We start from the raw sequence: 230,686 nt of genomic DNA, 5'->3' as shown, positions 1-230,686 counted from the left end.
GACAACGGGTAATTCTACTTTAGGTAAGGATCAGTTTTTGAAGATTTTGATTACTCAGCTGCAAAATCAAGATCCGATGCAACCGATGGAAGATAAAGAATTTATTGCGCAAATGGCCCAGTTTACATCCGTGGAGCAATTGATGAATATCTCTACTCAGCTTAATGCTATGAATCAGTCCCTTGGATCTGTATCCGGGTTGATTGGTAAAGATATTACTTGGACAGACACCGCCACAAAGCTGCCTAAGACAGGTAATGTTGAATCTATCGTTGTTAGCAATGGTATTCAATATGCGGTTGTGGGAAAAGACAGAATTGCTTTAACCGATATTACACAAATTCAGAATGCCGCAGCAACACCAGAAAGCGGTTCTGGTACAGATAGTAATACTCCGGAGAATAGCGGAGGAAGCGGGGCGAGCATATGAGTGACAGGCTTACTATAGGCCAACTGTATCCTGCGTCCCTGCATTCTACAACGTTACAACGATCTTCGCTGCCTAAGCAGTCTGTGGCGGGGGAAGCTTCTTTTGAGAGTTTACTGCAACAGAAACTATTAAAATTCAGCAATCATGCTGCTAAGCGCCTAGAACAAAGAGGGATAGAGCTTGGAAGCGGTCAGTTGGATCAAATTTCATCTGCTGTGGACAAAGCTGCTGCTAAGGGAAGTAAAGAATCCTTGATATTAATGAAGGATTTGGCGTTTATCGTTAGCGTTCCTAATCGCACAGTAGTTACTGCTATGGATGGTAACTCGATCAAAGATAATGTATTTACACAAATCGATAGTGCAATAGTGATTTCATAATAGGCTGGTCCTAACGGAAAGCCGAGGCGGCCGCTGACCGACTGACGCGGTCCCAATTCACTTGGAAAGTTATTAGGACTCTATAATCTGGGAGGACATTAAACATGTTAAGATCAATGTATTCAGGGGTTTCAGGAATGAGAGGCTTTCAAACTAAGCTTGATGTAATCGGTAATAATATTGCTAACGTAAACACTATCGGGTTTAAATCCGGACGTGTTATGTTCAAGGATATTATGAGCCAAACCGTTTCTGGTGTTACTGCACCGGGTGAGGATGGTCAAGGTGGGGTAAATGCGAAACAAGTTGGACTAGGTGTTAGTATTGCTTCTATAGATACCCTACATTTGGCTGGTAGTGCTCAAACCACCAACAACCCAACAGATTTACGTATCGATGGAGATGGTTTTTTCCTGGTTAAGCTTACTGAGGATCAAGATACTGCATTTTTGACCCGCGCCGGAGATTTCCACATTGACGCTGCGCGTAATCTGGTTACCGCTGACGGACTTCATGTTTTAGATTCCGACGGTGGGATCATTCAATTAGGTGACGATGTAACGGCGTTTTCTATCTCTAATGATGGAACAATTGTTCAGACCATGGAAGATGGAACGACTGGAGCTGGGGTGAAGATTGGTGTAGCCAAGGTTACTAACCCATCTGGTCTGGAGAAAATCGGAGGCAATCTGTATCGTATGACACTTAATGCGAATGCAGAAGGCGAACTAGTTCCGACTACAGCGAACAATACAGAAGATGGCACCGGGGCAATCATCTCTGGACAGCTGGAAATGTCCAATGTGGATCTTACCAATGAATTTACAGAAATGATCGTATCACAGCGTGGATTCCAGGCGAATTCCCGTATCATCACAACTTCTGATGAAGTGCTGCAGGAAGTAGTAAACCTGAAGCGTTAATTTAATCAATAAATTCTATATTTTCTTAAATGGTTCATGCGGAGTCGTGGGGGAGTTACTCCTCCCCCTATTTTGTTAGGAGGCCTGTTATGATATCGGTAACAAGATTAAATGGAACACCGATGTGGATCAATGCCCTACTGGTCGAAATGGTAGAAGAAAGCCCGGATACATATATTACGCTCGTAACCGGAAAAAGACTGATCGTTCTCGAAAAAGCCGATGAGGTTATTACGAAGATCCGGGATTATAACAGGGACATAGGCACATATGCTGCCACCATTAAAATCCAGTCAATGGAGGAGCTAACATGAAAAAGATGATGCCGTGGCTCATCACGATATTACTAGCGATTACTCTGATCGTGGTCGCCGCATTTTTACTAATGGACAGGATCTTTCCGAAAGATACGAACGAGGTAAGTGCTGCTGTTCAAAATGTGGAAACAAAACATTTAACTGCAGATGAAATCGTCGAATTGACGGCAGAGATCATTGATATCAAAACAAATCTTGCTGATCCCGATTTTATCCTTCAAGTAGATTTCGCCTTCCAACTGAGTTCTGCGAAATCAAAGGAAGAATTCGAAAAAATAAAAGAGATCAAAATCAAACCAATAATTATCAAGACGCTTGCAGATACCAAACCTGAGGACCTTAATGGAGCGAATGGAAAAGATCAGCTTAGCAGTAAGCTTATTAATCTGATCAATAAGACATTGACTGAGGGCCAAATTACTCAGATCGAAATCACCAAATTCCTTTTGGCTTCTGTGTAGCTTTATTCCTGATAATTCTTTGATGGGGGGGTGATTGAATTGGTTGATGTACTATCACAAAACGAAATTGATGCTCTACTTGCTGCACTTTCTTCAGGTGAGATGGACGCCGATGAACTTAAAAAGGAAGAAACTCAGAAGAAAATCCGCTCTTATGACTTTAAACGGGCTGTCCGCTTTTCCAAAGATCATATCCGCAGTCTTACACGGATACATGACAATTTCGCCCGTTATCTTACAACGTATTTTTCAGCCCAATTGCGCACCTTCGTTCAGATTAATGTCGTTCAAGTAGAGCAGCTCCCTTATGATGAATTTATTCGCTCCATACCGAAAATGACGATATTGAACATTTTTGAAGCAGAACCTTTAGAGGGCCGCATGGTAATGGAAGTTCATCCTAACATTGCTTTTGCTATGCTGGACAGGTTGCTTGGAGGCTTTGGAACTGCACCTTCTAAGATTAATGCTCTAACTGAGATCGAAACAACGATTATGGAGCGTATCTTTAGTAGATGTTTTGAGAGTCTGCAGGAGGCTTGGAAAACGGTGCTGGATATTCATCCGCGGATGGAAGCTCTTGAGACGAACCCGCAGTTCATGCAGATTGTATCGCCCAATGAGACCATTGCATTAATCTCTCTAAGTACCAAAATTGGAGACACAACAGGCATGATCAATCTTTGTATACCGCATGTCGTTCTAGAGCCTATCATGTCCAGACTTTCTGTTCACCAATGGTTTGTGACAGAGAAGAAGACGCGGGATGAAGATGAGCTACTGGCCATTAGAGCTAGAGTTCATAAAGCGAAGCTGCCGATTGTTGCTGAACTTGGAGAATCGAGCTTATCCATATCTGAATTCTTAGGGCTTAGTGTCGGTGACGTGATTTCTCTCAACAGAAACGTAGATTCTGGACTGTCGATTAAGGTAGGGGAGAAGCTTAAGTTCATCGGAAGTCCCGGAATGGTTAAAGATCGGGTAGCCGTGCAAATAGACGAAATTGTCAATGAAGGAGTTGAAGAATTTGACGAGTAAAGATTATTTATCCCAAGAAGAAATCGACGCCCTTCTGAGACAATCTGCGGAGGGCTCATTAGCTCCTACGGAGAAAACGGTAGATGACTATCTAACACCGTTTGAACAGGATGCTTTGGGCGAAATTGGTAATATAACGTTTGGCAGTGCAGCAACAGCACTTTCCACTTTACTAGGGAAAAAAGTAGATATTACAACCCCTCAAGTTTCGATCATTACACGCGGGGAGTTTGAAATTGCTTTTCCTAAACCGCATGTAGCTGTTCACGTTCAATATGTGGATGGGTTTCAAGGGATTAACTCACTTGTTATTAAGATTAGGGATGCGCAGGTTATTGCCGATCTAATGCTTGGCGGTGCTGGCGAACCTAAGGATGAAGAGTTGAATGAAATTCATATTAGCGCTGTGCAAGAAGCTATGAATCAAATGATGGGTTCTTCTGCTACATCGATGTCTACGATTTTTAATCGTTTTGTTAATATCTCGCCTCCGGGTATCGACATTTTGAATATGTCCAGCGGAGAAGGAGTAGGCAGTCTGCCAGACGATGAGACCCTAATTCGTATTTCGTTCCGGCTTAAAATTGGTGATTTGATAGATTCTACTATTATGCAGCTCTTGCCTGTTCAGTTCGCAAAAGATATGGTATCCATGCTTCTTGGTGATGTTAGTCCTGCAGAGGAGGAGGCAGCGGTCACAATGGCTGAAACACCTGCCGTGACTAATTCTGCTGAGACACCACCTCCAGCACCTCCGGTGCAACAGGCGCCCTCACAGCCCGCAGGAGGAACGCAACCACCATATCCACCGCAGGGTATGCCACCGTATCCAGGGATGCCAGAAGGCGGGTATTATTATCCTCCAGCGGGTATGCCAGCATACGGAATGCCTGGGATGCCACCATACGGTATGCCACCGCAAGGGATGCCATATGGACAGACACCACCGCTTAATTCTGAGGCAAATCGCAATGTAAATGTACAGCCTGTGCAATTTGCAAATCTGAATGGTGGGGCCTTTGGTCATATTGATGAAAATAATTTAAATTTATTGATGGACATACCGCTTAGAGTAACCGTAGAATTAGGAAGGACCCAGAAGCAGATCAAAGATATTTTAGAAATGTCACAAGGCTCAATTATTGAGCTGGACAAGCTCGCAGGTGAGCCTGTAGATATTTTGGTTAACAACAAGCTTATTGCCAAAGGTGAAGTCGTTGTTATCGACGAAAACTTTGGCGTACGCGTTACGGATATCGTCAGCCAGTGGGACCGAATTCAGAAATTACAATAAGCATACTTAGGGAGGATTTTGTAAAAATGGCTAACCGAATTCTAATCGTGGACGATGCAGCATTTATGAGAATGATGATCCGTGACATTTTGTCGAAAAACGGATTTGAAGTAGTGGGCGAAGCTCAGGACGGTTCTCAAGCGATAGAAAAATTCAAGGAACTGCGTCCGGACCTCATCACGATGGATATTACTATGCCTGAGATGGACGGAATCGCCGCCCTGAAAGAAATCAAAAAAGTAGATCCGGCTGCAAAGGTTATTATGTGTTCAGCCATGGGCCAGCAGGCTATGGTTATCGATGCAATCCAAGCAGGAGCTAAAGACTTTATTGTGAAGCCTTTCCAAGCTGACCGGGTTATCGAAGCTATTAACAAAACGTTGGGCGCGTAGGATAAAGTCATGTTATATTCCGAAACGCTCGGAAGCAGTAACACCCTGCTGAATTTGTTTAAAGTTATTATTGTCCTGGCGATAATCATTGTACTTATAGTGGTACTAATTCGTTTTCTTGGACGACGTAATCAGACCTTTATGAGCAACCGTTCCATAAGAACGCTTGGTGCAATTGGGCTTGGACCTAATAAGTCGATGCAGGTTATCGAACTGGGAAGCAGTCTTTACTTAATCGGGATTGGTGAGAATATATCCATTTTGGATAAAGTCACCGATCCGGATGAGGTAGCATTGATCATTGCGGCATTTGAGGATCAGTCCTCTAACCAGAATAATTTCCTCGCACCGCTTATTGCCAAGGTTAAGGTAAAGCTGCGTGGGGAGGTTCCATCTCAGGAAATTGAACTTAGTGAAACATCATCTTTTTACGAGACTCTGCAATCCAAGCTTCGTTCTGCACCAGAGCGTAAAGAGAAAATGGAAGAGCTGCTTCGGGATGATGTTACTAAGGATGAGTCGAGGAATATATGAAAAAGAAGCTAATTCTTGCTATTCTGCTGTTCGGTATTATCAGTGTGGTTATGATGACGCCGATACATGCTGATCCTATACCTAATGTTAATATTCAGGTCGGTAATGAAGGTTCAAGCAGTGGTACCAGTTCCATATCAATTCTTCTTCTTGTTACGGTTCTGAGTATTGCTCCGGCGTTTCTGGTTCTTATGACTAGCTTTACTAGAATTGTAATCGTATTAGGTTTTGTGAGAACCTCGCTGGGTACTCAGGCAATGCCTCCGAATCAGGTGCTGGTAGGACTTGCTCTGTTTTTGACCCTGTTCATTATGTCACCAACGCTGGCCACAGTGAATGAAAATGCGTTGCAGCCGTATATGAAGGGGACAATCACCCAAACTGAGGCTTTTGATAAAGCTGCTGATCCGATGAAAGAATTTATGTTTAAACAGACGAACACCAAAGATCTTCTGTTATTTATGAAATACACCGGTTATACCGGATCTACTAAACCGGCTACATACAGTGATATTCCACTGACGGTGATGGTGCCAGCTTTTGCAATTGGCGAATTGAAAAAGGCTTTTACAATGGGCTTCTTAATTTTCATACCATTCCTGATTATTGATATTGTTGTGGCGAGCACACTGATGGCCATGGGGATGATGATGCTTCCCCCGGTTATGATTTCATTACCTTTTAAAATAATGCTCTTTGTACTGGTAGACGGCTGGTACTTAGTCATTAAATCATTACTTCTTAGTTTTAACACCTGACCTAAAGAGGAGGCATGAGGGATGAGTACGGAGTTTATAATCGGGCTAGCAAGCCAAGCCGTATATTTAGTGCTGGAAGTCAGCGCACCCATGCTGATTCTTGGTCTGGTGGTAGGGCTAATAATCAGTATTTTTCAGGCTACGACACAGATTCAGGAACAGACGCTAGCGTTTGTTCCCAAAATCGTCGCAGTGCTACTGGCTTTATTGCTATTTGGTCCGTGGATCATCACGAAGCTGATTGACTTTACAAGCCAAATTTTGGGTAATCTCTATATGTATATTGGTTAATCAATGAACATGGAGACCATACTGCAAAGTTTACCCGTCTTTTTGCTTATTTTTTGTCGAATAACCGCTTTTTTTGTTGTCGTTCCTGTATTTTCTTCACAAGGGGTCCCGACAACCTTTAAGATTGGCATTTCTTTTTTTGTAGCATTGGTTGTCTTTAGTGCTAACGGAACAGGGCTTACGATCCCGCAGGATTTCAGTTATATTTTGCTGATTGCCAGAGAGGTATTAATAGGATTATTGCTAGGTTTCGTTGGATATTTGATGTTTATGGCGATTCAGACAGCAGGTTCATTTATTGATATTCAGATTGGCTTCGGTATTGCTAATGTTATCGATCCTATGACTGGAACGTCTGCACCAATTCTTGGTAATTTCAAATATATGATAGCCCTGCTAATGTTTCTGAGCATGAATGGTCATCACCATCTGCTAGATGCTATTGTGTACAGTTATAAATGGGTTCCTATGAATAATGATTTATTTCTAGGCATGATTGACGGTAGTTTGTCAGAGTTTCTGGTTCGAACATTTGCTCAGTCCTTTGTACTCGCTTTTCAAATGTCGGCTCCTTTAGTAACTGCGCTGTTTCTGACTGATGTTGGCCTTGCTTTCTTGGCGAGAACGGCTCCGCAATATAATGTATTTGTTATTGGGGTTCCGCTCAAAATCATTATAGGTCTTGCACTGCTTTTAGTGCTGATGCCTGGTCTGGCTGTGCTGTTTCAGAATCTCTTCGATATCATGTTCGAATCCATGGAGAATTTATTGAATCTCATGGGGAAGAGTCCGTAGGTGACCGTAAGGGGAGCGTATTATGCCTAAGACGAAGCGGTATAGACTGGATCTTCAACAATTCGCCGGTGAAAAGACGGAAAAAGCAACCCCGAAGAAACGGCAAGATGCTCGTAAAAAGGGTCAAGTAGCCAAAAGTGCTGAGCTATCCGGTGCAGTTGTATTGTTATCAGCAGTAGTTAGCTTGATGATGTTTGGTGGTTTTATGAAAGAACGCTTCATGAAGCTATATATGGATGTATTTCAGAATCAAATGACACTGGAGGTAACTCCTGAGAATATAACGCTGCTATTTAATAAATATGGACTACAAATACTGATTTTGCTAGCTCCATTACTTGGAATAGTTTTTGTTATGGCGCTGGTAAGCAATTTGGCGCAGGTGGGATTTATGACCACAGGAGAGGGGATCACCCCTAAATTCAGCAAGCTTAATCCGATAAAAGGGTTCAAAAATATTTTCTCCATGCGTTCGTTTGTCGAGTTCCTGAAATCCATATTTAAGCTTCTAATTATCGCTTATCTGGTATATAGCACTTTATGGGGAGAAAAGAAGAACTTTGCATCCCTGTCGCATATCAGTGCGGAGGGGATTTTTAAATTTGCGGCCAAGCTGACGATGAGTCTTGGTTTGAAAATCGGGGCTGCCCTATTGGTTATGGCTTTTCTGGACTACATGTATCAGAAATACGAGCATGAAAAAAGCCTAAAAATGTCCAAGCAGGATATCAAGGATGAATACAAAAAAATGGAGGGTGACCCTCTAATCAAAGGTAAGATCAGGGAACGCCAACGTAGAATGGCCATGCAGCGTATGATGCAGGAAGTTCCAAATGCGGATGTAATCATTACGAATCCTACGCACTTTGCTGTTGCGCTTAAATATGACGGTACCAAGATGGAAGCGCCGCAGATTATAGCAAAAGGGCAGGATTATGTAGCACTTCGCATCCGGGAGCTGGCTAAAGAGCACGGCGTCGTGACTATGGAAAACAAACCGCTGGCACGGGCATTATTCCAAAGGGCAGAGATTGGAGATGTCGTTCCAAATGATCTGTTCCAGGCTGTGGCTGAAGTGCTGGCATATGTATATAAGCTTAAAGGTAAGAGGAGATAAGGCGGGGGGGTTAGGACATTGAAAGCTAAAGATTTAACAGTTTTGCTAGGCATCATCGGGATCGTGCTTATGATGATTCTGCCTATCCCGTCCTGGCTATTGGACGTTTTGCTTGTTATTAACATCTCAATCGCATTAATTATCATTCTGGTTGCTATGAATACGAAAAATGCACTCGAATTTTCAATTTTCCCTTCATTGCTCCTAGTAACCACACTGTTTCGTCTGTCACTTAACATCTCGACTACAAAACTGATCCTGACTTATGGAGATGCCGGTTCAGTGGTATCTACTTTCGGTAGCTGGATCGCTGGCGGACAAATTGCTGTTGGATTTATCGTGTTTCTGATCCTGGTAGTAGTTCAGTTTATTGTTATCACCAAAGGTTCAGAGCGCGTAGCTGAGGTAGGCGCTAGATTTACCTTGGATGCGATGCCCGGTAAGCAAATGAGTATTGATGCCGATCTTAACGCAGGCATGATTAACGAAACCCAGGCACGTGAGCGTCGTCGTAACGTAGAACGCGAAGCGGATTTTTTCGGAGCCATGGACGGTGCGAGTAAATTCGTTAAAGGAGACGCGATTGCGAGTATTATCATCTTGCTGATCAATCTCATCGGTGGATTTATCATCGGTATGATGGTTCACGGGATGGACTTTGCTACTGCGTTATCCACTTATTCTGTATTGACCATTGGGGACGGTCTCGTCAGTCAAATTCCAGCTTTGCTGATTTCGACAGCAGCCGGCTTGATTGTTACTAGAGCTTCTTCGGAAGGTAATCTTGCAGAAGAGCTGACAGGACAGTTGTTGTCCTATCCGAAATTGTTGTATATTGTCGCAGTTACGGTAGCTTTTCTTGGACTCTTTACACCCATACATATGATTACAACGCTCCCATTGGCCGGATTGCTGGCTTTTGCAGCCTACCGTATGGGACAAAATTTAAATAAGAAACAGATTGCCGAAGAGCAACTTGTTGAAGAGAAGCAGATTGAAGAGGTACGAAGTCCGGAAAGTGTCATTAATTTGCTGTCAGTTGATCCCATTGAATTCGAGTTTGGTTATGGTCTTATTCCTTTGGCGGATACAGGTCAGGGAGGCGATCTGTTAGATCGTATCATCATGATTCGACGGCAATGTGCCCTAGAAATGGGTCTTGTAGTACCTGTTATTCGCATTCGCGACAATATTCAACTAAAACCGAATGAATATGTCATAAAAATTAAAGGAAATACAGTCGGCGGTGGTGAATTATTACTTAATCATTACCTTGCAATGAGTCCAGGATATGATGATGAATCTATAAACGGTATTGAGACCATCGAACCATCCTTTGGGCTTCCAGCATTATGGATTGATGAATCGGTTAAAGAGCGGGCTGAATTGTCCGGCTATACTGTAGTAGACCCTCCATCTGTTGTCGCAACACATCTGACGGAGTTAATCAAACGTCATGGACATGAGCTGATAGGAAGACAGGAAACTAAGATGCTGGTGGACAACCTTAGGGATAATTATCCAGTGCTCGTCGACGATCTTATTCCTTCTGTATTGGCGATTGGGGATGTGCAGAAGGTGCTTGCTAAGCTGCTTCGTGAAAAGATATCGATCAGAGATTTGGTTACGATTTTTGAAACATTGGCGGATTATGGGACATACACCAAGGATCCGGATATTCTCACTGAATATGTTCGTCAGTCCTTGTCCAGACAGATTACTCAGCAATTCTCACAAGCAGGAGAGACACTGAAAGTCATCACAGTTGGACCTAATCTTGAAAAGAAAATTTCCGAGAGTGTGCAGCAATCTGAACAGGGAAGTTATTTGGCCCTAGATCCAACTTCGACACAAACGATCTATCAGCGGTTAAGTGAACAGATCAATCGATTGCTGCAGACAGGGCAACAGCCAATAGTGCTCACATCACCAACCATTCGTATGTATTTGCGGCAGGTGATTGAACGAACGATGCAGGACATTCCTGTACTGTCTTATAGCGAGCTAGAGCCTAACATTGAAATACAAAGCGTCGGAGTGGTGAATTTATGAGAGTGAAGCGTTACGTGGTCGATTCGATGCCTGACGCCATGCTTTCCATTCGCAACGAGCTTGGGAGCGAGGCCGTCATTTTAAGTACAAAGGAAATCAAAATCGGCGGATTTTTAGGGTTATTTAAGAAGAAAAAAATAGAAGTTGTAGCAGCAGTAGAAAAGGCAGAGAAGAATAATGTTCCAAAAAAGCCGGCTGCGCCAGCGATGAACATTCCACGGAGTGCAGTACCACAGGCTTATCAAAAAGCGTCATCTGCTTCCACTATACCTTCTATACCTTCTATACCTTCTATACCTTCCGTACCTTCCGTACCTTCTGTTTCATTAGAAAAGCCAGAAGAGTCACGGACGTTTGCTGAGATTGCCGCAGCCTTATCGGAAGCTATCAATGTACAAGAATCGATAGCCAAGCATCCGGAGCCAGTACCTGAGCAAAAACTTCCTGAATTAAATCTGGAAGATGCACCTTCTGTATCAGCGTTGTATGAATCATTAGGATTAGAACAATCGCCAGAGGTTGCCACTGCTCTCGAAAATGATGTTCTTCGTGAGATTAGAGATATGAAGCTCTGGATGGAGCGAATTGCCAGACAATCCTCAGGTGGAAGAGAACTGCCAGACAGTCTGCAGGAGCTACGGGATCTTTTATTAGAGCAAGAAATGGATGCTGTGCTTGTTGAGGAATGGATCAGTAACATCTCGGAACGTTGGGTAGATGAAGGGCGTACTTGGGGACCTGAGAAATTTATGGGATCTCTTAAAGAACAGATTGATGGTTTCCTGACGGGACGAATTGCTGATGGAATTGCCCGGGATACTCAAATTGTATATATTGCCGGACCCACTGGAGTTGGAAAGACCACAACCATAGCTAAGCTTGCGGCAGAACAGCTATTTAAGCACGGACGCAAGGTAGGTTTTATCACCTCCGATACGTATAGAATCTCAGCTGTTGAACAGTTGCGAACCTATGCTGCTATCCTCAATGTTCCACTGGAGGTTGTCCAATCGCCAGGAGATTTGCAAAGAGCACTCTTTCGCTTGGAGAGTTGTGATCTAGTATTAATGGATACAGCTGGCCGAAATTATCGCAATGATATGCTAGTAGCAGAACTGCAAAGCTTGCTTGCGAAGGAATTGAGAAGTGAAACCTATCTTGTGCTTAGCCTGACCTCCAAAAGCCGTGATATGAAACTTATTGCAGAGCATTTCGGCAGATATAGACTGGATAAGGTTATTTTCACAAAGCTGGATGAGACGGGGAGTTACGGCCCGCTCTTTAATGTCCTGAATGACTTCCCACTTACCTTGTCTTATATGACCGATGGTCAAAATGTACCTGATGATCTGCTTATGGCTACCAAAGGACAGCTTAGTGAGTTGCTTCTTGGAACAGGTGAAACATGATGGATCAGGCACAATCCTTAAGACAGCTTGTATCCAGTCAGGATTCTAAAGTAGCTGTAAGAGGGGGATCATCCGCCAGGATCATTACGGTGTGTAGTGGTAAAGGGGGCGTTGGTAAGTCGAATTTTACACTTAACTTCGCTCTAACTTTAAAGGCTATGGGCAAACGGGTTTTGCTGTTCGATGCAGATATCGGCATGGCTAATATAGATGTGTTGATGGGCGTATCGGCGAGATATAATCTTTATCATTTGTTAAAAAGAGAAGCGGATATCGAGCAGATTATTCAATACGGTCCGAATTCGCTCCCTTTTATAGCTGGTGGCTCTGGAATGGATGAGCTATTTACTCTTTCAGAGTCTGATCTTGATTATTTCACAAATCAGATAGCACTTATCGCGGACAGCATGGATTATATTTTGTTCGATACAGGTGCTGGATTATCTAAGGAAACGATGAAGTTTATAACTTCTGCCGACGATTGCTTAGTCGTTACTACACCAGAACCAACAGCTATCACAGATGCATACGCATTAATGAAGGTTGTGAATCGTACCTATCCTGAGACTTCCTTTAAATTGATTGTGAACCAGGCAGGTGATGAAAGGGAAGCTATATCGACAAGCGACAAGATCCGAATGGCCGCCAGTCGTTTTTTGCAATTAGATATTTCTTATCTTGGTCATATAAGCTCAGATGCCCATGTAGTGCAGGCTGTCAAAAGGCAAACGCCTTTCACATTGGCTTTTCCAAACAGTATTGCTGCAAAGGATATACATCGGCTTGCCCTAAGTTATTTGACCATTGATTCTAAAAAGACCACAAAAGTCCAAGGGATTAAAGGCTTTATCCATAAATGGTTAAAGCGAAGTAAATAGTTGTTCTGAATTTGGGACAGAGGTGGAAATGATATGAAGCCATATAAAGTATTGGTTGTTGATGATTCGGCATTTATGCGCAAGATCATTTCCGATTTAATTGAAAATGACGCTGACTTTCAGGTGACGGCAACAGCAAAAAACGGTCGTGAGGCTATCGAAAAAATTAATGAGCTTCGTCCAGATCTGGTTACTATGGATGTAGAAATGCCAGAAATGAACGGCCTGGAAGCGCTGAAAATAATAATGGCCTCAGACCCTCTGCCAGTGATTATGCTGTCAGGGATCAATGAAGAGGGCATGAAGGAAACCATTCTTGCACTGGAATGGGGCGCTTTTGACTTTATTCGTAAACCTTCGATTACCAACTCTCAGGATATCATGGGAGTGGGAGAATCCTTAAGGGAACAAATGAAAGAGGCTATGATGGCCCGGGAGCAGCGCGAAGCACGTGCTTCTGCATTTAAGTTGCCAGACATACCGCCAGTAGAAGTCGCACCGCCAACTGTACCGAGAGTGATGCCCGGCAAACCCAAGGTAGAACCTAAAGCTTCACTCAAAAATGAAGTGACCAAAAAACCGCGGGTGAAGCAACCGTTAGATCATACTGTTCCTAAAAGAGCAGCAAAACCATTAATCTCTACTCCACCACCTTTATCAGAAAAGAGTAATGCAAGGTCAAGAGTAGAGAATAACGCTACCCCACCAAAACCGTTGCCTAAACCTAAAGTGGAAGTGTCTTATGACGCTCCTGCAAATCCTCAGGTCCGGAAGTATGGGAGTAATGATCTGCAAAAGTTGGTTGCCGTGGGGTGCTCTACAGGTGGACCACGTGCTCTAAAGGTATTTCTGGAGAAGATTCCTGCAGATTTTCCAGCGCCTATTGTTATTGTGCAGCATATGCCGCCTAACTTTACCAAATCACTAGCCCAGCGACTGAATACCTTCAGCCCGCTAGAAGTGATTGAAGCTGAGCAGGGGATGATATTGCAAAAAGGAACTGCTTATATAGCACCTGGAGGCTATCATTTACAAGTTGTCCCATCCTCTAGAGGGCAATATGCGGTTGTACTCACAAAGGAGGAGGCACGTAATGGCCATCGACCTTCTGTGGATGTTTTATTTGAATCATTGCTGCCGCTCACATCGTTAGAACGTCATTTGTTACTAATGACAGGGATGGGTAGTGATGGGGCAAGAATGATGAAATCCTTATACGACTCTGGGGTAACCTCAACCTTTGCTGAAAGCGAAGAAACTTGTGTCGTATATGGAATGCCGCGATCTGCGGTGGAATTACAGTGCGTCCAGCACGTACTGCCTTTGCAAGAAATTGCTCCAAGGCTGGTGCAAGCTGTTAAATAACAGAAAAGCGAACTCAAAGGGGAGGTGCTCACTGATGGACATGAACCAATATTTATCCATGTTTATTGATGAGTCGAACGATCATCTGCAGTCATTGAACGAGAGCATGATGGGGCTGGAAGCGAATCCTGAGGACATTAGTATTGTACAGGTAATATTCCGCTCTGCGCATACCTTAAAAGGTATGGCAGCAACTATGGGCTTTGAAGATTTGGCTTCACTCACACACCAAATGGAAAATGTTCTTGATTTGGTACGCAACAACAAACTGCGCATGCAGGATTTCATTTTTGATACGTTGTTCAAAAGTTTGGATGCCTTGGAGTCTATGGTTGAGGATATTACGGGAGGAGGCGAGGGTAAAGCGGATGTTTCGTCTATCGTCTCCTCCTTACAGGCTATAGTCCGGGGAGAGATTCCTGTTGCGGGTGGTGAGGCAGCTTCTGTCTCAGGACCTGCTGCACAAGCGGTTGAAACCCCGATTCATTTAGATGAGTTTCAATTTTCTGTTCTAGAACAGTCGATTCAAGAAGGACATCAAGTATTATATGTGGACGTAACCATTCGCAAGGATTGTCAGCTTAAGGCAGTACGTGCATATATGGTGTTTGATCTTTTGGAGCGTTCAGGTGAAGTGGTTAAATCCTTCCCATCCGTTCAGGATATTGAACAAGAGAAATTTGATCAAAGCTTCTCTCTCTATTACATAACTCAAAAAAGTGCTGATCAAATTCAGGCTATGATACTAAATCTGTCTGAGATTGATAAGGTATCGGCAGTAGCATTGGATCAAGACTCTCTGCAACAGCTGGGTCAAGAAACAGCAGCAGCAGCCTCTGAAGTGGCTGCCACGACTACTGAGGCTCCAGCAGCTACACCTGCGGCTTCTGCCGCTAAACCCCTGCCAACCAAAGAAGAAGGGAACAAACCGGCAGCTCACAAAACAGGTGGGGCACCATCACGTACCATTCGTGTAGATATTGAACGTTTGGACGTGTTGATGAATTTATTCAGTGAACTTCTTATCGACCGTGTCCGATTGGAACAGCTGGCTTCTGAGGTTCAAAATGGTGATCTTACAGAAACGGTTGAGCATATGGGCCGGGTAAGCGGAGATCTCCAGAATATTGTAATGAAGCTGCGGATGGTTCCAGTAGATACAGTATTTAACCGATTCCCACGTATGATTCGTGATCTAGCCAAGTCACTAGACAAAAAAGTAGATCTTATCATCACAGGAGCAGAAACTGAGCTAGACCGAACGGTCATTGACGAAATCGGGGATCCGCTGGTGCATTTATTGCGTAATGCAGTTGACCATGGTATCGAATCCATTGCGGATCGTGTTGCTGCTGGTAAGCCTGAGACCGGAACGGTCTATTTGCGGGCTTTCCACAGTGGTAATCACGTCTTCATTGAGATCGAAGAAGATGGAACAGGGATTTATCCAGAGAAGGTTCTGAAATCTGCTGTGAAGAAGGGTGTTATAACACAAGAGCAGGCAGCCAGTATGTCGGACGATGAAGCTTTTCAGTTGTTATTTGCCCCAGGCTTCAGTACAGCAGAGGTCATTTCTGATGTTTCAGGCCGCGGGGTAGGGCTGGATGTAGTGAAATCTAAGATTTCTTCTTTAGGCGGCAATGTAACGATTTATTCTGCTCCAGGTAAAGGAACAAATTTCTCAGTGCAGCTGCCTTTAACTCTATCAATCATTGCTGCAATGCTTATCCGATTAGGTTCCGAGAAGTATGCCATTCCTTTGACCTCTATAGTGGAAACCGGAATCGTGAAGCAATCTCAGATCCGTACAATCCATGGCAATAAAATGGTAGAATTCCGTGATTCGCATATTCCTCTGGTTTCGCTAAGTCGTCTCTTTTCAGTACCAGATTATGATGAGAGTACCGAAGAAGAAACAGAAATCGTAGTGGTGCGCAAGGGAGAAAGATTAGTTGCCTTAGCAGTACAGGATTTTATTGGCCAGAACGAGGTTGTGATTAAGAATCTGGGTAAATATTTGCCTGATGTACAAGGAATATCTGGCGCAACCATTCTTGGTGATGGTCAAGTAGCACTTATTATTGATCCGAACGCTTTTATTAAATAACTAGGATAGAACAGGGAGGTTCATTCCATGGCTGAAGATATTAAAGTGATAGTGTTTAAATTAGGCGTAGAGGAATATGGAATTGAAGTTGAAAAGGTACAAACTATTGAGCGCATGATGCCCATTACTCGTGTACCTAAGACCTATTCATTTATCAAAGGTGTAATTAATTTACGTGGGGTTGTTATTCCTGTAATTGATCTACGGGGCCGTTTCGGCATCGAAGAGGCTGAACACACCGATCAGACAAGAATCATCATCGTGTCTGTTAATGAAATGGAAGTAGGCTTCATTGTAGACTCTGCAAATGATGTTATAGATTTGAACAGAGATTCTATTGATACACCTCCTGATGTTGTTGGCGGCATCAAGGCAAAGTATTTGGATGGGGTGGCCAAGATTGGAGACGAGCGCTTACTGATTATGCTTAACTTGTCAGAAGTGCTTAACAAAAGCGAGATCGTTCAATTAGAAAGCCTAGAGGGCTAACCTGTGGAACTATTTAAGCACTATAAGGATTTCAAAATGGATGTGCTTAAGGAAGTTGGGAACATTGGAGCTGGAAATGCAGCCACCGCATTATCACAGCTCTTGAATAAGCCGATAGATATGGCTGTTCCTAAGGTACAGCTCCTTAACTTTGAAGAAATAACAGATAAAGTTGGCGGAGCCGAAGAACTTGTATATGCGGTGTTTCTACGTGTGGAGGGTGAAGCTCCAGGTAACCTGTTTTTCATTCTGTCACCAGAAGCGGCTATGAACTTGCTTAGTCGTATTGCGGGCATTGAGCTATCGAGTAATGAAGAGCTTGGAGAAATGGAGCTCTCTGCACTAAGCGAAATTGGCAATATTTTGGCAGGATCGTATCTTTCTTCTCTAGCAGATTTCACCGCACTTTCTATGTATCCAACGGTGCCGGCCCTTGCTATGGACATGGCTGGCGCTATCCTTAGCTACGGTCTGCTGCAATTCGGGCAGATGGGGGACGATGCATTGTTGATCGACACTACCTTCTTCGAAGGGAAAAACGAAATTGAAGGGCAATTTTTCCTTATTCCCGATCCGGAATCATTCCCGAAAATCTTCAAATCGCTAGGAGTTCCTTTTGAAAATGATTGAAGAACAAAGCATTATTAAAGTAGGGATGGCGGATCTTAACGTGGGTAGCCAAGACAGTTTAATTCGTACCACAGGTCTTGGCTCCTGCGTGGGATTAACATTGTTTGACCCTGGAAAAAAGCTTGCAGGGATGGCGCATGTAATGCTCCCATCATCTGAGATTGCTAGGGAAGGGCAGTTAAACATCGCTAAGTTTGCAGATACTGCAGTGCCGGAGCTCTTATCCCGTCTGCTAGAGCTTGGGGCGGTTCGGAGCCGGATCGTAGCCAAGATGGCCGGAGGTTCACAAATGTTTGCCTTTGCCGGGGGGAGCGACACCATGAGGATCGGGCCTCGTAATGTTGAATCTTGTAAACTAGCACTTGAAAATTTAAAAATTCCGTTAATCGCAGAAGACACAGGCGGCAATTATGGCCGTACGATAGAAATAGCCTGCAACACTGGTATATTGTTTATTCGCAGTGTGCAAAAAGGCGCTAAGGAACTATAATTATGAATATGATTGGAAACATTTTGATAAACTTGGTGTCGGGTTTGGTAGGTTTCATATTTACCTTTTTTGTAACCTACAGTAACAATGTATTGGGTACTAGTTTATTAAGAAGCCTAATTGCATTTATCATCTGGTTTCTGCTTGCTTTCCTCGTAAGATGGGTATTGGGTTTTATTATGATTCAAACATCGCCTCCGGATGAAGTGGATACTGGTGGTGAAGAACTTGGGGCGAAGCTGGATATCAGCACGCCTAATGAGGATGAAGAATTAATCAATCTACTAAAACCGAAGCCAGGACAAGGAAACGAAAATAGCGAGGGATTTAAGCCTCTTACACCTCCTAAGCTAGTTTCGATGAAGGATCCTGAAGAATTGGCCAAGGCCGTTCGTCACCTGAAAGAAGAATAAGTGAGGGCTGAGGCGGAATCGGTGATCTTATTGGAAGGTACATTTCGCCGCGAATGCTCGCTGACTAAACTTTGGGAAGGGTGAAAGCTATTGAACGAGCGTAAAGCTTCTCAATTGGAAACTGACGAGCTATGGGAACAGTGGAAAGAACACAGAGACCCTGATGCCAAAAAGAAGCTGATAGAGAGTTATCTCCATATTGTTGATTATGTATCCAGTCGTTTGGCTGTGGGATTACCCAAAAATGTATCCAAAGATGATTTAGCCAGTAATGGGGTTATGGGACTAATTGATGCGATTGAGAAATTCGACTACAAACGAGGATTGCAGTTTCAGACCTATGCGTCCTGGCGTGTGCGTGGTGCGATATTAGATTCATTACGCCAAAGTGATTGGGTACCTAGATCCGTTAGGGAAAAAGCTAAAAAAATTGAGGACGCTTATCAGCAGCTGGAGCAGAAGCACTTAAGGTCAGTTAGTGACGAGGAAATGAGCCAATACCTTAATATTAGTGAACTGGAATTTCAAAATATGTTGCAGGATGTGGCTGTGATGTCACTTTGTTCACTGGAAGACCCGATTCGTGAAGAGGAATCAGAGACCCGAATGTCCATACTGGTGGACGATAAAGCTAAGAATCCGGATAGCAAGGTAAATGAATTCTACTTGCGCGAAGCGCTCACCAAAGGTATTGAGAAATTAACGGTGAAAGAAAGGACCGTTGTGTCCCTTTTATATTATGAAGATTTATCTTTAAGTGAGATTGCTGAGGTCATGTCGTTATCTCCTTCAAGAATTTCGCAGTTGCATTCCAAAGCTATTTTGCGGCTGAGGGGAACGCTCGAGAAGAACCGTGATCTCCTTATGCAGAACGATTAACCGTTAGCGGTGACAAGGGGGAGCAAAATTTGATCGGTCAATATGCTTTGAATCAGTACTTGAGTATAACTTTTTCGGAGGACAAAGGAATCGCGTATTTGCAGTTCTCCAAAAAGGATGAGAATTTTTCCTGCTCATCTACAGAACTGGAAGCCTTCCTGCACAGTCACAATATTCGCTACGGTATCAAGAGTGATGTTGTCGAACGTATTAGTAGTCATCCTGAGGAGTTTTTTTGGAGTAAAGTTCCGATTGCTGCAGGTTATCCTGCTGTGCATGGCACAGATGGACGAGTTATGCTTACAGTTGATCTGGAAGAGGACCGCAAACCGCTTGAGAAAGCGGATGGTAAGGTCGACTACAAGGACTTGGTCCGGCTTCGTAATGTGCTTAAAGGAAAGTTAATAGCTAAAATTATCCCTGCCCAGCCTGGAAAGTTAGGGATGACTGTAACTGGTGATGAGCTTGCTTTCAAGGCTGGAAAGGAAGCTCATTTTAAAATCGGGAAAAATGTACTCATTGATAACGATGGCACTTCGATGTACGCAGCGATTGATGGACTGGTCACGTTAACTGATAACGGGAAAATCAATGTGTTTCCTGTATATGAAGTGAATGGTGATGTCGATTACGGCACTGGAAATATTGATTTTGTAGGTACAGTCGTCATACGTGGGAATGTCCTTTCAGGCTTTACGGTAAAGTCTGCCGGTGATATTCGGGTTGTAGGCGGCGTTGAAGGTGCAGAGTTAATCTCTGGGGGCTCCATTGAAATTACTGGTGGAATTATCGGATATAACAAAGGCCAAGTTACCGCTGGAAAAAGTGTGAAGGTTTCTTTCATTCAAGATGGAAACGTAACCGCTGGGGAAGATGTAATTGTCTCTCAGAGTATTATGCACTCCAATATACGTGCTGGTAGAGATGTTATCTGTAACGGCTCTAAAGGTTTAATTGTGGGTGGAATCGTTCAGTCTGGAGAAAGAGTTGTAGCAAGAACTATAGGTAACACCATGTCCACTGCGACTGTGATTGAGGTAGGCGTGGTTCCAGAGCTTAGAAATGAGATTAACGAACTTCGTCAAGAGCTGCGGCAGCTGCTGGAGAACGAGGATAAAACCTCTAAAGCTTTGTATCTATTAAATCAATTGGCTACTAACGGTCAGCTCCCTGCGGATAAAGTGGCGCTTCGCGTCAAATTAAATGCTACTAAACAATCCCATCAACGTGAAGAAAAAAGAATTAAAGAACGAGTGCTAGAGATAGAAAGAATGTTAGAAGATACAGGTAGAGCGAGAGTTGAGGTTATCAAAACCATTTATGGCGGTTCAAAGATCATGATCGGCAGATATACCCGATTTGTTAAGGATGCTACGGAGCGGGTTGTGTTTATTTACAGTGATGGGGATATATCTTTAACGCCGTACAATTAATCGGGCGGGCAGCATTTGCGGCCGGCCATTACTTGTGAGAGAAGGGTTAAGATGAGCCTAAAACCGGTGGAACTGCAAATTGCTTTGCCTCGCACCACGGAGGCGGGCAAGCTTCAGAATGAATCTCAGCAACGTCCTGCTATCGACCAACATCAATTGGCTGGGCAAAATGTAAAACAAAGTCAGGAATTGGCCATGCGAAGCACAGAAGTGGATGAGTCTTCAGAATCAGCTTTACGTGATGGCGGTGGAAAAGGCAATCAGCATTCAGGTGGCAATTCTTCTTCAGATAAACACTCGAACTCGCCTGCAACCCGTGATGCCGAGCATCCTTACAAAGGACAACGCATTGATCTAAGTCTTTAATAAGAATCTACATGAATCTACATCTGATATGTAAAAGGAGATAAGGCACTTGCAACCATGGGTTTATATTGTGCTAGTAGGTGTCGCCGCTATTCTTTATGCCCTTTTACTTCCCGCACGTGTTAAGGAAGGAAAAGCTAATCAGCAGAGCCTCAAAGAAACAGAGGCTGCGCTTGAGCTATATATGGCAGACATTGAGCGCGAGAATGAGGAACTGGTACAATTAGTTAGTAGTATTAAACAACAATCGCAAACTAATCATAATGTACTGCAGGGACAGGTTAATGAATTACAGCGTCAAGTGGTAGAGTTGCAGAACAGCTCTTTAAAGCTAGAAGCACGAGTGGCCGAGGAAGAGAAGAGTTTGAAAGAACTTGCAGTGTCGGTTGAACAAGGTTCGAAGGTTAAAGTTGGTGTTAACGAAGATCCGTCTCTCCCAGCAGAGATGAGTTCAGTGTCGCCAGATGTGAAAGCGAAACCTATTAGTTCGATAAAATTACGTTACCCAAGATTGTTTGAACTGCATGAGCAGGGCAAATCGATAGACTCCATTGCCAAGACGGCTGGACTTCAGCGAGGGGAAGTGCAACTGATTCTGCAACTTGCCAAACAGGAGGAATCGGTATGATTAAGAACCGTTCATTCTTGTTCGGGCTAGGCACAGGGCTAATTACTGGCGCTTTATTACTTCAATTAATGATCTCCGGTGGAGCGGCTCCACTTACCAAAGAACAAGTTCTACAGGGTGCGGAGAAATTGAATATGAAAGTCATCGATGAAGCTGCAGAACCTTCCTCGGGCGAAGCTGAGAATGATAATAAAGAGGAAGTCACAGAGACCGGGGGGCCGACAGCAGAAAGCAAGGAGAACGTCAGCCCCTCTGCGCCGGCTGCTGCAGCCTCCCCCACGCCGGCAGTGTCACCTACAACGCCTGATAGCTCTGATAAAGCCATTGCCCCGAACAAGCCATCTACGCCTACTGACGGGAAGGTTGAGCAGCCAAAGGTCACTCCAAAGGCCAGTGCCGCTCCAACCGCTGTAGCTCCTGTAACGCCTAAAGTCACAGCAAATGCTAGTGTTTCTGTTCGAATTCCATCTGGCAGCACATTGACAGCAACAACAGATATTTTAGCGAAGGCTGGCGTCATTAAAGATAAGTCTACTTTTCTAGAGGCTGCAAACAAACGTAAGATTAATACCAAAATTCAATCCGGTTCTTATAGCTTTAATAAGGGAGAGAGTATTGACTCCATAATAGAAAAATTAATAACTTTAAAGTGATCGTTGCATACACTGAGATAATATGGTATAGTAATTGACGGTGTTAAAACACACGCCGGTTGATTTCGACAAGGGGTGCTTTCTTCTGAAGAAAGTCTTGCTGAAAGATGACGCATGGCGGAGGAGACACACAATAAACCAAACTTAGGAGGTGTGTGAAGATGGCAGTAATCTCCATGAAACAGCTTCTAGAAGCTGGGGTACACTTCGGTCACCAGACTCGTCGTTGGAACCCAAAGATGGATCGTTATATCTTCACTGAAAGAAACGGAATTTACATTATTGACTTGCAAAAAACAGTCAAAAAGGTAGAGGAAGCTTACAACTTTGTAAAAAGCGTCGCTGGTGACAACGGCACAATCCTATTCGTAGGAACAAAGAAACAAGCTCAAGATTCCGTAAAAGAAGAAGCAGAACGTTCCGGTATGTTCTTCATTAACCAACGTTGGTTGGGCGGAACTCTTACCAACTTCCAAACTATCCAAAAGCGTATTGATCGCTTGAAGAAATTGGAATCTTGGGAAGAAGACGGTACTTTTGAAGTACTACCTAAGAAAGAAGTTATCCTTCTTCGCAAAGAGAAAGATCGTCTTGAAAAATTCTTGGGCGGTATCAAGAACATGAAAGGTCTTCCAAGCGCGCTGTTCATCATTGACCCGCGTAAAGAGCGTATTGCAGTTGCAGAAGCTCGCAAATTGGGTATTCCAATCGTAGCTATCGTTGATACTAACTGTGATCCAGACGAAATCGACTACGTAATTCCAGGTAACGACGACGCTATCCGCGCTGTTAAATTGTTGACTGGTAAAATGGCAGACGCTGTTGTTGAAGCTCACCAAGGCGAAGACACAACTACTGCTTAAGTAGCGACTAACACATACAAGAACTTAAATGAAAAGGGTGGTTGGCAGGTGGATAACCTCTCACTGCCCTTTTTTTAGGATAAAGGCCTTGAATAATGTAAGAAAACGACAATTACCTGGAGGGAATAAACAATGGCAGTTGATGCAAAAGCAGTAAAAGAACTTCGTGAAAGAACAGGCGCTGGTATGCTTGATTGTAAAAAAGCGCTTGAAGAAGCTAATAACGATATCACTAAAGCAGCAGAATTGCTTCGTGAAAAAGGTCTGTCTGCAGCAGCGAACAAAGCAGGACGTATTGCTACTGAAGGCGTTGTAGAATCTTACATCCACGCTGGCGGCCGTATTGGTGTACTTGTAGAAATCAACTGCGAAACTGACTTTGTTGGTAAAACAGATTCCTTCAAGGAATTTGCTCGCGATATCGCTATGCAAATCGCTGCAGCAAACCCGCGTTATGTTCGTCGTGAAGAAGTTCCACAAGAAGATGTTGAAAAAGAAAAAGAAATCCTGAAAGCTCAAGCTTTGAACGAAGGTAAGCCTGAGAAAATCATTGAAAAAATGGTTGAAGGACGTATTGGTAAATATTACGAAGAATATTGCTTGCTTGAGCAAACTTTCGTTAAAGACCCTGACAAAACAATCTCCCAATTGTTGAATGAAAAAATCAGCACCATCGGAGAAAACATCTCGATCCGTCGTTTTGCTCGTTTTGAACTAGGCGAAGGTTTGGAAAAGAAAGTGGATAACTTTGTTGAAGAAGTTATGGCACAAGTTAATCAATAATAGTTTCATCATAAATGTGAAGAATTGAATAAAGGCAAGCATCAGAAGAGCGGAACACGTACACGTAGTGTTCCGTCTTTTGCAGAAAGTGAGGGTATACATTTGGAACAGCCGGTATTTAAGAGAGTAGTCCTTAAGGTAAGTGGAGAGTCTTTGGCAGGACAAAACGGATATGGTATTGATGCCGACATGATTATTTCCATCGCTGAACAGATAAAGGAAGTTGTAGAACTTGGCGTTCAGGTTGCGATTGTTTGTGGCGGGGGGAACATTTGGCGCGGGATCGCGGGCAGCGCAAGCGGCATAGATCGCGCTACTGCAGATTATATGGGCATGCTGGCAACAGTAATGAACTCACTTGCACTGCAGGATGCATTGGAGCAAATCGATGTGCCAACAAGAGTACAGACTTCGATCTCGATGCAGCAAATTGCTGAACCATACATTCGTCGTCGTGCGATTCGCCACTTGGAGAAGGGCCGTGTTGTTATTTTTGCAGCAGGCACAGGTAACCCATTCTTCTCAACAGATACTACTGCAGCACTTAGAGCGGCAGAGATCGAAGCAGAAGTTATTCTGATGGCGAAAAATAAGGTTGATGGAGTATATTCTGCTGATCCGTTCAAAGATAGTACCGCTGAGAAATTCGAACAGCTTACTTATATGGATGTTCTGAACAAAAACCTCGGTGTTATGGATTCAACAGCTTCATCTTTATGCATGGATAACAATATACCGCTCATTGTATTTGCCATTACAGAACAAGGCAATATCAAACGTGTCGTTCTCGGTGAGAAGATCGGAACGATTGTTAAAGGGAGTGTAGATTAATGCCACAATCGGTCAAAAAAAATGCTGAAGAGCGTATGGAAAAAGCGATTTCATCGCTGAAACGTGACTTGGCGACATTACGTGCAGGACGTGCAACAACATCGCTTCTCGATCGTATTCAAGTTGAATATTACGGGGCACCTACTCCAATTAATCAGCTGGCCAACATTAGTACTCCGGATTCCCGGACACTGTTGATTCAGCCGTGGGACAAAACATCGATGTCTGATATTGAACGGGCGATCATGAAATCCGATATCGGATTGACACCTGCCAATGACGGCACCATTATTCGTCTATCTATCCCTCCGCTGACTGAAGAGCGTCGGACGGACTTGGTTAAGCTGACTAAGAAATTTGGTGAAGAAGCGAAAGTAGCGATCCGCAACATTCGCCGTGATGCCAACGATGATATTAAAAAGATGGAGAAAAACGGTATCTCTGAAGATGAGTCCCGTGGCCATCAGGAAGACATTCAAAAAACAACGGATAAGTTCATAGCCGAAGTTGACAAAGTGCTTGTTTCCAAAGAAAAAGAGATTATGGAAGTTTAATGATATTCAAGAGACTTAAGGCCCCTCCGTTAATGGTGGGGTTTGTCTCTTTCTGATAAGAGCTTGGAGGAAACGGAAATGATCAAACGGATTCAAGCGTGGCTGAGCCGTAAAGACAGGCAACAGTCAGTCGAGATTTCACCGGATAACATTCCCCGGCATGTGGCTGTGATAATGGATGGTAATGGACGCTGGGCTAAACGGCGCGGCTTACCGCGCGTTATGGGTCATCAGAACGGCATGAAGGCTGTCAAACGTGCTACGATCGCTGCAGACGAATTAGGTATTAAATACTTAACGATGTATGCGTTCTCGACAGAAAACTGGATACGCCCGAAAGAAGAAGTCGATTACTTGATGCGTTTGCCTGGGGAGTTTCTGGCGATTGAGCTTGATGAGCTAATCGAGAAGAATGTTCAAGTACGCATGATGGGTGACGCTGACGCTTTACCTTCATATACCCGTAAGGCTATGGAAGAGGCGGTAGCTCGAACAAAAGAGAATACTGGATTGATCTTAAATTTTGCTCTTAACTATGGTGGACGCAATGAAATAGAAGGCTGTATGCGCAGCTTAGGGAAAGATATCCAAGCTGGTATATTGTCGCCAGAAGAAATTACATCAGAGTTGATTAACAACAGACTATTAACTGCTGGTTTACCCGATCCTGATTTGCTGATACGTACAAGCGGAGAAATTCGGCTTAGCAATTTTATGTTATGGCAGGTTGCCTATAGTGAACTGTGGTTTACTGATGTGTACTGGCCTGAGTTCGACAAAGAGCATTTGCATCAGGCCGTTGCTGAATATCAACGACGAACGCGCCGTTATGGTGGACTGAAGTAGCTTGTTAGGAGATGGAACCTTTGAAGCAGCGATTGATTACCGGAATTGTTGCCGGAGTATTATTTTTAGGGTTATGTGTACTGGGAAACTGGCCGTATCAGGTTCTGCTTATTGCTATGGCTCTTATAGGTTTTTATGAATTTGTCAAAATGATAGGTATTCCTACGCTTTCCGGTACTACTGTTCTGGGTTACGCAGCTATTCTAAGCTTCATGATCCCATGGAATTTGCTTGGTGTTAATGAGCCGTTGTCCTGGGAGCAAGGGATTTGGATTCTGCTGTTATTGTTCCTTCTGGTCACCGTTTTTACTAAAAATAAATTAGATATTCGAGTAACAGCCTTGCTGTTTACTGGTATTGTATACATTGGAATGGGCTTCTCTTATATGGCCGTGGCTCGTGCATCGGATGACGGACATGGTTTGTTCTGGACTTTTTTGCTCCTGTTCTGCATTTGGGGCAGTGATGCGGGGGCATATTTTGTAGGCAGAAGCTTTGGCAAGAACAAGCTCTGGCCGGCCATCAGTCCTAACAAAACGGTGGAAGGTGCTGTTGGCGGGGTACTGATCTCGATGCTTATTTCTATCGTGTTTGCGCTGCTTGCTCCTGAACACTTGACGATAGGACGAGCATTGCTTATTGGGCTTTCTTGTGCGATATTAGGACAGCTTGGAGATCTTGTGCAGTCAGCTTATAAACGTGCGTATGGCATTAAAGACTCAGGTACACTTTTGCCAGGGCATGGCGGTATTCTTGATCGATGTGACAGCTGGATTATCGTATTTCCATTCGTACATATTGTAATGCTTATGCCTTACTATTAAACGAAGGGAGAGAGAGTATAACTATGAAAAAAATAAGTGTTCTAGGTTCGACGGGTTCGATCGGCACTCAGACTCTAGATGTCATCGCAATGCACCCAGACTCTTTTGAAGTAGATGGCTTGGCGGCCGGAACAAATACAACATTATTACTGGAGCAAGTTCGTCGTTTTAACCCGCGTAGAGTCTCTGTGGCAACGAAAGAGCTGGCAGATGAGATTAGATCCAGCCTACCTTCTGGTATAGAGCTTTACAGCGGGAATGAAGGGCTTGTTGAAGTGGCGGCTGGCGGCGATGCCGAAATGGTCGTAACGGCTGTTATGGGAAGCGTAGGGCTTCAATCAACACTAGCGGCAATTGAAGCTGGCAAACATATTGGACTCGCCAATAAGGAGACATTAGTAACGGCCGGACATTTGGTCACTGATCTTGCTAATCGTAAGGGAGTTAAGCTGTTGCCGATTGATAGTGAGCATTCAGCTATTTATCAATGTCTCAATGGTGAGAATATCTCAGATATTGCCTACATCACTTTAACAGCATCCGGCGGCTCATTCCGTGACTTTACGCGTGATCAGCTTAAGGATGTGACGGTAGAAGATGCGCTTCGTCATCCGAATTGGAGCATGGGCGCGAAAATAACGATAGATTCTGCTACAATGGTGAACAAGGGCCTAGAGGTTATTGAAGCGCATTGGTTATTCGGTCTTCCGTATGAACAAGTGAATGTGCTACTGCACCCGGAGAGCATCATTCACTCTTATGTTGAATTCCGTGACAGCAGTATTATTGCCCAGCTTGGCAATCCCGATATGCGTGTCCCGATTCAATATGCACTTACTTATCCAGCTCGTTGGGAATCTCCGGCACAGCGTTTGTCGTTAGCAGAGATAGGACGTTTGACCTTCCGTGAAATGGACTTTGAACGTTACCCTGCACTGAAGCTAGCGATAGATTGTGGAAAAGCTGGTGGAACAGCGACTACGGCTTTTAATGCTGCGAACGAAATAGCTGTTGCTCGATTCTTGAGTCATGAGATCTCTTTTCTGCGTATTGAGGAGATTATCGGAGAAGTGCTAGATCGTCATAATAACGAGCATAATCCGAATCTGGAACAAATTGAATCCTGTGATAGACGTGTTCGAGAACTGGCAGCTACGCTGTAGAACGTTGAAAGATCTCCTTTTAGAAATATAAGAAAGTATAAGTTTCACTTTATACAGTATCCTTATATTTCTCGCGTAAACGCGTACCGACTCCTTAAGGGACACCGATGGTGTTATTGCTTGACTGGAAATACTTACTTTGCCCTAAAAATAGGTTGGGACAGTTGATTCTCTTGTGCCTGATCGGAGAATAATGATAAATTAAGAGGACATACTTCGGTCTTACACCTAAAGGGGGATGATACGTTTGGAAATGGTTCAGGTCGTTTTTTTAACGGTGCTCATGTTTTTTGTACTTGTGACTGTACACGAATGGGGTCACTATTATTTTGCCAAACGCGCCGGTATTCTCGTGAGGGAATTTGCTATCGGTTTCGGTCCGAAACTGTTTTCTTATAAACGGAATGAGACTCAGTTCACTCTTCGCTTACTGCCTTTTGGCGGTTATGCCCGTATGGCTGGTGAAGATCCTGAGATTGTCGAGATTGGTTCTGGACAGACCATTGCGGTAAGGCTCGGACAAGACAATAAAGTTAAAAACATTTATCTGGATGCACTAGACACCCGTAGAAATGTTATCCGTGGTGAGGCGCTGAATACCGATCTCGAGGATAAATTGCAGATTACCTTAGATGTGGACGGAGAAGTTACTACTTATGATGTTCATCCGCAAGCGATGATGATTAAAGGAACGCAACAGACACAAATTGCACCTAAAGATCGTCAATTCGGCAGCAAGACCGTGGGTCAGCGTGCGTTGGCTATTGTTGCGGGTCCTGTGATGAACTTTCTGTTAGCCTTTGTACTCTTCGCCATCCATTTGCAAATGGTCGGTATTCAAGTTGAAAATCCTACTTTTGTTAAGATTGGCGACGTCTCCGAAGGAATGCCTGCGCAAGAAGCAGGACTCCAAAAGGGCGACATCATTGTCTCCATCAATGGTGAGAAGATCGGTGCTGATTACAAAAAAATGATTAGCTTGACCTCGGAGTCCAAAGGGAAAGAAATGAACTGGACGCTGCAGCGGGGAGAGGAAACCCTTAACGTTACGCTAGTTCCTCGTAGTATGGAAGGGCAAGAAGGCGGTAAAATAGGCATCACTCCTGAGCTGCCTACTCGTAAAGCTGGTTTTGGCGAGACGATAACAGGTTCAGGAAAAGCTATGGTCGATACGACAGAAGCTATCTTTTTGGGCTTTAAACAATTGATCAATAAATTCAATATGGATGATATTGGAGGTCCGGTTCGTACGTTTGAAGTAACCGGTCAAATTGCTCAACAAGGTATTCAGTATCTTACATACTGGGCCGCTATTTTGAGTCTATATCTGGGGATATTTAACCTCTTGCCGATTCCGGCACTCGATGGAAGCCGTCTGGCATTCCTAGGTGTAGAGGCACTGCGTGGCAAACCTGTGGATCCGGGTCATGAAGGCATGGTTCACTTTGTAGGTTTTGCACTGCTATTTTTATTAATGATTGCTGTTACGTATAATGATATTTTACGTTTGATCAGCGGCTAATTTTCTTCGGGAGGCATTCCATTACATGGCAAAAGATAAACAATTCGTTACGGAAATCACGCCGCAAAGCGAGGATTTCTCACGCTGGTATATTGATGTTATTAAAAAAGGAGACTTGATGGATTACTCTCCTGTTCGTGGCTGTATTGTATTTAAGCCAGAAGGCTATGAAATATGGGAGCATATTCAGGAGGAAATGAACCGTCGACTCAAGGAAACTGGGCATCGAAACGCTTATTTTCCAGTGTTCATTCCAGAGAGTTTCTTTCAGAAGGAAAAGGATCACATTGAAGGCTTTAATCCAGAGCTGCCATGGGTAACAGAAGCGGGTGGTGACGTACTTGAGGAACGTCTCGCAGTTCGTCCTACTTCAGAGACCATGTTCGGCCACATGTACTCCAAATGGATTCAATCTTATCGTGATCTTCCTGTACTTATCAATCAATGGGCGAACGTGGTTCGTTGGGAGAAACGTACATTGCCATTTATCCGCACTACTGAGTTTCTTTGGCAAGAAGGGCATACCGCGCATGAGAATGAAGCGGAAGCTCGTGAAGAAACTATGCGGATGCTGGATAACTACCGTGATTTTGTCGAGACCTATCTTGCCATTCCGGTTATTACCGGACAAAAGACACCTTCCGAGCGTTTTGCCGGTGCGGTAGATACGTATTCTATTGAAGCGATGATGAAGGATGGACGCGCTGTTCAGGCTGCTACTTCACATTACCTTGGCACCAAGTTTGCCACAGCTTTTGAGATTCAATATTTAAGCCGTGACAATAATTTGGAGTATGTACACACTACTTCATGGGGCTCAACCACTCGCTTGATTGGCTCCTTGATTATGGTACATGGAGATGACCGCGGTCTTGTTCTGCCGCCTAAGGTAGCTCCAACGCAAGTTATTATGATTCCTATCGGACCTCCTAAGACCCGCGAAGCTGTGATTGGGCGGACGGACGAGCTGTTTAAGGAATTGAAGAATGCTGGCGTTCGTGTACGTGTAGATGATCGTTCAGATGTTACCCCAGGCTGGAAGTTTAATGAATATGAAATGCGTGGAGTGCCAGTACGTTTGGAGCTTGGACCACGCGATATGGAGAATGGCGTCTGCGTTCTCGTCTCACGTGTCACCGGTGAGAAGAAGGTTATTCAACAGGAAAACCTCGTAGAAGAGGTTCAAACAATGCTTGAACAGGTTCACAATGAAATGTTCGAACGTGCGCTGAAATTCCGTGAGGACCATTTCTATTCTGTGGATTCCTTGGAGGAAATGAAAGCTTCGATGGACGAAAAACGTGGATTTGCTCTAGCGGGATGGTGTGGTTCCGAAGAATGCGAGTCCAAAGTTAAGGAAGAGACAGGTGCGGGTAGCCGCAATATTCCTTTTGATCCAGCGGAGACTAAGCAAGTCTGCATATGCTGTGGCCAACCAGCCAAGCATACTGTGGTTTTTGCAAAGGCATATTAATCTTTAGGCACCGATCAACAGTCTTGTAGTATTTTAATTTAGCTTCTGGCGAGAGGAGTCGGCGGGCCGTAAGAACCCAATGCTTTTTGAACCCAGAAGCTTTTTAAAATATAAGAATTTATAGGTTTTCACTATAAATTCTTATATTTTTACGAGAAACAGTTGTCGTCTTTAAAAGTCGACTACATCGTTTCTTCTTATCATATTGTACTTTCACTGTATATCATGGATAGTTTTAACTGGGTTATTAAAGGTGGGAGGAAAGCATGGAACAAAACCAGGAGAGAAGAAAAAGGTTCGAGCTCTTGATGAAGCAGGGTGAAATTCCACCTGCAATCATGGACCCCTACTTTTTGGATGGGTATATAGAACGTGTTGAGATCAGTCGTGGCAACCGGGACTGGCAAATCGTTATAGCGAAAGATAGTCTGGTTCCAGCACAGGTATATCGGACATTTTGCCTTAGAATGCGTGAGAAGCTACAGCATATAGCTAAAGTAAGCTTTTTGTTCCTATATGATGAGAAGGTTAGCAGAGCGGAGCTTGTCCAGGAATATTGGGGACTGTTTCTGGAGTGGGTACATCGGGAGATTCCATCGGTAAACGGCTGGCTGACCCGCTCCTCGCAGGAGCTTAAAGAGGATACTTTAATGTTAACGATGAGTGATTCCACTTCGATGGAGTTAGCTCGCAAAAAAAGCATCGATGGAGCAATTATTAAATTTTATGATAAGTATTTCGGTCTCTCCTTAAAAGTTAAATTACTAATGGCGGAGAACGAAAATAATAATGTTGAAGCATTCGAAGAATTTCAGCAAAAGCTTCAGCAAGAACAACGCGAGATCGTTGAGCAGATGATGACTGCTGTGGAAACAGAAGCTCCTGCTGATGATAGCGATCCTAATGAAGTAATTAAGCTTCAAGTGGGGTATGAAATTAAGGAACAGGCCGTGCCGATTCTTGAAATTCAAGATGAAGAGAAGAAAATTACAATTCAGGGTACCATTTTTGGTCTGGATCGTAAGGAGCTTCGCAATGGCAGTACCTTGTTCACTTTCAGTCTGACCGATTTTACGGATTCTCTACAAATGAAGATGTTCGCGAAGACTAAAGATGATCTGAAGGTTATGAGTCAGCTAGCTAATGGCAAATGGGTAAGAGCACGCGGGAAAGTAGAATATGACCGTTTTATGCAGATTCCTGAGCTCGTGATGATCCCTTCGGATTTAACGGAAGTTAAGGCACCGCCTGCGCGTAAAGATACAGCTCCTAAGAAACGGGTGGAATTCCACCTTCACACTACGATGAGTACGATGGATGCGGTCACTCCGATCACTACCTATGTCAAAACAGCTGCCCAGTGGGGGCATCCTGCGATTGCTATTTCTGATCATGGCGGCGTTCAGGCTTTCCCTGATGCAAACCATGCAGCTCATAAGCATAAGATAAAAATGATTTATGGTGTGGAAGCTAATGTTGTGAATGACTCTGTGAATATTGTTGAGAACGCTCAGCCTTTGGACTTGAAGACAGCTACCTATGTAGTGTTTGATATAGAAACCACGGGTTTATCGATTACCCGCAATAATATTACGGAGCTGGCGGCCATTAAAATGTGCGAAGGCAAAGAAGTAGACCGTTATTCTACTTTTGTTAATCCGCATGAGAAAATCCCTTATCATATTCAGCAATTGACCAATATTACGGATGAAATGGTTAAGGATGCTCCTGATCTTGAACCAGTGCTGCGTAAGTTTGTTGAATTTGTGGGTGACAGTATCCTTGTAGCTCATAACGCCAGATTTGATATGGGTTTTATTCAGGCCTCGTTACGTAAAATAGGTGAACCTGTGCTTCCGAATCCATCTCTTGATACGCTTGAGCTCGCGCGGTTACTATATCCAAGCATGAAGAATCACAGGCTGAACACATTAGCCGATAAATATAAAGTTCTTCTGGAAAGCCATCACCGTGCGATTGATGATACCATAGCACTCGGCGGTATATTAACAGGATTGCTCGCAGATGCTGAAAAGATGAAGGGCATGACCCGCCTTGATCGACTAAACGATTATGTGGGTAATGATCTTTCGAACACACGACCGTTCCACTGTAATATTTATGCACTAAATCAAATAGGGAAAAAGAATCTCTATAAGCTCATTTCCATGTCACATACGGAATATTTCAAACGTGTACCTTGTATTCCAAAATCCAAGCTGGAAGAGCATAGAGATGGACTGCTAGTGATTTCCGGTTGTGAACGTGGAGAGTTTTTTGAAGCAGTACTCAACAAAACGACTGAGGAAGCCATGGAGGTTGCTCATTTTTATGATGTGCTGGAGATTCAGCCATTGACCATGTACATGCACTTGGTGGACAAGGGCTTTGTAGCAGGCCCTGATGAGCTTCGCGATGTAGTCCGGAAGGTTTGCGAAATAGGGGAACAGTTGAATAAACCTGTTATCGCAACGGGGAATGTACATTATCTTGAACCCCGGGACAAGCTGTATCGTGATATTACGATTAATGGGATCACGGGCTTTAGTCCGCTTAAAGACCAACGCAAACCGGATGCACACTTCCGCACAACAGATGAAATGCTGTCTGAATTCGAATTTCTTGGTGCTGAAAAAGCGATGGAAGTCGTTGTCACAAATACAGTTGAGCTGGCGGAGCGTTTTGAAGAACTGGAGCTATTTCCAGATAAGCTATTTACACCAATTATTGACGGGGCGGACGAAGAAATTCGCGAGACCTGCTACAATACTGCCAAATCCATTTACGGTGAAGAGCTGCCTGAGGTAGTTATTGCCCGTTTGGAGAAAGAGCTTGCACCGATTATTAAATACGGGTTCTCTGCCAACTATTTGATTTCTGAACGTCTCGTTAAAAAGTCAAATCAGGATGGGTATCTCGTAGGCTCGCGGGGTTCCGTAGGTTCATCTGTAGTAGCTACATTTCTAGGAATTTCAGAAGTTAATCCTTTGCCTGCGCATTATATTTGCCTAAACCCCGAGTGTCGCCATAATGAATGGTTCCTGGACGGTAGTGTGCGGAGCGGATTCGATTTACCAGATAAAGTCTGCCCGGATTGCGGTCTGAAGCTCAAAGGTGAAGGCCAGGATATTCCGTTCGAGACCTTCCTTGGATTTAAGGGGGATAAAGTCCCCGATATCGACTTGAATTTCTCAGGGGAATATCAACCGAATGCACATAACTTTACCAAAGAAATGTTTGGTGAGAAAAATGTATTCCGTGCCGGAACGATTGGTACCGTAGCTGAGAAGACAGCCTTCGGATTTGCAAAAAAATACGAAGAACTTCACCAGAAACGTTGGCGTGGAGCTGAAGTTGGCCGTCTGGCGGCTGGCTGTACAGGCGTTAAACGTAGTACGGGACAGCATCCGGGTGGTATAGTCGTTGTTCCAGACTATATGGAGGTAGAAGATATTACGCCAGTACAATTCCCGGCGGATGATGTCAATGCTGAATGGAAGACCACACACTTTGATTATCACGCTTTTGACGCGAATTTGCTGAAGCTTGATATTCTGGGTCATGATGATCCGACGATGATGCGGATGCTTCAGGATTTGACAGGTGTTGATCCAACTTCTATCCCGATGAATGATCCGAAAGTAATGAGCATGTTTAACTCTACAGATGCACTTGGAGTAAGACCTGACGAAATCAGATCACCGGTTGCGACCTATGGTGTGCCCGAAATGGGTACCAAGTTCGTACGTCAAATGCTTATTGAGTCGAAGCCGTCCAGCTTTGCTGACTTACTGCAAATATCAGGTTTGTCTCATGGTACTGGAGTTTGGCTTGGTAACGCTCAAGAGCTTATAAAGAATAACACTTGTAACATTAAGACCGTTATCGGTTGTCGTGATGACATCATGCTCTTCTTAATTTATAAAGCGGGAATGGATGCGAGCTTGGCCTTTAAAATTACCGAGAGTGTTCGTAAAGGTAAAGGTTTGTCTGACGAATGGATCGAGGAAATGAAAAAGTGCAAGGTCCCACAATGGTATATTGATTCTTGTCTAAAGATTCAATACATGTTCCCGAAGGCGCATGCTGCTGCATACGTAATTTCTGCAGTACGTACCGCCTACTTCAAGCTGTATCATCCTATTGAATATTATGCGACTTATTTCTCTGTACGTGCAGCAGATTTTGATATTGAATTGTGCTGTAAGGGGTATGAAGCCATCAGCCGTCAGATCGTAGAGATTGAGCAAAAAGGATTTCAAGCTTTGCCTAAGGAAAAGGCTATGTTGCCTGTCCTTGAGATGGCTTTGGAGATGACGGCACGTGGGTTTACATTCAAAAACATTGATCTTTACCGCTCAGAAGCGAATAAGTTTATTGTTGATGACAAGAGTTTGATTCCTCCGTTTTCTGCTTTAGCGGGAATTGGTGAGAATGCTGCTATCAACATAGCTGCTGCGAAAGATGCTGGCGAGTTCCTGTCTATTGAAGATTTCCAGCAGAAATCAAAGGCAAGTAAGACGGTTATAGAGCTGCTGACCGGCATGGGCTGCTTCCGCGGCTTACCGGAAAGCAATCAACTTTCCCTATTTTAAAGGCTTTAACAACACTTATTTCATGGTAAGCAGAAACGTCTTTACCGTCCTTTTTGGGACGGTACCCGTTTCTGCGAAAAATACAAAACGTATAGGATGAAGTGAAACTTATACTTTCTTGTATTTCTAGAAAAGAGTGCTCCAAAGGGGGAGTCAAGGGCTAGCACTTGTCAGTCCAGTTTCCCTATGGTATAATTTCTTTGGTAATAATGAGATAAGTCCGTTGTGTAAAGAGTGGGGAAACCCACTCTTTATCTTTGGTATATAGCAAAAGACAAGTTCGTGGAGGTAATTTTCTTTTGAGCACACCCAAATCTAAAATTAAACAAACGGTAGAGCAGATGCTCGGGCCCTATCTCGACGACAATGGTTTCGAACTGGTGGACGTTGAATACGTGAAGGAAGGCTCCAATTGGTTTCTGCGTATATTCGTAGATAAAGAAGGCGGCATTGATATTGATGACTGCGGGATCATTAGCGAATATTTCAGTCAGAAGTTAGATGAGAATGATCCTATTCCTGAGGCATATTTCCTTGAGGTTTCCTCGCCGGGAGCAGAGCGTCCTCTCAAAAAAGCTGCGGATGTAGCTAAAGCGGTAGGTAAGGACGTGTATGTGACTGTTTATGAGCCGATTCAAGGACTCAAAGAATTTGAAGGTCGTTTGCTCTCGTTCGAGAACGAGGAACTGCTCATCTCCGCGGGCAAAAAAGAACATGTAGTACCGTACGCCAAGGTCGCAAGTGCGAGATTGGCCATTATTTTTTAACGTCTTGAAAGGGGGGCCGGAAATTCATGAGTATGGAGTTTATTGAAGCAATGAATGAGCTGGAGAGGGAGAGAGGCATCAGTAAAGATGTGCTGTTTGAAGCGATTGAAGCGGCGCTGATCTCTAGTTATAAACGTAATTTCAATGCAGCACAGAACGTGCGTGTTGACATGAATCGCAATACAGGTGTCATTAAAGTGTTTGCCCGCAAGTTAATTGTTGAGGAGGTCCTGGATACAAGGACTGAAATCTCATTGCCGGCAGCCAGAGAAATTAACCCGCATTTCCAGCTGGAAGATATCGCTGAGCTTGAAGTGACACCGCGTGATTTTGGACGTATTGCCGCACAGACTGCTAAGCAGGTTGTAACTCAACGAATTCGCGAGGCAGAGCGTGGACTTATCTATAATGCTTTTATCGACAAAGAAGATGATATCGTTACTGGACTAGTTCAACGTCAAGATATGCGGAACATTTACATTGATCTTGGTAAAATCGAAGCGGTTCTTCCGCTTAGCGAATTGATGCCAGGTGAAAAGTTCAAACAAAGCGAACGCATCAAGGCTTATATCACAAAAGTTGAGAATACAACAAAAGGTCCGCAGATTATGCTCTCCCGCAGTCATCCTGGATTACTGAAGCGTCTGTTCGAGCTTGAAGTTCCTGAAATATTTGACGGTGTAGTTGAGATTCGTTCTGTAGCTCGTGAAGCTGGCTTCCGCTCGAAGATTGCTGTGTATTCCCGCAATCCAGAAGTAGATCCCGTTGGTTCTTGCGTAGGTCCAAGAGGCACACGCGTTCAGACCATCGTTACTGAGCTTCGCGGTGAGAAGATCGATATCGTCCGTTATTCTGATCTGGTGCAGGAATATGTTGCGAATGCACTTAGCCCTTCAAAGGTTCTTGAAGTTCAAGTCTTTGAAACGGAGAAGATGGCGAGAGTTATCGTTCCTGATTATCAATTGTCACTGGCTATCGGTATTAAAGGGCAAAATGCACGTCTTGCCGCTAAACTTACCGGCTGGAAGATTGATATCAAGAGTGAAACTCAAGCGGAGCAGGAATACGGCAGACCGAAATCTTCTATTGATGAAATGCATCAGGATTCCGTCTCCATAGATTAATTAACCTGCTTGACGGGAGGCGTTTGTTATGAAACAAAAAAAGGTGCCGCTGCGTAAATGCGTTGCTACCCAAGAGATGATGCCTAAAAAAGAGCTGATTCGTGTGGTAAGAACGCCTGAAGGTGAAGTGCTGATTGATCTGACGGGCAAGAAGTCAGGCCGTGGTGCTTACATATGCGGCAAGCTTGAATGCTTTCAGCTGGCACAAAAGAACAAAGCACTTGACCGTGCATTGAAATGTCAAGTGAGTCCTGAAATCTACGCCCAGCTAGCCCGGGAGTTTACTTCCGTGGAAGAGCAGTTTCTAGCAGCAAAGGATAGTGAGGATAATGAGTAAGGCGCTTTCTTATTTAGGGCTTGCCATGAGAGCAGGCAAGATAGTCACCGGTGACGAGGCTGTACTCAAAGCTGTACGGTCTTCAGAGGCGAAGCTGGTCGTTCTGGCAGGTGACGCTTCAGATAATACCCAAAAAAAGTTCCGTGATAAATGCGGAACTTACGATATTCCACTAGTAATCGCATTTCACCGGGATGAACTCGGTGCAAGTATTGGTAAAGACCAGCGTGTAGTACTGGCCATTACGGATAAAGGATTCGCGGAAATGATCTCCAAGCAACTCGGAGATACTGTCGGAGGTGGATTTATTGACTAAAGAAGAGAACAAAGATAAATTGCGCGTGTACGAATACGCCAAGTCACTAAACATGAGCAGTAAAGAAATTATTACTATTCTGAAGCGTTTGAATGTCCCTGTGAATAATCATATGAGTGTCATGGAGAATGGATCCGTGAACAAAGTTGAACAGTTCTTTAAGGATATCAAATCAAACGCTGCAGCCAAGCGGGATACAGGCACCAGCAGCCGGCCGGTAACAACCGGTGCGGTAACAGCCGAACCTCAAAGTGCTCAGAATGCCAACAAAAATCAACAGGAAAAGCAGGTAGGTATGAACAGTAACCAAAACAACAACCAATCGACGACGTCCCCAAGGCCCCAAAGCGGACAAGATTCCCGCAGAACACAAACAGGTTCAACGCAGAATGCACGTCCGCAACAAAGCGGTGCTCCACGTACTAACAGTACTAGCAGTACTAGCAGCAGCCGCCCGCAAGGCAGCACTACTGGCGGCAATCGCCCACAAGGTAGCAATACCGGTGGCAGCCGTCCGCAAAGCAGTAATACTGGCGGCAACCGTCCACAAGGTAGCAATACTGGTGGCAGCCGTCCGCAAGGCAGCAATACTGGTGGTAGCCGCCCACAAGGCAGCAACACTGGTGGAAGCCGTCCACAAGGCAGCAACACAAGTGGCAGCCGTCCGCAAGGACAAAGCAGTGCACCACGCACTGACAGCCGTCCACAAGGTCAATCTGGCACAGGCGGAGGTTTCACACGCGGTGATGACAGAGGTCCTAAAAAGAACACAACTGGTGGCAGACCGAATAATAATCAAAGACGTTTCGATGATGGTAAAGGTGGTAACTACCGCGGTCGTGGTGGTAAGAATGGCCGTGGCAAGAACCAGCCAATGGTACACCGCGAGAAGATCGATAACACACCTAAGAAAATCATCGTTCGTGGCAGCATGACCGTTGGTGAAACAGCGAAATTGCTTCACAAGGATGCTTCTGAAGTAATCAAAAAGCTGATTTCGATGGGTGTTATGGCTACCATCAACCAAGAACTTGATATCGACACCATTTTGCTACTCGCTGCTGAATTTGGCGTAGAAGTAGAAGTGAAGATTCCTGTTGACGAGGACAGCTTTGAAACAGTGGAAGAGAATGACAATGAAGAGGATCTTCAGACTCGTCCTCCAGTAGTTACTATTATGGGTCACGTTGACCATGGTAAAACTACACTACTTGATGCTATTCGTTCGACCAATGTGACGCTAGGCGAAGCCGGCGGAATCACTCAGCACATCGGTGCTTATCAAGTCGAAATCAACCAAAAGAAAATCACGTTCCTTGATACACCTGGTCACGAAGCATTTACTGCTATGCGTGCTCGTGGTGCACAGGTTACGGATATGACAATTATCGTAGTAGCTGCTGATGACGGTGTTATGCCTCAGACCGTTGAAGCTATTGCACACGCTAAGGCTGCTGGACTTCCGATTATTGTCGCTGTTAATAAAATCGACAAACCGGGTGCAGATCCTGATAAGGTGAAGCAAGAGCTTACAAGTTATGAACTTGTTCCTGAAGAGTGGGGTGGAGATACCATCTTCGTTAACCTCTCTGCGAAACAACGTATTAACTTGGAAGAACTGCTGGAAATGATCCTGCTCGTAGCTGAAGTTAATGAGTACAAAGCGAACCCTGACAAACGGGCACGCGGTACTGTTATAGAAGCTGAGCTTGATAAATCCCGTGGGCCAGTTGCTCGTATACTCGTTCAGAACGGTACGTTGAAAGTCGGCGATGCCTTTGTAGCAGGTAACTGCTTCGGACGTGTACGTGCGATGGTCAATGATAAAGGTCGTAAGATCAAAGAAGCTGGACCATCTACTCCAGTAGAAATTACTGGTTTGACTGAGGTGCCACAAGCTGGCGATCCGTTTATGGCTTTTGAAGACGAGCGTAAAGCGCGTGCGATTGCTGATAGACGTTCTACTTCCCAACGTCAATCTGAGCTGAATACGAACACCCGTGTAACTTTGGATGATCTGTTCCAGCACATTAAAGATGGCGAGATCAAAGACCTTAACGTGATTATCAAAGCTGACGTACAAGGTTCAGTCGAGGCGCTTAAAGGATCCTTGGCTAAGATCGAAGTGGAAGGCGTGCGCGTGAAGATCATTCACAGCGGTGCTGGTGCGATTACTGAATCCGATATTACGCTTGCAGCAGCATCGAATGCTATCGTTATCGGCTTTAACGTTCGTCCAGACGCACAGACCAAAGCAGCTGCTGAGCAAGAAAAAGTAGATGTTCGTCTGCACAACATTATCTACAACGTAATTGAAGAAATCGAAAGTGCCATGAAAGGTATGCTCGATCCTATCTATAAAGAGAATGTTATCGGTCACGCCGAAGTTCGCAGCGTGTTCAAAATCAGCAAAGTGGGAACCATTGCAGGATGTATGGTTACTTCCGGTAAAATTACCCGTAATGCTGAAATGCGCTTGATCCGTAGCGGAATCGTAGTGTTCACAGGTAAGGTTGATACTTTGAAACGTTTCAAAGATGATGCCAAAGAAGTGGCGCAAGGTTATGAATGTGGCATAACTTTGGAACGCTATAATGACGTCCAAGAGGGCGACATTATCGAAGCGTTTCTTATGGAAACTGTAGAGCGCTAAGCGAAGAGGTGAATATAGATGTCTAAAATTAGAGCAGGACGAGTGGGCGAGCAGATCAAGAAAGAGCTTAGTCAACTTATCCAAAGCGGTCTGAAAGACCCTCGAATCGGTTTTGTAACTGTAACTGGCGTAGACGTGACTAACGATCTATCGCAAGCCAAGGTATACCTAAGCGTGTTCGGGGATGAAGAGCAGAAGTCAGACTCGCTTAAAGCGATTGAGAAAGCCAATGGTTTTCTTCGCTCAGAGCTTGGCAAGGCCATTCGCCTTCGGCATACACCGGAGCTGATCTTCAAGTTCGACGAATCTGTCGCTTATGGCAGTCATATTGAGAAGCTTCTTGGAGAGCTTCATAAGAACGATTAGAAATAAGTGATTAAAGTGGGGTTCAAAATAGCGTTATGCTATTTTGAACAACCTTTAAAAAGGAGACGGCGAATGCAGAGCTATGAACAAAGTCTCCAGCAGACCCGTGAGTTTCTGCTGGAACACGACGATTACCTTGTAGTGTCGCATGTTCAGCCGGACGGAGATGCAGTCAGCTCCACCCTTGCGGTGGGCTGGCTTCTCTCATGTCTGGGCAAAAAATATACTATGCTGAATGAAGGACCGATCCCGAAGCGAATGGAATACCTATGGCATTCGGATGAAATCATCAATATGGCCTCTAGTGAACCGCCCCGTCAATACAGCAACGTCATCTGTGTGGATTGTGCGGATTTTCAGCGTGTAGGGCTGACAAATCGCTATTTTGCGAATGAGGCTCTTATCCTGAACATTGATCACCATCCAACAAATAACGGTTATGGATTCGTTAATTTAATCAAACCGGATGCAGCTGCGACAGCGGAAATTTTGTTCGACCTGCTGAAGACATTCGAGATCGAATGGGATATTGATATCGCCACAGCTATATATACGGGTCTGTTAACAGATACCGGTGGTTTTCGTTATACCAACACATCACCAAAAGTAATGGCAGCTGTATCTGAGCTATTATCCCTTGGGGTTAACGGTCCTGAACTCGCTGAGACATTGCTTGAAGAAATGACGCTGCCACAGGTTAAAATATTAAATAAAGCCTTAAATACGCTGGAATTATCTCCTGAAGGAGATATTGCCTGGCTATATGTTACACCCGAGCATATGATCGAATGTGCTGCTGCTAATGAAGATTTGGAAGGAATCGTAAACTACCCTCGTAATATTCGGGGCGTGGAAGTAGGCATTCTTTTTAAAGTTATTCACGAACATGCGGTCAAGGTTAGCCTGCGTTCTGCCGGTAAAGTTGACGTGGCTGCATTGGCGCAAACGTTTGGAGGCGGCGGTCATACCCGTGCTGCAGGTGCGCGTATAGAAGCTACGCTTGAAGAGGCAATAGCTCAGGTGCTTGAGGAGGTAAGACGTCATTTATGAGTGAATTAGAAGGTGTTCTGGCGGTTTATAAACCGGCAGGCTTCACTTCACATGATGTTGTAGCCAAGGCACGTCGGATTCTCGGCATGAAACGAATTGGTCATACGGGGACACTAGATCCCCAAGTGACTGGTGTATTGCCGCTTTGTCTGGGACGTGCGACTCGCGTTGTGGAGTATATTCAGGAGCTGCCCAAAGAATATGTGGCAACACTGAGACTGGGGATGTCCAGTGATACTGAAGACTTAACTGGAACCATTACGGAAACTGTTGATGAGGTTCATGTAACTGAGGAAGAGATTCTTGCAGTACTTGCCTCTTTCAAAGGCGTAATTTCTCAGGTTCCTCCCATGTACTCTGCGGTGAAAGTCGACGGCAAACGTCTTTATGAATTGGCTAGAGAAGGCAAAACCGTTGAACGGAAAAGTCGCGAAGTAGAGATTTATGAAATCGAAATGACGGATATGACTTGGGAAGGTAATCATCCCGACATCACTTTCCGGGTATTATGCTCCAAAGGCACGTATATTCGTACACTTTGTGTAGATATCGGTCGTGCGCTTGGACTGCCGGGTGTAATGGTGAAGCTGGAGAGAACAATGTCGGCAGGAATTTCTGCCAGCCATTGTTTATCCCTTGAGGATATTGCCGCGCACAAGGAAGCCGGAACATTGGAAGATCATTTAATCGCTGCTGATGAGGCAATTTCGCATTTGCCTAAGCATACCGTTATGGATGAGAAGAAGAAGGCAGCACTGCAAGGGCAACGTTTGTCTTCGCGGTTCATTGCTCCAGAAGTGAAGACAACAGGTCAAATTCGGCTATACGATCTTCAGGGATTGTTTCTTGGCATTTATGAGCTGGAAGAGACAGGTGCTATTGCCCCAGTAAAGGTGTTTGCACAAGCTTAAATCAATTTTACCAAGTGAATTGTAGGTGAGAAACAGCGTGAGAACCGTAACGTTAACCTATCCGATGTCGCCGGAGACTGCTGCCGAATGGGCACAACCTCAAGTGGCTGCTCTAGGGCAGTTTGACGGCCTGCATCGTGGACATGCCAGCGTCATTACATCCGCTGTAGCCTTAGCCCGTAAACAAGGTGTGCCGGCTGCAGTCCTTACATTTCATCCTCATCCCAAAGATGTTATGGGTAAGGGAGATTATGAAGGGTACTTGACGCCACCCTTTGAAAAGCAAGAGATTCTTGCCAGCATGGGTGTCGATATCCTGTATGTTGTTGAATTTAATGAGCAGCTTTCCCGGGTTAGTCCACAGAATTTTGTCTCTGTTATGCTTTTACCGCTACATATTGTAACAGCAGTTGTTGGCTTTGACTTTCGCTTTGGCTACCAAGGTGAAGGCGATGTTGAGATGCTTCGCAAACTGGGTGAAGGTGTTATGAATGTGGAAGTTGCTCCTCCTTTTCTGCTTGAAGGTGAAAAGGTTAGCAGCTCCGGCATTCGTAAAAGTCTCCAAAATGGAGATCTGGGGCTGGCAAACTCCTGGTTCGGACGTTGCTATCATCTGCGTGGTGAAGTGGGGCATGGTGAGAAGAGAGGCCGCACAATTGGTTTTCCAACTGCCAATTTGAAGCTCAGTGATCATTTTGTCATTCCGACCAAAGGTGTATATGCGGTCCGAGTCTTTTATAAGGATAAAGTTCTGTACGGGGTTATGAATGTGGGTGTTAAACCAACCTTTCATGAGGGTGTGTTAACTCCAAGCTTTGAGGTTCATCTTTTTGACTTCGAGGGTGACCTGTATGATCAAGAGCTTAAGGTAGAATTGGTAGCTTACATTCGTCCAGAACGGAAGTTTGACTCCATTGGAGCATTGATTACTCAGATTGGCGAGGATGCAGAAACCGCGAAGAAGATTCTGGAGTATAATTTATAGTCATCCCGGACAAGCCGTTTACTTTTGTTAATGGAGATGCTATACTAAGTAACGTTGCTGGCTTACAGCATCATAACCTTAGCTTGGTTGCACGTTCTCACCGACGGTGACGAGGCTAGTGGCGATTATATTGAAGGAGGTGAACAGGATGGCATTAACTCAAGAACGTAAACATCAATTGATCGACGAGCACAAAACTCACGAATCCGATACTGGATCCCCTGAGGTGCAAGTTGCTATCCTAACGGAGAACATCGTTAATTTGACTGACCACTTGCGTACGCACAAGAAAGATCATCACTCCCGTCGTGGATTGTTGAAAATGGTTGGACAACGTCGTAAACTTCTGGCGTATTTGAAAAACAAAGACATCAGACGTTACAGCGCCCTGATCGAAAGACTGGGATTGCGTCGTTAATTTTCCATAAGATTACTCTTAAAGCAGCCTGGTTGTATACCGTATGTCCTTCTCGGAGCGACAGCGGGACAGCTGGGTTGCTTTTTGAAAATTTAGGGAAAACTTAATATTAGGATCGATGAGATTATTCGCAAAAACGGCGACTTTACTTTTCAGTAAGGCCCAGCCGTTTCTTCTTATATGCATACAGAATAGGCAGCCTCCTTTGGGACAAGCCTTTCCAATTCATTTAGATCGATATGTGAACCTGCTATTTTAGACTGCGGGTCTACTACTATTCAAGGAGGTATTTATGGAAAAACGAGTAGAAATGCAGCTGGGTGGAAGACGCCTTGTGCTGGAAACGGGCCGCCTGGCTAAACAAGCAAACGCAGCCGTTATGGTGCGTTACGGGGATACTTCGGTATTATGTACCGTTACGGCTTCAAAAGAGCCTAAGGATCTGGATTTTTTCCCGCTTACAGTTAACTATGAGGAAAGATTATATGCGGTAGGTAAAATTCCTGGCGGATTTATTAAACGGGAAGGTAGACCGAGTGAGAAAGCGATTCTGTCAAGCCGTTTGACAGACCGTCCAATCAGACCACTATTCCCTGAAGGATTCCGTAACGATGTTCAGGTATTAAACATGGTAATGAGTGTGGATCAGGACTGCGCACCAGATATTGCTGCTATGATCGGTACTTCAGCAGCACTAAGTATTTCCGATGTGCCTTTTGATGGACCCATCGGCGGCGTTGCTGTAGGTCGGATTAATGGAGAGTTTGTGATCAATCCGGATATGTCTCAGCAAGCAATCAGTGATGTTTATGTGGTGGTTGCTGGAACGAAGGATGCAATCATGATGGTTGAAGCAGAAGCGAACGAAGTGACGGAAGATGTGATGCTCGAAGCGATTATGTTCGGTCATGATGAAATCCGCAAGATCGTTGCAACCATTGAAGAACTGGTTAAAGTGGCTGGTAAAGAAAAAATGGCTGTGAAGCTGCATACAGTGAATGCTGACGTGAATACTGAGGTCCGTGCATTTGCTGAGGCTCGTCTGGTGGAAGCCGTTAAAATAGCTGAAAAACATGCGCGTCAGGAAGCGATTGATGTCGTTAATGATGAAGCGGTTGCGTATTTCGTAGAGAAGTACATAGAAGCACCGGAGCTTCTGAAAGATGTTAAAGAAGTCCTACATGATATCGTGAAGGATGAAGTAAGACGTCTAATCACACATGATAAGGTTCGTCCAGATGGACGTAAACTTGATGAAATCCGTCCGATTGAATGTGATACAAGTCTGTTACCGCGTACACACGGTTCCGGTCTGTTTACACGTGGACAAACACAAATCCTTAGCGTTTGTACTCTTGGGGCACTAGGTGATGTGCAAATTCTTGACGGAATCGATCCTACTGAAACGAAACGTTTCATGCACCATTACAACTTCCCGCCGTTCAGCGTAGGGGAAGCTCGTCCGCTTAGAGCACCAGGACGCCGTGAAATCGGTCATGGAGCACTTGGAGAACGTGCATTATCCAAGGTTATTCCTAGTGAAACTGAATTCCCGTACACGATTCGTCTAGTATCAGAAGCGATTGAATCTAACGGTTCTACTTCCCAGGCAAGTATCTGTGCCAGCATTCTGGCTATGATGGACGCTGGTGTGCCAATCAAAGCACCTGTAGCCGGCGTAGCAATGGGTCTGATCAAAGACGGAGAGCATGTCTCCATCCTGACGGATATTCAAGGTATGGAAGATCATCTCGGAGATATGGACTTCAAGGTAGCTGGTACAGCAGAAGGTGTTACAGCTATTCAAATGGACATTAAGATTGCCGGTATCGATCGCAAAATTCTTCAGGATGCACTTCAGCAGGCTAAAGAAGGCCGTCTGTTCATCTTGGACAAAATGAATGAAGCGATCTCTGCGCCAAGACCTAATCTGTCCAAATATGCTCCAAAAATCATTATTATCAACATCAATCCGGACAAAATCCGTGATGTTATCGGTGCTGGTGGTAAGATTATCAATAAAATTATTGAAGAAACCGGCGTAAAAATCGACATCGAACAAGATGGCCGTGTCTTTATCGGTTCTTCAGATGAAGAAATGATCCAAAAGGCGCGTTCGATTATCGAAGGACTTGTGCGTGAAGTACAAGTTGGAGAAATCTATGTGGGTACAGTTAGACGTATTGAGAAATTTGGAGCATTTGTTGAACTAATTCCGGGTAAAGACGGATTGGTACACATTTCCCAATTGTCTACTGAGCGCGTAGCTAAGGTTGAAGATGTTGTAGCTGTCGGGGATACAATTACCGTTAAAGTTACCGAAATCGACCAACAAGGCCGGGTTAACCTGTCGCGTAAAGCGGTATTGACTTCGGAAACTGGAGCTAAAGCTTAAGTTTCGATTGTAGAGGTACCTTTTCTAAAGTACCTAATAGCATAATAAAAGGAGACAGAAGCGATTGCGTTCTGGCTCTTTTTTTATATGAAATAAAGTAAAGTGCATCACTATCACGTCTCTGGCCTCTGTTCTTATGACATAAATTCCTCTCTTGTCTCATAGATTGGGACAAAGTGTCTTTGTATTCGTGTGGAACGGACTACAAGTCGTTTCTACCGGGGAGGAAGTCGTCATGAAGACGGAAAAAGTGGCTTTAGTGGTTGCTTGTATTGCGATCGTGATAGGAATTGGCAGCACTCAGGGACCCGTAAAGGACATGCTTGCGCAATTGAAGCCGCAGGATGACCTAGCTGTGTGGAAGGATATTTCTAAGGCGGAGAACAATGATCTTCGGACACGGATTGAGACCGCCGCAGCCAAGCTTAATGCCCCTCCAGTGAATGCTGTGGTTGATCGGGTATGGAAGGCGATTCCAGGTTATAACGGGCTTGAAATTGATGTAGAGAGTACATATCGGAATGCTCTTTTGGCACCAAAAGAACCTATAAAATTTGTGTATCGGCAGATCGAACCACAGATATCCCTGAATCAACTGGGAGCTGAACCCATATATCGTGGGAATCCGGCTAAGCCGATGGTATCGCTGATGATTAATGTGGCGTGGGGAAATGAGTACATTGTGCCAATGTTGGATGTTTTGGATGAAGAGAACGTTAAAGTTACGTTTTTTCTGGATGGGAGCTGGCTGAGTAAAAACCCGGAACTGGCTAAAGAAATGCTAAAACGCGGTCATGAGATGGAGAATCACGCTTATACCCACCCTAATATGAGTACTTTAAGTCGTGCGCGAGCTACTGTAGAAATTGAGAAGACACAAAAGCTGTTGAAGGAATCGCTTGGAGTCACTAATAAATGGTTCGCCCCCCCTTCTGGTGATTTCGATCAGGAGACGGTAGAAATTGCAGGCAGCTTAGGGCTCAAAACCGTACTATGGACCGTAGATACCGTAGATTGGCGAAATCCGTCTCCTGAATCTGTGGTTGCCAAAATCACAAGCAAAGCGGAACCGGGCACTCTAGTCCTAATGCATCCCACAGCCGCATCCTCCAAAGCTCTGAAGGCCATGATACGTGGAATCAAAGCAAAAGGGTTACAGCTAGGCACAGTTAGTCAAACACTCTCAGCAGAGCGGCTAATCCCCTCTAATGTTGAGTGAGAGATGTATTTCTGGTAGGATTATAGGCACGTGTAATTAAATTAGATAGAACATGGCTATTAGCCAGGAGGACTTGAAGTGGAAAAAATAGTGTTATCCAATGGTTTACGAGTGGTAATGGAGAAAATCCCGACCGGCCGGTCCGTTTCTTTCGGAATCTGGGTAAAGACAGGCTCTCGGAATGAACATCCTGGAAACAACGGGATATCCCATTTTGTAGAACATATGCTTTTTAAAGGTACGGATCGGTACAGCGCCAAGGATATTGCTGAGCAGTTTGACGCCATCGGCGGCAATGTAAATGCGTTTACCTCAAAGGAATATACATGTTATTATGCTAAAGTATTGGATGAGCATCTGCCTATCGCTATAGATGTGTTAGCGGATATGTTCTTCCGTTCACGGATGGACGCTGAAGAGCTGGAGAAAGAAAAGAATGTCATCCTTGAGGAAATTTCCATGTGCGAGGACACGCCGGATGATCTTGTGCATGATTTGATGTGTGCTGCTGCCTACAAGGACCATCCGCTTGCGTATTCCATCCTCGGCTTGAAGGAACGGCTAATGGAGATGAAGCCGGATGATCTTCGGGCGTATATGAAGGAACAATACACGATTGAGAATACGGTTATAAGCGTTGCCGGCAACATTAGTGATGGATTGATTGAACTGCTGGAACAGCATTTTGGTTCTTTTGATAATCATGGTACAAGTGCGCCGCTGACCCCACCAGATTACTATGGAGAGCTCTTATTTCACCGCAAGAAAACAGAGCAGAATCACATCTGTCTTTCCTTACCAGGTGTCCGTTCTGGCGATCCCCTGCAGTATGCTATGGTGCTGATTAATAATGCCGTAGGCGGAGGGATGAGCTCCCGCATGTTCCAGGAAATTCGTGAAAAGCGCGGATTAGCTTATTCGGTGTATTCCTATCACAGCTCCCAGGCAGATTCTGGTCTGTTTACGGTCTATGCTGGAACAGCGCCCAAGCAAACAAAGGATGTCATGGAGTTAATCAAGGAAATGATGTACGAACTTGCTACCAACGGCCTCAGTGAAGATGAGCTGAGAAAAGGTAAGGAGCAGCTTAAAGGCAGCCTCATTCTTAGTCTCGAAAGCACTAGCAGCCGAATGAACCGTATCGGAAAAAATGAACTTATGCTCGGAAGACATAATACATTGGACGATATGATCGCCAAAATTCAGCTAGTGACGATGGACAATATCAACAGTGTGCTGGACCATATGTTCGCGGAGCCGCTTTCTTTAGCGATGGTAGGCTCATCAGATAAAGCTATTGCAAATGTTAGGAGAGATGATCTTGTCTTATTACGTACAAATCAATAAACTTGCTGGAAACGAGGATGTAAATCTTCCTTGTAAAATGTCGGAGCAAGCTTCCGGTTATGATCTTTATGCTGCCGTTGCGGGTGAAATTGTACTTGCACCAGGAGAGCGGGCATTAATTCCAACAGGGATTTCACTGGCTATGCCAGAGGGGCTTGAAGCGCAGATCCGTCCGCGTAGTGGACTGGCCTTGAAGCACGGGATTACCTGCTTGAATACACCTGGAACTATAGACGCCGATTACCGCGGAGAGATCAAAGTGCTCTTGATCAATCTGGGGCAGGAGCCTTTTGCTATCGCTCGCAATGAGCGGATTGCCCAAATGGTATTTCAAGCCGTTCCAGTGGTTAATTTGGTGGAAGTGGAAGAGTTATCCGAAACCCAACGCGGAGCCGGAGGCTTTGGCCATACTGGCAAGTAAGATTGTTGTTACAATTCATTTAAAAAGCTTACGAATTCATGCCCAAGGTATGATTCGTGAGCTTTTTTTGATATGCAGAGTTAATTATCCAAAGTTTTAATTCTTCGATTGTTAAGCAGATAGCATTTTATAAAGTGCTAACTGCAGTGCCATCTGCAGTGCCATCTGCAGTGCCATCTGCAGTGCCATCTGCTACTCCAACTAACCCCGACTTCCCCATCGAATAAACTCAGCATTTTCATTGGCGCTCTGCCACTACTCTAACCCTACCGTCAAATTAAAGACGAAGCCCCTATCGGACCCCAGTGCTCTTATTTATAACAATTCTGCTTAATTCGGCTGTTTTCGGACCCCAGTGTCACTATTTGATCAAAAACACCTGATATCAAACCTATTTACATCGAATTAGAGCTCTCCAGTCCGAAACTCCTCCTAAAAGGCAAAAAATACACAAATAGTTGCATCTCGGTCCTTAACTCATCAGCCGTAACCCGTAACCCATTAGTTCATCATCAGCCATGCGTGCCGGGGATTTCATTTCCGCTCTTCACCCATTAACTATGCCCAGCATAAGATGCTTTATAGTCGATAGTGTATGTTGAAAGGAGCGTCATCCCTATGCTTACTGGCGTCAGGATCGTGTTCCTGGGCGGGGACGCGAGACAGCTTGAAGTGATTCGGAAATGTGTGGAATTGGATGCGACGGTAAGCGCTGCCGGGTTCGATAAGTGGGAGACCCCTAGCCCAGGGGTGAGCCTGGAACAATTGACGGTAGAGCTGCTGAGTAATGCAGATGTATTAGTGTTGCCTACGGTAGGCTGTGATGATGAAGGAAATATTAGTGCTCTATTTTCTTCTGAGCGTTTAACGATTCTGGAGGAGCATTTCACTGCGCTGCCATCCGATTGTTTAGTGTATACCGGTATGGCTAAAAGTTACTTGCGCGGGATGTGTACCAAGCACTCACTGAAGTTAATCGAACTGCTTAATCGTGATGATGTGGCTATTTACAACTCTATCCCGACAGCGGAGGGAGCGCTGGTAATGGCCATTCAGAACACGGATTTTACGATTCACAGCTCGAAATCAATGGTGCTTGGTTTAGGTAGAACTGGATTTACAATGGCTCGAAGTCTACAGGGACTGGGGGCCAGTGTAAAGGTTGGTGTCAGAAAACAAGAACATTATGCACGTGCTGAGGAAATGGGCTGGAAGCCTTTTATGACCAATGAGCTGCTGCTTCACGTACCGGATGTGGATCTTATATTTAACACGATACCAAGTATGATCATCACCGCGCAGGTGCTCTCGCGGCTTGCGCCGCATTGCGTAATTATTGATCTGGCATCTGCACCAGGCGGCTGTGACTTTCGTTATGCTGAGAAACGTGGGATTAAGGCGATGCTGGCTCCAGGACTCCCTGGCATTGTAGCTCCAAAAAGCGCTGGGATTATTATGGCAAATGCGCTGGTACAGTCGATTTCGGACGAGGCTTTAATCAAGGGGGACGAATAAAATGGATTGGCACGGAAAAACAGTAGGGTATGCGATCACTGGATCTCATTGCACTTTTGCTGAGGTAATGCCACAAATTCAGCGCTTCGTAGACGGGGGAGCAAACGTAGTACCTATAGTTTCTGCCTCTGTACTAGGAACAGACACCCGCTTTGGGACATCGCAAAATTGGTTAAAACAGTTGAAAGATATAACAGGGAATGATATCATTTCTACAATTGTTGAAGCGGAGCCGCTGGGTCCTTCCAAGCTGCTGGATGTGCTGACAATAGCACCTTGCACAGGAAATACAACGAGTAAACTGGCTAATGCCATGACGGATAGTCCCGTGCTAATGGCAGCTAAATCGCAGATGCGCAACGGACGTCCACTAGTTCTAGCGATATCTACAAATGATGGATTGGGCCTAAATGCCGCGAATATTGCTAAGCTTCTGGTGGCTAAACATATTTATTTTGTACCATTCGGTCAAGATAACCCTGAGGGTAAACCTAACTCGCTCGTGGCACGCATGGATCTTATCCCGGAAGCTTGCTATGCCGCTTTGCAAGGTAAACAACTACAGCCGATGATCATCGAACGGTTTCATTCAGCATAGAAAATTGACAGAGCTCGGCTGATTTTGTTGTGGACAATAAAAGGGGAGATGCACCAAATGAGCAATGAGAAGTGCCAAGATAACGTAGTGGAACCAGCTAAGTTCATTGCTATCAAAAAAATATAAGCAGTATTGCTACCGTCCTCAGGTTCGAGGGCGGTACAGCCATTTAACAACTTACTTAACGAATAAGCTCACGTACCGTAATCTTTTCACGAATGATTAGTGTGTTTGCTTTGATAATAATGGGGGAATTATACATGGGTATTCTGGTACAAAAATTCGGAGGAACATCGCTATCCACACCGCAAGCTAGAGAACACGTAATCCGCAATGTCAAAAGGGAGCTGGCAAGTGGCTATAGTCTTGTAATTGTTGTATCGGCTATGGGCCGTCGCGGAGAACCTTACGCAACTGACACTTTGCTGGATTGGGCCGTGCAGAACGGAGATGCACTTCCAGACCGGGAAAAAGATCTCTTGATGTGCTGTGGTGAAATTATTTCAGCTACTACTCTATGTGGGCTGCTGGAGAATGAAGGCATCGCTTCTACAGTATTAACGGGAGCTCAGGCAGGATTTCTGACAGACAGCAACTACGGTAATGCCAGAATTCTGGATGTACGTCCGGAACGCATTCTCCGTGAGCTGCGTGAGGATAAGGTAGTTATTGTTACCGGGTTCCAGGGCCAGACTGAAGCGGGTGATTTGACAACTTTAGGCCGTGGCGGCAGTGATACCTCTGCTACAGCACTGGGTGCTGCTCTTCATGCTGATATGGTGGATATTTATACGGATGTGAACGGAATTCTTACAGCAGATCCACGGATCGTTGAAGATGCTAAGCCATTAACTTACGTTAGTTATACTGAAATTTGCAATATGGCTCATCAGGGAGCAAAAGTCATTCATCCACGTGCGGTTGAGATTGCTATGCAGGCACAGATCCCAGTTCGTGTTCGTTCAACCTTTTCAGAAGCTGAAGGTACGTTGGTTACGAATCCAGAAGGATTTAACGATATCCAAGCAGGGGGAATTGTGGATCGATTCGTTACAGGGATTGCTTATGTCAGCAATGTTACACAGATTTCTGTGGAATGCCCGGACGGTAACGGAACCGGAGTGCAGCTGCAAATCTTTAAGAGTATGGCAGATAACGGGATAAGCGTTGATTTTATTAATGTAACACCTACGGAAGCTCTTTATACGGTTTTTGATGACAAATCAGAGAAGGCTATTTCTGCTCTACAGCAGCTGGGTTTGCGACCTAAGAGTTTGTCGGGTTGTGCCAAAGTTTCTGTTATCGGGGGCGGAATTAATGGTGTGCCTGGTATTATGGCGCGCATTGTTGAGGCGCTTAGCTCGCAAAACATTCAAATTCTACAATCCGCGGATTCGAATACAACGATATGGGTGCTTGTGAAAAAAGAAGATATGGTGCAGTCCCTGCGTTCGCTGCATGCTATGTTTGAATTGCACCGCTGACAAGGAGGAATTCAAAGTGGATTTCGGAAGATTAATAACAGCCATGGTAACCCCTTTTGATGGGGATGGAGAAATCAACTGGGATGTAACTTCACAGCTTGTCGATTATTTAATTGAGGTACAGAAATCAGAGGCTTTGGTTGTCTGCGGAACGACAGGGGAATCGCCTACGTTAAGCGATGAGGAAAAGCTGCAGCTGTTTTCTTTTGTGCTGGAAAAGGCGAATGGACGTTGTAAAGTTATTGCTGGAACTGGCAGCAATAACACGAAACATTCCATTCATCTGACGAAGGAAGCGGAGAAAATAGGCGTAGATGGAGTGCTTTTGGTCGTTCCTTATTATAATAAACCGAATCAGGAAGGTCTTTATCAGCATTTTTCCACGATTGCTTCAGAGACTTCATTACCAGTGATTTTATATAATGTTCCAGGTCGAACAGGTGTAAGTATGAGCGTGGCCACTACCCTGCGACTTGCTGAGATTCCGAACATCGTTGCTACGAAAGAATGCGCGTCTGTAGATCAGGTAACACTTATTGCCTCTGATTGTTCAGATGATTTCCGTGTATATACGGGTGATGATGCCTCAGGTCTTGCCAGTCTGGCTGTCGGTGGATACGGAATTATAAGTGTATCTAGCCATGTGGTTGGTGCGCAGATGTCAGAAATGATTTACGCTTATACCTCCGGCAATGTTCAGCTTGCTGGAGAGATTCATCGCCAGCTGTTCCCGATTTTTAAAGGAATGTTTGAATGCCCACAACCGCTGCCCAATCCTTCAGCTGTAAAATATGCTTTAGGACTCAAGGGGATCCCTGTGGGCGGAGTCAGATTGCCGCTTATTTCGCCAACGGAAGCGGAAGCGGCTTTTATTGAAGCACTTTTTCACTAAGAATTAATCATTGCTGATGTACGTTCTAAACCGGCTACTCTATTGAGGGAGCCGGTTTTTGCATTTATATTTTTTTTCTGAAATATTGAGGCGAATTTAAGGAAAGAATTTGGATACGAGGCGGATGACTTGTCTTTTGCCAAAAAAATCATGTATAATGATCTTAAGTGACTGGGTGCGGTTAAAATTAAATATGCGGTAATCTTCCGTCAATGTAATACATTGTGAGACAGGATAGGTCCCAAGATGAGTCTGTTTAAATAAATGACATGTCTTCGCGCGAGGGGCGCGACGGTGAATTTTGACGGCGTTTGTCCGCTTCAATATGAACTTTACTGCCCGGAATCGGGAGCTTTCGCATTGCGCATTTTACAGATTTCAGGAATTTCCTCGTCGATTGGAAGTTATTGGCTGTTTGAAAGAAATGTGTTCAGCGCCGCTGAAATAATCGAAGTTCGATATTTACCAATAAAAGTATGACGTCCAACATCATAGGAGGGTTAGATTCATTTGTCCAAAAAAAACAACAACGATAAATTGACGATTTTCGCATTGGGCGGAGTCGGAGAAATCGGGAAAAACATGTATGTTATTCAATACGGAGCTGACATTGTAGTCGTGGATTCGGGACTCAAGTTTCCGGAAGAGGATATGCTCGGTATTGACATCGTAATTCCTGATATCTCGTATTTGACAGAGAACCGTGACAAGGTAAGAGGTATTGTGCTTACTCACGGACACGAGGATCACATCGGTGGTCTACCTTATGTCCTGAAGAATTTGAATGTTCCAGTCTATGGAACAAGATTGACTTTAGGTCTTGTAGAGAACAAATTGAAGGAAGCGAACCTGCTGGGGGACACCAAACGGATTCTGATCAACGAAGATTCAGAAATTCAATTGGGGAACTCACTTAAGGTAACTTTCTTTAGAACCAACCACAGTATTCCTGATTCCGTGGGTGTATGCATTGAGACTCCGGAAGGAAATGTTGTTCATACGGGCGATTTCAAATTTGACCACACCCCAGTCAACGGTCAATTTGCAAATCTGCATCGGATGGCAGAGATTGGCCAAAAGGGCGTACTTGCTCTTTTGTCAGATAGTACGAATGCTGAGAAACCAGGCTTTACCCCATCTGAGAAGAATGTCGGTATTGTGCTGGAAGATATTTTCCGCAAGGCTGAGCAACGTGTCGTTGTAGCAACTTTTGCTTCCAATGTGCACCGTATTCAACAAGTGGTTAATGCAGCAGAATCTACGGGTCGTAAGATTACGGTAATTGGCCGCAGTATGGTCAACGTTGTATCCATCGCTTCAGAGCTTGGATATTTGAACGTACCTGACGGAATGCTGATCGAACCGGAAGAAATGAATAGAATGGCAGCAAATCGTGTAGTTGTTCTTTGCACAGGCAGCCAAGGCGAGCCAATGTCTGCATTGACACGTATGGCACGTTCTAGTCATCGTAAAGTAGATATCCTGCCAGGCGATACCGTTATTATTGCGGCAACACCTGTGCCAGGTAATGAGAAGTATGTAGGCCGTACTATCGATGAATTGTTCCGTCTTGGTGCTAATGTGATTTACAGCGGTTCCAACTCCGGCGTTCACGTATCCGGTCACGGTAGTCAAGAAGAACTTAAGCTTATGCTTAACCTGATGAAACCGAAATTCTTCATTCCGATCCACGGTGAATACCGCATGCAGCGCAAACATGCTTTACTGGCAGAATCGGTTGGCGTAGAGCCACAGAACATTTTCATCACTGAAATCGGTGAAATTGTTGAAATCCAGGGCGGTGCCGCTCGTAAGGCTGGTAAAGTAACAGCTGGTAACGTATTGATTGACGGACTAGGTGTAGGCGATGTTGGTAACATTGTATTGCGTGACCGTAAGTTGCTGTCTCAAGATGGTATCTTGGTTGTCGTGGTTACACTTAGCAAGCAGAATGGTGCAATTGTTTCTGGACCTGACATCATTTCACGTGGTTTTGTTTATGTTCGGGAGTCCGAAGGGCTGCTCGACGAAGCTAACCGAATTGTATCCAGTACATTGCAACGCCTGATGAGTGAAAAAGTAAATGAGTGGGCTTCCCTTAAAACAAGCGTAAAAGATTCGCTGGGCCGTTTCTTATATGAACAAACGCGCCGCAGACCGATGATTTTGCCAATTATCATGGAAGTGTAAGGAGAGTTTCTCCTTCAATGAATATATAGCTAGGGCTGAGCCCCTTTTCCCCGGAAATATTGGACGGTTTCCACGGGAGAAGGGGTTTTTGTATGTTCATAAGCTGAAAATTGCATAATGCAGCACCCTGAAACGTCATACTAAGGATTGTTAGTAAGGCAACAGCAGACTAGAGCTGCATATAACAAGGGAGAGCTGCGAAGATGAACTACATCGAAGGATCAAATGGAGCAAAAAATGAGGAAGTTGTCCCAGGAGAAACTAATCCGAATCCTAATGAAAATATGCCGCCCACTACAATGGGAGCGATTAAGGAGCTTGGACAAACAGTAGTCCCAAGTGGAGAGCCTGATATTTTTTGCTTAACGATTATTGGTCAGATTGAAGGACATATTGTTATGCCTCCACAGAACAAAACAACAAAGTATGAGCATATCATTCCGCAGCTGGTGGCAGCTGAGCAGAATAAAAACATCAAAGGCCTGCTTATCATTTTAAATACGGTAGGTGGAGATGTAGAAGCGGGATTAGCAATTGCGGAAATGATTGCATCCCTCTCCAAGCCAACGGTAACCGTAGTCATTGGAGGCGGGCACAGCATCGGGGTGCCGATTGCAGTTTCCTCCACTTATTCGATTATTGCTGAAAGTGCAACGATGACGATTCATCCGATTCGAATGAATGGTTTAGTGATCGGAGTGCCGCAAACTTTCGAGTATATGGAGAAAATGCAGGAACGTGTCGTTAAATTTGTGACTTCCCATTCGCGCATTTCTGAAGAACAGTTCCGTGATCTCATGTTTAAGACAGGTGAGCTCAATCGTGATATCGGGACGGCTGTGGGGGGCTTGGATGCCGTTAAATATGGTCTGATGGATGAGGTCGGCGGGATCGGAGCGGCACTTGCGCATCTTAACCGAATGATCGGCGGGGATTTCTCAGCATCGACTCCAGGAGGGATTACGCAATGACACTGTACACAGTAGTTGCAATGGAACAGGTGTGGGAGGGGGCATTTAACAATTATGCCGCAACCCGAGAAGTTAGTGTGCAGGGCATGCTGATGCAGGTTGAACCGATGGAGGAAGGACGTGCGCGGATTGTGAGATTATTGGATTGTCCGCTGAACCGTTATCTAGATCCGGCGTTCTCTCCAGGTTCGATAATTACATTAACATAAAGATTCATTTTCTGACAAAAGAGAACATAGGTACGCCACGCCATTATATGGTATAATGTTGTTCCGGGGGTGGCTGGCGTGGCTAAACGAAAAAAGAAGAAGAAAAAAGCGCTGCTCGGCAGCGTTTTAAAATATGAAATATATGGAATTTTATTAATAACTATTTCCGTCATTGCACTGTCTGGTGAAGCAGCCGTAGGGCGCTCACTTTCAAGTATGGCGGGTTACTTATTAGGGAGATTTTATTTTGTGTTGCCGCTTATCGGCATTTTTTATGGACTTATGGTGATGATCCATCGAAGATGGCCTTCCTCGTGGAACAGCAGGCATACTGGCGTGCTTCTGCTTCTATTGTCTATGTGCCTTATGAGCACAATATCTGCAATGGAGCAGAAGCTTGGCCCGTTGTCTTTGTTACATCCTGGCAATGTAATGACACAAATACATAATGATCTTTCGGGATCACTTTCACCTGGCTCGAACGAAAGCAATGTCTATATGCTGGGTAAGGATATAAGCGGAGGGTACATCGGCGGGTTGGAGTATGCAGCGCTGTTATGGCTTTTTGGTAGTCTGGGCGCTAAGCTGCTTATGATCGTCATGCTGGCGATCAGCTTTATGCTAATTACCAACTTGTCCTATGTGGAGATTTTTACGCTTTTGCGAGTGCGCTTGGTTAAGTTTGTGGAGGGGATTCGTCTCCATGCTGCAAACCGTCCGAAGGCGGTTCCCGTAGCGGCCAGACCTTCTAGAGCCGCTGCTCCAGCTAAGGCTCGGCAGGTGAAGCAGCCTGTCTATGATGACGAGGAGGAAGAAGACGAAGACGATCGGTATTTGCCTAATCGCAAACAACCTGTCCTTTTGAAAAAAATATCTGGCTGGTTCTCAGGCTCCACGCGTTCACAGGTGGAAGCAGATTCTGATTATGACGATCAGGGTCCAATTGTGGCAAGTGCTTCAACTGGTCCGATTATTTCGGGATTAACTCCAGATAGTCATGTAATTCCATTAGACGATATCGATCATGATTTTGATGATGCGGATCTGGATATTGAACCTGTGACGCCTATTATTCGTGACTTCTTTGAACATATCCGTTCAGAAGGGTTAAACGAAGAAGACCGGGAAGAGTGGAGTGAATTCTCACCCGCAGCTCGTGGTGAAGCAGCTAAACCTGCTGTAGCCGGACCTAATGCCGTTAAGCAGCAGTCTACGGATGAGTCTGAGGAGAATGTAAGCATAGACTTGGAAGGCCTGCTAGGTGCTTCTCCAGATGGAGAGATTATTCCTGCTCCTCCAGCACCACCTCCACCGAAGCCATATAAGCTGCCATCGTTCCGTCTTCTAGCCAAACCTAACAATGGTGGCAAAGCTGGAGATCAGAATGATTATATGCAGACAGCCCGTAAGTTAGAAGCAACACTTGAAAGCTTTGGGGTACGGGCTAAGGTGCTGGAGGTAGTAAGAGGCCCAGCGGTTACGAGGTATGAGATACAACCGGATATTGGGGTTAAGGTTAGCCGTATTGTAAATCTGACGGATGACATTGCCCTTGCACTTGCAGCCAAAGACATTCGGATGGAAGCGCCGATTCCGGGTAAATCTGCAATTGGGATAGAAGTTCCGAACTCTGAGGTGTCTATTGTTACCATGCGCGAAGTTATGGAAACACAGATTTTTCAGGAGGCTGAATCCAGATTATCGATTGCTTTTGGCCGTGATATTTCCGGCCAGACCATTATTGGCAATCTGGCTAAGATGCCCCATTTATTGGTGGCCGGTGCAACAGGCTCCGGTAAATCAGTCTGCATCAACGGGATTATAACAAGCATCTTATACAAAGCTAAACCTGATGAAGTCAAATTCCTCATGGTCGATCCTAAGATGGTAGAGCTGAATGTGTATAACGGAATTCCCCATCTTCTGGCTCCGGTTGTCACAGATCCCAAGCGGGCAAGTCTTGCTTTGAAGAAGATTGTTGTGGAAATGGAGAAGCGTTACGAGCTATTCTCCAAATCGGGAACACGGAATATGGAAGGTTATAATAAGCTAATGGCTGAGAATCCAGCGGCAATTCTCCCGTATATCGTTGTTATTGTGGACGAGCTTGCGGATTTGATGATGGTTGCAGCCAATGATGTCGAGGATGCAATTTGCCGACTTGCACAAATGGCGCGGGCGGCTGGAATTCATTTAATTATCGCTACACAACGCCCTTCAGTAGATGTAATCACAGGTTTAATTAAAGCTAATATTCCATCCCGGATCGCTTTTGGCGTATCGTCCAATGTGGATTCACGTACCATTTTGGATATGCCCGGTGCAGAGAAGTTGTTAGGCCGAGGTGATATGTTGTTCTTGCCAATGGGCGCATCTAAACCTATTCGTGTACAGGGAGCTTTTATGAGCGACCAAGAAGTAGAGACTATTGTTCAATATGTCAGCAGTCAAGGTGAAGCCGAATACGATGAGTCCATCGTTCCTGAAGTGGATGATACAATCACTGAGGATCAGGAGCCGCAGGATGAATTATACGAGCAGGCCGTACAAATTGTGCTGGAGGCTAAGCAGGCTTCAGTGTCGCTGCTACAGCGTCGTATGCGTGTCGGTTATACCCGTGCAGCCCGGTTGATTGACTCTATGGAGGCTCGTGGAGTCATCGGTCCTTACGAGGGCAGCAAGCCGCGTGAGGTGCTGGTGTCACTTGAGCAATATCAGCATAACAAGATCAGCTCCTAAGCTGGACAAGCCCGTCGAAATCTTCAATAGACAGTAAAAGAGATGGCCACTTTATGAAGTGGACCATCTCTTTTTTGTATCCTGAGTACTTATTTGACTCTTGGTGCAGCAAGCAAAGCTTCAACAATATAATCCAGTTGCACATTTAGAGAATAGATATCACTGTAATAACCTAATCCAAAATCAATTTCCATCAAACGGCCTTCTTTCACGGCAGGGATATTGTTCCAAATTGGGTTTTGGGTCAGATCAGCCATACCATCATAAGAGGAGCGGAAGATATAGTCACCGCTGTATTTGCCAAGGACTTCAAAGGATACGGATTCGCCATCCGCACCAGTCGCCGTATCTATTTTCTGTTGAATGATTTCCGGCGCCTTCATGCCTAAATATTCATAAATGATTTGCGAACCACGTCCGAATTGTTTGCTTGCCACAACAGCCATACTGTTGTCTTTTCCACCTTCCATGATGGATATTGTGTGATCCAGAATACCAGCTTCTTGCAGCTTTTGTTTGCTGTCTTCAACTTTTTTATGGAAATCAGTAAATAATTCTTTTGCTTGATCTTCTTTGCCTACGACTTGTCCAATAAAGGACACCCGTTCTTCTGTTGACATTTTTTCATACGGAACTAACACTGTTGGTGCAATTTGGTGGAGGGCTTCATAAGTTTCCTCTGACGGCACGATGATAAGATCAGGATTTAGAGCAAGGATTGCTTCAGGGCTAGCCTCAAACCAGGTGCCAAGCTTTTGCACATCTTTTAGCTCATCTTCAAATGCAGCACCCTCGGACACATCGGATACACCTATAGGTTTAATGCCTAGAGCCAGTACATCACCGAGCAAATAAAGAACTACGACTCTTTGTGGACTAGTGGGAACGGCAATGTCTCCTTTAACTGTGGAAATTATCCGGGTTTGTTGTTCGACAGCAGCTTTGTCTGTATTTGCTCCTGTACTTGTTTCTGCTGAGGGGGTTGGTGTCCCATTGCTTGACGCATTTGAATTTGTGGTTCCCGTGGAACAAGCGCTTAACACTATGGTAAAGCATAATAACAGGGTGAGCAGTAATGATGGTTTGGCATTTCTAAACATTGGTAATTCCCCTTCTCCGTTATAATGATAATGATTATCATAATCAATATAACGGAGAGGTTGTGTTCGGGCAATGTCAGTTTGCGCACCTTGGGATGGCATATCACGCCAACTGGGTTGGGTGATCAATTTATTTTTGTATCGGACAGGGGAGGTTCCGTAATATTTTTTGAACATTTTTCCTAGATAATAGCCATCAGGATAACCTACTGCAATTGCGATGTCATGCAAGCTCGCCTCAGTGTTCAGGAGCAGTATTTTCGATTTTTCCATGCGGATGCTGATTAAGTACTGAGCAGGGCTAGTCTGCAGCCGTGTTCTGAATAATCTGGATAATGTTCTAGGGCTGCTGTTTACCGCTTTAGCTAATTTTTCAAGAGAGAAGGTTTCCTTATAATAAGTCTGCATATAGCGAATTGCTTGATCTAGCGGATCAGGTTGGATTAACTGTGTTTCCAGCGTATGCAGCTGCCTAAGCATCTCATAAATCCATTGATAAAACAGTGTTTTAACATGCAGCCGATCCAAAAGACCTGTTTTGCCCCAATCAGTAAACATGTTCTCCATCTTATCAAATAAGGGCAGTGGACTAGTAGGCGTAAATCCATATTGGAGATTGAAGGGATTATTGTGTTCCATAATTGCTTTTAGATTGTTGCGTGAGGCGAGTGAGAGGTTTGTTTTATATAAAATTAAGTAATACTCCAGTAGTTCCTCCGTGCGTAAAAATTGAATGTTCATTCCTTTTCCACCATGAAGGATATGAAAGTTGCCGATCTCATGCGGGATCTCGTCAATCAGTATTTCGGCTTTGCCGTTTATGATCAACAAGAATGCGCTTGAGGGCAGCTGATAATGTGAATTCAGATCACTAGATCGTTGAAAAGTATGGCGTATATCAATAATTTCTATTAATGCGTGGTTCCACAATAAAATGTGGTCCTTTAAATTCATGATTAATATCAACTCCAACGTTTTCTTATTTCGATTATAGTTGATAATTATTCTCAATTACAATGAAATGCTATTACTTCTTTTTTAGTAATGCATAGGATGTCCTGACAGTCGTCATAATAACTTTAGCCATCCATGCAGAACTCACAAAAGAAAGGTAGAGCGAACCCCTATGAAGAAACATAAGTTGTGGATCTTTGCTTCTTTAACCCTTGCACTTGCTGCCGCGCCGTTTGCAGGAATGCTGCTCCAGGGTAATGGCATACTACAGACCAAGCAAAGTGCTGCTGCGTCATTTGTCCATGAACTAAATCATCCTGAAGAAGAGGCCTTGCCTGCCTTCAGCACGACTCCGATTAAACTCGGTTCTTCTGGTCAGGATGTTTATGAGTTGCAAGGACGTTTAAAACATCTGGGCTTTTATGAAGGGAAAATAGACAGTCAGTTTGGTCCGAAAACGAAAAATTCAGTAACGTGGTTTCAATGGAAGTTTGGAATGAAGTCTGATGGCATCGTAGGCGCTAAGACTAAGCTGAAATTGTATAACGCAACTAAGAACTGGAAGCCGACAGAGTCGGCTTCAGCAACCGGAAATAATACAGCAAACAACAACACCGGTAACAAAACAAATACAACCAATAATTCGGATTCAGCGTCTCTGTCTTCAGGGAATACGATGGGATTATCAGAAAATGATCTCAAAATTATGGCTAATGCCGTCTATGGTGAGTCAAGAGGTGAACCTTTCGAAGGACAAGTTGCTGTTGCTGCAGTAATCTTGAACCGGGTAAAATCTCCGAGCTTTCCAAATACGCCGTCTGGCGTTATTTTTCAGCCGGGAGCTTTTACAGCTGTAGCTGACGGGCAGATTTATTTGGAACCAAATGAGCAGGCACGAAAAGCAGTGCAGCAAGCGCTGAATGGCTGGGATCCTTCGGGTGGATGTTTGTATTATTTCAACCCTAAAACGGCGACCTCCAAATGGATTTGGACTCGTCCACAGGTCAAGACTATCGGCCAGCATATTTTCTGTATGTAGATAAGTAAAGAAGTAAATCCAGAGAGCAACCGGGAAGAGGCATCCGGTTGCTTCCTTACTTTGGAATGGTTTAGAATGGTTATTAATTCATAAACATGTTAATGAGCAACTATCCACGCGGTAAAGGAGTTTTGGACTTGACTAATAATGTATTTCAGCATGGCAACGTTGCAGGTATGCGTATTCACGTGATGCCTACCAAGGCGTTCAAGACCTACGCCATCTCACTTTATGCCGGCGTCCCACTTAATGAGGATACGGTAACCCCTACAGCACTTGCCCCATTTGTGCTCCGCAGAGGTACCGCTTCTTATCCAGAGACTACTCAATTCCGCGAGCGTTTGGAGGAGCTGTATGGCGCTGGATTTGGTTTTGATATTTATAAAAGAGGCGATTATCAGATTGTTCAGTTTCGCATGGACACCATTAATGACTCCTTCGTGCAGAGTCAGGAGAGCTTGCTTGAACAATCCTTTGCTTTCCTAGGAGAAGTCCTGACCCGTCCGTTGGTGGAGGATGGAAGCTTCCGTTCTTCCTATGTTGCAACAGAGCGTGAAACAGTGCGCAAGAAGCTGGAATCTATCGTAAATGATAAGATTCGTTATGCTGCGGAACGCTGTATCGAAGAAATGTGCCGTAACGAGCCCTATCGCCTTCATCCACTGGGTCAAAGAGCGGATTTGGATCGGATTACTCCAAAAAGTTTGTACGAATCTTATAACTCATGGCTGGATGGAGCTATTTTGGATCTCTATGTTGTGGGAGATACGACTACTGAGGAAGTTGAAAAGCTTGTGCAGCATCACTTCGGACGCATTCAGTCGGAGGTGGGCTTATATAGCTCCAAGTTTGTCCCAGTATCCGTCAGCGAGGTACGGACGGTAGAGGAGAAGCTGGATGTCAGTCAGGGCAAGTTGAACATGGGTCTGCGCACATCGATTACGTATAAGGACGATACATATGCGTCCGCACTTATGTACAACGGAATATTAGGAGGGTATCCACACTCCAAACTCTTCGTCAATGTACGGGAGAAAGCCAGTCTTGCATACTATGCTTCTTCACGCTATGACGGTCACAAGGGGATTGGAACGATACAATCAGGCATCGAAACGCAAAATTACAACAAAGCTGTTGAAATTATAGAGAAACAACTGGAAGAGATGAAAGCTGGCAATATCAGTGATCTGGAGTTAAGCCAGACCAAAGCCATGATCCGCAATCAGCTTTCCGAGATTCCGGATTCTGCTTTTGAGATGATCTCTTACGACTTCAACCGCCAGTTGTCAGGAAAAGAACGGACAGCGGATCAGCTGCTAGAAGAGGTGGAACAAATCGGTGCAGGGGAAGTAAAAGCTGCAGCGGAGACCTTTCAGCTGGATACGATTTATTTCTTGACAGGGAAGGAGGAATAGAGATGGAACAGATTCAATACGACAGACTTCAAGAGACCCTTTATCATGAGGTGATGGAGAATGGGCTTCAGGTTTATGTATTGCCAAAACCAACATTCAAAAAAACTTACGCCACATTTGCAACTAAATATGGTTCTGTAGATAACCATTTTCATGTCGCAGGTGGAGAAGAGACCACTGTTCCTGATGGTATAGCTCACTTTTTGGAGCACAAAATGTTTGAAGAGCCAGAAGGCGATATTTTTGCCACTTTTGCTTCAAATGGAGCTTCAGCTAACGCTTTTACAAGTTTTGATCAGACGGTTTATCTTTTCTCGGCAACAGAGAACATAGAGACCAACCTTAGTACACTCGTTGATTTTGTACAACGACCTTATTTTACGGATGAGAATGTAGAAAAGGAAAAAGGGATCATTGGTCAAGAAATCAATATGTATGCAGATAATCCAGACTGGCGCGTGTACTTTGGCCTTATTGAGGCGATGTATTCGAAACATCCGGTTCGGATTGATATTGCCGGAACTATAGAGTCGATTAGTACGATTACGAAAGAAACACTGTACACTTGTTACAACTCTTTTTATCATCCCAGCAATATGCTGTTGTTCGTAGTGGGTGGTGTGGATCCGGAGAAGGTATTCTCCTTGATTCGCAGCAATCAGCAGGGGAAATCTTATGGTAAACAAGGTGAGATTAAGCGTATTTTTGAAGAGGAGCCGGAACAAGTCGCTACGAAGCGCTTAGAAAGCAAACTCGCTGTTTCGATGCCTAAGATTATGTTTGGATTTAAGGAAAAAGTTGATGGTCTTACAGGTGAAGCTGCGCTTAAGCGTGATCTCGCCACAAAGCTTATGCTTGATTTGCTGGTTGGCAGCAGCACAGCGTTGTACCAAAAACTCTATGATGAAGAACTGATCTCAGACAGCTTTGGCCATGAATTTAATAGTTCAGAACAATATGCTTTTTCAGCTATGGGTGGAGATACCAAAGACCCGGATTTGCTGCTAAAACGAATTAAAGAAGAAGTGGATCAGATCTTAAAGTCTGGCTTTGCTGAGAAGGATTTCGAGCGGGCACGGAAAAAGAAAATAGGCGGATATTTGCGCATGCTGAACTCCCCTGAAAGTATCGCACATGAATTTACACGTTACCAATTCCGCGGTGGTGACCTGTTTGAAGTTCTGCCTATTTACGAATCGATTACTTTAGCTGAAGTGAATGAGCGTTTACATGCCCATGTAAATTGGGAGCAGCTCGCTGTTTCACTAGTGGTGAGTCCTTAAATGGCGCTTTTGGGAGAGAGCAACAAACCATTAGGAGAAATGACAGTTCTGGTGACAGGGGGCAGCGGGGGAATCGGTGGCGCCATTGCAGAACGGTTTGCCTCTGTAGGCATGAATATTGTTATTCACTACAAGCACTCACATGAAGCTGCTAATGATGTCGCTCGGCGTTGTATGGCTCTTGGAGCAAAGGTAATGACTGTAAATGCGGATATGAAGGATCGCAGTCAGATTGTACGAATGGCGGAGAAGCTTGAAAGTAATGGAATGCAGCCGGATATTCTTGTCAACAATGCCGGTAAATCTCATTATGGGATGCTGGCTGATGTGAGTGAAGAGGAATGGGATGATATTATGGCCATTAACTTGAAAGGTACCTTTATGTGCAGCCAGATTTTTATGCCGTACATGGTATCCCAGCGTTATGGTCGAATCATCAACGTTTCTTCCGTGTGGGGAATATCGGGAGCCTCTTGCGAGGTCGCTTATTCAGCCAGTAAAGGCGGAGTAAATGCGTTTACTAAGGCGTTAGCCAAGGAACTAGCACCTTCTGGCGTAACTGTGAACGCGGTAGCTCCAGGAGCGGTTAATACGAATATGTTGTCTAACCTACAGGAGGATGAGGTCCGGATGCTGGAGGATGAGATTCCGGCGGGACGTTTGGCTACACCGAACGAGATCTCCTCACTGATTTACTTTTTAGCATTGCCTGAATCCGGGTATATTACTGGGCAGATCATTAGCCCTAACGGTGGCTGGATTACTTAATGCTTAACTTGGAGAAAAGCTCCAGCATAAGAATCTATCGTCTGAGACATATTATAAGTGTTGTTTTTTAATCTCTCGTAAGGCGGCTTACAGCCTGTATGCAGGTGTTTGACCGTAAACATGAAGGAGGATTTAAGATGACACAAGACGATAGCGTAATCAAAAATTTTGACACCTGGAAGAAATTCCTAGGTAAACGGGTTGTACAGGCGGAGAAACTTGGGATGAGTCAAGATACAATCTCAAAGCTGGCTTTTGAAATCGGGGAATTCCTTGATGAAAAAGTGGATCCAGCAAACACTCAAAACCGTGCGATCAAAGAGCTATGGGATGTCGGCAACGATGAAGAAAAGCAAACGATTGCTAAACTCATGGTCAAGTTGGCGAAAGACAACGCCTAAGCTTGCGGAAAAGCTCCCCCTGTGGGAGCTTTTCTGCAATTATTACAGGACTGACCTTGCCTTTCATTTTTATTTTATATATCATTAACATGACCCGTGTAAAAGACCGCTTTGCCGGGGCAGCTTTTTTTGCTGTATTGGCAAAGGGTAGGGAAAAGGAATCTATGAGGTGTACAAGTGGAATATAAACAGTGGTATATGGAATACAAGATTCACAAGAACAGACCCGGTCTGCTTGGTGATATCGCTTCAATGTTAGGGATGCTGGAAGTTAACATTCTGACGATTAATGGAGTTGAAGGAAAAACTCGCGGAATGTTGCTGGAGACCAATGATGATGAGAAAATTATGCTGATGGGCGAAATGCTCAAAAAAGTTGATAATATTACAGTTTCAGCTCTGCGGTCTCCAAGGCTCGTGGACAAGCTGGCTGTGCGCCATGGGCGATATATTGAACGGGATTCAGATGATCGGAAGACGTTTCGTTTCACCCGCGATGAGCTAGGTCTATTGGTTGATTTTCTCGGTGAGCTGTTTAAAAAAGATGGGAATCAGGTTATAGGACTTCGTGGTATGCCCCGTGTAGGAAAGACGGAATCCATTATAGCTGGCAGTGTCTGTGCTATGAAACGCTGGACATTTGTCTCCTCCACATTATTGCGGCAGACGGTGCGCAGTCAATTGGCTGAAGATGAGATGAACCCACATAATGTATTTATAATTGATGGTATAGTTAGTACGATCCGCTCTAATGAGAAACATTATAATTTATTGCAAAATGTTATGAGCATGCCAAGCACAAAGGTTATTGAGCATCCAGATATTTTCGTACGCGAATCTGAGTATAGTTATGATGACTTTGATATTATTATTGAGCTGCGGAATAATCCAACGGAAGAAATCTTGTACGAGTCATTTACGACGAGCTACAGTGATGATTTATAGAACACAAACGATGAAGAATACACTTCCGAGCATGTTTTTTTATAAAGCTGGTTAAGGAAGTTTACATTCATAGAACTTACAGGAGGTGATGGTATGTCGGAACTGGGCCGGCAATTGAAAGAGGCACGTCTGCAAAAAGGGATGAGTCTTGACGATGTCCAGGAAGTAACAAAAATTCGCAAAAAGTATTTGGAGGCCATCGAGTCTGGAGACTACAAGGTGCTTCCAGGAAGTTTTTATGTGAGGGCGTTTATCAAAACGTATGCAGAAGCAGTAGGCATGAGTCCTGACGAACTGCTCGAGGAGCATGGGAACGTACCTGCACCACCCGCAGACACGACCATGGAGACGGTGATTCAAAAGCGCAGCCGTAGACCCGAAACCGAACGGAATGCAAAATGGCTGCCAACGGTGCTGATGTGGACATTCCCTATATTGATTATTGTGGTGATTTACATTTATGCTTCTAGTTTAAACAAAGCAGACCCTGATCAAGTTGATCAAACAAATATCACCAATAATGTGCAGGATCCTAATACAGCACAAACATCTCCACCCGCATCAGGAGGCGGTGTAGTAGCGCCTACTTCCTCGGCAGGTGCAGAAGCAACTACTGAGCCAACTACGGAGCCTACGCCAACACCGACACCAACGCCGTCTCCTCAATCGATCACAGTTACACCAGATGGGAAGTCAGGCAAAACAACGAAATTTAAGGTTACAGCTCCTGCCGGAAGCGAAGTTAAGGTTGAGATTGTTGCATCCGGAGTAAGCTGGCTTGAAGTTTACAAAGGCGAAAACTCTAAAGGTGAAAAACTCTCCTTCGGAAATACTGCAGCAGGAGAAACTATGAGCTTCGTTCTTGGTAGTGAGGGCATGTATATTAAGTCTGGGTATTCCCCAGCAACTGAAATTACCGTAAATGGTCAAGTAATCACGGATGAGAAGACGTCCTCACGTCTCCTGCTTAATCTTGACGACGGTTCTGGAAGTGAAGGTACCCAAAGTGACGGGACAGGCGAATAACAAATAGGATGTATAGACTTTGGCTTTAGGGAGAACATAAGACTGTTTTCAGTTTTAGCCAAAGTGAGGTGTACATCTTATGACAGTTAGCTGGATTGTAGCTGGCCTTGGGGTTGTTGTCAGTCTCATCGGATACTATTTGACACCAGGTGCTTGGGGATACGGAATTCTCGGATTCGGTATTGCACATATTGTGCTAGGAATTCTGGATATGTTTCGTAATCCGGTCCGAAGCAGATAGAAGCTGTAGAAATGAACGTCTCCAACGGCGTACTTCCGGTGGAGACGTGTTTCTACCCTTTGAACCAAACTCACTCGAAGGAAAAGCTCCACTTAGTGGGGCTGTTTTCTATGTCGGGTGAGCTACATAATGATTTATCCAAAATTAGACTTAATAGTACCATTCTCTTATAATAGTAGCAGACTAATTGTATAAAGGACGTGGAGTTTAATGAGTTCAGAATGTTCATTTGATATTGTATCCAAAATGGATATGCAGGAGTTAACGAATGCTATTCACCAAACAGAGAAAGAGATCGACAACCGCTTTGATTTTAAGAACAGCAAAAGCAGTCTGAAGCTGGAGAAAGACGCACTTATAATCGCCTCTGAAGACGAATATAAGCTCAACGCTGTTATTGATATTTTACAATCAAAGATGGTGAAAAGAGGCATTACCCTAAAAAATCTGGATTTCGGTAAAGTAGAACCGGCTTCCCTGGGATCTGTACGTCAACGTTTAGGGCTTAAGCAAGGCATTGATCAGGAGAATGCGAAAAAAATTAATATTCTGATCCGTGATTCAAAATTAAAGGTGAAGAGCCAAATCCAAGGGGATCAAATTCGTGTAACCGGTAAGAGCCGCGACGATTTGCAGCAGATTATTCAGATCTTGCGTAAAGCTGATTTGCCGCTGGATCTACAATTCATGAACATGAAATAGAATTTTGTGCCCCGCAGTGCTTATTAGCACTAACAACGCGGGGTGCTTTCTGTTTTTTTGACACCTATTTATTGCTATAATATACTTGCTTAAGTAGAAATGGATTAGCCTGATTTAGGCAATTTGTATGAACGATTTAGGGGAGGAAAACTTCAGTGAATTTGCCCAACCGCATCACGCTAGCTCGTATTTGCCTGATCCCGATTATGATGTTTTTTTTACTGGTGGATTTCAGTTTTTATCCAGAACCGATACATTGGGGCTCGTTTCAGCTATCTGTTAATCATTTGGTAGCAGCTGTAATCTTTTTGCTTGCGGCCAGCACGGATGGAATAGACGGCTACATTGCTAGGAAATATAATATGGTCACCAATCTCGGTAAACTCCTTGATCCACTTGCGGACAAACTGCTGGTATCTGCAGTTCTGATTTCACTTGTGGAGCTGGGCAGATGCGATTCATGGATTGCTATTGTAATCATCAGTCGTGAGTTTGCAGTCACCGGACTTCGCCAGATTGCATTGCTAGAGGGAAAAGTGGTTGCCGCCAGCAAATGGGGCAAGATAAAGACGGTTGTACAAATTGTTGCGATCTCACTGCTGTTGTTGAATAATTTCCCATTTCAATTTGTCAGTATTCCTGTAGACGATATTGCTATTTGGGCCGCAGCGCTGATCACTATTTATTCTGGAATTGATTATTTTGTGAAGAATAAGGATCTGCTACAGCTGCATAATGCGTAAGCATGTAAGCTGGATATACAAGGAAAGGTAATAGGTGAAGCACCTATTACCTTTTTTGAAATCCAAAAGCAGTGTACCTACATTATAACGAGGAGGCGAAAGCCAGGTATGAAAGCGGAGATTATTGCAGTAGGGACAGAGCTTTTGCTCGGTCAAATCGTGAATAGTAATGCCCAGTTTTTGTCTATCGAGCTAGCTGCCATCGGGATCGATGTATACTTTCAAACCGTTGTCGGTGATAACAGCAGCCGCCTACAGCAAGCCATCGAGATCGCTCAGAGTCGGGCTGACGTTATTATCTTTACGGGCGGAATTGGCCCCACTGAGGATGATCTGACTAAAGACGCACTGGCTGCATCGCTAGGTAGAACGCTCCATATTGATCGTTTGGCGATGGATCATGTACAACGTTTCTTTGATGATCGTAAGATCGTTATGACCGAAAATAACCGCAAACAGGCACTTATAATTGAAGGAACTACACCGTTGCCGAATGAAATCGGTCTTGCGGTTGGGATTGCTTTTGAGCATGAGAAGAAATATTATATTGTGCTTCCAGGTCCACCTCGTGAGATGAAACCGATGTTCGTAGATAAAGCAGTACCGTGGCTACAGCAGCACGCCTTGACGAACGAAACACCGCTTTATTCAAAAATGCTCAAATTTGCCGGCATCGGAGAATCACTGCTGGAGGACAAGCTCATCGAACTGATTCGCAGTCAGACTGATCCAACGATTGCTCCGTATGCCAAAGAGGGAGAGGTAACTGTTCGTATTTCGACAAAGGCCCCTTCTGAGCATGAAGCTACAAAAAAGCTGGAGATACTGGAACAACAAATCAAGGAGATTTTGCCGGAACATTTGTATGCGAACATTGATGTGCCGCTGGAGCAATTGATTGTGGATTGGATGGCGGATGCCGGCCTGACCTTAAGTGCGGCAGAGAGCTGCACCGGAGGTTTGCTGATGGAGAGCATAACAAATATTCCAGGCAGTGCTTCGATGTTTGCCGGCGGAATCGTCTGCTATTCGAATGACTTAAAGAAAAAGTTACTGAATGTGCCAAGTGCTTATTTGGAGGGACCCAATGCTCCTGGAGCCGTAAGTCGAGAAGTTGCCGAGGTGTTGGCTGACCAAGTGAGAATGATTGCTGACAGCGATTTCGGCTTATCTGTTACGGGTGTGGCTGGACCGGGTTATTCTGAGCGCAAGCCTGTTGGACTTGTATTTATCGGCTTGGCTGAACGGGGACGTAAGACAGAGGTCTATGAGCTTAATCTTAAAGGTACACGGGAAAATATCCGGTTGCGTACTGTAAAGGCTCTGCTGTATCGTCTGTGGCGGAGACTTGAGGAACGCAAGGTGGAGACACCTCTTGAGGGTTCAGACTTGTAATGGGAGATTAGCCCAGTTATAATAAACACATACGGAAGAACCGTGGCACTGAGATTTCTTTGCTGCGGTTTTTTGTATATTTGCAGAGATTTTGATCACGATGACTACTCATGATCATAAGTCGTTGATGTCCGGTGAAGTGGGGAATTTAATTAACTTCTATCTCCGGAGGGAGGCTTACAATAAAAGGGATAAATAACGCCCAAGACAAAAAAAACGAATGTATGTTCGAAAAAAAGCTTGGCAAGACCTTAAAAACACGTTATTATATTACTATAAACAGTGAAGGAAGTGGTCTGATTGTCAGATCGTCGTGCAGCGCTTGATATGGCGCTTCGTCAAATAGAAAAACAATTTGGTAAAGGTTCGGTAATGAAACTGGGAGAATCCACGCATATGCAAGTGGAAGTTGTACCTAGCGGATCTTTGGCACTTGATATTGCGTTAGGTATAGGCGGACTTCCAAAGGGACGTATTATTGAAGTATATGGACCGGAATCTTCAGGTAAAACAACAGTTGCTCTTCATGCTATTGCAGAAGTGCAAAGACAAGGCGGACAAGCTGCATTTATCGATGCCGAGCATGCGCTTGATCCGAAATATGCACGTAACTTGGGCGTAAATATCGATGAGTTGCTGCTTTCTCAGCCAGACACGGGTGAACAAGCGCTGGAAATCGCCGAAGCACTCGTTCGTAGTGGAGCCGTTGATATTATTGTCGTTGACTCCGTTGCTGCTTTGGTACCTAAGGCTGAAATTGAAGGCGATATGGGTGATTCCCACGTCGGATTGCAGGCTCGCTTGATGTCTCAAGCACTTCGTAAGCTTTCTGGTGCCATTAGCAAATCCAATACGATCGCTATCTTTATCAACCAGCTTCGTGAGAAGATCGGTGTTATGTTCGGTAACCCTGAGACAACTCCGGGTGGTCGTGCATTGAAATTCTACTCTTCTGTACGTTTAGATGTACGTCGCGTAGAGAGCATCAAGATGGGGAACGATGTGGTTGGTAACCGTACTAAGATCAAGATTGTGAAGAATAAAGTAGCCCCTCCTTTTAAACAGGCTGATGTTGATATTATGTACGGTGAAGGGATTTCCAAAGAGGGAAGTCTTGTAGATATCGGTACTGAAATGGATATCGTGAATAAGAGTGGTGCATGGTATTCCTACGAAGGCGAGCGTCTCGGTCAAGGCCGTGAGAATGCTAAACAGTTTTTGAAGGAACATCAGGATATTGCCCTTATTATTGAGAATAAGATCCGTGAAGCAAGTAATTTATCCACTATTGTTGCTGCGCCGAAGAATGAAGATATTATTGCAGAGCAAGAAGAAGAAGAGAAATTGCTTCTCGAAATCGAATAGTATATTAAGCAATAGGACGCCCTGTGATTGATTGTTGCAGGGTGTCTTTTCTTAACAAGTAATGAAAGTAAGACGATAACCGATCTATTGCTACGAGGTGACAAACAACTATGGTAATACAACTGGATTTTGAAGCAGAAGAACAAGATGAGCAGGTGTTATCTGATTTTCCTGAAGGAGAACTCTTAGAGATCACTAAAGTAGAACGTCAAAAGAAATCTGATCACCGTTATATCATACATTTCGGAGCATATAACATGACTGTGCACGAGGACGTCATGATTAAATATCGAATGATTACTGGTAATTCTTTTATGAAGGCTGATTTGGTTGAAATTGTTGTAGCTGATGAGCGTCAACGAGCTTATGTAGAAGGCCTCCGTTATCTAGAACGTAAACCACGCACCGCTATGGAAATGACTCGCCGTTTACGCCAGAAGGAAATAGGAGAGACTATTATTGCGGAAGTGGTGCAGCGGCTGCAGGAGGAAAGACTTCTTGATGACCCTTTATATGCTAAGCAATGGGCAGAGCAACGAATAGCGAACCAGCGGAAAGGGAAGATGTGGATTCGACAAGAGCTACGTGAGAAAGGGATAGACAAAACCCTTATATCGGAAGCTTTGGAGAATATTACTCCTGAACAAGAGCTGGAGAGCGCACTCGAAACTGGGCGCAAGAAATGGAATCTCATCCGTGGAGAAGCTTCAGATAAGCGAAGAAAGACTGGAGCCTTCCTTATGCGCCGTGGATTTTCGGGCGATATGGTTCGCCAAGTGATCAATACTTTACTTGCGGAAGACAATTATGAAGGTGAAGATGAGGAGTTTTACTAGAATCACTGATTCTCTTGACATTAATGCGTATATCGACTCTCTTGACAATGTCTTTTTATAAATAATAAAATATAACATGAATCGGCATAAAATTAGAATCCTTTTTCCTTCCCAAAAAGGAGACTGTTTTAAACGGTTCACGTACAACTCATATGAAATGTAATCGCCGGATAAGGCGGGCAGTGTGCATGTGCAGCATGTGCAGTATGGCAATCGGTTGTTTACCGGTTTTTTGTATGGTGATGAACGGATAGTTAAACAACTGCACAATTCCCAGGGATATACCTTGGAGAGGAACCAACGAGGAGGTGAACAGATGCTGGAATCATGGATCTGGGTCATTATCGTTCTCGTTGTAGCTGCAATATTCTTTGGGTTCGGTTATTTTATTCGTAAATCCCTTGCAGAAGCTAAAATCCAAAGCGCAGAAAGAGAAGCCGTTGTCATCGTTGAGAATGCGAAGAAGGACGCTGAGGCGCTGAAGAAAGAAACAGTATTGGAAGCTAAGGACGAAGTCCATAGAATCCGTACTGAAGCTGAGAAAGAAACTCGTGAACGTCGGAATGAAATCCAACGGCAAGAGAGACGTTTGCTGCAAAAGGAAGAATCTCTGGATAAAAAAATGGAATCGCTTGAAAGAAAAGAAGAACAAGTAGCTAACAAAGAGAAACGAATTGATGAAACCCAACAGCAAATTGATGTTATTTACAAAAACCAAGTCACTGAATTGGAACGTATCTCCAATTTAAGCATCGAAGATGCAAGAAGTATCATTCTTAGCAATGTTGAGCAAGAAGTTCGCCATGAAACGGCACAAATGATCAAAGAAATTGAACAGCAGGCGAAAGAAGAAGCGGATAAGAAATCCCGTGAAATCATCACACTCGCTATCCAACGCTGTGCAGCTGATCACGTAGCGGAAACAACGGTTTCAGTTGTTACGTTGCCGAATGAAGAGATGAAAGGTCGGATTATCGGTCGTGAAGGCCGTAATATTCGTGCTTTGGAAACTCTTACAGGTATCGACCTCATTATTGATGATACGCCGGAAGCAGTTATTTTGTCAGGATTTGATCCAATCCGCCGTGAAGTGGCCCGTACGGCACTTGAGAAATTGGTGGCTGATGGACGTATTCACCCCGCTCGTATTGAAGAGATGGTGGAGAAATCCCGCAAAGAAGTGGACGAACGGATTCGGGAATATGGTGAACAAGCTACTTTCGAAGTGGGCGTTCACGGTTTGCATCCAGATTTGATCAAGATTCTGGGGCGTCTGAAATTCCGTACAAGCTATGGTCAAAATGTATTGAAGCACTCCATGGAGGTTGCTTATTTAACAGGACTGATGGCCGGTGAGCTTGGGGAAGACATCGTGCTTGCAAAACGTGCAGGATTACTCCATGATATCGGCAAAGCGCTGGATCATGAAGTGGAAGGTTCGCATGTTGAGATCGGCGTTGAACTAGCGAAGAAATATAAAGAACATCCGGTTGTTATCAACAGTATCGCATCTCATCATGGAGACTGCGAAGCTACCTCGGTTATTGCTATGTTGGTTGGTGCCGCTGACGCATTGTCGGCTGCTAGACCTGGTGCTCGCCGTGAAACACTGGAAACGTATATTAAACGTCTAGAGAAACTGGAAGAAATCTCAGAGTCGTTCGAAGGCGTTGAGAAATCATTTGCTATTCAAGCGGGCCGTGAGGTGCGCGTGATGGTACAGCCAGAGAAGATTGACGATGCAGAGGCATTCCGTCTTGCTCGCGATATTACGAAGATGATTGAAAGTGAACTGGATTATCCAGGACATATCAAGGTTACCGTTATTCGTGAGACACGGGCTGTTGAATACGCTAAATAGGCAATAAGTAGATAACATACTCTTGGGAAATAACGATATTTATGATCGTTTCCTGGTATATGTTTCTGCTAGGAATATAAGGTTAAAGGATAAGATATAACTTATACTTTCTTATATTTGATGAAAATTGGCCCCTAAGCGGGGCCTTTTTTCTTTTAAATATGAAGACTTATCCGCTAGATGAAGAGGTTAAGATTAGGAGGAGAGAAACATTAAAGTACTATTCATTGGAGATATCGTAGGTAGTGTAGGCAGGAAGGCACTTCGGGAGATGTTGCCCTCATTAAAAAGCAAATATCAACCACATATAATCATAGTTAACGGTGAGAATTCTGCTGCCGGTAGAGGTATTACTAAAGCGATCGCAAATGAATTTTTTAACTGGGGCGTTCACGGAATCACCATGGGTAATCACACATGGGACAACAAGGACATCTTCGAGTTTATCGACGATGAGGCCCGGATTATCCGTCCTGCTAATTTTCCTCCAGGAACACCGGGAAGAGGATATACAGTTGTTAAAGGTAACGGCAAAGAGCTAGCTATAGTTAACCTGCAAGGCCGTACATTTTTGCCTGCGATTGATTGTCCTTTCCGTGTGGGTGAAGAAATTGTGGAAGAGCTACGTAGAGATCATAAATGCATTCTCGTTGATTTCCATGCAGAGGTTACCTCTGAGAAAATCGCCATGGGCTATTTCATGGATGGTCGCGCATCAATTGTAGTAGGGACCCATACTCACGTTCAGACGAATGATGATGTGATTTTGCCGGGTGGAACGGCTTACTTGACCGATGCGGGCATGGTTGGTTCAAGCGAAGGGATTCTGGGTATGGAAAGAGATGCAGTACTTTATAAGTTCACTACACAGCTTCCAGCACGATTTGTTGTTGATGAAGGCAAGTGGCAGCTTCACGGTTTATTTGCAGAGTTAGACGAGAATACTGGCGCGGCTACCCGTCTGGAGAAAATACGGCTACGTGAAGATGAATGGGTAATGAGCTAGTAGTAGGATAAGATAAGTGATTTTCCGGGTAATTTCGCCGAATTTGGGTAAAGTGTGATATTTATTATATCGAAAAAGAGTATCTATTGTACCATTTTCTCCAGAGTAGTCCGCAAAAAGAAGGAATTATTTCTTCTCTCGCGAATAACATCTAAAGTAGTGGAAGAACACCATTATTTTCCCAGGGGAGGTACTTACTATGGATGTATTAAAAGTATCAGCTAAATCCAATCCAAATTCCGTCGCCGGCGCTTTAGCAGGTGTTCTTCGTGAACGTGGATCGGCCGAATTACAAGCTATTGGAGCTGGAGCACTGAATCAAGCAGTCAAAGCAGTTGCCATTGCCCGGGGATTTGTTGCACCAAGCGGAGTAGATTTGATCTGCATTCCGGCATTTACAGACATTGTGATTGATGGAGAGGATCGAACCGCGATTAAATTGATTGTAGAACCCAGATAATAGAAGCATAGAACGGATGAACCTGTTTACTTATGTAAACAGGTTTTTTGCTTTTGGTATATAGTCTGGCGTTTTTAAGCATAGAATCTGGAATAGGACTGCATGAAAGCGAGGGCTTGGGATGAGAACCGATAAGCTACAGGTTGCGGATTTTCATTGTGATGTGCTGAGTAAAATGCAAGCATCACCAGATATGGATTTTAAGAATGATCCTCGGCTGGATGTTACCGGAGAGCGGTTGGTAGCAGGCGGTGTGGAATTGCAGATTTTTGCAATATACCTTTCGGCAAGTAGAGGTAGACCTAGCTTTGAGAATGTTTTAGGACAAATTGATTTGTTCCGGCAAAAAATAATAGGCGCAGAGAGCCTTCAGTGGCTGCGTTGGAAGGAGGAGGTAGGAAAACGAACAGCTGGAGCATCTCCATGGGGAATGCTCTCTCTGGAGGGTGTAGACGGTCTAGAAGGGAACTTGTTTTATGCACAGCTCTGTTTTGAGCTTGGCGTGCGGTTTTTGGGAATCACTTGGAATTATGCCAATTGGGCAGCGGACGGTGTTCTGGAGCAGCGCAACGGCGGATTTACGGAAAAAGGGCGAATGCTGATCGAATGGTGCAACGACAGTGGAATGCTGCTTGATGTGTCGCATTTGTCTCAGGCAGGTTTTTGGGAGCTAGCCGACTTAAGCACACGTCCGTTTATAGCTTCCCATTCGAACGCCGCAGCAATCTGTGGGCATGTTAGAAATTTAAATGATGAACAGATTAAAGCTTTGATTGCAATGGACGGAAGAATGGGCCTGACCTTTTATCCGTGGTTTGTATGTGATGATGGAAAAGCTCGTATGGATGATTTATTAAAGCATATTGATCATGTATGTAGTCTAGGTGGCGAGAAACATATGATGTTTGGTTCGGATTTTGACGGCATTGACACTTGGGTAGAGAACATGGAGCATCCGGGAAAATACCCTGAGCTCGCGGAGCACCTGCTTCGTTACTATCCAGAAGCTTCCGTAAAAGGTTGGTTATATGAGAATGCGGTCTCCTACCTGCGCACAAACTTACCTTCTCAGGTGTCTAAATCATGACAATCCTGCTCTAAAAGTATGAATTGTCGAAAAAAAGGCCCTCGTTATGATGTGGGGCTTTTTATTTTTGGTTAAGAAGATGTATAATGGTTAATGGCTTGTACAGATACTAGAGAAAATACAAGGAGTGACTTTACTATGAGTAAGACTGTACCCGTAGGTGTGTCGGCTAGACATATTCACCTTACGCAAGAGCATGTGGAGGCTTTGTTTGGCCCAGGATATCAACTAACGGAGTTCAAACCCCTCTCTCAACCAGGACAGTTTGCAGCAAATGAGCAAGTAGCAGTTATCGGCAGCAAAGGTAAATTTGACAAAGTAAGAATTTTGGGACCTGCTCGTCCGGCTTCCCAATTAGAAATTTCCCGTACTGACTCCTTCGCACTTGGCGTGAAAGCTCCAGTTCGCGAATCTGGAAATATTGATGGAACACCTGGCATTACGCTTAAAGGACCTGCTGGCGAAGTGGAATTGGAACAAGGCGTTATCATCGCCGCTCGTCACATTCACTTCCATACTTCTGAAGCTGAAGCTTGGGGCATTGCTGATAAGCAATTGCTTAAAGTTCGCCTCGGAGGCGACCGTGGTCTCGTATTGGAGAACGTAATTGCACGCGTATCAGACAGCTTTAAACTGGATATGCATATTGACACTGACGAAGCTAACGCTGCAGGTGCCAACAACGGCGATACTGCTGAAATCGTAGAATAGTCATCATAGTTATAGCAAAGATAAGAAGCGGGGGAGAAATCCTTCGCTTTTTTTGCGTGTCTGATCGGCGTGCTGTAAGGAATGCGTGGCTGATCGGCGCGCTGTAAAGATTGTGTGTCTGATCGGCGTGCTGTAAGGATTGTGTGGCTGATCTACGTGCTGTAAGGATTGCGTGGCTGATCTGTGTGCTTTAAGGAATGCGTGTCTGCTCGGCGTGCTATAAGGATTGCGTGTCTGCTCGGCGTGCTGTAAGGATTGTGTGTCTGATCGGCGTGCTGTAAGGATTGTGTGTCTGATCTGCGTGCTGTAAGGATTGCGTGTCTGATCTACGTGCTGTAAAGATTGCGTGGTTTACCCGACGGCTTGTACTTATCGGACTGTATTGCAGCTATTTCAGCATTTTGATCTATTTTGCCAAGGTTTCGGACTGCATAGCTCTTATTGCCTTATATTTGTACTGAATTGGGCTTCGAAGGTGTGAATAACTGCATCTGAGTCCGATAGCATGTCCAAAATCCACGAATTTTCAAAATAAGGGCGTCTGAGTCCGATGGCTCAACAGTCTCAGCAGTCTCAACAGTCTCAGCAGGATCAACAGGCTCAACAAAAGATACGCCGCAGGATAAATTGAGGAGGAGTATTTTACGGTTAGTAAAAATATTTTTGTAAGAGCAGAACGGATAGTATCCTGAAATGGATTATTAATGAAAATTGGTGTGATGATAAAGAAAATCTATTATTATGTAACTTATTGTGTTATGATTATGGTTTATGACGTGACAAAAGGATTTATTGTTAAGAATATATGTATTAGAAATTAAGGAGACCCAATGACATTTAATGAACTGAATATTGTGCCTGCAATTTTGAAGGCTTTAAGCAAAGAAAACTATACATCACCTACACCAATACAGGAGCAGTCGATTCCAGCTGTATTAGCGGGTAGAGATTTACTTGGATGCGCGCAAACGGGAACAGGAAAAACAGCTGCATTTTCCGTGCCTATTATTCAATTGCTAAGCGAACAATCGAGCCCTAACAAATCCAATAATGTGCGACGCATTCGCTCGTTGATTTTAACACCGACAAGAGAACTAGCGATTCAAATTGCTGATAACATAAAAGCGTATAGCCAATATACAGATATCCGCTCTGCTGCCATTGTTGGCGGTGTGTCACAGAAAGTGCAAGAGCGCGCACTGAATCAAGGTGCCGATATTCTTATTGCTACCCCTGGTAGACTTATCGACCTGATCAATCAGAAACGTGTAGATTTGCAATATGTACAAATTTTAGTTCTGGATGAAGCTGACCGGATGCTGGATATGGGCTTTATTCATGATGTGAAACGAATCATCGCCAAAATGCCTACGAAGAAGCAAACTCTGTTTTTCTCGGCAACGATGCCAACTGAGATTTCTAAATTGATCAAAACATTGCTTGTGAATCCAGTGAAGGTAGAAATCACACCCGTGTCATCTACTGCGGATAGAATCAATCAATCGATCTATTTATTAGAGAACGGAAATAAGCAAAACCAATTGAACCTGCTGTTACAGGATAAATCCATCGTCTCAGCATTGGTGTTTACTCGTACCAAACGTGGTGCAGACCGTGTTACCCGCGATCTGGCTAAAGTGAACATTGCTGCTCAAGCCATACACGGCAATAAATCTCAAAATGATCGCCAGAACGCTTTGCGAAATTTTAAAAGCGGTGCGACTCGTGTTCTCGTAGCTACGGATATAGCTGCCCGGGGAATTGATATTGATGAGCTGTCTCACGTAATCAACTTCAACTTACCGAACATTCCGGAAACCTATGTGCACCGGATCGGTCGTACAGGCAGAGCGGGATTGAGCGGAACGGCAATTTCTTTTTGCGAAGCTGAAGAGCTTCCTTTCCTTAAAGATATTGAAAAATTGATTGGAAAATCGATTCCGGAAGTTAAGGACCATCCTTATCCGATGTCTCGTAAAACGCAAATGAAGACAGATCGTTCGGCGAAACCGTCAGGTTCGAAAGCAGCAGCTTCGAGACCATCGTCTTCCAGACCGTCGAATTCCAAACCAGCAACTGCTAAACCTGCGGCAACAAAACCGGCAGCAACAAAATCAGCGGCATCTAAACCAGCTAAAGCAAAACCTAAGTCTAACCCTCCATTGAAGCCAAAGTCCGAGTGGTTCACAAAAGGAAGACAAAAAACGAGCAGCAGATAAGTTAGTTTGAATGCGTATCGTTTCTATAGTAAAATAAAAAAAACCGTCAGAGTAAATCTGATGGTTTTTTATGTTTTATTTCCTGATAATTTACAACAAAAAACAGCCGCTAAACAGTTCCTCACTGTACAACGGCTGTTGTTATTTCATTTATGCGGTTGCTTCAATTGTATTGTCCTGAACATAGGGGCTCAGTTCTTGCTGAAGTCCTGCGCTGATGGAAGTCATAGGGAGGCGAAGCGTATCCGAGGACAGTAGGCCGTTTTGGCTAAGCATCCATTTAATTGGAGCGGGATTCGATTCCTTGAACAATAGGCGGATGATCGGCAGTAGTTGTTCAAAGCTTTCTTTAGCGAAGTCCACTTGACCAGATGTAAAGGCTTCAAAGATACGAAGGCATTCTGCCGGGAAAACGTTGGCAGTAGCGAGCATCCCCCCAGCTGCTCCGCAGCTAAGCATTTCATAAAAGAGGGAATCATCGCCGCCAAGCACAGGTTTAGCACCTGTACGGACTAACTCTGTAACCATTTTTGTACTGCCTGAGCAGTCTTTTAAACCGACAACATTATTCATTTCTAGGATTGTACGTGCAGTATCTACCGTCATGGCCGTACCTGTACGACTTGGAATATCATAAGCCATGATTGGTATGCCTACTTCTGCAGCTTTGCTGAAATGGGCAATGATACCCTCTTGTGAAGGACGACTATAATAAGGTACGACTACTAGTGCACAATCAGCACCAAGGTTTGCAGCAATTTCCGTGCGTGCAACCGTAGAGGCTGTATCATTGGTACCTGTACCAACTACTAAGGGGATTGATGTGGATTGTAGAAGCTCACGGGAAGTGTTTACTAGAAGCTGCATTTCATTTACGGTTACAGTGGGCGATTCTCCGGTGGTTCCATTAACGACCAGACCTTGTATGCTGTTGTTAATAATGTTCTTTACATAACGCTGATACGAATCCAAATCAACTTCACCAGCAGCATTGAACGGGGTGACCACGGGGACATAAACTCCATAAATCTGTTGTTCTGTAAGCATAAATTATCGGCCTCCAAAATATTTTAATTCCTCTACATACACTTTACCATGGAAAGTAGCATCGTCGTTAGCTATAATAAATGATATGGATCATCAAAAATATTGATGTTAGGGTGAGGTAATGGATTTAACCTATTTACGAACCTTCCGCGAGGTGGCTAAACGTCAGAGCTTTACGCGAGCTGCTGAAGAATTGGGATATGCACAATCAAGTGTGACGATGCAGATACAGAAGATAGAGAAGGAATATGGAGTACCTTTAATAGAGAGGCATGGCCGTCAGCTGCGGCTTACCCCGCCAGGAGAAGAGTTATTGAAGCTGTTCGTGGAGATTTTGGATTTATATGATCGTTCAAAAGAAACTATCGCCCAGCAAATCGGAGGTACGCTAACTATTGGGACGATAGATTCTTTAGCGGCCTTTTATTTACCTCCTTACCTGCAGCAGCTAAGGACTAAATTTCCAAAGCTGGATATTCATCTGCAAACGATGCAGGAAGCTAATCTTCTTGCCAAAATAAAAGATGGCGAAGTAGATCTAGGCTTAATGTTGGATCGCACCACTGCGGATTCCATCCTTGAGCGTACGATCGTCAGAGATGAGCCGCTTGTTTTGATAGCTCCCATTCATCATCCGCTTGCCCAGATGGATACGGTAACCCTACAGGATCTGAATAACTGTGAGCTAATAGTCTCGGAGGAAAGCTGTATTTACCGGAGTTTGTTCGAGAATTTGTTAAAAGAGCACGGGATCATATTCCGCATAGGTTTTGAGCTTTCGAATCTGGAGGCCATTAAACGTTGTGTAATGAATGGTCTTGGAATTGCTTTGTTACCCAAAATCGTGGCAGAGGAAGAAATTGAACGGGGAAGCTTGGCTGAGCTGTCCTTTGTTCATCCCGAAATTCATTTTGATCTGCAGCTTCTGATGCACCCTAAGAAGTGGAAATCACAACCACTGCAATTTTTAATCCAAATGCTGTTTGCAAATCATTAGTTTATTCCCATCAGGGTCTTTTACTACAAACCATTTTTGATCTTGAATTTCGGTTACTATATTTACACCGAGCTCCTTTATATAGTTGAAAGAGGCTTGCAGATCATCGGTTATAAGCATAAGAGCAGGTGTTGTAATTGGAGGAGCCCCTTCAGGCTCTAAACCTCCCCACATGGGCATGGTGTCCAGAATGATCCCAGTGCTTCCTTGCATAGTTAACGGACATAAATGACCGTTTATAATCGAATGATCTGCTTCTTGGAGTCCTAGGACTTGGCAATACCAGTTAAGGGCTTTTTCAATATCGTGTACGGGGATAAATACACTGCCAATCAAATTCTTAATGGGACTTGTTGCTGAAGAATTTACAATGGACTGTACTTGTTCATGCATTTGAATCCCTCCAGAGAAGATGCTAGATCTTTATTTGTAATTTATGTATCTAATCTATTTAAAACATAGAATCATCCTATGTGCAAGTTGAATGTTATTTATCGATCAAATCCTAAATTTGTATGCAAAATACAGCTTTATTTAATGAAAGTCGCTGTAAATATTGACATTGAAAATGAGTTTATGTTATATAAAAAGAAGAATTAGCACTCATCTAAGAAGAGTGCTAATCATGATGTGCTGGATAAGAAGGTTATTTTGAAAGGAGATTTATTTATTCATGGCCAAAAAAGAGTTTAAAGCCGAATCGAAAAGATTGCTGGAAATGATGATTAACTCCATTTATACACAACGGGAAATATTCCTGCGTGAGCTGATTTCCAATGCAAGTGATGCGATTGATAAGATCTATTACAAAGCATTAGCTGATGAAGGCCTGGTCTTCAATAAAGAGGATTATTATATTAAAGTGACCGCCGATAAGGCGAACAGAACCTTGACGATTTCCGATACAGGTATCGGGATGACACAAGAGGAGCTGGAGAATAACTTAGGTACAATCGCGAAGAGTGGATCTCTTGCTTTTAAGAAAGAGAACGAAGCTAAAGATGGCCACAACATCATCGGACAGTTTGGGGTGGGCTTCTACGCTGCGTTTATGGTGGCTGATGACGTTATAGTGATCAGTAAGGCATTAGGCAGTGACGAGGCCTTTAAATGGGAGTCTAAGGGCGCTGACGGCTATACCATCGAGACTGTCGAGAAGGATTCTGTCGGCACTGATGTGATTTTGAAGATTAAAGAGAATACGGAAGAAGATCAATATGATGAATATTTGGAAGAATACCGCCTGAAATCTATCATTAAAAAATACTCCGACTTCATCCGTTTCCCAATTAAAATGGACGTGAAGGAGCAAAAGCCAAAAGAAGACACGGAGAACGAGTTCGAAGAAGTTATTCAAGAACAAACCGTAAACAGCATGGTGCCTATCTGGCGCAAGAACAAAAGCGAGCTGACTACAGAAGATTATGATAACTTCTATGCAGAGAAACGTTACGGCTTCGATAAGCCGCTTAAACATATTCATATCAGTGCTGATGGTGCTGTAGTGTACAATGCAATCCTGTTCATCCCAGAAAATACGCCGTTTGACTATTACACAAAGGAATATGAAAAAGGTCTTGAGCTCTATTCCAACGGTGTGCTGATCATGAACAAATGTGCGGATCTGCTGCCTGATTACTTCAGCTTTGTAAAAGGTATGGTGGACTCAGAGGATCTGTCCTTGAACATTTCCAGAGAGATGCTCCAGCATGACCGTCAGCTGACTCTGATCGCTAAGAACATTAAGAACAAGGTGAAAAGCCAACTGCAAAGCCTGCTGAAGGATGAAAGAGAGAAATATGAGCAGTTCTATAATGCTTTTGGTAGACAGCTTAAGTTTGGTGTCTATAACGATTATGGGATGCACAAAGACACCCTTCAAGATTTGTTGATGTTCTATTCCTCTAAGGAGAAGAAGCTGGTTACGCTGGACGAATACGTCTCAAGAATGCCAGAAGATCAGAAGTATATCTACTATGCTTCCGGAGAGTCGATCGACAGAATCGAGAAGCTCCCGCAAACCGAGCTTGTATCGGATAAAGGGTATGAAATTCTCTACTTCACTGATGATATTGATGAATTTGCGATCAAGATGATTCAGTCTTATAAGGAAAAAGAATTTAAATCCGTATCCAGCGGAGATCTGGGGATCGAAGCCGACGAAGCGGACAAGCCAACGGAAGCGGAAGAGAACGAAAACAAGGAGCTTTTTGAAGCGATGAAGGACATCCTGTCCGGCAAAGTGAAAAATGTCAAAGCTTCCAAACGTTTAAAGACTCATCCGGTATGTCTCTCTGCTGAAGGTGAACTGACAATCGAGATGGAAAAAATCCTGAAATCGATGCCGAATGGTCAAGAGGTGCAAGCGGATAAGGTACTCGAAATCAACATCCATCACGAAGTGTTCCAGTCCTTGAAGGCGGCAGCAGAGAACGACAAAGAAAAGCTCGGTTTATACACGAACCTGCTGTACAACCAAGCCCTGTTGATCGAAGGTCTACAGGTTAGTGATCCTGTTCAATTCACCAATGATATTTGCAAAATCATGAAATAATATGAAGTACAGAGACCATCCAATTGTATTATGATTGGGTGGTCTTTTTTATTTCAGTATTTCATTTTGTTGTGCGAAAAAGGTAGTAATCAATTTCAGAGGCATTATTTGTGCAACCGCTGATCGAATAGATAATTTCACCTTGTGTGCTTTTTTTACTAGTCACTTCGGAGCAGGTATCGGTTCTGACTCCTGTGTTGCTTCCACCGAATGCATCATTAGAAGTATCATAGCTGTAATTAATCACGTTACCGTCAAATTTTAAATCCTTAAATATGGGATCGCCTTCATCTGTGTAACTTGTAACGCGTATATTGTCTGCTTTTTTGCTGGAGAGATTAGTTATAAATTTCTCGAATTTATCGAGGTTGTACACTTTTTCAAAAGAAACAATATCCCCTCTACTGATGGCTTCTTTGGAAGTATAGGGTTCACTTTTGGGAACAGAATTAACTTTATGATCGGAACAACCCCATACTCCTGCTAGTAAAAGAACAGAGAGTGTTAGCAAATTTACTTTTTTCACTGAGGGACCTCCTTGTAACGTATTTATATAAAAGACGGAGATTAACTGGAAAAGTTACAGAGAGCTTGATGTTTCACATTGACAATAAACAACAAATTGAGTATTATTTTCTCTAACTTGAATATGTAAAAGCAAAGAAGAGAAAGAGTACCACGGCAATTCTTTCAACAGAGAGCTCCGGTCGCTGAAAAGGAGTAAAGAAAACCCTTGGGAATATGGTCTCAGAGCTGCGCATCGAAACCTTATGGGTTGTAGGCTGCGCCGGAACCTGCATCCGTTACAGTGCTAGGGTATAAACGTTAATTAACGTCGTACCTGAAGAGGTAAATGTCATGAGGCATTTATAAAATTAGGTGGTAACACGTGAGTAGAACTCTCGTCCTTTGTGGATGGGAGTTTTTTGTTGTCTAAAAAAGGAGGAGAAGGTTAATGAGTAATGTGTTTATAGGTGGCGCTTGGCCGTATGCGAATGGATCTTTACATCTGGGGAGATTATCAAGTGTGTTGCCTGGGGATGTGCTGGCACGATATTTTCGCTCCAAAGGGGATAACGTATTATATGTATCAGGCAGTGATTGCCATGGCACACCCGTAGCAGTTCAGGCTGCGAATGAAGGGATTACGCCGGGAGCTTTTGCAAGCAGATATCATGAAGAGTTTCTGAAGTGTTTTGAACAGCTGGGATTTAGTTATGATCTATATACTCGAACGGATCAACAGCAGCATCATAAGGTTGTGCAAGCGTTGTTTACAAAGCTGCTAGAGAATGGTCATTTATATAAAAAAACCATTGCGCAATGTTACTGCGAGGTGGATCAGCGCTTTTTGCCAGACAGATATGTGGAAGGGACTTGTCCGGTATGTGGTGAGCGGGCGCGAGGGGATCAATGTGATTATTGTTCTACGATTCTAGATCCTGCCGATTTGTTAGACAGAGTCTGCAAATTATGTGGGAATACACCAACAGAAAGGCCGACAGAACATTATTATCTTAGCTTATCTAATTTTCAGTCTGAATTAACGGAATATGTAGAGGAAGCACAATTTTGGAGAGAAAACGCTATAAAACTGACCAAACGTTATTTACAAGAAGAGCTGCAGGACCGCGCGGTAACAAGAGACTTGTCTTGGGGTGTAGATGTTCCTGTGGCTGGATTTGAAGATAAAAAAATTTATGTTTGGATTGAGGCGGTAAGTGGTTATTTATCAGCCAGTAAGCAGTGGGCTGCACAGTCCGGAGGAAGCTGGGAGGATTTTTGGTTAGAGGAAAAAGGGGCGATTACCGCTTATTATGTGCATGGTAAAGACAATATTCCTTTTCACACTTTAATATGGCCGGCTGTGTTATTAGGAGCAGGAGGTCTGCATTTACCGGACAGGATTATATCTAGCGAATATTTAACCCTTGAAGGGCAGAAATTCTCCACTAGCCGAAATTGGGCGGTCTGGGTACCTGATATTTTAGAGCGGTATCAGCCAGATTCTATTCGTTATTTCTTAATTGCCAATGGACCTGAGAAGCGGGACACGGATTTTTCCTGGAGAGAGTTTATTTATAGCCATAATGGAGAGCTGCTTGGAGCATTTGGTAACTTTGTGAACCGTTCATTGGCTTTTGTAGATAAGTTTTATGAAGGGAAAGTGCCAAATGGGCAATTAGATAAGGGGTGGAAGGACAATATCGACCTCTTGTATCTGGAATCAGGACGGCTTATTGAGGCTGGGAATCTAAAAGATGCGCTGGAGTTTATTTTTTCTTATGTGCGCAAGGCAAACCAGTATTTCGATCTGCAAAAACCATGGATACAGATAAAAGAGGATCAGGTTTCTTGTGATTCTGCAATATACACATGTGTGCAGATTATTGCGAACTTAGCGAATTTGTTGCATCCGTTTCTGCCGTTCTCTTGTGACAAGATCAGGGGGTTCCTGTCGTTAGAACTACCGAATTGGCAGCCTTGCTCGGTGCCCCCTTACCAACAGGTTACTGATTTACAATTATTGTTTGAACGAATTGATATTAGCCGTATTAAAGAAGAAGAGGATAGGCTAGATCAACAGCAAGTGAATAAATAGAGCTGGTATTTATCCATTCCTGAAGCTTTCAATAAACTTGGAAGCCAATGATGATAAGTATTTATCCTTAATCCAGACGGCGGCGACCCGCGTGCGTAGTGATTCACTACTGATTTCTTTATATACCAAATTACGGTTACTCGTTAATTCGAAAGCGGATTTGGGGATGATTCCAATGCCAAGACCAGCGTTTGCCCAGAGCAGTGTTGTTCTAGCATCATCATTCATACAGAAAATCAGCGGATCAAAGCCGTTCTCAAGACATGTTTCCCGGATAAGCTGCTCAAAACGGCGGTAGATAATAAGCGGCTTATCCTTTAGCTCACCGATCTCAATAAAGGTTTCATCCGTTTTCCAGTCATACTCAGGTGTCATTACGGCAATCATAGGTTCAGCTTGTGTGTAAAGACATTCTAAATTTGTACCATTAAAGGGTGTCCTAACAATTCCGACTTCGACAATACCTTTATTCAGGAGGTCAATGATTCTAAAGGTATTTCCTTCATGAATCTCAAATTTCACACCTTTATACGTTTTGTGGAACTCACATAGCCGATCTTGAAGCAACGTAGCTCCAGAGGAGGAAACTGTACCAATGGCTAGGGTTCCTTTTAAACCTTTGACAAAATCAGTGAGCTCACGGGCAGTGGAATCTGCCAGCTCCAGAATTTGTTGGGCACGGTCCCGCAAAATAGCTCCAGCTTCAGTGAGCTGCACGCTGCGTGGACCTCGTTCCACTAGCTTTACACCGAGTTCTTCCTCTAGGAGCTTTAGCTGCTGGCTCAGCGGAGGCTGGGCCATTTGCAGTTTTTTGGCTGCAGATGTAATCTGTCCTTCCTCAGCTATCGCCATAAAATATTTAAGTTGTCTAATATCCATATAAAAATCCTCCGAACTTGAGATATGCTAATCGTATGGGAGCGATACGAATCCAATATTATTAATATGTGAGTAGATATGCCATAATCATAACTGTTCTTATACATATTTCAAGTGGTTAAATACTTCTTATGTTGGGTGTGGATGAATTTGTTCAAAATTGCAGTATATTTAAAGCCGTACAAAAAAGAAGCGATCATTGGACCAATCTTCAAACTGATGGAAGCGATTCTGGAGCTGATTTTGCCTACCATTGTCGCATTGATCATCAACAACGGGGTTGGCAATCATGACAGCGCCTATGTTTACCGCATGGGTGGCCTAATGGTGCTGATGTCACTGCTTGGCTTCGGCTGCTCCATGGTATGCCAATACTATGCAGCCCGGGCTTCACAGGGATTCGGTACGACACTACGCAATAAGATGTTTAGACATATCACATCTTTGTCGTATGCTGAGCTGGATACCTTAGGTACACCTACACTGATTAATCGGATTACCAATGACGTAAACCAGCTGCAAATTGCTGTGGCTATGCTAATTCGTCTAGTTATTCGTGCACCGTTTATCTGTATCGGGGCTATCCTAATGTCCATGATTTTGGATTTTAGATTATCGCTGATTCTAATTGCGGCAACACCGATTTTTGGCATTATTTTATATTTTATTATCACCCGTAGTGCTCCTTTGTACCGAAAATACCAGCAGAAGCTGGATGCCCTTGCGCTCGTACTGAGTGAGAATTTATCGGGGATTCGAGTGATTCGTGCTTTTGCCAAAAGACGTACAGAAAAAGAACGTTTTGATGCTTCATCCGATGATTTGACTACTACAGCGATCCGGGTTTCGCGGATTTCTGCTTTGCTTGGGCCGATGACTACACTTGTAGTAAATGCGGCGATCATTGCTATTTTGTGGGTAGGCGGAATTCATATCGATGGGGGCCGATTGTCTCAAGGGGAGATCATTGCCTTCATCAATTACATCACTCAAATCTTGCTGGCGCTGATAGTGGTCTCCAACTTGGTCATTATTTTTACCAAAGCCTCATCCTCAGCTAATCGTGTAAATGAAGTGCTGGGTGTTAAGGTCTCCGTGTCTGAGGAAGGAAATGCTGTGATTGCTGAACCTGACCATGCTGCCCCTGCTATACAATTCGATCACGTATCCTTTGGGTATAATACGACAGGTGAATCGGCATTAGAGGATATATCTCTAGTAATTAATCGCGGAGAGACCGTGGGCCTGATTGGCAGTACGGGTTCAGGTAAGTCTACTTTTGTGAATTTGATCCCTCGTTTTTATGATGCGGTGCAAGGTGAAGTAAAAGTGGATGGTGTGAATGTCCGAGATTATAAGCTGCATCAGCTTCGTGAGAAGATCGGGATTGTACCGCAGAAAGCTGTGCTGTTTACAGGAACGATCGCTGAGAATATACGTTGGGGCAAGGAAGATGCAACTGAGGAAGAAATCATGCAGGCAGCCTCTATTGCTCAAGCGGAGGAGTTTATACGTAAATTACCCGAAGGGTTGAATACGCAAGTATCTCGTGGGGGATTAAATTTATCCGGTGGACAAAAGCAGCGCTTAACCATAGCTCGTGCAGTAGTAGGAAAGCCATCGATTCTTATTTTGGATGACTCCTCCAGTGCGCTGGATTTCTCCACAGATGCGGCACTTCGAAAGGCTCTCAAAGAGAGCAGCCAGGAAATGACCGTACTCCTTGTCTCGCAGAGGGTAAGCACTGTAAGGCAAGCGGATAAAATAATGGTATTTGAGGAAGGGCGGATCGCCGGTGTCGGAACCCATGAGGAGCTGATGCGTGGTTGTGAAGAGTATAAAGAAATCTGCCTGTCCCAGCTATCAAGTGAGGAGTCGGGCCAATGAACAAAAATAACATTTGGAAAAGACTTATTGTATACACAGGGCATTATAAAAAAATAGCTATAGGTGTAGTAATCTGCGCAATACTCAGTGTGATTGCCAGTCTAATTGGCCCGCTGCTCATCGGCAGCGCCATCGATTTTATGATCGGGCCGGGAGAGGTTGATTTTGATGCCGTACTTAGACTGCTTTTGATTCTGGCAGGGGTGTATATTGTCGGCAGCTTTTTCGGATGGCTTCTTACCTACCTGACTAATCGAATTGCCTATCGGACTGTATATGACTTACGGCGGGAGCTTTTTGATAAATTAAATGTTTTGCCGTTAAAATTTCACGATAACCACCCGCAAGGGGACAGCATCAGCCGGTTTGTTAATGACATGGATGCGGTCTCTGATGGACTGCTGCAAGGCTTCTCAACACTGCTCACGGGGATCATCACTATCGTGGGGGCAATTGTACTTATGTTGTACATTAGTCCTTTAATGACCCTAGTTGTTCTTCTGTCAGCACCCGTTACATTTTTTGTGGCAAGATTCATTACGATGCGCTCCCAGAAGATGTTTAAGGAGCAGGCTAAAATTCTGGGCGGTCTCAACGGATACGTGGAGGAAATGATTGGCGGACAAAAAGTGGTCACAGCTTATCATTATGAAGACCGTGCACTGACCCAGTTTGAAGAACGAAACGAGACTCTGTACCAGACTGGCGTGAAATCACAATTTTACGGTTCCTTGTCCAATCCGACAACACGGTTAGTAAATAATATTACCTTCTCTGTTATCGCGATGATCGGTAGTGTTATGGTGATTCGCGGGCTTGTGACGGTAGGGGATTTGTCCAGCTTTTTGATCTTCTCTAACTTGTTCGCTAAGCCGTTTAATGAAATTACAGGTGTGATTACGCAGCTTCAATCGGCAACGGCATCAGCGCAGCGGATCTTCGCCATTCTAGACCTCTCGCCTGAACCAGCGGATGCAACAGACGCCAAAATTATGAATACAAGCCAAGGGACGATTACCTTTGAAAAAGTATCCTTTGCTTATAATCCTGAACGTCCTCTGATTAATGATTTCAGTCTGGAAGTGAAACCAGGTACCCGGGTTGCAATTGTAGGGCAGACGGGAGCGGGGAAGACCACACTGGTTAATCTGCTTATGCGTTTTTATGATGTGGATAAGGGTTCCATCAAGATTGACGGCGTGGATATCAAGACGATTACCCGTGACAGTCTGCGGCGTAATTTCGGGATGGTGTTGCAGGACACCTGGCTGTTTGGCGGCACAATTAGAGAAAACATTGCCTACGGCAAACCTGAGGCTACCGAAGAAGAGGTCATCGCTGCTGCTAAAGCTGCAAATGCTCATAGCTTCATTAAACGCCTGCCTGAGGGATATGATACAAAGATCAGTGGCTCAGGAGATAATTTGTCGCAAGGACAAAAGCAGCTGCTTACCATAGCACGAGTGATGCTCGTAGATCCGCCTATGCTCATTTTGGATGAAGCCACCAGCAGTATTGATACGCTGACTGAGGTACGGATTCAGAAGGCTTTTCTAAAAATGATCGCTGGTCGGACCAGCTTTGTAATTGCTCACCGTTTGTCAACGATTCGAGAATCGGATCTCATTCTTTTCATGAAGGACGGAGACATTGTCGAAAGTGGCACGCATGACCAACTCCTAGCCAGCGGTGGATATTACGCCAGATTATATAACAGTCAGTTCGCATCAGCTTAGACTTTGCATTAAGAAAAAGAGCATTCAATCCCTAAATTGGGGGTGAATGCTTTTTTTGGTTGAGTTAGTTTTGTTTGGTTTGGGTGTAGCCCGCCGTCACCAAAGTAGTTTGCTTAACGTTCCAAAGTAGCTATCACATCGTCACCAAAGTAATTTGCTTACCGTTCCAAAATAGCTATCACATCGTCACCAAAGTAATTTGCTTATCATTCCAAAGTATTTGTTTACCGTTACGGACCGTATTGCAGCTAAATGGTGTTTTTGGTGCCTTTTTTCAAAGTAACGGACTGCATAGCACTTATTCGTCTGATTTTGCAGCAAAAAGGAGCGGATATGGCACAATAGCTGCATCTGAGTCCGAACGATGTGGAAAAGGGCATGAATTTTGAAATAAGGGCGCCTCGGTCCGATACATAGTAATGGCAGCCACCACCAAAGGTAGATTGCTTCTGTTCTGGAGTAGAATGCTTAGAAAGTCGTTTGCTTAGCGTTCCAAAGTAGTTAGCTCATCGTCACTAAAGTAATTTGTTTAGCGTTCCAAAGTAGTTTTTTTAGCCTTGCGGACCGTATTGCAGCTAAATTGTGTTTTTGGCGCCTTTTTTCGAGGTAACGGACTGCATAGCACTTATTCGGCTGAATTTGCAGGAAAAAGGAGTGGATATGGCACAATAGCTGCATCTGAGTCCGAACGGAGTGGAAAAGAGCGTGAATTTGCGAAATAAGGGCGCCTCGGTCCGATACGTTGCAATGGCAGCCACCACCAAAGGTAGATTGCTTCTGTTCTGGAGTAGAATGCTTAGAAAGTCGTTTGCTTAGCGTTCCAAAGTAGTTAGCTCATCGTCACTAAAGTAATTTGTTTACCGTTCCAAAGTAGTTTGTTTAGCCTTGCGGACCGTATTGCAGCTAAATGATGTTTTTGGTGCCTTTTTTCAAAGTAACGGACTGCATAGCACTTATTCGCCTGATTTTGCAGCAAAAAGGAGCGGATGTGGCACAATAGCTGCATCTGAGTCCGAACGGGGTGGAAAAGAGCGTGAATTTGCGAAATAAGGGCGCCTCGGTCCGATACGTAGCAATGGCTGCCACTACCAAAGGTAGATTGCTTCTGATCCGGAGTAGAATGATTAGAAAGTAGTTCGCTTAGCGTTCCAAAGTTAACTATCTCACCGTCCCCAAAGTAGTTTGTTTGTCCTTACGGACCGTGTTGCACTTAATCGTAATTTTATCCCACCCGTTAGAGGTGAAAATCTCAAAATAAAATATTTGCAAACGAATGAACTATCTGGACGGGCTAAACGTATTATAAGAAACGTATATTGAAGACGACGAAGCTACAGTAAATATGGCATATTGAGAGTGTTATGAGATTGGAAGGGGAGTGGCAAGATGTTGACAATCAAACATTTTACCAAAAGCTATAAGGGTGGCAAGAAGGCAGTAAATGATCTGAATTTGGTGGTCGAAAAAGGTGACATCTACGGCTTTATCGGTCATAACGGTGCAGGGAAAACAACGACTATCCGAGCAGTGGTCGGAGTTTTAGATTTTGAGGAGGGGGATATCGAGATTGGTGGGTACTCCATTAAAAAAGATCCCTTAGCCTGCAAAGCGATTACTGCGTATATTCCAGATAATCCGGATTTATACGATCATCTGACGGGCATTCAGTACTTGAATTTTATTGGTGATCTTTTTAGCGTATCGAAAGCGGATCGGGAGTTACTGATAAAGAAATATAGCGATGAATTTGAGATTACCTCTAATCTGGGGGATTTGATCTCCGCGTATTCTCATGGTATGAAACAGAAACTCGCGATTATCTCTGCGCTTATTCATAAACCGAAGCTGCTAGTTCTGGATGAACCCTTTGTGGGACTTGATCCAAAAGCGGCACACACGCTCAAGAGAATTATGGCGGAGATTTGCAGCCAGGGCAGTGCGATCTTTTTTTCGACGCATGTACTGGACGTGGCCGAGAAGCTCTGCAATAAGATCGCCATTATCAAAGCGGGTGAATTGATCACTCATGGGAAAACAGAAGAGGTGAAGGGTGACAGCAGCCTTGAAGATGTGTTTTTGGAGTTGATAAAACATGATTAATATCTGGAGATTGACGAAAATTCAGCTAATCTCATCCTTTGGGTTAAATAAAGCTTTGCATACACGAGATATGAAAGAAAGACGAAAAATGCTTTTGCTGAGCATCGGTATCTTAATAGGGATAGTCATGATGGCAGTGGTTTCGTTTGGATATAGCTTCATGATAGCAGAGACCCTTGAACAGATAGGCCGTCCAGAGCTGCTGCTTGCGATTATGATGGCTGTTACATGCTTGATTGGATTTTTTACAACGATCTATAAGGCGAGTGGGGTATTATTTGGCTCCAAAGATTACGATCTCGTAATGTCGCTGCCTATCAAAACGAGCCATATCGTAGCAAGCCGTGTAGTTCAGCTCTACGTGCTGAATATACTGTTCTCATTGATGGTGATGGTGCCAGCAGGTGTAGTTTATGCTATAAAGGTAAATCCGGCAGTAGTGTATTATTTATTTTTCATGATAACGCTGCTATTTATCCCATTAGTGCCGATCATTGCTGCAACGATTATTGGGGCATTGATTAGTTGGATCTCCTCACGGTTTAAAGGAAGTCGTTTAATAAGTCTCATTCTGACTTTTGCCGTAATCATTGTTATTATTTTGGGTTCAAGCCAAATGAATGGGAATGACCCGCAGTTAATTGCAGATATGAGCACACAAATTGCCGATCAAATCTTTAACTTATATCCTTTGACGGTCATGTATGTAGATGCTGTCTGCTCGTATCAGGTAGCTCCTTTACTATTATTTATAGGAATTTCATTACTTTCTTTTATGCTGTTTACCCTTATTCTTGGCAGCAAATATAAAGCAATACACACAGGCCTTACGACGTCTTACTCAAAGAATAAGTATCAAATGAGGTCACTTGCAGTCTCTTCACCGCTTTACACATTGTATAAAAAAGAGCTGCGCCGCTATTTCAGTTCTTCTATATATGTGCTAAATACAAGTATTGGTATGGTAATGCTACTTGTCATGGCGATCACCTTACTGTTTGTTAGCTCAGAGCAATTAGGAAAGATTATTGAGATACCAGAACTCTCTAATTATCTAAGCAGATTGGCGCCACTATTTGTTTCCTTCTTTGTAGCATTAAGCTGTACGACCTCGAGTTCGATTTCGCTTGAAGGTAACCATATTTGGATTTTAAAAAGCGCTCCCGTTCCGACAAAAACTATATTATTAAGTAAAATCGCAGTGAATCTCACCATTACTGTGCCGATTGTGATTGTTAGTAGTGTGCTTCTTATGATTTCTCTGGGCACTGGCTGGATGGAGAGCTTGTTATTGCTAATAATCCCCGTCCTATACGCTTGTCTTACCGCAATGGTAGGTGTGATCGTAAACTTGAAGCTTCCTAAACTGGAGTGGACCAATGAAGTCTCTGTAATTAAACAAAGTGCTTCGGTCCTTGTAGCGATGATTATAGGATTTATCAGCTTGCTGATTCCATTTGGTTTGAGTTTTCTTTTATCTGATCTAAATGGTGATCTCGTTATGTTAGGTATTGGTGTGGTGATATTAGTGGCGTGTGGAGTGATGTATAGATACATCCAGTCCACAGGAGAATTTTTATTTCGGGCTCTTTAAAAAAAGGGCATTCCAAAAGCCGAAATTGGCTGCTGGGATGCCCTTTTTTTGTGCAAGATTTATTTTCGTGAAAAATCCCTAAGTTCTACCGTCGCTCTTGTTGTTCTTGTTGTTCTTGTCGCTCATTAGCTAACTGTTCAATTCCGCCCACCATTATTTTTAGACCTGTATAGAACATCTTATCGGAGCCAATTTCATTAAAAATATTGTTTTCGTACATTCGTTTTATAACATTAGGTCCATCCCCGGATAAGTGCTCAAGCGATTGTTTAAAAACCACTCTAGCATCTCCATTAGGTTCATTTTTCATGGCTAAGTCTATTCGATCCTGCTCATATTTGTCCAATTCGAATGAGATTACATAGTTTAACACGCATGCAATCAAGGAGAATTTATCACTATCGCTTAAAGGAAGATGATCCACGATCTGAAGCAAAGTATTCAGTAAAGATAGATAATTAGGTTCAGAAGGCAAGGTTCTCATCATCAGCTGAGCCGAGCAAGGATACTTATGTAAAACCCCACGAATTCGGTCTACAAAATTAAATAACTGTTCTTGCCAAGCACCTTCGAGATTCGCAGTTTCGAGGGCTTCTTTGGCGACCTCATTAGCAAGAGTCTGGAAAATGCTCTGTTTACTCTTAAAATGCCAATACAGAGAGGCGGCTTGTATTTTTAGTAGTTCTGCTAATTTACGCATACTAAATGCCTCTATGCCGATATCATCCAACAGCACCCAAGAAGCTTTTATTATATCTTGTTCAGTGATTTGCAGATTTTTGATTCTCATCGAAACGACCTCCTGTTACTGTCTTTCTTTATCATAAGCGAAGATGAATGGCTGGTCTACCATCGTTAGATTACTGCTTTATCTTACAGTGTTAGATATTTTTATTTACAAGCAAATAAACGGGTGCTATATTAATCTTACACCGTTAGTTTAAAGGTGCGATTTTTTTAAAAAAGGAGGAAGCAGTTAGCAATTTTATTAGTAAAAATTAAAAAGGATGTGTATAGACCCATGAGTAATCTTCAAGTGGAACAATCCCAACCAGTCACCAAAGAATTTTCTATAAAAGCAATACTTCCCGTAATACTGGCACTTATAACAGGAATGCTGCTGGTTATGCTCGACAGTACAATTATGAATGTAGCGATCCCGCAGCTTGAAAAAACCTTTGATGCCAGCCTAAAAACAATACAGTGGGCCATTACGGGTTATACGCTGGCTTTATCCGTAATTATCCCATTGGCCGGTTGGTTCTCGGATAAGTTCACTGCCAAACGTGTTTTTTTAGCTTCGATCGTATTGTTTACCATAGGTTCTTTATTATGCTCTATGGCACAATCCACAACAGAGCTGATAATCTTTCGTATTTTGCAGGGATTAGGCGGAGGGATGATTGCTCCAATTGGTATGGCTATGTCATTCAAAATCGCACCTCCCGATAAAAGAGGTTCAATCATGGGATTGCTTGGACTACCGATGTTAATTGCGCCTGTTCTTGGTCCTGTACTGTCAGGATGGCTGTTGGAATATGCCAGCTGGCACTGGATTTTTCTGATTAATGTTCCCATTGGCATTATTGCAATGATTGTTGGAGTGAAATTTCTTCCGGTAATAGAGAAGGGGAATAAAGCTAAATTGGATATTTGGGGTGTGATTTTATCACCGCTCGCCTTCTCCAGCTTGGTATTTGGGGTGCATAGAGGGGGAGTAGATGGCTGGGGGGATCGTATAACGATTATATCTCTTGCGTTCAGCTTCATTGCTTTAGCCTTGTTTATTTTCGTGGAATTGCGCCAAAAAGAACCGTTATTGGAACTTCGCTCTTTTCGATCTCTAGAATTTAGTAAAGGTATGATTTTGACCTGGATTAATCAGTTCGCCTTATTTGGTTCGATTCTGTTAATTCCAATTTTTTTGCAGCAGGTCAGAGGTTTTTCTTCCTTTGAATCGGGGCTTTTAGTTATTCCCCAAGCATTAATATCCTTTGCTGGCATGATTATTGGAGGAAAGTTATTTGATAAGTATGGAGCTCGGCCCGTTGTGTTCTCTGGACTTGTGCTGCTGTCCACCGGACTCTTTCTCTTGTCACGTTTACAAAATGATACAAGTGTATACGTTATGATCAGTTATTTTGCCATTATGGGACTTGGCCAAGGATTAACTACTATGCAGCTCGGTACACATGTGCTTAAGGCCGCTCCGAAGGATCTGATCAGCCGTGTTACCCCACTTACTGCCTCTGCGCAACAAATTGTGGGTTCCTTTGCTGTCGCTATAATGTCGGGCTTATTGACTTCCAATATAGCTACACATATGAGTCAAGGGAATCAGAAACTACCCTCAGCGGCTATGGTTGCAGGATTCCACGACACGTTCCTAGTTTCATTGGGCTTGGCGCTGTGTGGTGTGGTTCTTAGTCTCTTTTTGCGTAATCCGAAGAGCTGATCCTATCGTACTCTACCAATATTTTAGCGATGTTTATTGATTGTATCCTTGGTATAATTCAAAGATTGATAACCAAGGGGGAATCTCTTAACCCGTGAAAAATATATTTGCTAGATTTACTATAATAACCCTCGCTGTCGTGCTAGCCGCCGGAGTATTTATTCAGCATATATCGGCCGATAACGGGGTTCCTTTTGAGGATATAAACACTAGTTATGCAAAAAAAGAAATCATAGATTTATATAACCGGAATATATTAACTGGCACCTCGAATACTAAATTTTCACCTACTCAATCGATTACTAGAGCTGAATTTATAACAGTTCTTGATCGACTGTTGAAGCTTGATCCAGCGTTGAGTCCGGTATCTCCTTATACCGACGTAGCCAAAAGCGCTTGGTATTACGGCTGGATTCAGGCTGCGGTTCAGCTTGAACTGGCGAACGGCACTTCGGCAACTACTTTTGCACCCGCAAAAGCAGTCACTCGGCAGGAAGCGGCTGTGTGGATAGCCAAAGCTCTAAAGCAAACAAACACTGCAACTGCCGCACAAACTAATTTTAAGGATCGGCAACAAATTGCTAGCTGGGCAAGTGCTGCTGTAGCTAAGGTTAATGATCGCGGATTAATGAAGGGCGATAATAGCGGAAATTTTCGGCCCACGGACCCGATAACAAGGCAAGAGACGGCAGTGCTGATGGATCGGGTGCTGCAACATACAAGCTGGGCGGCAGAGCTGGAAAGTAATCCGGACAAACGTATTGTTATAGGCTGGCAGTATGGTCTCACGACGGCACAATTTGAGAATCATGTTCTGCAATCGAACGTCAACACATTATCACCACGTTGGTATTATGTTGGGAAAACAGGGGCAGTAACGGATTCGACAGACGCCTCGCTGGTGACTTGGGCAAAAAATAATAAGAAGCAAGTCTGGGCGATGGTTGGCAATCGATCGGATCAAGAAGCGACGCATCAGATGCTGTTGAGTACAACCGCAAGGAATACGGCAGTTAATCAGTTAGCTGCTTTAGTGAGTAAATATGGATTAGATGGACTAAATATAGATTTTGAAAATGTAGCGGCCGAAGATCGTGTGTATTTGACTTCGTTTATTACTTTATTAGCCGAGAAAATGCATTCGCTCGATGTTATCCTGTCGATGGATGTATCTCCTGATCTTGGAACGGATTGGACAGAAGCTTTTGACTATGCTGCCCTAGGCAAGCAAGTGAATTATATGGTGATGATGGGTTATGATGAGCATTATGACGGGAGTCAAGTTCCGGGGTCCAATGCCTCGCTTTCTTATGATCAAAAGGCTGTGAATACAATCCTAAAAGTTGTACCTAGTCAAAAAGTTATATTGGCATTGCCCTTATATAATCGGGATTGGACATTGAACCAGAAGGGGACGGTTTTATCCTCTCAATATATTACGCTTCCGGAGCAAAATCAGATTATCAGCAGCTATGCATCGAGACCCGTGTGGAATCCTTCGCTGGGACAATATGTCGCGGGCTACTCGAAACAAGCTATAAAACATACGATCTGGATTGAGGATGGGCGTTCATTAATAACAAAATACAACTTAGCGGTTACTAAAAAACTTGCTGGAGTAGCTTATTGGTATATAGGCGGAGAAAGCTCTGATGTATGGTCCAGCTTAAGGAATGCAGAGAAATTTTACGATTATACTTTTTAAAAATATGAAAGACTGGATGCGAATAGCCGCTTAGCTATATTGCTGTCCAGTCTTTTTATAGGGTTATTAATGCATAGCTGGTAGAATTAGATTGATTAAATCAGCCTCGCGTTACGTATTTTTTGAAGTTTTTCACGTTTAGAACTTTAACATTTTGAGCTAGAAGTTTCTTGTCGCTAACGACCCAAGTGTGATCTTTGGAGTTTTTTCTACGAATCGCAGCGAAGTTATACTTATTTCCTGCATAGATCTTAAAGCCCTGTGCAGCACAATCCGCACAAAACTTAACGCATTCACCTTTATTCCAATCTGGAAAGGAAATCTGCTGGAAGACATTTCGTTTTACGAGTAGGGTCGCACCCTGAACATTGGTTACCTGTTTATTTTCCATATGAAGATAACGAAGCAAAAGTAGCTTCTTATCAGTTAAATACATATAGTGAGCTCGTTTTCCAACGATATCAGCTTTAGTTTTATGGAGGATGTTCATACTATCCGTTAAATAGTTGGCAGAGTAATAATCGTCGTCATCAAATTTAGCGATACAACTATAATTCGCTAAGTGCACACCAAAATTCAGACAAAACCCCAGTGAACGATATTCTGGTAGTTTATAGATCCGTACGTTTTTATGTTTTTTTGCAGCATGTATATAGTCTTCTATTTTCAAGCTATCATTATTAATGATCACGATAAGCTCTTTAGATTTGAAATTCTGTCGTTGATAGTTATCAAATATTGTTTTAATACAATCCATTCGTTTTGTACAAGTTAGAATAGACACAGCAGATGAAGTAGATTCAGCAGTTAATTTCATAACGAAATCTTTGGACGGCGTCCAACAAAATTCCTGTAGTTTTTAATATTCCGGATGATCTTATGGTTAGCTATTAGTGTACTATCACTGATGATCCATGTATGTTTTGAAGAGTTTTTTCTACGTATGGCAACGAAGTTATTTTTACTTGCAGAATAAACCTTATAACCTTTCTTTTTGCTTCTGCTGCAAAAGAGATCATCTTCACCTACGTTTTTATTAGGAAATTTCACATGATCGAATACTTTTCGTTTGAAGACGAGCGTAGCGCCAGGGAGATGGGTAACCATTCGGTGTTCATCATTTGCGAAACGAAGAATCAAAGTCTTTGAACCTAGTAAATACATATAGTGAGCCCGTTTTCCTAGGATATCAGCTTTAGTTCTTTTTAAGGTCAGAATACTTTCCGTCAAATAATAAGGGGCATAATAATCGTCGTCATCAAATTTGGCGATGGTATGATATTTGCATTTTGTTACGGCATAGTTTAAGCATGAACCGAGGGATTGCTGTTCAGGTTTACGATATATCTTAATATTTTTGTGTTTTTTAGCTAAGGTTTGGTAGGGGGGAAGTGGAATTTTATTATTATTGATAATAATGATAAGTTCTTTATTTGCATATCTTTGTCTGCTGAAATTTTGGAGTAGGTTGTTTAAATAATTATGGCGATTGGTACAGGTAATAATGGAAACACCTTGTTGCTTCGCTTTGTTGTGAGGTACAGCACTCATTTAACCAACCCCTCATATGCATTTTTGGGAAAAGTCTCATAATACGATATGTCCAAGTTAGGATAGAGTAACGGCATATCAACCTCTTAAAAGCAAAAATGGACTTGTTTAAAGAACACAAAACCCACAGTGATAGCTGTGGGTTTTGTAAGAGAGACAATTCATATGAAACGCTTTGGATGTTTGTTCAGAAATAAGATTCAATGATGGATACGCTATTCTCGATTCTCGCCTTACTCTGCGTTAAATAATCTTTGGTCCAATCATCTAGGTTAGACATATCAAAACTCCGGTACATCCCTGTATAAACAATAATCTCTCTTAATCGAAGAAAAAGAGGAATTAGCTTCAGCTCATTTTCTGAAATACTGTTCTCTTTAACGTAGCCTTTTAGAAAATGCTCCATAAAACGCTGACATTGAAGCTGCCTGTCCTCCATACTATCATCCCCGTAAACGTAGACTAGATAATACAGTTGAATGGCGATATCTTCTACAAACCAGCTGTACTGAGCTTCATCAAAATCAAACAAGGTCAGCTTGCCATTGTCGACCAAAAAGTTGCCTACATTGATATCCCCATGGATGAGACCATAGGTATTTATATTAGCGTCGAGATGCTTTAGTTGATCCATAAGCGCCTTACAGCTTTCCAAAACACCACTTTGGGATGGAGGAATAAACTTCGTTACATTCTGCAGGTAGTAGTTCTGATGCCACGCCTGTCTTTTGGACTGTGGTTTATAAGATTTTGCCAATCTGTGCATTTGTCCAGTGATCATGCCACACTGCTCATAGAGGTCTAGATCCTTCAGGCAGTCTGGGTAACCTATTCGTTTCCCTTGTGCTTTTTCAAAGGAAGATACCATAAAGTATGAATCACCAATCTCTATTTGCTCAACTAGATTACCCAGAAGAGAACCTACGGGTCTTGATACGGAAACGCCATGATCTGCTAGGTATAGAATCCATTCAAGTTCAGCCGTTAACAATTCCATACTGCGCAGCGAGCTATGAGTAAATCTTAGAATATATTGATGATTGCTAAGTTGATATTCATAAACAAAATTTTGAAATCCGCCAATGAAGCTTAGCTCATCTATGGGGATACCGTATTTCGTGCAGGCAGCACTTACAATCTGGTCATTAAATAAGGACTTAATCTTTTGTTCCAAGGGTTCTACTCCGTTCTACATTACAATGATTTTATCGAAATCGTTCTGGAGCTTTCCTGGACCTTAATAAGCAGCGGCCGTTCTTGTGGGTTGAGATTTGGGGCATGAATGGCCAGCATAAGTCTGCCCGTCAAATCACGAAACAACATTCCATGTCCGCCATCTTTGGCATAAAGAAGCTCAGGATCATGTTGCCAAGGTCCACTAATGTCACCGCTGACGGATCGGGTTATACCCATGGCATAACCACTAGCTCCACTGCTAGACCACAACATAAGCAGCTCACCACTGCTAGTCTGATGCATAAAAGGACCGTCAGTTACGTATTGCCCTTCTTTGCCGCCTACCGTCCAAGGAGCTTGTGAAGCCTGGAAAAGCAGCATAGGTTCGCCAATAGTAGCACTTAAATCCTCCTTCAGCCGAACGGCATACATTTCTCCATCCGTCACTTCAATCCATTCACGGCAAAAGATCATCCAAGGTTTGTCTTCTTTATCTACATATAACGTTCCGTCAAGGCACTCCCAAGAAGCAGGGGTAATCGGATGATTACTGATAGGGAGATAAGGACCCTCAGGTGTTTCCGCGCTTAATATTTGTGTCCCCCGTGGAACGCCATTTCTTTTAAAAGAAGCGAACATATAATATTTTCCGTTGTAGCGGTGAACCTCTGGTGCCCAGAAATGATGATCAGCCCAAAAATCAGCATCTGGACGAAAAGCAGCAATGGGCCCGGACCATTCCTGAAGATCTGAGCTGATATATACATCGAAGCCGTGAGGTGCGCCACTCCAAGCTGTTAGGCCATCTGTGCCAAATAAATAGTATTGTTCAAGTTCAGGCACAGATAGGATATAGGGATCTCTAAAGTTAATATCAGATAATGTTTTCATTAAGGTGCCCCCAATTTACAAGCTATCATCTGCTTAATTTTACAATATCTTCTTTAGGCTTGGAAGCGTTACTTCATTTGCTCGTCTTGTAGCAAACGTATTTTCATTACTCCGGGTGTACAGCCGTAGTTTTTTCGGAAGACACGTATAAAATAATTAGTCTCCATGCCCAGCTGAAGCGCTATATCTTGAACGGGAATCTCCACATCCTCCGTCATTAATTGCAGCGCCCGCTCCAGCCGCAGATTCTGCAAATACTTATGCGGAGTGACCCCATATTCCTGCACGAATAAACGCTGGAAATGCTGCACAGAGTACCCGACTGCTGCTGCAAGATTGGAGATCAGAAGCGGTTCTGTGTAATGTTCGTTGATCAGCCCGACGGCTATAGTTAGGGCTTTATTTCGGACCGACTCGAAGGCTAGACGATTACCGGAGCCTTCTGATTTCTTGGCAGGGCGCAGCATCAAGAGCAGTCTATAGAGTGTGATAGACAACTCTTGCATCCACATCTCGTCCTGCCGATTGGGGGCAGGAGAATTCACCGTATGCCAGATTTGGCCGATTTCTTCCCAGCATTGTTCAAAACGATCCGTTCGATAAGGAACAGAAGGGAGCAGTTCAAGCGCTTCCAGCAATCCATGAGCTTGACTGCCTTGAAAGCCGATAAAGCCAACATGCCACGGTTCATGAGAGGTAGGATAATATTCATGACCACGATCGGGCGGGAAGGCAAAAGCCATCCCCGGTTCCAGTATGATTTCTGTGCCACTTTCCAGATCACGAAATAACCCGGTTCCGGTCCGTATTAAAAAGATTTGATACACAGGAAATCCTGCTGGGCGCACATGATGGAATTGGATATGGCGACCTACAGAGTAGGGGGATAGGGGCAACATTCCAGAGTCGCGTGGTAATTCAATCAGAGAAAAAGGCAGCAGGTTTATCACCTCATCTTCATTTTGTGCTATCACTTCGAGACTATATTCCTACTGATTGAAATGACTTTTCTTATATTATAAATAGTATAAATGATGATTCCTGAATAAGATAGCTTACGCTTCTAGCCTATCATCAGAGAATAGTCCCATTCTATAAATGGGCAGAATTGAGAGGATGATCGTACACAATGAATAAAAAACATTCCCCGATAAGCAGTAAAGCTGGTGTCATGCTGCACGGTGCTGATTATAATCCTGAACAATGGCTGAAATATCCGGAAGTATTGCGTGAGGATATCCGATTAATGAAGCTGGCGGGCTGCAATGTCATGTCCGTAGGCATTTTTTCGTGGGTATCTCTTGAACCTGAAGAGGGTGTGTTCACTTTCGAATGGTTGGATGGTGTACTTGATTCTTTTGCAGCGAATGGGATTTACGCTATCTTGGCAACGCCAAGTGGTGCCCGACCAGCATGGATGTCGCAAAAATATCCAGAAGTCTTAAGAGTGGAGCGTAACCGTGTTCACAATTTGCATGGCTTCCGTCATAACCATTGCTTTACCTCACCAGTGTACCGGGAGAAAACTGCAATTCTGAATGCAAAGCTAGCGGAACGGTACAGCCAGCATCCAGCCATTATCGGTTGGCATATTTCGAATGAGTTCGGTGGGGAGTGTCACTGCGAGCTCTGCCAGGATGCTTTTAGAGAATGGTTGAAGGTGAAATATAATAACAGTTTGGATGAGGTGAATCATGCTTGGTGGGCTACTTTTTGGAGCCATACCTACACTTCATGGTCACAGATTGAATCCCCAGCTCCACATGGTGAGACACAAGTACACGGCTTGAATCTTGACTGGCGGCGTTTTGTTAGTGAACGGACAATTGATTTCTGCCAGCACGAGATCAATACGGTTCGTCCTTACAATCCAGAGCTGCCTATCACGACGAATATGCATATGATCGATGGCATTGATTACCGCGAGCTGGCCAAAATCCTGGATGTGGTCTCATGGGACGCTTATCCAGACTGGCATTATACCGAAGACGGTGACGATACTAGATTGGCAGCATGGACGGCGATGCACTACGACTTAATGCGCTCTTTTAAAAAGAAACCGTTCCTGCTGATGGAAAGCACGCCATCCCTTACGAACTGGCAATCGGTCAGTAAGCTGAAACGTCCCGGAATGCACAAGCTGTCTTCCTTGCAAGCGGTAGCGCATGGTTCGGATTCTGTGCAGTATTTTCAATGGCGCAAAAGCCGCGGATCAAGTGAGAAGTTCCACGGCGCAGTTGTAGACCACAGTGGCCACTCCGAGACTCGAGTATTCCAAGATGTAGCGGAAGTAGGAAAGACGCTGGCGGGAATGACGGAAGTAGTGGGTACGTCCACTCCGGCGCAGACGGCGATTATTTTCGATTGGGACAACCGCTGGGCGATAAAGGATGCGCAAGGCATCCGTAATTCCGGATTACGTTATGAGGAGACGGTGCTACAGCATTATCGTGCACTTTGGGAGCTGGGCATTCCAGTTGATATTATAGGCTCTGGAGATGATCTGTCTGCCTACAAGCTGGTTGTTGCCCCTATGTTATATCTGATTAGTGAAGAGAATGGAAAGCGCATTGAGAAATATGTGGAGCAAGGCGGCACTTTCCTCGCAACCTATTGGTCAGGAGTAGTTAACGAAACGGATTTATGTCATCTGGGAGGATTCCCTGGTCCACTGCGCAGAACACTGGGGATTTGGGCAGAGGAGACAGAAGGGCTGCACAGCCGTGATCTGAACGGGTTAGTAATGGAGGTAGGTAATAAACTTAAGCTAAGCGGTGACTACGATGCGCATGAGATAGCCGAGCTGATTCATTTGGAAGGTGCAGAGGCTTTGGGGCATTATCGCAACGATTTCTATGCGGGCCGTCCAGCGCTTACAGTCAATCGTTTTGGTGAAGGAAATGCGTACCATCTTGCTACCCGTGTGAAAGACACTTCGTTCTATGTTGAGCTATACGCAGCGATCACATCTAAGGCAGGAATTACCCGTGCGATGGATAGTGAGCTTCCAGCAGGTGTGACTGCACAACTTCGCACAGATGGCGAAAGTGATTATGTTTTTGTGCAAAATTTCAGCGGCAGTCCGCAAACGGTAGAGCTGGATGGAGCGGAATACACAGACTTGGAAACAGGTCTTTCAGCTCCGGCCCTATTGAATCTAGCGGTGAATGGACTTGCGATGTTGAAGCGTAAAGCATTAGTATAATAAAAAGGCAGGACCTGAGTTTCAGGTTCTGCCTTTTTTTTGAATAGAATCAGTTCTTAACTCTTCCCATCATAATGGTGTTATACAATTTGCCGTCCGATAGAAGTTTATCTTTCTTTAAAATCCCTTCAATTTCAAAGCCAAGCTTTTGATATAGCTTAATAGCGTTGGTGTTCGTTTCCAGCACATTTAGGGTGATCTTTTGAATACCATTAGTGTCAGCCCAGGCAATCGATTCGGCGAGAAGATTTTTTCCAATACCATATCCCCAATAATCCTGCAGCACACATACTCCAAATTCTACTTTATGAGCAAATCTTTTTAAGGGATAACCTTCGCATCTGGAGAACGCAACGATTTGATTATCAACTACTGCGACTAGAAAAAGGTTATTATTTTTCTCAGAATCGGCTTGAATAAGCTGTTCAAACCCTTTTTCGTCAATAAAGGCTTCGCCTGGTTCCCGATCTAAATTCTCGGTTTCTCCATCGATCCGCACCCTTAATTCAGATAACACTTTAGCATCATGAGAGGCCGCAGATCTAATGCTGTATTGGATTCCATTCACTGTAAATGTTTGAGGATTAATGATCATATGTCCTCCGTGACGATGGGTGATGTTAGAATTATTGCTTCGATGCCCTCAATGATCCGAGTGAAATAAGCTGCTTCATGAGGCACAAAATGAGTCCGATCCACACTTTGTTGAATGTTGATTTTTTGTCCGTTTGAATCCACTTTGAAACCATTGATTTGTAGACTATGTATTTCTCCTTGCCAAAAGCTTCGGAAGTCGGCAAACTTTGTGATAACTATTCCTGCAACCTCTTCTTCTTGCAGCTTAAAATCGTCCAGAGGATAAGGATTGTTATAAACAAAAACATGCGCTCGTTCTTTATCGATAAGATTTTCTTTGATCATACTGTAAGGAATTGTACCTAAGGGAATCAGCTCATCAAAAGCTAGCTCCAAACCGAGTTCTTCTTGAACCTCGCGAATCCCGTCCTCTACCGTTTCGTGTGTCAGCAAATGTCCAGCGGCCGTGATGTCCAGCAATCCTGCATAATCTTGTTTCTGTTCACTACGAAGCTGTAAATAAATATAGGGGATTTCTTGGGTTTTGCTTATAAACCAGCAGTGGAAGGTCTCGTGCCAATGTCCTAACCGATGTACTTCTGCCCGTGGAGCTGTACCGATTCGGTGACCCGCTTCATCAAATATAGTAAGTATCTCATTATGCATAGAAAAGCTCCTTTGTGAAAATATCTACTGCTTAAAGCCTATCATAAAAACGATCGAATTGCTTAATGTCCCCAAGTGATTTTTATTGACATCGTTAAGAAATATATGTATATTTTTGGATGTTAATCAAAGGAGGAGTTAAATGAATTTAGTAGCCATGAAGCAGGATGACTTGGACACTTTAAGTGATGAAAGGTTAGGATGGGCCTGTATGGAGCCTACCTTTCAGCTGATTCGCGGAAAATCGCCATCGACCAAATCAGAAGTGATCTCGAAGCTCACAGAGGGGCAACAAGCCTTATGTATGTTCAGAGTGCTATATGGTCACAGCTGTAATTCCGAAGGGGAATATTATGCTTGGATTTCCTACATGCAAGACCTGCCAGGGTATTGGACAGGGGTGATAGGAGGCATACGATTTTTTGACGATTCACCCATGATTCTTTTGCTTCAGGAAACAAAGACATTTCTCGAGGAAAGAAATCATCGACTGGGTAAAGAGTGGGCGGATGCGGCCATCACGGATTTGGATCGAGACCCTCAGCTGTTAGAAGTAATTAGTGAGTTATTCGAACGATATAAGAACCTGACACCAAATACGCATAGAATTATCGGCGATTATATTCGCACTCATCCAGAGGAGTTTGTAGAAATAGGGTGTTCATAATTATGAATATGAAGAAACGTTATGTATTTCTCGTACTCATTTTTTTATTAATCGAAATCCCTGTAATTATTAATCTCTACCATAGTTATAATTCATTTGAGAATTTAGTGTTGGATCAAATCGATGAAACTGAAATCACCTCAATCGAGATTGAGAAATCTTTAGTGGATGAAAAGGTAGTGATTGAAGATCCGAAGGAAATTGAAAAGATCATTTATGCTTTTTCAGATGTAAAATTGAGAAGAAGTAGTGCTTTGGACAAATCTACGGAGACCTACTGGATAAGTATTATTGTAAATAACAGCTTGAGGTTTGGCATGAATCTTACGGATACTAACTTCCTGTATGTGACAGATCTTGATAAGAAGGACAAATACAGTTCGGGAAACTTTAGAATGACTAGTGATTTTGATGTGAATTCCATTGCAAGCTTATTTAAATGATGCGGAACGATCCACAACCACTGATACTGAGATTTTCGGACCCAGCTGCCCCTATTTGCGAATTTATCGTCTTTTGAGCAGGTTTTCGGACTCCAGCGTCGCTATTGCTCATGAAAGAGCTTATAATTGGTGTTTTTTGCACCAATAGCGGCTATGAGGTCCGATAGCTATCCAAATAGCGGATAAAACGGTGTATAAGGTCAGCTGAGTCCTTTAGCTGCTGCGTGTGCAGATCGGTCAGCTGAGTCTGATAGCTGCTGCGTGTGCAGATCGGTCAGCTGAGTCCTTTAGGTGCTGCATGTGCAGATTGTTCAGTTGAGTTCTTTAGCTGCTGCGTGTGCAGATTGTTCTGTTGAGTCCGATAGTGCTTCATATCCACACAAAAAATGGGTGCCCCTATGGGACACCCATTTTTATGGATTATCTAGCCATCCATCCGCCATCCACATTAAGAACGTGACCGTTCAAGTAGTCAGATGCTGCGGAAGCCAAGAATACAGCAGGGCCTTTAACGTCATCAGGCGTTCCCCAACGTGCTGCAGGGATACGGTCTAAGATAGAGTCCGAACGACTTTGGTCGGCACGGATTGGAGCGGTATTTTCAGTAGCCATATAGCCTGGTGCAATTGCATTGATGTTCAGACCGGAGCCTGCCCATTCATTGGCAAAAGCTTTAGTAAGACCCGCAACCCCGTGTTTACTCGCAGTGTAACCAGGGACATTGATTCCGCCTTGATAGGAGAGCATGGAGGCGATGTTAATGATTTTGCCGGATCCTCTTTCCAGGAAGTGGCGGCCTGCGATTTGCGACAGAAGGAAAACTGTGTTCAGGTTCAAATTGATGACATCAAACCAGTCTTTTTCACTATGATCTTTTGCCGGTGCACGGCGGATCATTCCTGCGCAGTTTACGAGAATGTCAACATGTCCGGTCAGCTCTAGCGCTTGGTCAAAAGTGCTTTGCAGCTTGCTGTGATCACTTAAGTCAGATTCGATACTAACTGCTTTTACTCCAAAAGCTTTTGCTGCATTTACAGTTTCTTCACTCGAATTAAGGGAGACAGACGCAACGTCTGCACCGGCTTCTGCAAATGCAAGCGCGATTCCTTGTCCAAGACCTTGAGCTGCGCCTGTTACAATAGCTGTTTTACCTGCCAAGCTGAATAATGATGACATATAAATTACGCCCCTTTATTGTAAATGGATTGTTATTCCGGGTTTACCCGCATTCAATGGTAACGCCTGCACTGCGGAACTGATCTGCCGTTTCGGGGGAGAGCCCTTTGTCCGTCAGAATCACGTCAACTTCTTGTAGGGAAGCAAAGGTACGCAGTGCAGTATGGCCGAATTTATGATGATCTACAACCGCGAATACCTTACGGGCTGTAGATACAAGGGCTTGCTTGAACTCAATTAAATCTCCGGTATAAATGGAGAGCCCATGCTCTATATGAATAGCAGTCGATGAAAGGAATGCTTTTTGAATATTAAGCTTTTGTACATAGGAGACGGCTTCAGGACCAGCCAACATATTACGGACACGATAACCACCGGGAACGACCAGACGGATGTTATCTTTGGGAACCAGTTCGCTGATGATGTATACATCATTGGTGACTACCGTTAGTGGCATATTGTCCAGACGCCGAGCAATTTCAAGCGTAGTGCTACCGCCGTCAAGAGCGATAATATCGTCCGGTTCAATATGAGCAAGCGCACGCAAGGCAATCTCCGTCTTCTCGTCAGAGTATTTATCCAGCGGATCCTTGGAGGGCAAAATACCAAACTGGTCGCTTTGTGCCAGCACAGCTCCGCCATGTACACGTACGATCAGCCCTTGTTCCTCCAGCCTGCTTAAATCCTCGCGTATTGTTTTTCCAGTAACCTGAAGCTTATCGCTCAGTTCATTCACCGTTACATCTTTTTGGTTCAGCATAACTTCCATAATCATCTCGTGTCGTCGTATCGGGTTCATCCGCCTGCCTCATCTTTCCGTAGTTGATTTATCTCTATTGTAATTCTTTCATGGATACGGGGTCCATATCATCATATCTTTTATTATCGCCAGCCATACTCCAGATAAAAGTATAGTTATGAGTGCCGACACCACTGTGGATGGACCAGCTTGGAGAAATAACAGCTTGTTCGTTATGCATTACGATATGGCGGGTTTCGTCAGGTTCTCCCATCAGGTGGAACACAACGGAATCGTCCGGAAGATCAAAATAGAAATAGGCTTCCATCCGGCGTGGATGGGTATGTGCTGGCATTGTGTTCCACATGCTGCCTGGTTTCAGTTGGGTCATACCCATAACCAGTTGGGCACTTTGCACACCATTTGTGTGAATGAAGCGGTGGATTGTCCGCTCGTTAGAGTTCTCCAGACCACCCATCGCACCGGATTCAGAATCGGCCAGTGTGGTTTTGGTAGTAGGGTAGGACTGATGGGCAGGAGCAGAATTCAAATAGAATTTAGCAGGCTTGGAAGCGTCTGCACTTTTGAAGACTACATCTTTAGAGCCTTGACCTACATAAAGACATTCTTTGAAATCCACTTCATATTCTGTGCCATCTACAACCACGGAGCCTTTACCACCGACATTGATGATGCCCAGTTCACGGCGTTCCAAGAAATAAGTAACCCCAAGTTCTTTAAGGTCAGTAGTTAGCGCAACCTCTTCTTTTACAGGATTAGCTCCACCAACGATCATACGATCTTCATGGGTTAGGACAAGCTTTAGCTCATCAGGAGCAAAAATAACGGGAATGTGGAATTCCTTACGGAGGCGCTCAGTGTCAAATTGTTTTACTTCATTAGGATGGGATGCGAAACGTCTTTCCATTGAATGTTCAATCTCCTTTGTGTACATATTATCGTTCGTATAGGTACACTTTAGTCCATTTATGTTCATTTTACAAGTACTAATCTTTTTTATTTCGTTTATTTATGTTTATTTATTGGTTTTTCCAATTGCAAAATGAACGGAAAGTGTGCACAATAGAGCTATTATGCTCGATTTTCATGAATGACGGAAGATGATATAAAACTGAAATGATGGAGGTTGAAAAGTAATGCCGGGGTTGAAAAATATCCAGAGTACTTTTAAGGAACGTCAGCAAGAAATTATTTTTAATATAGCACTGGAAGCAGAGCAACGCCCTTTATTGGAAAGTGGACTCTGGTTCCATGATGATGTGCGAAATAACTTTTATTATGCTTCGTATCTTTTTGCAGCGGCTGTTGATGATTCTTTTGAGCTGCCTTTTGATCGTGAGCAAGCGAAACAGAAAGCACAGGATGTGCTGCTGGAGATCTTAATGCTTCAGAACCGGCAGCCCGGCACGGAGTTATATGGTCATTGGCCGCTCGGTTTGAATCCGGTTCCGCGAGATGCGTCACCGCATGAGTTACCAGTGGAGCTTATGGGCAACCTGCTGGCGTATTTTTGCAAAAGATACGGAGGAGCATTAAATGCTCAACTTCGCATAGTTCTGAATACAGCGTTTGGACATATTTATCGCAGTGATTTCTACCGTAAGCCGGTGGTTACTTTTGGGCATCATGAAGCTAAATATACAGCTGCTAAGCTGATTTTTGGCACCCTGTTTGCGGATGAAATATTGCTTGAGGATGGCCGGCAGAGTCTGAAGGATACGCTGGCTTATATTCGTACTAAAGGGATGCCGGAATACGGCAGTCTACCGTGGTTTTGGCATTGGGTGCAGGCATTCACCTGCGCGTTGGAACTTGTCCCGCCTGAGGATACGGAGCTTACTACGAGCCTTAAAGAAATGCTTGACCATTTATGGAATGTACGAGCTGAATTCTATCTGCGTGGCGCTTGGGTTGGTGCGCATTCTAGAGGCTGGCCGCATGATGTTCCCGGCGATGCTAATGTACTTCATGATTATGTTCAGTTTGGAGATTTCCAGCTGCCTGAGAGGATGCCGCGCACTGAGTATGCCGGTTTATTATTCTATCAAGCATCCGATGAAATATTAGCCGCAGCTATGAATCGCCAGATACCAATGGAAGTAGGGAAGATTACTCAGAAGGTTGTCCCAACGGATCCACAGCCGCAGCCTTTGCTTCATTCCTATGCTTATATTACAGAGGAGTTTGCAGCAGGCGGGATGTGGGAGCGGGTTGAGGAATTCGATAATGAGCAGCTTCGCTGGGCTTTTTCGTTACCTGTGAGTGGAGAGGGAAGCGCAAATCAGCTGTATTTCTTCCACCCGGGACAAGGCTACAATGAGGGAGATCCCCGCCATCAAAGCCGTTATATGGAGGTTCTCTATCACAAGAATGTCATCATTTCTTTATTCCCAATCCCCCAGGGTGAGAAGAATACGATCATCGGTGTACTTCCCCAAGGGGAATGGAAACAAGAGCCGTATACATTGTACGGGCAAGTTGGTGAGACGTATTTTGTTATTTATTTATCTCACCCTTATCAGCTGCAGGAACGGTCCAGATTCATAGAGGTATCCGTCGCAGGGATGCCGGGCGGTGTGATCGTTGAAGCATTGGGCATTAAGAAAGCTGCCGAATGTGGTATTATTGGTTTAGAGGCTTTTGCCGCAGCTATGGCTCATAAAGAAAGGAATTTCGAAGTGGGAGAGGTATTAGCAGCGAATTATACCAACATGGATGGTGAAAGCTTAGTTTTGAGTATTAGTAGGGAGTTAGAATTACCGCAAGCTCAGCTTAATGGAATTCAGATCTCATTAGATCATTATTCAGTATAAAAAAACACAATTACTGTGATAAATAGTAATCCGAGTCGGCCTTTTTGGCCGGCTTCTTTAATAAGGAGCTACATGAAAGGATGTGATGCCCCATTGCACAGCCCGCAATAGATACCTAAGTATCCGTAAACGTGATTTTGTCCAAAATACTTATAATTGGGGTGAGCGACGATTTATCTGGATAAACTAGACCTAACGATTTGGTAATTCAATCCTCCCTAAGCACATTTCCCTTTAGAATAGCGGTGTCAGGTTACTAAATAGTAATTAATTACATTAAACCCTATTTTTCTGAGAGACATTTGTCACAATAAAGGTTAATATCTAAGTGAGATAGAAATGATTGCGCTTACTTATTTTCTAATAAACCTAATCATAATGAATGCGAGGGATATAACAGTGATTGAAACTGAATTTCGTGTAGAAAATGACTTTCTAGGCAGTAAACAGGTAGATAAGAACGCTTATTATGGGATTCAGACACTACGCGCAGTCGAGAACTTTCCTATTACGGGCTATCGGGTTCACAAAGAGTTAATCAAAGCGATGGGGATTGTAAAAAAAGCCGCTGCGCTTGCAAATATGGAAGTTGGCCGTCTCTATCGAGGGCTTGGAGAAGTTGTAGTGAAAGCAGCAGAAGAAATCATCGAGGGTCAGTGGCATGAGCAATTTATTGTAGATCCTATACAGGGTGGTGCGGGTACCTCGTTAAATATGAATGCGAATGAGGTTATTGCTAACCGTGCCTTAGAACTGCTTGGCCATGAAAAGGGAGAATATCGTCACTTAAGTCCCAATTCACATGTAAATATGGCGCAGTCTACAAATGATGCGTTTCCGACGGCAATTCATATTGCCACACTTTCACTGCTGGAGCAGCTGCTTGTAACGATGCACAGAATGCATGATGTGTTTGCGGTAAAAGCGGATGAATTCGATCCTGTGATAAAAATGGGTCGGACACATCTTCAAGATGCAGTGCCGATTCGTCTGGGTCAAGAATTCGAGGCTTATCGCAGAGTGCTTGAAAGAGATATCAAACGTATTGAGCATACACGCCATCATTTGTATGAAGTCAATATGGGAGCAACAGCAGTGGGTACAGGATTAAATGCTGATCCTCGTTATATTGAATTGGTGATAGAGCACTTAGCTGAGATCAGTGAATTGCCGCTCGTAACGGCAGATCATCTCGTCGATGCCACCCAAAATACGGATGCCTATACAGAAGTGTCTGCTGCTCTAAAAGTGTGCATGATGAACATGTCCAAGATCGCTAATGATCTGCGGTTGATGGCCTCCGGTCCGCGGACGGGGTTTAATGAGATTTCATTGCCTGCACGCCAGCCTGGATCTTCAATTATGCCGGGCAAAGTTAATCCGGTTATGGCAGAGGTCATTAATCAGGTGGCTTTTCAAGTCATAGGGAACGATCATACGATCTGTCTGGCTTCCCAAGCGGGTCAACTGGAGCTAAATGTTATGGAGCCAGTGCTTGTGTTCAATCTTATTCAGTCCATCAGCATCATGAACAATTCCTTCCAAGTCTTCACAGACTTCTGTCTGGCTGGGATTGAAGCCAATAAGGAAAAGCTTGAGCGGGACGTGGAGCGGAGTGTCGGAATCATTACGGCTGTGAACCCGCATCTGGGGTATGAAGTGGTATCGCGGATCGCTAGAGAGGCGATTTTGACTGGGGAATCTGTACGGGAATTGTGCATTAAATATAATGTGCTGACCGAAGAAGAGCTTAATCTGATTCTGGATCCATACGAAATGACACACCCGGGAATTGCAGGAGCAGCTTTATTGCATAAAGAGTAGGATGTTCCGGAGGAGTGAGCTTTTTGCTTGGAAAAAGAAAACCCCCGCCACCGTTTAAGGTGACAGGGGGAGAGCTTAAATATGTTTTTAATTTATATGAATCTACTTCGCGATTGTCTGAAGTAGGTTCTTTTTTTACATTTCAGGCTTAAAAGAAAAATAAAGAACGTAACAGGCCGCGTTTTCTTGGCGGAGCCGTTAGTCTGGTAGTGGCAGTGGACTGGGAATTTTCATAAGAGGTGAGCGGTTTGCCGTTAGACACTTGCAACGGTTCTATGGATGCCGCGATTTGCTTGATCATTATTCGTAGGTCCTCAAGCTCCTCACGCTGCTGGAGCAGTTGGATCAATACTACTTCATCGGCTTTTTGATCGAGTGCACGTTCAACATTGTTGATGCGAGACAAGATATCCTTCATAGGCTCAGCATCTGTGTGCTGTAGTGGATTTTCCTGTTGTGATGTGGAAATTTGCTGCTCATTCGTGAGTGTGAGTTGTATACATTCCAAGGCCTCTCCGTGATTAATACGGTCTTTAATATGATTGAGCAGGTCGATTTGCTGCTCCGAGAAAACATAATGGCCAAATCGGTCTTTTGGAAAAAAATCAGGGAACATGGCAGCCCAACGTTTAATTGTGGTTAGACTAACTGACAGCAGCTCTGCGGCATCTTTTGTTTTTAGAATATCCATTTCGATTCCTCCAGTTCACGTAGTCATGTTATGAGTAATATTCGTTGTCCAGCAGCGGCTCCCTGCACGGATGACAAAGGTAGTGCGTATTCGCTAAACAAAGTGTAATTACGAGCAATCTCACCCTTTTGGATTTCACTATCTTGCTTTTCCATTCCAAATTGAGTACAGATGAGCCTGCTCAGGGGTATAATTGCATTAGAGGTGAAGGCGATGAACAGGATTGAAGATGAGGAACAAATGACTGAGGAGCAATGGCAGGCTATTTTGCAAAACGATGTTGCTTATAACGACATATTTTTTTATGCGGTGAAGACTACAGGAATTTTTTGTCGACCCTCCTGCAAATCCAAAGCACCCAATCGGGAGAATGCGTGTGTTTTTCAGAATGCTGAACAAGCGCTGGCAGCCGGATTTCGTCCTTGCAAAAGATGTAAACCGACAGGTGAGCGTCTTCCTGATAAGGAATGGGTAGCTGTGATGACGGAGTACATTGATCATAATTATATGGCCCCCCTCACCCTTGAAACGTTAGCTGAGGTATGTCATGGCAGTCCTTATCATTTACATCGAACCTTTAAGAAAGTAACAGGAATCACTCCCGTGGATTATATACAGCAAAAGAGAATCGCTAAGGCATCTGAGTATTTGCTTACTACAGAGCAGGCAGTTGCTGAGATTGCATTACGTGTGGGTCTGCCCAATACATCATATTTTATTACTTTATATAAGAAAAAAACGGGGTATACACCCACACAGTTTCGTCAGCTTAACAAACAGAAAGTAACGTTGGCTTCTGATTTTATTTTGGAGGGACCGAATCATGGAGAATAAAAAAAATGCTATTCTATACTGGACATTATTAACCGATAAGGATTGGAGTTTTTATATTGCAGCCACTGAGAAGGGGTTAAGTTATGTGGGTTCGCAGCAGCAACCCTTTGAGGAATTAAGCGAATGGGTTAGACGTCGTTTTCCGGGGAGTGAACTGGTGCAGAACGATGAGAAGATGGCGCCTTATGTGAGGGAGCTTAGTGAATATTTGCAAGGGAACCGGCAGAGCTTCGGCATTCCTTTTGATTATCAGGGAACTCCATTTCAGCTTGCGGTGTGGAAGGCGTTATGTGAAATTCCATATGGACAAACCTGGTCCTATTCGGATATTGCCACACATATTCAAAGACCAGCTGCGGTGCGCGCGGTAGGGACTGCCATTGGCGCGAATCCGATTCTGATTATGGTGCCCTGCCACCGGGTTATTGGTAAGAATGGGACATTAACAGGATACCGGGGTGGTTTGGATATGAAGACCAAACTACTTCAGTTGGAGAGAGGAGAGTATACAGCAGATATATGAAAATAGAGTCCAATTACACCTCCCCAAAAACCTTACTGAATAAAGGAACAGGTTATCTGTCAGGCTACAGTCATTCCTTAAATCCATATACGGGCTGCACTTATGGCTGTTCCTATTGTTATGTACGTCAGATGCCTGTCTCGCTGTTCCGCAAAGAGGAGTGGGGGAAGTGGGTAGATGTTAAACAAGAAGCGGCTGCAATTTTACAAAAAGAACTGCACAAAGCGAAGGCGAAAGGTCCCGTCTCTATTTTTATGTCGTCAAGCACAGATCCCTATCAACCGGTAGAGCATAAGGAAGAGGTGACGAGATCTTTACTGGAGGTTATGGTTCAAGATCCGCCCGATTTCCTATTCGTGCAGACGCGTAGTCCGCTGGTTCGCAGAGATATAGATTTATTATTACGTTTAGAGGATAAGGTTCGTGTAAGTATAACTGTAGAAACAGACCGAGAAGATATTCGCCAAAAATTCACACCAAGCGCTCCTCCCATTGCTGCAAGACTGAAGACGTTACAGCTTTTACGTGAAGCTGGCATCCCCATTCAAGCTACTATAGCGCCAGTACTGCCAAGCAGTCCAACTTTTCCAGCAACCTTAAGGGCTTTGGTGGATAGAGTCTGTGTGGATGACTATTTTATGGGCGACGGCAGCGGCGGCAAACGCACACGGAGATTAGGGATTTATTCCCTATATGAAGAGCTGCAACTGGAAGATTGGTATGATCCTGCAGCATATCGCAGAGTGTATGAAGGACTTCAGCAAGTTTTTTCCGAAGAAGAGCTATTCTTGAGCCAGAAGGGGTTCGAGCCTTAATCTGAAACATGGTATAATAAATGAGAGCATTCATACTTAGTATTTAATATACTTAATATCCGTAATAGCTTATTGGAGGATTAGTGTGGCAAAAGCAAAGGTGGCCAAGCGGCCCACAAGAGATGAATTTGTGCTTGAGGAGTTAGGTAATCAGTTAGTTGAAGCTAAGCAAGAAGGTTCTGAGATTTTATTGACCGTATGGGGAAAAGAAGAAGAGGTACGCGGCATGATCGTGGAAATGGATTCGCGAACCGGGAAAGTACACCTCAGTAACCATGAAGAAATCATAAAAGTTCCTTTTATGGATATCATGCAGGTTAATTATCCCAGAGATTAATGGGCACGGCAGCAACAGGAGGTCCTGAAAGCTATCATAGCTTTGGGGCCTCTTTGATCATAAAGGTAAGGAATAGAGGATATAGAAAGGGAGGTCAACAATGCAAGTAACCAAAACCAACGCGATGCGAATGCTGGATGCCAAAAAAATCGGCTATGAAGTGTTCGCCTATGACAATGAAGATGGACTAATCCATGGCACGGCTGTGGCTGAGAAGATTGGAAAGGCGGCAGAGACGGTTTTTAAAACGTTGGTCGCTCATAGCGGTGCAAATCTTTATGTATTTGTTATCCCTGTTGCCGAAGAGCTGGATCTCAAAAAGGCGGCCAAAGCCGCCGGAGAGAAAAAAATTGAGATGCTGCCAGTGAAGGATCTGCAGAAATGGACAGGGTATATCCGCGGTGGTTGTTCACCTGTTGGAATGAAGAAGCTGTACCCCACGTTCATTGAGAGCAGCGCAGAAGGGCTGGAAACAATGGCTGTCAGCGCTGGGAAGATTGGCCAGCAAATGGATGTAGCCCCACAGTTACTCGCTGAGGTTGTACATGCGAAATTTACAGAACTAATCAAATAGCCGAGCAGCAAGCTGGCCTAAATATTCCTTCAATGCTAACCCTGTTGTGGAGATCGCTCCTGGGGATGGACTGAACTTGGCGGGCTGCAGTGCAATATCAGCGCTGGCGATATAATCCGTAGGATAGGCTTGCGCTGTTAGCCCTGCATTCTTAAAGTGCAACATCGCTCGGGACATATGAAAACCTGAAGTAACTAGTATAGGTTTTATAAGTCCGGTTTGTTGCAGGATGGCTGCGGTATTTACAGCGTTTTGCTCCGTGTTGAGGGATTGATTTTCGATCAGGATGTCCTCTTCGGGTATGCCCAGACCCAGTAGTTGTCTTTGCGCGATATCCGCTTCATTACCACTGTCGGAGAATACTTGTCCGCCAGAAAATAAGATTGGCAGACCTGTCTGCCGATGGAGGCGAACAGCAGTAAGCAGGCGATTTGCCGCTGATCCGTATAAATTGCCCTCGCCGTCTATATCCGGTGTGCCAGAGCTGGCGCCCCCGCCGAGTACGACGATGACATCTCCTTGCAAAGTTTCCGGCTGCGGATATTTCCGTTCTAGACTGCCGATCAGCGCATCGCTGACTAAGGGTGTCATGGAGAAATACATTAATAGTGTAACCCCGAGTAGAACTAGTGCTGGCCGGCGGTTTTTTTTCCATAACCAAATGACTAAACCTAGCAGAAGCACGATAAACAGGCCGGGAGGAAGCACAAAGCTGTATACAAATTTGATGATGTAAACCAACAGTATCAACCGCCTTCTAAAAATATAAGTTCAGGTTGTATTGTAACATGAGATTGCAAGATTACATATTTACATGCGTATCCTTATACAAAACGGATATTGCCGCAGCTATCAGAATCATCCCCATAAAAGCGGGTGCAGTATGGCCAAGTGATACATATATTTGACCTCCAATCACAGGCCCGATCATTCTTGCTAAAGCCTGAATAGATTGGCTACCTCCTTGAATCCTCCCTTGTTCACTAGAATCGACAAACTTGGAAAGCATCCCATTGAATGAAGGCCCAAAGATCGAATCCCCAAAACCAAATATAAACATTCCAGCGATAAAAAGCGGATAGTATGAGAACAAAGCAGATAATGCAATAAGGCTGTAGCCTATAATCTCCGAAACCATTCCAAGAATTGCGATCTGTTTATCCCTAAATTTCAGCAAAAGCTTAGGCATGATGAAACCCTGTGAAATGATGTCTTGGAAGCCCATAATTGAAAACATCAGTCCGATTAGTGCAGGCTTCCAGCTGAAAGTATCCATTGTGAATTGTGAAAAAACAGCCTGTAAAGATCCGTTGGGTATCCAGAGTAAGAATGCTGAGACCAGTAGCCTTTTTAAGTTTTTTATGGACAATATGCTTACAAGCTGTGTAAATGGATTCAGTCTTACCAAGGTAATCTCTTTTAGTCTATTGTTCTTGTCAAGGCTCTCAGGCATAAAAAAGAATCCGTAAACAACATTTAATAAGGTTATTATTGCTCCGAAATACATAGGTACAGAATAACCAAATTTGGCAAGTAAACCGCCTAGCGTTGGACCAATGACGGTGCCTACTCCTACAACCGCACTCACCCAGCCAAAGTATTTGGGTCTCTGTTCTGGAGGAATGATGTCAGCAAAATAGGCGAAGATAGTACCTATGCTTCCGCCAGTTATACCTTCTATTATACGTCCAACAAAAAGTACCCATAACGCTCCTCCTATCCCAAAAACTAAGTATCCAATCGCGGAACCCAAAAGGCATACCAAAAGTAATGGACGACGCCCATATTTGTCGCTCAAAGCTCCAAGTGCAGGGGCTGCAAAAAATACGCAGACTGCATAAACAGACGTCAGCAGCGTGACAACTATAGCCTGTTCTCCCGGATTGCTTATATAAGGCTGCACTAAAAATGGGACAACGGGCATGATGATACTGAAGCCTATTCCGCACAGAAACACAGAGATCAAACCGAAGATTAGAGCGTGTTTATCTACGGTTTGCTCTGTGTTCTGTTCATTATGTGATCTGAATTTGAACATTAAATTCTCTCCTCAAAAGTTGATGTTTTGATTCCTTGGAAACAAATCTGGTGTATCACCATTTTTATCACGGTTTTGTTTCCGTGTCAACAAAATAATGACCATAAAAATGCAGCCTTTCTCATAAGAGCCCGGCTGCATGGAGTTTCATTTTCATTATTCGAATTTATTCGGATTAAAATCTATACCCTGTTTCTTTATTTCTGCATCCAAATGCCTACTATACTTTTCTACGAAGCTAAGCATACTGTCAAATTGCTCCTCAGTTACCTGCTCAAATACGGCTTTATCCCGCTCTTGGAACTCTTTGTGCAGGTCCTCATGGATTTTATAAATTACTTTCCCTTGCTCAGTAAGCTTAAAATAGATTTCTTTTTTGTTATCCGATTTTTGGTAGCTTTCGATGAGGCCCTTTTGGATGAGCTTCTTAGTTAATTTACTTATGGCACCGCGAGTCATATAAAAGGACTCTGCAAGTTTTGTGACGTTGGAATCTGCATTTTTTTCAATGTATTCGATGCAATGTACTTCAGAAGGTTTATAACCCTTAAGACTGTCTTCCATCTTATCCCTATTAAGCCAAACCATCTTGTTATATACGTCCCTGAAACCCATCATGACCTGATCTTCTTTGTTCATGGCCTGTCCTCCCAGCGCTCTTACATTAACAAATTATATTGATTTTTTGTTTCTATTTCAACAATATTAAAGTTGAGGATAGTTTGTTTCATTGAACTTTAGATAAAAATAACAGGTGAGTAGTAACAAGCGTAGATATAATATTCTTAAGAAACTGCGGTTTCTTCTTAAGAAAGTTCATCCGCTTGAAGCTGCACCAAAGATTGTTTGTCTGTTATCATAAGATTAAGATGATTGGACAGCTGTGGGATGATTTCTCTAAGGTAGGAGGACTGCATAGTGAAGAGTATTCGGGTACTGCTCGCAGATGATGAACCGGTGATTTTGCGAGGCCTAAAAAAACTGATTTCATGGGAGAAGCTTGGACTAACCATTGTTGGAGAGGCCAGTGATGGAATTGAGCTGAAACAACAGATCGAGGATTGTGATCCTGATCTGATTATTAGTGATATAAGCATGCCAGGATATACAGGGATTGATATCATCCGCGAAATTCATGAAGCTGGCAGAGCGGTGAAGGTTATTTTTATAAGCGCTTATCAGGAGTTTACGTATGCCCGTCAAGCACTGCAATATGGTGCGCTGGATTATTTGGTGAAGCCCGTGAACAAAAATCAGCTGGAACAGGTTGTGAGCAAAGCCGTCTCCCTTATTCGTCAAGAAACAGAAGGCGAGCGCAACAAAGAGAAGCTGAACCATTATGAACAGAGAAACCGCAGATTAACGATCGAAGAATTGCTCGACAAGCTGACGGACGGCAATAAGGGAACAGCAGACACCTTACTTGATATGGGGATTATTGCGCTAAGTCGCTACGTCAGTATTTGTTTGGTAGAGACGGACGAGTCGTCGGGGCAGCCTTCCAGATGGGAAGAACGCGAACGTAAGCTAATTGATTTTGCACTGTCTAACATTATTAAAGAAACCGTGGAGCAAAGCGATAATAGCTATATGTTCCGTAAAGGGGAACGTTTTTGTATCCTGCTCCAGCATGAATATGCTGAGGAACCAGCGAGAATTGCCTTAGACCTCCATGACAAAATTACAAGTTTTCTGAAATTAAAGGTGACTCTTGGGGTAGGCAATCCTGTTGACGGTATGGATGATGCTGATGAATCTTATCGCCAAGCTTTGAAAGCGCTAAATTATAAATATTTTACAGGGCCTAATCGTGTGATTCCTGTTAAAGAGAGCAGGTATGAGAGTGAATCATTGATTCAAGCTCCGCTGCATGAAATCCAGTCCGCCCTTGGGATTGCCATGAAATTACAACACAAAGAACAAATTGAGCAAGAGTGCCTGCGATTATTTCAGACGATCCGGCAGACGGCAGGCGGGAATAGAAACCAAGCCGTTTCTACCGTATACAATACATTCTTGCAGCTTGAACAAGAGCTTATTCAATTCGGTGTGGAGGCAGGTCCATCACTTCAGGATACAAATCCGATTCTTGAACGATTGGCTAATTATTCTACCTTCCAAGAGGTGGAGGAAGATTTCCGTGTGCTTTTGAGCAAAATGTCCGGGCAAATTGGCAGTCGCATGGGCAGTAAGGAACTGAAGCAGCTATCCCAGGTGAAGGCTTATATTGAGGAGCATTATCCAGAAAATATTACACTGGAATCTATGGCAGGGATGATGTTTATGAATTCCTATTATTTCAGCAGCTTTTTCAAAAAACATACCGGACAGAACTTTAAGAATTATGTCACTGAGGTGAGGATGAATCATGCCCTTCGTTTATTGCTGCAAAGCGATATGATGGTTTATGAGATTGCCGATAGTGTAGGCTACAACAATGCCCGGCATTTTAGCGATATGTTTAAGAAGAAATATGGCAAGCTGCCACAAGAATATAAGCAATCCTTCAAAAGCCAATAGTCAGATGGATAGCAAAGGGGATGCCTTCATTCATGTTTATCTGGGGCCGAAGATCCAAAAGTATATTTGTTAAATTCTCCGCTTCCTTTTTATTAGTCGGCCTAATTCCGCTTTTTGCACTTAGCTACATTTCTGTGCAGACGTTTTCCGGATATGTCGAGCGTTACACAACAAGCAATTTGCAGCAAATGGTGCTATATATGAGCTATAACCTGAATTCAGCCTTTAATCAGTACAATGAGGTCTCTAAGCTGATGTATACGGGACGATATGAAGGTTTTATCGAGAGTTATTCGCAGAATCAAACCTATAATGTAAATGAGCTGGAGCAGATCAATACGATTCCTATTGAAACCTTTCTAAAAACAGTTCTCTACAGTGATTCCTACATCACCAGTGTTTATTTTCATAGGGAGTCAGACGATAAGCTCTACTATCAGGAAAAAGAAAACAGAGGGGGCAATTTTGATTTGCTGCCTTATCAAGAGTGGTTAACTAAAATGGCTCCAAATCCTTCACAAGTGGCAATTTTCCCTACCCATTCCGAAGAATATTATACAGGTTCAAAGCGCAGTGTGTTCACCATCGGCCGTACTTTAATTGATATTTCCGGGCGTGTCACCAAAGATCCCAAGATAGTTGGGACCTTGTTTATGGATGTGGATGTTTCGTTATTTAATCAGTTCTTCAGAGAATTAAATCTGGGGGGACAGGATGAATTATTTCTGCTGGATGGCGACGGAAATGTATATTTCACGAATGAGACAAGGTCAGCGAATGGAGAGGCTTTTCGGGCTAAAAAGGACGAGGAGATGATCGTTCTCAGTGAAGAGATTCCTTTTCTTAAAGGCACGGTGACTGCCAGAATTCATCGAGCAAATTTATTCGATCAGCTTTTTTCAGCCCGTACGACGGTGTTTATAGCGATGTTTATTTGTGCGATTGCAATGATCATCATGGGCGTCTGGTTCTCTAGGCGGCTGGCTGCTCCGATTCGGAACTTAATTAAGCAAATGGCTATCGTAGAATCCGGTAATTTGGATACCCAGATGGTCGTGAACAGCAATGATGAAATGGGTAGACTTAGCCATGGTTTTAACCGAATGGTCGAGCGTTTACAAGCCTATATCGATGAAGCTTACGTTGCCCAGATCAAGCAGAAGCAAACGGAGTTAAATGCTCTGAAGAGTCAGATTCGTCCGCATTATTTATACAACACCCTGGAAGTCATTCGAATGAATGCGGTGGATAAAGATAATGATGAGGTCGCAGATATGATTTTATCACTCTCTAACCAGTTGAAATATGTAATCGACTATGGAGAGGACAGGGTAAGCATACGACAGGAGCTGGAGCATCTACGGGATTATTTCTATATTATCTCTGTGCGGTATGAGAATAAATTTGAGCTTGTAGTCGATCTCTCACCCGAAGTGGATCTGAACTGGTACATTCTGAAATTGTCACTTCAGCCGATAGTTGAAAATGCTATCCAGCATGGCTTACGCAGTCAAGGCAGAGGGACAGTTGGATTGACGATCGAAAAGAAAGATGAAATGCTGTTGGTTACGATCTATGATGATGGAATCGGTATGAGCAAGGAAAAGGTACAGCAGTTGGCTGAAACCTTGGAAGAGCCTAGTTCGCCTAGCAAAAATGTTGGACTAAAAAATGTACATGAACGAATTCGTACAGTGTACGGTGCAGAATACGGGGTATCTATCAGCAGCCGGGAGCATATTGGGACATCAATTCTATTGTTGCTTCCGATTGTAGAGGATCCGTATAAAATCTCGGATTCGGAGAATGCGTAAAGGATAGACGATGAACGGAAGACTGCGGTCTTTCGTTCTTTTTTTACTTATTCTTAAATTCACCGCATATCCCGCTTAAAAAAGTTCATTCTAACTATTTATAAGGAATGCTATTCTATTAGCAACGGAAACGCTTTCGAGAGATGATGCGCACATCTTGCTTCAGTTTCCACGGTTCACTAAAAGGGGAGGCTATTATGATATGTACAAAAAAACAATGATGAAACTATCCGTATTGTTACTTGCCACAACAACAGTTTTGACTGCTTGCGGTGGAAATAATAATAATGCAGGAAGTAAGGCAACTAATACGCCAGCATCCGAGACGCCTTCAAATACACCGCAAGAGACCAAAAAAGAGGTTAGCTTTACGATAGGTTACGCCTCCGGAGATCCGGCCACCAAAAAAGCTATCTCAGATACGGTCAAAAAGTTTACTGCAGCTAATCCAAATGTCACTATTAAAGATTTGAGCGAAACTTCATCCGCTGCCTATCTTGACTGGCTGAAAACCAAGGATGCTGTGGGTGAATTCCCGGACCTGGTGGAAATGCGGGATACAGAAGTTTTTGCCGATGCGGGTAAGATTGTAGAGCTGCCTTCCGATCTGCTAGATTTGTTCGAAGCCCCTCCACAAGTGGATGGTAAGGTGTGGAACGCACCGCTACAAGTGAACGCTCCCCAAGGGATTATCTACAGCAAAAAAGCCTATGCGGATGCAGGGATCACCGAGCTTCCAAAAACCTATGACGAATTCATCGCCATCCAAGAAAAATTGAAAACATCGGGCATTACTCCGATTGTAGTAGGCGGAAAAGATATTTTCCATATGGGCTTTTGGGTTAACAAATTCCTGATTGATGAGGTCTACTCGAAAGATGCAGATTGGAACTCCAAACGTACCGCTAAAACGGTCAGCTTCACTGATGCTAATGTAGTTCAAGGCATAACGGACTTCAAAGAATTGTTCAAGAATTATGTCGATAAAGGTTGGCTCAGCACGGGCGACAATCAGACCGCTTCGATTCTTGTTTCTGGCAAAGCAGCACAATTGTACTCCGGTACGTGGATGTTTACACAAATCGCTGAAGCAGACCCGAACTTTGAATTTGGCTTCTATGCTCTTCCTGACCGTGAAGGGAAAATCAATGTCATAGGTCTTCCGTCACCTGCAGGCTGGTCTTTATCGGCTGAAGCCGCTAAGGATGCAGACAAAACAGAAGCCATCAAAGACTTTATCCGTTTCTTCTTCGCCCCAGAACAGTATTCGAACTATTTAGCAACGATAAATGCGATTCCTTCAACAAAAGAGAAAGTAACCTATGACACAAGTGAACAAATGCAGGTGGCTTTGGATCTTATTGCTGACCCGAATGTAGTGAAATCGTTGGCGATCAATAACTGGTGGGGAGACAATCTAATCCCTCCACAATTCCGTAACTGGTACTACAAGCTGTTGCAGGATCTCGTGGTAAAAGATGGAGATGTAGCGAAGTACATGAAAGATGCGGATACAGAGTATGACAACCAAGTGAAAGCTAATCAGATGTAAGAGCAGCGCCTGAACGAGCAACCTCTGCTGCTGCAGAGGTTCTCTTTTTAACAAGCGCGGTCTTTAAGGGAGGGAGAGTAGCCATGGCTACATCCGCAGTAAATGCTGACAAGTCATTGATAGGCACTGTGCAGCACAAAAAGAAAAAGAAAAAATGGCAGTCCTACGCTCTGTTGTTTATATTACCATCATTTATTTTGTACACCTTGTTCGTTATCGTCCCTACGGTAGGCAGTGTCTATTTAAGTTTCACCTCATGGGATGGCATTAGCGACAACGTAAGGTATATCGGCTTCGCTAACTTTGTGGAAATTTGGAATAGTCCAAGGGTGCATAACGCACTGAAAAATACGATGATCATGACTATTTCACTTGTTGTTTTAGAGAATATTGCAGCAATTGCAATGGCTATGATGGTCGATAAGGTACGCTGGTTCCGGAATTTATTCAGAAGTGTATTTTATTTCCCTACGTTGCTTAGTGGAATCGTAATGGGTTTCGTCTGGGCGATGATCCTGAATTACAACTTTGGTGTATTTAATCAGATTCTGGAGTCTGTTGGGCTTGGAACCTGGATTGTGGATTGGTTGGGCAATCCTAAATATGCGATGCTGTCGATTATTTTGTCTACCGTTTGGAAAGGCGCGGGGTATTATATGATCATTTATCTCGCTGGATTGCAAGGTATTCCGCAGGAATTGAATGAGGCGGCCAGTATTGATGGAGCAGGGGGCTGGCAACAGTTCCGGCATATTACCTTTCCGCTGCTTGCGGGGTCAATGACTGTATGTATGGTATTATCGATGATCAGCGCCTTGAAGATTTTTGATCAGATTGCCGTCATGACGGATGGTGGTCCGGGCTTTGAGACGGAGACATTAACTTATATTATTTATAAGGTTGGGTTTGGTGAATTAAGACAAGGTTTTGGTACTGCGCTGGCGATGGTCTTGTTCTTAATCATACTCATCATTACAGTCTTCCAAGTGAAGGTTCTCCAGAAGCGGGAGGTGCAGCTCTAAGATGACGATGCAGACACGCAAAAGAGTTGGGCAAATCGCACTTTTCATTGTTACATTATTAGTGGCTATTATCTTTTTCTTTCCTATTTTCTTTAATTTGATGTCAGCCTTCAAGAGTAATGCAGAGATTATGAAGGATGCCATTGCTTTTCCGAAAACCCTTTATCTGGACAGCTTTAAATATCTGTTAACCGAAACAGAGTTTCCACGGGCTATTCTGAATAGTCTGATTTTGACAGCATTTTCTATTGCGGCACAGGTCTTGATTATTCCGATGGCGGGCTACGCAATTGAACGCAGAAATGCCAGATGGACCCGGTTCATGTTTGTTTACTTTTTAGCAGGAATGATGATCCCTTTTCAGGCGTATATGATTCCTCTGTTTAAAGAGCTTAGAATGCTGGGGTTATACGGCAGCCTTGCCGGTCCAATTCTAATTTATGTAGCCGGTGCGGTGGGCTTTGGGTGCCTGCTGTATACAAGCTTTGTCAAAGGCATTCCTAGAGAAATTGAAGAAGCGGCAGAGATCGACGGATGTTCTCGTTATGCGATATTCTGGAAAATTGTTTTCCCGCTGCTAGGACCCGTCACAGCCAGTATGGTGGTCTTAAACGGACTTGGAATCTGGAATGATTTCCTGATGCCGATGCTGGTATTGCCTTCAGGACAGGCTAAAACTATGGTCGTGGAAATTTACCGTTATATCGGAGAATTCTCCTCACGTTGGGATATGATTTTTGCAGGAACAGCAATGTCGGTTGTGCCTGTGCTGATTGTGTTTATCGCCTTGCAGAAGTATTTTGTTAAGGGGATTGCGTCTGGTGCAACGAAGGGTTAATTCATAAAAAGGGATATATCCTGTAACCACTTAGTGGGCTGCAGGGTACATCCCTTTTTTTTGTATGCGAAACAATCACTAAAGCGTATTTGGATTCGCGGTTAAACGGCGGTAGCCCATTGGCGGGAGACCTGTCCAGCGTTTGAATTGCTTGCTGAAATGGGACACATCCCGGTATCCTAGCCGGTGGGCGACCGATTCGACAGATAGACTATTATCCATTAGCAGCAGTTTGGCGTGACGAATGATCAAGCGGGATAAATATTGTCTTGGCGACATGCCATAAATTTGGTGGAAAACACGATTGCAGTGAGTTGTACTGTATCCGAGTTTTGCCGCAATGTGCTCAATACCGCCGCCTCTTTCGCCTGTGCTTGCAGCAGAGGAGACAGATCCTTGCAGCAATCCTTCGATGGCGTTAGCTAAGGCGACGGTATTTTCCGTAGCTTCTGTATCTGCCAGGAGGGGCATCTCCGAAAGTACCCAGCCGCTGAGCGCGGTTAGAAGTTGCAGCGAAGCATGCAATGTAATCAGGCGATTTCTGTGTGTGTCCTTTGACTCTGACAGGATGGAAGAATTTATGATGACATCTAGAGCGGAACGAATGGCTCGCAGCTCCGGGGTATTGCCACTTAGACTAACAGCGTCTGCTGTTAATAAAGCTCGCCGTAAAATCAGATCATCAATATCAAAATGTAGGCAGTAATAAGTCATGTCACGACTAGCATTCGAACCGAGGCTGCTATGTTCTACACCGGGACGAATGAACAAAATATCACCGCTTTGCTGGATAAAAGATTTATTGCCGACCGTCATATGTTGCTCACCCTGCAGTACAACGTTAATCTCAAACATAGGATGAGTGTGTACGGGATATTGCCAATCCGGATTTACTTTTCTCCAATGCGCGGCGAAGATATGGAAAGCCGCTTGGATGTCTGGAGACATCTGGCCATCAATAGAATTATGAAAAGCGGGATCATTCGAGATCATTTCAATCCTCTTTTACTGTAAAGTTTGGCTTCATTATAACATAGGTTTTTATCGATGTTTGATTTGCCCAAATAAAAGAAGGCTTTAACCCTGTTGTACTTCCGGAAAGATCGATAACATGGAGATATAGCCCGGAGGTATCCGGGACCATGCTGGAAGGAGTGTTATTATTTATGGCGCATAATCAATTTTTTAATGCCCATCATTCACCGATTGGTGCATTTGCGAGTTTCACTTTAGGATTCAAAGGAGCTAGTGGAGGTTTCGATCTGGAGATTGGAAAACCACCTAGACAAAATATATTCATAGGATTAGAACGTGCTGACGGGAAGGGATATGATACACTGCCATTTCATGAAATCGGGGGTGAGGACGAAAGCAAACGTTATGATATTGAGAATCCGGATCCTAATCCTGACAAGGAGAATATTCTGTTCCCTTTTCAAGAGAATAAGATTTCCAGAGATTTTCATGTAGCCACAGACAGCTGGAGTGCGGGTGATTTGACCTTCCGGATTCTGTCCCCCGTTCGTTCTGTACCGGATCCAGAAACTGCCTCTATAGAAGAAATGAAGGATGTGCTGCTGCCTGCAGTGCTGGTTGAACTCGAAGTGGACAACTCCTCATCCGCCACCTCGCGCGGTGCATTCTTTGGTTTTCAGGGAACAGATGTGTATAGCGGAATGAGAAGACTGGATGATGTATCATCGGAGATTACAGGCGTTGGCCAAGGAAGATTTATTGCGATTGCTGCGGAAAAAGGAACTGCAAAGTCCGCACTGCATTTCACGATGGAGGATATTCTAACGGAGGAGCTGCAGGAGAATTGGACCTTTGGACTGGGACGAGTCGGCGCTTTGATCATGGATGTTCCAGCCGGAGTAAAAGAAACTTACCGCTTTGCTATTTGTTTTCACCGTTCAGGTTATGTCACCTCAGGAATTGATGCTTCTTATTACTACAATCATTATTTCAACAATATAGAGGCAGTGGCTGAATATGCATTAGCTAGATTTGATATCCTTAAGCAAGAAGCGGAGCAAGCTAACGATAGATTTACTCATGATGACCTATCCGCAGATCAAACCTTTATGTTAGCGCATGCGATTCGTAGTTATTATGGCTCCACGCAATTGCTGGACTACAAGAATAAGCCATTTTGGATCGTCAACGAAGGCGAATACCGGATGATGAATACCTTTGATCTTACCGTCGATCAGTTATTTTATGAGCTGCGTTTGAATCCTTGGACTGTACGTAATGAACTAGATATGTTCGTGGAAAGATTCAGTTACGAAGATACGGTGCGTTTCCCGGGTGAGGATACAGAGTATCCAGGTGGAATTAGCTTCACACATGATATGGGTGTAGCCAACGTAGTTTCACGTCCGGGATATTCTGCTTATGAGGTCTATGGCATTGATGGTTGTTTCTCACATATGACACATGAACAATTGGTTAACTGGGTGCTGAGTGCAGCAACTTATGCAGAGCATACAGGCGACCGCGGCTGGATGGAACGTAATCTGAGTATTATGGAGAAATGCCTGGATAGCATGGTAAATCGCGATCATCCAGATCCTGAACAAAGAAATGGTGTCATGGGGCTTGATAGCTCACGTACGATGGGCGGAGCCGAAATTACTACGTATGACAGTCTGGATGTGTCTTTAGGTCAGGCTCGTAACAATATTTATCTGGCAGGAAAATGCTGGGCTGCTTACTTGGCTATGGAGAAAATATTTGCAGAGCATGGGCGTGCGGAACAGTCCAAAACAGCAGGGGATCAGGCTGAAAAATGCGCCGCAACAATGGTGGCAAGTGTTACAGCAGACGGGTATATTCCGGCTGTCATTGGAGAAGGCAATGACTCCAAGATCATTCCGGCTATCGAAGGCCTTGTCTTCCCTTACTTTACAGGCTGCAAAGAAGCTCTTGATCGTAATGGACGGTTCGCCGCCTATATTGGCGCACTCGACAAGCATCTGCATGCGGTGTTACAGCCGGGAGTATGCTTATTCGAAGACGGAGGCTGGAAAATCTCTTCAACCAGCAATAATAGCTGGCTCAGTAAAATCTATCTCTCCCAATTCATCGCCCGCAGCATTCTGGGACTGGAATGGGAGGAACGGGGAGCGGCAGCGGATCGTGCTCACGTAGCTTGGCTCACCCATCCGGAGCTTTCCATCTGGAGCTGGAGCGATCAGATTATTTCCGGTGAGATCACGGGCAGTAAATATTATCCGCGTGGCGTTACAGCGATTTTGTGGTTGGATGAGAAATAAGAATAGATAGTTTCAATAAGTAGAAACGGAATATGCAAAAATACTAAGAGGGGGCTACCCCTCTATTTTGCTGTTTCGAAGTATACACCTTTTGAAGCTGAGAGGAAATTAATATAGCTTTTACAGCTCATTGACGCGGAGCGTATATAGGCTTGTTATATTGAGGGGAAAAGGGGGATGAAATATGAGAGAAATGGAAGAATCGTCCTTTACCACTACCCAGCCTGTTCTTGCAAGCGATACTTATGGTTGGGATAAGCTTCAGGTTTCACAATGGTATAGCCCGCAGCAAGCTTTCACCCCATCCTCGGAGTCAAAATATTTAATTGGGATTCACTGCACAGCCTACTACGAAAACTATTACACCATTCATATTACCCCTTGTAATGAGAGCCTTCTTTGTCCTTGGGGCAGAACCTCGCTCTATTTTTTGAAAATTGAAATTACACCAGCGGTCATCGAAGAGATTGCTCGTGAATCAGGTTATCTGAAGGAAGGCCATATCCAATTGGACCGCAAATTTCATGTCAAGGATTCCAAGCTGCTGCAATTAGGGCTTTGGATGCTGGAGGAATTGCAGAATGGCGGTGCCAAAGGGAAAATATACAGCGACTCTTTATCGAATATGTTAATTATTCATTTGTTACAACACTATTCTTCTGTGATCCCCCAGCACTCAAACAGTAAAACGCCCGCCAACCAAGAGATATTTCAGGTCATTCAATTTATGCGTGAGCGGCTGGAAGATGAGATTCAACTGACTGATCTCGCAACCATGGCTAATATGAGCCAATCACATTTTATTCGGATTTTTAAACAACAGACAGGGTATACCCCCCATAACTATTTAATCCGGCTGCGAATCGAACGTTCTAAATTTCTTATTCGTTCCGGGAAAATTGGGTTGAAGGAAATTGCGTCTCAGGTGGGTTTCGCTGATCAAGGACATTTTACTAGATTGTTCAAACGAGAAACCGGCCTAACCCCAAAGCTGTATGCGAATCAAAGCGCCTCCAAGCCTAATCATATGGTTTATTAATTTTATTCTTGTAAATGAGAGTTTTATTCAAGAAATGAAGTGTTTTGTTCAATTAGAGAGCTGCAGCCAGCTCCTATAATAAGGTTGAAGTAAGGCGTACAAATGCCGAACTACAACCTTATTAGGAGGAGAGAAAACATGAGATTAAAAAGATTATTCAGTCTGATTTGCGCGGGGGTACTTACAACCAGTTCTTTATCTTTAGTAGCATCTGCCACACCAGTCGGACCGGATAACCTAGTAAACACTGAGGTAGAAATCAGTGCAGAGTCAACTTCGACTTCAGCTACAACTGCTGGAACTTGGCATGAAGTATCTAAGCAAACCTTCTGGTTACTTGATGCCCTGGAACGGGGACAAGGGGTGGCTACAGACGGGAATTCATGGATCTTTAATTCCTCGTATGGGCTCTTACGGACTGGACTTGATGGAAAATCCGTAAAAGCACGGAATGAATTGGCTATTCCACTGGAGATAGCCTCCCAAGGTGGAGACCATATCGGTGATATTTCCTACTATAACGGTAAAATATACGCTCCTATTGAAGACGGCAATAACTATCAGCATCCTTACATCGCCCTCTATGATGTGAACACTTTGAAATATACAGGCACATCCTATGCTTTGCCGCTGAATTTGCATATTGGCGGTGTACCATGGGTAGCGGTGGATGCCGCTCGCGGTCAGGTTTATACAGCTCAGTGGAGTAATGCAAGCGTCTTGAATGTCCTTAGCCTCGACGATATGCATGTAATCACAACCGTTCCACTTTCCCAAAGCATTGATCGAATTCAAGGTGCCGAAGTGTACAACGGTATTCTATATGCCTCTACGGATAACGCGACCCAAACGATTTACCAGATTGATCCGGAGACTGGAAACGTATCTGTGGCCTTTGATCGCAATCTGCCTAGTGGTACAGAAGCTCAAGGAATTGCTGTATTGCCCACCGCTGATGGTGCACAGCTTCATATTCTTGATGTAGGCTCAAATCGTATTAGTGTGAACTTTCGCCATTATGCATTCTAATTCAAATCCAAGCGAAAAAAGGGGCTAACAGAAATGCTAAAGCAATCCAAAACCATTCTAACGTTATTATCCATTTCGATGTTGGCAGTAGCGGGCTGCGGTCAAGCCAATAACAGTACAGTTGAAGCCAAAGCGAAAGCTAATAACGCTCAGCCTACAGCAATCGCAGCAACTCCTGAATCCACAGAGACTCCAGCTACTAAGCCGGTGGAGATTACCTTTTATTATCCGGTTAATGTGGGGGGTCCTCTTACTAAAGTAATCGATGGGATGGCTAATACATTCATGGAACAGCACCCAGAGATTAAAGTTAATCCCGTGTATACAGGCAATTACGGAGATAATACCGTAAAAATCCAAGCGGGTGTACAAGCCAAGCAGCCACCGGATGTCGCGGTCATGATGTCAACAGAGCTATACAGCATGCTCGATATGAATGCGATTGTTCCGCTGGATGATTATATTGCGAAGGACAAGGACATTCAAATGGAAGACTTTTATCCCGCCTTTGTGGAGGATACTCAGTCTGAAGGTAAAACGTACAGCCTGCCCTTTCAGCGAAGTACGATTGTTATGTATTACAACAAAGAAATGTTCAAAGCCGCAGGACTTGATCCAGAGAAACCACCCACTACATGGGATGAGCTTGTAACCTATGCTAAGAAGCTGAACAAAGACGGTCACGTTGGGCTGGAAATTCCGGGCAATGATGATTCGTATTGGATGTTTCAAATGCTTGCTCGGCAAAATGCTTCTGATCCGAAGCAAAACATAATGTCTTCCGATGGCAAAAAAGCGATGTTTGATACACCGGAGAATGTGGAGGCATTGCAATTCTGGTTGGATTTATCCCATAAATATAAGGCGATGCCGGAAGGTGTTATTGATTGGGCTACGGTTCCAACGGATTTCATTCAAGGTAAAACAGCCATGATGATGCATACAAGCGGCAATTTAACCAATGTAAAAAATAATGCGAAATTCGAATTCGGTGTAGCGTTCCCACCTGCACAAAAGCAATTTGGATCACCCACTGGTGGCGGTAATCTGTATATTTTCAAGGACAGCTCTCCTGAAAAACAAGCTGCAGCTTGGGAATTCGCCAAATACATGACGGCTTCGGAACAGGCGGCCCTCTTCAGCAGCTCATCCGGTTATGTTGGCGTAAGAAAATCCGCATATGATACAGATGCAATGAAGAAATATACGGCGGATTTCCCGCAAGCATTGGTTGCAAGAAACCAGCTGGAATATGCGTTCCGGGAATTATCCACTCATAATCATGGTAAAGTATCGACGGCAATAACGAATCAGATTCAAGCGGCATTGGCAGGAGAGATTGATGCCGCAGGTGCGCTCAAAAAAGCGCAAGCAGAAGCAGATCAGGCACTAGCTCCCTTCAATAAGTAATTATTAAGGTATGGGGTACGCCAGGACAGCCTTGGTAGCATGTTCTGGCGTCATTCCATTATTCAATAATCTTAGAAACCTTTAACAGGGAAGGATTGAATGGTATGAATGCCGGATGGAGTGAGAGGCTTAGACGAAACGGATTCGGCTGGGGACTTGTGTTGCCTTCGCTGCTCTTTCTTTGCTTGTTTACTTATTACCCTATGTTTAAATCGCTTTGGCTCAGCTTTTATGAGAAAAACTTAGCAACTCCTGAGCCTTTGTTCGTAGGATTTGAGAATTACGCTAATCTATTGCATGACCATGTTTTTTTGAAGGTGTTCAGTAACAATATATGGTTCGCTCTTGGCACAGTACCAACCTCAATAGTTTTGGCTTTCTTGATGGCACTGTTTGCCGACAAAGCGATAAAAGGGCGGGGACTGGCACGTCTTTCCTTTTTCTATCCGAATATGATCCCAATGATCGCGGTGGCGAACATTTGGTTGTTTCTGTATACCCCTCATTTTGGTCTTTTCGCCAGACTGGCTTTTTGGATCGCAGATCAGCCTGTGAATTTGCTGGGAACACCTAATACGGTGATGGGCGCATTAGTCATCATGATGATTTGGAAAGAAGCCGGATATTTTATGATTTTTTATTTAGCAGGAATGCAGCAGATTCCTAAGGATTTATATGAAGCGGCTGCAGTAAGCGGAGTTGGTACGTTCACCTCCATCCGTAGAATTACAATTCCGCTTACGATGCCAACTACGCTGTTCGTGGCTGTTGTGGCGATAACGAATTCCTTTAAGCTGGTTGACCATCTCTGGATTATGACAAAAGGCGGCCCGAACAATGCAAGCAACCTGCTGCTTTATTATATCTACGAGTCCACTTTTAATTTCTACGATCAAGGAATGGCCGCATCGATGACGGTGGTCATGATCGTGTTGCTGCTCCTGATTTCCTCTTTGCAGTTTTTTGGCTGGGATCGGAAAATTCATTATGAATAGGAGGTGGAATCCGTGGAGGATAATCCATTAAAGCTGCACTTAGTATTAAGGCAGAATACACGTAAAGCTTTAGAAGAGGAGCGCATGTTGAACTTAGAAAAAACGAAGCGCCGAATCCAGCAGATACTGTGGCATGTGGTTGGATTTACTTTTGCCGCGGTCTGGATCATTCCCTTCCTATGGGTGGTCAGAACGGCTTTTTTACCTAAAGACGTCGCTATCGATTCGGGCTGGTCTTGGGGCTTTACGTTCGAGAATTTGATTCATGTCTGGAATGGAGCGCCTTTTGGACGATTTTTAATGAATACATTGCTGGTGTGCGGTGTTGTGCTAGCTGTGCAACTCGTTACGATGACAATGGCTGCTTATGCGTTCGCACGGGTACGTTTCTTTGGAAAAGAGCTGCTGTTCCTGTTATTTTTGGTGCAAATTATGGTGCCGCCGGATGTTCTTATCTTTTCCAACTATCAAGTGTTGAACGAAATGGGTCTGCTGGATACCAAGCTGGGGATTATACTGCCTTACTTTGCCTCCTCCTTTGGAGTGTTTCTCTTAAGACAATCCTTTAAGCAATTACCCTATGAGCTCGATGAAGCTGCCCGGGTGGAAGGCGCCTCACGGCTGCGTATTCTTTCCAGAATCTATGTTCCACTGTCACGCCCGATTTATGTGTCCTTTGCCATCGTGTCGGTCAGCTTTCATTGGAATGATTTCTTGTGGCCGTTAATTGTAACCAATTCAGAGGAAAATCGCTTGTTAACTGTAGGATTGGCGATGTTCGCAAAAGCCACGGAATCAGGCGCACAGTGGTCTGATGTCTGCGCGGCTACGCTGATTGTCTCGGCACCCTTAATGATTGGATTTTTATTGTTCCAACGGCAAGTGATAGGTAGTTTTATGAGCTCTGGCATTAAAGGTTAGGAGGAGGCATTTATGAGGCTGGCGATTATCGGAGACTTACATTATCCGGACGAATTGTTAAACAACAAGGTTTTGATTAAAGAGGCACGAGATGCTTTTTACGAGCAATTTATGAATCTATTTTTGTCCATCCCAGCCGATTATCATATTTCTGTGGGAGATATGGTGCATGCAGGAGAATTTAGCGAATTTAATTATATCATGGGTAAGATTAAGGACAGCAAGCATTCCAGGCGTTTTCTACATGTTCTTGGCAATCATGATACGTACACTTATCCTAAGCAAGAAATCCTTTCCGTCACCCGGCAGCAGCGATACAGTGTGATTGAAGAGACCCATGCGATCATTATATTGCTGGATACCGCACGGGAAAATCGTGACGATTGGAGCGGAACGCTTGATGATGAACAGTTAGCCTGGCTCGAAGCACAAATGAAGCGGACTACAGATAAGCCACTATTCGTTTTTGGCCATCATCCCTTGTATAATACGACGGCTAGATCAACCGAACCGATGATGTCACTGGATCCCAGCTTGGATATTTGGCCGATATTGAAGCAGTGGCAAGGTGTGGGTTTTTATTTTAACGGCCATAATCATGTACATTCCATCGTTAGACAAGAAAACTGGCATTTCATTCAAACGGCCTCCATTCTGGATATTCCTGCTGCTCGAATTCTCACTGTGCTTGAAGATGAGATCCGGTTAGAGATGGTGAGTCTGGCGAGCGAGCAATTAAGTAAATGGTCTTCATTATTTACCCTCAGCATTTTTGATTATGAAAAATATCCGCAGGCTGAAGGGAAGGCGAGAGATCAGGAACTAATCATCAATCGACTTCAAAGGGACAGAAAGCAGGTGGACCAACAATGAATCGCCAGCCAGTAAGATTAGCCATAGTAGGCGGGAATCGCGGGGCCAGTTTTATGAATGCACTATACTCTCTATCGGATCGGATACATCTGACCGCTACTTGTGACTTGAATGAGTGGGTTCTTAATCAATGGAAAGAGAAATTTCCGGACATCCGAACCTATCGGGATTATCATGAAATGTTAAAAGATTCGGCAATTGATGCGGTGTTTATCTTAAGCCCCATGCATTTGCATGCCAGACAATCTATTGATGCTTTAAAAGCGGGTAAGCATGTCCTAAGCGAAGTGATTTCGATCCAATCTTTAGAGGAAGCTTGGGAGCTTATCGAAACTGTTGAACAAACTGGACTTAAATATATGATGTCTGAAAATTACTGCTTCTCGCGCTCCAATCTGACGATTAAACATATGGCGGATCAAGGCATGTTCGGTGAAATTACTTATCTGGAAGGCGGATACATCCATGATTTGCGTCACTTGACTCATCATCCGGATGGATCTCTGACTTGGCGGGGGCAATTACATCAGCAGTATAACGGGATCAATTATCCGACGCATTCTATAGGTCCAGTTGCCCAATGGATTAATCTCAATAAGCCTGATGGAGATCGATTAAAAAGCATCTCGACTTTTGTTTCAAAATCAAGATCCTTACAATATTATTTTGGAGAGCATTATGGAAAAGATCATCCGGCAGCGCGTGAAGGTTTCTGGCGGCAAGGCGACAGTGCGGTTGCGGTCATCCAAACGGAAAAGGGTGTACTGATTGAGCTGCGTGTAGATTGGAGCTCTGTACGACCACATAATAAAACTCATTATTTGCTGCAAGGAACTGAAGGGGCGTATATTACGGGCCGCCATCAGCAAGAGGAAGATTTGATCTGGTTCAGGAATCTTTCGCCCAAAAATATAGCGGATGGAGAGGAATTGTGGGAGCCGTTAAGCAGCTATCAGCCACTTTATGATCATCCAACATGGAAAAAATGGGGCGAATACGCTGCTGGGACGAAACATGGCGGAGGTGATTTTATGGTGCTTGAGGAATTCATTTCCGCGATTCAGGAGGATCGCACCCCTTCGGTGGACGTATATGATGCCGTTACTTGGAGCTCTGTGTTTACATTATCTATGGAATCTGTAGAGATGGGTGGGAAAGTTATAGCTTTTCCTGATTTTAGATCGAAGGTGAGAATTTGACGGTGGAACAGGCGCTTTCCAAACTTGTAATGAAAAAAGAAATGCTGTCCGACTTGCCTGCTTTTCATTGCCCCGCTGGGTATCGGCTTACGTCCTTCCAGCCGGAGGACGAACGAAATTGGGAGGATCTTATCCGTCATTCTTTTACGAGAGAAGTTAAATTCGTAGATAAAATCAGTGATCATGTACCCTTGTATTCGGATCGCTTGTTGTTCATTTGCCGCGGGGATCAGCCTGTAGCGACAGCTACGGCCTGGGAATTAGGCAGTGGAGACCCTAAGAGCTGGTACTTGCATATGGTTGGAGTGCTTCCGGAATATTCTGGCAAAGGCCTCGGTTATGCTGTAAGTCTTGCTGGTTTGCACAAAATAAGAGAATCAGGTGGAGCGGCAACCTCTTTAGAAACCGATGATTTCAGATTGCCCGCCATCCGTATTTATTTGAAATTAGGATTTCAGCCGGTGTACTTAGACGATAGTCATCCTGGAAGGTGGGAACGAATCCTGCAAAGGCTTTGATTTTGATAATGATAAATGCGAGGGATTAGGGGGGCTATACGCCTCCTTATTTCATTCCTGCACCTACTGAAGGAGCTTGATTCAATAATTAACTTGTCGTTAGATCGTATTGCTGCTATAGTCATACTGACTTATTAAACGCGTTTAATAAGTCAGTATGACTATAGGTGAGAGGATGGGAGAGCCATGGCGAGTGAGAAACGACTTCCTTCACAGCAAATGAAATCTGAAATTATCCGAAATATTCGAACAGCATTATTAGAACTAGGAAAAGCAACGAAGGCAGAGTTAAGCCATAAATTGCAATACAGTTTCCCAACGATAAGCAAATTTCTAATGCAGATGGAAGAGGCAGGGGAAATAACGGTCAGCGGTCTGGATGAGTCAAGTGGGGGAAGAAGGGCAATAAGATACACCTATAATCCGAATTATCGGTTAGGGATGGCTGTTTTTTTGGAAAAAAATGAAACCAATTATACCATCTATAATTGCATTGGTGAGGTAATCAAAGAAGGGAGTTTGCCCAGTATTCTTGAGGAAGATGTTAGTAAACTGGTCATGCTTATTGAAGATGAAAAAAAGGCCAATCCTAAAATCCAATCTGTGGCTATTGGAGTTCCAGGTGCGGTGAATCATGGGCAGATTTTTCTGATTCCGGGTTATGAGAAATATCAGAATTTAGATTTGAAAAGACACATAGAAGATCAACTATCTATTCCGACAATCGTGGAAAATGATATGAATGCCGCTGTAATCGGCTATATGACGCAACGAAATTTGAAAGAGAATATATCTCTAATGTATCTGTATTTAGGGAAAAATGGTCCGGGGGCTGGGATCGCGGTCAATGGTGAAATCGTGCGAGGAAAGACGTTTTTTTCAGGAGAAGTTCAATTTTTGCCACAGTATGATCATAAAAATTTCATAGAGGCATTAACTGGAGATCCTGGTGGATCAAATATGCAATCGAATCATAGTGTGGATGCGATTAGTCGATTAGTGGCTACTATGACTTCTATTTTGAATCCGCATTATATTATTTTTTGTGAGGATGAATTAGCTCCAGCCATGCTTAATCAAATCTATGAACGGAGTGCAACATACGTTCCGAAGGAGCATCTTCCAGCGTTAGCGGTAAGTAACTTGAAACGTGATTATCTGAATGGATTACAAAGTCTTGGATTAGGCTTATTAGTTTCACAACAAATAGATGAGAACAATTAAGGAGATAACTATGGCAACTTTTTTTCTTATTATTATTTATTTAGCATTTATTAGTTTAGGCTTGCCGGATTCATTGCTTGGCTCCGCTTGGCCAGTGATGAGAATGGACTTAAATGCTTCATTAGGTACTGCTGGAATTCTTTCGATGGTTATTGCAGTAGGGACAATTGTGTCCAGTTTAATGAGTGGTGTTATCCTTAAACGTTTTGGTACAGGGAAAGTAACTCTTATTAGCTGTATCATGACTGCTGTAGCGTTGCTTGGTTTTGCAGGGTCACCTTCGTTAGTCTGGTTAATTATTGCTGCAATTCCACTTGGTTTAGGTGCGGGATCTGTAGATGCCGGATTAAATAGTTATGTGGCTACGCATTATAAAGCCCATCATATGAGTTGGTTACACTGTTTCTGGGGAGTGGGCGCCACGCTGGGTCCTATTATTATGGGCTCTTTTATCTCTGGAGAAGGTCTATGGCGGCAAGGTTATCTTACGGTTGCTTACATACAATTGAGCTTAGTCATTATTTTATTCGTTACACTGCCTTTATGGGATAGAGTGGCTGGGAGCAATAACCACCCGAATGCTGAAAGTGATCCTGAGTTCAATCATCCGGAGCTAGAGTATGCCGCAGAGAACACAAAACCATGGAAATTAAGAGGGGTAAAGCTAGCAATGTTAACCTTTTTATTTTATTCTGCCATCGAAACGAGTATGGGCTTATGGGGGAGCAGCTTTCTTGTAAACATTAAAGACATTCCTGCATCAACTGCAGCGACATGGGTATCATTTTTTTATCTAGGGATTACCTTTGGTAGAATGGTGACGGGTTTCATTACTTTTAAAATGAGTAATAAACAGCTAATTCGATATGGCCAGCTCATTGCTTTAATCGGTACGGTGCTGTTAGTATTGCCGCTTCCAACTATAGTTTCACTTGTAGGATTTATGATTATAGGTTTAGGGTTAGCCCCTATTTTTCCGTGTATGCTACATGAAACCCCTGTACGATTCGGGAAGAAACATGCTCAGTCGATTATGGGCTTTCAGATGGCAACAGCTTATACCGGCACCACGCTGATGCCGCCTTTTATCGGCTTATTAGCTTCGAAATTCACGCTGGGTATTTTTCCTGCAATGATCGTTTTTTTCGCCATCGTTATGCTCTTGTGTACAGAAAAGCTTAATCAATACTCAGCAAAAGTAAATGTCGGTTAAATTTGAATTGAATATATTACGGACTAACCCTTCATATATATAGCTATAGGAGGGGGGAGCTGTAAATGTGGTTGTTAATTATTATAGGTGTTGGATGTCTCTCCGGTTTTATATTGTTTAGAAAGAATATATTGGCTGCCGATCACGAACATTTTCAAGGACCGGAGAAATTGTCCATCATCATCCCCGCAAGAAATGAAGAATACAATTTGCGTTTTCTGCTCGACTCACTCCAGCTCCAAACCATTACCCCCTATGAAATTATTGTTGTGGATGATTTCTCGGAGGATCGGACCAAGGAAATTGCCGAAAGCTATGGAGTTAAGGTTATTGCCAACAGCAGTCTCCCTGAGGGATGGACGGGCAAGAGCTGGGCAATCTGGAATGGGTATTTACAAGCCTCGGGCGATATTTTTGCTTTTCTGGATGCAGATATCCGGTTAAAGCCTAACGCTCTGGCCTCATTATTAAAAGCAAGGGAGCTATCGAAAGGTGTCATTTCGGTAGTTCCTTTTCATCATACAGAAAAGCTGTTTGAGAAACTTGCCTTAATCATGAATATGCTGGGGATCTTCACATTCACCTCTGTTTTTGAAAAGAATAACGCTAAAAAAGGATTATACGGTTCGTGTATTCTAGCTTTAAGGCAGGATTATGAAAAAGTTAATGGCCATCAAAGCATTAGATCTGAAGTGCTGGATGATTTGTCTTTAGGAGAGAAGTTTATCGCTGCAGGTGTTCCCATTAGAAATTTTATCGGTTATGGCTTAGTATCTTTTCGTATGTATCCGAAGGGGATAAAAAGTGAGATTGAAGGCTTCAGTAAAGGGGCTGTCTTAAGCACCTCAACGATAAGTCCGCGGACAATTATTCCAATCGCGCTTTGGGTGATCGGACTCATCATCTCAGAAACTGTGTTTATTTTTGCGAATACTACCTGGTTTATGCCTTTATTGATCGGTTATCTCCTTTATATGTTCCAGCTCTTTTATTTTATAAAATATGTAGGTGTATTTGGCATCGTTATTCCTGTATTTCACGTGGTGGCAACTGTTTTCTTTATCTTGATCATGCTGTATTCGATTTATCAGGTTGTTTTTCTGAGGCATGTAAGCTGGAAAGGAAGGCAGATCCAGGTGGGAGGCCCTAGGGACTAATGATCATATTGTGGGTCGCGGGTTTATTTTTGTCGGGATCTCTTATGTTTTCCTATTGGCTTGGTCTTGCGCGTAAAAAGAACTTGAAAGACATTGGCGACGGTAATCCGGGGGCTTTGAATCTATGGAAGTCATCTGGCTATAAATTCGGAATTTTTGGGGTGTTGTTGGATTTTTTAAAAGGATATTTGCCTCTTTTATGGGTAATGGAAAGTCATTATAGTCAGGGTTATTTCATTATTCCGCTAGCCTTAGCTCCTATTGCCGGTCATGCCTTCTCTCCATTTCTTAAAGGAAAAGGAGGGAAGGCGATCGCCGTAACCTTTGGGGTATGGAGCGCGTTGACAGGATTCAAGGCCTCTTTAGCATTAGCAGTTATCCTGGCAGTGTTGAAAGTGCTCGGCAGCGGGTACAAAAGCAGAGGGAATTCACCTGTCTCGGATGGTGTGCAAGTGGTTAGCGGAATGCTGCTCCTTTTTGTTTATTTGTGCATCAGTAAGTGGTCTGCTCCTATCCTGTGGGTATGGTTTGGGAGCTTTGTGATCCTTATGTATACGCACAGGTTAGAATGGATTGCATGGGTGAAGGAATATTCAAAAAGGGAGCGGGGGCATTGAAGTTACTTTCTTTGTCGCGATAGATGTTTTGTATAGGTTAATAAACAGGTTTCCAGCGATTAATTTCGGGGAAGCCTGTTTTTTTCGGTTTTATAAGATGCGTTATCTTTAAACAGAAGATTTTATAATGGCTAAAGTTGGTGCATTTTAGTATCTTTAATTATAAATGCTTTCAATTTAGAAAGTTACAGAGATAGGGTTATGAACTAAAGGGGGGCTTGTGATGAAGATCGGCGGCAGAGTAAGAAATGGAGGCACATGGTTTACCCATCTGATTTTTTCATTCACATTATTAGCCGTTGTTTTAATCGGACTTGTGGGCAGTTATCTGTATGTTCAGGCTAATCGCTTAATGGTGGATGAGATTGCCAGAGACAGTAAGCAACGACTGATGACTTCAAGTGATTTTGTGGAGAATACGCTGCTGCAAAAATACGAAAACAGTATCCGCAACCGAGCAGTGTCTACCTTGTCGTTAGAAAATCAGTCTATGCTGAATTATTTACTGGACAGTGAATGGGAAGGCAATACGAGCAGAATATTAGCTTTTCGCAAGGATCTCGAAATTTTCAAGCTTACTAATGAAGGCGTTTACAAAATATCCACATACTTCGAGAAAGGAAATTATATCATCGATAACAGCCAATTTTATTCGAAGCTGGACAATTCTCCAGATGCTTCCTTCTTGAAAACTTCAGTGACACCAGCCTTAAACCGCTGGACATATAGAACGTTATCGGATGAAGAAGAGGTGTTGACTTACGCAATCGCCCTTCCCTATGGTGCTTTATCAAAAACATCAACAGGCACCATGTACATTGACGTTAGCTTAGAATACATCAATAAAATGATTTCCAGCACGATGAGCTCGCCGATGGAAAAGCTATATGCTTTTGATGAAAAGGGCAGCCCTATTATCCATACGGGCTCGAACGTCGAAGAGGGGCTTAAGACTGCTAAGCAATGGATGAAGTCAGCAGGGAATAATAAGGAAATTCATTATAATAAACGCGACAAATATGTGTTGTCTTTTAAAAATGACCAAACCTCGAATAATCAATGGAAATACGTATTAATACGGCCTATGAATTCATTTGTATCCTCATCAAAGCAGCTGAAGAGCCAAATATTTGTCAGCTGTATCCTGGTATTGTTAATTGGGCTTCTATTCGCTTATTTGATTTCCAAACGTGTATATGTTCCGATGAAGAAGCTTGTTAACAATGTTCGCAGCTTTTATCATCCAGGCACCGTAAACTATTCGCAAAATGAATTCGCTATTATTGGTAGTACAATCTCAAAGCTAGGTCAAAAAATCGAAACCTTAGAATCTAAAGCTAAAGTGAATGAACTAAAAAATCTGGTATTAGGTGCAGGCGTTGGCTCGGATTACTACGATTATTTACCTTTGCAATGTCATTACATGACTAGCTATATTCGTATAACTAAGGGAGATTGCGAGGAATTCAGGGCTTTTTATGAACAGCATGCTGCCTATAGCTTTTATAAATTCGTCAGCTTAAATACCCAGGAAGCGGCGCTTATCTATTTCAGTGAGTTGAATAAGGATCACGAAGAGCTGGAGCTTTTATTATTGAAGGAACTGGAGCTTATAAAAAATGTGTTGCCTGAGCAACTACACTTTGGAGCAGCGCTTGGATCGAAGGTTCAGGCACCTGAAGAAATCCCCTTTTCGTATCAAAATGCCTTACATGCCTATCGATATCGGTTTATCTATGGTTCGGAAGCTATTGCGCGGTATTCACATATCCCGCTTAACGATGTTACGCCACACTTATTCTCTTTTGATCTTTATAAAAATGCCTTAAAGGCGGGCAATGACGTTACGATGAACAGGTTTATGGACGATTTCCAAAGGGTCATGGAGAAAGGTGATGTCCAATTGGAGACGGTTGAGTTAGGCCTGCTTCAGTTGGTTACGGTCCTGTATCAGACCATTATTGAGCTTGATCTGCAACAAATCGTTTCGCCTTCCAGTCTGTTCGATGAGTTCAAAAAGGAGACGTTGGCCGAAACCCTTGATTCCATTCGTGATTTATCGGCACAAATTACAGCTTATATTCAAGAGTCAGGAAACCACGCACATACAGAGATCATTCATAAATTAAAAATCTTTATCGATGATAATATTCAAGAGGATTTATCGCTAAATAAATTATCTGAGGTTGCTTCGTTGGCGCCATCGTATATTTCTACCTTGTTCGGAACCGTTATGAATGAATCGTTCACTGAATATGTAACCCGAGTGCGGTTGGAGAAGGCGGCTGATTTATTAAGAGAAAAAAAGCAGCTGTCCGTGGCTGAGATTTCTGCTCAGGTGGGTTATCGTAACCCGCAATATTTTCACAACAAATTCAAAACACGTTACGGAGTTACACCGGTCCAGTATAGGAACGCAGGCAATGCAAACCATTCGAACCATTCAAGTGCATAATTCTCCAATCCATGTGGAAAAGGCAATCGTCTCGCGATTGTCTTTTCTTTTGTTCGAAAAATTATAGCCCCAATACGAAGATAATTTACTGATTTTAATGAATTTACAATAGAAAAAGCGCTTACAATGCCCTAACGTAAGGGGTGTTCAGACACAGTCTTAACGCAAAATCGTATTCGGAAGGAGAAAACAACTATGAACCCGGCAAGCACTGCTGGCATTCAAAAACAGGGAGAGAATCTTAAGCCGAAAGTCTCGAGGTGGACACATACTTGGCGCCAATACAAAAAAAACAAATATTTATTCTTATTACTAGCTCCCGTGATCATCTGGTATACCGTATTTGCTTATGGCCCGATGTATGGCATTCAACTGGCCTTTAAAGATTATTTTATTCGTGATGGAATTTGGGGAAGTCCTTGGGTCGGCTTAAAGCATTTCGAATACTTGTTCACAGCTTCACCCGACTTTTGGAAAATCATTAAGAACACGCTTATTATCAGTTTTTACCATATTATTTTTGGTTTTCCTGCACCGATCATATTGGCGCTGTTATTTAATGAACTTAGGTTTTCCTTCTTCAAGAAGGTTGCACAGACGATATCCTATTTACCCCATTTCTTATCCTGGATCGTTATAGGGGGGATATTGATCACTTTGTTATCTCCGAATTCCGGTGTGGTCAATTATATTATTCAGTGGCTCGGCTTTGATCCCATTTACTTTTTAGGCAGCGAGAAATATTTCCGCTTTACGCTCGTTATGTCAGGAATATGGAAGGAAATCGGCTGGGGAACGATTATATACTTAGCTGCATTAGCAAGCATCGATTCCCAAATGTACGAAGCTGCAGTTCTGGACGGAGCCAATCGCTGGAAACAAACGTTATTTATCACCATTCCTTCGATCCTGCCGGTGATTGCTATTCTGCTTATTCTTCGGGTAGGGAGTGTGCTGGATGCTGGCTTCGATCAAGTCTTAACACTTTATTCACCAGCTGTATATGGGGTGGCGGATACGTTAGATACTTATGTGTACCGGATAGGTCTGCAAAACTTTCAGTTTAGTCTAACGACGGCTGTTGGATTATTTAAAAATGTGGTGGGTCTTATCCTGGTGTTATTTGCTAACTTCATAACGAAAAAAATGGGGCAGGAAGGTCTTTATTAATGAATGAATGTAAGGAAGGAGTAACTACAATTGAAGCTATCCACTGGTGAAAAAGTATTCCAAGTCTTTCTAATCCTATTTGTAATCATTCTTTGTATTACGATGATTTATCCCTTCTTGCATGTGCTCTCTATATCGTTTAGCACCCCTGCGGAAGCACTACGGCCGGGAATTCATTTCTATCCCAAAGAAGTTTCCTTCTTTGCTTGGAAGCGTGTACTGACAACAGATACAGTCTGGCAAACGATGGGGAATACGGTTTTCCGCACAGTTGTAGGAACAGTTCTGACACTCATGTTTCTGTCACTGGGAGCATATCCGCTATCTCGTAAATATTTGCCGCACCGGGGATTTTATACAATGTTCATTGTCGTAACGATGTTTTTTGGCGGCGGGCTTATCCCTACCTATCTGCTAATCAAAAGTCTGGGACTTATAAATTCGTTATGGGTTTATATTGTCCCCGGCCTGCTCAGCACGTTTAATCTTCTGCTCCTGCGAAATTTCTTTATGGGTATACCGGAGGAACTGGAGGATTCAGCTAAAATAGATGGGGCTAATGATATGCGGATCTTATTTACGATTGTTATTCCACTGTCGAAGCCTGTTCTAGCAACGTTAGCCCTATGGACTGCAGTAGGGCACTGGAACGCTTGGTTTGATGCAATGTTATATATGCAGGATCAATCAAAGATTGTACTGCAGCTCTTCTTAAGACGGCTAGTTATTTCGGCCGAAGGAGATCCGATGTTACCACTTCCTACCAATGAGCAGGCTCCTGAAATGGTCAAATCGGCGATTATTATGTTTACAGCGCTACCTATATTAATGATTTATCCATTCCTGCAACGTTTCTTCGTTAAAGGAATTATGGTTGGATCACTTAAGGGTTAGAAGGCTCAGAACGGTTTAAACAGTCCGCTATATCCGCGTGCTGTCTAAATATATAGATGAACTAGAAAAGGGAGGAAATAAAAGAATATGAGGCATACATCCAAGAAATGGTTGGAAATTGCTGCGATAGCCCTATCGGCTTCACTTGTCATGAGCGGTTGCGGCGGGAATGTGGCGAATAATAACACTAACGAAACGAAGCCGACGAACCAAGGTCAAGGGGGAACATCAGCAGCTGAAGCTCCGATTGAAATTATTTGGGCGAACAACTTTAATACGCCAGAAGAAGACGGTAACTATGTGCAAACCGAGCTCGAGAAGAAATTTAATGTAAAAATCAAAAATATTAAATTGGAACGTGGAACTTGGAAAGAACAATTTTCGGTGCTTCTTGCTTCTGGAGATATTCCTGATATCTTCCCGGTCGATGCAAATGAAACGGATATGGTGCAATGGGCAGATCAAGGGATTATTGCGACGATTGATAAGGCTGAAATTGAATCCCTGATGCCGAAATATGCAGCAGCATTGGATTCGGTTGATTCCGGGGCATGGGGCGTAGGCTTATACAACGAAAAAAACTGGGGGATCCCGAAAATTTGGCCAGGTGGTCTTGATGGATTTATTCCGGGCTATAATGAAGCCTGGCTGAAAAATATTGGCTACTCAGAACCACCCAAGACATTGGAAGAGCTTGAGGATGTACTCACCAAATTTGTTAATGAAGATCCGGACAAAAATGGGAAGAAGGATACTTACGGTTTAATCGGCCGCGGCAAGCTTCCAGAGCAATTGTTCACAAGTGTCTTCTCAGCATTTGCTGTTTCCCCTTATCAGTTCAAAAAGGATGCTTCCGGGAACGTAGTTTATGGAGGCATTACAGAAGAGACGCGATCAGCATTGGCGTTATTGAGCAAATGGTACAAAGCAGGTCTGATTGATCCTGAATTCATAACTAGTGATAATAACGAAATCAATATTAAATTTGCTGACCAAAAAGTGGGTATGGTGGATAACGGGAAGTGGGGCAATTTTTATAAAGAATCTGGGTTTGTCGCAAAACCTGGTCTAGAGAAAGGTCAAATATTCGTGCCTGGCAAGCCGTTTACAGCCCCAGATGGCGTTGCTTATTCTTTCGCGTATGGTGCAAGACAGGCGCCAGTATTGTTCGGTGTTCAACTCGAAAAGGATGAGAAGAAACGTCATAAGATTATGGAAATTCTCGAATATGTGTCTACGGATTCCGAAGGTTTTCTGCTGACAGGTTTCGGTCAATTGGGTGTGAGCTATGATATGGAAGGGGACCTTGCCATTCCAAAAGCGGATGAAGAGGTTAGTGCTCCGAAGATGGGAGCAGGTAATTTCTATAATCCACTTAGCTCCACAGACACTTCAATGGAAAAACATACGGTAAAACAAGAATTGCTAGATTTGAGAGACAAGATCACTCCAGGTGTTACACCATTGCTAGATGTACTGGGACCAGCGGTATTAACAAGCAAACCCAAGTATTGGGGCAATCTGAAGACGTTGCAAGATACGTTTGTTATCAAAGCAATTACAGGAGAAGCGAACACGGGTAAAGATTTTGATAATTTCAAGGATAGCTGGCTAAAGGCCGGAGGTCAGGAAGTAACGGATGAGGTAAATAAAGTGCTGGCAGATCGTAAATAGCAGCGTTCGCTGATTAGTACTGGATGATAGGCTGGAGCAAAAGCTTGCTCCAGCCTATTTATTAAACCCTTAAGAGAGTTGATTTTAAGATAACGGAGGTAGAAATGAGCGGATTAATTATTTATGAGCAGCCGAATGAAGCCCTGGGGAAAGACGATTTTACAGTGAGTGTACGAGAGCCTGGTGGGGGATGGCAAGCACTGTTTGTTTTTGAAGCAAAGGTGGATATGCATCAGGTTCGATCGACATCGATGGTTTATTTTGATATGGAAGGCACGGTGGAGGTCTCTGTTCATTGTAATAACCGGCAGATTGAACAAGCGGTTATTCGCCCTTTGGCAACCCATATTCCAATTCAAATCGAAGAGAATACCCTTTTGTTCACATTGGAGCACCCGTGTAAGCTTTCCATTGAAATCAATGGAGAACGTTTTAGTAACTTGCATCTTTTTGCCAACCCCTTGGAGACAGCCCCACCTAAACTTGACGATGATAATGTAGTGCTTGTCCAACCAGGAATACATCAATTTGCGGCTATCGCAGAACAAGTTCATCATTTGTCAGAAAGGGCTAATGGGGAGCGTCAAACGATATATTTTATGCCCGGGCTTCATCAATTCGAGAATCCAATGCTGCATATCCCTTCTGGGACCACAGTTTATATTGCCGGAGGCGCGATCCTTTGCGGATCCATAATGATTGACCATGCTGAGAATGTTGTTGTTCGCGGCAGAGGTGTTCTGTATTTGGCGGATATGGAGAAAACCACTTATTTAAGAGGCGTTCAAATCCAGCATTCTGAACAGGTTGAGATCGAAGGGATCATCACGCTTGATCCTCCGCATTACAGTATATATATCGGAGCGTCTAAGCATATCCGCATTCATAACTTCAAAGCTTTCAGTACACGCGGCTGGTGTGATGGAATTGATATGATGGCTAGCTCAAATGTGGATATTAAAGATGTGTTCTTGAGAACTTCTGATGATTGCATTGCCATTTACGGCAGCCGTGGAGAGTATTATGGAGACTCACGCCATATCACGGTTAAAGATTCCATACTCTGGGCGGACGTTGCTCATGCCATGCATGTCGGTATTCATGGTGATCACCAACATAATGGCGATTTTATAGAAAATATTTGGTTTGAAAATATCGATGTGCTTGAGCATCACGAGCCACAGGAAAATTATTGGGGGGTTATGGCAATCTGTGCAGGGGACAACAATACCGTTCGTAAGGTTACTTTCAAAAATATCCGGGTGGAGGATTTTGAACTGGGGCAGCTGTTTGATGTCCGCGTGGTCTGGAATAAAACCTATAATCCGGTGCCAGGACGATGTATCGAAAATATAGAGTTTAGCGATATCACCTACAATGGGAAGAATATCAATCCTTCCTGTATATTCGGCTATGACGAGGAAAGAGGTGTGAAGGATATTTATTTTTATAATCTTCAGATTAATGGAGAGGTTATTGTCGACCTGAATAACAAACATTTTGTAGTGAATGAATTTGCCAGCGGTATTTATTTGCATTAAATCAGAGGATGTAAATGAATGGAGGAGAACAATGAATTCATTTAAAGAGCTACTCTTTGGAAAATCGCTTAAACGTATTTTTAGGATCACAGTTTCCTTAAGTTTGTTGGTAACGCTAGTGCCTTTATCGGCAGAAGGAGCCGCAGTAGAATCGACAGAGCTGTCGATAATTACGGATTACCAACCTACCATTAATGAGGTTATAGATGAAAGCGGATTCAAACATCCGGGTGTTGGCCTGACCAAGGATATTCTTGAGAATATTAGGACACAGGTACGGGCGCAAAAAGAACCCTGGATCGCTTATTATAATCAGATGCTTCTCTCTCCGGCAGCTTCAAGGACGGTCACTTCCAACAATCAAAGTGGTGCGGATCCGTTGAAACCAGCGAGCGATGCTTTTAATAGCCAGGGCTTTAATTCAAGATTTATAGCGGATGGTTTGAAGGCTTATACACAAGCTCTATTGTATGTAATATCGGGTGATGAGGTTTACAGAGCCAATGCCATGCATATTATCCGGATTTGGTCACAGATGGACCCTGAGAAATACGTGTATTTTAATGATGCACATATTCATACAGGAATTCCACTTAATCGAATGGTTACTGCGGCGGAAATCTTAAGGTACACAAGTGCTCAAACTGAAGAGCTGAAATGGACGGAAAAAGATGTCGCTGATTTTACGAATAATCTTATTAATCCGGTTATTGAAACGTTCCAACACACAAATGATCGTTTTATGAACCAGCATCTTTATCCGCTGCTTGGAGCTATGTCAGGTTATATTTTTACAGGAAATAAAGAGAGGTACAATGAGGGAGTTGAATGGTTTACCGTCAATAAAACCGCTGTCGATCAGGGGCAAAATGGCGCGATAAAAGCTTTATTCAGATGGGTTGATACAAATATTGTAACAGGGGAAAAAGTTAATCCACCCGTAGTTCAGCATGTTGAAATGGGCAGAGATCAGGCGCATGGCGCTGGGGATATAACGAATGTAGAGATTTTATCACGTTTATTATTGGCTCAGGAAACAAAGGTAAATCCGGTAGAGGGGACTGTTTCTAGTGCGCCAAATGCGGTGGGGCCGTATGAATTTCTAGATCAACGGATTTTAAAAGCTGCCGACTACTTTGCGCAGTATATGATTGGCCATGATACACCATGGATTCCAGTGGCGGCACATACAGATGTAAATGGAAATCCAACGATTATCTATAAACACTTGGCTGGCGGTTACAGGGGGAGAATTGGCGGTAATGTCTATGATCTTTATTATTATTATAAATATACAGCTGGAATAAATATGGAGGTTGAAGCTCCTTATTTTAGCGAGATGTTTGCTAAGCGATTGCCTTTCTATTGGGAGTCTCCGGATGGAGGCGGGGATTATTGGCTGTACATTCCTAAAGAAGCAGAGGACGAGGGTACGCTCAATTTGCCGAAGGTGATAACGAATCCAGATTTGAGAGAACTAGAAGACCGGTACACGAAGCTTGATGGTCACTCCACCACAAAACAAGAAGGAGACACTACTTACGTTGAAATTACCGCAACAGATGAGGGCAGTAAAATTGCTTTTGTGGGTGCAAGCAGTGGCGAACGAATCATTGCTTTTAAGATTCGGACTAATGGCATAGCAACCATGGAGGTGTTTGGCGATACCGTTACGCTGCCTGATACAAAGGGGCAATGGAGGTATATTCAGTATGAGTTCAATGAGTTCCAAGGCTTCAGCGATCTTGTCTATTTTAATGTAAAAGGAAATGGAACAACAGTCGATATTGACCATATTAATTTAAAAGCTGGGGCACAGCTTACCCCTCCAGTATTTACATCAGGAAAGGCACCAGTATCTTTATTTACCTATGAGGGATCTACAGCTGCAATTCAATTTGATTTCTCTGCGACAGACGCAGGTGCAACGGATGTTGTTACCTATCAAGCGGATCAGTTACCTGAGGGTGCAGTGTTCAATGAGACTTCAGGTGTTTTCTCTTGGTCTGGAGCACATGCGGGAACCTACTCCTTTGTAGTGAGTGCCGCAGATGGAACTTCGGTTACAGCCAAGGATGTTAGTGTTGTAGTAGCGAATGATCGGCAATCTGCCGTCAACGCCGTCATTTCTCCTTATCATGTTGATGTGCCTTACATTTCGGCAACGTTAGCTCACTATAAGCAAGTGCACGCTGAGGTAATGGATGTAATTACTACTGCCACTGACGAGGTCTTCTATCAGAAGTTATTTGACCTGAATCTCGCAGTGCAAAGTCTTAAAGAATTGACGCCATTAATGAAAGATGGAAGTGTTAATTTTACGAATATGTTTGTTAGCTCAACCTTTGGTAACGCTGTCCCGAACCTGCTGGACAACACAAATGATAGTTTTGTGGGGTATTATACAGCGCAGGATCGGGCGCATTACATGGATTTAGGACCGGATTTTCAAATATCAGCAGAAAGCTTTGAGCTTCAGGTAAGAGCTAGTTTTCCGGAGAGAATTGGCGGCGTTGCAATGTTCGGATCGAATGACAAAGAAAATTGGACCCGCTTAACCCCCGGCTTGACAACAGTTACTGAAGAGATGCAGAGACTTGAGGTTCAAGCAGGCCTGGAGCATGAAAAATTCCGATTTTTGAAAATGGAAATGATAAAGCCTTCGAGTACTATGCTGGAAATTGCTGAATTTAGAATCTTTGGCCAGCGGTATGAGACAGTAAATCAATTAGAGTCCGTGTCCATTCACTCGGATCAAAGCTTAAGAAATCGAATTATACCAGGGGATACGATTCAATTATCCTTTAAGTCTACAGAAATGATCCATAATGCCACGGCCCATATACAGGGTCAGCCTGTTGCAGTCAGTTCTGTGGACAATATCAACTGGACAGCTAAGCTTGTGGTGAATGAAAATGTTCCATCAGGTACTGTGAAATTTAAGATCAATTATAAAACGGCAGCTGGAGCGGATGCAGTAGAGACTATTTTTACAACAGATGGTTCTACTTTATTCATTGCAGATCAGACGGGACTTATCGCTAATGTGCTTGAGATAGCAAACCTAATCGATTCCAGTGGAAGAAATCCGGCTGATCTTTTGGCAACAGCAAAAGTTTTATTTGATAATCATTTAGGTTCCATCACTGATTTTCGTTTAAATGGCAGTGGTTATGGTGCATATCTAACCTTTGACTTTAAAGAAGGCGGTCAGGCATTGCTGTCTAGGGTAGAAGTAATCGGAAGGCAAGACAATTATACGGGCAGAATTAATGGAACAGTGGTGCAAGGCTCCAACGACAATGTGACGTGGATTACGATCTCTAATGTAGCAGGAAATACGCCGGAATGGCAGACGTTGACGATTAACAGCACAGAACCCTATCGTTATATCCGCATCACCAATGGAAACAACTGGTATGGAAACATGGCTGAACTACGTTTGTATGGTGATGTTACAATCAATTCAAAGCTTGATGCGGTGTCCATTAGCTCCGACCAAAGTATCCAGAAACGAATTGTGACTGGGGACACGGTGAAATTGTCTTTTAAAGCAAGCGATGCAATTAACCAAGTGAATGTCATTATTCAGGATCAAGTCGCAACCGTTGCTACTGTCGATAAGATCAATTGGACGGCTGAAGCGGTCATGGGCAATAAGGCACAACCTGGACTTGTGAACTTTAGTATTAAATACAAGTCAAAGGAGGGAATCGAGGGGCCGGAAAAAACATCAACTACAGATGGTTCCTCTCTGTACATTCCCGATGAGACCGAGTTGATTAGTAATGTGCTTGCGATTACTAATTTTAGTGATTCCAGTGGGAGAACACCCACCGATCTCAGGAATGTTGTGGGATCATTATTCGATGGAAATGCAGGCACAATTACGGATTTTCGGGTAAATGGCAGTGGATATGGAGGATTTATAACGTTTGATTTTAAAGAAGGGAATAGGGTCCAGCTGTCCAAGGCAGAGGTGCTTTCCAGGCAAGATAATTATTTTACACGAATTAATGGGACTGTGGTTCAGGGTTCGAATGATCATACAAGCTGGACGACAATCTCCTCTCCTGCAGGAAAAACGATGGATTGGCAGACCTTAAGTATTAGTAACGCAGAAGCCTATCGTTATATCCGGATCTATAATAGTAGTAATTGGTTTGGTAACATGGCGGAATTACGCTTTTATGGCGTAGTGAAAGGGGCGGACCCAACAGCTCCGGTGACAACGGATGATGCGCCACAAGGTTGGACCAACAAGGATACGTTGGTAACCTTCACAGCTACAGATGCGGGCTCTGGTGTTGCGGCAACCTATTTCACAGTAAACGATGGCGAGCAGCAAACCGGGAATTCAGTTATTTTGTCCAATGAAGGAACACATAAGTTAGTTTATTGGAGCGTTGATAGAGAGGGTAATGTGGAACAGCCGCAGAAGACTGCTGTGGTGAAGATTGATCGGACCGCACCACAGGTAGTAATTAAAGGAGAGAGTTCCTATACCATAGAGCAGACATTAAACATCACCTGTAGTGCAGCTGATACTGTATCAGGCATTACTTATTCGCCATGTGATTCAACGCTCGCAGATGTTAAAGCGTATACGCTGGAAGCGGGAACTCATAGTGTAACTGCGAAAGCCGAGGATGCGGCGGGCAATGTCGGGCTGGCAGAGCATTCGTATAGTGTATATGCGACATTTGACAGCTTGTCGGCATTATCCGAAAATTTTGCAGCTGAGACGGGTGCTCCAGATTTAGAAAACGTAACCAACTCACTTAAGCAGCAGCTGGCGATCGCCAAAGAAAAAGCTCAGCAGCATGCTGGCGCAGAAGTTCACAGCTTGCTGGAAGCTTTTAATAGTGAAGTGAATCTCCAGAGCAATCAGGTGTTCACTTCTGAGCAGGCAGAGGTTCTAGTCCGTTGGTCACAATGGCTCCAGAGTACAACTCCGCTTGCTGGTGGAGCCCCTGGAAAGCCAGTGTTATCTGACAATAATGGGCACGACACCGGGCTTCGAGATGGCAGCTATGCCGTCACGATGAATCTTTGGTGGGGGAACAACGGTACCGAGTTTAAGCTCTATGAAAACGATGTACTGATCAGTACCCAGATGCTGACGGACAGCTCACCGAATGCACAAGCCATGAGTACGGATATTGTGGGCAAATCAAATGGAACCTACACGTACACGTGCGAGCTAGTCAACAGCTTCGGTTCGACTGCCTGCGATCCGCTAATCCTTACTGTTACAGATGCAGCGCCGGGCAAGCCTATAGTATCCCACGACAACTGGAGTGGGGATGGAACTTACGACGTTGTGATGAATATGTGGTGGGGAACCAATGGTACTGAGTACCGTTTGTATGAGAATGGAGAAGTAGTCGACACACAGACACTAAGCACGGCTACCCCTGCGGCTCAGATGACAGTTACGAAACTTAAAGATAAGACACCAGGTGTATATGAATACTACGCGGTATTAGTCAATGCATCAGGCGAGACATCTAGCGAGAAAATCACAGTAACTGTCAAGCCAAGAAACTGACCATAGAGCTGATGTAATAGAAGGCCCCTTCTTCGGGATGAACGAGGGAGGGTTTTTTTTATAGCAGTTAAAGGATACTATTGAGGGATTGAGACGTTGAATAACGAACGGAGAATTAGGGAAATCTGTAAATTGACATAACACCTATAGGTGTTATAATGAAAAGCGAACCCAAAAGGTGTTATATTAAATGAATGCTGGAGGCTATTTATTATGCAAACTCAAGAACCCTTACAAGAAATTCGTCAAACGATTTTACTAAATGCGCCAATAGAAAAGGTTTGGAAAGCTGTTGCCACGGCAGAAGGAATGGCAGCCTGGTGGATGCCTAGTACATTTGAGCCTGTTGTTGGGCATGAATTCATCCTGCATGCTGGACAATTCGGAGATTCTCCTTGTAAAGTAACTGAAGTTGATCCTCCGAATCGTGTTGGTTTTAATTGGGGGAAGGATTGGCATCTTGCTTTTGAACTGAAAGAAATCGAAGGGAAAACGGAATTTACCTTGATTCATTCTGGATGGGACCCTGAAAAAGTTACTGAATTTGGACAACCACATCCAATCGTACGCGGCTTTATGAATAGCGGCTGGGAAAAAATCGTCCAAGAAAAACTTCCTGCTTATATCGAGGCTTAATATGCCGGTTGCTGAAGCAGGACATGATGTATTTCAAGCGATAGCAGATCCTACCCGCCGCAGTCTGCTAAAGCTGCTCGCTAATAAGGAAATGTCTATAGCATCTATTACGGATTGCTACCCGATCAGCCGAACCGCTGTTAATAAGCATTTACAGGTATTGTCCGATGCGCAGCTTGTTAGCAGTCAGAAAGTCGGACGGGAGACCCGGTATAAGCTTCAGCCAGAACCTTTGCTGGAGCTGCAAGATTGGCTTGCCTTTTTTGAAGGTTACTGGGCTAATAAATTGTTTGCGCTTAAAGAATATGTTGAGGCTGACTCAGATGAGAAGTGATAAACCGGGTGGCGTGAGATCGCGCTCCCCGGTTTTTTGTGTTGTTTAAATTCAGTTTATAAAAGGGAGTTACCATCACAATACAAACTAAAACGTTGGAGGAATTGTAATGGTAAATGAACGCAAAAAAATAATTGAGCCCAACCCTGGAGATTGGGCCGTCGAAGCGCGTGGGCTCGTCAAAACGTTTGGTGACAATCGCGCAGTTGATGGAGTAAATCTGAACGTTAAGGCAGGCACGATTTACGGCGTTCTTGGTCCCAATGGGGCAGGAAAGACGACGGTAATTCGGATGCTGGCTACGTTACTTCGTCCGGATGCGGGGGCGGCGCGAATCTTCGGGCATGATGTGGTAAAGGAGTCGCAGATTGTCCGGCAATTGATAGGGGTTACGGGACAATATGCTTCTGTGGATGAGTCACTTAGTGCTACAGAGAATCTGATTATCTTTTCACGTCTTTTAGGGTTAGGGCGGGCAGAGGCGCGGCAAAAGGCAGCGGAGTTGTTAGAAGAGTTTGGTCTGACGGAGGCGGCGAAACGGCCGCTTCGAAATTTCTCTGGCGGTATGCGCCGACGTCTGGATCTTGCAGCGAGTCTGATTGCCCAGCCCCCGCTTATCTTTTTGGATGAACCAACAACAGGTCTGGACCCACGGACACGTTCGCAAATGTGGGATACCATTCGTCGGTTGGTGAACACAGGATCAACAGTGCTGTTAACTACACAGTATCTTGAGGAAGCCGATCAGCTGGCAGATCGCATTGCAGTTATTGATCATGGCCATGTCGTTGCAGAAGGCACCGTGGATGAGCTAAAAGCTTCAGTGGGCACCACCTCGCTGCACTTAAAAGTCCAAAATCTTAAAGATATCGCTCAAGCGCGCCGGATTGTGGAACATGTGCTGCATATCCAGTCTATTGTGCCGAATGAGGCTGGAAAAATTACTGCACCGATGGCGAACGCTGATTTAGTCACTGATTTGCTTATTGCACTCCGCGAAGCGGGGATTCCACTCGCAGAGATGAGTGTGCAGAAACCGACGCTTGATGAAGTGTTTTTGACGATCACTGGCCATGGAGTTACGGATGAGGCATCCCAAGCATCACAAGAATCAATGAATAAGGAGGCAGCAAGAGCATGAGTATGAGAACTTCTATTATTAGTCCAGGTGCGACCCGACAATTGAAAAACCATACGAGCTTCAAACAATCTGTTCGTAACTCGTTAACGATGGCTTATCGCGGGATATTGAAAATCCGTCGCACACCCGAGCAATTGTTCGACGTAACGCTGCAGCCAATTATTTTCACACTAATGTTTACTTATATTTTTGGTGGAGCCATATCAGGAGATGTAGTGAGCTATTTGCCCGTTATTATTCCTGGTATTCTAGTGCAGACTGTAATCACGACCTCCATCGTCACTGGTGTCCAACTGCGGGAAGACATGGATAAAGGGGTGTTTGACCGCTTTAAGTCATTGCCGATTGCCCGAATAGCCCCATTAGCCGGAGCTTTGTTGGCAGATACGATTCGATATACGATCGCTACTGTGCTTACTTTTGTCATGGGTTATATTATGGGTTACCGACCTGATGGCGGTCTGGAGCATGTCGCAATTGCTGCGCTTTTGGTTATTGTCTGCTCCTGGTCGATTAGCTGGATTTTCGCTTTCTTTGGTGTGATTGCGCGAACCGCTTCCAGCGTACAAGGGATATCAATGATTGTGTTGTTCCCACTCACGTTTCTATCCAACGCCTTCGTGCCTGTAGATACGATGCCTAACTGGCTGCAATGGTTTGTCAAAGTCAATCCAATCTCGCATCTTGTGTCAGCTGTCCGTGAGCTTGCTAACTCTGGAACCGTAGGTTGGGATTTTGCTATTTCACTTATCGGAGCCGCTGTGATTGTTGCGGTTTTTGCACCTATCACTGTGCGTGCATATATGCGCCGGACATAATTAGAGAGATGAAGAAGCGGCAGAAATGCCGTTTTTTTTGTGTTTTTTTAGCATGTTAAAAAAGCCGTGATCTAAGGATATCCCAAGATTACGGCTTGAATTTGTTGAGTAGGGACTTGCAAAGAGGCCTTTTTAGAATTAATAATCTTTTTTAAAGAAAGTATGAATTAAATTGGAAACCGATCTATCATACAATATTTTAGCCGTTTCCTCATTTTGAATATGTCCCCCTAAATGCAGATGAATGACGCCATGCAATGACGCCCACACCAGGTTCACAACAAGCAGAGGGTCTTTTTCGTTAATAAATCCTTGTTCGATGGCTTCTGTAATAAGGGCTATCACTTGTTGTAGTGCCGTAAAGATAGCATGTAAGCTTTCCTCCTCCGGTTTGAATTCGCTAAAGGCTCCTCCGAACATAACCATATAATAGCTAGTATGATTCCGTGAGAAATCCCAATAAGCTTGTCCAAGCTCGCGAAGATATAAATTTAGATTGTCTTGTTTTGGAACCGCTTGAAAGGCAGCAGCCAACAATTTACACCCTTGCAGAAAAAGCTCCTTCGCTAAACCTTCCTTGTTTCCAAACAAGTTATAAATGATTTTTGTGGGACATTCCATTTTTTCAGCAACCTTACGGATGGTTACACCTTCGGGTCCGGATTCATGCATAATGGCCGCAGCGGCTTCGATAATGTTCAGTCTTAATATTTCCGCATGCCGTTGCTTTGCTTTTGGGTAGGTTGTAACGGATTCAGCATCTATAGAAGATATTTTGGACGATTTTTGCATGTAGTTTCACTTCCTTAGAACTTTACTTTAGCTTTTTTTAGATAGCCGTTATTTCTAACCCTTATTTTACTGATGTAGAAGAGAAATAGCCAATAATTAAATGTGTAGAACTTTATTTGACAACACAACCTCACTTGGATACAATGATTCTTATTGAAACATTGTTTCTAAATGGTCGTTAAAGGGAGAGAGGATAGCAATGATTACAATTCAAAATAAATGGACGTTGATTACCGGAGCTTCTTCGGGTATAGGTGAAGCGTTTGCTCGAGAACTTGCAGTCAAAGGAAGTCACTTAATTTTAGTCGCCCGTTCTGAAGATAAACTGATTGCTTTAGCGGAAAAATTAAAACGAGAATTTCAAATTCAAGCGGAGGTTCTAGTTGCTGATTTATCTCAAGAAGGTTCCCCTGACAGGCTCTATCAACAATGTGTAGAACGTGGCTTGAACGTTGATATTCTTATTAATAATGCAGGTTTTGCTACGCATGGGCTTTTTGAACAACTATCTGGTTCGAGACAACATGAAGAAGTGATGCTAAATGTTTTGGCGGTTGTAGATCTGACCCATTTGTTTTTGCCAGAGATGTTAAATAGAAAAAGTGGAGTGATTATAAACGTTGCATCAACAGCTGCATTTCAACCTCTCCCTAATATGGCTGTATATGGAGCGACAAAAGCTTTTGTATTATCATTTACTCAAGCGCTATGGGAGGAAAATCGGAAACGGGGCGTACAATTTCTTGCGTTATGTCCGGGGTCTACGGAAACAGAATTTTTTAATGTCGTGGGAGCCGATGAGGCTTCGGTAGGGAAACGAGACACGCCAGAAAATGTCGTTCAAGTGGCTCTTCGGTCGCTTCAGGCTAAAAAAGTATTTGTTGTCCCAGGATTTACAAACTATATTTCTGCTCAAATGTCACGTTTTTTCACACGTAAACAAATGCTTTATTTTGTTGGACGCATGCTCCGTACACGACATTAATAGGTCAACGTATTCAAGTTGGTGTATTCGTTAGCAATAATTAACTATTTTATTGATTATAAAAAAACAACAAAACAGCGGTTCTCCCCATTATGGGAGAACCGCTGTTTTGTGTTTTGACTTGCTGACTTTGACTCCGTTCGCTTGAATTTACATCACCAACATCACCAACATCACCAACATCACCAACATCATCATCACCAACATCATCATCACCAACATCAACAATATACATCTAATCACATCGCCGACTCATAATCATCCACTGTGGTACGGACCCAGATGATGTTATTAGCATGTTTTTCGCAGTTCTAGCGTAGTTTCGGACTCCAGTGCAGCTATTCCCTAGAAGTGGGCTCGAAAGTGGTGATTTGTGCGCCAATAGGTGCATTGGAGTCCGATAGGATCAGAAAAGTGGGGAATTTCTGCGAATAAGGTCAACTGAGTCCGATAGTAGCTCGTCCAGGGTAATTAACTAACTAATGTATTAAGGTTCAATAAAAAGGAAAACAAACCAGCGTTGGTTTGTTGCTTCAATAGATAATGGGGCAAGGAAGGCTAACGGACCCCAATGGCGTTATTAGTATGTTTTTCGCAGTTCTAGCGTAGTTTCGGACTCCAGTGCAGCTATTCCCTAGAAGTAGGTTCGAATATGGTGATTTGTGCGCCAATAGGTGCATTGGAGTCCGATAGGATCAGCAAAATGGGGAATTTCTGCGAATAAGGTCAACTGAGTCCGATAGTAGCTCGTCCGGCAAAGTAAGGGGAAGTAAACACCTATGTTCTTGCAGTCAGCCTTATTGTATTAAGGTTCAATAAAAAGGACAACAAACCAGCGTTGGTTTGTTGCTTCAATAGATAATGGGGCAAGGAAGGCTAACGGACCCCAATGGCGTTATTAGTATGTTTTTCGCAGTTCTAGCGTAGTTTCGGACTCCAGTGCAGCTATTCCCTAGAAGTAGGTTCGAATATGGTGATTTGTGCGCCAATAGGTGCATTGGAGTCCGATAGGATCAGCAAAATGGGGAATTTCTGCGAATAAGGTCAACTGAGTCCGATAGTAGCTCGTCCGGCAAAGTAAGGGGAAGTAAACACCTATGTTCTTGCAGTCAACCTTATTGTATTAAGGTTCAATAAAAAGGAAAACAAACCAGCGTTGGTTTGTTGCTTCAATAGATAATGGGGCAAGGAAGGCTAACGGACCCCAATGGCGTTATTAGTATGTTTTTCGCAGTTCCAGCGCAGTTTCGGACTCCAGTGCAGCTATTCCCTAGAAAGGGCCCTAAATATGATGTTTTGTGCGCCAATAGGTGCATTGGGGTCCGATAGAACCTGAAAAGTAGTAAAATGCCTCGAATAACGCCAACTGAGTCCGATAGTACCTCATCCGCCAAACTAAGAGTAGGTAAACGTCACCGTCTATGCACACAGCCTACTAGTAAACACCATCGTCCCCGCAAACACTACTGGCCTGCACCTTCGTATACCTAACCCCGTATTGGAAGCTACCTCATGCGCAGACAGCAATTGTGATTTTATCAAGGAAGGTTCGGTCCTCAAATTATGTTGGCCTATTTTTCCATTAACTACTTCATCTGTCGTAGTAATTATGTTATACTGCAACTACTACGACAGATGAAGTAATCATGGGGGGATATTTTTGATCAGCAGTGATGTTATACGCGGCTACAATGATACGATGATCCTCTACATGCTGCTGGACGGGGAATCTTACGGGTACGAGATTTCCAAAAATATCAGGCAGTTAACACAGGAGAAATATGTTATGAAAGAGACAACATTATATTCTGCCTTCACCCGACTGGAGAAAAACGGGTACATAGAATCCTTTTATCTGGATGAGAGTCTTGGCAAGCGGCGTACGTATTACCGGATTACCCCTTTGGGTCTCGCCTATTACCGAGAAAAATGTGAGGAATGGAAGGTTACACAGCAAGTTGTAAACCAATTTATCAAGGAGTGGTGATAGAGCATGGAGACGATCATAGTATATCTGGATAATATGTTTGCGGGTCTGCCAAAGACTCCGGAACTGGAACATCTGAAGCAAGAGCTGCTATCAGGGATGGAGGAGAAGTACCTGGAGCTGAAGCTTGCTGGCAAGTCGGAGAATGAGGCGATTGGTATCGTCATATCGGAATTCGGCAATATTGAAGAGCTGACAGCGGAGCTTGGCATCGATCCAGTTGCGCCAGAACAGGCTATTCCGGTGCTGACGGAAGAAGAGGTTTACGCTTATGCGGCGGCCAGACGAAGCGCTGGATTATGGACGGGGATCGGCGTTTTTCTCTGCGCATGCGGAGTGGCGTTTTTGATCACCCTGGATACAATATTTGAAAATAAGGCTGTTATGAGTGATAAAGGTTCGATGCTGGGGCTGGTCGGAATGTTCGTGCTGGTCGCTATCGCGGTCGGGATGTTTATACACAGCGGAATGAAGCTGGATCGCTTTAAGAGTCTGGAGCAAGGCTTTCAGCTGCCTTATGCTCTAAAAATGGCGCTTCAACGCAGCCAAAGTCTTTATGCTCCGACTTACCGTCTTTCTCTGATTACAGGAGTCTGCCTATGCGTGCTGTCGCCGGCTTTTATCTTTACCACTAGCTATGTCAACGATGACTATGCTCCCTATGGAGTCGCTGCTTTTCTGTTTATTGCAGCTGTGGCGGTGTTTTTGTTCATCTATTACGGGAATATCCAGGGTACTTATACGAAGTTGCTGGAGGAGCCGAATATCACTGCAGAGAAGCAGGAAGAGAACCGATTTGTTGGAGTTGTTGGGGCTGTATTATGGCCTTTGGCGACGGCGATTTTTCTGTTCACGGGTTTTGTCTATGGGCGCTGGGACGTCAATTGGGCAGTATTCCCAATTGCTGGAGTTCTATCCGGCATGTTAAGCAATGTTCATCATGTTCTGAAACGTAAAGATATCTCCTGATGGTGTTAACTGCACTTGTACATTCCTGAACTAGATAGATTATATGTAAGGTATTCTACCAGTTGATTTTGCTGGAAGAATGCCTTTTTTTGTTGGATTTTAACAGGTGAGCTAAATGAGCCCTTTAATATTTTGACATTTAAATTTTAAGTACGGACTTGGACATATGTTGAGAGAAAGAGAATATGAATATACAACAATAATCTTGTTAAAGAGGCGACAATACATTAACTAGTTAGGAGAAATGATCGATGGAATTCGAACTGGGCAGCATTTTGAAACTAGTAAAACGTAGGCTGCTGTTCATTATTGTATTATGTATCGCTGCAGTCGGGCTCGCTGGTAGTGTTAGCTATTATGTTTTACAGCCGAAATACGAGGCGACAGCTTCTATACTTATTCAAGGAGACAGGCAGCAGAAAGCAATTAATGACATTATGGCCGGACAAAAGCTGGTAACCACTTACGGGGAGATCATTCGAAGCAGCAGGATAGCGGAAGAGGTTGTCAGAAAGCTGCAGCTAAAAATGACAGCGGAAGAGTTACTCAAAAATGTGAAGACAAGAACCAATAGTGAATCACTCGTAACAACGGTAATTGTGACCAATTCAAAAGCTCAACGGGCAACAGATATCGCGAATGGCTTCGGAGAAGCCTTTAATGCGAATATTCAATCGATTATGGGAGTGGAGAATGTTGTATTTCTCGACCGTGCCAAGGTTCCTTCTGATCCTGTCTCACCTAAGCCGGTCTTCAATATGGCTGTTGCCTTCGGATTGGCGCTGATTACCGGGATCGCAATCTCTATCCTCCGGGAAATGATGGAGAAACCCGTGAGAAGTGCCAAAGATATTCAGCTTGATTTGCAGCTTCCGCTTCTGGGAACCGTGGGCAAATTGAAGCCACGTAAACGGCGGAATAAAGCGAAAACCAAATCAGCAGAAGGAGCCACAAGTTATGAAGAAGAAAACGCCAAAATTATATTGCCTGGAACAACCGAAGTCATCTAACGGAGATCAATTCCGAAGCATACGCTCCAATATTCGTTATACCCGCGTTGGTGGAGAGATCCGCTCTTTATTAGTCACAAGCTCGCTTCCGGATGAAGGGAAATCAACGGTAGCGATAAACCTGGCGATTGCCATGGCAGAAGCTGGTAAGACAGTTCTACTCATTGATGGGGATCTACGTACGCCAACGGTGCATAAGGCATTTGATCTGCCTAATTGGATCGGGCTTAGCAGTATCTTAGTGGATCATACCCGCTTAGAGGATTGCATTATTTCTATTGAGGAAGCAGAAGGTTTGTCTGTATTGACCTCTGGTCCGATTTCACCAAATCCCGCTGAATTACTAGGCTCTGAAGGAATGAAGCGATTATTTACAGAGCTGAGCGTGCGTTTTGATACGATTGTCATCGACTCATCCTCTGTATTAATGCCATTTTCGGATGCCCTTATTTTGGCAACGATGACTGAGGGGGTATTGCTAGTTGTGAAATCCGGAAAAGTACTCTTAAAGCACACGAGTTCTGCCAAGCACTTGCTAGAGCAGCAGGGAGCACATTTGCTGGGAGCCGTATTGAATTATCGGAAAAAGAGCAGGCGTTCCAAGATTCGTGGTGAAGATTTTGCCGAGTGGGCCTCTTCTTCAGGAATGGTCTGACGTCTATGTCATTTGCTTCTCTTCGTTATTTGCTCGGGAATATCACTTACGCTGGTGCTCAATTTGTGATTGTGATCCTGCTGAATAAATTCGGGTCATCGGCAATCGTGGGGCAATATTCGCTAGGGCTTGCAGTTACTGCTCCGATCTTTATGCTGTCGCATCTACATCTTCGTTCCGTATTAATCGTTGATTCATCGGGGAAATACAGTTTTGGAGACTTTCTGGGCTTACGGCTGATAACAACCGCCCTTGCGTTTACGATTACCGCAGGTTTTTGCATAATGAGTGGTTTGGATTGGAATACAGCATTGGTTATTTTCTTCATCGGTCTGTATAGAATCGTTGAATCAATCAGTGATATTTTATTAGGCATCGTTCAAAAGGAGGAGAGATTAGATCAAATCTCAATCTCCAGAATGGCAAAAGGGTTATTCTCCATTCTAATCTTCATCCTCGTATTTATCCCTACACAGAGCCTTATTCTTGCCTTGTTAGTCATGATTATCGGATGGTTAGCGATAACGATTGGATATGATGCTCGTAAAGCGAGAATATACACTTCTCTCAGGCCACTCTTCAACAAAAGAAGCCTATGGAGTTTACTGATCGTCAGTTCACCGCTAGGCGTGGTGTTGGCGTTGATGTCGTTAAATACGAATATCCCATTATACGCGATTTCCTATTTTAAAGGGGAGCATGACTTAGGTATTTATGCTTCACTCTCATATATGATTGTTGCCTGTAATGTTGTCGTCACCGCACTTGGTGAAGCCATAACACCACGTCTTGCCAGGTGGCATTCAGCCGGGAGACACAAGGAGTTTGTCACTTTACTCAGCCGAATGATAGCGATGGGTTTGGGTTTTAGTTCGGTGGCTTGTTTGATAGGGTGGTTGTTTGGACACAAGCTGTTAACCTTATTATTCAGTTCAGACGTGGCAGGAGAGTTAGGGTTGTTTCATTGGCTGCTGGCGTCCACCATGCTGGTATTTATTTCATCCTACCTGTGGTACGCCATAACGGCTACCGGAAGGTACAAAGCCCAGATTCCATTGTTTCTGTGCACAGCATTCACTAATGGCTTATGTTGTCTGATCTTCGTACCTCATTACGGGGTAGTAGGTGCTGCGATGGGAGCTAGTTCGTCGTTATTTGTACAGATGATTGGCAGTGTAGTTGTGCTGTATCGTGTCATCGGAAAGGTAAGAAATCGGGAACAGTCGGAAGCGGCAGCATAAGTTCTTTGTTTTATAGGAAAGTAGGAAAGTAGGAAAGTAGGAACTTGTATGACATCTGTATCTGTTGTAGGGAAGCCCTACACCATGCATAATTTATTTCTGTTTGCGGTCATGGGGTATATCATATGCCTTCCGGCACAGTTTGATTTTGGTGGAGCCTTCCGTATCGCCCCGTCGGATCTCTTCTTAATGTTAGGTTTGTTTGCCGCTGGATTCCATCTCAAATTGGACCGGAGGATATTCAGTTCATGGCATTGGGGCATGTTGTTCATTTTTGTTCTAGCTTCCTTTGTATCCATTTGGCGCAACGGCTTCATAACCCAATACGCCTTACTGCAAAAAGATATTGGATTCATACTCCTATTGTTGACCTACATCATGCTTGTGCAAGCCGTAGATAGCTGGGAACGGTTATATAAGATGCTCCGATTTTTCCTGATCAGTGTGCTGCTCTTAAATGGTGTTGCCCTATTCGCTTTTTTCAGCGGAGTAAAGGTTCCGTTTATGGTGCAAGACGGGCGGTTGTCCGGCATGTTAATTGATCCCAATGCATACGGGGGATTGCTGGTGACGGCTTTTGCCATTCATATCATGACGAGTGGGGAGAAGATAAAGCTGCTGCGGGGATGGGTCAGCATACTAGCGACGATAAGCTTAGCCGGGGGCATTATGATGACTTTCTCGCGCTCGTCATGGATTGGTCTCTTCCTTGTATTACTTACACTTTTGATTACCAAACCTTCCAGACTGCTCAAGATCGGAATGGGGTTTGGTGTGGCTTTTATAGCTCTGCTGCTGTATAAAGGCACCGCTTATCTAAATGTGCTGGAGTCTATGTCCAGCAGACCTTCCCAGATCCAGTCGCGTCTTGACATCATTGACAAAGCGGTGGATTGGATCGCACAAAGTCCATTATTAGGCATTGGGCTTGGTTCCTATAATTACGAACTGCGCATTATTATCCACAACACGCCAATATGGTTTTTGACTGAATTCGGCTTATTGGGCTTGATTGTATATGGAGGATTTATGATTTGGTTCTTCATTGTGGGTATCCGTTCTTATCGTGCAGCAGATCCCATTCATAGGCCAATTATTATGGCATTGCTGTTGTCCCATGCGGCGATGATTGGGTTATCGATGGGTATTGAGGCGTTATTCCAGCGGTATTGGTGGTTCATGATGGCGATGAACGGAGCTTGCATCCGGTTAACAGACAAAAACCTGAAAGGAGAGATGCCCTATCGAACCCAACACGTTGAACGGTCAACTGGGCGCAAGCTTCGACAACGAGCAGAGCAACCTCAATAAAAGCTCAAGTAAGGACATCGGGAGTATTCCAGCTGAGGGTGGCTTACAAGCAAAGGTTGCTTTTGTAGCCTCCATATATGGGCATTTCGAGAGTTTTCATTTACCTTACATGGTGTTATTGCTGCAAAAAGGGTGTGAAGTCCATGCTTACGCTCAGCCGGGCGAAGCCAGACAGCGCTTGGAACAGCGGGGAATTGTATGTCACGACGTACCTATACAACGAAGTCCTTTACAGTTGAAGAATTGGACGGCTCTGCGGATCTTAACGAAAAGCTTCCAAGCGGAAAAATTTCAGTTCGTCCATGTACATACACCAGTGGCTTCGATTCTCGGACGGATTGCAGCCCATAGAGCAGGTGTCCCTAGCGTATTGTATACAGCTCATGGTTTTCATTTTTTTAAAGGTGCTCCTTTTCTGAATTGGATGCTTTATTATCCGTTGGAGTATTTGATGGCACGTTGGACGGATGTACTGATCACCATTAATAGTGAAGATTATGAGCGTGCTCTGAAATTCCCTGTGCGAAAAAGAGTAACTTATGTGAGCGGAGTCGGGCTTGATCTTCAGGTATACGGTAGCGGTGAGGGGGATGATGAAATTGCAAAAATGAAGGGGGTAAGTCGTCACCAGCTATTTGATTTACCTAAGAGTGACAATGATAATCCTTCATTCGTTGTTCTCTGCGTCGCTGAGTTAAATGCTAACAAAAACCAAAAACAGTTGATCGAAGCACTACATCATTTGGGTGATCAAGCAAGCGATATTCATCTAGCATTCGCAGGTACAGGTCCTTTCGAGCAAACCCTTATAGAACTTGCTACTCGGTTAGAGGTTAGGGATCAGGTGCATTTTCTGGGGTTCCGAAGAGATATACCGGATTTGCTACAAGCGTGTGATGTTGCGGCACTTGTGTCCTATCGTGAGGGGTTACCCCGGGCGATTATGGAGGCGATGGCAGCAGGCAAACCCGTGATCGGCACACATATTCGGGGCATTCGCGATTTGATTGAGCATGAGTCAACGGGCATGTTGGTTCCAGTGGATGATATTGCCGCTACGGCAAAAGCACTGGTTCAACTGCGAGCGGACGCAGCTTTGACCGCAGCAATGGGTAAGGCGAACAAGGACAGGATTATTCGCTATGGATTGCCAGCGGTGCTTCGTGAAATGGACTCGATTTATATAGAAGCGCTGAAAGAACCAGGGATAAAGTCTTTTCCGTCTGAATTACAACCGGGTCTGACAGCAGATAGATAATTCTTTCTCGCATATACGACAACAAACGAATAAACGAATAATTAGTTAATTAGGGAGAAAGAAGTGATGAAAATGCGGATCGTACGTTTAGTCATGTTGGATGCGGGAATTATAGCGGCTTCAGTGTGGCTTGTGTTTTTACTTCGGTTTGATTTTCAAATCCCTGAGCAGTACATGTGGATGCTTCCGTGGGCGATACTCATTCACATTATGGTGTACGCAGCGTTCTCATTTGGATTCAAGGTGTATAACAATATTTGGCGATACACCGGTATAGGTGAGTTATTGCAGCTGCTAAAAGTGAGTGCTTTAACACTCTGCGGAGTGGTCGCTGTCAATGTATCTGCGCATGTATTCGTCCCTTCCTATCGATTGCCGATTTCGATTTATTTTGCAGCGGGTTACGTATTTCTCGGCATTGCCGGCTTACGTTTAGTTAACCGCCTCATCAACGATAGATTCGAAACACTGGGAACAAAGGGTTCATCCGAAGGCAATCTGCTAATCGTTGGGGCAGGGAAAGCAGGCATCCTCGTTACCAAAGATATCAAGCATTCAAGATTTAAATTCATGAACCCAGTTGCCTTCATAGATGATGATATCTCAAAGCGCAAGCTGGAGCTTATGGGGTTGCCGATTGTCGGTAACCGTAACTTCATTCCCCAGGCAGTCGAGCAGCTGGATATTTCGTTCATTATCATCGCTTTGCCTACGGCTCCTCAAAAGGAATTACTGGAGATCATCGAAATCTGCAAATCTACCAAAGCTCAGATCAAGTTAATGCCTAGTATGACCGATATTTTGGACGGGAAAATGGCCATTAACATGATCCGTGAAGTATCCGTAAATGATTTGCTGGGGAGAAGTCCCGTAGAAATTAATACGGAAGAGATTCGTGAGAATTTGGGAAGCGAGTGTATTCTCATCACGGGTGCAGGCGGTTCAATTGGTTCGGAATTATGCCGGCAATTGGCTGCGTATCGTCCGAAGGAAATGCTGCTTTTGGGGCATGGAGAAAATAGCATTTATCTTATTGAACAAGAGTTGCGGCAGTTATATCCCGATCAGATCATTCATCCCATTATAGCGGACATTCAGGATGTATCGCGGATCGATAACGTTTTTCAAAAGTTCCGCCCCTCCATTGTGTATCATGCCGCTGCTCACAAGCATGTTCCTCTTATGGAGATGAATCCAGTAGAGGCAGTTAAAAATAATGTGATCGGCACAAGGAATGTAGCGGAAGCGAGTGCTAAATATGGCGCTAAACGGTTCATCCTCATCTCATCGGATAAGGCGGTTAATCCTACCAGTGTTATGGGGGCCACGAAACGAGCCGCGGAAATGATCATTAATGATCAGAATTCCTTAAGTAAGACGGTTTTTGCCGCTGTACGTTTTGGTAATGTGCTGGGCAGTCGGGGCAGTGTCATTCCGTTATTCAAAAGACAAATCGAAAACGGCGGCCCGGTGACGGTTACACATATGGATATGGTGCGTTACTTCATGACGATACCCGAAGCGGTACAGTTGGTTATTCAAGCAAGTGTGCTGGCACAAGGGGGAGAAGTGTTTGTGCTGGATATGGGTAAGCCAGTTCGTATATACGATCTAGCGAGGGATTTAATCCGCTTGTCGGGTCTCGAGCCTGACAAAGATATTCCCATTGTGGTCACTGGCATTCGTCCTGGAGAAAAATTGTTTGAGGAGCTTTTGACTGAAGAAGAAGGGTTATTGGTCACTAACAACTACCGTATTATGATTAGCCGCCCGCAAAGTGTCTCCAGATCTGAACTGAATTTGGTGTTGGGGGTTCTGGAGAACTTGTGCAAACGGTATGAACTGATGCCAAGCAGTCATCAGATCAAAAAACTGCTAAAGCAGCTAATTCCAAGCTATTCGGGCTTTCAGGAAGAACCGCAGGTGGGCACACATGATCTTGAACGCATTAAATCCGAAGTTCATGCGGGAATCTGACCTATGAAGTCGACTAAGCATTCATGGATGACAAGATTATGGGGCAAGCGCGACAAGGCAATTACAGGTAAACATTCACGCATGCGGCGGGTGGGACGATACAGCCTGATTGTTATTCTTGTTGTGGTTGTAGTTGGGGGGATCTGGATTGGAGGGATATTGAATCCAGAGCATCGTTTTAATAAGGCGATTCTTAACCCCTTGACGATCCCTAGCTCTAATGTGGTTACGGACAATGAAGCGATGGTGCAATCGCTCAGCACACCAGCCCCCCAAGCTCAAACGGATGAGCTTACCCTTACAACGTCTACACAGACTCCAACTGCGGCGATATCCCCAGCAGATAAGAAAAGCTCATCCTTTAATGTAGTGCTAATTGGAACAGACACTTGGGGGGGAGAAAGCTCGCGGGCAGATACGATCATGGTTGCCCATGTGATGCCGGATCAACGGAAGGTGAATATCGTATCTGTGCCGCGGGACACGCGGGTTTATGTGCAGAATGTCGGTTATACCAAGATCAATCATGCACATATCGTTGGTGAGACAAAGGGTGGGAATCAGCAGGGTACGCTGACACTGATTCAAGCCGTTAGTGATTTTATGAATATTCCTATTCATTACTACATCAAGACGAACTTCTCCGGTGTTCGTGATTTCATCGATTCGATCGGCGGGATCGATATGCTAATTGATCAGGATGTGACCATCACTCCGGAGATCACCATCAAGAAAGGTGAGCAGCATCTGGATGGTGCCCACACGCTTTATTTAGCAAGGGAGCGCTACTCGACTCCGGAGGGTGACTTTAGCCGCCAACGGGAGCAATTCAATATCGTTCGGGCTGTAGCCAAAAAGCTATTAAGTCCGGAGCATATTCCTGATCTAGCTGGACTGCTACTGCGTGAAAAGAAAGACATTATTGATACGAGTTTTAGTGACAGTGATTTGATGAGCTTAGCTTGGCTATTCAAGGGAATGGATTCCGCGGATTTTGCTTACGAACAGATTCCTGGCCATAACAGCTCTGCTCTAGATCCGCTCGTCCGAACCAAAGTGTATTATTGGAGTGCAAATCCGGAAGAGGTAAAGTCACTTACAGAACGTCTTTTTACGGAATAAGAGAAAGGCGGGGGAAAGACTACCATGTATCGCCATATGAAGCGGGGCTTCGATTTGGTGGGAGCGATCATTATGTTAGGTGTGTTTAGTCCGGTCATGGCTGTGGTGGCGTTGCTGCTTCGGATAAAGCTGGGAAGTCCTATTTTGTTCAAGCAGCAGCGGCCGGGAATGGGAGAAAGACCCTTCTACATCTACAAGTTCCGAACCATGGCTGAAATGTATGATGCGCAAGGCCAGCCGTTATCGGATGCTCGGCGTTATATCAAATTCGGCGGATTGATTCGAAAGCTGAGTCTGGATGAGCTCCCGCAATTAGTAAATGTTGTGAAGGGAGAAATGAGTCTGATCGGACCAAGACCTTTGCTCATCCGTTACAGCCCGCATTACTCTGAACGGGAGCGGCTGCGATTTACTGTAAGACCCGGAATAACGGGATTGGCGCAGGTATCTGGACGTAATACTTCGGAGTGGAAACAGCGGCTCTCCTATGACGTTACCTATGTTGAGAAGCTGAGCTTTAGATTAGATGCGTTGATCTTATGCAAAACTGTGCTGAAGGTGATCCGCCAAGATGACGTTGTGGCCAATCCGGGTGAGCATAGTCTGCCGCTCGATGAGTACAGAATGAACCAAAAGGAGGGGTCGGCATGAATTTGCGGTTTAGTCCGCTTCAGGAAGATGATATTCACCTTGCATGCCGGCTCTTACAGAGCAACTTGCCAGAGTCGGTCTACAATCAAACCATATTCGCCTGTGGCGGTTATCCCGAATATTTGAAAGCAGCATGTAAATGCGGAAGCCATTCAGCAACACTGCTGATTGGTGCCTATTCTGAAGAGCTTCTTATTGGATTCGCTGAATGGCGAAGAATGGAGCAGATGCTGGTTCTGAATAACTTGAATGTGGACGCAGCTTATCGAAAAGATGGCATCGGCGGCAAGCTTATGGCGTACGGGGAGACGTTAGCCCAAAAGGATGGCATTTCGAAGCTGGCACTTGATGTATTTTCGTGGAATGAGCAAGCTCATGCTTGGTATTTGCGGCTTGGTTTTGCAGAGGAAGGCCGGACTTACTGGTATGTAAGAGATTTGGCTCCATCGATTGATAGGGATAGAGAAGCATTGGCGTACATCATAGATGATTATCCGATGGCAGAGGCACATCATCAAAAGTATGGATTCTCTTCTCTTAAGATTAGAACGAAGGAAGAGACTTCAGTTGTGGGCCGGTTAGGTGAACAGTATTATCGTATCCAACTGCAAAGTGGAGGGTGGAGTGGCTGCAATCTTTTGACAGACGTATTAATGGATTTAGACCGGGAGAAAAGGCTATTGTTGCTTTCTTCAGATGCTTATTTGCGTGAGCGAGACCCCGGGCTAATCTTAAGCACTGAAAGTATACGTATGATCAAAATATTGGAGAATCAAGAGGTGTTGTATGAGTAACTTCATCGTGTTAGGCAGCTCTAGTTCAGAGGAATGGGATGCCTATTTGAACCAGTTAGAGACGAAGGATATCTATTTCTCCTCAGCGTTTTTTCGGCTGTTTGAGGATGGAGAGCATCAGCAGGCAGAGCTGTTTGTTTTTAAGCAGGGAGACCAGCTCATAGTTTATCCTTACTTACTTCGCTCCATAAGCCATCTTCCTGCCGTAATCCAACTGGGGCTTGAAGGCGATTGGTACGACATTAGTACACCCTATGGATACGGGGGACCGATATCGAATCTCCCTCCGGGAGCCGAACGAAGTGAGCTGTACCGGCAATTCAGTGAAACGTTCACGGATTACTGTAGAGAGAAAAAGATCATGACCGAGTTTGTAAGATTTCATCCCTTGATTGGCAACGCTACGGAATATCAAAGTGGTCTGACCACCGAATGGAATAGGAATACAATTTATATTGATTTGACTGTGGGTTCGGAGTCAGAGCTCATCCGGCATTATGGCAGCAATCATAAACGGAATATTCATAAATTAAAGTCCGCACCCTTTACGATTCGAAACTCGAATCTGAAGGATCGTATTGAGTCCTTCAGTGAATTGTATTACGGAACACTAAACGATTTACAGGCGGATTCTTTTTATTATTTTCCCAAAAAATTTATAGAAGATACTAGTCATCTACTTGAGGGGAGAGTAGAGCTATTCGAAGCTATGGATGGGGAGAAAACGGTGGCGACCAGCATCGTGTTACATGAACGACCGTGGATGCATTATCACCTATGTGGTTGGGATCGCGCCTATCTGCAGTGGTCACCTACCAAATTGCTAATACACGCAGCAGCCAAGTGGGGGATGGAAAATGGCTTTGAATGTTTTCATCTTGGCGGGGGATATAAGGGGAATGACGACTTATTTCAATTCAAGCATAGATTCGCGACACAACTGGAACCCCTTGACTATTACTTAGGTAAACGAATTTTTTTCCCAGAGTTGTATGAGCGGATCATATCCTTTTGTGACACCAGAATATCAGGAAATTACTTTCCGCTCTATCGGCATCCAGATCTCGATATGATATGTATTCCATCTGAAGAAATCGGTCCAAATGGAGAAAGGAGCTTCGCATGAGCATTCGTCAAACGAGCATTCTGCCACGAATCTTGTTATCCCCGCCGCATATTAGTGGACGTGAGCAGGTCTACATGGAGGAGGCGATACACTCTGGTTGGATTGCTCCTATTGGTCCGCAAGTTGATGCGTTCGAGCGGGAGATGGCCGCCTACACAGGATCAAAGGGTGCACTAGCGTTAAGCTCTGGCACGGCGGCGATTCATCTCGCACTTCGTCTAGCCGGTGTCACACAAGGAGATTACGTGATCTGTTCAACGCTCACGTTCGTTGCTAGCGCCAATCCTATTTTATATTTGGGGGCCACCCCCGTATTTGTCGATTCAGAGCCTGAGACCTGGAACATGTGTCCGCTAGCTTTTCAGCGGGCCTGCCAAGCTTTGAATGACAAAGGGCTGCTGCCAAAAGCGGCTGTTGTCGTCAATTTATACGGACAAAGTGCAGACATGGCGCCCATTGTAGAAATAGCTGACCGATATGGAATTACCTTGATTGAAGATGCTGCCGAATCACTAGGTGCTTTCTATCAAGGCAAGGCCAGCGGAACCTGGGGCCGATTCGGAATCTATTCTTTCAACGGAAATAAGATTATTACGACGTCAGGTGGGGGCATGCTCGTATCCGACGATACCGAAGCCTTAGATCAAGCGCGCTTCTGGTCTACGCAAGCCCGAGACACTGCCCCTCATTATCAACATTCCGAAATGGGATACAACTATCGGTTAAGCAACCTGTTGGCAGCCATAGGACGCGGTCAATTAGAACTGCTTGAAGAGCGAGTAGAGCGTCGCAGATCTATTGGCCGGCGATATAGGGAACGGTTAGGTTCCATACCGGGTCTTCATTTTATGCCGGAAGCGCGCAATTGTCGCAGCACGCACTGGTTGAGTGCGCTGACCATCGATGAAGAAGTGGCGGGGTTCTCTTCACAACAACTCCTGTCATGTCTGGAACAGCACAATATCGAAGCTAGACCTGTATGGAAACCGCTGCATTTACAACCCTTGTTCGAGAGCAATTACTACTATCCTTACAGTGAGGAATACAGTGTATCGGATAAATTATTTTCAACAGGTGTCTGCCTGCCTTCTGGAAGCTCTTTATCGGATGAGGATTTGGAACGTGTCGTTTATGCGATAGAGACATGTAACCAATACCGTTGATTCATCTTATTTAGCCTTCCATCCGCTGGCAGCTGATCCGCTTTCCTTCACATACAAAGTGGCTTGTGCCGTGCCATCCGTTCGCATGGCCAGACTGCCAACTGGGGCGGTTACGACTCCCTCGGGCGAACCCTCTACTATGAACACCGCGGGCAACACTGCCCCGCCAGTGAGGCGAATGGCCCGTTTGAAGTTACCGTAGGTCGAGAACCATTCAGGGAGCGAATATGGATTATACAAGGTTCCTAGTGATGTGCCTTGCATGCCGATTAGTGTTTCGAATTCTAGAATTCGCTTTACCTTCACTGCTCGGGTATCAAACACCGCTACATTATTGAGGCGCAGAGACGGTTTAGCTGCACCGTAAGAAGAGACTAGCACTACCTGATTGGTTCCGCTATTGCGGACGATCATATTGTCGACAGTAGCCATCGCGTCAGACTCCGTTGTGAATAAATGCAAGGTATTGCCCGTTAAATCCTGTGCATCTATCGTCCCCACATAAAGATCTCCTCCGTCGATTCGGACACCACTTGCTAAGGTGGAACCCGAGCCGTACATTCCTAACGAACCGATATGCAATCTTGGTTTACCTCCGGCAGCATTAAACGCTGCATAGATCGCAGGGCCCCCGATGCCATCGAACTTGGCGCTAGCGATATCAATAAATTGTGAATAGATCGTCTGTAGACCGAAGCTAGCTTTATGATCGGTGGAGCGGATAGCCAAGTGATTGATTTTCAGCGTCAGTCCATAGGACAGTAAGGCTGGACTTACCGATCCGCTTACACGCATATCTAGTGAACCGATGTCGAGTGTCCAGAGTCTAGCGATAGCATCTGTAAGCCCTGCTGATAGATCGTTACCGAAACCAATGGTAGTCAAGGAGTCGAATCGCTGATAAAAGCTGCGCGTTCCTTTAAAGACGTCGGGTTCAAGATCGAGAGAGTTAGCGCCAGTAAAACCTGGTGCGCCACCGCGGCTATTATTCAGAACCGCTCTGTTGACATGAAGCTGGTCTACAAAATGGACCACAAAGTTCTTTCGTCCAGCAGTCTCACAGCGTGCATATCCGATGTGCACATTAACGGAGGGGATTTCTTCTGTCCCCCCAATGAAGATATTATCCCCATAGCAATCGTGAGAGTACACTGACTCTATCGTTATATTTTGCGAAGAAGAAATGAACAAGCCGTGAAGCTGATCGTTGACGGCTGTTTTAACAGTCGATGCACTTCCATCAATTTCAAGGGTGCCCGCGATTGTGATATTTGAGGCATTTAAGATTACTAGAACCCTAGTGTCTGAAGGTGGGTTCGGGGCAAGCACAAGTTTGGAGCCGGCTTCAAAGCTTAAATTCGTTTTGGCCGGAATTCGAAGACACCACCAGTCGAGGATGGAGGGGTTACGCATGCGTCCCGAAGATACCTTATATACACCTGGAGGAAAGATTACTACTTTGTTTTTGGCGTTTCCCGCATTGATAGCATTTTGAATCGCTACTGTATCGTCCTTGATACCGTTTCCTACAGCGCCGTACGATCGGACGTTCACATAACCGTTAGTCTCAGGGTCTATTTTAATAGATGTGACCGCACCATCAGAAAGGATGGACGTAGTCACCGAGCTGTCTGGAATAGGGGCAGTAGCCATATACTTCACTCCTTTATCCTTTGATTTTGTATTTTATGTGAATTTTTCGGGGAATGCACGGTACAAAGATCACTCTTAGCGGGCGAAAGGAGTTTTTTATTTTGAAGGTATTGGTAACTGGGGGGTTAGGCTTTATTGGATCCCATGTGGTTGATCGGCTAATAAAAAAGGGCATAAAAACTGTGATTGTAGATAATGTATCCGGAGCCTCCGGTCTGACTTATATGAATCCTGCTGCGGTTCTGTATAAGTACGATATTCGGGATGAGACTTTGCATGAGGTGTTTAACCTTGAAAAGCCAAATGCGGTCATTCATCTGGCTGCACAGATCGACGTCAGAGAATCACAGCGGAACCCGTTATTTGATGCGAATGTGAATATTGTTGGCACGCTGAATGTACTGCGCATGTGCGAGATCCATCAGGTTCAAAAGCTAGTCTATGCCTCATCGGCAGCGGTTTATGGGAACCCGGAATATTTGAGCATTGATGAGCAGCATCCCTTAAATCCCGAGTCCTGCTATGGTGTATCCAAAAGTGTACCAGAGTCATATATTCGGATGTTTTCCAGCTTACATGGGCTAAAATATACGATACTGCGTCTCGCTAATGTATATGGGCCTAGGCAAAGTTCACATGGGGAAGCTGGCGTTGTTTCCGTTTTTCTGGATCGCATAAAGCAAGGGAAGAATCTTGTTATCTATGGGGACGGTGAGCAGACTAGAGATTTCGTCTATGTGGAGGATGTGGCGCAAGCGTTTGTTGACGCGCTTCAGACCGAAGGCAGGGTGAATAATGAGACGATGAATATTAGCAGCGGAATACCAACCTCGATAAATACGATGGTTCGGATGATAAGCGACATCACGGGTGGTGATTTCCTGACAACCTATGCGGAGCCCCGTCCGGGGGATATTCTCCATAGCTATTTAAACAATCAAAAAGCTCAGGAATTATTGTCTTGGTTCCCTAACCATAACTTTCATACCGGGCTGGAAAAAACAATTACTGACCGCTTAAGTGTAGGAAGCGCAGTAGATCATTAAAAACACCCATTGAAAGGGGCACTCCGCATGGAACGCAAAATGAACTCGGAAATGTTCGTTCTTCGTAGTGTAGCCTGCTTAAGTATAGCCCTGCTGCATGCTCTTTATCGGGTTTATGATGATGGAAATACATCTTGGGTAGAGTCGGTGGGTTTACTGTTAACGTTTGGCACACCTGTATTCGTATTTATCTCCCAATTCGTGTTGTCATTTGCCTATCCCAATGAAATTCCAGCGAGATTTTGGGAGAAAAGAATCAAGTATATTTTATTGCCTTACTTTTTTTTTGGGACCTTGTATGCAGGACTAAAAGGATTGGAGCTGTCGAGTAGTGATGGCATTCCTTTGCTGCAGGCTTTTTGGTATTACCTCTGGCGTCATTTGCTGATTGGAGATTTCCATGGTTATTTTATACTGATTATCTTTCAGTTTTATGCTTTATTCCTCTGGTTTCAGACGTATGCGAAGCGGCTTAACCCCCGCAATATTCTAATCGTATCGTTCCTTATTAACGTTATCTATTTGGGTTTCTTCAACTTTACTACGCCCGCAGATACGGCTGCCGCCCATTATTTCTGGGATAAAATGTACTGGATTTTCGCACCTGGTTGGATTTTTTACTTTACAGTAGCCTATTACTTGGGACGAAATGAGCTGTGGTTCCGGGAAAAATTAAAAAAGTTCCGCATAGCCGTATACACGCTCCCGGTTCTGACAGGTGCGCTAGTGCTGTTCGTGAATAGTCAAGGCTGGATAACGGCGCATAGCTCCAAAAGAATTGATATGCTTCTATTCGCCTTAAGCATGATTTTGCTGCTCTTCTCCGTGGCATCGAAAATGAAGAAAGTGCCACGTGTACTGGAATGGAGCAGCAGATATTCTTTTGGCATATACTTGCTTCATCCTTTGCTATTGGCTATATTCGTTAAGCTTCCAGCTTCATTTGGGTTGCAAAACCTTGGACTATTTAGTGTTCTGCTGCAATTTGTCGGTTGTGTGGTAGGCTCGGCACTTATAATGAATTTAGCGAATCGAATTCCTGGCGGAGCGTTTGTATTCGGTCGGATCGGCGTTGGGATAAACCCAAGCAAACTACCGAAATCGCTGGATAAGCCGATAACTCCGAGTATTGGGAATGCAAACTAGCTTGGATTTGACCGGCCGCTAATCGTCTGTATTAAGGTGATTAGTGGTCTTTTTTGTTTTTGTATTAATTGCGATTACTTCGCTAATTACATTGCTATTACATCGCGATTACATCGCACTAGCAGTATCCTCTCAATTCTCATTAAAAAAGCAAAATAGTTGTAAAAAGTACAATTAAGCTCTTATGCTCGCAGCTTTAGGGCAGTTTAATTGCAAATTTTACAACTATTATTCTAGAATCCCGCCATATTGAGGCAATTGCTCGTATTTAAGTGTATAGAGTGCAACTAAATCCACAAAGGCTACCCTCAAAGCGTATATAGTTGCACAAAATGCAATTAAAAACACATTATGGAAGCTACTTTGCACGAATAGCTGCATCTAAGTCCGATAATTTAGCAAAATGAATGAAATTATTAAATTAACGGCTCCTCAGTCCGATCTATAGTGAGGGGGATCTAATTAGATGAACTTCGATTATAGTCGAAGGGACCTAAATTAGTTAGTATAATTAGGTAGTCCCTTTATGGTTTTTTACATCTAGAGAATAATGCATCGTGCAGAATATTAGGAGGAAATGAATAGTGGAACTTGGAGTAAGCACATTTGTCGAGACCACACCTGATGTCCAAACGGGTGAGACAATAAGTCATGCAGAACGACTACGTGAAGTAGTGGAGGAAATTGTACTTGCCGAAGAGGTGGGATTAGATGTATACGGAGTAGGTGAGCATCATCGGCATGATTATGCGGCGTCTTCACCTGCGGTTGTACTGGCTGCGGCTGCTTCGTTGACTACTAAGATCCGGTTGAGCAGTGCTGTAATGATTCTGTCTTCAGCCGATCCGGTGCGTGTGTTTCAGGACTTTGCAACGCTGGACGGAATTTCGAACGGACGTGCGGAGATTATGATCGGCCGGGGTTCGTTTACAGAGTCTTTTCCTCTATTCGGATATGATCTGAAGGATTACGAAGAACTGTTTAATGAGAAGCTGGAATTGTTATTAGCCATCCAAAAGTCAGAAAAAGTGACTTGGAAAGGCAAACACCGAGCAGCTATAGAAAATTTGGGGATTTACCCGCGTCCGGTTCAAGATCCTTTACCGATTTGGATCGGGAGTGCAGGAAGTCCAGAGTCTGCGATCCGCACAGGATCACTAGGTTTGCCTTTTGTTTTAGCGATTATAGGGAATGTTCTACCACTGGATTATGCGTCACATGTACAGCTTTACAAAAAAGCAGCAGCTGAAGCCGGGCATGATATTTCACAATTTCCAATCGCTTCGCATTCACACGGGTTTATAGCGGAGACTAATCGGTTAGCGCTGGAGAAATTTTTCCCTTCAACGCATGCCCGAACCAATGTGCGGGCGAAGGAAAAAGGAACACCTCCGTACCATCGTGCAGATTATGATGCAGCGTGCAGCTTAGAGGGCGCCCTTTACGTAGGTGATCCAGAAACTGTCGCTAATAAAATCATTCATCTGCGCAAGCATGTGGGAATTACGCGATTCTTTTTACATGTGCCGCACGGCACGATGCCTCATGAGGATGTTATGCAGGCGATTAGACTGCTGGGCACCGAAGTGGCCCCACGTGTGCGGGAAGAAGTAGCGCGCTGGGAAGCAAGTAACCGGTAATTTAGTAAGCTGCGTCCTTAGGACGTGGCTTTTTTTGTAAGGTATACTGAAGAAATGAATAGCGTTTTATACAGGAGGGGCAATGGAAAAAAATCATTATTTATCTCAATTCAATTTGCTTCAATCGTTAGGACTGGAAGATCTAATTGAAATGGAAGAATTAACGCGAATAACAGTAGTCCCCAAAAATACATATATCCAAACACCGTCAACCTTTTCTGAAGGACTGTTTTTTGTGAAAAAAGGAAAGGTTCGCTTATACCAATTAAACGCAAACGGTAAGCAATTTACATCGGATATCCTCAGTGAGGGTAATGTTTTTGGTGAAATGGGTATGATTTCTTTTGGAACGAAGGAACATTATATTGAAACGATTGAGGAAAGCCATATCTGCACAATTGATCCTGCAAGGTTTGAAGAATTCATCTCTCACCGGCCTAGGTTTATGATGTCATTATTGCAAGTATTGAGCGACCGCATAAAAAGTATGAGTCAGTTAACTCAGAATCTAGCCATCGGAAATCTGCATGATAAAATATTGTGCGTTCTTTTAAAGCTAGCGGATCAGCATGGGGTTGAGCATAAGGATAATTGTTACAAAATTAATGTTCCTCTATCGCATCAAGAAATCGCTAATTTAATTGGAGCCAGCAGAGAAGCTGTAACAGTGGCATTACAAGAATTGGTGAAAGCGGAGGTTATTCAGACAGGGTTCAGAACTATCTATATCCAGCGAGACAAGATTTTGGAAAGAAATATAACATAGCTATCGAGTTGTAAACGAGATTACAGCTTCATTTTTAGAAACAACGGTATCCTAGCTATGACATGAAGGTGATTTAAGCTTTCAAATCATAGTGAAGGGACGATTTCCATGGAACACAGGAAGGGCGCTCGAAAGGTTACTGAAATTCCCGTTGAGATTGTAGAACTGCTGAATAAAGGATATTTACAGAGCGTGAATTTAACGGAATGGCTTGCTGTGGATCATCTTGTCTTGTTAGAAAATGTACTGAATGAGCTAGGTTTTGAACAGGAAGCTAAACCAATTTTACAAAGGCTGAATGCGTTATTGGAAAAGAAAATCATGAAGCTCATCCCGGTGATTTCACGTGAGTGGCAGCTTCTATTTGACTGTAAATCAGAGCTGGAACGTTCCCGGCTATTTGCAGTGTTAGCTCATCATAAATCCGATAGTGTTCGCTGCTGGGCTGCTTATATCGTGGGCCAGAATCATCAATGGAGTCTAGTTCAAAAACTAACAGCAATCCGTCCTTTTGCAGCGGATGGGCATTTTGGGGTGCGTGAGATTTCATGGATGGCTTTGAGGGAATCAGTCATTGCCGAGCTGGAAGCGTCCATTGAATTGTTAAAGGATTGGGTTCATGATCAGGATGCGAATATTAGGAGATTTGCGATCGAATTGACGCGCCCACATGGGGTATGGGCAAAGCATATTACAGCACTCAAAGAAAATCCAGCGATTGCCCTTCCGCTATTAGAACCGCTTAACTCTGATCCGGCAAAATACGTTCAGGATTCTGTAAGCAATTGGTTAAATGATGCTAGCAAAAGCCATCCGGCATGGGTACAGCAAATTTGTGATGAATGGTTGAACCTATCAGGTACCAAGGAAACAAAGCGGATTGTAATCCGGGCTACAAGAAGTATTACTGATCAAAAATAAAATAAGTGCATCACTTTAGACTGGATAATCAAACGTCAAACACTATGGGCTAATAAGTGTTGGCGTTTTTTTGTTGTGGAGTTAACTTGGATAATTCAAGAGAAAGACTCCTTCGTGTTTATTATTTAAACCAAAATTCATGAAAATATTTATATTGTTAATCCTCAGGTCATCTGTTATACTCAGAAACACCAAATGTTATAAAAACTAACACTTATTAAAGGAATGGAGGATTTTCGTATGAAAAAACAAATAATTCGTAATGTAGGTGTCACGTTATCCCTATTTTTAGGGGTGAATTCGTTATCTTGTGTTATGTATGCTAACACGACGAACGATGCGTATAAACCAAAAACCCATGTTCTGAAGGCGAATTCGGAGACTGTTCGATGGGGGAATATAGGTAAGGGAGATCCAGCTCTAACTGTGCATTCGGGAGATATCGTAACGGTTGAGGCCATTACACATCACTCAGGGGATGATTACGAGCGGATGATTAAAGGAGATGCGGGAGTAGAGGATATTTTCCACTGGATTGAAGGGGAGAAGAACGAAGCGCTCCGCGGGCCAGGCGTACACATTATGACAGGTCCTATCGCTGTTGAAGGTGCTGAACCAGGAGATGTGCTGGAAGTTAAGATTCTGGACATGAAGCTGAGACCAAATGGGAATGACCAATACGCTGGCAAAACATATGGCGTGAATGCCGCAGCGAACTGGGGCTATCTATACGGAGATATGGTAGAGGAGCCGAAAAAGCGTGAGGTAGTAACTATCTACGAGATGGATACGGAGGGTGGAACAGATTATGCAACAGCTGTATATAACTACAAATGGTCTGTGCAAACCGATCCAGATGGTCAAGTGCACCCGACAATTGACTACCCGGGTGTTATCGTTGACCATAATACGATTGATAAAAACTTCGATGTGCTAAAAGGTGTGAAAATTCCGGTTCGTCTCCACTTTGGTACAATGGGTGTGGCGCCGAAAGAAGCGGATGTTGTTGACTCCGTTCCACCTTCTTACAACGGCGGTAACGTAGATGATTGGCGGATTACCGAAGGTGCAACAATGTATTATCCTGTATCCGTAGCTGGTGCACTACTGTCGATCGGTGACCCGCATGCCGGTCAAGGCGATTCGGAGATTAACGGAACTGCGATCGAGACATCGGTCACTGGGGATATACAAGTCATTCTTCATAAAAAAGCATCGCTTAACAACAAGCTGAAAGGTTTAAACTTCCCATTACTTGAAAATGAGAACGAGTGGGTTGTGCATGGATTCAGCTACGCCAATTATTTGGAGGAGCTGGGGGCTAGTGCTCAGACGGATATCTTCAAAAACTCGTCCATCGACAAAGCGATGAAGGATGCCGCTCATAAAACAAAAGATTTTTTAATGGCTGGAATGGAATTGAGCGAAGATGAAGCGTACTCTCTGATGTCTGTGTCAGCTGATTTTGGAATTACACAAGTGGTGGATGGAAACTGGGGCGTACACGCCCTAATTGATAAAGGTCAATTCGGCGATTCCGAGCGCAAGCCCGTGGTTTTACGGAGCAGCTTTGAGAACTTTGGAGCAAAGGTTGGCTGGCAGCCAGCCACTAAGACAGTTACGCTAAGCTACAATGGCAATGTTCTGGAGATGAAGGTTGGAGCGACAACGGGGATTTACAACGGAGAGACAGTGAAGCTTGTAGCCCCAATAAGTGTTGTGAACGGGAAGATCGTGGTCAGCGAATATTTCGTGAACTTTTATAAAGCTAAGCTGGCTAAGACAGAATAAGACGAAATAGCAATTATTCGATAATCCTAAAAAAATCCATATGAGAAAAGAACTGTCTTTATAGGCGGTTCTTTTCTCATATATTCAATCCGTCCTGATTTTTGTGGCGTTTTAATAAGATTTGGTTTTCTACACGTACCAGTCCATCCAGACAGTAGATTGATTCATGCATAAACCGTTCCATCTCTTCAAGATTCTCTACCAAGATGTGAATATGCAGAATACATGGTCCCGTCATTTCGTATAATACAGCTACGCGTTCGTTTTCCTTTAATACATCGACGATATGATTTAAATGAGCAGGTTCTACTTCAAGTTCCAGGTAGGCGGAGATTTTCTTTCCTAGCTTTTCAGCACTGATGACAATCGAGAACTGTTCAATAATCCCTTGATTGACTAGCCGATCAATACGATCTTTCACCGCGACACTTGATAAACTGACTTCTTTAGCTAGATCAGTATAGGAAATTCTGCTGTTTTGGGCCAGCCGCATCAAAATATGGTTATCGATAGGATCTAACATGCGGATTCGTTCACCTCTTTTTTCGTAATTGTATCAGAAAAAAAGTGGAAATGCCTAGTAGCGCTTTACAGTAGAAGTGTGTGACGGCATTCTCTCCTGAGATAGTTGACATAAAAGAATTATTTCACTATACTGGCTGTAATCTTATATACGATATACGTTGAAGGAGCCCAGTAGTAACTTAGTCCCTGTTTCAGAAAGCCGGGGGTTGATGAAACCCGGTACACACTAAGCTTGCGAATTACACTTTGGAGTATCTCGGGTAATACCGAGCGGAATGGCGAACGATATCTCGTCAAGAGTGGTATCAATGGTATGCTTGAGCATAAGCGTTTCATGGGTGCAATCTGGGTGGTAACACGGTTATTCAATCGTCCCTATGTCTACAATAGACAAGGGGACGATTTTTTTTGTTTTTAAATATAAGGATTTATAGGGTTCACTTCATCAATACTCCTTATATTTCTCGCTGAAACGGTCCCGTCCTAATCAGGAGGGCGAACCGTTTCCGCTTGGCGGACTGATGTTTCATTTATAGGATAACTACTAATTTTGAGGGGTGTAAGGCAATGAATATTATCGACGAACTAGAATGGCGCGATGCCATCAATCAACAAACAGATGCCGAAGGGCTTAGAGAACTGACCAATCAAAAATCGGTATCCCTGTACTGCGGTGTAGATCCAACAGGTGACAGTATGCATATTGGCCACTTGATTCCATTCATGGTGCTCAAAAGATTTCAACTGGCAGGACATCGTCCGGTGATTCTTATTGGTGGGGCTACGGGAACGATTGGTGATCCAAGTGGACGTCAATCCGAACGCTCTTTGCAAACGCTGGAGCAAATCCAAGCCAACGTTGACGCACTTACAGCACAGATGAAAAAACTGTTCGTGACTGATGGCGACAATCAAATCCGCATGGTGAACAACTACGATTGGACGCATAAAATCAATGTTATCGAATTTTTGCGTGACTATGGTAAAAACTTCAGCATCAATTCGATGCTTGCCAAGGATGTTGTAGCGAGCAGATTGGACAGCGGAATTTCCTTTACGGAATTCTCCTACCAAATCCTGCAATCCCTGGACTACCTGCACCTGTTCCAGCATGAAGATGTGCAGCTGCAAATCGGTGGTTCTGACCAATGGGGGAACATCACAAGTGGCTTAGATCTGATTCGTAAAAAAGAAGGTTCTGAGGCGGTAGCATTCGGACTTACCATCCCGCTTATGCTGAAAGCCGATGGTACAAAATTCGGTAAAACAGCTGGCGGAGCCATTTGGCTGGATCCGAACAAAACGACAGCTTTTGAATTCTACCAGTTCTGGGCGAATACAGATGACCGTGATGTTGTGAAATACCTGAAGTACTTTACATTCCTCTCTAAAGAACAAATTGATGCACTTGCAGAAAAGGTGCAGACCGAACCGCATAAACGTGAAGCGCAAATAACACTGGCTGAAGAAATGACCAGATTCGTGCATGGTGAGGAATTGCTGGAGCAGGCTAAACGTATTACTGCCGCTCTGTTCAGTGGAGATATTAAATCTCTGACCGCTGACGAGATCGAGCAAGGCTTCAAGGAAATGCCGACCTACGAAACGACATTGGAGTCCAAAAATATTGTGGAGTGGCTGGTAGATCTAGGAATTGAGCCATCCAAACGTCAAGCGCGTGAAGACATCACCAAAGGCGCAATTTCCATGAACGGTGAAAAAGTTAGCGATGTAGCATTTGAAGTTACAGCCAGCGAAGCCATCGGCGGACGTTTTATCATTATCCGTAAGGGTAAGAAAAACTACAGCCTGGTGAAATTGTCCTAATAATAAGAAGCCTTCCTTATGAATAAGGAAGGTTTTTTGTTGTATTTTAAGTATAGAGGCCGACTATTTGCATATTAAGTGAAATTTGAAAGGTGAAATCGTCAAAATTATGGTAAGCTTAGGATTCGTGTGATTTATGGATTAACATGATATTCTACAACTATAACAGAAAATTAGGAGTGGTAATTTGAGAAGACAAAAACCAATGACCATGGAAGAATTAATGAATGAGTTACAAGGACAGAAAACGTATCAAGAAGATCCCAATCACATCTCTTTCGAGAAATTGTTTAATGAAGCGTTTATGAGTAAGTATTCCAATTACAAAAGTTTCGATGAGTTTGTAACCAAAGGGAACTTTCAAGTAAAGACAGAAGAAGATGTTGCTGACATACCTGATGAACTGTTTGATCGTCATGTTGTTAGGGAGACGAAGTTTGCGGATTGGAAATCCATGTTGGAAACAGCAAATAGAGAATACGTCCGTAATTAATAAGACTAGTCTCTAACTACCGTTAGACTCATCCACAAAGAAACTGTACACCCTTATTGCTTTGTCCCAACGGACAATGGGGAGTGCAGTTTTTTTGTGCCCAGTTATTTGACCAGCTATGATGTTTTACTCATTGTTGACTTGCAGATCTATGATTTAATTGAACAAATAGGAATTAGGTTCTACAAAGATAGTATTACATAGGAGGGGCAGAATCGTATGACTGCATGTATACAAACCTCTAAGCAGGAGACCCTTCATGTCATGTGGAAAACCGTCTCAGAGGATTGTAATCTAGCCTGTGATTATTGCTATTACAGTACTGCCGGGGGACATCCTCAGCAACCGATCCGGGTGATGGATACGGAGCTTCTGGAGCGGTTTATCGCTCAGTACATGAAAAGATCATCAGGGATAGCGACTTTCTCTTGGCAGGGTGGGGAGCCATTATTGGCCGGACTTCCGTATTTTGAACAAGTGATTTCATTTCAAGCTAAGTACGCTCCGCCTCATACGATGATCAGTAATGCACTGCAGACCAATGGAACGCTTATCCATGAGAAATGGGCGAAATTTTTTAAACGGTATAACTTTTTGGTCGGGATTAGTCTGGATGGCCCAGAGCCTATTCATGATGCTCATCGTGTAACGGGTTCGGGAAAAGGCAGTTATGATCTAGTTATGCGTGGGATTCGTCATTTACAGAATGAGGGTGTGGAGTATAGTATTCTGACGGTGATTCATGAAGATAACGTGACGAAACCAGATGAGTTGATGGCATTATATCTAGAACACGAATTTCCTAATATTCAGTTTATCCCCTGCATGGATTTTGTTTCTCAGAAAAGTGATGTAGCGGGACGTTTCCGAATTACACCTGAACAATACGGAGTCTTTTTATGCCGTACATTTGACCTTTGGTACAACGGTGGGTACCCAGAGCTTCCTATTCGTATTTTTGAGAATATGCTTCTTGTATTCATGCATCGTGAGGCAGAATTATGCGTTCACAACTCATGTTGCCCGAAGATGATGGTGCTTGAAACGAACGGGGATGCCTACCCTTGCGATTTCTTTATTGATGAAGAGAATAGGCTAGGAAATATCGGCCAAACTGACTTGGAAGCACTGCTAAGCAGCCCAGTATATGATGATTTTTTGTTAATGAAGCCCAATATGAATGAATCATGCTATAAGTGTGAGTACCTTAGCTTTTGCAATGGGGGATGTCCGCGCAACCGGAATTGGCTTGATGTTAATGATCGGACTGAGGTTGATTATTTCTGCCACAGCTACAAAATGTTCTACTCATACGCCTATGAACGCATGTTATTACTGGCGAACCGACTTAGATCGGAGCGGATGCTGGAGTACAGGAAAAGTGCAAAATCACTTCCAGGTCGAAATGATCCATGTTTCTGCGGAAGCGGGAAGAAATTCAAAAATTGCTGTCAGGCATTATAAGCTTTGACTACAGAAGGTTGTCCCAACAGTCATGCAAAGGATTGGGAACAACCTTTTTGTTATGTTATAGAACCATATGATTTCTCGCCATTATTGCCGCACCCGTCACCACAGCTTCTTCTTTTAATATACCTAGGGAGAAGTGAGGTTGGTATTCAGGATAACGGTAAGTGTTTCTCTGTGCCACCTCCACCGCTGTTTGGAAAAACAACTCGTGAGAGTGAATGAGCGCACCGCCTAGAATGATGGTCTCTGGATGAAACAGGTTGATAACGTTGGCGAGTCCGATCCCGAAGTGGCTGGCAGCTTGGGTAAATAATTCACGCGCGTGTGGATTACCGTCTCTAAAGGCTTGTACCAATACATCATAAGTCAGCTTCTCAGGCGCCACTTTATATCTTTGGAGGATCAGATCGTTGTCCATTTTCGCCTCTGAGCGCGCACTTTGTTCTAGTGCCTGCACAGATACGAATGCTTCCAGAGCCCCGTAGTTCCCGTCATGATTTAATCGGGGTCCATCTGTCTGGATGATCATTTGACCAATTGCATCTTCCATATCCATTGTGCCATGAACAATACTTCCATGCGACATCATCGCATAGCGGAGTCCTGCTCCAGCATGTACATAAAGCATATGCTGAATGTTTGCGTGACGGATAGACCATCGTTCCCCAAGCAGTGCAGAATTGGCACCGTTGTCCAACCATGCCTTGAACCCCGTCCGTTCCTCTACCAGTTTGCAAATCGGCAGATTGTTCCAGCCTGAAGAAGGGAAGTGCAGCGGTTTTAGGATCAAGCCTTGTTCCCGATCAAGTGGCCCCACAGCCCCTATTCCTATCCCGATGATTTGACTGTCCACTAACTGATGGTCCCTAAGGAAAGCGCGTATTTGAATACTGATATGATCTATAAATCTTTCAGGTGTGAATGCCTGATCCATTCGCCAGTGAACAATTGATTTTGGGTTCATTTGCATATCAAATAAACCAAGGGAAGAATACACCCTGGAAATCTCTAAACCGATTATATAACCGTAGGAAGGATTGATCTGGTATAAAATAGGTCTTCTGCCTCCGCTAGATTCTCCAAATCCGCTTTCTATCAGCAAGCCTTCTTCCGTCATCTCATCTAATATCCGGGTCATTGTGCTTTTGGTAAGCGAAAATGTCTGTAAAAGATCCAACTTGGAAACAGTGCCTTGTTCGGCGATTCGGTCGTATAGGAGTTTTTTTGGTGATGGAATGTGTGTCGAGCGCTTTTCCACGATATACCTCCAAGCTATATATAGGATGAACTTGTACGATCGTTTTTTATATAGTTTGTATTTATTAACATGAATATAGTATAACTCATAAACCATTGGTTGTATTTTACCGTTCAAAAAACTTAATTCCATTTTGGGAAAAAGTGATATAATGAAATTACAACAGATTATAAAAGGGTGGATTCCATGAGAACAACTATGAAAACAAATATGATACCGAATACAGACCTGAGGATAAGTCTACTGTTTCAGTTGTTTTGGGTATTTGTTCGAATTGGTCCTGTAACCTTCGGGGGAGGTTATGCGATGATCCCTATGATCGAACGGGAAATTTCTGCTAAACGAAAATGGCTGGGTGAAGAGGAGATGGATGAAATTCTATCTTTAGCTGGTGCTGCACCTGGGGGTGTAGGTGTAAATGCAGCAGCATTCATTGGTTATCGTCTTGCTGGTGTGAAGGGTGCGTTTGCTGCAATCGCAGGGATAACGATTCCGACCTTTATCATTGTTTGTTTGCTTAGCGCCGTATACTCCCAGCTGGCAGACCAGCCAAAAGTCATTGCCGCTATGAAAGGGATAAATGGTGCTGTTATTGCCTTGATCCTAGTAGCTGCATATCGAATGGCCAAGAACGCTATAATTGACAAGACTACCGCTGTTACGGCGTTAGTTATACCGGTTGTTTTACTGGTTTTCGGAATTAATCCCATTTACGTGATTGCAATTGGTTTATGTATTGGGTTTGTATATCTGCAAATTAAACAGCTCTTAGGGCTCCAAGTTCGAACGGAGAAGGAGTCCTTGAAAGCTTCTGATGAAGAATCGAATTATCCGGAGTATTACATCTAGGGGGAAGCGATGTGATTTGGAGTTTATTTTTCACTTTTATAAAAATTGGCCTTCTTTCTTTTGGAGGAGGGTACGCCATCATTCCGATGATTCAGCATGAAGCTATGGCTGGGGGGTGGTTATCCGAAGGGGAATTCCAAGAGGTAGTTTCCATCGCAGGGATGTCACCCGGGCCTGTTGCAACGAACAGTGCAACCTTGATCGGATATCGTATAGCCGGAATCGAAGGAGCGATTGTGTCAACATTAGGCATGGTTCTGCCCTCATTTTTAATCATCATCGTTATTTCCGTCTTCTTTTATCGGGTGAGGGACAGTCAATGGATTAAAACGTTATTTTATGGTTTGCGGCCAGTGATTACAGGCTTGATTGCCTATGCTGCGATTCGTTTTGGCTTAAATAGCGTGGAACATGCTTTTATTACTTGGCAGACCCTTGGCATGTTGATCATTGTATTCGCTGCACTTTATGGTTTAATGAAATATAAGCTGCATCCGCTCACCATTATCGTTGCTTCTGGCATTCTTGGGGTAGCTTTTTTTTAGACAGAGCCGGGACAATCCCAGATTGGAGGTAAATCATGTCAGAGAATATACGGGCTTGTTGTTCAGCTAGTCGAAATCAAGTCGCGAAACAAGAATCTATTGATGTTTGTAAGGAGAACACAACGGTTCAAGGAGTAACAGGGGATAAAGATTTCTCGGACATGATCCTTATCCCTGGAGGCACTTTTCTTATGGGGACGGATGATAAGGAAGGGTTCCCTGCAGATGGAGAAGGGCCGACTAGGAAGGTTACCTTATCTTCCTTTTTGATGGATGCAACGGCGGTTACGAACAAGCAGTTTGCTGCTTTTATCAAGGAAACAAACTATGTTACAGATGCGGAACGATTTGGATGGTCTTACGTGTTTCATTCTTTTGTTTCCATGGAGACTGGGAAAAAGGTGACCCAAGTAGCCACTCAAACCCCCTGGTGGTGGGTGGTGGAGGGAGCGGATTGGTGTCATCCTGAAGGTCCGGATTCCCATGTAGATGAACGACTTGATCATCCGGCTATTCACCTATCATGGCATGATGCGGATGCATATTGTCGTTGGGCTGGTAAACGTCTGCCTACGGAAGCGGAGTGGGAGTATGCCGCACGAGGAGGACTGGTTCAGAAACGGTATCCTTGGGGGGACGAATTAAAACCAGGCGGAGAGCATCGCTGTAATATATGGCAGGGAAAGTTTCCCGATAAAAATCATGCCAGCGATGGTTTTGCAGGTACCGCACCTGTAAGTTCCTATCTGCCTAACGGCTATGGTCTTTATAATATGTCAGGAAACGTGTGGGAATGGTGCGCGGATTGGTTTACTAAGGATTATCATTTATCTTCCGAAGCCGTGAATCCGAAAGGTCCAGCAAGTGGTGTCGCAAGATCAATGCGCGGAGGATCGTATTTGTGCCATAAATCTTACTGCAACCGTTATCGGGTGGCGGCTAGAAGCAAAAATACTCCAGACAGCTCTGCCGGAAATATTGGCTTTCGATGTGCGGCTGATTATACAGGTTAGAGCACTTTTACGACTACTACATAAGAAGGAGGAACTTCCTTGTCCTCTATCATCCATAGTCAGTTTGACATCAGCGTGCTGGACGTCCTAAAGATTCAATATCAGAAGCGGATCCTGTTCGATTACGTCCAGTCTTGTTATACCGTCTCTTATATCCAAAAAGGTGAGGTATTGACGACATCCTCCGAAGGAGAATATGTTGCTTCTGCCGGAGACGTGATGATCCACCGTCCTAACGAGCCTTTTAATGTGATCTCCAAAACGGATGGGATACATTATCTGTTTAATATTAACGCTAAAGTTAAAGACGGAGATGACTTCTTTAAGTTATTCCCTTTAGGCAAGGTGATTCGGGTCCGGGATCGAAGCGAATATGAGCGAAGGTTTGACGAGTTGCGAAGCCTGTGGTTGCAGGAGGAAGATGATTTCAGGAATGTTCAGGTCGGTTCATTGGCATTTTTTCTTCTTTATGAAATTATGGAGAGTACCAAGCTTGGCGGTCGCCGCTCTTCACGAGATCCCTTTATCACGGACCGCTTTAACGAAGCGTTGCAATATATGGAGGAGAGGCTTGATCAGGAGATTAGTAGAGAGGAGCTTTCCAAGCTCTATCATATGAATCCTGTTTATTTTAGCCGGACATTTCAGAAAATATATAAACTGACACCCATGCAAATGCTGCGAAAATTGCGGCTGCAGCAAGCTAAACAAATGCTGGAATATACGGATTATACAATCGAGCATATCTCCCAGAGATGTGGTTATTATGATGCTTCACACTTCAGCAAGGTATTTCGTGGCGAATACGGCAAGGGGCCGGCAGAGTACCGGAAAAGTATCGAATTTACAAAAACAAACATCGCTGCTCCATAGCGGAGTTTTCCATATTCATTTACTCTTATAAGCATGAGCAGATCATTCTAAGCTCCCCGAATCGAGCGTAACCATTTCGATGAAAAGGAAAGGCAGGGAATAACTCATGAGAATCTTGTATTTGGATTTGGATTCGCTTCGCCCGGACCATCTGGGATGTTATGGCTATCATCGGAATACCTCCCCGAATATCGATTCAATCGCTAAAGAAGGTGTCACCTTTACCAACTACTATTGTTCAGATGCTCCTTGCCTGCCGTCTCGTTCCGCTTTAATGTCGGGGCGATTTGGCATTCATAATGGGATTGTAGGGCATGGCGGAACCGCTGCTGATATGCGTAGAGAAGGAGCCAACCGTGAATTCAATGACCGTCTGGGGATGGAGAGCCTTCCGGCTATATTAAGGCAAGCGGCGATGAAAACCGCATCGATCAGCACCTTCTCCGAACGACACTCGGCGTGGACCTTTAACGCCGGGTTCCAAGAAGTGTTTAATGTTGGTGGCCGAGGGCATGAGACGGCAGAGCAGGTGCTTCCAGTGGCACTTAAATGGATTGAGGATAACGGGGAGTCCGAAAATTGGTTTCTGCACCTGAATTTCTGGGATCCGCATACACCTTATCGTACACCCGAGAGCTACGGTAATCCGTTCGAGAAGGAGCCTTTACCCGATTGGATCAAGGAAGACGTGTTTGAGCTTCACCGAAATAAGAAGGGGCAGCATAGTATTGAAGATATGAATGCGCTCGCGAAATCGCATTATCAGCAGCATTTCAGGCATCAGCAGGAGATAGAGAACCGTGATGACCTGCGTGTTATCTTTGACAACTATGATGCTGGAGTTAAGTATCTGGACGAGCATCTCGGGAAAGTTTTTTCTAAGCTGAGAGAACTTGGCGTGATGGAAGATACGGCTATCTTGATCTCTGCGGATCATGGAGAGAGTCTGGGTGAACTAGGAATTTACTCCGAACATGGCACAGCAGACGAGGCGACTTGCCGTATTCCGATGATTGTTCGCTGGCCAGGGGGCAAGAAGGGAATTGTGGAGGAGGGGCTACATTATCACCTTGATCTAGGACCTACATTAGCAAGCCTTTTGAATTTGAAAGGGGCTGCTTCTTGGGATGGTGAAAGTTATGCAGGTGCCATTCTGGAGGGGAATTTGGGAGGGCGTGAGTATCTCGTAATCTCACAATGCGCGCATGTGTGTCAACGCAGCGTCCGATTTGCGGATTGGTTATATATACGTACCTATCATGACGGACACCATGGATTCCCGCAAGAAATGCTGTTTGATTTGAAGCATGATCCTTATGAACAACATAATCTTGCCGAAGTACGTAAAGACGTTTGTATGGAGGCTGTCTATCTGTTGAATGAATGGCATGATCATATGATGGGCTCCATGGATTGTGATATCGATCCATTATGGACGGTACTTATGGAAGGTGGACCCTACCATGCCAAAGAGTATCTGAGCTCATCCTTATAGGATGCTTAATAATATCCTAATAAATGCGGCGAATGAAAGACATATGAAAGGGAGGTTGCCCTGAATGGGCAACCTCCCTATTTATGTTCTCGCTTTTTGTGGATCTATTAAAGATCCGGGAAGCCTCAAAACGGTCTTCGTCCCGCTACCCTCCTTACTGTACAGCAGAACGCCGCAAGGATCGCCATACTTAAGATTTAGACGATTATTGACATTTAGGAGACCGATATGATCTCCTGATTCTATATTCTTACCAGCCAGCAACTCCGTAAGTTGTTCCAGTCTTGTTGTATCGATACCTACACCATTATCTTCAACCACGATTTCAAGCAGCCCCGCTTCGTTTTTCTCTACGGAGATCAGCAGAATTCCTTGTCCTTGTGCCTCAAGCCCATGACCAAGCGCATTTTCAACAATAGGTTGAAGGATCATTTTAGGCACGGGAATGTGTAACCATTCCTGTGGACACAACAGCTTGTAAGTAAATTTGTCCGGGAAACGGCCTTGGTAAATCCTCACACAAGATTCCGCGATTTTCAGCTCTTCCTCAAGAGTTACCTCCTCTTTGCCTTTGATGCTGTACTTGAGCATTGTGCTTAAGGCGGTAGTCATCTCGAAGATATCCCGATTTCCTTTTACGATCGCAACGCCCTTGATTGTATCTAAAGTATTGCTTAAGAAATGCGGATTAATTTGACTTTGTAAATACGAATATTCCGCCCGCTGCTTTTCCAGATCGGTCAGATAAAGTTGAGTTGAAGCATCTATTAATTGGTCCGTCAAATCGTGGATCCGTGTGGTCATATCGTTGAACTGTCGAGAGATGATTTCAATCTCAGCATAGCCCTTTAAATCGACCTTGTTGTTCAATATCCCCAGACTTCCACCCTTTAATTGATTCATATAGCGCATAAGCCTAGACAACGGTCTTAAGAGATTCATCATAAGTACAGAATAGGGAATAGAGACGACCAGCAAGATTAAGGCTAGAAGAGCATAGCTGACTTTCTTCAATTTCTCCAGTTCTTTCATTAAATTATGGACAGGAACAGCAGTTATGATTTTTCCAGAGATCTCCGGTAAGCTAAAGGACTGAATTGCATATTTCTTTCCATGAACCGTCTCGACGATGGACTCTCCATCCCTTCCAGTTGCCCGAGTTTGAAACTGCTGGAGCATATCCTCCGGCTCATTGCTATTAGAGTAGATCATGCCTTTATCATCCATCATAAAAAAGCTGGTTCCGACCAATCGGGGATACTCAGAAATTTCAGTTTGAATGGCTTTCATATCTACAATAACTGCGAGATAGCCAATTTTTTCACCATATAGGGACGTGTCACCTGAAGCGAAGATGTTCATCCCGAAAAGCAGTTTTCTCTTGTCGATGACTTTGTCTGGAGGACTGTATCCGCGATAATGAACGATTCCATCCTCCTCAGCTGTTTTCATAAGATCGATAGCATATTTTGTTCTTCCTGCTAAGGAAATACGTGTGTTTGAGCTACCGATAACAATAATATCTAAGATATCCGTGTTCATATTTCGGGCGATGCTCAACAATCCTTCAACTTTTTGGGATAGATCGTAGACTCGAAGCTTATCATTCTCGACTAGGAACTTTTGGACGGTCGAATCGTAACCCACATTCATCATCATGGAAGAGACGTTGGCATAGTTGTCAGAAATCCGTTGTTTGAGGAGGGAGACCAGCTCCGTATTGTATTGCGTATTTTGATTAATGATAGTCTCGCTTGATAGTTGGTAGACTCGTGAAACGATGATTGGGATAATGGCAACAATAAATAACCCGAATAGCAAAACCTGAGTACGGATGGATAGTCTCTTAAATGTCTTCATTGTTTAGTTCCCTATATTGTGTAGGTGTCATTTTGAGATGCCGCTTAAAAATTCGTGTGAAATAGAAATAATCCTGAAAACCGCATTTCTCACCGATTTGGTAAATGGAAAGGTTGGTTTCGATCAGCATTTTACAAGCGTATTCAATTCGTAAACGACTGATATGTTCGATGATGGTCTCGCCGACCTCTTTTTTGAATAATTGGCATAAGTAATTTGGGCTTAAAAAAAACTGATTGGCTAATTGCTGGATCGAAATTTCTTGATTGAAATGGTTGCGGATGTATAACATGATTTCTTTGACTTTGTGGTTTGAGATTCGTGAAATATCAGATTCGTTTCTGTTCATAAAAATATCAAGTGTCATAAGAATCAGATCATCGATCATAGCTTCAGCCGTGCCGTACCGATAATAGAGCTGTTCATATCCTTCAAAAAAACGGCCGCTAACCCGAGTTCCTTCCCGAGGAAATAAGTAGAGGATCGATGTATAGAGCAAATAGGCTTCTTTAATGGTGAACGTTCCCTCTTTGAATAATTTCTTTATCGATTCCATGGCTGCTATGAAACCGAGCCGGTCTTTATTATGAAGAATCCGGGATATCTCTTTGAGCTTCTCATCGATCGGTATTTCCTGTTGTGGATTCACCCGGTAACATCCGGGCATCCCCGTTGTGAACATACTGAAAGCAGCATGAGAGGCGGACTCTAAAGACGCATCCAATTGGTGTATATCCGAAATAGGAGGACCGATCCCGACTCCGCACTCTTGTACAACTTCTGTTTGTTTAAGACCCTGGAGGAAGACTTCGTATTGGCACTCTTCCAATAAGTAACCATACCGACGGCGGCTCATTGGGAAGACCAGGGAAGAGAACTGCCTGACATCTACAGGTGAACTTAACCCTTGGATAACAATGGGGATATGAGGGGTATCTTTCGACAAGGGTATTTTCTTCTCATCCAACCATAAGTTAATTCGTTCAAGATCTCCGGAACAAACCGCTTCATAAAGTTCGAAGTCGTGGATAGGTTGTTCTTTAACTGTCTTGGAATCGTGTTGCTGGGCTATTCGGTTGAGCATTCCTTCAATTTCTTCGATTTCAAAGGGTTTGAGACAATATCCGAAAGTACCATAATTCATTGCTTTTTGTGCATAAGCGAACTCGGCATGTCCGCTGAGTACGATAAAGATCGTATCCGGCGCGATGGCCTTGCCACGTTGAATGAGCTCTAGTCCATTCATAACAGGCATCTTGATATCTGTTAGAACAAGGGTGGGGCGAAGCGATTGAATTAATTGAAGGGCTTCTTGCCCATTTTCGGCATCGTCGATCACTTCAAAGCCGTATTTCTTCCAATTCACTCCTGCTTTAATTCCTTCTACAATCCACTTCTCATCATCTGCAATAATTACTGAACGCATAAGTGAATCCCCCTCTCTTTATAGAGCTCTTAGATTTATCCTAGCGATTGTGGACCAAGGGGGGTATGGACGATCTTACGCTCACTATGTCCGATATTACGTGCCACAGGAAGGTCTCCCGCAAAGGTGTGAAAAATCCACATGATCGGAGTTGTATTCTCTATACAAGAGAATTTACACTCCCGATATAATTTACCATATAAATCGCTTACAAGCATAACAAACTCATACAGAAAGGTGGGGAGAAGATTGGCTGATTCTGTAACCGCTCGTACGCCTAAACGAAACTTAAAAACTCGTGCTCCAAAGCAAAGTTTAGGAAAAACGATTTTACAGTACAAGTATTTTTACCTCATGGTTCTACCGGTGTTAATCTGGTATGCCCTCTTCAGCTATGCTCCCATGTACGGTGTAACGCTAGCATTCAAAACATTTAATTACAGTGAGGGGATTCTGGGAAGTCCTTGGGTTGGCTTGGAGAATTTTCAAACACTGCTGACCGACCCCGATTTTCGCAAGGCGTTTTGGAATACGGTCATTATCAGCTTGATGAAGCTGGTCACTCATTTCCCGATGCCCATTATCCTGGCGATTGTTTTATATGAGTTTTCCAGGACAAAAATGAAGCGGTTTTTTCAGACGATCCTGACGTTCCCGCATTTTATATCGTGGGTTGTACTGTCGGGGATTATTATCAATATTTTAAGCAAGGACGGGATTTATAACCAGATCATCATGCTGTTTGGTGGAGATCCGAATTCTCCTCTTGTCGATGAAAGTGCATTCAGACCCGTTCTGTATATCACGCATGTGTGGCGAGAGATCGGTTGGGATTCAATCATTTACCTGGCGGCTCTGGCAGGGATCAATCCTGAGCTGTTTGAAGCGGCTGAAGTGGACGGAGCGAACCGGTTTCGCCGTTTGCTAAACATCGCATGGCCGGGTTTGAAGAGTACAGTCGCAGTTCTGTTAATCCTTCAAGTTGGACAACTACTAACCCAAGGTTCGAGCTTTGAGCAAATTTTCAACCTGTATAGTTCGCCGGTATATTCGGTTGCCGACACGATCGATACTTACATTTATCGGACTTCCTTCACGATTGGAGGAGACTTTGGATATATGACCGCCGTGGGTGTCGTCAAGTCCATTATCAGCCTAATCCTTTTATGGGCGGCCAATACGTTCGCTAAGAAGATGGGCGAGGAAGGGCTGTATTAATCTGCAGGAAAAAGGGGAGAAGCAAGTGACCGACACAACGGTTAAAAAGAGAAAAAAGTGGAGTGTCTTCGATATCGTCGCATTCGTGGTTCTGGGGCTCCTAGCAATAGTAACATTTTTTCCTTTCTATAATGTTCTTATTATCTCTGTGGCAAAGTTCGAAGCGATTAGTAAAAGTGACTTTTATATTTTTCCGCTTTCGTTTGACCTGTCCGCTTACAAGCTTTTGCTTCAGGATATGAAGTTTTGGACTTCCATCTTTAATTCTGTCATCGTAACTGTGGTTGGCGTGTTGTTCAGTATGACAATCTCTGTGGCGGGAGCTTACGCATTATCCAAGCGGGGTATGCCCGGCAGAAACATAATGCTCAGCTTGATCTTGTTCACTATGTTTTTCAATGGCGGTTTAATTCCTTTTTACTTAGTCGTTAAGGATCTAGGATTCGTAAACAATATACTCGTCATGATCATCCCCGCGGGTCTCAATACGTTTTATCTAATCATTATGAAAAACTATTTCAATACCATTCCAGAAAGCTTGGAAGAATCGGCTAAGCTGGACGGGGCGAATGATCTGTACATTCTTTTCAAAATCATTATTCCGATCTCTGCTCCATTCATGGCGACTTTTGCTTTGTTCTATGCTGTGGAAAGATGGAATGAATGGTGGTATGCGCTGATTTTTATCAGTGACGCTGCAAAAGCACCACTTCAGATTTATCTGCGGGAGACACTCATTACTTCGAATTCCTTGCTAAGCCAAATGGCACAAACGATGGCCGAGCAGGAGCAGACGGGGAAGGTCTACACACCTGCACTTCAAATGGCAGCGATTGTAGTTTCGAGTATTCCGATTATTGTTGTTTATCCGTTCCTGCAGAAGCATTTTAATAAAGGGATTATGGTGGGTTCAATAAAAGGATAAGAAAGATTTTAAATAGATTGATTCTATCCTAAAATAGGATAAAGGGAGGTTTCAAGCATGCATAGAAAGAAAATAATGACATTGGCATTATGTATAACTTTGTTGGCTTCAGTACTCACGGCTTGCGGTGGAGGCAATAACGGCAAAGGGCAGGCTGGTTCAAACGGTGAAACATCTCCGAATTCTTCTAACTCCACGGATAATCCTTACAAGGATCCAATGACCATTTCTCTTGGGTTTTGGGATGCGGATGCCGAGATTGCTAACATCGAAAAGGACCCGATCGCTAAACAAGTATTGGAGAAATTCAACATCACACTAAAACCTGTCAATTTGTCTTGGGATGACTATACCCAGAAGATTCAAATGTGGGCCGCTTCCGGCCAATTGCCAGACATTTTCGCGATCGACGCCGTCGGCACGCAATATCAGCGCAAATGGGTAAATCAAGGCGTTGTCAAAGCGCTCCCGGATCTTTCAAAGTATCCAAACCTTGCAAAATACTTCGAATCGCCAGATATTAAAGGATTAGGAGTAGATGGAAAGTATTATACTGTGCCTCGCCGGATGTTCCCGAGTGTTGATTGGAGCGCACTGGATCGTATGGTCTTCTATCGTTGGGATCTTGCTCAAAAGGCCGGGATCACCAAAGAGCCAGAGACATGGGAAGAGTTTGAAGCCATGCTTGATGCAATCGTAAAGTCGGATCCGGAAGGCAAGCATGTTACTGGCCTTACGACGACAACTACCAAGATGCTGGGCGGATTCTTCTGGTTGTATGGCAACCCGGTTGCTACTAGTGATGGAAGCGGCAGTGATTTTAAATGGATCAAAGAGGATGGAAAGTTTATCCCTGCTGTATTCTCTAAAAATGCGCTGCCAGCGCTGCAAAACATGAAGAATATGTACGAAAAAGGATTGATCGATCCAGACATCGCGCTCGTCAAACCAGCAGAGTCCTATGACAATTTCGTAGCAGGCAAAGCAGCTGCTCTTCTAAGCGGTGGAGGTTTCATAAATTTAAATAGCGATATGTATGAAAAACGCTGGAAAACAGCTTATCCGGATAAGGATATGACGGAGAGCGTGAAGGCGCTCAAGCCGCTTATCGGTCCTGATGGTGAACGCTCACATGCCATCTTTAAAACATACTGGTCAGAAAGCTATTTCAGCAATAAGATTGACGATAAAAAGATGGATCGCATCATGGCACTCTATGATTATGTGTTGTCTCCTGAAGGCAAGGATCTGTTGACTTATGGCATCGAAGGTGTAGATTATAAGCTCGAAAATGGGCAGAAGGTTGTCATTGAAAAGGGTTCATTAAATGAGAAGTATCCAGCTAGCAGATTTCTGAAGAATTTGGTGGCTTATGAAACTTCAGATAGCTATAACATGGATAACCCGACGATTGCTAATGAAGGAATCCGCGAAGAAGCTGTCGATTACATCGACTGGATTCAGAACAATACAAAGGTGCCAGAATACGACATTAGGTTAACTTATATGTCCACCCCAACAAAGGATAAATTTACTGTGCTTGACCATGATGATTTGCTTAAGATCATGCTTTCCAAAGAACCCGTTGAGAGTTACTGGAATAGCATTGTGAACGATTATAAGGCTAAAGGTCTTGATAAAATGATAGAGGAAGTAAATGAGAAGGCCAAGGAACAAGGTATTGAATAATGGATGAATAGAGAAGATCCGGGCGCTAGTAGCCCGGATCTTCCGTTTAATTATTTGAAGTATGGCTTAGACTGTGCGGCGCTACAGACCGCATACTTATAAGATTGGGAGGGTAAAGTCTATGAACCTTAGCATTCATTTGACAGGGTTAACCGAGAAACAGTTAGCAGCTGTTTCAGAAGTAGCGGGAATATTGAGTATTCGAATGGAACGCTCAGGGATACCAGTGATTTGTAAGAAGCAAGGGAAGGGCATTCGAATATCTTACGATGAGGCTCAGGTCACCATTGCGTATGAACAGGAACATCAATTGTTCCGGGCACTCAGCCGATTTCTTGAGAACGTACGCCGTGGAGAACGAGTTGAAATTAATGAACGGCCGGTTTATGAACAGTTAGGCTTCATGGTAGACTGTTCGCGAAATGCGGTTCTTAACTATGAAGGATACAAGGAATTGATCCGGCGTTTAGCGCTTATGGGATATTCAACGGTTCAGTTGTATACGGAAGACACCTACGAACTGGAGGGATACCCTTATTTCGGCTATTTGCGAGGCCGATATACAGGAGATCAAATTCGGGAGCTGGATCAGTATGCCGCGTTATTTGGCATAGAACTGGTTCCTTGTATTCAGACCCTGGCCCATCTCGGCCAAGCGTTGAAATGGCAGGCACATGCACCGCTTGTGGATTTCCAAGATATTCTCCTTATTGATGATCCCAGAACTTATGAGTTAATTGATCGAATGTTTGCTTTTATGTCGGCTCATGTAAGCAGTCGCCGCATAAATATCGGGATGGACGAAGCTCATATGATGGGACTTGGTAAATACCTGGATAAGCATGGGTATCAGGATCGCTCCTCGTTAATGTTAAAACACTTTAGCACTGTTATGGAGATCGCCAGAAAATATGGTTTCCAGACGATGATGTGGAGCGACATGTTTTTTCGTCTGGCCAGTTCCGGAGAATATTACGATGCTGAAAGTCCAATTAGCCCTGATATTGTAAAGCTGATTCCTGAAGATGTTACCTTGATCTACTGGGATTATTATTCGGAAACGCAGGAGAAATACGACGGGATGTTAAGCAAACATAAGCAGCTAAATGATCATATTGGATTTGCAGGTGGTGCTTGGAAATGGATGGGCTTCGCTCCAAACAATGAATTCAGTCGCCATGTCAGTCTGCTGGCTCATGATAGCTGTGTTAAGTATGGAATTCAAGAAGTGTTGATTACCGCATGGGGAGATAATGGCGCTGAAGCTTCCGTTTTCTCGGTTCTTCCTACCCTTCAACTTTGGGCGGAGCTCTGCTACACGAGATGTTTCGTGGAGAACCATGTCAAAGAAAGATTCAGTAGCTGCGTGCAAGGCAATTATGATGACTTTATGGCACTCGATGCGGCCAACTTGGTTCCGGGTAATTCGGCACCGGGGGGATGTTCTATCAATCCGGCTAAATACTTGCTTTATCAAGATATTTTATGTGGTTTGTTCGATCGACATGTTATTCCTAGCGCGTATTCGAAGCATTATCAGCAAAGTGCAGAAAAGCTCGAACAGGCGATCACTCGCAATTCGCCTTGGCAATCCTTATTCTCTGTACAAGCCAGCTTGTGTCGCTTGCTCGAAATAAAGAGCGAAATCGGGATTTCTATACGCGAAGCTTATCATCGTGGAGATTTAGAGGAATTGGCTCACTTTGCCAAGGTGACTTTGCCACAATTATCTGATTTGGCCAGACAATTCATGGACGACTATCGAGTGCAATGGGAGCAGGAAAATAAGGTGTTTGGTCTTGATGTCTTTGATCTTCGTATGGGAGGATTGCTTCAGAGAATCAGAACGGCGATTCATCGAATCAATCGCTATGTCGAAGGGAACGTGGAACAGATTGCTGAATTAGAAGAGGAGCTTCTGACGTTCGACGGCCTTGTTGACGAGGGCAACCCCAGGGCGATAAGTGCGAATTTATGGCACACGATTGCAACACCATCCGTGATCGCTGGGGTTTAAGAAGGGGGTGAGGTTATGATTGATACTAATCTGGACAATCAAAAGGGTACAAAGCAGCCTAACCTTCTGCTTATCACCGTAGATCAGATGCGTTTTGATTGCCTGAGCATTATGGGACATCCCGTCGTTGAGACACCCAACCTGGACGCTCTGGCATCAAGGGGGATCTTATTTGAGCACGCGTATTCGGCTACCCCCAGTTGTATTCCCGCCAGGGCTGCTATCATGACAGGAATGGGGCAAAGATCACATGGCCGGGTTGGTTATCAGGATAAGGTTGAATGGAATTACGCCCATACGATTGCCGGCGAGCTTGCTCAAGCTGGTTATCATACGCAGTGTGTTGGCAAGATGCATGTGTATCCTGCACGTAATCTATGTGGATTCCATAATGTGGTGCTTCATGATGGATATCTTCACTACAATCGGGATAAGAACCAAACGTTCCATGATGAACACTATGATCAAGTGGACGATTATTTGCAGTGGCTGCGAAGACAAACTGATACCAATTCGGATATCACTGACTTAGGCCTCGATTGCAACGCCTCAACGGTTGCCCGCCCCTGGCACTTGCCGGAAGCGATGCATCCAACGAATTGGTGCGTAACCGAGTCGCTAGACTTTTTGCGAAGAAGAGACCCTGGGAAACCATTTTTCCTATGGTCTTCCTTCGTTCGCCCGCATTCCCCCTTGGATCCGCCACAATGTTATCTAGATATGTACAAGGACTTGGAATTTCCTGATCCTCCAATCGGAGATTGGGTGGACGAGAGTGCTGCCTTAAACGCAGCTAAGGATCCAACTTCTTCGTTCACTAATTTGCCAAAGCGCAGATTGGATCGTGCCCGTGCCGCGTATTACGCGCTAATTACGCATCTTGACGACCAAATTGGGAGGTTGATCAATGGGCTGCAGGAGTATGGAGTTTTAAATGAAACTTTGATTCTATTTACTTCTGATCATGGTGAAATGATGGGGGATCACCATTACTTCCGGAAATCTCTTCCTTATGAAGGAAGTGCTAAGATTCCTTTCATAGTGTTTGATCCGGGAGAAACGCTTGGACTTCTTGCCGGCTCCCGGCTTGATTCCATTGTAGAGCTTCGCGATATTATGCCCACATTTCTTGAAGCTGCTGGCGTCCAAATACCATTTACAGTAGAAGGGCAAAGTGTGTTGCCGCTGTGCAGGGGAGATCAGACATTGTGGCGATCTTATATTCATGGGGAACAAGCCTATGGAGAAAAGTCCCACCACTTCTTAACGGATGGAAGAGAGAAATTTATTTGGTATTCTCAGACAGGGGAAGAGCAGTATTTTGATTTAGCGGCAGACCCCTCAGAGAAGATTAATGCGATAGGCTGTATTGATAAATTCGAGCGCATAAAAGAATGGAGAGAGCGTCTTATTCACGAGCTGGAGGGACGAGAGGAAGGGTTTGTAAACAACGGCGAATGGATTGCCGGACGCCCAATTTCTCATATTCTAAAGGCATCCCAATTGGGGGAATAATCATAACTTAGGGCAACCTGAACTTTCAGGTTGCCCTAAGTCTGTTAAGGATAGAAAGAAAGGTTAGTGAATTTACCAGCTACTCCGGCGTTCAGGCAAAGGGTCCTGATCTTGAATCATTCGATGGACGAGCAATTCAATCATCGAATGGCGAATATCACTATAATCGGGATCTTCAAAACGATTGGAGTTCTCATGAGGATCCTCTTTCAAATCATACAATTCACCGTAGGTCTCACCTGCGAAGATCACCAGCTTATAGCGTGTTGTACGCAAACACTTAGCGTTAATGCCGCGATCATGAGCAATATAAGCGGTTAGGGCAGAATTGCGCACATGGGACTCTCTTCCAGCCAGCACCTCCATCTGTGACACACCTTGAATTCCGTAGGGAGTTTTGAGACCTGCGGCTGCAAGCAGTGTGGGGACAATATCAACATGTTCCATCAAAGCAGGGACCCGTTGCCCGGAAGCAATCCCAGGACCGCGTACGATCATCGGGATTCGTGTTAACCCTTCATAAAACCACGGCCCTTTGTAAATCAGCCCATGGTCACCGAGCAGTTCTCCGTGGTCGCTGGTGAAGAGGATGACTACATCATCGTACATATCTTTTTGACGCCAAGCTTTTATAATACGTCCGATCTGCTCGTCAATGAAGGTAATCATCGCATAATAATTTCGGGTGAGCCGTTTCATATGCGCTTCATCAAGAGAATGCTCCTCACCGCCACCAGGCCAATATCCTCCCTGACTCTGACGCAGCAGATGTGGAGGACGAAGATGCACGTCGTCTGCTTCGCTGGCTGGAGATGGAATGTCAGTGTCAGCGTACATATCCGCGTAAGCTTTTGGAGGGTCAAAGGGGTGATGTGGATCGACGAAACTGGTCCATAAAAATAGCGGTTGTTCGGTTTTGTGAGAGAGGATCACATCGATGCTCCGTTCAGCAATCCAGTATGACTGGTGTAGCTCTGGAGGGATTTCGCTCTCCCACACATCGTTTTGAGCATTAGAAGCTCTGTAACGGTCCTTGCTGAAACGTTCTGCCGCTTCAGGGTTGCGCACTCTAAGCCACTCCATATATTCCCCGATACAATTATCTTCCGTAATATGATGTTCATCAAATCCGTAGTACGTTCCATCGGAAGCTCTTCCGCGGTCACGATAAGCAGGCTCTTCATATTCTTGTGAAAAGTCCCCCTTCATCTGAGGGCGGAAATGCATCTTTCCTATACCGATGGTTTTATAATCCGCTTTCTTTAAATGATCGCATAAGGTAAGTTCATCTTCTCTGAGTGTGGTACCGATGTTCCAGGCACCGTGAACATGCGGATACCTGCCTGTAAAAATGGAAGAACGTGAAGGCGTGCAAACAGGACTAGCGCAGTAAGCACCAGTGAAGAGTGTGCCTTCCGAAGCAAGCTTGTCAAGCTCAGGTGTCAGTACGGAAGCGTTTTCGATACCTAGTGCGTCCGCACGCATTTGATCTGTGGTAATTAACCAAATATGAGTTCTTTTTGACATCCGTAACAACCCCCTATGAATATAGTGTATAGCATCACAAAAGCCTCTAGCAACCAATGAATTCTCCATATATTTCATTAGAATCGTCCATATGGGTTGATATTTTTATTACCTATAATTAAATAGTCTATCTCAATGTTGGAGGAGAAATTATATGCGGAAGTTATCCATATCAGGGGATCATTTTACATTAGACGAACAACCCATCCGGTTGCTTTCTGGTGCGCTTCATTATTTCCGGATCGTTCCGGAATATTGGCAGGATCGTTTGCTGAAGCTGAAGGCTTGTGGATTGAATACTGTTGAAACCTATATTCCTTGGAATTTACATGAACCAGAGGAGGGGAGCTTCAATTTTGCTGGATTTGCTGACATCGAGGCTTTCGTTAGACTTGCTGGAGAGCTTGGTTTGCACGTGATTTTGCGGCCAAGTCCTTATATTTGTGCGGAATGGGAATTCGGTGGATTGCCAGCTTGGTTACTTGCGGACAATAACATACAGCTGCGTTGTAATGATAACGTCTATTTATCTAAGTTGGATGCCTATTTCGATGAGTTGCTTCCACGTCTGCGGCCTTTGTTAAGCACTAACGGTGGTCCTGTGCTTGCTCTTCAGGTAGAGAACGAATATGGAAGCTTTGGTAGTGATAAAACTTACCTGAATGATCTAAAAGCAGGAATGATCGCCCGCGGCATGGACGTTCTGCTGTTTACTTCAGATGGAGCTGAAGATCATATGCTCCAAGGGGGCATGATTGACGGAGTGTTCGCCACGGTGAATTTCGGTTCACGGGCAAAGGAAGCCTTTGCTAAACTACGTGAATATCAGCCTACGGGACCGTTGATGTGTATGGAATTCTGGAATGGATGGTTTGACCACTGGATGAAACCGCATAATACACGCCCCGAATCTGAAGTAGCGGAGACTTTGGATGAAATGCTGGCTTTAGGAGCCTCTGTTAACTTCTATATGTTCCATGGGGGGACGAATTTTGGATTTATGAATGGGGCAAATCTTTTTGACAAATATGAGCCCATCGTAACCAGCTACGATTATGATACGCTGCTGGACGAATCCGGTAAGCCAACTGCAAAATTCTATGCAGCTCGAACAATAATTGAGAAATACGTAACGTTGCCGCCCCTGGAATTACCGCCGTTAATAAAGTCACAAGCTTATGGTAAAGTGTTGATGACAGAAGCAGCACCACTGTTCACTCAGTTAGACGTTTTGTCTCACCCAGTACATAGAGCATGTCCCGAGCCAATGGAGAAACTGAATCAGAATTATGGGTTCATTTTGTATTCGACGAAGATCAGTGGACCCCGCAGCAGTACGGAGCTCGTCCTTCAAGAAGTACGTGATCGTGCGCTTGTATTCGCGAATGGGGCCTTTGTCGGTACAGTTGAACGCTGGGATCCGCGAGGAATTCCATTAGAGGTTCCAACGGAGGGACTGCAGATCGACATCCTTGTGGAGAATATGGGGCGTGTAAATTATGGCCCGCTGCTTCGTGATCCAAAAGGCATAACCTGTGGCGTTAGACTCGGCTATCAATTCCTGCATGATTGGACGATTCGTTCTTTGCCTTTAACCCATCTTAAGGGATTATCATTCACACCGATAGATTGCGAGCAACGTCAGCAGCCCACTTTTTACCGGGGGAGCTTTCAAGTCAGTAAGCCTGAGGATACTTTTTTGCAGCTGGATGGATGGAGTAAAGGTCAGGTTTTTATAAACGGCTTTAATTTAGGGCGCTACTGGGAGAAGGGTCCAACTAAAACACTGTACTTACCAGCGCCGCTTCTGCGTCAAGGTGATAACGAGCTAATCTTATTCGAACTACATGGCGTAATGGAGCCAGTGGTTACTTTTGTGGATACACCGGAGCTCACATGATATTTAACGGGTGAGGAAGTATCATGATTCTATAGTATGGGTCTGATGATTTTTAATATATAATCAAAACAGCCCAACAATTTATAGGAACTGAAAATGCACGATTAGGGTGGGTTAGAGGAGGATTTTAAATGAGCTATGATTTGATGGCATTCGAGACGTCTAAAGCACCGCAAGAGAGAGCAGCGTTTATGGAGTGGTATGAACAGCAAGTGCAGTGGTCGGAAGACCATGCCTATAATGATCCATCAGTTTTATCGGAGGCGTTGCAACGCTTTTATAGTGAGTTGTCTGAGCAATTTCCTAATATGAATGTAGAGGACGAGATTTTTGAAGCGATGGAGGAAGCCGGAACGGATAACCGGTTGACTGACTACTCGCTTGGCTCATCCGTCATCTATGCGGCTTTCGCTTATTCTGTAGCTGAGGAAGCTTATACGGCGATGCGGGAGTTGGCTATAAAACACAAAGTAGGATTTTTTGATGTAAGCAGCAACGAAGGCGATATTATTTTTCCTTGAAGCAAAATGATTTAGAGTGTAGACAGCTGGTTGCTCTCCTAGTTGTTAATGAAGTAGTGGCAACCAGCATGTTTTCTATCTTCTTTACTCTACAACAGACGGAATAATACAATCCTTAATCAGAGGCCACCGGTCACGAGGCTGAAGTGTGAATTCTGAGGCGATGGCTACGACAAGTTTTTTTTCTGGAATGCAGCAAATGACATTACCACCATCACCTAACGCTGAGTAGGTGTAAACCCCGTCTTCTTCGCGTAGCCACCACAAGTAACCGTAATGATTAGGGTTCATCGCTGTTGATTCCTCAATCCATGTCTCCGAAATGATCTGATTATTCTCCCATTGTCCATGGTTCAAATATAATAAACCAAAACGCGCCATATCGCGTGGAGACAACGTAAGTCCCCATCCTCCTGTGGTGATACGATTTGGGTCTTCCACCCACCCCTTCACATTAACCCCAAACAAATCATCGAACCCAAATGAGCTCATCTCATAATCCGGGATTTCATTCATTCCGATAGGTTTAAATAAACGTTCGTTGGCGAACTCACGGGCACTTTGTCCAGTGCTGCGCGTGATGATGGCAGAAAGCAGATGTGCTCCAGCGGTAGAATATTTGAAATCCCCAATTGTTCCTTGTTGGCCTAGCATATCCAGCGTATATTTTACCCAGTCAGGCTGCATACACATTTGCTCCAGCGGTTCGTGCCAATCTGCAAAAGCATAAGATGCGGTCATCGTAAGGAGATGGCGTAAGGTGATTTCTTGTTTTTGCGGATCTTGAGCAGCGTTTGGAACATAGTCCGGGAAAAACTCCAGTACCTTTTGATCTGCATTGTTAATAAAGCCAGCCTCTATGGCAATGCCTATGAGCGCGGATATGATACTTTTTGTTACAGAGGCCACATGATGTGTGTCATTCGGGCTAGCGCCATTATAATATTTTTCATAAGCGATAGTTCCACTTCTTACCACAACAATCCCGTTGATATTGCTATACTCGGATTTGATCTTCGATTCTAGTTCTGAAAGCATATCAGCATCCATTCCTAAGTTTGCGGGGGCTGAGATTTGCCAATCTGAAGTTGGATAATTGTTTTTGAGCATGAAAGTTACTCCTTTATGAATTTTTTTTCTTTACTGGAAAATAGACCTCGGTAACCAGATCCTCAGGCACAGCAACCTGTGTCGGGTCCGTTAAGTAGATTTCATAAGGTGAGTTCACCCATTCATAACCTTCATTTTCTATCCATTCTCTCAGCTGAGCATAGACCGAGGTCAATTCTGAATAGGTGCCTTTAAGAACAGATCTCGCACAAAGAGCATCAGGCAAATCTCTTGTACCTTTTACACCCTCTTTTATGGGGAGAGCAAACTCTGTATCATTTCCGGCTGGATTATATTCATGGCTGTGATATATCGTTATTGGCGTACCGAGCAAAGTGAGTTTTTCCGTGGCGATTTTTTCATATAGCCTGCTAAAATAATGTCCATAACCTAACGCATAGTCATCACTGCTCAACATCTGACGCATAAAAAGAATATTCATAGGCTGAGTTTCAACAAGCTCTACTTTTATCTCATTCAGGTAAGACATCATGGGAATACCTTTCTCCAGATTTAAAACATCACTATTGATTTGTTGTAAGGTGTATTCATAAGCGCTTATTTTCTCCTGTATTTCTTTTTTCTTGAGATTAAGGGCTGAGTAGAGCTTCTCTTCTGAATGATTCTGTTCCCATTGTAAAATGTCTTTGATTTCTTCCAGTGAGAAACAATAACCTTTCAGACGATTGATAAAAAGCATTTTTTTAAGTTGTTTAATGGAGTAATACCTATAACCGTTCTCAGGGTTAATCTCATCGGGATGAATTAATCCGATCTCATCATAATATCGAAGCGTCTTCGTAGAAACTTCGCATATCTTCGAGAATTCTCCAATCGACAGCAAAAAGTCATCTCCTTTTTTCGTTTTAATTAAGCTTCCAAGCCAAAACATCGATGTTTGGTTCTAGCTCTACTTAACACCTTACCCTAAGGTCAAAGTCAACAGCAAAATAGTGAACCGATTCTAAGGTTACGACAATATATAGGTGAATGGCCATTCAGAAAGGAGTAGCCTACTTGGAAATTGAAGAGTTGAGTGACCTAATAAAATTACATGGCAAAGCAATTTACGCATTTTGTTTTACGCTTGCGGGGAATAGGGTGGATACGGACGATCTCTATCAGGAGACTTTTTTAAAAGCTATGGAAATGCGGCATAAAATGGACCTGAACCAAAATCCGAAAGCGTTCCTTATCTCGATTGCTATCTCATTACGCAAAAACAAACGCAGAAAATGGGCATGGCGGCAAAGAATTGCACCTACAGCAGATTATAATGAAGCGGTCGATCTGGCGTGTACTTTCGATGGAGAGGTTATGCCAGAGGATGCATTGCTGTCCCAGGAGCTTCGGCACATGATTCATGCTGCCGCAGACCGGCTGAATGAGAAACTGAAAATACCGCTCTATCTGTACTATACCGCAGAAATGACCGTTGATGAGATTGCTTCAGCGCTAAGGATTCCACCGGGCACAGTTAAAAGCAGACTTTTCCAAGCCCGCAAGGCGATGAAAAAGATTTTGGAGGTTGAATCCCAATGAATGACTCCGAAAAGTTGGATCAACTGCTAAAGCAAGCGCTAGCTTCTACAGCAGAGCCGACAGAGGAATTAAACGAAAGAATCATCCAACAGTTTAAGGAGACTAAACCAATGAAACCAGCCTATAAAAAAAGAGTTTCGATTGGACTAATGGTTGCTATATTCACGCTTGTAATGTCTTTAACGGCTTATGCAGCTACACAGCTATTTAGCCCCAAGCAGGTTGCTGAGCATCTGGGCCAGCAACTGCTGGCAAAAGCATTCGAAAGCAGGGATGCTGTTGAAATCAACCAATCGGTTATATCTGGTGATTATAACGTGACGTTGAATGGAATAGTCTCGGGGGAAGGTCTTTCAGAACTGAGTAAGTCTGATCAGAATATTAACCCAAACAGATCCTATGCCGTTGTATCCATCGCCAGAATAGACGGTGGCCCCATGCCTGCTACAAGTGAACCGGAGTATGGCCAGGATCCATTCTTTGTGTCACCGCTTATAAAGGGACTAAAACCATGGCAGGTTAATATCACAACAATGAATGGTGGCTATAGCGAGGCTGTTATAGATGGAATTATGTACCGGCTGATTGAATGTGATGGAGTGGAGATGTTCGCTGACCGAGGGGTATATCTAGCTGTCAGTAATGGTAGTTCTTTTTTCAGCAAAGATGCGTTTGCTTATAATGAAAGTACGGGGGAAATTAGCGCTAATAACGATTACAAGGGAACCGCTATTCTATTTGAACTTCCGCTGGACCCAACCAAAGCTGACCCTGTCAAAGCTGAGAGCTATTTACAGGAGCTGTTGAAAGAACCCTCTGCCGACAGCAAAGTTGATTCAGCGGTTTCAACAGATGCAGCTGCCTCTATTGATGATGATGAGAAGGAACTAATTAAAAAAATAGAGGATATGAAGAAAAAAATCTACACCGGCACGATTATCCCTGAATCTGTAAAGGAAGTGCGTGTTGATGAACAAGGGGCTTTCAATTATGAATACGATAACTGGAGTGTCAAGCTTTTTGTCCAAAATATGTTTGAGGAAGGGCAAATCGGTTACTCGGATTCCGTAAGCTTCAGTGCGGACGATAAAGAAACTAGGGCACTTCAATTTTCCAGAGATGAAAAGGGTGTAATCACGGGCAGGATTATTATTTTGAATTAGAGTATCATTCAGATAACTTTTCACAAGACTTATCTATATTCGTTTTATTTATCGTCCATGACCTTCAGATCAATTCTTTGAACGGTCAGTAAAGAATTTAACGAAGAATTTAAAGCAGGAGAGATTGTTGAATATCAAATCATAATAGAACAAAACGAAGTATCTATTCAAAAGATTAAGGCCAATAAGTAGCAGACTCAATGATTGCAATGAAAAAAGCAGGTGGACTAGCCACCTGCTTTACCGATCACCACACTTTAATATAATTTTTGCCCTTATTCAAAAGTGTAAGAGGTCCTAAAGTGCTTTTATTCTCTTTCTTGTTATCCAGAAAATCTGTATCCAGGATTATATTGCTGCCATCCGGATTCTCAAACTCGGCATCCACGATGCGCACCCGCGGCAAAGTTTCAGTTGAATGTACTTCACCTAAGAAGTTAACGAAGCTATCAGGCAGATCAATGGAAAGGAATCCCTCATCTCCTTGATCTACAATAAAGAAGTCTGGATCAAAGCTTTCCTCAACCAGCTTTACATTCTCTTTTTCGAAAGGCTCTGCACTGTTTAAGTAAGCGTTGTTATTAATGAACATAGGCTGTTCAACGAGTTCAAACTCCTCAAGATCACCGTGTAACTTATGGACATTCTCGATATACTCCGCCAAAGAGGTGGTGTAGTGATTGAAATGTGATGTTCCCACGCCTGTCCATCCGTCTTTTCCAACAATGATATTGTTATAGAACCGATCGTCCCCACCATAAATAAGTGAGAAACCGGCAATTTTTGTACTATGCGGAAGATGATATTGCGTGGACCGGTTTAGTACCTTTCGATGAACCATCCTGCCGCCGATCAGATTGTTGATATAGGCTCCACCTTGGGCTACATTCTCTAAAGCATGTTTAGCTGTCAAGATATTATGGTCAACAATGTAAGGGCCATGGCTTACTTCTATAAACAAATCCCGATGATTTTGATAGAACAGATTTTTGCTGATTCTTGTCCCTTGGGTCTGCCAATCCAGCCATAAACCTAAAGTACAATCGTGAATCCGGTTATGGTGGATGTGAGTATCGATCGGTGCGTGAAGCTTGATCCCGGCAATTTCGTGGCCCCAGAATTCCCGTTTTGTCGCAATGTTGTAAATATGGTTATGATGAATTTCGCTGAAAATACAACCTAAGTGGCCGACGATGGCATTTTGGCCGCAATCATAAATGGTATTATGGCGGATAAGATGTGAACCGATCGATTCTTTGCTCCAGCCCTGACGCTCAGCAGTAAAGACGGATTCAAGCTGATATTGATATCCGGGTTTGTCTTTTCGAAGGGTGCGGTAATTATGGCCTGTGGAAGCTTCTTTGCCGATACTGATAGCGCTGCATTTGGCATCGTGAATGATATTATTTTCAATAATCCAGCCTTTGCTCCAGTTAGTGCCCAGCAGTCCGGGCTGGTCTGCCGTTGGAGGTGCCCAAGGTGTTGCCGCATGCGCCATTTCAAAACCTTTTACAGTAATATAATCAATTCCGGTTTCTTCAGGGTAGAAACAAGATCTGCGTACATTGATTTCTACCAGTTCTTTGTTCGGGTTGGCACCTTGGAAATTAGCGTAAATCGTGGTGTGGTCAGGGCTTACTTCGGCAAACCAAACGTAGGTCGTCTGTTTTGGATTTTGGACCGGAACCATCTCTTGTGTCCAGAGATCCTTGAACTCTAGCTTTTCGACAGGAGCTGCCAGTTGATCATACTGACTGACCTCATAAAAAGACATGCCATTTAGATATACATCCCCTAAGTGTCTTGTCTCCTCTATAGTGACGAGCCAATCGCCAGACACTTCCTCAACATACGGATTAAAGCTGCCAAAAAACGTGTTCGGCAAGATCACTTTCCATATTTGGTTCTCAACCTGCTGCCAATCTTGTATATGCTCAGAGCCTTTTATGACAACCTGCTCGTCTTCAGCGGCTTGATAAATAATTCTTCTTTGTTCGCTTAATCCTTTGTATCTTGGTTTTACCCACTCACGATATATCCCTTCATGAACGATAACCTTATCCCCAGCCACAGCTACTGAAGCCGCTTTATTGATGGTTAAAAAGGGATTATGTTGAGTGCCTTGACCTTGATCTGAACCAGTTTTTGATACGTGATATTCCATTGTCCTATAACCTCCGCTTGGTTGACTTTATCCAATATTATAGGAATTAACGTTGTTAGTTCTATACTTTATATAGTACACTTTAAGACAAAATTAGTGTTTTCGTGAAGGAGAATCTACTTGTGGCCCTTTTTTGAAAAACATGGTGTCGGCGAAAAAGATTACTTTAAACTCATTCCATTGAAAAACTATCATTTTCCACTTCATTTTCATCGGGCATTTGAGATTATTTATGTCAAAGACGGGCAGTTATCTATCACCATTGATGGGAAAAGCTATCAGGTACAGAAAAATGATCTGGTTTTTATTTTTCCTAATCAGATGCATGAATTTGAGACGATTGATTTTTCGGAGATTATGGTAATCCTCTTCTCCACAGAATTGATAGGTGATTTTCACATGAATTATAAAAGCTTTATACCAAATGATAATGTTCTCCATGCTGTGAATGAACCTGATTGTACAAAGCTGGATTCGATTTATAGCCAGAAAAGTTTCCTGTATGGTGTATGTGCGCAGTTGATCTGTCAGACATCATTTGCTCCGGTCAAACAGTCCCCGCAAACAAAGGTGCTCTATAAAATCCTGCTTTTTGTAGAACAAAATTATTCTGCCGATTGCACATTAAAAGCTGTAGCAAAACATCTGCAATATGATTACCCGTATTTATCAAAGCTATTTGTCCAGCTGATGAAAATGCCCTTCACAGATTACTTGAATCACTATCGGATCTCACAAGCATGTTATATATTAAAAAACTCGAATCTGACTATTGGTGAAGTTGCCAACCTTTGCGGCTATAGTAACTTACGGTCATTTCATCGGAATTTCCAGAAAATCACCCATCAATCGCCGAAAGGGTATCGGGTTTCCAATCCGCCTGATAAGGAAATGAACTAGAAGACTTAAGGGGGGAGGGAAGAGGATAAAAAGAACTCCAAAACCACGAGTATAGTGGTCTTGGAGTTCTTTTTTTATTTTTGCATCATAATTCTGTAAATCAGCATGGCGGCTTCGGCACGTGTGGAATGGGCAGTTGGTGTAAGCTGCTGCTGAGAGTCTCCTTTAATGAGACCTGCTGATACCAGCGCCGCAATATCATTTGCCGCATAATTAGAAATTTGATTATAGTCAGTGTAGCTGTCTAATGCAGAGGGGGAGGAAGCGGTCGTATTCGATTCCCATACCTCAGCAGCCTTCAATGCCCTAGCTGCCATAACAAACATTTCTTGTCTGGAGATGGAGTCATGAGGGTGGTAAAGGCCGTCGGTTTGGCCCGTAACGACCCCTAATTTCTGAGCTGTCATAAGTCCCTCATAAAAATAATCGTTAGGTGACACATCAGCAAAGCTATTTCCTTCTGCTGCGGATAGACCTAAAGCTCTAACCAATAAAAGTGCGAAATCTGCACGTGTAACAGTCTGGTCGGGCCTAAACTCTGTTTCTGTTACACCATTAATGACACCTTTTGATGTTAGTACTTCTACAATAAACTTCGCCCAATGAGAATCAGTTATGTCCCTGAACGTTTTGTGATTGTAAACGGCGGCGTATTGACCAGATGAATTTGTTGTTGAGAAAATAGCTTGCTTCTTATCTGAATCATAATTCCCGCCTACTACCGGTTGGATGACTCCGTGCTCATTGACGTTCCACACTACAATAAAGGCGTTGTTCAATGGAGGTACAGCTGCTGGATAAGGAAGCCCAATTTGTATGGCCGAATTTAAACTCTCTAATTGAACTGTTGTACCATCCAAAAGTAACTCGTAATCAATAAGCAAACTTTCACCCAATTGCTTCTTTAAACTTCCTGTTGTATCGACAGGCTTGAGGAGCAAGGTAACCGTCTTCACATTGTCCAGTGTCTTCGCCGGGAATAGATTATCCGGAAGTACAAAGGTAGCTAGTGATGTATTGATCTCCAGCTGCAATGTGGATGCTCCAACAAGAAATGCTGCGGCAGGGAGAGTGACTTCAAATGAGCCAACATTTGACGATTGTTCCTCTGCGAGCTGAATTCTTAGGATTTTGTGGCCTGCGGAATTAGGTTTGGCTAAAGCCATAATCTTTTGTAAGGAAGATTCAGTCAATATTGCGCTAGCTTTTTCTCCATTCATAGTAGTAGGTATCTCAATCCTTACGCTACCGTCCAAATGGAGTATAGTAGTGGCCGAATCTCCAACCGATGATCCGGAACTGCCTGAGCTCGCGGCAGCCGTCGGACTTGGAGAAGCGGTCGGACTTGGAGAAGCGGTCGGACTCGGAGAAACAGTCGGACTCGGTGAGGCCGTCGGACTTGGAGAAGCCGTTGGGCTCGGAGAAACAGTCGGACTCGGAGAAGCCGTCGGACTTGGAGAAGCCGTCGGACTCGGAGAAGCCGTCGGACTTGGAGAAGCCGTTGGACTCGGAGAAGCCGTCGGACTTGGTTCCGGCCCATCCAAAGGAATGAACTTCAAGAAATCGCCCCAGATTATATTCCCGTCAGTATCCCGAGAGTAATTGACTACAGGATTTAAGCTGACAAAGTTAGAATCACTCAGTTCTAAACCTGATTTATTCGCCGATCGCGTACCGTCAAACATGAAATTATTGTCCGCAGCTAAAGAAGCTGGATATTGGTCTTTTGCAATGTTGGCAGTTCGGTAAGATAAGAAACCGTCAATCGTAAAGTCTGCAGTAATGTGATCATAAGTGGTGAAGCTTATATTACCACGCGTATTGTTAAATCCGATGTTGTTGATGGCGATCACACCTGGATTACTATTGCTTGTAAAACCATAAGCGCCATTACCAAAGGCGATGGAATCGCGGATGGTATGTGTGACATGAATGCCTTCGCCACCAAGCTTGAAGCCATTTTTATCACCGGCACCTACGGTTCCGTCTGTTAAGAACCCATTGTTGAAGGCGGCGCTATGCTCTATCAGCACTGAACCTATTGCACCTGAGCCTGCTTTCGTATATAAGTCCCAGCCATCGTCGATATTGTTATGCGCCAGACAACCTCTAAAAATATTACCAACACCCGCAGTCAATTTTGCCGCAAAGCCATCGGCATTATTGTCAGATGGATCACGGTTGTCGAAGGAGGTACTGTTGAGAATTAAGTTGTAGGAAGGCCATTCACTGAGTTCTATCGCGGTACCATCTGTTCGGCTGATTTGTAGACCAGTGTCACCATTCGCATAGAAACGGCTATTTTCAACGATGTTATAATTGCCTCCCACTGTAAAGCCCTTGGTATTCCCAGCTGAGCGAGTGAAATCAAGTCCTTTCACATGCCAATAGTTTCCGCTCAAGAGAACGCCTTCTGTTTTTTTGTCAAAATCAAAGATAGGTCTTGCTCCTGGTGCTGCTTCTATATACTTTTTGGCGGAGGCTTTGCCATCATTGTACTTTTTAATCTCAAGTGGTGATTTCCGCACATAACGACCCTCAAGCACAATAATATGCTGACCTGGTTTAACGAAATCAATCGCAGTATCGATATCAAGTGGGAGATTGATTGTTCCATCTCCGGAGCTTGATCCGGTGGGGGATACGTAGATATCATCATCTTCGTTATAACTTTTTAGGGTGACGGTAAAGTTGCTGATGATCTTCTCATAAGAGGTCAAATACTGAGTATCATCTGATAAAAAAGTAATGCTGAAGTTCGTATCTCCTTGATCAAGAAGTCTCGTGGGAATAGAAAGACGTTTACCAGCTATTGCCTCGATATCCTGAGCGATGATCGTAGAACCTTGCTTCAACGTCACCGTTCCGTTGACATTAGAGCGCACAATCATTTGGTAAGCTGGATCTGAGGTTTTACTTAGTGAAAGTATATTTAAGCTAGGTGTGACGGGAGTCGCAGGTGGTTCTATTTTAGGAGAATCTGTAGCTGCTGAAGTGACTGTTAATTGAATATTGCTTACATTAATTGTGGCTAAACGAGCGGCATAGAATCCGACGTACATTTTTGAATCCTGTACGCTAAGAATGTCTGGTGTGAAATGAATAGCTTGCTGGCCATTATTGAGCTGTCCTGTAAAACCACTATTCGTCTTTGCTAACGTTAAATGGTAAGGTGCTGCAGGAACAGTATTGGCAGGTGCCGGACGTTCTTTTTGAAGCATGATGGTTTGAATTCCTTTACTGCCAGTCCCATCCGTTTTTTCAACTCCCGTACGGACAAAAAGCTGTGTGCCCAGATCGCTTTTCGTCCCGCCGCTATAACCACCGATGGCAGCTATATTGGATGCAAAGACGCTAGAATTTCCTTGTGTGCCGATGACGTCACGTGCCATAATGCCAAAAGATTCTTGCCCGTCATATGGATTTTTTGCAAAAGCCAACACTTGGATATCCGCAGACAGCACGAAATTATCTTCCGCAGCATCTAGCTCGGTGTAATAGAAGGTAATGCCGTCATGATCTTCGGTGACTTTACCGCCGCCTTCCAAAGCGATCAGTTGGGCGGATCCATCCTCGTTGACAATCGTCTGATTGTTAGTAGCTGAAGTGGACTGACCGAATTGAATGCTTTTCCAAACGGGATCCATCTTTTCTTTTACTGTAACGGAATACGTAATGGGCATAATAGAAGTATCGGTAGGGAGTATGCCAATTTCATACACTCCAGCTGCCTGATTGTTGAACTTGGAAGTGTCGAGCGTATAGCTGTTTAGCTTCTCTCTATCTGAATTATCATACACTTTGGATACGAAGAGATCTTTGCTGTCAAAGTTTTCGTTAATAAAAAAGGTAGTTTTAGGATAGCTGGTGACTTCGATGCCTACTAGTTTTTTAACGTTGACCTTAACTTGAAAAGAGGTTGTTAAGCCTTTATGCGTAATTGTGATTTTTTTATCCCCAGATGTCGTGGTGTCGAGAGGAGAGACCTTGTATTCATTGTTCAACAGCCGAATCTGTGTACCATCACTGTAATGAGCATAAACCACAAGTCCTTCTAGTTTGAGGGAGTCCCCGATATAGTAGAGTGTTTGTTTAGGTTCATTTCGAATTTCTAAAGCGGATAAAGTCGCTGCTTTTACTTCCACATTAAAGGTCGATGTGATTGCCGGCGCCTCTGTTGAAGTAACGGATACCGCTGTGGAGCCTGATTGCGTAAATAGATACGGTAATAAATCGCTGACCGGTTGTCCGTTAATGGAGAGGGAATAAAGATCACTGGTCAGCTCTTTGGTCAGGAAGCCGTCGTTATAATTGGCAACAAGAACAAGACCTTCTGGATCGAAGGTATCCCCTGGGTAATATACGGTTTTAGCTGGATAATACTTCACTGATAATGAGGTCATAGATAATGGAACGATTTGCAAAGGAATGCTCACGAAAGCACCGTTGTAGTTAATGGTTATGATATTTTCTCCAACCTTGCTGCTATCAAAGCCTGTAACAATATAATCCGTAGAAGATAAAACTGCCTCGCTCTCATCAGAAAAAATAGCCTTAACGACTAATCCAGTCAAATCAAGGGGCTCACCAACCAGATAAGTGGTTTTCGTCATTGCGCTCGTATCAGCGGTTAAGCTGGTTACGATTTTGGATTCAAGCTGGATGTCTATGTCACTGAAAGTAACAGTTGCATCTCTAGCTACATAAATTCCGGCAAAAAGAGTATCTGTGAACGTATCGTCCAGAGTTATGATTTCGGTCTGATCACCCACACTTAATCGATAAGTATCTCCTGATTTCTTAATACTTAGCGAATATACAGTTCCTGTGGACGGGGCCTGGATATCGCTAAAAGGATTTAACTTCACTTGGGTGTCTTTTTTATAAAAACCTTTCATTACCTGATCCAAAGCACCCACCGCCGCATAGTTAGAAGTGGTTGTGCTTGTATCTCCGTTCGTCCCAATACTGTCGCGGAGCATAAGACCGAAGGATTTCTGGTTAGGTGTGCTGACAGTGCTATTGCTATTAAAAGCAATCACTGAAGCGGTCGCTTTCAGTTCAAAGTTCGCATCCACAGGAATCTCTTTCGAATAAAAAGATAATCCCTCATCGCTGCTGGAGATTTTGCCGCCGTAAGTCGTTATCGTTACAGAGGTTGGACTTTCAATTATAGGTTCGGGGTTCTTAGCTGGACTAGTATTGCCTCCGAAGGCGCTGAAGCCCCAAGGTCCTAGCTCGATTTGGCCTTCTTGACTGAATTGAATGTTTCGGAACGTAACCGTAGTATTTCTAGCAGTATAAAGGCCCGCATATTGAATGGAGCCGTCAAAGCTTTCGATCGTTTTGGTTTCATTGCCGATGCGGACAATATACAGATTTCCGGTCTTTTTGATGCTTAATTCGTAATTCTCTCCTTGGGCAGGGCGATTAGCGTTATCAAACACGTACCCAAGTTTCTGTAGGCTTGTATTTTGCAATTTGTGAAACGCTTTCATTTCTTGATCCAAAGCACCCAAGGCGACATAATCTCCAGAGTAGGCTCCGAATTGGTTATCCCACACATTGCCGCGCAGCATTATTCCGAAGGAAACTTGGTTATTGGCTGTCCAAGCATCCACGTGAGCCGTTGCCTTTAACTCAAAATTAACACTTGGATCAACTTCTTTAAAGTAATAAGCGATACCTTCCGTGCTGCCCGATACTTTACCTCTATCGTTCGAGCTTCGCAGTGTTGCTGATCCATCCGTGTTCTCCGTAATGCCAAAGTTGGCCGCAGTAATCTTGTCTTGCCCCCCAACATCACCAAATACGCTGCCTTGCCATTCACTTTGAATGTTAATCATTCCTTCATAAGGATCAGGTGCTTCCTCTGCAAACATCGATAACGGAAAAGAGGAACACAAAAGCAGGAAGGTTACGAACATGGCTAACAAACGTTGTTGTTTTCTCAATGATTAAAACCTCTCCTTATATGATCGATTTTGACCAAAGCTAAGCTTGATCATCCGAAATTATACGTTATCACTAAAGCGTACAGCTATAATCAATACGCCATATAACGCTGTTTATGCAGCAGGAGAGGGAGAATCTGAGTTAATGACACCCGGTTTATGCCTTTGCTTCTGCTATTTACGTGGAGTTTTCGGAGTCTGTTGCTGGTGGTTAGTACGCTGCGTGGTGGTTACGGGTGCCGAAGCTGCCGATAAGTATGCTCGCAGTGGAAGTCCGCGACCGTTTGAGCCAAAATTACATACTCGGTTGTCGTTAGTGAACCTAAGCTGCCGATAAGTACGTTCGCAGTGGAAGTCCGCGACCGTTTGAGCAATAATTACATACTCGGTTGTCGTTAGTGAACCTAAGCTGCCGGTAAGAACGCTTGCAGTGGAAGTCCGCGACCGTTTGAGCCAAAATTACGCCCGCGGTTGTCGTTACGGACCGTAGTGCAGCTATTTCAGCTAATTCGCTCATTTTCCCTGAGTTTCGGACTGCATAGCTCTTAATGAGCAGAAAAAGTGGAACTGAGGAGTGTTTTTGAGTAAATAGCTGCAACTGAGTCCGATAACGTGGCGAAAACGGTGAAATTCAGCAAATAAGGGCTGTACGGTCCGAACGTATGGAGTGCATTGGTGATAGTCGTAGATGTTCTGTAAAATGCGTAGATTCTGGGGAGATCAAAGCCAATAAACGGGCTTGGGCAGTCATTAATTACTTCCGCGGTTGTCGTTACGGACCGTAACGCAGCTATTTCAGCTAATTCGCTCATTTTCCCTGAGTTTCGGACTGCATAGCTCTTAATGAGCTGAAAAAGTGGATCAGAGGGGTGCTTTTGAGTAAATAGTTGCAACTGAGTCCGATAACGTGGCGAAAACGAGGAAATTCAACAAATAAGGGCTGTACGGTCCGAACGTAGGGAGTGCATTGGTGATAGTCGTAGGTATTCTATAAGATACGTAGATTCTGGGGAAATCATAGCCAATACATGGGCTTGTGCTGTTGTTAAGTACTTCCGCGTGGTGATTACGGACCGTAGTGCAGCTATTTCAGCTAATTCGCTCATTTTCCCTGAGTTTCGGACTGCATAGCTCTTAATGAGCCGAAAAAGTGGATCTGAGGAGTGTTTTTGAGTAAATAACTGCAACTGAGTCCGATAACGTGGCGAAAACGAAGATAATTGGCAAATAAGAGCTATACAGTCCGAACGTAGGGAGTTCAGCTGGCGAGAGTGCATAATGAATGGCAAACAGATTAAAACTGGCTTACAAAGTGAACCAAATCATCTAAATATGGCTCAACAACAATATGTCGTGGAAAAAAGACAGCGGTCAAATATGTTCTTAATGGTGATGAGGCATTCTTTTTTGAGAGCATAGAGTGATCAGCATCAGGAATATAGAAGACGGAGAGTAGGTTTTCAGGAATTTTTTCACGGTAAACACGTTCGGTTTCCTCAACATCTACATTTATATCTTGCCCGCCAAGAACTAAGTGGACAGGTGTAGTGAAGTTTTTTAAATCCCCGCTCGCATCTGACTGATAATTTTTAGCGAAAAAACCCCATTTTTCTTTGGAAATTAAATCGTCCGATTGTGCAATTCGCAAGTACTTTTCATACGACGCCTGTTCTTTAAGTAGCAGTAGGATTTGCGCGTTATAATCTTCTCTCTTTTTTATCTCCTGTTCTGAAAAACCTTCTAAAATCATCTCTTGTCTGGTATTGTATTGTCCTTGAGAAATCCATTGAATGGCGGGGGATACAAGAATACTGAAGGCGAGATCAGGCACTTTTTTAACAATCTTAGGAATCACCCAGCCCGCCTGACTTGCTCCCCACAAACCAATAGCTTGAGCATCAATCATAGGTAAGGCTTTAGCCCAGTTAATCGCATAAATAGTTTCTTGCGCTCTATCCTCCATGCTTTGTTCTAGCCAGTTCCCTGAGGAACCCCCAATACCCGGTTTGTTAAGAGATAAGGAAGCATATCCGGCAGAGGCGAGCTTTTCCCACAAAGGTTTATATCCATCATCGTAAGTATCATTAACTGGGCCATCCCCATGAACAAAAACTACCAGTCCGACGGTTCCAGAGTAACTTTCGGGCAGAACTAAGGTTCCTGTTAGTTGACCTTGAGGTGTATCTATTTCAATTTTTTGCTCAGTCATTGAAAAAGAATGTTGCTGTAGTACGAACAGGACCGCTGCAATCAACAACGAAATGGTAATCATCCAGACAGTTAGCTTAATTTTCTTTTTCATTCATTGCTCCCCCAGATTGTAGCGATGTTTTTCTTATCATGTAATGCCAAACAGGCTCTTTAAAAAGTAAATGTCTTACCGCGCTATAGTCAGATTTATGGATCTCAAAGTTCAACTGCTGGTACATATTAATGGCTCGTTTATTATTGTTAGCAACATGTAGCGTTAATCTTTCAACCTCAGAATGACTGTTGACAAAATCCGCCGCCCAAACCAGCAACTCTTTGCCAATTCCCTTATTACGGTGACTGGACCGAACAGCCAAATGAGCCACATAACACTCTTTTGCTCTAGGTTGATAATCCAAAAAGTATAACCCAAGGATTAACTTACAAACATTTAAGTATCCAAATTTCTTGAATAGCTGCAAAAAGGGAGCCCGATTCAGTGGTTTAATTGATCCTTTTTTAAGGGAGAGCGTATCCTGCCATTTTAAGTAGATAGTGCCAACCACTTCTCCGTTTTCATAAGCGATTATTTGTTTAGATGATAAGGAAGAAGAATCTTGTTCCCAAAGTCTTATAAGTAGATCAGCAATTTCATTGTCCTCGAGAGAGAGGAGAGAGTGAAATTTCCCGTGAAATGCATCTACCAAAAGCCTGCTTACAGCCTCACAATCTTGTTCCTGGTAATGGGCGATGATAACCTCGTTTGTACTCATTTAGTGGTATCATCTAAGGCATGCTCGATTTGAATTTGAAGCTCATAATGAAGCTTGTCGTTGTTAAACATGGATAGGTACGATTTCTCCAAAATGATGATTGGTCCCAATACCATGTAGTGATGCCCATTTAAAAAGTGTTCCAGCTTGGCAATCTCATGATCTACATCCTGATCGTCTGTTACAAAAAATGCTTTATAGAGATAACACCCTTTTTCTAAAACAATGTCAGGGGCGGGAGTGGTTTCAATGGTTTCAAAGCATAAGGTTACTTGTTCAGAATCGTATACATAATGCAAATCTGTTTCAAATAAATGATGGTATTGCGGTCTTTTTTCATATAAACTTCGTGCAGTTATTGTTTCGTTATCCTCTAGCACCAACCACTTTTTCAGATAACGATTATCCACATGTTTAATTTGATACTCCCCCTCCATGTTGCCATAATCTGCATGCTCTTTTAGTACCTTTTGTATAAATTGTTGCAGCATTATTAATTGGTTTATTTCTGTGTTGATTTTGTTTAACGATTTCGCTAACAGCAGTCGGTAGTCATTCGTTGCGGATTTATTCATACTTTGGTTAATGGTGCTGACAGGGATGTTTAATTTGCGGAGTAACAGGATATGTGCCAATTGATAGATTTCATCGATGCCGTACATCCGGTACTGATTATTGTCTATATAGGATGGAAACAGGATTTCTTTTTCTTCAAAATATCGAATCTGGTGGATAGATACATTCATAAGTTTTGATAGTTCGCCAATTGTAAGGTACGGATTCAAGGGCGGTGCTCCTAACTGTAAGTTATTTGATAAAATAACTATAAACCTTAGGTCAGACCTAAGGTCAAGCGTTGATTAAAATACGGACTAAGCAGAGCACTTTTTTTCTAAATAATGATTAGTAATAGTAATGGGTAGTATTGAAAAAGACTTAGATTTTGGAAG

At 43.8% G+C, this 230,686-nt stretch carries 200 protein-coding genes and 1 other annotated feature (1 of these 201 only partly in view); of the genes, 163 read left to right on the top strand and 37 right to left on the bottom strand.

The genetic code is table 11. The features are described 5' to 3' along the window. The 59 genes from MHH46_RS19190 to MHH46_RS18900 all read left to right on the top strand — a co-directional run. On the top strand, window positions 1–430 hold the 3' portion of the coding sequence (locus MHH46_RS19190) for a flagellar hook capping FlgD N-terminal domain-containing protein (RefSeq protein WP_036688543.1). It extends 68 nt beyond the left edge of the window; the window shows 430 of its 498 coding nt (coding positions 69–498); its start codon lies beyond the left edge, outside the window; its stop codon occupies window positions 428–430. Continuing rightward, on the top strand, window positions 427–810 hold the full coding sequence (locus MHH46_RS19185; protein WP_036688541.1) for a TIGR02530 family flagellar biosynthesis protein: 384 nt from the start codon (window positions 427–429) through the stop codon (window positions 808–810). Before MHH46_RS19190 ends, MHH46_RS19185 begins: the two co-directional genes overlap by 4 nt. Window positions 811–914: 104 nt before the next feature. Beyond that, entirely contained in the window at window positions 915–1,733 is an 819-nt protein-coding gene (gene flgG / locus MHH46_RS19180) for a flagellar basal body rod protein FlgG (protein ID WP_036688538.1), read from the top strand. An 89-nt stretch (window positions 1,734–1,822) separates the two neighbouring features. Next, complete coding sequence (locus tag MHH46_RS19175; protein ID WP_036688535.1) at window positions 1,823–2,047, top strand: flagellar FlbD family protein; 225 nt, start codon at window positions 1,823–1,825, stop codon at window positions 2,045–2,047. Next, complete coding sequence (locus tag MHH46_RS19170) at window positions 2,044–2,511, top strand: flagellar basal body-associated FliL family protein (protein ID WP_076100380.1); 468 nt, start codon at window positions 2,044–2,046, stop codon at window positions 2,509–2,511. The genes MHH46_RS19175 and MHH46_RS19170 overlap by 4 nt, the downstream gene beginning before the upstream one ends. A 39-nt stretch (window positions 2,512–2,550) precedes the next feature. After that, on the top strand, window positions 2,551–3,549 hold the full coding sequence (gene fliM / locus MHH46_RS19165) for a flagellar motor switch protein FliM (protein WP_036688529.1): 999 nt from the start codon (window positions 2,551–2,553) through the stop codon (window positions 3,547–3,549). Next, window positions 3,539–4,843: a flagellar motor switch phosphatase FliY gene (gene fliY, locus MHH46_RS19160; protein ID WP_076182668.1), complete on the top strand. Its 1,305-nt coding sequence runs from the start codon at window positions 3,539–3,541 to the stop codon at window positions 4,841–4,843. The genes fliM and fliY overlap by 11 nt, the downstream gene beginning before the upstream one ends. A gap of 26 nt (window positions 4,844–4,869) precedes the next feature. After that, the gene (locus tag MHH46_RS19155) at window positions 4,870–5,235 is read left to right on the top strand and encodes a response regulator (RefSeq protein WP_076127811.1); all 366 of its coding nucleotides are present in this window, start codon (window positions 4,870–4,872) and stop codon (window positions 5,233–5,235) included. Between the two features lie 9 nt (window positions 5,236–5,244). Continuing rightward, window positions 5,245–5,769 (top strand): flagellar biosynthetic protein FliO, encoded by a 525-nt coding sequence (locus MHH46_RS19150; RefSeq protein ID WP_036688521.1) that lies wholly within the window; start codon window positions 5,245–5,247, stop codon window positions 5,767–5,769. Beyond that, window positions 5,766–6,527 carry a flagellar type III secretion system pore protein FliP gene (gene fliP / locus MHH46_RS19145; protein ID WP_036688518.1) on the top strand — a complete coding sequence of 254 codons (762 nt, stop codon included), beginning with the start codon at window positions 5,766–5,768 and terminating at the stop codon, window positions 6,525–6,527. Before MHH46_RS19150 ends, fliP begins: the two co-directional genes overlap by 4 nt. Window positions 6,528–6,548: 21 nt before the next feature. Beyond that, window positions 6,549–6,818, top strand: a complete 270-nt coding sequence (fliQ, locus tag MHH46_RS19140) for a flagellar biosynthesis protein FliQ (RefSeq protein WP_036688516.1) — start codon at window positions 6,549–6,551, stop codon at window positions 6,816–6,818. 9 nt (window positions 6,819–6,827) lie between these two features. Next, complete coding sequence (gene fliR, locus MHH46_RS19135; RefSeq protein ID WP_036688514.1) at window positions 6,828–7,613, top strand: flagellar biosynthetic protein FliR; 786 nt, start codon at window positions 6,828–6,830, stop codon at window positions 7,611–7,613. A gap of 22 nt (window positions 7,614–7,635) precedes the next feature. After that, window positions 7,636–8,730: a flagellar biosynthesis protein FlhB gene (flhB, locus tag MHH46_RS19130; protein ID WP_076190881.1), complete on the top strand. Its 1,095-nt coding sequence runs from the start codon at window positions 7,636–7,638 to the stop codon at window positions 8,728–8,730. A gap of 18 nt (window positions 8,731–8,748) precedes the next feature. Beyond that, entirely contained in the window at window positions 8,749–10,782 is a 2,034-nt protein-coding gene (gene flhA, locus MHH46_RS19125; protein ID WP_076182665.1) for a flagellar biosynthesis protein FlhA, read from the top strand. Then, complete coding sequence (flhF, locus tag MHH46_RS19120; protein WP_076190884.1) at window positions 10,779–12,191, top strand: flagellar biosynthesis protein FlhF; 1,413 nt, start codon at window positions 10,779–10,781, stop codon at window positions 12,189–12,191. The genes flhA and flhF overlap by 4 nt, the downstream gene beginning before the upstream one ends. Further along, window positions 12,188–13,069: a MinD/ParA family protein gene (locus tag MHH46_RS19115; RefSeq protein ID WP_076190887.1), complete on the top strand. Its 882-nt coding sequence runs from the start codon at window positions 12,188–12,190 to the stop codon at window positions 13,067–13,069. Before flhF ends, MHH46_RS19115 begins: the two co-directional genes overlap by 4 nt. A 33-nt stretch (window positions 13,070–13,102) precedes the next feature. Next, window positions 13,103–14,434: a chemotaxis response regulator protein-glutamate methylesterase gene (locus MHH46_RS19110; RefSeq protein ID WP_076190890.1), complete on the top strand. Its 1,332-nt coding sequence runs from the start codon at window positions 13,103–13,105 to the stop codon at window positions 14,432–14,434. Between the two features lie 34 nt (window positions 14,435–14,468). Continuing rightward, window positions 14,469–16,541: a chemotaxis protein CheA gene (locus tag MHH46_RS19105; RefSeq protein WP_076182652.1), complete on the top strand. Its 2,073-nt coding sequence runs from the start codon at window positions 14,469–14,471 to the stop codon at window positions 16,539–16,541. A 27-nt stretch (window positions 16,542–16,568) separates the two neighbouring features. Then, complete coding sequence (locus MHH46_RS19100; RefSeq protein ID WP_036688501.1) at window positions 16,569–17,030, top strand: chemotaxis protein CheW; 462 nt, start codon at window positions 16,569–16,571, stop codon at window positions 17,028–17,030. Between the two features lie 36 nt (window positions 17,031–17,066). Continuing rightward, window positions 17,067–17,660: a chemotaxis protein CheC gene (locus MHH46_RS19095; RefSeq protein ID WP_282579874.1), complete on the top strand. Its 594-nt coding sequence runs from the start codon at window positions 17,067–17,069 to the stop codon at window positions 17,658–17,660. Continuing rightward, complete coding sequence (locus MHH46_RS19090; RefSeq protein WP_036688499.1) at window positions 17,653–18,150, top strand: chemotaxis protein CheD; 498 nt, start codon at window positions 17,653–17,655, stop codon at window positions 18,148–18,150. The genes MHH46_RS19095 and MHH46_RS19090 overlap by 8 nt, the downstream gene beginning before the upstream one ends. 179 nt (window positions 18,151–18,329) lie before the next feature. Further along, window positions 18,330–18,563 carry a hypothetical protein gene (locus MHH46_RS19085; RefSeq protein WP_339279333.1) on the top strand — a complete coding sequence of 78 codons (234 nt, stop codon included), beginning with the start codon at window positions 18,330–18,332 and terminating at the stop codon, window positions 18,561–18,563. A gap of 90 nt (window positions 18,564–18,653) precedes the next feature. Beyond that, window positions 18,654–19,442, top strand: coding sequence for a FliA/WhiG family RNA polymerase sigma factor (locus tag MHH46_RS19080; protein ID WP_076127824.1), 789 nt, complete (start codon window positions 18,654–18,656; stop codon window positions 19,440–19,442). Window positions 19,443–19,471: 29 nt separating this feature from the next. Continuing rightward, window positions 19,472–20,875, top strand: a complete 1,404-nt coding sequence (locus MHH46_RS19075; protein WP_036688497.1) for a DUF342 domain-containing protein — start codon at window positions 19,472–19,474, stop codon at window positions 20,873–20,875. 51 nt (window positions 20,876–20,926) lie between these two features. Further along, window positions 20,927–21,241 (top strand): hypothetical protein, encoded by a 315-nt coding sequence (locus MHH46_RS19070; RefSeq protein ID WP_076190893.1) that lies wholly within the window; start codon window positions 20,927–20,929, stop codon window positions 21,239–21,241. Between the two features lie 49 nt (window positions 21,242–21,290). Continuing rightward, window positions 21,291–21,869, top strand: coding sequence for a hypothetical protein (locus tag MHH46_RS19065; protein ID WP_076190895.1), 579 nt, complete (start codon window positions 21,291–21,293; stop codon window positions 21,867–21,869). Continuing rightward, a complete protein-coding gene (locus MHH46_RS19060) occupies window positions 21,866–22,522 on the top strand; it encodes an endolytic transglycosylase MltG (protein ID WP_076190898.1) in 657 nt (218 codons plus the stop codon). The genes MHH46_RS19065 and MHH46_RS19060 overlap by 4 nt, the downstream gene beginning before the upstream one ends. A gap of 161 nt (window positions 22,523–22,683) precedes the next feature. Further along, a complete protein-coding gene (gene rpsB, locus MHH46_RS19055) occupies window positions 22,684–23,385 on the top strand; it encodes a 30S ribosomal protein S2 (protein WP_036688493.1) in 702 nt (233 codons plus the stop codon). Between the two features lie 132 nt (window positions 23,386–23,517). Beyond that, window positions 23,518–24,168 (top strand): translation elongation factor Ts, encoded by a 651-nt coding sequence (gene tsf, locus MHH46_RS19050; protein ID WP_036688492.1) that lies wholly within the window; start codon window positions 23,518–23,520, stop codon window positions 24,166–24,168. A gap of 102 nt (window positions 24,169–24,270) precedes the next feature. Beyond that, window positions 24,271–24,999, top strand: coding sequence for a UMP kinase (gene pyrH, locus MHH46_RS19045; protein WP_036688491.1), 729 nt, complete (start codon window positions 24,271–24,273; stop codon window positions 24,997–24,999). Then, window positions 24,999–25,553 (top strand): ribosome recycling factor, encoded by a 555-nt coding sequence (gene frr / locus MHH46_RS19040; RefSeq protein ID WP_076127832.1) that lies wholly within the window; start codon window positions 24,999–25,001, stop codon window positions 25,551–25,553. Before pyrH ends, frr begins: the two co-directional genes overlap by 1 nt. Window positions 25,554–25,631: 78 nt before the next feature. Then, on the top strand, window positions 25,632–26,399 hold the full coding sequence (locus MHH46_RS19035; RefSeq protein WP_076127834.1) for an isoprenyl transferase: 768 nt from the start codon (window positions 25,632–25,634) through the stop codon (window positions 26,397–26,399). A gap of 20 nt (window positions 26,400–26,419) precedes the next feature. After that, window positions 26,420–27,223: a phosphatidate cytidylyltransferase gene (locus MHH46_RS19030; RefSeq protein WP_076127836.1), complete on the top strand. Its 804-nt coding sequence runs from the start codon at window positions 26,420–26,422 to the stop codon at window positions 27,221–27,223. 23 nt (window positions 27,224–27,246) lie between these two features. Continuing rightward, window positions 27,247–28,386, top strand: a complete 1,140-nt coding sequence (locus tag MHH46_RS19025) for a 1-deoxy-D-xylulose-5-phosphate reductoisomerase (RefSeq protein ID WP_076190901.1) — start codon at window positions 27,247–27,249, stop codon at window positions 28,384–28,386. A 247-nt stretch (window positions 28,387–28,633) separates the two neighbouring features. Beyond that, window positions 28,634–29,908, top strand: coding sequence for an RIP metalloprotease RseP (gene rseP / locus MHH46_RS19020; RefSeq protein ID WP_076190904.1), 1,275 nt, complete (start codon window positions 28,634–28,636; stop codon window positions 29,906–29,908). A 25-nt stretch (window positions 29,909–29,933) separates the two neighbouring features. Further along, entirely contained in the window at window positions 29,934–31,382 is a 1,449-nt protein-coding gene (gene proS / locus MHH46_RS19015; RefSeq protein ID WP_036688477.1) for a proline--tRNA ligase, read from the top strand. 266 nt (window positions 31,383–31,648) lie between these two features. After that, complete coding sequence (locus MHH46_RS19010) at window positions 31,649–35,977, top strand: PolC-type DNA polymerase III (RefSeq protein WP_076190907.1); 4,329 nt, start codon at window positions 31,649–31,651, stop codon at window positions 35,975–35,977. A gap of 299 nt (window positions 35,978–36,276) precedes the next feature. Continuing rightward, the gene (rimP, locus tag MHH46_RS19005) at window positions 36,277–36,744 is read left to right on the top strand and encodes a ribosome maturation factor RimP (protein ID WP_076127842.1); all 468 of its coding nucleotides are present in this window, start codon (window positions 36,277–36,279) and stop codon (window positions 36,742–36,744) included. 26 nt (window positions 36,745–36,770) lie between these two features. Then, the gene (gene nusA, locus MHH46_RS19000; RefSeq protein ID WP_076182615.1) at window positions 36,771–37,868 is read left to right on the top strand and encodes a transcription termination factor NusA; all 1,098 of its coding nucleotides are present in this window, start codon (window positions 36,771–36,773) and stop codon (window positions 37,866–37,868) included. 28 nt (window positions 37,869–37,896) lie between these two features. Beyond that, window positions 37,897–38,205 carry an RNase P modulator RnpM gene (gene rnpM / locus MHH46_RS18995; protein ID WP_036688467.1) on the top strand — a complete coding sequence of 103 codons (309 nt, stop codon included), beginning with the start codon at window positions 37,897–37,899 and terminating at the stop codon, window positions 38,203–38,205. Further along, window positions 38,198–38,521 carry a YlxQ family RNA-binding protein gene (locus tag MHH46_RS18990; RefSeq protein WP_036688466.1) on the top strand — a complete coding sequence of 108 codons (324 nt, stop codon included), beginning with the start codon at window positions 38,198–38,200 and terminating at the stop codon, window positions 38,519–38,521. The genes rnpM and MHH46_RS18990 overlap by 8 nt, the downstream gene beginning before the upstream one ends. Then, the gene (gene infB, locus MHH46_RS18985) at window positions 38,514–41,174 is read left to right on the top strand and encodes a translation initiation factor IF-2 (protein WP_076127844.1); all 2,661 of its coding nucleotides are present in this window, start codon (window positions 38,514–38,516) and stop codon (window positions 41,172–41,174) included. The genes MHH46_RS18990 and infB overlap by 8 nt, the downstream gene beginning before the upstream one ends. An 18-nt stretch (window positions 41,175–41,192) precedes the next feature. Next, a complete protein-coding gene (gene rbfA / locus MHH46_RS18980) occupies window positions 41,193–41,540 on the top strand; it encodes a 30S ribosome-binding factor RbfA (protein WP_076127845.1) in 348 nt (115 codons plus the stop codon). A gap of 72 nt (window positions 41,541–41,612) precedes the next feature. Beyond that, the gene (locus MHH46_RS18975) at window positions 41,613–42,590 is read left to right on the top strand and encodes a bifunctional oligoribonuclease/PAP phosphatase NrnA (protein ID WP_076106341.1); all 978 of its coding nucleotides are present in this window, start codon (window positions 41,613–41,615) and stop codon (window positions 42,588–42,590) included. Further along, window positions 42,587–43,501 (top strand): tRNA pseudouridine(55) synthase TruB, encoded by a 915-nt coding sequence (gene truB / locus MHH46_RS18970; protein ID WP_076127847.1) that lies wholly within the window; start codon window positions 42,587–42,589, stop codon window positions 43,499–43,501. Before MHH46_RS18975 ends, truB begins: the two co-directional genes overlap by 4 nt. A gap of 37 nt (window positions 43,502–43,538) precedes the next feature. Then, window positions 43,539–44,486: a bifunctional riboflavin kinase/FAD synthetase gene (locus MHH46_RS18965; RefSeq protein ID WP_076127848.1), complete on the top strand. Its 948-nt coding sequence runs from the start codon at window positions 43,539–43,541 to the stop codon at window positions 44,484–44,486. A 148-nt stretch (window positions 44,487–44,634) separates the two neighbouring features. Beyond that, a complete protein-coding gene (gene rpsO / locus MHH46_RS18960; protein WP_036656390.1) occupies window positions 44,635–44,904 on the top strand; it encodes a 30S ribosomal protein S15 in 270 nt (89 codons plus the stop codon). A 292-nt stretch (window positions 44,905–45,196) separates the two neighbouring features. Then, window positions 45,197–47,299: a polyribonucleotide nucleotidyltransferase gene (gene pnp, locus MHH46_RS18955; protein WP_076127850.1), complete on the top strand. Its 2,103-nt coding sequence runs from the start codon at window positions 45,197–45,199 to the stop codon at window positions 47,297–47,299. A 235-nt stretch (window positions 47,300–47,534) separates the two neighbouring features. Continuing rightward, complete coding sequence (locus MHH46_RS18950) at window positions 47,535–48,518, top strand: polysaccharide deacetylase family protein (RefSeq protein WP_076190910.1); 984 nt, start codon at window positions 47,535–47,537, stop codon at window positions 48,516–48,518. A gap of 78 nt (window positions 48,519–48,596) precedes the next feature. Next, window positions 48,597–49,865: a pitrilysin family protein gene (locus MHH46_RS18945; protein ID WP_076190912.1), complete on the top strand. Its 1,269-nt coding sequence runs from the start codon at window positions 48,597–48,599 to the stop codon at window positions 49,863–49,865. Next, window positions 49,840–50,286, top strand: coding sequence for a dUTP diphosphatase (gene dut / locus MHH46_RS18940; RefSeq protein WP_172628834.1), 447 nt, complete (start codon window positions 49,840–49,842; stop codon window positions 50,284–50,286). The genes MHH46_RS18945 and dut overlap by 26 nt, the downstream gene beginning before the upstream one ends. 618 nt (window positions 50,287–50,904) lie before the next feature. Next, on the top strand, window positions 50,905–51,801 hold the full coding sequence (dpsA, locus tag MHH46_RS18935) for a dipicolinate synthase subunit DpsA (RefSeq protein WP_076127855.1): 897 nt from the start codon (window positions 50,905–50,907) through the stop codon (window positions 51,799–51,801). A gap of 1 nt (window position 51,802) precedes the next feature. Beyond that, window positions 51,803–52,399, top strand: a complete 597-nt coding sequence (locus MHH46_RS18930) for a dipicolinate synthase subunit B (RefSeq protein WP_036688443.1) — start codon at window positions 51,803–51,805, stop codon at window positions 52,397–52,399. 260 nt (window positions 52,400–52,659) lie between these two features. Further along, complete coding sequence (dapG, locus tag MHH46_RS18925) at window positions 52,660–53,883, top strand: aspartate kinase (protein ID WP_036688442.1); 1,224 nt, start codon at window positions 52,660–52,662, stop codon at window positions 53,881–53,883. A 16-nt stretch (window positions 53,884–53,899) separates the two neighbouring features. Further along, window positions 53,900–54,775, top strand: a complete 876-nt coding sequence (dapA, locus tag MHH46_RS18920) for a 4-hydroxy-tetrahydrodipicolinate synthase (protein WP_076179909.1) — start codon at window positions 53,900–53,902, stop codon at window positions 54,773–54,775. Window positions 54,776–55,285: 510 nt separating this feature from the next. Then, complete coding sequence (locus MHH46_RS18915; protein WP_076127859.1) at window positions 55,286–56,965, top strand: ribonuclease J; 1,680 nt, start codon at window positions 55,286–55,288, stop codon at window positions 56,963–56,965. Window positions 56,966–57,168: 203 nt separating this feature from the next. Further along, window positions 57,169–57,936, top strand: coding sequence for a ClpP family protease (locus MHH46_RS18910; RefSeq protein WP_076136428.1), 768 nt, complete (start codon window positions 57,169–57,171; stop codon window positions 57,934–57,936). Then, window positions 57,933–58,145 carry a YlzJ-like family protein gene (locus MHH46_RS18905; RefSeq protein ID WP_076127863.1) on the top strand — a complete coding sequence of 71 codons (213 nt, stop codon included), beginning with the start codon at window positions 57,933–57,935 and terminating at the stop codon, window positions 58,143–58,145. The genes MHH46_RS18910 and MHH46_RS18905 overlap by 4 nt, the downstream gene beginning before the upstream one ends. Before the next feature lie 78 nt (window positions 58,146–58,223). Continuing rightward, entirely contained in the window at window positions 58,224–60,884 is a 2,661-nt protein-coding gene (locus tag MHH46_RS18900) for a DNA translocase FtsK (RefSeq protein WP_076190915.1), read from the top strand. Window positions 60,885–60,973: 89 nt separating this feature from the next. Here MHH46_RS18900 and MHH46_RS18895 read toward each other — a convergent pair whose 3' ends face one another. Then, window positions 60,974–62,938: an AraC family transcriptional regulator gene (locus MHH46_RS18895; RefSeq protein ID WP_076190918.1), complete on the bottom strand. Its 1,965-nt coding sequence runs from the start codon at window positions 62,936–62,938 to the stop codon at window positions 60,974–60,976. 172 nt (window positions 62,939–63,110) lie between these two features. On the opposite strand from MHH46_RS18895, the gene sleB reads away from it, so the two are divergent. From sleB to MHH46_RS18800, 19 genes are all read left to right on the top strand, one after another. After that, on the top strand, window positions 63,111–63,977 hold the full coding sequence (gene sleB, locus MHH46_RS18890) for a spore cortex-lytic enzyme (protein WP_076127869.1): 867 nt from the start codon (window positions 63,111–63,113) through the stop codon (window positions 63,975–63,977). A 176-nt stretch (window positions 63,978–64,153) separates the two neighbouring features. After that, window positions 64,154–65,392 carry an EF-P 5-aminopentanol modification-associated protein YfmF gene (gene yfmF / locus MHH46_RS18885; protein WP_254848801.1) on the top strand — a complete coding sequence of 413 codons (1,239 nt, stop codon included), beginning with the start codon at window positions 64,154–64,156 and terminating at the stop codon, window positions 65,390–65,392. A 2-nt stretch (window positions 65,393–65,394) separates the two neighbouring features. Further along, complete coding sequence (yfmH, locus tag MHH46_RS18880) at window positions 65,395–66,675, top strand: EF-P 5-aminopentanol modification-associated protein YfmH (RefSeq protein WP_076179904.1); 1,281 nt, start codon at window positions 65,395–65,397, stop codon at window positions 66,673–66,675. After that, window positions 66,676–67,443 carry an elongation factor P 5-aminopentanone reductase gene (gene ymfI, locus MHH46_RS18875; protein WP_036688412.1) on the top strand — a complete coding sequence of 256 codons (768 nt, stop codon included), beginning with the start codon at window positions 66,676–66,678 and terminating at the stop codon, window positions 67,441–67,443. It abuts the gene before it with no gap. A gap of 137 nt (window positions 67,444–67,580) precedes the next feature. Then, window positions 67,581–67,844, top strand: coding sequence for a DUF3243 domain-containing protein (locus MHH46_RS18870; protein WP_036688409.1), 264 nt, complete (start codon window positions 67,581–67,583; stop codon window positions 67,842–67,844). A gap of 177 nt (window positions 67,845–68,021) precedes the next feature. Continuing rightward, entirely contained in the window at window positions 68,022–68,789 is a 768-nt protein-coding gene (locus tag MHH46_RS18865; RefSeq protein WP_036688406.1) for a DUF3388 domain-containing protein, read from the top strand. Between the two features lie 93 nt (window positions 68,790–68,882). Then, the gene (locus MHH46_RS18860; protein ID WP_076179903.1) at window positions 68,883–69,815 is read left to right on the top strand and encodes a RodZ domain-containing protein; all 933 of its coding nucleotides are present in this window, start codon (window positions 68,883–68,885) and stop codon (window positions 69,813–69,815) included. Between the two features lie 79 nt (window positions 69,816–69,894). Continuing rightward, window positions 69,895–70,056, top strand: coding sequence for a hypothetical protein (locus MHH46_RS18855; protein WP_169744781.1), 162 nt, complete (start codon window positions 69,895–69,897; stop codon window positions 70,054–70,056). Window positions 70,057–70,266: 210 nt separating this feature from the next. Beyond that, complete coding sequence (locus tag MHH46_RS18850) at window positions 70,267–70,758, top strand: YajQ family cyclic di-GMP-binding protein (protein WP_076127877.1); 492 nt, start codon at window positions 70,267–70,269, stop codon at window positions 70,756–70,758. A 155-nt stretch (window positions 70,759–70,913) separates the two neighbouring features. Continuing rightward, window positions 70,914–71,501, top strand: coding sequence for a CDP-diacylglycerol--glycerol-3-phosphate 3-phosphatidyltransferase (gene pgsA, locus MHH46_RS18845; protein ID WP_036688397.1), 588 nt, complete (start codon window positions 70,914–70,916; stop codon window positions 71,499–71,501). A gap of 108 nt (window positions 71,502–71,609) precedes the next feature. Next, on the top strand, window positions 71,610–72,896 hold the full coding sequence (locus MHH46_RS18840) for a competence/damage-inducible protein A (RefSeq protein ID WP_036688393.1): 1,287 nt from the start codon (window positions 71,610–71,612) through the stop codon (window positions 72,894–72,896). A 300-nt stretch (window positions 72,897–73,196) separates the two neighbouring features. Then, window positions 73,197–74,261, top strand: coding sequence for a recombinase RecA (gene recA, locus MHH46_RS18835; RefSeq protein ID WP_076127879.1), 1,065 nt, complete (start codon window positions 73,197–73,199; stop codon window positions 74,259–74,261). A 110-nt stretch (window positions 74,262–74,371) separates the two neighbouring features. Then, on the top strand, window positions 74,372–75,097 hold the full coding sequence (locus MHH46_RS18830) for a regulatory protein RecX (RefSeq protein WP_076127881.1): 726 nt from the start codon (window positions 74,372–74,374) through the stop codon (window positions 75,095–75,097). A gap of 316 nt (window positions 75,098–75,413) precedes the next feature. After that, window positions 75,414–76,958, top strand: a complete 1,545-nt coding sequence (gene rny / locus MHH46_RS18825) for a ribonuclease Y (RefSeq protein ID WP_370510565.1) — start codon at window positions 75,414–75,416, stop codon at window positions 76,956–76,958. A gap of 211 nt (window positions 76,959–77,169) precedes the next feature. Continuing rightward, on the top strand, window positions 77,170–77,964 hold the full coding sequence (locus tag MHH46_RS18820; RefSeq protein WP_076100408.1) for a TIGR00282 family metallophosphoesterase: 795 nt from the start codon (window positions 77,170–77,172) through the stop codon (window positions 77,962–77,964). Window positions 77,965–78,163: 199 nt separating this feature from the next. Next, a complete protein-coding gene (locus tag MHH46_RS18815; RefSeq protein ID WP_019910496.1) occupies window positions 78,164–78,424 on the top strand; it encodes a stage V sporulation protein S in 261 nt (86 codons plus the stop codon). A gap of 121 nt (window positions 78,425–78,545) precedes the next feature. After that, window positions 78,546–79,511 (top strand): dipeptidase, encoded by a 966-nt coding sequence (locus MHH46_RS18810; RefSeq protein WP_076182593.1) that lies wholly within the window; start codon window positions 78,546–78,548, stop codon window positions 79,509–79,511. A gap of 138 nt (window positions 79,512–79,649) precedes the next feature. After that, window positions 79,650–80,222, top strand: a complete 573-nt coding sequence (gene pduL, locus MHH46_RS18805; RefSeq protein WP_036688383.1) for a phosphate propanoyltransferase — start codon at window positions 79,650–79,652, stop codon at window positions 80,220–80,222. Window positions 80,223–81,052: 830 nt separating this feature from the next. Beyond that, the gene (locus tag MHH46_RS18800) at window positions 81,053–82,441 is read left to right on the top strand and encodes a DEAD/DEAH box helicase (RefSeq protein WP_081383205.1); all 1,389 of its coding nucleotides are present in this window, start codon (window positions 81,053–81,055) and stop codon (window positions 82,439–82,441) included. 150 nt (window positions 82,442–82,591) lie between these two features. Here the strand turns inward: MHH46_RS18800 and dapA (MHH46_RS18795) are convergent, their stop codons facing one another. Further along, complete coding sequence (gene dapA, locus MHH46_RS18795; protein WP_076190921.1) at window positions 82,592–83,488, bottom strand: 4-hydroxy-tetrahydrodipicolinate synthase; 897 nt, start codon at window positions 83,486–83,488, stop codon at window positions 82,592–82,594. Between the two features lie 121 nt (window positions 83,489–83,609). Between dapA (MHH46_RS18795) and MHH46_RS18790 the strand changes: the two genes are divergently transcribed. Further along, entirely contained in the window at window positions 83,610–84,485 is an 876-nt protein-coding gene (locus MHH46_RS18790) for a LysR family transcriptional regulator (RefSeq protein WP_076127886.1), read from the top strand. On the opposite strand, the gene MHH46_RS18785 is transcribed toward MHH46_RS18790, so the two are convergent. Beyond that, window positions 84,456–84,878 carry a VOC family protein gene (locus MHH46_RS18785; protein ID WP_076127887.1) on the bottom strand — a complete coding sequence of 141 codons (423 nt, stop codon included), beginning with the start codon at window positions 84,876–84,878 and terminating at the stop codon, window positions 84,456–84,458. The genes MHH46_RS18790 and MHH46_RS18785 overlap by 30 nt on opposite strands. 280 nt (window positions 84,879–85,158) lie before the next feature. On the opposite strand from MHH46_RS18785, the gene htpG reads away from it, so the two are divergent. After that, on the top strand, window positions 85,159–87,039 hold the full coding sequence (gene htpG, locus MHH46_RS18780) for a molecular chaperone HtpG (RefSeq protein ID WP_076190924.1): 1,881 nt from the start codon (window positions 85,159–85,161) through the stop codon (window positions 87,037–87,039). A 61-nt stretch (window positions 87,040–87,100) separates the two neighbouring features. Here htpG and MHH46_RS18775 read toward each other — a convergent pair whose 3' ends face one another. Further along, entirely contained in the window at window positions 87,101–87,565 is a 465-nt protein-coding gene (locus tag MHH46_RS18775; protein WP_076190927.1) for a DUF4362 domain-containing protein, read from the bottom strand. Between the two features lie 125 nt (window positions 87,566–87,690). Continuing rightward, window positions 87,691–87,952, top strand: a binding site (T-box leader). A 42-nt stretch (window positions 87,953–87,994) separates the two neighbouring features. Between MHH46_RS18775 and metG the strand changes: the two genes are divergently transcribed. Then, the gene (gene metG / locus MHH46_RS18770) at window positions 87,995–89,641 is read left to right on the top strand and encodes a methionine--tRNA ligase (protein WP_076190930.1); all 1,647 of its coding nucleotides are present in this window, start codon (window positions 87,995–87,997) and stop codon (window positions 89,639–89,641) included. A gap of 9 nt (window positions 89,642–89,650) precedes the next feature. Here metG and MHH46_RS18765 read toward each other — a convergent pair whose 3' ends face one another. After that, a complete protein-coding gene (locus tag MHH46_RS18765) occupies window positions 89,651–90,520 on the bottom strand; it encodes a LysR family transcriptional regulator (protein ID WP_076179895.1) in 870 nt (289 codons plus the stop codon). Between the two features lie 150 nt (window positions 90,521–90,670). On the opposite strand from MHH46_RS18765, the gene MHH46_RS18760 reads away from it, so the two are divergent. The 4 genes from MHH46_RS18760 to MHH46_RS18745 all read left to right on the top strand — a co-directional run bounded on the left by MHH46_RS18760 (window position 90,671) and on the right by MHH46_RS18745 (window position 97,837). Beyond that, window positions 90,671–92,407: an ABC transporter ATP-binding protein gene (locus MHH46_RS18760; protein WP_076127896.1), complete on the top strand. Its 1,737-nt coding sequence runs from the start codon at window positions 90,671–90,673 to the stop codon at window positions 92,405–92,407. Continuing rightward, window positions 92,404–94,143, top strand: coding sequence for an ABC transporter ATP-binding protein (locus MHH46_RS18755; protein ID WP_076127898.1), 1,740 nt, complete (start codon window positions 92,404–92,406; stop codon window positions 94,141–94,143). The genes MHH46_RS18760 and MHH46_RS18755 overlap by 4 nt, the downstream gene beginning before the upstream one ends. Window positions 94,144–95,529: 1,386 nt before the next feature. Then, on the top strand, window positions 95,530–96,243 hold the full coding sequence (locus MHH46_RS18750; RefSeq protein WP_036688363.1) for an ABC transporter ATP-binding protein: 714 nt from the start codon (window positions 95,530–95,532) through the stop codon (window positions 96,241–96,243). Further along, entirely contained in the window at window positions 96,236–97,837 is a 1,602-nt protein-coding gene (locus MHH46_RS18745; RefSeq protein ID WP_076129810.1) for a hypothetical protein, read from the top strand. Before MHH46_RS18750 ends, MHH46_RS18745 begins: the two co-directional genes overlap by 8 nt. An 85-nt stretch (window positions 97,838–97,922) precedes the next feature. On the opposite strand, the gene MHH46_RS18740 is transcribed toward MHH46_RS18745, so the two are convergent. After that, window positions 97,923–98,627: a TetR/AcrR family transcriptional regulator gene (locus MHH46_RS18740; protein WP_076129811.1), complete on the bottom strand. Its 705-nt coding sequence runs from the start codon at window positions 98,625–98,627 to the stop codon at window positions 97,923–97,925. Between the two features lie 231 nt (window positions 98,628–98,858). Between MHH46_RS18740 and MHH46_RS18735 the strand changes: the two genes are divergently transcribed. Both MHH46_RS18735 and MHH46_RS18730 read left to right on the top strand, forming a co-directional pair. Beyond that, window positions 98,859–100,292: an MDR family MFS transporter gene (locus MHH46_RS18735; protein ID WP_076129812.1), complete on the top strand. Its 1,434-nt coding sequence runs from the start codon at window positions 98,859–98,861 to the stop codon at window positions 100,290–100,292. 94 nt (window positions 100,293–100,386) lie between these two features. After that, a complete protein-coding gene (locus MHH46_RS18730) occupies window positions 100,387–101,997 on the top strand; it encodes an S-layer homology domain-containing protein (RefSeq protein ID WP_081387788.1) in 1,611 nt (536 codons plus the stop codon). Window positions 101,998–102,097: 100 nt separating this feature from the next. Here MHH46_RS18730 and MHH46_RS18725 read toward each other — a convergent pair whose 3' ends face one another. The 5 genes from MHH46_RS18725 to MHH46_RS18705 all read right to left on the bottom strand — a co-directional run bounded on the left by MHH46_RS18725 (window position 102,098) and on the right by MHH46_RS18705 (window position 106,589). Then, on the bottom strand, window positions 102,098–102,754 hold the full coding sequence (locus MHH46_RS18725) for a glycosyltransferase family A protein (RefSeq protein WP_340393919.1): 657 nt from the start codon (window positions 102,752–102,754) through the stop codon (window positions 102,098–102,100). 56 nt (window positions 102,755–102,810) lie between these two features. Further along, window positions 102,811–103,548 (bottom strand): glycosyltransferase family 2 protein, encoded by a 738-nt coding sequence (locus tag MHH46_RS18720; RefSeq protein WP_076190936.1) that lies wholly within the window; start codon window positions 103,546–103,548, stop codon window positions 102,811–102,813. A gap of 187 nt (window positions 103,549–103,735) precedes the next feature. Next, complete coding sequence (locus tag MHH46_RS18715; RefSeq protein WP_076190938.1) at window positions 103,736–104,722, bottom strand: phosphotransferase enzyme family protein; 987 nt, start codon at window positions 104,720–104,722, stop codon at window positions 103,736–103,738. A gap of 20 nt (window positions 104,723–104,742) precedes the next feature. Next, window positions 104,743–105,615, bottom strand: coding sequence for a glycoside hydrolase family 43 protein (locus tag MHH46_RS18710; RefSeq protein WP_076190941.1), 873 nt, complete (start codon window positions 105,613–105,615; stop codon window positions 104,743–104,745). Between the two features lie 68 nt (window positions 105,616–105,683). Next, window positions 105,684–106,589, bottom strand: a complete 906-nt coding sequence (locus MHH46_RS18705) for an AraC family transcriptional regulator (RefSeq protein WP_256717180.1) — start codon at window positions 106,587–106,589, stop codon at window positions 105,684–105,686. A gap of 155 nt (window positions 106,590–106,744) precedes the next feature. Here MHH46_RS18705 and MHH46_RS18700 point away from each other — a divergent pair, with 155 nt between their 5' ends. Continuing rightward, window positions 106,745–108,820, top strand: a complete 2,076-nt coding sequence (locus MHH46_RS18700; protein ID WP_076190944.1) for a beta-galactosidase — start codon at window positions 106,745–106,747, stop codon at window positions 108,818–108,820. 49 nt (window positions 108,821–108,869) lie between these two features. Here the strand turns inward: MHH46_RS18700 and MHH46_RS18695 are convergent, their stop codons facing one another. Both MHH46_RS18695 and MHH46_RS18690 read right to left on the bottom strand, forming a co-directional pair. Further along, complete coding sequence (locus tag MHH46_RS18695; protein ID WP_076129818.1) at window positions 108,870–109,415, bottom strand: GNAT family N-acetyltransferase; 546 nt, start codon at window positions 109,413–109,415, stop codon at window positions 108,870–108,872. After that, window positions 109,412–110,062, bottom strand: coding sequence for an NUDIX domain-containing protein (locus MHH46_RS18690; RefSeq protein WP_076190947.1), 651 nt, complete (start codon window positions 110,060–110,062; stop codon window positions 109,412–109,414). Before MHH46_RS18690 ends, MHH46_RS18695 begins: the two co-directional genes overlap by 4 nt. Window positions 110,063–110,204: 142 nt before the next feature. On the opposite strand from MHH46_RS18690, the gene MHH46_RS18685 reads away from it, so the two are divergent. Beyond that, window positions 110,205–110,729: a hypothetical protein gene (locus MHH46_RS18685; RefSeq protein ID WP_076190950.1), complete on the top strand. Its 525-nt coding sequence runs from the start codon at window positions 110,205–110,207 to the stop codon at window positions 110,727–110,729. Window positions 110,730–110,731: 2 nt separating this feature from the next. Further along, on the top strand, window positions 110,732–111,172 hold the full coding sequence (locus MHH46_RS18680; RefSeq protein WP_036688330.1) for a hypothetical protein: 441 nt from the start codon (window positions 110,732–110,734) through the stop codon (window positions 111,170–111,172). Window positions 111,173–111,592: 420 nt separating this feature from the next. Here the strand turns inward: MHH46_RS18680 and kduD are convergent, their stop codons facing one another. Genes kduD through kduI form a run of 3 tightly spaced genes read right to left on the bottom strand, consistent with a single transcriptional unit; the run spans window position 111,593 to window position 114,015 of the window. Continuing rightward, entirely contained in the window at window positions 111,593–112,348 is a 756-nt protein-coding gene (kduD, locus tag MHH46_RS18675; RefSeq protein WP_036688326.1) for a 2-dehydro-3-deoxy-D-gluconate 5-dehydrogenase KduD, read from the bottom strand. Window positions 112,349–112,391: 43 nt separating this feature from the next. After that, the gene (locus MHH46_RS18670; protein ID WP_076129821.1) at window positions 112,392–113,147 is read right to left on the bottom strand and encodes a DeoR/GlpR family DNA-binding transcription regulator; all 756 of its coding nucleotides are present in this window, start codon (window positions 113,145–113,147) and stop codon (window positions 112,392–112,394) included. A gap of 34 nt (window positions 113,148–113,181) precedes the next feature. Beyond that, window positions 113,182–114,015 carry a 5-dehydro-4-deoxy-D-glucuronate isomerase gene (gene kduI / locus MHH46_RS18665; protein WP_036688322.1) on the bottom strand — a complete coding sequence of 278 codons (834 nt, stop codon included), beginning with the start codon at window positions 114,013–114,015 and terminating at the stop codon, window positions 113,182–113,184. Window positions 114,016–114,244: 229 nt separating this feature from the next. Between kduI and MHH46_RS18660 the strand changes: the two genes are divergently transcribed. Next, window positions 114,245–115,921, top strand: coding sequence for a hypothetical protein (locus MHH46_RS18660; RefSeq protein ID WP_076190952.1), 1,677 nt, complete (start codon window positions 114,245–114,247; stop codon window positions 115,919–115,921). Window positions 115,922–116,320: 399 nt separating this feature from the next. Further along, window positions 116,321–117,745 carry an aspartate ammonia-lyase gene (gene aspA / locus MHH46_RS18655; RefSeq protein WP_405132505.1) on the top strand — a complete coding sequence of 475 codons (1,425 nt, stop codon included), beginning with the start codon at window positions 116,321–116,323 and terminating at the stop codon, window positions 117,743–117,745. A 148-nt stretch (window positions 117,746–117,893) separates the two neighbouring features. Here aspA and MHH46_RS18650 read toward each other — a convergent pair whose 3' ends face one another. Both MHH46_RS18650 and MHH46_RS18645 read right to left on the bottom strand, forming a co-directional pair. Further along, a complete protein-coding gene (locus MHH46_RS18650; RefSeq protein ID WP_076182537.1) occupies window positions 117,894–118,436 on the bottom strand; it encodes a MerR family transcriptional regulator in 543 nt (180 codons plus the stop codon). 23 nt (window positions 118,437–118,459) lie between these two features. After that, window positions 118,460–118,591, bottom strand: a complete 132-nt coding sequence (locus MHH46_RS18645) for a hypothetical protein (protein WP_405132504.1) — start codon at window positions 118,589–118,591, stop codon at window positions 118,460–118,462. 58 nt (window positions 118,592–118,649) lie between these two features. Here MHH46_RS18645 and MHH46_RS18640 point away from each other — a divergent pair, with 58 nt between their 5' ends. The 5 genes from MHH46_RS18640 to ybaK all read left to right on the top strand — a co-directional run bounded on the left by MHH46_RS18640 (window position 118,650) and on the right by ybaK (window position 121,519). Then, a complete protein-coding gene (locus MHH46_RS18640) occupies window positions 118,650–119,270 on the top strand; it encodes a bifunctional transcriptional activator/DNA repair enzyme AdaA (RefSeq protein WP_076129824.1) in 621 nt (206 codons plus the stop codon). After that, window positions 119,260–119,793 carry a methylated-DNA--[protein]-cysteine S-methyltransferase gene (locus tag MHH46_RS18635; protein ID WP_076190954.1) on the top strand — a complete coding sequence of 178 codons (534 nt, stop codon included), beginning with the start codon at window positions 119,260–119,262 and terminating at the stop codon, window positions 119,791–119,793. Before MHH46_RS18640 ends, MHH46_RS18635 begins: the two co-directional genes overlap by 11 nt. Continuing rightward, window positions 119,790–120,608 (top strand): radical SAM protein, encoded by an 819-nt coding sequence (locus MHH46_RS18630; RefSeq protein WP_076182526.1) that lies wholly within the window; start codon window positions 119,790–119,792, stop codon window positions 120,606–120,608. The genes MHH46_RS18635 and MHH46_RS18630 overlap by 4 nt, the downstream gene beginning before the upstream one ends. 85 nt (window positions 120,609–120,693) lie before the next feature. Beyond that, a complete protein-coding gene (locus tag MHH46_RS18625) occupies window positions 120,694–120,945 on the top strand; it encodes a YolD-like family protein (protein ID WP_036688306.1) in 252 nt (83 codons plus the stop codon). 100 nt (window positions 120,946–121,045) lie between these two features. Beyond that, window positions 121,046–121,519 carry a Cys-tRNA(Pro) deacylase gene (ybaK, locus tag MHH46_RS18620; RefSeq protein WP_076129827.1) on the top strand — a complete coding sequence of 158 codons (474 nt, stop codon included), beginning with the start codon at window positions 121,046–121,048 and terminating at the stop codon, window positions 121,517–121,519. On the opposite strand, the gene MHH46_RS18615 is transcribed toward ybaK, so the two are convergent. The 3 genes from MHH46_RS18615 to MHH46_RS18605 form a co-directional block, all read right to left on the bottom strand. Further along, entirely contained in the window at window positions 121,508–122,260 is a 753-nt protein-coding gene (locus tag MHH46_RS18615; protein WP_076190957.1) for a YdcF family protein, read from the bottom strand. The genes ybaK and MHH46_RS18615 overlap by 12 nt on opposite strands. A 61-nt stretch (window positions 122,261–122,321) precedes the next feature. Continuing rightward, window positions 122,322–123,557 (bottom strand): MFS transporter, encoded by a 1,236-nt coding sequence (locus tag MHH46_RS18610; protein ID WP_076190959.1) that lies wholly within the window; start codon window positions 123,555–123,557, stop codon window positions 122,322–122,324. Between the two features lie 156 nt (window positions 123,558–123,713). Further along, window positions 123,714–124,196, bottom strand: coding sequence for a MarR family transcriptional regulator (locus MHH46_RS18605; RefSeq protein ID WP_076190962.1), 483 nt, complete (start codon window positions 124,194–124,196; stop codon window positions 123,714–123,716). Window positions 124,197–124,475: 279 nt separating this feature from the next. On the opposite strand from MHH46_RS18605, the gene MHH46_RS18600 reads away from it, so the two are divergent. The 5 genes from MHH46_RS18600 (at window position 124,476) to MHH46_RS18580 (ending at window position 131,303) form a co-directional block, all read left to right on the top strand. Next, window positions 124,476–126,077: a response regulator gene (locus tag MHH46_RS18600; RefSeq protein WP_076190964.1), complete on the top strand. Its 1,602-nt coding sequence runs from the start codon at window positions 124,476–124,478 to the stop codon at window positions 126,075–126,077. 32 nt (window positions 126,078–126,109) lie between these two features. Beyond that, the gene (locus MHH46_RS18595; RefSeq protein ID WP_076190967.1) at window positions 126,110–127,891 is read left to right on the top strand and encodes a sensor histidine kinase; all 1,782 of its coding nucleotides are present in this window, start codon (window positions 126,110–126,112) and stop codon (window positions 127,889–127,891) included. Between the two features lie 202 nt (window positions 127,892–128,093). Beyond that, window positions 128,094–129,443 carry an ABC transporter substrate-binding protein gene (locus MHH46_RS18590; protein WP_076190970.1) on the top strand — a complete coding sequence of 450 codons (1,350 nt, stop codon included), beginning with the start codon at window positions 128,094–128,096 and terminating at the stop codon, window positions 129,441–129,443. A gap of 83 nt (window positions 129,444–129,526) precedes the next feature. Then, window positions 129,527–130,465, top strand: coding sequence for a carbohydrate ABC transporter permease (locus MHH46_RS18585; protein WP_076129834.1), 939 nt, complete (start codon window positions 129,527–129,529; stop codon window positions 130,463–130,465). Between the two features lies 1 nt (window position 130,466). Then, window positions 130,467–131,303: a carbohydrate ABC transporter permease gene (locus tag MHH46_RS18580; protein ID WP_175619013.1), complete on the top strand. Its 837-nt coding sequence runs from the start codon at window positions 130,467–130,469 to the stop codon at window positions 131,301–131,303. Window positions 131,304–131,381: 78 nt separating this feature from the next. On the opposite strand, the gene MHH46_RS18575 is transcribed toward MHH46_RS18580, so the two are convergent. After that, complete coding sequence (locus MHH46_RS18575; RefSeq protein WP_076129835.1) at window positions 131,382–132,296, bottom strand: helix-turn-helix domain-containing protein; 915 nt, start codon at window positions 132,294–132,296, stop codon at window positions 131,382–131,384. Window positions 132,297–132,469: 173 nt separating this feature from the next. On the opposite strand from MHH46_RS18575, the gene MHH46_RS18570 reads away from it, so the two are divergent. The 23 genes from MHH46_RS18570 to MHH46_RS18460 all read left to right on the top strand — a co-directional run bounded on the left by MHH46_RS18570 (window position 132,470) and on the right by MHH46_RS18460 (window position 162,990). Next, entirely contained in the window at window positions 132,470–134,581 is a 2,112-nt protein-coding gene (locus MHH46_RS18570; protein WP_076191049.1) for a glycoside hydrolase family 52 protein, read from the top strand. Window positions 134,582–134,765: 184 nt separating this feature from the next. After that, complete coding sequence (locus tag MHH46_RS18565; protein WP_076190973.1) at window positions 134,766–135,620, top strand: AraC family transcriptional regulator; 855 nt, start codon at window positions 134,766–134,768, stop codon at window positions 135,618–135,620. 138 nt (window positions 135,621–135,758) lie between these two features. Beyond that, complete coding sequence (locus MHH46_RS18560; RefSeq protein ID WP_076190976.1) at window positions 135,759–136,649, top strand: DUF6923 family protein; 891 nt, start codon at window positions 135,759–135,761, stop codon at window positions 136,647–136,649. Between the two features lie 33 nt (window positions 136,650–136,682). Then, window positions 136,683–138,059, top strand: coding sequence for an ABC transporter substrate-binding protein (locus MHH46_RS18555; protein WP_076190979.1), 1,377 nt, complete (start codon window positions 136,683–136,685; stop codon window positions 138,057–138,059). 104 nt (window positions 138,060–138,163) lie between these two features. Then, a complete protein-coding gene (locus tag MHH46_RS18550; protein ID WP_076190980.1) occupies window positions 138,164–139,054 on the top strand; it encodes a carbohydrate ABC transporter permease in 891 nt (296 codons plus the stop codon). Between the two features lie 84 nt (window positions 139,055–139,138). Next, window positions 139,139–139,975 carry a carbohydrate ABC transporter permease gene (locus MHH46_RS18545; protein WP_081387792.1) on the top strand — a complete coding sequence of 279 codons (837 nt, stop codon included), beginning with the start codon at window positions 139,139–139,141 and terminating at the stop codon, window positions 139,973–139,975. Window positions 139,976–139,987: 12 nt separating this feature from the next. Further along, window positions 139,988–140,848, top strand: coding sequence for a metallophosphoesterase (locus MHH46_RS18540; RefSeq protein ID WP_076190981.1), 861 nt, complete (start codon window positions 139,988–139,990; stop codon window positions 140,846–140,848). Further along, window positions 140,845–142,047 (top strand): Gfo/Idh/MocA family protein, encoded by a 1,203-nt coding sequence (locus MHH46_RS18535; RefSeq protein WP_076190982.1) that lies wholly within the window; start codon window positions 140,845–140,847, stop codon window positions 142,045–142,047. Before MHH46_RS18540 ends, MHH46_RS18535 begins: the two co-directional genes overlap by 4 nt. Before the next feature lie 2 nt (window positions 142,048–142,049). Beyond that, a complete protein-coding gene (locus MHH46_RS18530; protein WP_256716521.1) occupies window positions 142,050–142,565 on the top strand; it encodes a GNAT family N-acetyltransferase in 516 nt (171 codons plus the stop codon). A gap of 186 nt (window positions 142,566–142,751) precedes the next feature. Next, window positions 142,752–143,789: an ROK family protein gene (locus MHH46_RS18525; RefSeq protein ID WP_076190984.1), complete on the top strand. Its 1,038-nt coding sequence runs from the start codon at window positions 142,752–142,754 to the stop codon at window positions 143,787–143,789. 10 nt (window positions 143,790–143,799) lie between these two features. After that, entirely contained in the window at window positions 143,800–145,002 is a 1,203-nt protein-coding gene (locus tag MHH46_RS18520; protein ID WP_076190985.1) for a sugar MFS transporter, read from the top strand. 65 nt (window positions 145,003–145,067) lie between these two features. Continuing rightward, the gene (locus MHH46_RS18515; protein WP_076190987.1) at window positions 145,068–146,159 is read left to right on the top strand and encodes a glycosyltransferase family 2 protein; all 1,092 of its coding nucleotides are present in this window, start codon (window positions 145,068–145,070) and stop codon (window positions 146,157–146,159) included. Beyond that, entirely contained in the window at window positions 146,159–146,776 is a 618-nt protein-coding gene (locus MHH46_RS18510) for a glycerol-3-phosphate acyltransferase (RefSeq protein ID WP_076190989.1), read from the top strand. The genes MHH46_RS18515 and MHH46_RS18510 overlap by 1 nt, the downstream gene beginning before the upstream one ends. Window positions 146,777–146,999: 223 nt before the next feature. After that, window positions 147,000–149,231, top strand: a complete 2,232-nt coding sequence (locus MHH46_RS18505) for an AraC family transcriptional regulator (RefSeq protein ID WP_076190992.1) — start codon at window positions 147,000–147,002, stop codon at window positions 149,229–149,231. 195 nt (window positions 149,232–149,426) lie between these two features. Next, window positions 149,427–150,401: a sugar ABC transporter permease gene (locus MHH46_RS18500; protein WP_076129849.1), complete on the top strand. Its 975-nt coding sequence runs from the start codon at window positions 149,427–149,429 to the stop codon at window positions 150,399–150,401. A gap of 30 nt (window positions 150,402–150,431) precedes the next feature. Next, entirely contained in the window at window positions 150,432–151,295 is an 864-nt protein-coding gene (locus tag MHH46_RS18495; protein ID WP_076190995.1) for a carbohydrate ABC transporter permease, read from the top strand. An 87-nt stretch (window positions 151,296–151,382) separates the two neighbouring features. Beyond that, window positions 151,383–152,969, top strand: coding sequence for an extracellular solute-binding protein (locus MHH46_RS18490; protein ID WP_076182453.1), 1,587 nt, complete (start codon window positions 151,383–151,385; stop codon window positions 152,967–152,969). Between the two features lie 104 nt (window positions 152,970–153,073). Continuing rightward, window positions 153,074–154,510 (top strand): glycosyl hydrolase family 28 protein, encoded by a 1,437-nt coding sequence (locus MHH46_RS18485; RefSeq protein ID WP_076190998.1) that lies wholly within the window; start codon window positions 153,074–153,076, stop codon window positions 154,508–154,510. Between the two features lie 31 nt (window positions 154,511–154,541). Further along, a complete protein-coding gene (locus MHH46_RS18480; protein WP_076191000.1) occupies window positions 154,542–160,061 on the top strand; it encodes a discoidin domain-containing protein in 5,520 nt (1,839 codons plus the stop codon). A 213-nt stretch (window positions 160,062–160,274) separates the two neighbouring features. Further along, window positions 160,275–160,697: an SRPBCC domain-containing protein gene (locus MHH46_RS18475; RefSeq protein ID WP_076129854.1), complete on the top strand. Its 423-nt coding sequence runs from the start codon at window positions 160,275–160,277 to the stop codon at window positions 160,695–160,697. Window position 160,698: 1 nt separating this feature from the next. Next, window positions 160,699–161,031, top strand: a complete 333-nt coding sequence (locus tag MHH46_RS18470) for a helix-turn-helix transcriptional regulator (RefSeq protein WP_038571799.1) — start codon at window positions 160,699–160,701, stop codon at window positions 161,029–161,031. Between the two features lie 109 nt (window positions 161,032–161,140). After that, window positions 161,141–162,172: an ATP-binding cassette domain-containing protein gene (locus MHH46_RS18465; RefSeq protein WP_076191003.1), complete on the top strand. Its 1,032-nt coding sequence runs from the start codon at window positions 161,141–161,143 to the stop codon at window positions 162,170–162,172. A gap of 2 nt (window positions 162,173–162,174) precedes the next feature. Further along, entirely contained in the window at window positions 162,175–162,990 is an 816-nt protein-coding gene (locus tag MHH46_RS18460; protein ID WP_076191054.1) for an ABC transporter permease, read from the top strand. A 138-nt stretch (window positions 162,991–163,128) separates the two neighbouring features. Here the strand turns inward: MHH46_RS18460 and MHH46_RS18455 are convergent, their stop codons facing one another. Then, complete coding sequence (locus tag MHH46_RS18455) at window positions 163,129–163,782, bottom strand: TetR/AcrR family transcriptional regulator (protein ID WP_076129856.1); 654 nt, start codon at window positions 163,780–163,782, stop codon at window positions 163,129–163,131. Window positions 163,783–163,981: 199 nt separating this feature from the next. Here MHH46_RS18455 and MHH46_RS18450 point away from each other — a divergent pair, with 199 nt between their 5' ends. Next, window positions 163,982–164,767, top strand: coding sequence for an SDR family oxidoreductase (locus MHH46_RS18450; RefSeq protein WP_076191006.1), 786 nt, complete (start codon window positions 163,982–163,984; stop codon window positions 164,765–164,767). A gap of 49 nt (window positions 164,768–164,816) precedes the next feature. Here MHH46_RS18450 and MHH46_RS18445 read toward each other — a convergent pair whose 3' ends face one another. Continuing rightward, on the bottom strand, window positions 164,817–165,002 hold the full coding sequence (locus MHH46_RS18445) for a hypothetical protein (RefSeq protein WP_076191009.1): 186 nt from the start codon (window positions 165,000–165,002) through the stop codon (window positions 164,817–164,819). A gap of 1,425 nt (window positions 165,003–166,427) precedes the next feature. On the opposite strand from MHH46_RS18445, the gene MHH46_RS18440 reads away from it, so the two are divergent. The 13 genes from MHH46_RS18440 (at window position 166,428) to MHH46_RS18380 (ending at window position 180,031) form a co-directional block, all read left to right on the top strand. After that, window positions 166,428–166,754: a PadR family transcriptional regulator gene (locus MHH46_RS18440; protein ID WP_076129753.1), complete on the top strand. Its 327-nt coding sequence runs from the start codon at window positions 166,428–166,430 to the stop codon at window positions 166,752–166,754. A gap of 6 nt (window positions 166,755–166,760) precedes the next feature. Beyond that, window positions 166,761–167,723: a permease prefix domain 1-containing protein gene (locus MHH46_RS18435; RefSeq protein ID WP_076129752.1), complete on the top strand. Its 963-nt coding sequence runs from the start codon at window positions 166,761–166,763 to the stop codon at window positions 167,721–167,723. Window positions 167,724–167,974: 251 nt separating this feature from the next. Next, on the top strand, window positions 167,975–168,733 hold the full coding sequence (locus MHH46_RS18430) for a YveK family protein (protein ID WP_076194867.1): 759 nt from the start codon (window positions 167,975–167,977) through the stop codon (window positions 168,731–168,733). Further along, entirely contained in the window at window positions 168,681–169,388 is a 708-nt protein-coding gene (locus MHH46_RS18425; RefSeq protein WP_076129750.1) for a CpsD/CapB family tyrosine-protein kinase, read from the top strand. The genes MHH46_RS18430 and MHH46_RS18425 overlap by 53 nt, the downstream gene beginning before the upstream one ends. Window positions 169,389–169,393: 5 nt before the next feature. Next, window positions 169,394–170,629 carry an oligosaccharide flippase family protein gene (locus MHH46_RS18420; RefSeq protein WP_076194869.1) on the top strand — a complete coding sequence of 412 codons (1,236 nt, stop codon included), beginning with the start codon at window positions 169,394–169,396 and terminating at the stop codon, window positions 170,627–170,629. Between the two features lie 48 nt (window positions 170,630–170,677). Next, the gene (locus MHH46_RS18415) at window positions 170,678–171,940 is read left to right on the top strand and encodes an O-antigen ligase (RefSeq protein WP_081387638.1); all 1,263 of its coding nucleotides are present in this window, start codon (window positions 170,678–170,680) and stop codon (window positions 171,938–171,940) included. Continuing rightward, window positions 171,888–173,198, top strand: coding sequence for a glycosyltransferase family 4 protein (locus tag MHH46_RS18410; RefSeq protein WP_081387982.1), 1,311 nt, complete (start codon window positions 171,888–171,890; stop codon window positions 173,196–173,198). The genes MHH46_RS18415 and MHH46_RS18410 overlap by 53 nt, the downstream gene beginning before the upstream one ends. A gap of 66 nt (window positions 173,199–173,264) precedes the next feature. After that, the gene (locus MHH46_RS18405; RefSeq protein WP_076194875.1) at window positions 173,265–175,175 is read left to right on the top strand and encodes a nucleoside-diphosphate sugar epimerase/dehydratase; all 1,911 of its coding nucleotides are present in this window, start codon (window positions 173,265–173,267) and stop codon (window positions 175,173–175,175) included. Window positions 175,176–175,178: 3 nt separating this feature from the next. After that, a complete protein-coding gene (locus MHH46_RS18400) occupies window positions 175,179–176,297 on the top strand; it encodes an LCP family protein (RefSeq protein WP_254857001.1) in 1,119 nt (372 codons plus the stop codon). Between the two features lie 24 nt (window positions 176,298–176,321). After that, entirely contained in the window at window positions 176,322–176,948 is a 627-nt protein-coding gene (locus MHH46_RS18395) for a sugar transferase (protein ID WP_076194878.1), read from the top strand. Then, complete coding sequence (locus MHH46_RS18390) at window positions 176,945–177,742, top strand: N-acetyltransferase (protein ID WP_076182396.1); 798 nt, start codon at window positions 176,945–176,947, stop codon at window positions 177,740–177,742. The genes MHH46_RS18395 and MHH46_RS18390 overlap by 4 nt, the downstream gene beginning before the upstream one ends. After that, entirely contained in the window at window positions 177,735–178,868 is a 1,134-nt protein-coding gene (locus MHH46_RS18385) for a GNAT family N-acetyltransferase (protein ID WP_076194880.1), read from the top strand. The genes MHH46_RS18390 and MHH46_RS18385 overlap by 8 nt, the downstream gene beginning before the upstream one ends. Beyond that, window positions 178,865–180,031, top strand: coding sequence for a DegT/DnrJ/EryC1/StrS aminotransferase family protein (locus MHH46_RS18380; RefSeq protein WP_076194882.1), 1,167 nt, complete (start codon window positions 178,865–178,867; stop codon window positions 180,029–180,031). Before MHH46_RS18385 ends, MHH46_RS18380 begins: the two co-directional genes overlap by 4 nt. Before the next feature lie 6 nt (window positions 180,032–180,037). Here the strand turns inward: MHH46_RS18380 and MHH46_RS18375 are convergent, their stop codons facing one another. Then, window positions 180,038–181,684, bottom strand: a complete 1,647-nt coding sequence (locus MHH46_RS18375) for a glycosyl hydrolase family 28-related protein (protein WP_076182389.1) — start codon at window positions 181,682–181,684, stop codon at window positions 180,038–180,040. 101 nt (window positions 181,685–181,785) lie between these two features. Between MHH46_RS18375 and MHH46_RS18370 the strand changes: the two genes are divergently transcribed. The 6 genes from MHH46_RS18370 (at window position 181,786) to MHH46_RS18345 (ending at window position 188,994) form a co-directional block, all read left to right on the top strand. Continuing rightward, window positions 181,786–182,730 carry an NAD-dependent epimerase/dehydratase family protein gene (locus tag MHH46_RS18370; RefSeq protein ID WP_076194884.1) on the top strand — a complete coding sequence of 315 codons (945 nt, stop codon included), beginning with the start codon at window positions 181,786–181,788 and terminating at the stop codon, window positions 182,728–182,730. A 27-nt stretch (window positions 182,731–182,757) separates the two neighbouring features. Next, window positions 182,758–183,876 carry an acyltransferase family protein gene (locus MHH46_RS18365; protein ID WP_076194886.1) on the top strand — a complete coding sequence of 373 codons (1,119 nt, stop codon included), beginning with the start codon at window positions 182,758–182,760 and terminating at the stop codon, window positions 183,874–183,876. Window positions 183,877–184,460: 584 nt separating this feature from the next. Next, on the top strand, window positions 184,461–185,516 hold the full coding sequence (locus MHH46_RS18360) for an LLM class flavin-dependent oxidoreductase (protein ID WP_076194889.1): 1,056 nt from the start codon (window positions 184,461–184,463) through the stop codon (window positions 185,514–185,516). A gap of 82 nt (window positions 185,517–185,598) precedes the next feature. Beyond that, window positions 185,599–186,282: a Crp/Fnr family transcriptional regulator gene (locus MHH46_RS18355; protein ID WP_076129738.1), complete on the top strand. Its 684-nt coding sequence runs from the start codon at window positions 185,599–185,601 to the stop codon at window positions 186,280–186,282. A 108-nt stretch (window positions 186,283–186,390) separates the two neighbouring features. Continuing rightward, window positions 186,391–187,203, top strand: coding sequence for a DNA alkylation repair protein (locus MHH46_RS18350; protein WP_076182381.1), 813 nt, complete (start codon window positions 186,391–186,393; stop codon window positions 187,201–187,203). A 240-nt stretch (window positions 187,204–187,443) separates the two neighbouring features. Further along, entirely contained in the window at window positions 187,444–188,994 is a 1,551-nt protein-coding gene (locus tag MHH46_RS18345; RefSeq protein WP_256717255.1) for an acetamidase/formamidase family protein, read from the top strand. 76 nt (window positions 188,995–189,070) lie between these two features. On the opposite strand, the gene MHH46_RS18340 is transcribed toward MHH46_RS18345, so the two are convergent. After that, window positions 189,071–189,517, bottom strand: coding sequence for an Lrp/AsnC family transcriptional regulator (locus MHH46_RS18340; protein ID WP_038571749.1), 447 nt, complete (start codon window positions 189,515–189,517; stop codon window positions 189,071–189,073). Between the two features lie 569 nt (window positions 189,518–190,086). Between MHH46_RS18340 and tyrS the strand changes: the two genes are divergently transcribed. The 3 genes from tyrS to MHH46_RS18325 all read left to right on the top strand — a co-directional run bounded on the left by tyrS (window position 190,087) and on the right by MHH46_RS18325 (window position 193,303). Further along, on the top strand, window positions 190,087–191,346 hold the full coding sequence (gene tyrS, locus MHH46_RS18335; protein ID WP_076129736.1) for a tyrosine--tRNA ligase: 1,260 nt from the start codon (window positions 190,087–190,089) through the stop codon (window positions 191,344–191,346). 205 nt (window positions 191,347–191,551) lie between these two features. After that, on the top strand, window positions 191,552–191,839 hold the full coding sequence (locus MHH46_RS18330) for a hypothetical protein (RefSeq protein WP_036688213.1): 288 nt from the start codon (window positions 191,552–191,554) through the stop codon (window positions 191,837–191,839). Between the two features lie 219 nt (window positions 191,840–192,058). Then, window positions 192,059–193,303 carry an anaerobic sulfatase maturase gene (locus tag MHH46_RS18325; RefSeq protein WP_076194891.1) on the top strand — a complete coding sequence of 415 codons (1,245 nt, stop codon included), beginning with the start codon at window positions 192,059–192,061 and terminating at the stop codon, window positions 193,301–193,303. A 64-nt stretch (window positions 193,304–193,367) separates the two neighbouring features. Here the strand turns inward: MHH46_RS18325 and MHH46_RS18320 are convergent, their stop codons facing one another. Further along, window positions 193,368–194,567, bottom strand: coding sequence for an ROK family protein (locus MHH46_RS18320; protein WP_076194894.1), 1,200 nt, complete (start codon window positions 194,565–194,567; stop codon window positions 193,368–193,370). A 186-nt stretch (window positions 194,568–194,753) separates the two neighbouring features. Between MHH46_RS18320 and MHH46_RS18315 the strand changes: the two genes are divergently transcribed. The 5 genes from MHH46_RS18315 to MHH46_RS18295 all read left to right on the top strand — a co-directional run bounded on the left by MHH46_RS18315 (window position 194,754) and on the right by MHH46_RS18295 (window position 199,342). Continuing rightward, window positions 194,754–195,416 carry a chromate transporter gene (locus MHH46_RS18315; protein ID WP_256717256.1) on the top strand — a complete coding sequence of 221 codons (663 nt, stop codon included), beginning with the start codon at window positions 194,754–194,756 and terminating at the stop codon, window positions 195,414–195,416. 11 nt (window positions 195,417–195,427) lie between these two features. Next, complete coding sequence (locus tag MHH46_RS18310; protein ID WP_076129733.1) at window positions 195,428–195,961, top strand: chromate transporter; 534 nt, start codon at window positions 195,428–195,430, stop codon at window positions 195,959–195,961. Between the two features lie 35 nt (window positions 195,962–195,996). After that, window positions 195,997–196,974: a formylglycine-generating enzyme family protein gene (locus tag MHH46_RS18305; RefSeq protein WP_076194896.1), complete on the top strand. Its 978-nt coding sequence runs from the start codon at window positions 195,997–195,999 to the stop codon at window positions 196,972–196,974. Between the two features lie 39 nt (window positions 196,975–197,013). Beyond that, complete coding sequence (locus MHH46_RS18300) at window positions 197,014–197,847, top strand: helix-turn-helix domain-containing protein (protein ID WP_076194898.1); 834 nt, start codon at window positions 197,014–197,016, stop codon at window positions 197,845–197,847. A 106-nt stretch (window positions 197,848–197,953) separates the two neighbouring features. Then, complete coding sequence (locus MHH46_RS18295; RefSeq protein ID WP_076194900.1) at window positions 197,954–199,342, top strand: sulfatase; 1,389 nt, start codon at window positions 197,954–197,956, stop codon at window positions 199,340–199,342. Window positions 199,343–199,423: 81 nt separating this feature from the next. On the opposite strand, the gene MHH46_RS18290 is transcribed toward MHH46_RS18295, so the two are convergent. Both MHH46_RS18290 and MHH46_RS18285 read right to left on the bottom strand, forming a co-directional pair. Further along, window positions 199,424–201,202 carry a sensor histidine kinase gene (locus MHH46_RS18290; protein ID WP_076182360.1) on the bottom strand — a complete coding sequence of 593 codons (1,779 nt, stop codon included), beginning with the start codon at window positions 201,200–201,202 and terminating at the stop codon, window positions 199,424–199,426. Continuing rightward, complete coding sequence (locus MHH46_RS18285) at window positions 201,189–202,628, bottom strand: response regulator (protein WP_076194902.1); 1,440 nt, start codon at window positions 202,626–202,628, stop codon at window positions 201,189–201,191. The genes MHH46_RS18290 and MHH46_RS18285 overlap by 14 nt, the downstream gene beginning before the upstream one ends. Before the next feature lie 249 nt (window positions 202,629–202,877). Between MHH46_RS18285 and MHH46_RS18280 the strand changes: the two genes are divergently transcribed. From MHH46_RS18280 to MHH46_RS18260, 5 genes are all read left to right on the top strand, one after another. Then, entirely contained in the window at window positions 202,878–203,846 is a 969-nt protein-coding gene (locus MHH46_RS18280) for a sugar ABC transporter permease (protein ID WP_076194905.1), read from the top strand. Window positions 203,847–203,994: 148 nt separating this feature from the next. Next, window positions 203,995–204,771 carry a carbohydrate ABC transporter permease gene (locus MHH46_RS18275; protein WP_256717819.1) on the top strand — a complete coding sequence of 259 codons (777 nt, stop codon included), beginning with the start codon at window positions 203,995–203,997 and terminating at the stop codon, window positions 204,769–204,771. 57 nt (window positions 204,772–204,828) lie between these two features. Continuing rightward, window positions 204,829–206,460, top strand: a complete 1,632-nt coding sequence (locus tag MHH46_RS18270) for an extracellular solute-binding protein (protein WP_076194908.1) — start codon at window positions 204,829–204,831, stop codon at window positions 206,458–206,460. Window positions 206,461–206,581: 121 nt separating this feature from the next. Further along, window positions 206,582–208,477, top strand: a complete 1,896-nt coding sequence (locus tag MHH46_RS18265; RefSeq protein WP_076194910.1) for a family 20 glycosylhydrolase — start codon at window positions 206,582–206,584, stop codon at window positions 208,475–208,477. A 15-nt stretch (window positions 208,478–208,492) separates the two neighbouring features. Next, window positions 208,493–209,992, top strand: coding sequence for an arylsulfatase (locus MHH46_RS18260; protein ID WP_076194913.1), 1,500 nt, complete (start codon window positions 208,493–208,495; stop codon window positions 209,990–209,992). 72 nt (window positions 209,993–210,064) lie between these two features. Here MHH46_RS18260 and MHH46_RS18255 read toward each other — a convergent pair whose 3' ends face one another. Then, window positions 210,065–211,519 carry a sulfatase gene (locus MHH46_RS18255; protein WP_076194916.1) on the bottom strand — a complete coding sequence of 485 codons (1,455 nt, stop codon included), beginning with the start codon at window positions 211,517–211,519 and terminating at the stop codon, window positions 210,065–210,067. 154 nt (window positions 211,520–211,673) lie between these two features. Between MHH46_RS18255 and MHH46_RS18250 the strand changes: the two genes are divergently transcribed. Both MHH46_RS18250 and MHH46_RS18245 read left to right on the top strand, forming a co-directional pair. After that, window positions 211,674–213,419, top strand: coding sequence for a beta-galactosidase family protein (locus MHH46_RS18250; protein WP_076194919.1), 1,746 nt, complete (start codon window positions 211,674–211,676; stop codon window positions 213,417–213,419). 131 nt (window positions 213,420–213,550) lie between these two features. Then, the gene (locus tag MHH46_RS18245; protein ID WP_076133856.1) at window positions 213,551–213,940 is read left to right on the top strand and encodes a hypothetical protein; all 390 of its coding nucleotides are present in this window, start codon (window positions 213,551–213,553) and stop codon (window positions 213,938–213,940) included. 84 nt (window positions 213,941–214,024) lie between these two features. Here MHH46_RS18245 and MHH46_RS18240 read toward each other — a convergent pair whose 3' ends face one another. Both MHH46_RS18240 and MHH46_RS18235 read right to left on the bottom strand, forming a co-directional pair. Next, window positions 214,025–215,050, bottom strand: a complete 1,026-nt coding sequence (locus MHH46_RS18240) for a serine hydrolase (RefSeq protein WP_076194921.1) — start codon at window positions 215,048–215,050, stop codon at window positions 214,025–214,027. 13 nt (window positions 215,051–215,063) lie between these two features. After that, on the bottom strand, window positions 215,064–215,894 hold the full coding sequence (locus tag MHH46_RS18235; RefSeq protein WP_076141902.1) for a MerR family transcriptional regulator: 831 nt from the start codon (window positions 215,892–215,894) through the stop codon (window positions 215,064–215,066). 173 nt (window positions 215,895–216,067) lie between these two features. On the opposite strand from MHH46_RS18235, the gene MHH46_RS18230 reads away from it, so the two are divergent. Together MHH46_RS18230 and MHH46_RS18225 are read left to right on the top strand one after the other, a co-directional pair. Beyond that, window positions 216,068–216,592 (top strand): RNA polymerase sigma factor, encoded by a 525-nt coding sequence (locus MHH46_RS18230; protein ID WP_081387985.1) that lies wholly within the window; start codon window positions 216,068–216,070, stop codon window positions 216,590–216,592. Beyond that, a complete protein-coding gene (locus MHH46_RS18225) occupies window positions 216,589–217,755 on the top strand; it encodes a hypothetical protein (protein WP_076194924.1) in 1,167 nt (388 codons plus the stop codon). The genes MHH46_RS18230 and MHH46_RS18225 overlap by 4 nt, the downstream gene beginning before the upstream one ends. A gap of 247 nt (window positions 217,756–218,002) precedes the next feature. Here MHH46_RS18225 and MHH46_RS18220 read toward each other — a convergent pair whose 3' ends face one another. Next, window positions 218,003–219,919, bottom strand: a complete 1,917-nt coding sequence (locus tag MHH46_RS18220; RefSeq protein WP_076194926.1) for a right-handed parallel beta-helix repeat-containing protein — start codon at window positions 219,917–219,919, stop codon at window positions 218,003–218,005. A gap of 120 nt (window positions 219,920–220,039) precedes the next feature. Between MHH46_RS18220 and MHH46_RS18215 the strand changes: the two genes are divergently transcribed. After that, window positions 220,040–220,819 carry a helix-turn-helix domain-containing protein gene (locus tag MHH46_RS18215; protein WP_076194929.1) on the top strand — a complete coding sequence of 260 codons (780 nt, stop codon included), beginning with the start codon at window positions 220,040–220,042 and terminating at the stop codon, window positions 220,817–220,819. Window positions 220,820–220,893: 74 nt separating this feature from the next. Here MHH46_RS18215 and MHH46_RS18210 read toward each other — a convergent pair whose 3' ends face one another. From MHH46_RS18210 to MHH46_RS18195, 4 genes are all read right to left on the bottom strand, one after another. Beyond that, window positions 220,894–226,773: a bacterial Ig-like domain-containing protein gene (locus MHH46_RS18210; protein WP_076194932.1), complete on the bottom strand. Its 5,880-nt coding sequence runs from the start codon at window positions 226,771–226,773 to the stop codon at window positions 220,894–220,896. A gap of 1,294 nt (window positions 226,774–228,067) precedes the next feature. After that, entirely contained in the window at window positions 228,068–229,075 is a 1,008-nt protein-coding gene (locus MHH46_RS18205) for a S9 family peptidase (RefSeq protein WP_076195245.1), read from the bottom strand. Beyond that, on the bottom strand, window positions 229,059–229,736 hold the full coding sequence (locus MHH46_RS18200; protein ID WP_076129712.1) for an N-acetyltransferase: 678 nt from the start codon (window positions 229,734–229,736) through the stop codon (window positions 229,059–229,061). Before MHH46_RS18200 ends, MHH46_RS18205 begins: the two co-directional genes overlap by 17 nt. Beyond that, on the bottom strand, window positions 229,733–230,521 hold the full coding sequence (locus MHH46_RS18195; RefSeq protein ID WP_076129711.1) for a MerR family transcriptional regulator: 789 nt from the start codon (window positions 230,519–230,521) through the stop codon (window positions 229,733–229,735). The genes MHH46_RS18200 and MHH46_RS18195 overlap by 4 nt, the downstream gene beginning before the upstream one ends. Between the last annotated feature and the right edge of the window lie 165 nt (window positions 230,522–230,686).

Origin of the sequence: Paenibacillus sp. FSL H8-0175 (assembly GCF_045040615.1) — a bacterium.
Lineage (GTDB): Bacteria > Bacillota > Bacilli > Paenibacillales > Paenibacillaceae > Paenibacillus_AQ > Paenibacillus_AQ odorifer.
This window is presented reverse-complemented; position numbering and strand designations above follow the sequence as displayed.

Excerpts from the sequence above, each read along its gene's own strand:
- MHH46_RS18785 (WP_076127887.1), bottom strand. The coding sequence starts at position 84,878 with ATGCATGAACAAGTACAGTCCATTGTAAATTCTTCAGCAACAAGTCCC.
- MHH46_RS18755 (WP_076127898.1), top strand. The coding sequence starts at position 92,404 with ATGAACAAAAATAACATTTGGAAAAGACTTATTGTATACACAGGGCAT.
- MHH46_RS18380 (WP_076194882.1), top strand. The coding sequence starts at position 178,865 with ATGAGCATTCGTCAAACGAGCATTCTGCCACGAATCTTGTTATCCCCG.
- flhB (WP_076190881.1), top strand. The coding sequence starts at position 7,636 with ATGCCTAAGACGAAGCGGTATAGACTGGATCTTCAACAATTCGCCGGT.
- MHH46_RS18510 (WP_076190989.1), top strand. The coding sequence starts at position 146,159 with ATGATCATATTGTGGGTCGCGGGTTTATTTTTGTCGGGATCTCTTATG.
- MHH46_RS18500 (WP_076129849.1), top strand. The coding sequence starts at position 149,427 with ATGAACCCGGCAAGCACTGCTGGCATTCAAAAACAGGGAGAGAATCTT.
- MHH46_RS18690 (WP_076190947.1), bottom strand. The coding sequence starts at position 110,062 with ATGCATAATGAGATACTTACTATATTTGATGAAGCGGGTCACCGAATC.
- rpsO (WP_036656390.1), top strand. The coding sequence starts at position 44,635 with ATGGCATTAACTCAAGAACGTAAACATCAATTGATCGACGAGCACAAA.
- yfmF (WP_254848801.1), top strand. The coding sequence starts at position 64,154 with ATGCGTATTCACGTGATGCCTACCAAGGCGTTCAAGACCTACGCCATC.
- MHH46_RS18445 (WP_076191009.1), bottom strand. The coding sequence starts at position 165,002 with ATGTATATTGTTGATGTTGGTGATGATGATGTTGGTGATGATGATGTT.
- MHH46_RS18305 (WP_076194896.1), top strand. The coding sequence starts at position 195,997 with ATGTCAGAGAATATACGGGCTTGTTGTTCAGCTAGTCGAAATCAAGTC.
- MHH46_RS19105 (WP_076182652.1), top strand. The coding sequence starts at position 14,469 with ATGGACATGAACCAATATTTATCCATGTTTATTGATGAGTCGAACGAT.
- frr (WP_076127832.1), top strand. The coding sequence starts at position 24,999 with ATGCCACAATCGGTCAAAAAAAATGCTGAAGAGCGTATGGAAAAAGCG.
- MHH46_RS18205 (WP_076195245.1), bottom strand. The coding sequence starts at position 229,075 with ATGAAAAAGAAAATTAAGCTAACTGTCTGGATGATTACCATTTCGTTG.
- tsf (WP_036688492.1), top strand. The coding sequence starts at position 23,518 with ATGGCAGTTGATGCAAAAGCAGTAAAAGAACTTCGTGAAAGAACAGGC.
- MHH46_RS18670 (WP_076129821.1), bottom strand. The coding sequence starts at position 113,147 with ATGAACCCGATACGACGACACGAGATGATTATGGAAGTTATGCTGAAC.
- MHH46_RS18700 (WP_076190944.1), top strand. The coding sequence starts at position 106,745 with ATGAATAAAAAACATTCCCCGATAAGCAGTAAAGCTGGTGTCATGCTG.
- MHH46_RS18540 (WP_076190981.1), top strand. The coding sequence starts at position 139,988 with ATGAGGCTGGCGATTATCGGAGACTTACATTATCCGGACGAATTGTTA.
- MHH46_RS18545 (WP_081387792.1), top strand. The coding sequence starts at position 139,139 with ATGTTGAACTTAGAAAAAACGAAGCGCCGAATCCAGCAGATACTGTGG.
- ymfI (WP_036688412.1), top strand. The coding sequence starts at position 66,676 with ATGGCGCTTTTGGGAGAGAGCAACAAACCATTAGGAGAAATGACAGTT.
- MHH46_RS18710 (WP_076190941.1), bottom strand. The coding sequence starts at position 105,615 with ATGAAAACATTATCTGATATTAACTTTAGAGATCCCTATATCCTATCT.
- MHH46_RS18765 (WP_076179895.1), bottom strand. The coding sequence starts at position 90,520 with ATGGATATTAGACAACTTAAATATTTTATGGCGATAGCTGAGGAAGGA.
- rny (WP_370510565.1), top strand. The coding sequence starts at position 75,414 with ATGCTGGAATCATGGATCTGGGTCATTATCGTTCTCGTTGTAGCTGCA.
- MHH46_RS18800 (WP_081383205.1), top strand. The coding sequence starts at position 81,053 with ATGACATTTAATGAACTGAATATTGTGCCTGCAATTTTGAAGGCTTTA.
- proS (WP_036688477.1), top strand. The coding sequence starts at position 29,934 with ATGGCAAAAGATAAACAATTCGTTACGGAAATCACGCCGCAAAGCGAG.
- MHH46_RS18640 (WP_076129824.1), top strand. The coding sequence starts at position 118,650 with ATGAACAGGATTGAAGATGAGGAACAAATGACTGAGGAGCAATGGCAG.
- MHH46_RS18325 (WP_076194891.1), top strand. The coding sequence starts at position 192,059 with ATGACTGCATGTATACAAACCTCTAAGCAGGAGACCCTTCATGTCATG.
- MHH46_RS18910 (WP_076136428.1), top strand. The coding sequence starts at position 57,169 with ATGAACTACATCGAAGGATCAAATGGAGCAAAAAATGAGGAAGTTGTC.
- MHH46_RS18295 (WP_076194900.1), top strand. The coding sequence starts at position 197,954 with ATGAGAATCTTGTATTTGGATTTGGATTCGCTTCGCCCGGACCATCTG.
- MHH46_RS18605 (WP_076190962.1), bottom strand. The coding sequence starts at position 124,196 with ATGAACAAAGAAGATCAGGTCATGATGGGTTTCAGGGACGTATATAAC.
- MHH46_RS19010 (WP_076190907.1), top strand. The coding sequence starts at position 31,649 with ATGGAACAAAACCAGGAGAGAAGAAAAAGGTTCGAGCTCTTGATGAAG.
- MHH46_RS18200 (WP_076129712.1), bottom strand. The coding sequence starts at position 229,736 with ATGAGTACAAACGAGGTTATCATCGCCCATTACCAGGAACAAGATTGT.
- MHH46_RS19035 (WP_076127834.1), top strand. The coding sequence starts at position 25,632 with ATGATCAAACGGATTCAAGCGTGGCTGAGCCGTAAAGACAGGCAACAG.
- MHH46_RS18585 (WP_076129834.1), top strand. The coding sequence starts at position 129,527 with ATGGCTACATCCGCAGTAAATGCTGACAAGTCATTGATAGGCACTGTG.
- MHH46_RS18270 (WP_076194908.1), top strand. The coding sequence starts at position 204,829 with ATGCATAGAAAGAAAATAATGACATTGGCATTATGTATAACTTTGTTG.
- flhF (WP_076190884.1), top strand. The coding sequence starts at position 10,779 with ATGAGAGTGAAGCGTTACGTGGTCGATTCGATGCCTGACGCCATGCTT.
- MHH46_RS18425 (WP_076129750.1), top strand. The coding sequence starts at position 168,681 with ATGAAGAAGAAAACGCCAAAATTATATTGCCTGGAACAACCGAAGTCA.
- MHH46_RS19155 (WP_076127811.1), top strand. The coding sequence starts at position 4,870 with ATGGCTAACCGAATTCTAATCGTGGACGATGCAGCATTTATGAGAATG.
- MHH46_RS18950 (WP_076190910.1), top strand. The coding sequence starts at position 47,535 with ATGAAGACGGAAAAAGTGGCTTTAGTGGTTGCTTGTATTGCGATCGTG.
- MHH46_RS18485 (WP_076190998.1), top strand. The coding sequence starts at position 153,074 with ATGAGCGGATTAATTATTTATGAGCAGCCGAATGAAGCCCTGGGGAAA.
- dapA (WP_076190921.1), bottom strand. The coding sequence starts at position 83,488 with ATGCTTACAGAACAACAGATTTATGGAGTTTATGTCCCCGTGGTCACC.
- MHH46_RS18650 (WP_076182537.1), bottom strand. The coding sequence starts at position 118,436 with ATGGATATTCTAAAAACAAAAGATGCCGCAGAGCTGCTGTCAGTTAGT.
- MHH46_RS18490 (WP_076182453.1), top strand. The coding sequence starts at position 151,383 with ATGAGGCATACATCCAAGAAATGGTTGGAAATTGCTGCGATAGCCCTA.
- MHH46_RS18250 (WP_076194919.1), top strand. The coding sequence starts at position 211,674 with ATGCGGAAGTTATCCATATCAGGGGATCATTTTACATTAGACGAACAA.
- MHH46_RS19115 (WP_076190887.1), top strand. The coding sequence starts at position 12,188 with ATGATGGATCAGGCACAATCCTTAAGACAGCTTGTATCCAGTCAGGAT.
- htpG (WP_076190924.1), top strand. The coding sequence starts at position 85,159 with ATGGCCAAAAAAGAGTTTAAAGCCGAATCGAAAAGATTGCTGGAAATG.
- MHH46_RS18520 (WP_076190985.1), top strand. The coding sequence starts at position 143,800 with ATGGCAACTTTTTTTCTTATTATTATTTATTTAGCATTTATTAGTTTA.
- MHH46_RS18580 (WP_175619013.1), top strand. The coding sequence starts at position 130,467 with ATGACGATGCAGACACGCAAAAGAGTTGGGCAAATCGCACTTTTCATT.
- MHH46_RS18430 (WP_076194867.1), top strand. The coding sequence starts at position 167,975 with ATGGAATTCGAACTGGGCAGCATTTTGAAACTAGTAAAACGTAGGCTG.
- MHH46_RS18400 (WP_254857001.1), top strand. The coding sequence starts at position 175,179 with ATGAAGTCGACTAAGCATTCATGGATGACAAGATTATGGGGCAAGCGC.
- MHH46_RS18450 (WP_076191006.1), top strand. The coding sequence starts at position 163,982 with ATGATTACAATTCAAAATAAATGGACGTTGATTACCGGAGCTTCTTCG.
- rpsB (WP_036688493.1), top strand. The coding sequence starts at position 22,684 with ATGGCAGTAATCTCCATGAAACAGCTTCTAGAAGCTGGGGTACACTTC.
- MHH46_RS18725 (WP_340393919.1), bottom strand. The coding sequence starts at position 102,754 with ATGGATTGTATTAAAACAATATTTGATAACTATCAACGACAGAATTTC.
- MHH46_RS18290 (WP_076182360.1), bottom strand. The coding sequence starts at position 201,202 with ATGAAGACATTTAAGAGACTATCCATCCGTACTCAGGTTTTGCTATTC.
- MHH46_RS18240 (WP_076194921.1), bottom strand. The coding sequence starts at position 215,050 with ATGCTCAAAAACAATTATCCAACTTCAGATTGGCAAATCTCAGCCCCC.
- MHH46_RS18550 (WP_076190980.1), top strand. The coding sequence starts at position 138,164 with ATGAATGCCGGATGGAGTGAGAGGCTTAGACGAAACGGATTCGGCTGG.
- metG (WP_076190930.1), top strand. The coding sequence starts at position 87,995 with ATGAGTAATGTGTTTATAGGTGGCGCTTGGCCGTATGCGAATGGATCT.
- MHH46_RS18395 (WP_076194878.1), top strand. The coding sequence starts at position 176,322 with ATGTATCGCCATATGAAGCGGGGCTTCGATTTGGTGGGAGCGATCATT.
- MHH46_RS18525 (WP_076190984.1), top strand. The coding sequence starts at position 142,752 with ATGGCGAGTGAGAAACGACTTCCTTCACAGCAAATGAAATCTGAAATT.
- MHH46_RS18390 (WP_076182396.1), top strand. The coding sequence starts at position 176,945 with ATGAATTTGCGGTTTAGTCCGCTTCAGGAAGATGATATTCACCTTGCA.
- MHH46_RS19070 (WP_076190893.1), top strand. The coding sequence starts at position 20,927 with ATGAGCCTAAAACCGGTGGAACTGCAAATTGCTTTGCCTCGCACCACG.
- MHH46_RS18505 (WP_076190992.1), top strand. The coding sequence starts at position 147,000 with ATGAAGATCGGCGGCAGAGTAAGAAATGGAGGCACATGGTTTACCCAT.
- MHH46_RS18720 (WP_076190936.1), bottom strand. The coding sequence starts at position 103,548 with ATGAGTGCTGTACCTCACAACAAAGCGAAGCAACAAGGTGTTTCCATT.
- MHH46_RS18255 (WP_076194916.1), bottom strand. The coding sequence starts at position 211,519 with ATGTCAAAAAGAACTCATATTTGGTTAATTACCACAGATCAAATGCGT.
- MHH46_RS18610 (WP_076190959.1), bottom strand. The coding sequence starts at position 123,557 with ATGTTCAAATTCAGATCACATAATGAACAGAACACAGAGCAAACCGTA.
- MHH46_RS18735 (WP_076129812.1), top strand. The coding sequence starts at position 98,859 with ATGAGTAATCTTCAAGTGGAACAATCCCAACCAGTCACCAAAGAATTT.
- MHH46_RS18685 (WP_076190950.1), top strand. The coding sequence starts at position 110,205 with ATGAATTTAGTAGCCATGAAGCAGGATGACTTGGACACTTTAAGTGAT.
- MHH46_RS18225 (WP_076194924.1), top strand. The coding sequence starts at position 216,589 with ATGAATGACTCCGAAAAGTTGGATCAACTGCTAAAGCAAGCGCTAGCT.
- MHH46_RS18905 (WP_076127863.1), top strand. The coding sequence starts at position 57,933 with ATGACACTGTACACAGTAGTTGCAATGGAACAGGTGTGGGAGGGGGCA.
- MHH46_RS18340 (WP_038571749.1), bottom strand. The coding sequence starts at position 189,517 with ATGTTAGATCCTATCGATAACCATATTTTGATGCGGCTGGCCCAAAAC.
- MHH46_RS18630 (WP_076182526.1), top strand. The coding sequence starts at position 119,790 with ATGAAAATAGAGTCCAATTACACCTCCCCAAAAACCTTACTGAATAAA.
- kduD (WP_036688326.1), bottom strand. The coding sequence starts at position 112,348 with ATGTCATCATTATTCAGCTTGGCAGGTAAAACAGCTATTGTAACAGGC.
- MHH46_RS19170 (WP_076100380.1), top strand. The coding sequence starts at position 2,044 with ATGAAAAAGATGATGCCGTGGCTCATCACGATATTACTAGCGATTACT.
- MHH46_RS18415 (WP_081387638.1), top strand. The coding sequence starts at position 170,678 with ATGACATCTGTATCTGTTGTAGGGAAGCCCTACACCATGCATAATTTA.
- MHH46_RS18555 (WP_076190979.1), top strand. The coding sequence starts at position 136,683 with ATGCTAAAGCAATCCAAAACCATTCTAACGTTATTATCCATTTCGATG.
- pnp (WP_076127850.1), top strand. The coding sequence starts at position 45,197 with ATGGAAAAACGAGTAGAAATGCAGCTGGGTGGAAGACGCCTTGTGCTG.
- sleB (WP_076127869.1), top strand. The coding sequence starts at position 63,111 with ATGAAGAAACATAAGTTGTGGATCTTTGCTTCTTTAACCCTTGCACTT.
- flgG (WP_036688538.1), top strand. The coding sequence starts at position 915 with ATGTTAAGATCAATGTATTCAGGGGTTTCAGGAATGAGAGGCTTTCAA.
- MHH46_RS18870 (WP_036688409.1), top strand. The coding sequence starts at position 67,581 with ATGACACAAGACGATAGCGTAATCAAAAATTTTGACACCTGGAAGAAA.
- MHH46_RS18990 (WP_036688466.1), top strand. The coding sequence starts at position 38,198 with ATGAGTAAGGCGCTTTCTTATTTAGGGCTTGCCATGAGAGCAGGCAAG.
- MHH46_RS18535 (WP_076190982.1), top strand. The coding sequence starts at position 140,845 with ATGAATCGCCAGCCAGTAAGATTAGCCATAGTAGGCGGGAATCGCGGG.
- MHH46_RS18460 (WP_076191054.1), top strand. The coding sequence starts at position 162,175 with ATGAGAACTTCTATTATTAGTCCAGGTGCGACCCGACAATTGAAAAAC.
- MHH46_RS18570 (WP_076191049.1), top strand. The coding sequence starts at position 132,470 with ATGGCGCATAATCAATTTTTTAATGCCCATCATTCACCGATTGGTGCA.
- MHH46_RS18855 (WP_169744781.1), top strand. The coding sequence starts at position 69,895 with ATGACAGTTAGCTGGATTGTAGCTGGCCTTGGGGTTGTTGTCAGTCTC.
- MHH46_RS18265 (WP_076194910.1), top strand. The coding sequence starts at position 206,582 with ATGAACCTTAGCATTCATTTGACAGGGTTAACCGAGAAACAGTTAGCA.
- MHH46_RS18830 (WP_076127881.1), top strand. The coding sequence starts at position 74,372 with ATGGTAATACAACTGGATTTTGAAGCAGAAGAACAAGATGAGCAGGTG.
- tyrS (WP_076129736.1), top strand. The coding sequence starts at position 190,087 with ATGAATATTATCGACGAACTAGAATGGCGCGATGCCATCAATCAACAA.
- MHH46_RS19175 (WP_036688535.1), top strand. The coding sequence starts at position 1,823 with ATGATATCGGTAACAAGATTAAATGGAACACCGATGTGGATCAATGCC.
- MHH46_RS18680 (WP_036688330.1), top strand. The coding sequence starts at position 110,732 with ATGAATATGAAGAAACGTTATGTATTTCTCGTACTCATTTTTTTATTA.
- dapG (WP_036688442.1), top strand. The coding sequence starts at position 52,660 with ATGGGTATTCTGGTACAAAAATTCGGAGGAACATCGCTATCCACACCG.
- ybaK (WP_076129827.1), top strand. The coding sequence starts at position 121,046 with ATGCAAGTAACCAAAACCAACGCGATGCGAATGCTGGATGCCAAAAAA.
- MHH46_RS18220 (WP_076194926.1), bottom strand. The coding sequence starts at position 219,919 with ATGGAATATCACGTATCAAAAACTGGTTCAGATCAAGGTCAAGGCACT.
- rnpM (WP_036688467.1), top strand. The coding sequence starts at position 37,897 with ATGAAACAAAAAAAGGTGCCGCTGCGTAAATGCGTTGCTACCCAAGAG.
- MHH46_RS18405 (WP_076194875.1), top strand. The coding sequence starts at position 173,265 with ATGAAAATGCGGATCGTACGTTTAGTCATGTTGGATGCGGGAATTATA.
- yfmH (WP_076179904.1), top strand. The coding sequence starts at position 65,395 with ATGGAACAGATTCAATACGACAGACTTCAAGAGACCCTTTATCATGAG.
- MHH46_RS19090 (WP_036688499.1), top strand. The coding sequence starts at position 17,653 with ATGATTGAAGAACAAAGCATTATTAAAGTAGGGATGGCGGATCTTAAC.
- fliQ (WP_036688516.1), top strand. The coding sequence starts at position 6,549 with ATGAGTACGGAGTTTATAATCGGGCTAGCAAGCCAAGCCGTATATTTA.
- fliR (WP_036688514.1), top strand. The coding sequence starts at position 6,828 with ATGGAGACCATACTGCAAAGTTTACCCGTCTTTTTGCTTATTTTTTGT.
- MHH46_RS18695 (WP_076129818.1), bottom strand. The coding sequence starts at position 109,415 with ATGATCATTAATCCTCAAACATTTACAGTGAATGGAATCCAATACAGC.
- MHH46_RS18810 (WP_076182593.1), top strand. The coding sequence starts at position 78,546 with ATGAGAACCGATAAGCTACAGGTTGCGGATTTTCATTGTGATGTGCTG.
- MHH46_RS18895 (WP_076190918.1), bottom strand. The coding sequence starts at position 62,938 with ATGAATTTAAAGGACCACATTTTATTGTGGAACCACGCATTAATAGAA.
- MHH46_RS19185 (WP_036688541.1), top strand. The coding sequence starts at position 427 with ATGAGTGACAGGCTTACTATAGGCCAACTGTATCCTGCGTCCCTGCAT.
- MHH46_RS18465 (WP_076191003.1), top strand. The coding sequence starts at position 161,141 with ATGGTAAATGAACGCAAAAAAATAATTGAGCCCAACCCTGGAGATTGG.
- dpsA (WP_076127855.1), top strand. The coding sequence starts at position 50,905 with ATGCTTACTGGCGTCAGGATCGTGTTCCTGGGCGGGGACGCGAGACAG.
- MHH46_RS18365 (WP_076194886.1), top strand. The coding sequence starts at position 182,758 with ATGGAACGCAAAATGAACTCGGAAATGTTCGTTCTTCGTAGTGTAGCC.
- MHH46_RS18750 (WP_036688363.1), top strand. The coding sequence starts at position 95,530 with ATGTTGACAATCAAACATTTTACCAAAAGCTATAAGGGTGGCAAGAAG.
- MHH46_RS18355 (WP_076129738.1), top strand. The coding sequence starts at position 185,599 with ATGGAAAAAAATCATTATTTATCTCAATTCAATTTGCTTCAATCGTTA.
- MHH46_RS18260 (WP_076194913.1), top strand. The coding sequence starts at position 208,493 with ATGATTGATACTAATCTGGACAATCAAAAGGGTACAAAGCAGCCTAAC.
- MHH46_RS18815 (WP_019910496.1), top strand. The coding sequence starts at position 78,164 with ATGGATGTATTAAAAGTATCAGCTAAATCCAATCCAAATTCCGTCGCC.
- MHH46_RS18575 (WP_076129835.1), bottom strand. The coding sequence starts at position 132,296 with ATGATCTCGAATGATCCCGCTTTTCATAATTCTATTGATGGCCAGATG.
- MHH46_RS18515 (WP_076190987.1), top strand. The coding sequence starts at position 145,068 with ATGTGGTTGTTAATTATTATAGGTGTTGGATGTCTCTCCGGTTTTATA.
- MHH46_RS19085 (WP_339279333.1), top strand. The coding sequence starts at position 18,330 with ATGATTCAAACATCGCCTCCGGATGAAGTGGATACTGGTGGTGAAGAA.
- MHH46_RS19100 (WP_036688501.1), top strand. The coding sequence starts at position 16,569 with ATGGCTGAAGATATTAAAGTGATAGTGTTTAAATTAGGCGTAGAGGAA.
- MHH46_RS18455 (WP_076129856.1), bottom strand. The coding sequence starts at position 163,782 with ATGCAAAAATCGTCCAAAATATCTTCTATAGATGCTGAATCCGTTACA.
- MHH46_RS18590 (WP_076190970.1), top strand. The coding sequence starts at position 128,094 with ATGTACAAAAAAACAATGATGAAACTATCCGTATTGTTACTTGCCACA.
- MHH46_RS18375 (WP_076182389.1), bottom strand. The coding sequence starts at position 181,684 with ATGGCTACTGCCCCTATTCCAGACAGCTCGGTGACTACGTCCATCCTT.
- nusA (WP_076182615.1), top strand. The coding sequence starts at position 36,771 with ATGAGTATGGAGTTTATTGAAGCAATGAATGAGCTGGAGAGGGAGAGA.
- MHH46_RS18565 (WP_076190973.1), top strand. The coding sequence starts at position 134,766 with ATGAGAGAAATGGAAGAATCGTCCTTTACCACTACCCAGCCTGTTCTT.
- MHH46_RS18315 (WP_256717256.1), top strand. The coding sequence starts at position 194,754 with ATGAGAACAACTATGAAAACAAATATGATACCGAATACAGACCTGAGG.
- MHH46_RS18345 (WP_256717255.1), top strand. The coding sequence starts at position 187,444 with ATGAAAAAACAAATAATTCGTAATGTAGGTGTCACGTTATCCCTATTT.
- MHH46_RS18645 (WP_405132504.1), bottom strand. The coding sequence starts at position 118,591 with ATGGAAAAGCAAGATAGTGAAATCCAAAAGGGTGAGATTGCTCGTAAT.
- MHH46_RS18560 (WP_076190976.1), top strand. The coding sequence starts at position 135,759 with ATGAGATTAAAAAGATTATTCAGTCTGATTTGCGCGGGGGTACTTACA.
- MHH46_RS18470 (WP_038571799.1), top strand. The coding sequence starts at position 160,699 with ATGCCGGTTGCTGAAGCAGGACATGATGTATTTCAAGCGATAGCAGAT.
- MHH46_RS18840 (WP_036688393.1), top strand. The coding sequence starts at position 71,610 with ATGAAAGCGGAGATTATTGCAGTAGGGACAGAGCTTTTGCTCGGTCAA.
- MHH46_RS18285 (WP_076194902.1), bottom strand. The coding sequence starts at position 202,628 with ATGCGTTCAGTAATTATTGCAGATGATGAGAAGTGGATTGTAGAAGGA.
- MHH46_RS18635 (WP_076190954.1), top strand. The coding sequence starts at position 119,260 with ATGGAGAATAAAAAAAATGCTATTCTATACTGGACATTATTAACCGAT.
- MHH46_RS18245 (WP_076133856.1), top strand. The coding sequence starts at position 213,551 with ATGAGCTATGATTTGATGGCATTCGAGACGTCTAAAGCACCGCAAGAG.
- MHH46_RS18595 (WP_076190967.1), top strand. The coding sequence starts at position 126,110 with ATGTTTATCTGGGGCCGAAGATCCAAAAGTATATTTGTTAAATTCTCC.
- MHH46_RS18660 (WP_076190952.1), top strand. The coding sequence starts at position 114,245 with ATGCCGGGGTTGAAAAATATCCAGAGTACTTTTAAGGAACGTCAGCAA.
- MHH46_RS18385 (WP_076194880.1), top strand. The coding sequence starts at position 177,735 with ATGAGTAACTTCATCGTGTTAGGCAGCTCTAGTTCAGAGGAATGGGAT.
- MHH46_RS18350 (WP_076182381.1), top strand. The coding sequence starts at position 186,391 with ATGGAACACAGGAAGGGCGCTCGAAAGGTTACTGAAATTCCCGTTGAG.
- MHH46_RS18790 (WP_076127886.1), top strand. The coding sequence starts at position 83,610 with ATGGATTTAACCTATTTACGAACCTTCCGCGAGGTGGCTAAACGTCAG.
- kduI (WP_036688322.1), bottom strand. The coding sequence starts at position 114,015 with ATGGAAAGACGTTTCGCATCCCATCCTAATGAAGTAAAACAATTTGAC.
- MHH46_RS18435 (WP_076129752.1), top strand. The coding sequence starts at position 166,761 with ATGGAGACGATCATAGTATATCTGGATAATATGTTTGCGGGTCTGCCA.
- MHH46_RS19150 (WP_036688521.1), top strand. The coding sequence starts at position 5,245 with ATGTTATATTCCGAAACGCTCGGAAGCAGTAACACCCTGCTGAATTTG.
- MHH46_RS18975 (WP_076106341.1), top strand. The coding sequence starts at position 41,613 with ATGCAGAGCTATGAACAAAGTCTCCAGCAGACCCGTGAGTTTCTGCTG.
- MHH46_RS19110 (WP_076190890.1), top strand. The coding sequence starts at position 13,103 with ATGAAGCCATATAAAGTATTGGTTGTTGATGATTCGGCATTTATGCGC.
- MHH46_RS18420 (WP_076194869.1), top strand. The coding sequence starts at position 169,394 with ATGTCATTTGCTTCTCTTCGTTATTTGCTCGGGAATATCACTTACGCT.
- MHH46_RS18480 (WP_076191000.1), top strand. The coding sequence starts at position 154,542 with ATGAATTCATTTAAAGAGCTACTCTTTGGAAAATCGCTTAAACGTATT.
- truB (WP_076127847.1), top strand. The coding sequence starts at position 42,587 with ATGAGTGAATTAGAAGGTGTTCTGGCGGTTTATAAACCGGCAGGCTTC.
- MHH46_RS19095 (WP_282579874.1), top strand. The coding sequence starts at position 17,067 with ATGGATGTGCTTAAGGAAGTTGGGAACATTGGAGCTGGAAATGCAGCC.
- fliP (WP_036688518.1), top strand. The coding sequence starts at position 5,766 with ATGAAAAAGAAGCTAATTCTTGCTATTCTGCTGTTCGGTATTATCAGT.
- MHH46_RS19025 (WP_076190901.1), top strand. The coding sequence starts at position 27,247 with ATGAAAAAAATAAGTGTTCTAGGTTCGACGGGTTCGATCGGCACTCAG.
- MHH46_RS18475 (WP_076129854.1), top strand. The coding sequence starts at position 160,275 with ATGCAAACTCAAGAACCCTTACAAGAAATTCGTCAAACGATTTTACTA.
- MHH46_RS18860 (WP_076179903.1), top strand. The coding sequence starts at position 68,883 with ATGTCGGAACTGGGCCGGCAATTGAAAGAGGCACGTCTGCAAAAAGGG.
- pduL (WP_036688383.1), top strand. The coding sequence starts at position 79,650 with ATGAGTAAGACTGTACCCGTAGGTGTGTCGGCTAGACATATTCACCTT.
- MHH46_RS18850 (WP_076127877.1), top strand. The coding sequence starts at position 70,267 with ATGAGTTCAGAATGTTCATTTGATATTGTATCCAAAATGGATATGCAG.
- MHH46_RS18740 (WP_076129811.1), bottom strand. The coding sequence starts at position 98,627 with ATGAGAATCAAAAATCTGCAAATCACTGAACAAGATATAATAAAAGCT.
- MHH46_RS18930 (WP_036688443.1), top strand. The coding sequence starts at position 51,803 with ATGGATTGGCACGGAAAAACAGTAGGGTATGCGATCACTGGATCTCAT.
- MHH46_RS18330 (WP_036688213.1), top strand. The coding sequence starts at position 191,552 with ATGACCATGGAAGAATTAATGAATGAGTTACAAGGACAGAAAACGTAT.
- MHH46_RS19060 (WP_076190898.1), top strand. The coding sequence starts at position 21,866 with ATGATTAAGAACCGTTCATTCTTGTTCGGGCTAGGCACAGGGCTAATT.
- MHH46_RS18745 (WP_076129810.1), top strand. The coding sequence starts at position 96,236 with ATGATTAATATCTGGAGATTGACGAAAATTCAGCTAATCTCATCCTTT.
- rbfA (WP_076127845.1), top strand. The coding sequence starts at position 41,193 with ATGTCTAAAATTAGAGCAGGACGAGTGGGCGAGCAGATCAAGAAAGAG.